Below are 229,554 nucleotides of genomic sequence, written 5' to 3'. Positions count from 1 at the left end.
AGTGCGCGGAGGCCGTCGCGGCCCAGCTGCGTCCCGGGGTGACCGAGCGCGAGGCCGCGCGGATGCAGCGCGAGTGGCTGCGGGAGCGCGGGGTACGGGACTGGTTCCACCTGCCCTTCGCGTGGTTCGGGGACCGCACCGCCTTCGCGAACTTCAGGATCCCGCTGCAGTTCTTCCCCACCAACCGGAAGCTGGAGCCGGGGATGCCGTTCATCCTCGACATGGCGCCGGTCTACAAGGGGTACGCGGCGGACATCGGCTATTCGGGCAGCCTCGGGCTCAATCCGGTGCAGGACCGGCTCATGTCCGACCTCCAGGCGCACCGCGTGCTGATCCTGGAGCAGGTGCGCGAGGGCCGCTCCCTGCGCGAGATCTACGAGAACGTCGAACGGCTGATGACCCGGCAGGGGTACGCCAACCGGCACCGGGCCTATCCCTTCGGCGTGATCGCGCACAAGATCGACCGGGTCAAGGAGCGGCGCTGGTCGCCGACCGCCTTCGGCTTCGGCACCCAGTCCCTCAAGGGACTGGCGAGTGACGCCCTGCACGGCCACCGCGAGGGCTGGTCCCCGCTGTGGAGCCCGTACCACTTCTCCGACCATCCGCCGCAGCCCGGCTTGTGGGCGGTGGAACCCCACCTCGGATTTCGGGGTACCGGCGCGAAGTTCGAGGAGATCCTGGTCGTCACCGACTCCCGGGACCCCGAGGAGAGCGCGTTCTGGCTGGACGACGATCTGCCGCACGTGCGGCGCTGGGCCGAGGAGGAGGCAGCATGAGCGACATGGGTGGAGCGGGAGCGGTGGGCCTGGCGGGTGCGCGCGAGCGCCGGGTGAGCACCGGCGGGGTCGAGCTGTGCGTCGTCGAGCTCGGTGAGACGGGCCGGCCGACGGTGCTGCTGGTGCACGGTTACCCGGACAGCAAAGAGGTCTGGTCGGAGGTCGCCGAGCGACTCGCGACGCGCTTCCACGTGGTGCTCTACGACGTACGCGGCCACGGGCGCTCCACGGCGCCGCAGCCGCTGCGCGGCGGCTTCACCCTGGAGAAGCTGACCGACGACTTCCTGGCGGTGGCGGACGCGGTCAGCCCGGACCGGCCCGTGCACCTGGTCGGCCACGACTGGGGCTCCGTACAGGGCTGGGAGTTCGCCACGGTCGCCCGCACCGAGGGCAGGATCGCCTCCTTCACCTCGATGTCGGGTCCCTCCCTCGACCACTTCGGGCACTGGATCAAGAAGCGGATGACGCGGCCCACCCCGCGGGCGGCGGCGCAGCTCCTCGGCCAGGGCGCCAAGTCCTGGTACGTCTACATGCTGCACACTCCCGTGCTGCCGGAGCTCGCCTGGCGCGGGCCGCTCGGCAAGCGGTGGCCCGCGATGCTCCAGCGCATCGAGAAGGTGCCGGCCGGCTCCTATCCGACGGCCTCACTGCCTTCGGACGCAGCACACGGAGCCTGGCTCTACCGCGACAACGTGCGGCCTCGGATGCGCCGGCCGCGCCCCGACGCGTACGCCCACGTACCGGTGCAGTTGATCACCCCGACCGAGGACGCCTTCCTGTCCGAGCGGCTCTACGACGGTCTGGAGCGGTGGGCCCCGGACCTGTTGCGGCAGACCCTGCCCGCCAAGCACTGGGTGCCCCGGACCCGGCCCGACCAGCTGGCCGCTTGGATCACCGAGTTCGTCAACGACCGGGAGGAGCCCGCGACGCGGGCACCGGAGCAGAAGGCCCCGGGCAAGTACGCCGACCGCTTCGCGGGCCAGCTGGTCCTGGTGACCGGCGCGGCCAGCGGCATCGGCCGGGCCACGGCCTTCGCCTTCGCCGAGGCCGGGGCCCGGGTGGTCGCCGTCGACCGCGACGCGGAAGGCGCTGCGCGCACGGCCGACATGGCCCGGCTCGTCGGTGCCGCCGAGGCCTGGGCCGAGTGCGTGGACGTCAGCGACGAGCAGGCGATGGAGAAACTCGCGGCGAAGGTCGCCGCCGAGTACGGAATCGTCGACGTCCTGGTCAACAACGCCGGGATCGGCCTGTCCGGCGCCTTCCTCGACACCACCGCCGAGGACTGGAAGAAGGTCCTGGACGTCAATCTGTGGGGGGTCATACACGGCTGCCGGATCTTCGGGAAGCAGATGGCCGAGCGCGGCCAGGGCGGGCACATCGTCAACACCGCCTCCGCCGCCGCCTACCTGCCGTCCAGGACCCTGCCCGCCTACAGCACCTCGAAGGCCGCGGTGCTGATGCTGTCGGAGTGCCTGCGCGCGGAACTGGCCTCGAAGTCGATCGGCGTCTCCGCGATCTGCCCGGGCATCGTCAACACCAACATCACCGCCACCTCGCGCTTCGCCGGGGTGGACGAGGCCGAGGAGAAGCGCCGCCAGGAACGCTCCTCGCGGTTGTACGGGCTGCGCAACTTCCCGCCGGAGAAGGTCGCCGACGCGATCCTGCGGGCGGTGGTGCGCAACGAGGCCGTCGTGCCCGTGACTCCGGAGTCCAAGGGCGCCCTGTGGATGTCCCGCTTCGCCCCGCGTGCCCTGCGGCGCATCGCAAGGCTGGAGCCGAAGCTGTGAACGGGTCTGCGGACATGATCGGCCGGCACCCGATCAGCCCGCGCCGGGTGGCCTTCGCGTGGAAGACCACCCCCCTGCACTGGATACCGGACGAGCCCACCGCCACGCACGTCATCAACGTGCTGCACCTGCTGCTGCCCGCCGGGGAGCGGTGGTTCGTCAGGGTCCTCAAGGAGGGGCTGCCCCTGGTCACCGACCCCGAGCTGCGCAGTGACGTCAAGGGGTTCATGGGGCAGGAGGCCACGCACAGCGTGCAGCACTCCTACGTGCTGGACCACCTCGCCGAGCAGCGGCTACCGACGGAGGCGTACACGCGGCACGTGGACTTCCTCTTCGAGAAGCTGCTCGGGGAGGCCCCGCCCTTCGGGGTGCCGGTCACGGCGCGGGAGTGGCTGCGCTTCCGGCTGGCCGTGGTCGCCGCGATCGAGCAGTTCACGGCGGTCCTCGGGGACTGGGTGCTGCGGGCCGACGGGCTCGACCGGGCCGGGGCCGACGAGATCATGCTGGACCTGCTGCGCTGGCACGGCGCGGAGGAGGTGGAGCACCGCTCCGTCGCCTTCGACATGTACCAGCACTGCGGGGGATCCGGTCTGCCCCGCTACGCGCGCCGCATCGAGGGGATGGTCGTGGTCGCGCCCGTGCTGGCGTGGCTGTGGGTGTGGGGGGCCTCGTACCTCATACGCAACGACCCGGAGCTGGGCGGCCGGCTGCGCTACTCGCTCGGCGCGCACCACCGCGCGGTGGCCAAGGGCCTGCTGCCTCCGTGGAGAGAGCTCGGCATGGCCATACCCCGCTACTTCCGGCGGTCGTACCATCCCTCGCAGGAGGGCTCGCTGCGCAGGGCGGTCGAGTACCTTGCGGCTTCACCTGCCGCCCGGGCCGCGGCGGGCGCGGTCGGCCGAGCCGCGATGTCGTAGGGAGCCGGGATTGTCCGATCAGGCGGTAGCCGAGTACCGGATCGAGGATCTGGCACACCACAGCGGGGCGACGGTGCGCACGATCCGGGCGTACCAGGATCGTGGCCTGCTGCCGAAACCGGAGCGGCGGGGCCGTTCCAACGTCTACCGGGACACGCATCTGGCGCGGCTGCGCCAGATCGCGGACCTGCTGGACCGCGGCTACACCCTGGCCTCCATCAAGGAACTGTTGGAAGCCTGGGACGCCGGGCGAGGTCTGGGCGGCGTACTCGGGCTGGTCGCCGAGGTGCACGGGCCGTGGACCGACGAGGAGGCGGCCCGGATCAACCGGGAGGAGCTGGACGAGCGGTTCGGCGGCCGCCCGGACGACGACGCCGTGGACGAGGCGTGCGAGCTCGGGGTGCTGGAACGGATCCCGGGGCGCCCGGACCAGTTCCTGGTGCCCTCCCCGCAAGAGCTGGCGGTGGCCGCCGAGCTGCATGCGGCCGGGGTGCCGCTGTCGGCGATCACCGGGCACCTGCGGGAGCTGCGGGGACAGGTGGAGCACATCGCCTCGCGGTTCCTGGAGTTCACCACCGAGCACGTCTTCGCGCGCTACCTCGGGCAGGTGCCTCCCACGGACGCGGACGCGGCGGAGGCGGCGACGATGGTGCGGCGGCTGCGGCCGCTGGCCCAGCAGACCGTGGACGCCGAGCTGGCGCGGGCGATGCGGCTCTTCGCGACCCGGCACCTCCAGCGGCACCTGGGGTCGGCCGGCGCACCGGGGCCGACGGGGCCCTCGCCGGTGGCGCTGCCGGCCGCAACGGTACGGGCCGTGCAGGATCTGGTGGGTGCCGACCACGTGGCGGAGTTCGTCCGGGCCGCAACGGAGCGGGAGCTCCAGGCCCGGACGATGAACGATCTGGCGCGCCGACGCGAGCGGTGACGACGCCTGGGAGGGCGGTCACGGCAAAAGGCACGGTCACGCCCGGTCGGGGCCGGTCGGGGCCGCCCCCAGGTTCCACAGGGTCCACAGGTTCCACAGGGCGGATCACGCGTTTGTCGTCAAAACCCGCCCAAACGGCTGTGGACAAGTCCCCTTTTCCTGTGGGCAACTGAGCCGCCGTCTCACCCTACGGTCTGGTACGCCGCCTTGGCCGGGCTCGCGCCGTCCACCGGGCCCGCCTTCGCACTCCGGCCGAACCTGGACCCGTACCTGGCGCCCGTACCTGCCCCGGCTCCCCTCCCGGTCCCGTACAGGAAGGCGGCCAGGGCCAGGCCGAGGATCCCGCCGACCAGTTGGGCGCCGACGAATCCGGGCAGCGACTGGGGAGCTATGCCGGTGAAGGAGTCGCTGAAGCTGCGCCCGATGGTGCCCGCCGGATTGGCGAAGGAACCGGAGGAGGTGAACCAGATCGCGGCCGCGATGTACGCGGCGACCGCCGCCGGGACGAGCCCGGAGCGCCCGATCCGGCCGAGGCCCTGGATCAGGAGGACGAGACCGGCGGTGGCGACCACCTCTCCGATGAGCAGATGACCTCCGTCGCGCACCTGGGTGGCGAAGGTGCCCGGGGTCCGGCCGAACATGACGTCCGCGACGAGGGCGCCGCCGATGGCTCCGGCGCTCTGGGCCACGGTGTAGACGAGGGCCTCGCGGCCGCCCAGGCCCTGGCCGCCGGTCCGCCGGGACCACCAGGAGGTGAGGGTGACGACCGGGTTGAGGTGGGCGCCGGACAGCGGCCCGAAGATCGTGATGATCAGCCCGAGGCCGATGGCCGAGGCGAACGAGTTGGCGATGAGGGCGACACCGGTGTCGCGGCTGAGCTCGGCGGCCTTGAGCCCGGAGCCGATCACGACCACGAGCAGGCCGGCGGTACCGACCAGCTCAGCAGCAGCGCGGCGTGACAGTGAGGGTTGGGCTGTCATCGTTTCTCCCCCTGAACAGACGTGTTAATGGAAAATATATTCCGCATCTTGGAAGAGCGATAGAGGGCGTCCACCACCTGGCACCACCGGCCACCCCGGAAAATCCCTGCCGCGAGGCCGCCCGACCGGGCACGCTGGAGCCATGGATGAAAGACGCACCGTGAAGGTGTCGAAGTACGTCTCGAAACACCTGCGACACCAGCCGGAACGGATCGGACTGGTGCTCGATCCCCACGGCTGGGTGGAGATCGACGACCTGCTGCGCGCGGCCGCCGCGCACGGCTTCCGCTTCAGCCGGGCCGAGCTCGACCACGTCGTCGCCGCCAACGACAAGCAGCGGTTCGCCGTGGACGGCACCCGGATCCGGGCCAACCAGGGGCACACCGTCGCCGTGGACCTGGACCTGCCGGAGGCCGAACCGCCCGCCTACCTCTACCACGGCACGGTCGCCGCCGCCCTGGAGCCGATCCGCGCCGAGGGCCTGCGCCCGATGGCCCGCCACCACGTGCATCTGTCCCCCGACCGGGAGACCGCCACCCGGGTCGGCGCGCGACGCGGCCGGCCTGTCGTGCTCAGCGTGGACGCCGGGGCGATGCGAGCGGCCGGACACGTCTTCCGGATCAGCGCCAACGGGGTGTGGCTCGTGGACGCCGTACCGCCGCAGTTCCTGCGCTTCCAGTAGTCCCGGGCCGCGCGTACGGACCAGCCGTCCGGGCCGACCGTCCGGGCCGCCGTCCGGGCCGCCGACCGGGCCGCCGACCGGGCCGCCGTCCGGGCCAGGCATCCCGGGGCGCCGGAATTCACACAGAGATTGTCCGACCATCCCCCTAATGTGTGCACCACTCCGGGATCTGTGAGGGGGGGACCTCGCGATCACCGAACCATCCCTGTATGCACGCGAGGTGACGCCCCATGACGTCCACGTCCCCGTCCACGTCCACGCCCCCGTCGGCACCCCACAGCTTCCAGGTCGATCTGCGCGGCCTGGTGGACCTCCTCTCCCACCACCTCTACTCCAGCCCGCGCGTCTACGTCCGCGAGCTCCTGCAGAACGCGGTGGACGCGATCACCGCGCGCCACGCCCTCGACCCGGCGGCACAGGTCCGCATCCGGCTCTCGGCGTCCGGCGGCCGCGTGACCATCGAGGACAGCGGCATCGGCCTGACCGCCGCCGAGGCCCACTCCCTGCTCGCCACCATCGGCCGTAGCTCCAAGCGCGGTGGCGACGGCGCCGATCTCAACGAACAGGGCCTGGAAGCGACCCGCCAGGAGTTCCTCGGTCAGTTCGGCATCGGCCTGCTCGCGTGCTTCGTCGTGGCCCGCCAGATCCGGGTCCTCACCCGCTCCGCCCGCGACCCCCAGGCCGCGCCCGTCGAATGGCTGGCCACGGACGACGGTTCGTACACCGTCCGCGAACTGCCCCACGAGGCACGGCCGGAGCCCGGCACCACCGTCGTGCTGGAGGCCCGCCCGGGCGCCGCGGAATGGGCCGTCCCCGCCAAGGTCGAAGAACTGGCCCGCGACTACGGCTCCCTGCTGCCGTACGAGATCACCTTCGACGACGGCGAGGGCGGCGAGCCGCGCCCCGTCACCGACCGGCCCGCCGTGTGGGACCGTCCCTTCCCCACCCCGGCCGCCCGTCGCGTCGCGCTCGCCGGGCACTGCGCGCAGCTCTTCGGTTTCACCCCGCTCGACAGCATCGACCTCGACCTACCGGTCGCCGGCGTACGAGGAGTGGCGTACGTCCTTCCCGAACCGACCAGCCCCGCCCACCGGGCCGGACACCGCGTCCACCTCAAGGGCATGCTGCTGACCGACCGGGCCGACAACCTGCTGCCCGACTGGGCGTTCTTCGTCCGCGCCGTCCTCGACACGGACACGCTGCGCCCCACCGCCTCCCGCGAGAACCTGTACGACGACGAGACCCTCGCCGCCGTACGGGACGCCCTCGGCGCCCGTGTCCGCGGCTGGCTCGCCGAGCTCGCGGCCAGCGACCCGGAGCGCCTGGCCGCCTTCCTACAGGTCCACCACCTCGGCGTGAAGTCCATGGCCCGGCACGACTCCGAGCTGCTCGGGCTGATGCTGCCGTGGCTGCCCTTCGAGACCAGCGACGGCTCGATGAGCCTCCAGGAGTTCGCGGCCGCCCACACGGACATCCACTTCACCCGCACCGTCGAGGAGTTCCGGCAGATCGCACCGATCGCCGCGGCCCACGGGCTCGGCGTCATCAACGCCGGATACACCTACGATGCGGACCTGCTGGCCCTCCTGCCCTCCGTACGGCCGGAGCTCAAGGTCACCGAACTCGACGCCGGGGCCGTCACCGAGCGGCTGGACCCGGTGCCGACCGCGGCCGAACTGGCACTCGCCCCCTTCCTGGCCACCGCGCGCACCCGCCTGGAAGCCCAGGGCTGCGACGTGGTGCTGCGCGCCTTCCAGCCCGTCGCCGTGCCCGCGCTGTACCTCGACGACCGGCAGGCCCGCCAGGAGCGCGACCGCACCGCCGCGCTGGAGAGCGCCGACTCCCTGTGGAGCGGCATCCTCGGCGCGCTGCGCGGCTCCGCGCCGCGGGCCCGCCTGGTCCTCAACCACAACAACCCGCTCATCCGCCGGATCGCCGCGCTGCCCGACGAGGCACTGACCGGTACCGCCGTCGAATCGCTCTACGGGCAGGCCCTGCTGATGTCCCAGCGGCCGCTGCGCCCCGCCGACTCCACCCTGCTCAACCGGGCCTTCATCGGACTCCTGGAATGGGCGACCCACTCCACCGGTTCCCGCGACGCCCAGGAGGACCAGAAATGACGACGCTGACGCGCGAGGAGATCGTGCGGGGTCTGGCGGAGAACCGCGAATCGCCGAACGGCGCCGTACGCAACGCACACGCCGAAGCCCTGGCCGGTGCGGCGGAGACGAGCGGTGACCGGGCCCTGTTCCGCGAGGCCCTGGACAACCTGATCAACGCCTACCTCTACAGCTCCGAGTCGTCCAAGATGCTGGTCCCCTTCGCCCGGCTGCTCCAGGAGTACGACAAGGACCCCGGCGCCTTCTCCCACTGGGAAGCGCATGCGCTGTTCTGGCAGTTCAAGTGGGTGGCCACGGCCATCTCCGACTCTCCCGGGATTCCGCTGGAGTCGGCCACCGGCTGGCTGGACGAGATGGAACGCCGCTACCGCATCGCCGGCTACAGCGAGCGGCCCGTTCGCGAGGCCGAGATGTGGCTCGCCGACGCGATCGGCGAGGACGAGCGCGCCGAGCGGGCCTTCCGGAGCTGGCTGGCCGCCGAACGCGACGACATGAGCGACTGCCGGGCCTGCGAACTCAACGGGCAGGGTCAGTACGCCGCCCTGCACGGCGACGACGCAGGGGCCCTGGAGCTGTGGAAGCCGGTGCTCGACGGTGAACTGACCTGCGCCGAGGAGCCCCACCGACTGCTCGCCACCTCGCTGCTGCCACTGCTGCGGCTCGGCCGGGCCGACGAGGCGCGCTCCCACCACCTGCGCGGCTACCGCATGGCCCGCGGCAACGAGAGCCTGCTGCCGTCGGTCGGCAAGCACATCGAGTTCTGCGCACTCACCGGCAACGAATCGCGCGGCCTGGAGATCCTGGCCGAACACGCCGCCCACGTGGCTCCGCTCGCCAACCTCGACGACCGGCTGGACTTCCACGGCGGCATCCTCGTGCTGCTGCGCCGCCTGCGGGAGCTGGGGCACGGGCGGACCCCGGCCGTGCCCTACGAAGGAAGCCCTCGAACCGTCGACGAACTGTACGAGGTGCTGTACGCGGGCTGCCTGGACATCGCCCGGCAGTTCGACGCGCGCAACGGCACGACCCGGGTCTCGGACCGGTTCCTCGCACAGATGGGCCGCGAGCCGCTGCTGGCCGAGCTGCCGCTGGGAGTGCGCAGTGCCGCGCTGCCGCAGACCGCCTCGGCCCCCGCTCTCCCCGGGCCCGGGCCGGCAGGGACGGCCGCCGCCTTCACCGAGCTGGTGGAGCGGGCCCGCCGTGCCCGCGACCTGAGTCATCCGGGTACGGACGCACTGTGGGCCGAGGTGGCGCTACGAGTGGACGCGCACCCGGAGGCCGATCCGCTGGTCCGCGCCGACCTCGCGGACCAGCACGCCCTGGCGGCCGGGCGGAGCGGGGCCGCGGAGGCGCCGGACCTGCTGAGGGCGGTCCGGGACGACTACCGGGCGCTCGGCCTCGCCGAGCGCGCGGCGCTCGCGGAGCTGAGGCTGGCCGGTGTGGCGGCACAATCCGCAGCCGCGCCGACAGAGGTCCGGAAGCTGCTGCATGTCGCCCTGCGGTCCGCCGAGGCACTGGACGCCGCCGAGCCGCTGCGGGCCCGACGCATCGCGCTCGTGGAACTGTGGACGATCCGGATGGAGTCGTACCTGCGCTCGGTGGAGACGTCCGACACGGACGACGACCACGACCACCACGACCACCACGGGAAGCTGGCCGCCGAGCTGACCGACTTCATCGCCACCCACGAGGGCACCCTGGCGGACCTGGTGGCGGAGGCCGAGGAGATGCTGGGCCGGGTGGCCCTGACGCAGGGCGACCCGGAACGGGCCGTGCCGCTGCTCGCGGCGTCCGCCGCGCGGGCAGCCCTGGCCGGCCGGCCGTGGCAGGCCGTGGACCCGCTGGTGCTGCGGGCCGGGGTGCTGATGACGCTGGAGCGGCCCGAGGAGGCGGAGGCCGCAGCGCGCTCCGCACTGGAGCACGTCGCCGAGGTGACCGACGCCGAGACACAGGGCGTCGTACGACTGACCCTCGGGGACATCCTGCTGCGGCGGGGCGACGCGGCCGCGGAGAGCGCGGAGCACGCCTTGGCCGCAGCCCACTGGTTCGACCAGGCCGGACTCACGGCCGACGGCGGTGCGCATGCCCGGCTGCTGCTGGCCCGGGCGTACGCGGAGGACGGCCGGAACGCCGAGGCGGCGGAGGTCTTGCAGTCGGCGCTGGCGGACCTGCTGGAGCACGGCGACCAGCAGACGGTGTCCGTACGGGAGTTCCTGGGCGATCTGCTGCGCCGGCTGAACGAACCCCGGCCGGCAGCGGAGCAGTACCTGTTGGCGGCAGAGGTCACCAAGGGCTGGGAGGATCCGCGTCCGCAGGCGGGCCTCGCGCATTCGGCCGCCGACACCCTGGACGACGCAGGACTGACCGTGGAGGCGGTCGCCGCGTACGAACGGGCCCTGGAGCTGCACCGGCTGACCGGCGAGGTCCCGGTCGCCGAGGTGCGGATCCTGCGCTCCCTGGCTTGGCTGGGGCTGCGCGAGGAGGTCACCGTCACGGCGGTGTCGGAAGCCCGGAAGCGGATGGAGGAGGCTGCCGAGGTACTGGAGGCGGCCCTGGCTGCGGATCCCGGGACCCCTGTGCTGCGGTCCGAACTCGCCCAGACCTGGCACCAACTGGCACAGGTGCTCGACCGGCACGTCAACACGAACGAGCAGTCCAACGAGGCCGCCGACGAGGAGGACGCGGAGGACGAGGACCAGGGCCACGCCGATGCCGGGGCGGAGCCGGCGGCCCCGCTGAGCCCCGCGGAGGTCGACGAGCTGCGCCTGGAGGAGATCGAGCTGTGGGACCGGGCCGCCCGAATCTACTCCGAGCTCGGCCCCGACCATCTGCGGGACCGGTTCCAGTGCCTGAGCAACGCGGCCTGGACCGAGCAGGAGCGGGGTGACGCGGACGCGGGCGCCGCACGCGTCTCCGCCCTGATCGACGAGGCGCGGGCGCTACCCGAGGACGACGTGCCGGACTGGCTCCTGCCGTCGGCGGAGCGCTTGCTCGCGCAGTTGAACGACAGGGATTAGGGGGCGTCTGTTCGGTCGTCGTCGCTGCTCGTGCGCGTGGCGACGACGACCGGTGGATCAGACGACGCCCGGTGGATCAGCTGTCGAGCTGGGCCAGGGCCTCGGTGGCGATCTTCTCGAACACGGCCTCGTCGGCGGCGAACTCGGAGTCCGGGATCGGGGCGTGGATCACCACCTCGGTGAACCCCAGATCGCGGTGCCGGCTGGCGAAGTCGACGAACGCGTCCACGGACTGCAGCACGGTGTTGGCCTCCGGCGTGAAGCCGGTCAGGAGGATCTTCTCCACGGGCTCCAGGTCCCGCCCGATCTCCAGGAAGGCCGTGCCGAGCCGTTCGAGCTGCCCGCGCAGGGCCTCGCGCGACTGCTCGGGCGTGCCCTCCTCGAAGAGCTTCGGGTCGCCCGTGGTCACCCAGGCCTGGCCGTGTCGGGCGGCGAGCCGCATGCCGCGCGGTCCGGTCGCGGCGACCGCGAACGGCAGCCGGGGCCGCTGCACGCAGCCGGGGATGTTGCGGGCCTCCTCGGCGGAGTAGAAGGTCCCCTCGTGGCTCACCGAGCCCTCGGTCAGCAGCCGGTCCAGCAGCGGCACGAACTCGGCGAAGCGGTCGGCGCGCTCGCGCGGGGACCAGGCCTCCTGGCCCAGCGCGGTCGCGTCGAAGCCGTTGCCGCCCGCGCCGATGCCGAGGGTGATGCGCCCGCCGGAAATGTCGTCCAGGCTGATGAGGTCCTTGGCGAGGGTCACCGGGTGACGGAAGTTCGGCGAGGTGACGAGCGTGCCCAGGCGCAGCCGCTCCGTGGCGGTGGCCGCTGCGGTCAGGGTGGGCACCGCGCCGAACCACGGGCCGTCGCGGAACGTCCGCCAGGACAGGTGGTCGTAGGTGTAGGCCGTGTGGAACCCGAGCTGCTCGGCCCGCAGCCACTGATCGCGTCCTCCCTCGTGCCATCGACGTACCGGAAGGATCACCGTGCTCAGACGCAGACTCATGCTTCGAGCCTACGGCGAGCCGATGTTTCACGTGAAACGGCGCCGTTTCACGTGAAACATCGCCCGAGGTGACAGCCCCTGCCCCTGGTCAGGACCTCCTCGGCCATGGGCGAAGATGGAACCGTGACCTCGGCTCCCCAGTGCCCGGACGGGCCAACCCCCACGCCCCGGCTGATCGCCACCGACCTCGACGGCACCCTGCTGCGCGACGACAAGTCCGTCTCGCCGCGCACGGTGGCCGCGCTCGCCGCCGCCGAGGAGGCCGGGATCGAGGTCTTCTTCGTCACCGGCCGCCCGGCCCGCTGGATGGACGTGGTCAGCGACCATGTCCACGGCCACGGCCTGGCGATCTGCGCCAATGGCGCGGCGGTGGTCGACTTGCATGCCGGACGCGAGTTCGTGCAGGTCAGAGCCCTTCCGCGGGTGGCAGCCCTCGCCGTCGTCGATGCCCTGCGGGCCGCGGCACCCGGCACCTCCTTCGCGGTGGAGCTGACCACCGGCATCAATTACGAGCCGGCGTACCCGCCCTTCTTCAAGGACCCGGTTGCCCGGGTCGCCACTGCCGAGAAGCTGCTGCACGAGGACACGGACGAAAGCTCCGCGCCCGTACTGAAGCTGTTGGCGCACCATGCCGAGCTGGCCCCCGACGAGTTCCTTGCGCTGGCGCGGCCCGCCGCCGGCGGGTACGCGTCGATCACCCGGTCCAGTCCCACCTCGCTGCTGGAGATCAGCGGGCCTGGCGTGTCCAAGGCGAGCACCCTGGAACTGTGCTGTGCCGAGCGGGGCATTTCCCCCGCCGAGGTCGTCGCCTTCGGGGACATGCCGAACGACGTGGAGATGCTCAGCTGGGCGGGCACCTCGTACGCCATGGGCAACGCCCACCCCGATGTGATCGCGGCCGCCTCCGGCCGTACGGTCGCCAACAACGAGGACGGGGTCGCCCTCGTCATCGAGCGCATCCTGGCCGAACGCACCGCGGGGCAGCAGGCCTAGACAGCGGGTTGGAGCGGGGCCTCCCACACCACGGTGGTCCCGCCTCCGTCCTCGCCGATGCCCGGCCCGTACGAGCTCGCACCGCCCAACGACTCGGCCCGTCGGCGCAGGTTCCGCAGCCCGCTGCGGCGGCCGCCCTGCGGGATGCCCACCCCGTCGTCGGCCACCTCCAGCCGGACCCCGGGCCGGCCGTCGGCGAGCGTGATGGTGGAGTCGATGACCACGTCGATCCGGGTCGCCTCGGCGTGACGGAAGGCGTTCGACAGGGCCTCACGCAGCGCGGCGATCAGGTTCTTGCCCACCAGCTCACCGACGACCGTGTCGACCGGGCCGAGGAAGCGGTGCGCGGGCTTGAAGCCCAGGGGCACCGCGGCCATGTTGATCTCCCGCAGCACTCGGGTACGCAACCCGGACGGAGCCTCCGCCGGACCCTGTTGGAGGGCGAAGATCGCAGTGCGGATCTCCTGGATCGTCACGTCCAGTTCGTCCACGGCCTTGCCCACGCCGTCACGCACCTCGGGGACGATGGACCGGCGCTGGGCGCCCTCCAGCATCAACCCGGTGGCGAAGAGCCGCTGGATGACCAGGTCGTGCAGGTCGCGGGCGATCCGGTCGCGGTCCTCGAACACCGCCAGCCGCTCGCGGTCGCGCTGTGCCTCGGCCATCATCAGGGCGAGCGCCGCCTGCGAGGCGAACTGGGTGGCCAGGGTCCGCTCGGCCTCGGTGAAGGGACGCCCGCCGCGGGCCCGGGGGGTGACCAGCGCGCCCAACACCCGCCCGCCGCTCTGCAGCGGCAGCAGCATGCACGGGCCGTACCGGCTGGTGAGCTCGCTGGCCATGCGGGGATCGGACGCGGCGTCATCCGCGAAGACCGGCTCGCCCTCCAACAGCCGGTCCACCACCGGGCTCTCGGCCCCGAGCACCACACCGAGCGAGGTGGCCGGGTTCTCGGAGGAGACGGCGACGATCTCCATCCCGCCCTCCTCGGCCGGCAGCATGACGATCCCGGCGGCGGAGTCGGCCAGCCGGCGGGCCTGTTCGGCGACCACGGCAAGCGCATCGTCCGCATCACCGCCGGACAGGAGAGCGGTGGTGACGGCCACCGAGCCGTCGATCCAGCGCTCGCGCTGGGTGGCGGCCTCGTACAGCCGGGCGTTGCCGATGGCGATGCCCGCCTCGGTGGCCAGTACCCGGACCATGTGGACGTCGTAGTCGTTGAACTCGCCGCCGCCGTTCTTCTCGGCGAGGTAGAGATTGCCGAAGATCTCTCCCTGTACCCGGATCGGCACTCCCAGAAAGGTCTTCATGGGCGGGTGGTGCGGCGGGAACCCCGCCGAGCGCGGGTCCTTCGTCAGATCGGCGAGCCGCACCGTGTCGGAGTGCGAGATCAGTGCTCCGAGCAGGCCCCGTTTCCCGTCGGGGCGGTGTCCGATCTTCCGGACCTGCGCGGAGCCGATCCCGTGGGTGACGAAGTCCGAGAGTCCGCGGCCCTCCGTGTCGACGACGCCGATCGCCGCGTAGCGGGCGTCCGCGAGCTCGGCCGCGGTCTCGCAGATGCGGTCCAGCGTCGAGTGCAGCTCCAGCCCGGTCCCGACCGACCTCATGGCCTCCAGCAGTTGCGGCACTCGGGCCGTGAGCTCGGTGGACAGTCCTTGCAGACTCCTGGTGGCCTGGGTGGCAGCCACCAGCGGGTCCGCAGCTCCCGCAGCTCCCGGCGTTCCCGGCAACGGACCCGGCAGCGGACCCGGCAGCGGACCCCATGATGGACCCGGTGAGGGATCCGGCGATTCCTGCGACTGCTGCGCTGACATGGTCCTGAGCGTAGTTAGTCCCTATTGGCGGGGAAAGTTGGCCAAAGTGCGGTCCGTTGCCCTTTCGCGCTCCAGCAGCTGCTGCAGCGGTCCCTCGGCGGTGGCCAGCTCCGCGTACGGGCCGCGCTGCACGACCTCGCCGCGGTCCAGCACGAGCACCTCGTCCACCGCCTCCAGGCCGGCCAGCCGGTGCGTGATCAGCACGGTGGTCCGGCCCTCGGTCGCGGCCAGCAGGTCCGCCGTCAGGGCGTCCGCCGTGGCCAGGTCCAGGTGCTCAGCCGGCTCGTCCAGGACCAGTACGGGGAAGTCCGCGAGCAGCGCCCGGGCCAGGGCCAGCCGCTGGCGCTGACCACCCGAGATCCGCTCTCCGTGCTCGCCGACCAACGTGTCCAGCCCGTCCGGAAGGCCGTCGGCCCACTCCAGCAGCCGGGCCGCGGCCAGCGCCTGCCGCAGCTGCTCCTCGCTCGCCCCGGTCCGGGCCAGACGCAGGTTCTCCCGTACCGAGCTGTCGAAGAGGTGCGCGTCCTGGGCGCACAGGCCCACGAGGGCCCGTACGTCGTCGCCGTCGAGCGTGCGCGCGTCGCTCCCGCCCAGGCTGTACGCACCTTCGGCCGGGTCCAGGAACCGGAGGAGGACCTGGGCCAGGGTGGTCTTGCCCGACCCCGAGGGACCGACGACGGCGATGCGGCGGCCGGCCTCCAGGGTCAGGTCCACGTCCCGCAGCGCGGCACGCTCCTGGCCGGGGTGGCGGGCGGTGAGCCCCGTCAGCCGCAGCGGGAACGGCGAGGCGGGGGCCGCGGCGGGCTGCTCCGGCTCGGCGACCGGGACCGGCGCGTCGATGACCTCGTAGACCCGCTCGGCGCTACGGCGCACCCGCTGGCGGTACTGGACGGCGAGCGGAAGTCCGTTCACCGCCTCGAAGGCGGCCAGCGGCGTCAGGACCGCGACGGCCATGGCCACCCCGGACAGCCGTCCGTCCTGGACGGCGTTCGCGGCAACGGCCGCGGCGGCCACGACGGTGAGCCCGCACACCAGGGCCGACAGGCCGCCACCCAGCCCGGCCGCGGCCGAGCCCCGCGCGGCGATGCGCGTCAGCAAGCCGTCGCTCTCGCGCGTCCGGCCCTTGCGGTCCTCCAGCGCTCCGGCCACGGTCAGTTCTGCGGTCCCGGTGAGCAGATCGGCCACTCGGGTCGCGAGTTCGCCCCGGGCCGGCGCGAGCCTTCGCTCCGCGCGGCGGGCGCAGGCACCGCTGACCAGCGGTACCGCGACACCGGCGGCGAGGAGTCCGACGGCGAGTACGGCGCCGGCCTCCGGCAGCAGCCAGGCGGTGAAGGCGACCGAACCCGATCCGACGAGCACGGCCGTACCGACGGGCAGCAGCCAGCGCAGCCAGTAGTCCTGAAGTGCGTCGGTGTCGGCCACCAGCCGGGCCAGCAGGTCCCCGCGCCGGTGCTCGCGCAGCCCGGCGGGTGCGATGCGCTCCAGTCGGCGGTACACGGAGACCCGCAGATCGGCGAGCATCCGCAGCACGGCGTCGTGCGAGACGAGCCGCTCGGCGTACCGGAAGACGGCGCGACCCATTCCGAAGGCCCGGGTGGCCGTGACGGCCACCATCAGGTAGAGCACGGGCGGCTGCTGCGATGCCCGCGAGATCAGCCAGCCCGACACGGCCATCAGGCCGACGCTGCATCCGACGGCCAGCGCCCCGAGCAACAGCCCGAGCCTGAACCGTCCTTGCCATGCCCGGGCGACAGCACGCACCCGGCGCAGCGGATCACCGGCCGCACCCGAACCAGCCGCACCCGAACCTGCCGCACCGGACGCGGCCGCACCCGGACCGGCCGGGCCCGAACCGCCTCCGGCCCCCGCCCGCTCGCGCGCCGCACCGAGGATCCATTCCCCGGCATCCGGGACGTGCTCGCCGCGGTCACCGGCTGCGCCGGAGGACAGCAGCTCGGCGCCGACCGGGGAAGCGGCGCGGCGGGGGAGCGCCACTTCGGCGAAGGGCTCCTCGGGGCCGTCGCCCGCCTCCATCGCCACCACCCGGTCCGCGACGGCGAGCAGCGCCGGCCGGTGCACCACCAACAGCACGGTGCGCCCGACGGACAGCCGACGGACGGCGTCCACGATCCCCGCCTCGGTCTCGCCGTCCAGCGCCGCCGTCGGCTCGTCCAGCAGCAGCACGGGCCGGTCCGCCAGGAACGCGCGCGCCAGGGCCAGTCGCTGCCGCTGACCGGCGGACAGTCCCACGCCGCCCTCGCCCAGCGGGGTCTCCACCCCGAGCGGCAGTGCGGTCACGAACTCCCAGGCCCCGGCGTCCTTCAACGCCTCGGCCACATCGGCCTCGGAGGCCCCCGCACGGGCCAGCCGCACGTTCTCTGCGATCGTTCCTGCGAACAAGTGCGGCCGCTGCTGCACCCAGGCGATCTGTTGCCGCCACTGCGCCGCCGACAGCTCGGCCAGGTCCACGCCTGCGACCCGGACCCGCCCGGCGGTCGGCGTCACGAATCCCAGCAGCACCTGGAGCAGGGTGGACTTCCCCGCTCCGCTCGGCCCGGTGAGGGCCACGCACTCCCCCGGCCCGACCGTGAGCGAGACCGGCCGGGGCGAATCCTCGCCGCGGCCCTCGTAGCGGACGGCGATCCCCTCGATCTCGATCCGCAGGGGAGCGCCGGCCGGCAGCGCGGCGGTACCGGCCGTACCGGTGGTGGGGGTCTCCAGGACCTCGAAGATCTCCTCGGCGGCCGCCAGCCCTTCGGCGGCAGCGTGGTACTGGGCCCCCACCTGCCGCAACGGCAGGTACGCCTCGGGCGCCAGGATCAGGATGACCAGCCCGGTGTAGAGGTCCAGTTCGCCGTGGACCAACCGCATGCCGATGGTCACGGCCACCAGGGCCACCGACAGGGTCGCCAGCAGTTCCAGGGCGAAGGAGGAGAGGAAGGCGATGCGCAGGGTCCGCATCGTCGCGCGCCGGTAGTCATCGGTGATCTTGCGGATCGACTCGGCCTGTGCCTTGGCCCGGCCGAAGACCTTCAGGGTGGGAAGCCCGGCCACCACGTCGAGGAAGTGCCCGGAGAGCCGGGACAGCAGCCGCCACTGGCGGTCCATCCGGGACTGGGTGGCCATGCCGATGAGGATCATGAACACGGGGATGAGGGGCAGCGTCACCACGATGATGGCCGCCGACACCCAGTCCTCGGTGACGACGCGGGCCAGCACGGCGACCGGCACGACCACCGCGAGGCCCAGCTGGGGCAGGTAGCGGGAGAAGTAGTCGTCGAGCGCGTCCACGCCCCGGGTGGCCAGCGACACCAGCGATCCGGTCCGCTGCCCGGCCAGCCAGCCGGGCCCGAGCTCCGCGGCCCGGTCCAGCAGCCTGCCCCGCAACTCCGACTTGACCGCCGCGCCCGCCCGGTGCGCGGCGAGCTCCGTGAGCCAGGCGATCAGCCCGCGCCCGAGCGCCACCGCCGCGAGCAGCAGCAGTGGCGTCCGGAGCGCCTGGCCGCCCTGCCCCCGCTCGAAGGCTCCGACCACGATCTCGGCGATCAGCATCGCCTGACCGACGACCAGCCCCGCACCGGCAAGCCCCAGGGCCACCACCGCCCCCAGGAAGAGGCGGGTGGAGCGGGCGTACCGCAGCAGGCGCGGGTCGATCGGTTTCACGTGAAACATCCCCTCGGGGAGGTCGTCAGCCGGACGGGCGGGTCATACGTCACGGGGACTCGGTTCAGGACTCAGTGCACATCGACGATGTGCTGGGTCCCGATCCGCTTGCGGAACACCCAGTACGTCCAGCCCTGGTAGAGCAGGACGAGCGGGGTGGCCACGGCCGCACACCAGGTCATGATCTTCAGGGTGTACGCGCTGGACGAGGAGTTGGTGACCGTGAGGTTCCAGGCCTCGTTCAGCGAGGACGGCATGACGTTCGGGAAGAGCGTGAGGAAGAGCATCGCGACGGCCGCCGCGATGGTGACCCCGGACAGTGCGAACGACCAGCCCTCGCGGCCGATCAGGTTGAAGCCGAGGGCCCCGACCAGCGCCAGCACCGCGACGATCATCGCGACCAGGCTCTGGCCGTCGCCGCGCGAGACCTGGGTCCAGATCAGGAAGACCAGGGCCAGCACGGCGGTGACCACGCCGAGCCGGGTCGCCAGCTTCCGCGAACGGTCGCGGATGTCACCGACGGTCTTGAGCGAGGTGAAGACCGTGCCGTGGAAGGTGAACAGGGTGAGGGTGACCAGTCCGCCGAGGATCGAGTAGACGTTGAGCAGGTCGAGGAAGGTGCCGACGTACTCCTTGTTCTCGTCGATCTTGACGCCGCGCACGATGTTGGCGAAGGCGACGCCCCACAGGAACGCGGGGATCAGCGAGGTCCAGAAGATCGCGTGTTCCCAGTTGGTCTGCCACCGGTCCTCGGGGCGCTTGTGCCGGTACTCGAAGGCGACGCCACGGATGATGAGGCAGATCAGGATGAGCAGCAGCGGCAGGTAGAAGCCCGAGAAGAGCGTGGCGTACCAGTCGGGGAAGGCGGCGAAGGTGGCACCGCCCGCGGTGAGCAGCCAAACCTCGTTCCCGTCCCACACGGGCCCGATCGTGTTGATCAGAACCCGCTTCTCCGTGCGGTCCCGGGCGAGCAGCTTGGTCAGTACGCCGACTCCGAAGTCGAAGCCCTCCAGGAAGAAGTAGCCGGTCCACAGGACGGCGATGAGTACGAACCAGACATCGTGGAGTTGCATGGTGTGCGCTCCTCGGCCTCAGTACGAGAAGGCCATCGGCCGGTCGGGGTTCTTGTCGTCCCCACCGATCTTGGTGGGTGGGTTGAGGTCTGCCTCGGTGAGTTCGGGCGGTCCGGCCTTGACGTACTTGACGAGGAGCTTGACCTCGATCACGGCCAGCACCGCGTACAGGAGCGTGAACCCGATCATCGAGGTGAGCACCTCGGCCTGGGACACGTTCGGCGAGACCGCGTCCCTGGTGCGCAGCACTCCGTAGACGACCCAGGGCTGGCGACCCATCTCGGTGAAGATCCAGCCCCAGGAGTTGGCTATGAGCGGGAAGCCCATCGTCCAGAGCGCGACGATCCAGTACAGGTTGGTGAACTTCGGGCTCAGCGGCTTCTTGAAGAGCACCAAGTGCGGGACCTCGTCCTCCCCGGTCCGCAGCTGCGCCGGCAGCATGAACCGCTTGCGGGTCAGCCACAGGCCGAGTGTTCCGATGCCGAGGGAGGCCATGCCGAAGCCGATCATCCAGCGGAAGCCCCAGTAGGCGACGGGGATGTTGGGCCGGTAATCGCCGGGGCCGTACTTCTCCTGCTCGGCCTTGTTGACGTCGTTGATGCCCGGGACGAAGGAGGTGAAGTCGTCGTTGGCCAGGAAGGACAGCAGGCCGGGGATCTCTATCGCGACCTTGTTGTGGCCCTTGTCGACGTCTCCGTAGGCGAAGACGGAGAAGGGCGCGGGCGCCTCGCCGTCCCACAGAGCTTCCGCGGCGGCCATCTTCATGGGCTGCTGCTTGTACATCACCTTGCCGAGCAGGTCACCGCTGATCGCCGTGCCCATACCGGCGATGATCATGACGATCAGGCCGAGGCGCAGCGAGCTCCGCATCACGGGGACGTGCTTCTTGCGCGCCAGGTGGAAGGCGGAGATGCCGGCCATGAACGCGCCGCCGACCAGGAAGGCGGCCGTGATGGTGTGGAAGAACTGGGTGAGCGCGGTGTTCTGGGTCAGCACGAGCCAGAAGTCGGTGAGCTCGGCCCGGCCCCGCTCCTCGTTGATGCGGTACCCGACCGGGTGCTGCATCCAGGAATTGGCCGCCAGGATGAAATAGGCGGACAGGACGGTGCCCATGGACACCATCCAGATGCACGCCAGGTGGATCTTCTTCGGCAGCTTGTCCCAGCCGAAGATCCACAGACCGATGAAGGTCGACTCGAAGAAGAAGGCGATCAGCGCTTCGAAGGCCAGGGGGGCCCCGAAGATGTCGCCGACGAACCGCGAGTAGTCGGACCAGTTCATGCCGAACTGGAACTCCTGGACGATGCCGGTGACGACACCCATCGCGATATTGATCAAGAAGAGCTTCCCCCAGAACTTCGTGGCTCTGAGGTACTTCTCCTTCTCGGTGCGCACCCACGCCGTCTGCAAGCCCGCCGTCAGGGCGGCGAGCGAGATCGTCAGGGGTACGAACAGGAAGTGGTAGACGGTCGTTATACCGAACTGCCATCGCGCCAATGTCTCCGGCGCCAAAGCTAGGTCCACGTCGTCTTCTCCTTGTCGTCGCCGTGGTCACAGCCGCAGTCTGCCTGGCGGGTTCCTTCCATACCGGGAGGAAGCAGGACACGCTTGTGAACGCGTTCACATTCACAAGCATTATGTCGCACCACTCTCGGCCACCTTCGAGCGGGGTACCCCTCTAGCCAATCGATTCAACAGATTGTTGAATTCGACTCATGCAGATACGAATCTCCTGGCCCGCGGGCCAGCTCACCGCAACCCTCGACGAGACCCCGACCAGCAAGGCGCTGGCCGAGGCCCTTCCGATTTCCGCCTCCGCCAACACCTGGGGCGAGGAGGTCTACTTCGACACCGGGGTCTGCGTCGCCCTGGAGGACGACGCCCAGCAGGTCGTCGCCCCCGGCACGGTCGCGTTCTGGACCGAGGGCGACGCCCTCGCGCTGCCCTACGGCCCCACACCCATCTCACGCGCAGGCGAGAGCCGCCTCGCGAGCCCGTGCAACGTGCTCGGCTCCTTCGACGGCGACCCCCGCCTGCTGTCCACCGTCCGCGACGGCGATCCCGTCCGCGTGGAACTCGCCTGAGCCCCACCTTCGGGCCCTACCTTCAGGCCCTACCTTCTAGAGCTCCTTGAAGAACGCCTCGGCCGTGTGCAGGAAGAGGTCGTTCGCCTCGGTCTCACCGATCGTGACCCGCAGGCCCTCGCCCGCGAAGGGCCGGACCACCACACCGGCCTTCTCGCAGGCAGCCGCGAACTCGGCGGTCCGCTCACCCAGCCGCATCCACACGAAGTTCGCCTGCGTGTCCGGAACGGTCCACCCCTGGGCGACCAGCGTCTCGTGCACCCGCGTGCGCTCGCTCACCAGCGCCCCGACGCGGCCCATCAACTCGTCCTCGGCGCGCAGCGAAGCCACCGCCGCGTCCTGCGCGAGCTGGCTGACGCCGAAGGGCACCGCCGTCTTGCGCAGCGCCGCCGCGACCCGCTCGTGCGCAACCGCGAAGCCGACCCGCAGGCCGGCCAGGCCGTACGCCTTGGAGAACGTACGCAGCACGGCGACGTTCGGGCGGTCGCGGTAGAGCTCGATGCCGTCCGGTACGTCCGCGTCCCGCACGAACTCGCGGTACGCCTCGTCCAGGACCACCAGGACGTCCGAGGGCACCTGGTCCAGGAAGCGCTCCAGCTCGGCGCGGCGCACGGCCGTGCCGGTGGGGTTGTTCGGGTTGCAAACGAAGATCAGACGGGTCCGGTCGGTGATCGCCGCGGCCATCGCGTCCAGGTCGTGGACGTCGCCGTCGGTCAGCGGGACCCGCACCGAGGTCGCGCCCGAGATCTGCGTGATGATCGGGTACGCCTCGAAGGAGCGCCAGGCGTAGATCACCTCGTCACCCGGCCCAGCGGTCGACTGGATCAGCGACTGGGCCACGCCGACCGAGCCGGTGCCCGTGGCGATGTGCTCGACCGGCACGCCGAAGCGCTCGGCGAGCTCGTTCACGAGGCCGGTGCAGGCCATGTCGGGGTACCGGTTGAAGTTCCCGGCCGCGGCGACCGCGGTCTCCAGCACGCCCGACAGCGGCGGGTACGGGTTCTCGTTCGAGGACAGCTTGTACGCGACAGGCCCTCCCGCGGCAGCCGGCTTGCCGGGCTTGTACGTCGGAATGCCGTCCAGCTCGGCGCGCAGCTTCGGGCTCTTCTCGCTCACCGCAGGTCCTCCTCGACCGTCCACTACGACGTCGCCGTCGACTCAATACTGCTCACCTTATGAGGATTCCGCCGTTCCGAGAATGGGGGCGCCAGGAATGCGGGGGAGCGCACGCATATATGCGTGCGCCGGTGGCCTGCGCCGTGGCGCGCATCCCTCGTGCAGGTGAGTTGAGAACGACCCGAGATCACATCGTTTTGGCATGCCCGGACCCGACAACAAGCTTCACTCTCACTCTCAGCGATCAATGACCTTCATTTCCAAGGTCATTGAGGGTGGCGAACCATGCAGAAACGTGCCTGTCAACGCCTGCATATGCACCCAGACCACCCTCCCCACCGAGCCCTACTATCGGCTCGCCATGACAGCAGCAGGGAAGCATCAGGTGAGCCGGACCGAGACCACCCGGCGGGCCGCCGGCCGACAGGGCCGGGCCGGCATCAGGGACGTGGCCGCCGCGGCGGGCGTCTCCATCACGACCGTCTCCGACGCGCTCAATGGCAAGGGACGGCTGCCCGACGCCACCCGCCGCCACGTTCGCGAAGTGGCCGACCGACTGGGCTACCGCCCGTCGGCCGCCGCCCGCACCCTCCGTACCGGCAAGTCCGGCCTCATCGGCCTGACCGTGACGACGTACGGGGATGAACCTTTCACCTTCACCGAATTCGCCTACTTCGCCGAGATGGCCAGGGCCGCCACCTCCGCCGCGCTCGCCCGCGGCTACGCCCTGGTCATCCTCCCCGCCACCTCCCGCCACGACGTGTGGTCCAACGTCGCCCTCGACGGCACCGTCGTCATCGACCCTTCCGACCACGATCCCGTCGTCACCGAACTGGTCCGCCAAGGCCTGCCCGTGGTCTCCGACGGCCGCCCCGCAGGCTCCCTCCCCGTCACCGCCTGGGTCGACAACGACCACGAAGCCGCCGTGCTCGGCCTGCTCGACCACCTCGCCGCCGCCGGCGCCCGCCGGATCGGACTGCTGACCGGGACCACCACCGACACCTACACCCGGCTCTCCACCACCGCCTACCTCAGCTGGTGCGAGCGCGTCGGCCAGGACCCCGTCTACGAGTCCTACCCCGCCCACGACCCGTGCGCGGGCGCCGTCGCCGCCGACCGGCTCCTCGCCCGCCCCGACCGGCCCGACGCGGTCTACGGGCTCTTCGACCCCAACGGCACCGATCTGCTCGCCGCCGCCCGCCGCTACGGCCTGCGCGTCCCCGAGGACCTGCTGCTCGTGTGCTGCAGCGAGTCCACCGTCTACGCCAACACAGAGCCGCCCATCACCACCTTGTCCCTCAAACCCCGCCGCATCGGCACCGCCGTCGTGCAGCTGCTCATCGATGCGATCGAGGGAGTGGACACCGGACGCCCCGTCGAACAGGTCGTCCCGACCGAACTCATCATCCGTACCTCTTCGCAGCGCAGGCAGCCCCGCACGACCATCAGCCCACCCCGTTCGCCGGCCCAGGACTGACCGACAGACCGTCCGGTCGGCCTGCCGAAGGGCCGACCGCGGACCGTCCGAGAGCCATCCGACGACCGACCGAGCACCGAACAAGGACCGGCCGAGGATTTCTGCAACGCCGATATCGGGAGAAAACGGCAGGAACGATCGGCTCCGTAAAGGATTCACTACCCCTGGTGCGTCACAGAGCGCGAGCCGCATTCCTATGATGGGCGCACGACATCACGGACCCTCCTCCTTGGAGGTCAGGAGGGTCCGCAGGTGTACGGCAGCGCGACGGTGGTGGAGGGGTCGATGACTCAGGGGGCCGGTCAGGGACCCGCGATGCGGACGGACACGCTGCGGGACTTCCGGGTTCCCGTCACCGAACCCGCCCTGTACGCCGTAGCCACGTCCACCGGGCTGCCCGGAGAGCCCCCGGTGTACGGCGAGTACCCGGCGTACTACGAGGACGCCACGCCGAACGTGCCCCCGCAGCCCGGCTACCCGCCGCAGCCGCCCGCACCTCAGCCGGCCGCACCTCAGGCGCCCGCGCAGCAGCCCCCGTACCCCGACACGCGCCTGCGCGCACTCCCCGACGCCGAACCGGCGCACACGGCGCCCCGGAGCCCCGACGAGGACGACCTGGAGGGCTACACCCCGACCTACCGGGACCTGCCCGTCATCGGCCGCGGCGCGCTCGGTGGCCCCGGCGACACCGTCCAGGTCCAGTACGTGCCCCAGGAACAGGCCTCGGGTCCCGGCCCCCTCTACGTCGTCGGCGACGTCCACGGCTACCTCGACGAGCTCGTCACCGAACTCCACGCCCAGGGTCTGATCGACGCGCAGCGCCGCTGGTCCGCCGGCAACGCCCGGCTCTGGTTCCTCGGCGACTTCACCGACCGCGGCCCCGACGGCATCGGCGTCATCGACCTCGTCATGCGGCTGTCGGCCGAGGCCGCCGCCGCCGGCGGCTACTGCAAGGCCCTGATGGGCAATCACGAACTCCTGCTCATCGGCGCCAAGCGGTTCGGCGACACCCCGGTCGTCTCCGGCGCCGGCACCGCCACCTTCCAGGCCGCCTGGCTCCTCAACGGCGGCCAGCGCACCGACATGGAGCGCCTGCAGGACGTCCACCTGCAGTGGATGTCCCGCCTGGACGCCGCCGTCCTGGAGGAGGGCCACCTGCTGCTGCACTCCGACACCACGGCCTATCTCGACTACGGCGACTCCATCGAGGACGTCAACGACACCATCCACGAGCTCCTCAACCGCGGCGACGCCGACATCACCTGGGACCTCTTCCGCAAGTTCACCAAGCGGTTCGCCTTCCGCGACGAGGGAACCGGCCCGGCGGCCGTACGCGAACTCCTCGACACCTACGGCGGCAGCCGCGTCGTCCACGGGCACAGCCCCATCCCCTACCTGCTCGGCGAAGTGGGCACGGAGGACGGCGACGAGTCGCGGGGCCCGGAGGCCGTGGACGGCCCGCACGTGTACGCGGAAGGGCTGGCCATCGCGATGGACGGCGGAGTGACGATGGCGGGCAAACTGCTTGTCGTACAACTTCCCCTGAGCGACTGAGAGCTTACGGAGAGGGGTATTTCCAGAAAGCCCCTGTCACGGCGTGGCGTGGGCGCTCTACCATCGCTCTATCCATAGCAGGCTCTCCTCCGTTTGTGCCGGCGCCCGGGTCTACGCGGGCATACCGGCTTCTACGGAGCATCGGGGGATGCACATGACCAGCGCTCCGCACCTGCTGACCGAAGACCGACCGGAGTTCGATCGGCTCGTCGACGAGGCGCTGCGCGCCGCGCACGAGCGGCCCGAACTCGCCACCCTCGGCGAACGGCTGAATGCCGAACAGCTGCGCACCATGGCACAGGGGGCCAGCGCCCTGCTGGCCGCCGCGGCCGCGGCCGAGTACGGCCACTACGTGAAGGTCCGCGAGGAACGACGCGACGAGGCACTGGCCCCGCCGGGCACGACGGGGGACGAGGACGGCGCCCAGGACAACGGCGGCGGTGCCGGCATCGGCGCCGTGGTCGCGGTCCTCGCGCCCGTCCTGGCGGGCACCGCCATGCTGATCTTCCTGCTCGTGGGCTACATCCTGAAGATGATCGAGCCCGAACCGGCCTTCGCCGAAACCATGCTGACGGCGGGGTGGCTCTTCGGCGGGCTCACCGCGGCCGCCCTGCTCTTCGCCGTGATCGGACTGCTGGTGACGGCCGTCCGCAACAGCGCGACCGAGGTGGGGGCGGACGAGACGGAGGCGATACCCGACGAGGTCGCCCGGGCCCGCGAGGCCTGGCGGCACGCCCTGCTGGAGCGCGGCATCATGCCCTTCCTGCGGGACGCACTGGCCGATCCGAGCGCCGGCCCGGGCTTCCCCACCCCCCGCACCCCGGCGGCCGGCCGCATCCCCAACTTGGGGTACAGCCGGCCCGACTTCACCAGCCCGGGCTCCCCGTCGGAGAGCCCCCGGCCCGGCTACACGCCTCCGGACTTCACCAGTCCGGACTTCGGCGGCCCGGAACACGAACCCGAATGATCCCGGTCCGGGGCGTCAGTGCCCCGCACCGGCACCTGCCCGGATACGCCGGGCTCGCCCGACCGGCGCCGGGCGCGACGGTCTCCGTACGGCGTCATGGGTGTCCGCCGTCGTGTCCGCGATCACGAAGTCGGATCAGGACATCTCGCCGAGGCCCGCCCGAACTGCCGCTCGCCGCGCACCGGCAGCCGCAGCCGCAGGAATGCCGCCCTCCGATCAACTGAGCACGATCCCGGCTCCGTTACGAGCCCGGAAGGGGCGATGCGCGCGCTCCGGTGTACCGCGATGGCACCTCGGGCTGTCCGGAAATGATCACTATGACCCGGTAAAGACTTGAGGGGGTCTTATCTCGCTCATATGGTCGCTTTCGACCGCAGCGGTGATCGACCACAGCAGGGGACTCCGATGGAAGACAGGCGAACGGCCGGGGCAGTCCTGGGGCTTGCGGGCTGCAACGCGGCCCTGACCATGGCAGCAGCCGTGGTCACGTGGGATGACGGCCCCACTCCGTGGGTGGCCGCTGCTGCGACCTCCGGACTCGTCTTCCTCGTGCTTCTCCGCAAGCGCTGATGGTCGCGACCGATGCGAGCAACCGCGCGTCATCCGTGATCAAGAAGGAAACACACCCTTGAAACTCTCCTGCGCATAGCCACCGCCACCCTGGCCGGGCCTGGCCCTCGTCGGCACGACCGCCGCGCAGAGCCACGCGTTCGCCCCCTCGGCCTTCGCCTCGGTGTCCGCCGCGGGCGACGTCTCTCCCGAAACCGCCGCACTGGCCAAGAACATCCGGACGCTACAGAGCCAGGCTTCCGTCGTCGACGGCGAGCAGGCCAGGACCTGGGTCGCGAAGGTCGGCGCAGATGACCTGACCGTCAAGCAGCCCCAGCTCTCGACCTTCGGCTTCAGCTGGAGCAAGCTCAACAACTGCCCGGCCAGCGCGGGTGTCTCGTCCTGGACCCTTGCGCTGATCGGCACCGCGTGCGCCGCCGCCTGCGTGGGAACAGCCGGCGCAGCACGTGTCCCCTGCATCACCGCCGCAGGAGGGCTCGGCGCGGGCACCGTGTGGTTCTGCACCGGCAAGGCCACCACCTGACAGGCCCCGCCCCACAAGAAGACCCGCGGCCGTTCGCCCTCAATCGCAGCGAGGGCGAACGGCCGCCGGCCGTCGGACCAGGTTGACCGCGCTTCCTCCAGCGCCTCCAAGCCCAGAGTCACCGGAGCGGTCCCCAGGCCGCAGCGACCGACCGACGGCTCCCCCCACGGCGCCGTCGGGCAGTCGCGTTCGCTCGGGTCAGTCGGCCAGCGGCAGGTAGACGCGGCTGCCCGAGGCCGCGAACTCGGCGGACTTCTCCGCCATGCCGGCCTGGATCTCCTCCGCCTTCAGGTCTCCACCGTGCTCACGGCGGATGTCCTGCGAGATCTTCATCGAGCAGAACTTCGGACCGCACATGGAGCAGAAGTGCGCGGTCTTGGCCGGCTCCGCCGGGAGGGTCTCGTCGTGGAACTCGCGGGCCGTGTCCGGGTCGAGGGCCAGGTTGAACTGGTCCTCCCAGCGGAACTCGAACCGCGCGTCGGACAGGGCGTCGTCCCACTCCTGGGCGCCCGGGTGCCCCTTGGCCAGGTCCGCGGCGTGCGCCGCGATCTTGTACGTGATGACGCCGGTCTTGACGTCGTCGCGGTTGGGCAGGCCCAGGTGCTCCTTGGGCGTGACGTAGCAGAGCATCGCGGTGCCCCACCAGGCGATCATCGCGGCGCCGATGCCCGAGGTGATGTGGTCGTACGCGGGCGCGACGTCCGTGGTCAGCGGGCCGAGCGTGTAGAACGGTGCCTCCTCGCAGATCTCCTGCTGGAGGTCGATGTTCTCCTTGATCTTGTGCATCGGGACGTGGCCCGGGCCCTCGATCATGGTCTGGACATTGTGGCGCTTGGCGATCGTGTTCAGCTCACCCAGCGTCTTCAGCTCGGCGAACTGGGCCGCATCGTTGGCGTCCGCGATCGAACCGGGGCGCAGGCCGTCACCGAGGGAGTACGTGACGTCGTACGTCGCGAGGATCTCGCAGAGCTCCTCGAAGTTCGTGTAGAGGAAGTTCTCCTTGTGGTGCGCCAGGCACCACGCGGCCATGATCGAGCCACCGCGCGAGACGATGCCGGTCTTGCGGCGGGCGGTCAGCGGCACGTAGGGCAGCAGCACACCGGCGTGGACCGTCATGTAGTCGACGCCCTGCTCGGCCTGTTCGATGACCGTGTCCTTGTAGATCTCCCAGGTCAGGTCCTCGGCGCGGCCGTCGACCTTCTCCAGCGCCTGGTAGAGCGGGACGGTGCCGATCGGGACGGGGGAGTTGCGCAGCACCCACTCGCGGGTGGTGTGGATGTTGCGGCCGGTCGAGAGGTCCATGACCGTGTCGGCGCCCCACTTGGTCGCCCAGGTCATCTTGTCGACCTCCTCCTCGATGGAGGAGGTGACCGCGGAGTTGCCGATGTTGGCGTTGACCTTCACCAGGAACCGCTTGCCGATGATCATCGGCTCGATCTCGGGGTGGTTCACGTTCGCCGGAAGTACGGCGCGACCTGCGGCGATCTCTTCGCGGACGACCTCGGGGGAGACGTTCTCGCGGATCGCGACGTACTCCATCTCCGGGGTGATCTCGCCACGGCGGGCGTACGCGAGCTGCGTGACGGCAGCGCCGCCGCGGCCGCGGCGGGGCTGGCGGGGTCGGCCCGGGAAGACCGCGTCGAGGTTCTTCAGGCCGCCGCGCGGCGAGGTGTGCTTGATGCCGTCGTCCTCGGGGCGCACGGGGCGGCCCGCGTACTCCTCGGTGTCCCCGCGACTGATGATCCAGTTCTCGCGCAGCGGCGCGAGGCCGCGGCGGACGTCGGTCTCGATCTGCGGGTCGGTGTACGGACCGGACGTGTCGTAGAGCGTCACGTCCTTGCCGTTGGTGAGGTGGACCTGGCGGACCGGCACCCGGAGGTCGGGGCGGGAGCCCGCCAGGTATCCCTTGTGCCAGCCGGGCTGGCGCTCGGTCTGGCCGTCGGCGTCCTGGCTGACGGCAGGCGTGCGTGCGTCCTGAATGGTCATGAGACCTGATCTCCCTACGCCGGCATTACCCGGTAACAGGTTCGGCGGTCGACGCAGCCTCTTCCCGTACGCATCGGTGATGCCCGTACGGTGATCAGCGTCCTCTCAGCCCGGTGCTCCGAGCTCCCGCGTTGTGCAAAGGTGCCCCCACGCTAGCGTCATGCATGGCGTGCTGAACAGTGGGCCCCCTCATCTCTTGCGATGATCTGCTGGTGACGCCCTCGCCGCAGCCCCCCATCGAGCACACAGAGCCCCATGGCCACAACGGCCACGCGCATGCGGGCCCCGGACCGTCCGACGGGCACCCCGGCGGGCACTCCGACAGACCCTCCGACAGCCACTCCGACGCCGGCTCGCACGGTGGCTCGGACGCTGGCTCGCACGGGCACCCCCCGGGTCCGCCCCACGGCCACGGCCACAGTCATGGCCACGGCCCGGCGGCCCCCGTCTCGAAGCACCTGCGCAAGGTCATCGCCGCCGTACTGATCCCCTTCGCCGTGGCCGTCTTCGTCGGCATGGTGGTGCTCTGGCCGGGCGGCGCCCCCGGCCACGAGCGCACGGGGGTGGGGTTCGACCGGCAGACCCAGCAGGGCGTGGTCGTTTCGATCGAACAGGTCGACTGCAAATCCGTGAACGCCGCGCAGGTACCGGCGACCGGGCCCCCCGCCGCCTCCCCCGAGGGCAGTGGGGCCCAGGCCGCGCCGACCGGTGAGTGCAAGAAGGCCACCGTCGAGGTCACCAGCGGCCCGGACAAGGGCCGCACCTTCGTGGAGGTCGTCCAGCCGGGCGCGCCACGGCAGTTGGAGGACGGCCAGGAGGTGGTGGTGGCGTACGCACCGGACGCCCCCCGTGACTTGCAGTACTCGGTGATCGACGTGAACCGCAAGCTCCCGATGGCGCTGCTGGCCGGCATCTTCGCCGTCGCGGTCGTCGTCGTCGGGCGGATGCGCGGGCTGTTCGCGCTGGTCGCGCTGGTGGTCAGCTTCGGCGTGCTGACCCTCTTCATCCTCCCGGCCATCCTGCAGGGTTCGAATCCGCTGGTCGTCGCGGTGGTCGGGGCGAGCGCCATCATGCTGATCGCGCTCTACATGTGCCACGGGCTGACCGCCCGTACCTCGGTGGCCGTCCTCGGCACCCTGGTGTCGCTGCTGCTGATCGGGCTGCTCGGCTCGGGGTTCATCGACTGGGCGTTCCTCAGCGGCAACACCGACGACAACACCGGGCTGATCCACGGGCTGTACCCGGACATCGACATGAGCGGTTTGCTGCTCGCAGGCGTGATCATCGGATCGCTTGGCGTGCTCGACGACGTGACGGTCACCCAGACCTCGGCGGTGTGGGAGCTGCACCACGCGGATCCCTCGATGGGGTCGCGCGCGCTCTACCGGGCGGCCATCAGGATCGGCCGCGACCACATCGCGTCGGTGGTGAACACTCTGGTGCTGGCCTACGCGGGTGCCGCGCTGCCGCTGCTCCTGCTGTTCTCGATCGCGAACAGCAGCATGGGTTCGGTGGCCAACAGCGAGCTGGTGGCGGAGGAGATCGTACGGACCCTCGTGGGCTCGATCGGCCTGGTGGCCTCGGTCCCCGTGACAACGGCGCTGGCCGCGCTGGTGGTTTCTGCCGACCGACCGGGATCCCCGGCGGGCGCCCCGGCCGCGGGGCCGGTCCGCGGCCGGGGCCGGCGGCGCAAGCGCTGAGCGGCCGAGACGCCGGCCGGTCGTTCGCCCCGACCAGCGGCCGGTCTGCTGGCCGGACCAGCGGCCGGTCGGCTGGCACGGCGGCCGGTCGGACGGTCAGCCGGCGTTCTGTTCGTTCTGCTGCGATTCGGCGAGGATCTTGCCGAGGGCCTCGTCGAGGTTCTCCTCGAAGTCGCCCAGATTGCGCTCCTGTCCGAGCGGAACGATCCGGTCAGTACGGTCGAGGAACGCGACGAGCGGCGCCGCGCTGGCGCGGAACAGGGCCCGGTCGCCGCCGACCTGAAGGCGGATGTGGACGTCGGACAGGTCCTCCGGGTGGGTGGGGGCGATGTGCACATCGCCGTCACCGCACGGCTTGTTGATGCCGTCGAGGAGGAGCTCCCGGCCGAACGCCCAGGTCACGGGCGCGTCTCCGGGCAGGTGGAAGGTCAGGCGGACTGCGTAGGGGTCGCGTGCGTCGTACCGGAGTTCCACCGGAATCCGGAACGAGAGCTCCTCGGAAACGAGGAAGCTCATCATGACCTCTGCCTGTACCGACTCGCGCATTGACTACCCCGCTGTAGTTGAAGTGGCCAGGAATGATCCCCCAGGACCCACTTGACAAGAGTGGTGGAAGCGGTAGCAGATCACAAGGAGTGAGTTTTCAGATACTGATAGAGAACGCGAGGGTGCTCAACAGCGCGCCTACTTCACTCCGTAGCCGATTGACTACATAGAGCAATCGTTCTTCTTGGTGGAGAGGGAGAGAAATGGCCATCGTCGCGACCGTATCGCCGGCCGTGAGGGGGATGGCCGCACAGATCGTGCCGAGGGCATATTCCTGACGTTCGACCACCGGCTGCATTCGCCCGAGCGCCCCGATCCGGCTTTCCAGGGACCGGAGATCGCGGACGGTATAGGGGGTGATGGCCTCGACCGGGTGACGGTCGTAGTAGTCCTTGCGCGTCTTCTCGTCGAGTTGCCCGAGCAGGCACTGCCCGATGGCGTGCGCATGGCCGGTCGAACGGAAGTCGGCCCACTCCTCGCAGGCCGGGCTGGCCGGAGTGTCCGAGACACCCACGACCTCGATCTCACCCTCGCGGTAGACCGCGAAGTAGACGGGGGCCCCGACCGTATCGCGGAAGTGCGCGAGCGAGTCGAGGATCATGCCGCGACGTTTCTGCTGGAGTCCCCCACGGGCGAGCCGCTCCGCGGCCTCCCCCAGTACGAACACGCCGCGCACTCTGCGCAGATAGCCCTCGTGCGTCAGTGTGCGCAGCAGGTGGTACGCGGTGGGAAGCGGGAGCCCGGCCTCGCGCGCCAGCTGTTTCGCCGGGGCTCCCCCGCTATGGGACCCCGCCGCTTCGAGCAGCCTCAGCGCGCGCTGTACCGAACCGATCAGAGTCGGCACACCGGCGTTGTGAACCGGAGACAAAGCTCACCCCCAGGCGTGGCAGCGGGCCTTTGGGGAGGCCCGCCCTGCGGGGGCCGCCCCCGCGCGTGCCGTGGATCCTGGGGGTCGTACTCGGGCGGCTCGTTTACGTCGCCGCAGGTCAGGGCGGCGGGTCGGAGCGGCGGTACCGGCTTTCGGTGCCCAGGGAACGGCATAGATTGCCACTCTATCCACCGATTCCGGGGATGTGAGCCGTTCAGCGCGTCATGTTCCCTCGCCTGGCTCAATCCCGGATCCGCCCGGACCGCTGCCCCTGGCTACCACTTGCCGGAGGAGGCCTTCGAGCCACCGCTGAACTTCTTCACGACGAAGATCAGTCCGCCGACGAGTCCGACGAAGAGGAGCAGCTTGAAGACGAACCCGATCAGCGCGCCCAGGATGCTGGTGATCACACCGCCGAAGACGAAGATGGCCAGCAGCGGAACCGCGACCCACTTAACCCACCAGGGCATGCCTGCGAATATCTCTCGGATGCCGTCCATGTCATCGACCTCTTCTTCGTCCGTGGCTTCGTCCGCTACTTCCTGCCCTCGATGCTAGGAGTCCACGGCCCCGTATCGGGGCCCGCGAGCCCTCGGAGTCCCCTGATCCGCCCCTTAGGGGGATCAGGGCCGCGACCCTCATGCGGCCGGGCCGCTCAGCCCTCCGGCGGGGAGAACACCACCATCACCTTCAGGTCCTCGGTGATGTGGTGGAACTTGTGCACAACGCCCGCCGGGACGTAGACGACGCTGCCGCGCGCCACGGTCGTCGTCTCCTCCCCGACCGTGATCGAGGCCCGCCCGCTGACGACGAAGTACACCTCGTCCTGGCGGTGCGGCAGCTGCGGATCGGTCTGTCCGGCGTCGAGCGCGTACAGCCCGACCGACATGTTCCGCTCGCGCAGGAACTGCAGATAGGCGCCGTCGTTCGCGGCCCGCTCCGCTTCGAGCTCGTCAAGCCGGAAGGCTTTCATCGTGGTTGTGCCCCTTGTACTCGATCGTTCCCTTGCATCCGCTGATCTGCGGATGTTCCACCGGGATCTTCTCTGCCACGATCAGACACATGACGAATTTCGTAGTCAAGACGCTCGCCAATGCGGCGGCCCTGGCCGTCGCCATCTGGCTGCTTTCCGGCATCACCCTCGACGACGGCAGCAGCACGGGCCGACGGGCGCTCACCCTGATCCTGGTCGCGCTGGTCTTCGGCCTGGTCAACTTGCTCGTCAAGCCGGTGGTGAAGCTGCTCTCGCTGCCGCTGTTTATCCTCACCCTCGGCCTGTTCACGCTCGTCGTGAACGCCCTGATGCTGCTGCTGACCTCGTGGCTGGCCTCGCAGCTCGACCTCAGCTTCCACGTCGACGGCTTCTGGACCGCTCTGCTCGGCGGCCTGATCATCTCCATCGTCTCCTGGGCCATGAACATGGTCCTGCCCGACAAGAACTGAACGGGCCCACCATGTACCGCGTCTGCTTCGTCTGCACGGGCAACATATGCCGCTCCCCCATGGCCGAGTCGGTCTTCCGTGCCCACGTGGCGGCCGACGGCCTCGACACCCTGGTCGAGGTGGACAGCGCCGGCACCGGTGGCTGGCACGAGGGGGACGGTGCCGATCCGCGCACCATCGCCGTCCTGGAGGCGGCCGGCTACGAGCAGGACCACCGGGCCCGCCAGTTCCGCTCCTCCTGGTTCGCCCGCCTGGACCTCGTCATCGCGCTCGACGCCGGGCACCTACGTGACCTCCGGGCACTCGCGCCCACTGCACAGGACGCCGCCAAGGTGCGGCTGCTGCGGTCCTACGACCCGGCGGCCTCGGCCGCGGAGACCGACGTACCGGATCCTTACTACGGGCCGCTCGACGGGTTCGAGGAGTGCCTGGAGCTGGTCGAGGCCGCGAGCCCCGGCCTGCTGGACGCTGTACGCGCCGCAGTGAAGGAGCACACCGCGTGAACGAATACGCCCCGCAGGAAGCCGGAGCAGCCGCGCTCGGCGACGGCACCCGAGCCGTCCGGGCCGGACTGCCCGAGGCCGTCAAGAACGAACCGCCCCTGCCCGGACCGGTCTTCGCCGCCCATTTCCACCTCCCCGGCGACGTCGAAGGCCCGTACGCCTACGGGCGCGACACCAACCCCACCTGGACGCTGCTGGAACGGGCGATCGGGGAACTGGAAGCCCCCGGCGAGGACGTGCACACCATCGTCTTCGCCTCCGGCATGGCGGCGGTCTCCGCCGTCCTCCTCTCCCAGGCGCACACCGGCGACACCGTGGTCCTGCCCGACGACGGCTACCAAGCCCTGCCCCTGCTGCGCGAGCAGCTGGAGGCGTACGGGATCCACGTCCGCACCGCTCCGACCGGCGACGACGCCCAGCTCGCGGCCCTCGACGGGGCCCGGCTGCTGTGGATCGAGACCCCTTCCAACCCCGGGCTCGACGTGTGCGACGTACGCCGCCTCGTGGACGCGGCGCACTCCGGCCGGACCCTGGTCGCGGTCGACAACACCCTGGCCACCCCGCTCGGGCAGCGGCCCCTGGAGCTGGGGGCGGACTTCTCGGTGGCGAGCGGCACCAAGGGCCTCACCGGCCACGGCGACGTACTGCTCGGGTACGTCGTCTGCCGCGATCCGGAGCTCGCCGCCCGCGTCCGGCGGTGGCGCAAGATCGTCGGTGCGATCCCCGGGCCCATGGAAGCCTGGCTCGCGCACCGCTCCCTCGCCACGATCCAGCTGCGCGCGCACCGCCAGTGGGCCAACGCACTGGCCGTCGCCGAGGCACTGACGCACCGGACGGACGTGAGCGGACTGCGCTACCCGGGGCTTCACACGGACCGCTCCCACAAGACGGCCGCCCGGCAGATGCGGGGCTTCGGGTCGGTGGTCTCCTTCACCCTGCCCGACCGCGCGCACGCGGAGCGGTTCATGGCCGCCCTGCACCTGGTCGAGGACGCCACGAGTTTCGGTGGGGTACGGTCCACCGCCGAGCGGCGCGGACGCTGGGGCGGCGACGCCGTGCCGGAGGGGTTCATCCGCTTCTCCGCCGGCGCCGAGGACACCGAGGACCTGGTCGCGGACGTGCTGCGCGCCCTCGACCACGCGGGCGCCTAGGTCCTGCCGTCACAGTGGCGTCGCGGGCCAGACGGGACTTTGACGACAGGGCCGAGGACGGAACGGGGGACGGCCGTCGCCGTGTGGGGCGGTCCGAGCCTCCCCCCTGGTGGCTCGGACCGCCCCGGGTTCTGCGCGCGAAGAACCACGTGACAAGGCTAGTTGACTCTGCGTCAGAGTCCAATCACGGTAACGACAGGGAGCTATCTGCATATTTATAGTTGAAGGCCCCCACCGAGAGGTGCAGCGATGGACCTGACCCTGCTGCGCACCTTCGTCGCCGTCCACCGGGCCGGCTCCTTCACCCGCGCAGCCGCCCTCCTCGGACTGTCCCAGCCCGCCGTGACCTCGCAGATCCGCACCCTGGAGCGCCAGTTGGGGCGCCCGCTCTTCCACCGCCGGGCCCGTGGCGTCACCCCCACCGCCATCGGCGACGAGCTGGCCCACAAGGCCGCCCCGCACCTCGACGCCCTGCTGCAGATCACCGAGGCCGAACAGGAAGCCGCCGGCGCGTTACGCACCCTGCACGTCGCCGGGCCTCCCGAGTTCCTGTGCCTGCGCGTGCTTCCCGCCCTCGCCGTCCTGGTCGGCCAGGGCCACACCCTGCGCGCCGCCCCGCAGACCGATGCCGAGGCCACCCTCGACGGGCTCGCCGCCGGCCACCACGACCTCGTCATCACCACCGCCCACCCCCGGGGCGGGCTCTTCACCGCCACCGCGCTGTGCGACGAGGAGCACGTCCTGGTCGCCGCGCCCTACTGGGCCGCCCTCGTCGACATGGACCGGCTGCGCGAGGAGGGCTCCGCCGCACTGGACGGCATCCCGCTGGTCGAGGTCCACGAGAGCCTGCCGCTCGTCACGCGCTACTGGGCCGCCGTCTTCGACGCCCTCCCCGATGCCACGTCCCTGGCCGCCACCGTGGTCGTACCCGACCTGCGGGCCGTACTGGAGTGCGTGCGGGCCGGCGCCGGACTCGCCGTCCTGCCCCGCTACCTGTGCCAGGACGCCCTCGACAGCGGTCGGATCGTGGCGCTGACCGAGCCCGCGGTGCCGCCGCTGCGCACCTGGTTCCTGGTCGTACGCACCGGGAGCCTGGCCCTCGCCCACCTCGCCCGGGCGCACGACCGGCTGCTGGACGCGGCAGTGCACTGGTGAGCCCGCTCTTTTCCGGCCCTTGGCGTGTTTCAGAAGCGGAGTGGCGGGCCACTCTTCTCCCATGACCGAACGTCCCGTGGTCAAACGCACCGCCCGCGCGATCCTGCTCGACGGTGGCGACCTGATCCTCATCAAACGCACCCGGCCCGGCGTCGACCCGTACTGGCTCACCCCCGGTGGGGGAGTGGAGCCCTCGGACCCCACCGTCGTCGACGCCCTCCACCGGGAGGTCCACGAAGAACTCGGCGCGAAGATCACCGATGTGGTGCCCTGCTTCGTCGACACCGTCGAGCACATCGCCGACAGGGGGGTGACCGGCGTGAAGGTGCAGCACTTCTTCGTCTGCCGCCTCGAATCGATGGACCCGAACCTCCGGCACGGCCCCGAGGTCGACGAGCCCGAGGGCGAGTACGAGATCGTCCGCGTGCCCTTCAGCCGGGTGGGCATCGCCGCCGTTCATCTCGTCCCGCTGTCCCTGCGGCACTATCTCGACGGCAACATCGAGGGCGTCCGCGCCATGCACGCTCCCGACCTGGGCTGACGCCGGGCTGAGACCGGCGGGCTGCCTCCGGTCTCAGTCGGCGATCCCGGCCAGTTCCTCCACCGCGTCGTGCCGGATCCGCTCGCAGGGGATGCCGATCCGCAGGAGCTCGTACACTCCGTTGCGGATCATCGCGGGCGGACCGGAGATGAACGCGTCGTACGAGCTCCACGGCCCGTGTTTGCCCACCGCGTGCGGCAACTGTCCGGCCAGCCCGTCGCCGACCACCGGGCGCACCGAAAGCCACGGGTGCGAGCGCTGGAGCCCCAGCAGCGTGTCCTTGTCGTAGAGGTCGCTGTCACTGCGGGCCCCGAAGAACACCTCCACCGGCCGCCGCTCGCCGTGTTCGGCCACGTCCTCGATCAACGCCTTGATCGGAGCGATCCCGGTGCCCCCGCCCAGGCACAGCATGCCGTTGTCCGTGGTGTGGTCCACCACCATCGACCCGGCCGGCGGGCCCAGGCGCAGTACGTCTCCCGGGCGGGCGTGGCGCACCAGGGCATTGGAGACCCAGCCCGCAGGGACGGCCTTGACGTGGAAGGACAGCAGCCCGTCGGCGCGCGGCGCCGAGGCGAAGGAGTAGTGCCGCCACACCCGCGGCCACCACGGGGTCTCCAGGCTCGCGTACTGGCCGGCGAGGAAGGCGTAGGGCTGGTCGGGGCGGACCGTCAGTACCGCGATGTCCGGGGTGCGCAGATCGTGGGAGACCACCTCGGCGTGCCACCACGCGGGGGCCTTCGCCTCTTCCTCCGCCGCCGCGTCGATCATGATCTGGGAGATCGCGGTGTACGCCCGCACCCAGGCCGCCTGCGGCTCGGGCCCCCAGCTGTCCCGCGCGTACCGGGACAGTGCCCCGATGAGGGCCTCGCCGACCGCCGGGTAATGACCGGCCATCGTGCCGTACTTGCGGTGTCCGGTGCCCAGTCGGCGCAGATAGGGGACGAGGACGGCGGGATTGTCGATGTGCTCGGCTGCGGTCAGCAGTGCCTTCAGGAGCCGGTCCCGCTGTACGTCCATGGCGGCGGGGAACATGCCGCGCACTTCCGGGTGCCCGGTGAACACCAGAGCGTAGAAGTACGAGGTCACCTTGTCGGCGACGGGGGCGATCTCCGCGAGGGTCCGGCGGATGAGTACGGCATCCGGTGAGGGCTCGATCGCACCGCCCTCGCCGGATATCCGGGCCGATTCGCGTCTGTCCGATCTGGTGGGCGGAGCGTCCATGCGGTGCCTCGCTTCGAGCATCTCGGTCGGTCTGCACACGCCACGGCCTGTGAATCCGTGGTTCCGGGTCTCACAGCGTGCCAGCCGGCTCTGAGGCCTGCGGGGAAATGCAGAAATTCCGCGTTTCGAACCCACTTTCCTCCTAAGATGCGTCAACTCCCGGGCGCGTCAGCCCCACGAGCTGGTATGCCTCCCGAAGATCCCGGCCCTCGTAGACATGGGTCGCCCGCTCGGCGAGATAGGGCCTCGCATTCACCGCCACCGAGACCGGCACCGCCTCGAAGAGCATCGCGTCGGTCACCGAATCCCCGTAGGCGACGCAGTCGGCCCGGCTCACACCGAACTGTGCGCAGAGCCGGTCCGCCACCATGACCTTGCCCTCGGGTGTCAGGATCCCGGACTCCTCCACGGGACGGGTGAACGGGACCTCCGGGAAGACCGAGCCGTGCGCGGCATGCGCACCCCACTCCAGCAGCAGCTCCACGAAGAACGACGGCGACAGGGAAATCACCGCGCAGTAGTCCCCGCGTTCCCTGATCTCCTGCCAGACGTCCCGGATCCCCGCGAGCCAGGGCGCCCCGTCGAACGCCGCCCGGACGTGCGTGGGCGTCAGATCGGCCCAGAGGGCGTGGGCGGCCATGGAGAACTGGTGCGGACCCATCTTCTGCGCGCCGAAAGCCCGTTCCAGTTCGGCAATCTCGGCGCTCAGCCCGAGCTGGCGGGAGATCTCGACCGGCGCCGCCGAGCCATACATCAGCGTTCCGTCGAGGTCGAAGAGGTGCAGGAGGGTCATAGCCGACGAGGCTAGTCGGTCCGTTTCACGTGAAACACCGTGTTTCACGTGAAACACCGTCCGGCCGGCCGTCCGGGGGTACCCGGCGTTTCACGTGAAACATCCGACCCCAAATCCTCTGGACGGCCCCCAGTCCATGATCCAGTCTGGGCCAGGTGACACCACCACACCTCACCGATCTACCGATCCGGGCGCTGACCGTGGACGATCTCCACCGCTGCGCCGACCTGTCCGAAGATCGCGGATGGCTCCGCGAGGAACACAAGTGGCGTCTGCTCCTCGCCGCCGGAAACGGCTACGGCGTCGACGCCCCGGACGGCCGGGGACTCGCGGCCGCCTGCGTCGTCACCCGCTACGGCGACACCCATGCCGGTCCGGAGCTCGCCGCGATCGGGATGGTCCTCGTGGCCGATCGCTTCGCCCGCCAAGGCCTGGGCCGCCGTCTGATGACCCACGTCTGCGATGACGTGCTCAAGGGCGTCCCCCTCACCCTGCACGCCACTCCCTACGGGCGCCCCCTCTACGAGGAACTGGGCTTCGAGACCACCGGCCGCACCGAGATGCTGACGGGCACCTTCCGGCACGAGGGCGCCCCCGGCACGTGCGGCACCTCGCGGGTCCGGCCGGCGACCGCCGAGGACCTCCCCCGCATCCTGCGTCTGGACGCCGAGGTCTTCGGCACCGACCGCACCCACATCATCACCCGGCTTCCTGCCTTCGCCGACCGGCTGGTCGTCGCCGAGGACCGCTCCGGAGACCGGGCACTCACCGGTTACGCGGCAGCCTGGCCCAATATGAACACCCAGGTCATCGGCCCGCTGATCGCCCATGACACCGCAACCGCCCAGTCACTGGTCACCGCGCTCGCGATCGGCACCGACCGGGCGCTGCGCACCGATGTCGACGTACGGCACGAGGAACTCCTCGCCTGGCTCAAGGACCGGGGCCTGGCCTCCGTGGCCTTCAACGCCGTCATGACCCGGGACATCCCCGGCCTGCCCGGAGACTGGACCCGCCGGTGGGCGCCGCTCACCGTGGCGGCCGGCTGAAAGGAGAACGCATCATGACCGACACTCCCGAGCTGACGATCCGTCCGGCCACCGAGGCCGATGTACCCGCCATCGTCGCCCTGCTGGCCGACGACCCGCTCGGCGCCACCCGCGAGTCCCCGGACGACCTCACCCCGTACCTCGCAGCCCTGAAACGCCTCACCGGCGACCCGAACCAACACCTGGTCGTCGCCGTCCGCGCCGACCGTGTCGTGGGCACCCTCCAGCTGACGATCGTCACGGGACTCTCCCGCAAGGGGGCGACCCGTTCCCTCATCGAGGGCGTCCGCGTACACGCCGACGAGCGCGGCAGCGGCCTGGGCACCCGGTTCGTCGAATGGGCCGTCGAGAAGTCCCGTGCCGAGAACTGCGCACTGGTGCAGCTGACTTCGGACGTGACCCGGACCGATGCCCACCGCTTCTACGAACGGCTCGGGTTCACCGCCTCGCACGTCGGGTTCAAGCTCCAGCTCTGATCGGACGTTCCGGCAAGCCGGGTCGCCGTGTCGGCGGCCCGGCCTACGATCGGGAGGATGAGCCTCCCTCTCGTCACCACCGCCGAGCGACGCCACCGGCTCGGCCGGCGCCACCGTCTGGCTCCCTCGGCCCGCGCCGCGACCGTCGCGGAAACGGCGGACTCCGTCGTCGCCCTGCACGCCACCGACGCCGCGACCGTCTTCCTCTCGGCCCGGGCCCGGCTCACCGAAGGCGGCCCGGACGCGATCGAGCGGGCGCTCTACGAGGACGTAAGCCTCGTGCGCCTGCTCAGCATGCGCAACACGCTCTTCGCGGTCTCCGCCGAACTCGCCCCGCACGTCGACGCCTCCACGGCCCGCGCGATCGCCGCGAAAGAGCGCCGCACCCTCCTCAAGCACCTCGACGAGGACGGTCAGGGGCTCGACGCCGCGTGGCTCGCCGGCGCGGAGGCCGCCGCGCTCGACGCCCTCGACGCCCACGGCCCCTCCACCGGCAGCCAGCTGTCCGCAGCCGTACCCGCGCTGCGCCAGAAGATCACCATCAGCCGCGGCAAGAAGTACGAGACCGAGCAGGGGGTCGCCACCCGGGTCATCCGCCTGCTCGCCGCCGACGGCCGTATCCGCCGTGCCCGACCACGCGGCTCCTGGACCTCCAGCCAGTACCGCTGGGTCCACACCGAGCCCTGGCCCGCCGCACCCGCCGCCGAGGCCCGCACCGAGATCGCCCGCCGTTGGCTGCGCGCGTACGGTCCCGCCACCGAGGCCGACCTCAAGTGGTGGACCGGGTGGACCCTCACGGACGTCCGCAAGGCCCTCGCAGCCGTGGGCCCCGACCAGGTCCGCTTGGAAGACGGCAGCACCGCCCTGGTCAGCCCCGGGGACACCGGGCCCGAACCGGCGCCGGAGCCCTGGGCCGCGCTGCTGCCCGCCCTCGACCCCACCGCCATGGGCTGGGCCGACCGGGGTTTCCACCTCGACCCCGCCCACAAGAGCGCCCTGTTCGACTACGCCGGCAACATCGGCCCCACCGTGTGGTGGAACGGCGAGATCGTCGGCGGCTGGGCGCAGCGCTCCGACGGCGAGATCGTCTGGCGGCTGCTGGGCAGCCCCGGCCGAGCCGCCGAGCAAGCGATCACCACGGAGGCCGCGCGGCTCGCCGCATGGGTGGGAGAGGCCCGGATCACCCCGCGCTTCCGTACTCCACTGGAGCGCGAACTCGTCGCCTGATCGTGCCGGGGCCGAACCCGGGCGGTCAGCCGATGCCCCGCCAGCCCTGCGGGTCCACCCCGCCGGGCACCGGGGCGTCGGCGTCGTACGGCTCCCGGGTGAACACGAAGGACGCCAGGTCGAGATGGCTCACCGAGCCGTCCGCGCGGCGCACCGCCCGCAGCGTCTCACCGGCGTAGTAGCCGAAGAGCCCGGTCCAGCTGCCGTCCGGCTCCGCCCGGAAACGGGCCGTGCGTCCGCTCCCGCCCACGGGCCCCAGTTCCAGGAGTCCGTCCGCGGTCAGGCGCACCACCTGGGCCGAAGTCCCCCAGTACCAGGGGCCGCACAGTTCGAGCGGCACGTGGTCCGACTCCAGGAACGGCCGCCACGGCCGCGGGAAGCGCGGTTCGGCGTCCGCCACGATCCCCACGAGGTCCGCGGCCACCGTCGAGGCCGGGAGGCCCGAGGTGCAGTTCGCCAGCACCACCGCCGCCACGTCGTCCGCCTCGCTCAGCCACAGCCCCGCGACGAAGCCCGGCAGCGATCCGCTGTGCCCGGCGAGCCTGCGTGCGCCGACGGCCATCAGCTGCATGCCCAGCCCGTAGCCCAGCTCGGCCAGACCGGGCTCCGGGGGCGCGGCCGCCGTGCGCATCTCCCTTACGGACTCGGCGCACAGGACGCGCTCGTCACCGCGCAGCAGGAAATCGGCGAAGCGCGCCAGGTCCCGGGTCGTGGACCACAGCCGGCCGGCCGCGGCCATCAGCCCCAGGTCCTCCAGCGGTTCGGGCATCATCACGTCCGCCCAGGGATGCACCGCCCAGCCGCCGGCGTGCGGAGCCTGCGGCCGTCCGCTCGTGCGCTCCAGCCCCAGCGGTTCCAGCACCTCGATCCGCAGCGCCTCTTCCCAGGACCTTCCGCGCACCGCCTCCACCAGCGAACCCAGCAGGGTGTAACCGGGGTTGGAGTAGTGGTGCCTGGTTCCCGGTGCCAGTTTGAAGGGCTCCTCCCCCAGCACGTCGCCGAGCTCGGGCCGCTGGTCGCCGGGGGTGCGTTCCCACCACTCGCCGGGCGTCTCCGCCGCCAACCCACCGGTGTGGGAGAGCAGTTGGGCGATGGTCACCTGGCCGGCTCCGGTCCCCGGCAGGTGCTTCTCCAGGGGATCGGCGAGGGAGATCAGACCCTCGTCCCGCAGCCGCATCACGAGAACCGCCGTGAACGTCTTGGTGATCGAGCCGATCCGGTACTGCACGTCGCCGTCCGGACCGTGTCCCTCGACGGAGGTCCGGGAGCCCTCCCAGACCACCTCCCCGCCCCGCAGGACGGCCGCCACCACGGACGGCGCCCGCCCTTCGCTCTGCGCAACGGCGATCCGGTGCCTCAGCGCGCGCCGGGTGGCAGGGAGAAGTTCCAGGTCCTCAGCAAGCTCATCCATGATCGGATGCTACGTGTTGGCCATGTCCACGAAGCGTGAGTAGTGGCCCTGGAAGGCCACCGTGATCGTGGCCGTGGGGCCGTTACGGTGCTTCGCCACGATCAGGTCCGCCTCACCCGCGCGGGGAGACTCCTTCTCGTACGCGTCCTCGCGGTGCAGCAGGATCACCATGTCCGCGTCCTGCTCGATGGAACCCGACTCACGCAGGTCGGAGACCATCGGCTTCTTGTCGGTGCGCTGTTCCGGACCACGGTTCAGCTGGGAGAGCGCGATCACGGGGACCTCCAGCTCCTTCGCCAGCAGCTTGAGGTTTCGCGACATGTCCGATACCTCCTGCTGACGGCTCTCGGGACGGCGCGAGCCGCCCGACTGCATCAGCTGGAGGTAGTCGATGACCACGAGCGAAAGGTCGTTGCGCTGCTTGAGCCGGCGGCACTTGGCCCGGATCTCCATCATCGACAGGTTGGGGGAGTCGTCGATGTAGAGCGGGGCCGCGGAGACGTCCGGCATCCGGCGGGCGAGCCGGGTCCAGTCGTCGTCCGTCATCGTGCCCGAGCGCATGTGGTGGAGCGCGACCCGCGCCTCCGCCGAGAGCAGGCGCATGGCGATCTCGTTGCGACCCATTTCGAGGGAGAAGATCACGCTGGGCAGGTTGCTCTTGATGGAGCAGGCCCGGGCGAAGTCCAGGGCGAGCGTGGACTTACCCATGGCGGGACGGGCGGCGATGACGATCATCTGGCCCGGGTGCAGGCCGTTGGTCAGCGAGTCCAAGTCCGTGAAGCCGGTGGGAACGCCGGACATCTGGCCGCTGCGGGAGCCGATCGCCTCGATCTCGTCGAGGGCGCCCTCCATGATGTCGCCGAGCGGCAGGTAGTCCTCGGAGGTCCGCTGCTCGGTGACCGCGTAGATCTCGGCCTGGGCGCTGTTGACGATCTCGTCGACGTCGCCGTCGGCCGCGTAGCCCATCTGCGTGATCTTCGTACCGGCGGCAACCAGGCGGCGCAGGACGGCCCGCTCGTGGACGATCTCCGCGTAGTACTCGGCATTCGCCGCGGTCGGCACGGACTGGACCAGGGTGTGCAGGTACGAGGCCCCGCCCACCTTGCTGATCTCGCCGCGCCGGGTCAGCTCGGCGCCGACGGTGATCGGGTCGGCCGGCTCGCCCTTGGCGTACAGGTCGAGGATGGCCTGGTAGATCGTCTCGTGCGAGGGCCGGTAGAAGTCGTGGCCCTTGAGGACCTCGACGACATCTGCGATGGCGTCCTTGGAGAGCAGCATGCCGCCGAGCACGGACTGCTCGGCGTCGAGGTCCTGGGGAGGGACGCGCTCGAAGCCGCCGCCACCGTCGGAGTCCCAGGAGCCGCCCTCGCGGCCCCGGTCGTGCTGTTCGTCCCCGCGGCCACGACCTTCGCTGTTACGGCGCGGACGGGCGGGCAGACGGTCACCCGGACCGCTGTCGGCCCAGGGGTCGTCCATGGGCTCGGGCATGCTCACCGGGCCGCCTCCTCCCGTCCGCAACGCGGACCTCGCCGTGCCATTCTTTCTACGACACGGCTCTGACATTTGGGGCACCCGAATCCGCTGTCGGCGAGTCGGGCAACGCACCACGGTAGGCCCGAGAGCGGCGTCAGCCAATCTTGTTATCCACAGGCTCTGTGGATGACATGTGGATGACGGCGCCAATGCTGTGGGTAACTCGCCGGAAGCTGTGCACGGACCGGGGGATGACGCTGTGGACAAAATCACCCGCACCACCCAGTTACCCCATCTGACCTGGGCTTTCCCCCTCCAGAGCCGGCAGTGGAGAAAATTCTTGGACACTGCCTCAAGATCGCCTCCAACGAGGTGCGGGGAACGCCCAAGTCAACGCGTTAGTAAGGATCCAAAGGTAGTTGCATCCATTACCTGTGGAAGATTAGATTGAGCGCATGACACAGGCTGTCGCAGCACCCAAGGCAGGGCCCGGACGGCACGACCGAGAGATCTTCGCACTCGCTCTCCCTGCCTTCGGCGCACTCGTCGCCGAGCCCCTCTTCGTGATGGCCGACAGCGCCATCGTGGGACACCTCGGCACCCCCCAGCTGGCCGGTCTCGGCATCGCCGCCGCGGTGCTCACCACCGCCGTGAGCGTCTTCGTCTTCCTCGCCTACGCCACCACCGCGGCCGTCTCCCGCCGCGTCGGCGCAGGAGACCTCCAGGCAGCCATCCAGCAGGGGATCGACGGCATCTGGCTCGCCCTCCTGCTGGGCGCGGCCGTCGTCGCCGTCGTGCTTCCCGCGACCCCCTCACTGGTCTCGCTCTTCGGGGCCTCCGACGCGGTCGCCCCGCACGCGATCACCTATCTGCGGATCTCCGCCCTCGGCATCCCCGCCATGCTCATGGTCCTGGCCGCCACCGGGGTCATCCGCGGCCTCCAGGACACCCGTACGCCGCTCTACGTCGCCATCGGCGGCTTCGCCCTCAACGCGGGCCTGAACGTCGCCCTGGTCTACGGTGCGGGGCTCGGCATCGCCGGCTCCGCCTGGGGCACGGTCATCGCCCAGTGCGCCATGGCCGCCGCCTACCTCGTCGTGGTCGTCCGCGGCGCGCGGCGCCACGGTGCCTCGCTGCGCCCCGACCCCGCGGGCATCCGGGCCTGCGCCCAAGCGGGCGCTCCGCTGCTGGTCCGCACCCTGTCGCTGCGCGCGATCCTGATGATCGCCACCGCCGTGGCCGCGCGGCTCGGCGACGCCGACATCGCCGCCCACCAGATCCTGCTCTCCCTGTGGAGCCTGCTCGCCTTCGCCCTGGACGCCATAGCGATCGCCGGGCAGGCGATCATCGGCCGCTACCTGGGCGCGGGCGACACCGACGGCGCCAAGGCCGTCTGCCGCCGCATGGTGCAGTGGGGGATCGCCTCGGGCGTCGTACTCGGCCTGTTGGTCGTTCTGGCCCGCCCGGTGTTCATCCCGCTGTTCACCAGTGATCCGGCCGTCGAGGCGGCCCTGCTGCCGGCCCTCCTGGTCGTGGCCCTCTCCCAGCCCGTCTCCGGCATCGTCTTCGTGCTCGACGGGGTCCTGATGGGCGCCGGAGACGGCCGCTACCTGGCCCGGGCCATGCTCCTGACGTTGGCGGCCTTCGCCCCGGCCGCACTGCTCGTGCCGATCCTCGGAGGCGGCGTCACTGCGCTCTGGTGGGCCATGACGCTGATGATGGTGGTCCGGATGATCACTCTTCGGCTGCGCGCCGGCTCGGGACGGTGGCTGATCTCGGGAGCCACCCGCTAGCAGGCAGCCGGACCCCCACGGTGTTTCACGTGAAACACCGTGGGCCGGCGCCGGCATGTTTCACGTGAAACACCGCCGAGCAACGACGAAGGGCCGCACCCCAGGGGGGTGCGGCCCTTCGAGCGCAGCCCTTAGGCGGCGACGACCTCGATGCCCACGTTCGCGGCCACGTCGGCGTGCAGACGCACGGAGACCTGGTACGAACCGAGGGTCTTGATCGGGGAGCCGAGCTCCACGCGGCGCTTGTCGACCTTCGGGCCACCCGAGGACTCGATCGCCGTGGCGATGTCGGCCGGGGTCACGGAACCGAAGAGACGACCGGCGTCACCCGCGCGGGTGGCCAGACGGACCTTCACACCCTCGAGCTTGGCCTTGACCTCGTTGGCCTGCTCGATGGTCGCGATCTCGTGGATCTTGCGGGCGCGGCGGATCTGCGCCACGTCCTTCTCGCCACCCTTGGTCCAGCGGATCGCGAAACCACGCGGGACCAGGTAGTTGCGAGCGTAACCGTCCTTGACGTCGACGACATCGCCGGCGGCACCGAGGCCAGAAACCTCGTGGGTCAGGATGATCTTCATTAGTCGGTCACCCTTTCCTTATCGCGCGGTGGACGTGTAGGGCAGCAGCGCCATCTCACGGCTGTTCTTGACGGCCGTGGCGACGTCACGCTGGTGCTGCGTGCAGTTGCCGGTAACGCGGCGGGCACGGATCTTGCCGCGGTCGGAAATGAACTTCCGCAGCATGTTCGTGTCCTTGTAGTCCACGTACGCGGTCTTGTCCTTGCAGAATGCGCAGACCTTCTTCTTAGGCTTGCGCACAGGCGGCTTCGCCATTGTGTCTCTCCTGTGTGATCAAGAAGTGGGGATGCGAGCTGCCCTAGAAGGGCGGCTCGTCCGAGTAGCCACCGCCGGAGCCGCCGGAGCTTCCGCCCCAACCGCCCCCGCCGCCGCCCTGCTGCTGCTGGCCACCGGCCGGCGCGCTGGACGCCCACGGGTCGTCGGAGGGAGCTCCGCCGCCCTGCGGCTGGCCACCGGGGGCTCCGCCCCAGTTGCCACCGCCGCCGCCCTGCTGCTGACCGCCGCCGCCGTACCCACCCTGGCCACCGCGACCCGTGGTCTTGGCGACCTTGGCCGTGGCGTTCTTCAGGCTGGGGCCGACTTCCTCGACGTCCAGCTCGTAGACCGTGCGCTTGACACCCTCACGGTCCTCGTACGACCGCTGCTTCAGCCGGCCCTGCACGATGACGCGCATGCCTCGCTGAAGGGACTCGGCGACGTTCTCCGCCGCCTGCCGCCACACCGAGCAGGTCAGGAACAGGCTCTCGCCGTCCTTCCACTCATTGGTCTGACGGTCGAAGGTGCGGGGGGTGGACGCGACACGGAACTTCGCGACCGCCGCACCCGAGGGGGTGAAGCGCAGCTCGGGGTCGTCGACGAGATTGCCGACGACCGTGATGACGGTCTCGCCTGCCATGGATGAACCTCTCGGCGGGGATTGCTGCTGGGCTGCTGTGCTACTCGATCCCGATTACCGCTGAACCGAAGTTCAGTGGGTCTCGGGGCGAAGGACCTTGGTCCGGAGAACCGACTCGTTCAGGTTCATCTGTCGGTCAAGCTCCTTGACGACCGCAGGCTCGGCCTGAAGGTCGATGACCGAGTAGATGCCCTCGGGCTTCTTCTTGATCTCGTAAGCGAGACGACGACGGCCCCAGGTGTCGACCTTCTCGACCTTTCCGTTGCCCTCACGGACGACGGAGAGGAAGTTCTCGATCAGCGGGGAGACAGCGCGCTCCTCGAGATCGGGGTCGAGGATGACCATCACTTCGTAGTGACGCATGTGGAACCCACCTCCTTTGGACTCAGCGGCCACGGTCGTTCCGTGGCAGGAGGGTCGTGATGCGTGAGCACGGCATCCGCAGAGCAGACACCGCGCAGCTGTACAGACTACCTGCTCGCGTCCTTCCGGTTGAAATCCGGCGGGAGAGGGCCACAATCTGTATCCATCGGGTGTGCTCGGTGCTATGCCCTCGGCCCCTTGCCGCAGGCAGCCCGCAGCACCGCCAGCTTCAGCCAGGAGGTGCCCTTCCGATGGCACAGGCAATGCGGCCCCCTCAGATCTCGCTGCTCTCCACCGACGGCAAGCCCCATCCGCTGCAGGACACCCTGATGGCGGTCACTCTGACCCTCGGCGCCGTGGCGTTCGTCACGGCCTTCTTCCACAACCTTCACCTGATCAGCTCGTGGGCCGGGCTGATCGGAATCCTCACCGGCGCGTACGGACAGTTCGTCTCCGTCACGACACGCGAGCGCTTCGCACTGATCATCGGCCTTGGCGCGTCTGCCATCGGCTTCTACCTCGGCATGTTCCACGGCGGCCTCTTCGGGGGCTGATCGGGCCGACCGGGTCTCCTCCGCGGCAGGGCGCCGGCCACGCGCCGGCCCGGGCCCACGGCCCGTCCCCCAGAAGGGTGGCGCCCCTGTCGCAGTAGGCTTCGCGCCATAGCAGCGAAGCCGCCGGAGGAGACGCCCCGCATGAGCCTGTCCCTGAGGACCATCAGCCGAGAGCAGCATCTGGGTTACCTCCAGAGCCTGCCCTCGGCGAGCCACTGCCAGGTCCCGGCGTGGGCCGACGTGAAGAACGAGTGGCGTTCCGAGAACCTCGGATGGTTCAACGAGTCCGACGAACTCGTCGGAGCAGCCCTCGTGCTGTACCGGCAGCTGCCCAAGGTGAAGCGGTACCTCGCGTACCTGCCCGAGGGCCCTGTCATCAACTGGTACGCCCCGAACCTCGAGGAATGGCTCCAGCCGATGCTGGCCCACCTCAAGCAGCAGGGCGCCTTCACCGTGAAGATGGGCCCGCCCGTCGTCATCCGCCGCTGGAACTCGACCGCCATCAAGGCCGGTATCCAGGACCCGAACGTGAAGCGCCTGCGCGACGTGGAGGCCTCGGTCATCGAGCCCCGCGCCTTCGAGGTGTCGGACAAGCTGCGCCGCATGGGCTGGCAGCAGGCCGAGGACGGCGGCGCCGGCTTCGGTGACGTCCAGCCGCGCTACGTCTTCCAGGTACCGCTGGCCAACCGCTCGCTGGACGACGTCCTCAAGGGCTTCAACCAGCTGTGGCGCCGCAACATCAAGAAGGCCGAGAAGGCCGGTGTCGAGGTCGTCCAGGGCGGCTACGACGACCTGCCGACCTGGCAGCACCTGTACGAGATCACGGCCGAGCGCGACAAGTTCCGCCCGCGTCCGCTCAGCTACTTCCAGCGCCAGTGGACGGCCCTCAACTCCGAGGACCCCAACCGGATGCGCCTCTACATCGCCACGCACGAGGGAGAGCCGCTGGCCGCCGCCACGATGCTCACCGTCGGCCAGCACGTCTGGTACTCGTACGGCGCCTCCGCCAACCACAAGCGCGAGGTCCGCCCCTCGAACGCGATGCAGTGGCGCATGCTGCGCGACTCGTACGCGCTCGGCGCAAGCGTGTATGACCTGCGCGGCATCTCTGACACGCTGGACGAGAACGATCACCTGTTCGGTCTGATCCAGTTCAAGGTCGGTACGGGCGGCGAGGCCGTGGAGTACGTCGGCGAGTGGGACTTCCCGCTCAACAAGATGCTGCACAAGGCCCTCGACATCTACATGTCGCGCCGCTGACCGGCTCCACCCCGCCCCACACGTACACACAGCACCGCTGCACCACGCAGCTTCTCAGGAGAGGTTCCGGACGGGCATGGCGCTCACGCTCTACGTCGACACCGCGCGCTGGCGTGCGCACCAGAAGCAGATCCAGGACCAGTTCCCCGGACTGATCCCGGTCTGCAAGGGCAACGGCTACGGCTTCGGCCACGAGCGGCTCTGCGAGGAGGCGACCCGCATGGGCGCCGACATCCTGGCCGTGGGAACGACGTACGAGGCCTCCAGCATCAAGGACTGGTTCGGCGGCGACCTGCTCGTCCTCACCCCGTTCCGGCGGGGCGAGGACCCGGTGCCGCTGCCCGACCGGGTCATCCGTTCGGTCGCGTCGCTGGACGGGGTGCGCGGTCTGGTGGGGGCCAGGGTGGTCATCGAGTGCATGAGCTCGATGCGCCGCCACGGCATCTCCGAGCAGGACCTCGGCCAGCTGCACGCCGCCATCGAGGACGTCCGGCTGGAGGGCTTCGCCCTGCACCTGCCCCTGGACCGCCCGGACGGCTCGGACGCCGTCGAGGAGGTCATCGGCTGGATGGACCGGCTGCGCGCGGCCCGGCTGCCGCTGCACACCATGTTCGTCAGCCACCTGCGGGCCGCGGAGCTCGCCCGGCTGCAGCAGCAGTTCCCGCAGACCCGCTTCCGGGCCCGGATCGGCACCCGGCTGTGGCTGGGCGACCACGAGGCCACCGAGTACCGCGGCGCGGTCCTCGACGTCACGCGCGTCGCCAAGGGCGACCGGTTCGGCTACCGGCAGCAGAAGGCGGCGTCCGACGGCTGGCTGGTCGTGGTCGCCGGCGGTACCTCGCACGGGGTGGGCCTGGAGGCTCCGAAGGCGCTCCACGGTGTGATGCCGCGTGCCAAGGGCGTCGCCCGGGCAGGTCTGGCCACGGTCAACCGGAACCTTTCGCCCTTCGTGTGGGCGGGCAAGCAGCGCTGGTTCGCGGAGCCGCCCCACATGCAGGTGTCGATCCTGTTCGTGCCCTCGGACGCGACCGAGCCCAAGGTCGGCGACGAGCTGGTGGCGCACCTGCGCCACACCACCACGCAGTTCGACCGGGTGCTTGACGCCTGAGTCCGACCGGTCAGTCCTGTGAGCTCGCGCCCCAGGCGACCCGCTGTCCATCCGAGGGCGTCGCGTACTGCGGCGCCCTCGCCGCGTCCGACAGCACGACCACGTCCTCCGCGCCGTCCAGGACGCCACCGGAGGGGTCGTCCGAACCGTCCCGGCGCACGACGTCCCGCTCGGGCATCAGGATGTCCCGGACGATGACCGCGCACAGGTACAGGGTGGTCAGCAGGTGGGCGGTGATCGCCAGCTGGTAGCCCTCCACGGGCAGGCCCTGGTGCTTGTCGGCGCTGGCCGTGTAGGCGAGGTAGAACCAGATCCCGAGGAAGTACACGACCTCGCCGGCCTGCCAGATCAGGAAGTCCCGCCAGCGCGGCCGGGCCAGTGCGGCGAGCGGGATGAGCCACAGCACGTACTGCGGCGAGTAGACCTTGTTGCACAGGATGAAGGCGGCGACGACGAGGAAGGCCAGCTGTGCGAAGCGGGGCCGGCGCGGGGCGGTCAGGGTGAGCAGTCCGACGGCCCCGCACAGCAGGAGCGTCAGCCCGGTCGCGTAGGTGTTGGCGCCCTCCAGCGAATTGCCCGTGCGCTGGGAGATCAGCAGCCACACCGAGCCGTAGTCGATGGGCCGTTCCTGGCTGAAGGTGTAGAACTTCTTCCAGCCGTCCCACGCGAAGAGCATGACCGGCAGGTTGACCACCAGCCAGGCTCCGGCCGCTCCGAGTGCGGCGGCACCAAAGGCACGCCACTTCCCGGCCCGCCAGCAGAGCACGAACAGCGCCCCGAGCAGCAGTACGGGGTAGAGCTTGGCCGCGGTGGCCAGGCCGATGAGGACGCCGCACAGGACCGTCCGGCCGCGGGACCACATGAGCATCCCGGCGGCCGTCAGGGCGATGGCCAGCAGGTCCCAGTTGATCGTCGCCGTCAGGGCGAAGGCCGGCGCCAGGGCGAAGAGCAGGCCGTCCCAGGGGCGGCGGCGGTGGGTGCGTGCGACGCACACGGCGATGACGGCCGCGCAGGCCATCAGCATGCCCGCGTTGACCATCCAGTACATCTGTTCGCGGTGCTGCATGGAGCCGCTGCCGGGGGTCAGCCAGGAGGCGATCTCCATGAAGAGCCCGGTGAGCACCGGGTACTCCAGGTACTCCATGTCGCCGGGGAGCCGGTCGAAGTAGGGCGTCAGGTTGTCGGCGAAGCCCCGTACCGCGTACAGGTGTGGGATGTCGGAGTAGCAGGCGTGGGTGTACTGCGAGCCCGCTCCCCGGAACCACGCCCAGTCGTAGCAGGGCAGCTTCTGGACCATGCCGAGCGCGAACATGCCGATGGCGATGAGCGCCACGACCCGGACCGGCCCCAGCCAGTGCCCGCCGAGCCGGGCGTAGCGGCCGAGCGGGCCGCCGATGAGCTCACTGCCGGCTGCGGCGACCTCGTCCTGCTGCGTCGGCAGTACGGGGCTGTCCTCGTGCACCTTGGTCATGGGCTCATCCTGCCGTACCGGACCGGACATGGGGGAAGGCCGTCGCACGGGGGGTGCGACGGCCTTCCTCGGGTCACGGAGCGGCGGTACGGGTCACTCGGGGGCGGAGTCGTTGACCCCGCCGGTGATGCCGCCCGGGCGACCCGGTCTGCCGGTTTGGCTCGGGGACGGTGATCCGCTGGATCCGCCGATCACCCCGGTGCTGGTGCCGGACGTGTTGCCGGAGTTGGTGCCGGTGCTGGTGCCGGTGTTGGCGCCGCCGTTGGTGGCGCCGCCGTTGGTGTTGCCGCGCGTGGTGTCCGGGTCGCAGTACAGCTTCCACGGCGGGCAGGTCGGCCGGCCGCCCTTGGACGGGGAGGGAGACGCCGGCGGGGAGCTCGGCGGCTGCGTCGACGGGGAGGGGGACGCCGGGACGACGGCCGAGGGGGTCGGGGAGGGGGCGCCGGCGGAGTCGGCGGTCACGCCGATGTCCTCGGCCTCCGGGAACTGCTTGACCGGAAGGCCCTTGAGCGCTTCGCCCATGTACTCGGTCCAGATCTCGGCCGGGATGTCGCCACCGTGGAGGGAGGGGATGTCGCCCACGCCCTTCATGGAGATCAGCTTCTTGTCCGGCGAGTTCGGGTCGGTGCGGAAGAGGACCACCGAGGTGGACAGCTCCGGGGTGTAGCCGACGAACCACGCCGACTTGTTCTCGTCCGTGGTACCGGTCTTGCCGGCAGCGGGCCGGCCCAGCTTCTGGACCTTCTTGCCGGTGCCGTTCTCGACGACGTTCTCCAGCACCTTGGTGATGTTGTCGGCCACGTCGCTGTCCATGGCCCGCTGGGCCTTGGGGGCCTCGAAGCCCGCCAGCTTCTCGCCGTCCTTCTCGACCTCGGTCACGGAGAACGGCTCGCGGTGCGTGCCGGAGGCGGCGAAGGTCGCGTACGAGTCGGCCATGCGGATGGCGCTCGGGGTGGAGGTACCGAGGGCGAAGGAGGCGTCGTTGTTCGGGTTGACCGACTCCTCCAGGATGCCCGTGGCCTTGGCCACGGCCCTGACCTTGTCGTGACCGACATCGAAGACGAGCTGGGCGAACGGGACGTTGATGGACTTCTCCATCGCCTCGTTGAGCGTCACGTACCCGAAGGAGGTGGGGCTCTCGTTCTTCTGCTTGAACGGCGCGCCCGACGCGTCGCGCAGGGGCTTGCCCTCACGGTTGTTGATCACGGTGAGGTCGTTGGCCATGTACTTGCTGTCGGCCGAGATGCCCTTGCCCTTGGAGTTCTGGGTGCCGTACTCCATCGCCGCCGCCAGCACGTACGGCTTCCAGGTCGAGCCGACCGGGACACCGCTGGAGTTCGCGTTGTTGCTGAAGTACTTGTGGTCCCAGCCCGGGCCGCCGTACAGGGCGACGAGGCCCCCGGTCTTCACGTCCACCGAGGCTGCGCCGAACTGCACGAAGGTGTCCGTCTCGGGACGGCCCTTCTCGTCGATGAACCCGTTGCGGGTGTCCTCGACCGCCTTGACCAGGGCGTCCACCCTCGGCTTCTGGAAGGTGGTCTTGATCCGGTAGCCGCCCATGGCCATCTGCTCGGGTGTGATGCCCTTGGTCTTCATCACGTAGGCCTTGGCCGTGTCGACCAGGTAGCCGATCTGGCCGGTCATGCCGCGGGCCTGCTCCGACTCGACCCGCGGGGGGAAGTCCGCGTCCGTGAACTTCGCCCGCTCGGCCTTGTCCATCCGGCCGACCTCGACCTCACGGTCCAGCACCCAGCTCCAGCGCTCCCGGGCCCGCTTCTCGTTGAGGGCGGGGGTGGCCGCGGCGCCGATGCCGCCGTCCGGGTTGTAGAGGTTGGGACCCTTCAGCACGGCGGCCAGGAAGGCGCACTCGGAGGGGTTCAGGTCCTGGCTGTCCTTGCCGAAGTAGGCACGGGCCGCGGCCTGGATGCCGTAGGCGTCCCGCCCGTAGTAGGCGGTGTTCAGGTAGCCCGCGAGGACCTTGTCCTTCTCCTCGGTGACACCCAGCCTTATCGCGATGAAGAGCTCGGTGGCCTTCCGCTTGAGCGTCTGGTCGGAGTCCAGGTAGGTGTTCTTCACGTACTGCTGGGTGATGGTCGAGCCGCCCTGGGTGGAGCCGCCCGTGGCCATGTTCCACACGGCGCGGCCGACACCCATCGGGTCCACGCCCTTGTCCGTCTCGAAGGACTCGTTCTCCGCCGAGATCACGGCGTCCCTCATCGACCGGGGGATGCTGGAGATGGGCACGATCTGCCGGTTCATCGAACCGCCCGTCGCCACCATCTGGCTGCCGTCGGCCCAGTAGAAGACGTTGTTCTGCGCCTGCGCCGCCTTGTTCGGGTCCGGCGTGCTCACCATGGCGATACCGATGCCGGTACCGGCCGTGAGGACCGCGAAGAAGCCCAGGGCCGTGCCGGCGACGAACTTCCAGGACGGCACGAAGCGCTTCCAGCCGTCTCTGTCGGACCGCGGGTAGTTGATGAGCCGCTTGTCACGCGTGGCGGCGCCGGCTCCTCTCCCGCGGCCGCTGCCTCTCTGGCCGGCCCGGCGGGCATCGGCACGGCTGCCCTGGGCGGGCTGCGGTGCGTACGGGCCGCTGTGTGACGCCGTGGAGACATCACGTCCGGCCGCGCCTCTTCCGGGGCGCGGCTGGGCGGCGCGGCGGGCTGAGGCGCGCCCACCGCCTTCGGGCTGCGGCAGTTTGCGACGGTGCTCGCTCATCGAACGACTACTCCTCGGGCAGGCGAGTGGCCTGGAAGCGGCAGATTAGTTCCGGTACCCCCCGGTGTCATGGCGCACAGACTACGCACGCTCAAAACGCGCCCAGTGCCGAAGTTCACCCCAAATCAGGCAACCTGCCTGGTGCGAATTGGTGATGTGACACCGGTCACCATGTCTCCCCTTGTCGATCAGAGCGGCCCGTTCTATCGTCTGGATGTATCGAGTCGATACATCAGCTCGACATAAAGACTCAGAGGCGGAGGAGAGGTAGGCGGATGAGCAGACGCTCAGGCATCCTCGAATTCGCCGTCCTCGGCCTGCTTCGTGAATCCCCCATGCACGGCTATGAGCTGCGCAAGCGGCTCAACACCTCGCTGGGGGTGTTCAGAGCCTTCAGCTACGGGACGCTCTACCCCTGCCTCAAGACGCTGGTCGCCAACGGCTGGTTGATCGAAGAGCCGGGCAACGCCCCGGAGGACGCTCTCGCCGCTTCACTCGCAGGGCGCCGCGCCAAGATCGTCTACCGGTTGACGGCCGCTGGTAAGGAGCATTTCGAGGAATTGCTCTCCCACACGGGCCCCGACACCTGGGAGGACGAGTCCTTCGCCGCCCGCTTCGCCTTCTTCGGCCAGACCGAACGAGACGTCCGCATGCGGGTACTGGAGGGCCGCCGCAGCCGGCTGGAGGAGCGTCTGGAAAAGATGCGTGCCTCGATCGCCCGGACGCGGGAGCGTCTCGACGACTACACGCTTGAGCTGCAGCGGCACGGCATGGAGTCCGTGGAGCGCGAAGTGCGCTGGCTGAACGAGCTCATCGAGAGTGAGCGGGCGGGACGGGATCTGAGACGAACCGGTCCGTCCGACGAAACTGAAAAATGAGGCCTGCACCTCGCAGGCCTCGTCCGAGAACAAACAGGGAGCAACCGGAATGGGTTCGGTTCGCGTAGCCATCGTCGGCGTAGGCAACTGCGCCGCCTCGCTGGTGCAGGGCGTCGAGTACTACAAGGACGCCGACCCGGCGGCCAAGGTCCCCGGTCTGATGCACGTCCAGTTCGGCGACTACCACGTGCGTGACATCGAGTTCGTCGCCGCGTTCGACGTCGACGCGAAGAAGGTCGGCCTCGACCTTTCGGACGCCATCGGCGCCAGCGAGAACAACACCATCAAGATCTGCGACGTCCCGAACGCCGGTGTGACCGTCCAGCGCGGCCACACCTACGACGGCCTGGGCAAGTACTACCGCATGACGATCGAGGAGTCCGCCGAGGCTCCGGTCGACGTGGTCCAGGTCCTCAAGGACCGCGAGGTCGACGTCCTGATCTGCTACCTGCCCGTCGGTTCCGAGGACGCGGCGAAGTTCTACGCCCAGTGCGCCATCGACGCCAAGGTCGCCTTCGTCAACGCCCTCCCGGTCTTCATCGCCGGCACCAAGGAGTGGGCGGACAAGTTCACCGAGGCCGGTGTCCCGATCGTCGGCGACGACATCAAGTCGCAGGTCGGCGCCACCATCACGCACCGCGTGATGGCGAAGCTGTTCGAGGACCGCGGTGTCCGTCTTGAGCGCACCATGCAGCTCAACGTCGGCGGCAACATGGACTTCAAGAACATGCTGGAGCGCGACCGCCTCGAGTCGAAGAAGATCTCCAAGACGCAGGCCGTCACCTCGCAGATCCCCGACCGTGAGCTGGGCGAGAAGAACGTCCACATCGGCCCGTCCGACTACGTCGCGTGGCTCGACGACCGCAAGTGGGCCTACGTCCGCCTTGAGGGTCGTGCCTTCGGCGACGTCCCGCTGAACCTCGAGTACAAGCTCGAGGTGTGGGACTCCCCGAACTCGGCCGGTGTCATCATCGACGCCCTGCGCGCCGCGAAGATCGCCAAGGACCGCGGCATCGGCGGCCCGATCCTGTCGGCGTCCAGCTACTTCATGAAGTCCCCGCCGGTGCAGTACTTCGACGACGAGGCCCTGGCCAACGTCGAGAAGTTCATCAAGGGCGAGGTCGAGCGCTAACCGAACCCAAGGGTCGTCACGACACCTGGACTTCGGCAGTTCTTCCGCGGAGGGTCCCCGGGCAATGTGCCCGGGGACCCTCCGCGTATGTGACCCTTGCCCTCATGCCTGTCGTACGTGATCTGCGCGTACTCCTGCGCCTGAGGGATTTCCGCAACCTGCTCGCCGTTCGGCTACTGTCCCAGGCCGCGGACGGCGTCTACCAGGTCGCACTCGCCACCTACGTCATCTTCTCCCCGGAGAAGCAGACCTCCCCGGCGGCCATCGCCTCCGCCATGGCGGTACTGCTGCTGCCCTATTCGGCGATCGGCCCCTTCGCCGGGGTCCTGCTCGACCGCTGGCGCCGCCGCCAGGTCTTCCTCTACGGCAATCTCCTGCGGGCCTTCCTCGCCTGCGTCACCGGGATGCTGATCGTCGCGCAGGTGCCCGACTGGCTGTTCTACGCCTCGGCCCTGTCCGTGACCGCAGTCAACCGCTTCGTGCTGTCCGGGCTCGCCGCCTCGCTGCCCCACGTCGTCGGACCCGATCAGCTCGTCACCGCGAACGCGCTCTCCCCCACCGCCGGAACCCTCGCAGCGGTGGCGGGCGGAGGGCTGGCCTTCCTCGTCCGGCTGCTGGCCTCCGACTCCAACGCCCTCGTCGTGCTCCTGGGCGCCGGGCTCTACCTGTGCGCGGCCCTCGTCGCCTTGCAACTGGCCATCGACCTCCTCGGGCCGGACCACCCCGCCGGCCGGGCCCATCCCTCGGTCGCCGAGGGAGTCGCCCTCACGGTGCGCGGGATGGCCGAGGGCCTGCGCCACCTCGCCTCCCGGCGCGGGGCGGCCCGGGCGCTCGCCGCTATGACCATGATGCGGTTCTGCTACGGAGCCCTGTTCGTGATGCTGCTCATGCTCTGCCGCTACTCCTGGTCGAACAACGAATCCGACGGGCTGGCGCTGCTGGGCATCGCGGTCGGCGCCTCCGGGGCCGGGTTCTTCGCCGCCGCCGTGGTGACCCCCTGGCTGGTGGGCCAGCTGGGCCCGCTCGGCTGGATCACCGCGTGCTCCGCGGGCGCCGCCGTCCTGGTACCGGCCCTCGGCCTGTTCTTCGCCCCGGGACCGATGCTGGCCACCGCTTTCGTACTCGGCCTCGCCACCCAAGGCGCCAAGATCGCCACCGACACCGAAGTGCAGTCCCTGGTGGACGACGACTACCGCGGCCGCGTCTTCTCCGTCTACGACGTGCTGTTCAACGTCGCGTTCGTCGGCGCCGCGGCGGTGGCCTCCCTCATGCTCCCCGCCGACGGGCGGTCCGTGGCCTTGATCCTCATCGTGTCCGCGCTCTACGCCGCGACCGCCGTGCTCCTGGCCCGCGGGGAGCGACGTTTCACGTGAAACATCAGCTCTGAAGCACGACGGGGGGCGATGTTTCACGTGAAACATCGCCCCCCGTCGTTCGTACGTCAGGCCTGTGCGGCCCACCACTCCTTCAGCGCGACGACAGCCGCGTCACGGCCCATCGGGCCGTTCTCCAGCCGCAGCTCCAGCAGGAAGGCGTAGGCCTTGCCGATCACCGGACCGGGACGCACGTCGAGCACCTGCATGATCTCGTTGCCGTCCAGGTCGGGCCGGATCGCGTCCAGCTCTTCCTGCTCCTGCAGCTGCGCGATGCGCTCCTCCAGCCCGTCGTAGGTCCGGGAGAGGGCATTGGCCTTGCGCTTGTTGCGCGTGGTGCAGTCGGACCGGGTCAGCTTGTGCAGGCGCTCCAGCAACGGACCGGCGTCGCGGACGTAGCGCCTGACGGCGGAGTCGGTCCACTCCCCGTCGCCGTAGCCGTGGAAGCGCAGGTGCAGCTCCACCAGCCGGGACACGTCCTTGATCATGTCGTTGGAGTACTTCAGGGCGGTGAGCCGCTTCTTGGTCATCTTCGCGCCCACCACCTCGTGGTGGTGGAAGGAGACCCGACCGTCGCTCTCGAACCGGCGGGTGCGGGGCTTGCCGATGTCGTGCAGCAGGGCCGCGAGCCGCAGGACGAGGTCCGGGCCGTCCTCCTCCAGCGCGATCGCCTGCTCCAGCACGATCAGCGAGTGGTCGTAGACGTCCTTGTGCCGGTGGTGCTCATCACTCTCCAGCCTCAGCGCGGGCAGCTCGGGAAGCACTCGGTCGGCCAGCCCCGTGTCCACCAGCAGCCCCAGACCCTTGCGCGGGTGGGCGGACAGGATCAGCTTGTTCAGCTCGCCCTGGACCCGCTCCGCGGAAACGATCTCGATCCGCTCGGACATCGCCTTCATGGCCGCGACGACCTCCGGGGCGACCTCGAAGTCCAGCTGGGCGGCGAACCGCGCCGCCCGCAGCATCCGCAGCGGGTCGTCGGAGAAGGACTCCTCCGGGGTTCCGGGCGTGCGCAGCACACCGGCGGCCAGGTCCTCCAGACCGCCGTGCGGGTCGATGAACTCCTGCTCGGGCAGGGCCAGGGCCATGGCGTTGACCGTGAAGTCACGCCGGACCAGGTCCTCGTCGATCGAGTCGCCGTAGGAGACCTCGGGCTTGCGCGACGTACGGTCGTAGGCCTCCGAGCGGTACGTCGTCACCTCGATCTGGAAATTCCGTACGGCGTCCCCGACACGGGCGTTCTTCTGAGCCCCGACGGTGCCGAAGGCGATACCGATGTCCCACACCGAGTCCGCCCACGGCCGGACGATCTTCAAAACGTCCTCGGGGCGGGCATCGGTGGTGAAGTCGAGATCGTTGCCGAGACGCCCCAGCAGCGCGTCGCGGACGGACCCACCGACCAGGGCGAGGCGGAAGCCCGCCTCCTGGAAACGGCGGCCGAGCTCGTCGGCGACAGGAGCGACCCGCAGCAGTTCACTGACCGCGCGGCGCTGCACCTGACTCAGGGCACTGGGGTTGTCTTCGTTGGCGTTCGGCACAACAGAAAAGGGTACGTGCCCGGCCCCCCCAGGGGCCGCCCCGTTTTGCGGCCACCCCGGTACGCGGTCCCCGGGGTCCTGAGCCGATCATGTGGAGCAAGGCGCGGCACTCGCACACAGCGGGCCTCGTTACCATGCGTGGACGCACAAAAGACGACCACTGACACTTCGAGGGACGGGCTAGCGCGTGGCCGAGGCGGCTGACAACCAGGGGGCGTCCCCCGCTCCTGCCCGGCGCCGGTGGCTGCGGCGGGCGATCGTCCTGCTCGCCGGGACGCCCGTTCTGGCCGCGCTGATCTACTCTCCCGCCCCCCGGGCCGAGGCCGCGCAGGCCTCGGCCGTGGACGTCCAGCTGACGTCCATGACCCCGTCGGCACCGGTCAAGAACGACACCCTCACGATCCGGGGCACCGTCCTCAACACCGGTGCCGAGACGATCACCGACGCACACGTCGGTCTGCGGGTCGGGCCCGCGCTCGCGGACCGCTCGTCCATCGACGATGCGGCGGAGCGCACCGGCTTCCGGGCCGGCACCGATCCGGGCGAAATCGACCCGGCCTTCGCGGTGAAGATCGCTTCCCTGCCATCGAAGATCAGCCAGGAGTTCACGCTCAGCGTCCCGGTGAACAAGCTGGAGCTGGACAAGGACGGTGTCTACCAGCTCGGCGTCTCACTGTCCGGGGTGACCGACAGCAGGCCGTCCGAGCAGGTGATGGGCATCGAGCGGACCTTCCTGCCCTGGCAGCCGGAGGCCGCCGCCAAGCGCTCCCAGCTCACCTACGCCTGGCCGCTGATCTCCACCACGCGCGTGACGGCGGAGACCGGCTCCGACGAGCTCCAGACCCCCGTCTTCCTCGACGACTCCCTGGCCGACGAGCTCAGGCCGGGCGGACGCCTGGAACAGATGGTCACTCTCGGCAAGGACCTGCCGATCACCTGGGTCATCGACCCCGACCTGCTCTACACGGTCGACGCGATGACCAAGGGCTATCGGGTCCGCAGCCCCGGCGGCAAGCCCGTCCAGGGCAAGAGCAAGGCCGTCGCCGAGCAGTGGCTGAGCTCCCTCGAAGCGGCGGTCCAGGGCAAGAAGGTCGTCGCCCTGCCGTTCGCCGACCCCGACCTCGCCTCCCTCGCCCACCACGGCAAGGACGTCTCGGGCACCCTGGGCCAGCTGCGCCCCGCCACCGACAAGGCGAAGCAGGCCGTCGAGACGGTCCTGCACGTTCCCGCGTCCACGGACTTCTCCTGGCCCGTGGACGGCGCCATCGATCCCTCGATCGTCAACGTCGCCACGTCGGCCGGCGCCCACAACGTCCTCACCCGCAGCGACAGCCTCGTGGAGAGCGGCGCCCTCGGCTACACGCCCTCGGCCGCCCGGCCCATCGGCGCCGGCACCACCGCCGTCGTGGCCGACGCCGACCTCTCCACCGCCTTCGAGGGCGACATGCTGGACGCCGGGACCTCCACGCTCGCCGTGCAGCGCTTCCTCGCCCACAGCCTCGCCCTGAACCTGCAGAAGACCGACGAGCCGCGCAGCTTCGTCGTCGCCCCGCAGCGGATGCCCAGCGTCAGCCAGGTCCAGTCGATGGCCGAGGCCGTACGCGGCCTCCAGGCGGGCCGCTGGACCCAGCCCGCGGACCTCGAGGCCGCGGCCGCCGCCAAGCCCGACCCCGGAGCGACCACCCAGGTGCCGGGCGCCGGCCAGTACCCCGAGTCCCTGCGCAAGCAGGAGCTTCCGGTGTCGGCCTTCGAGAAGATCCGCACCACGCAGAACACCCTCGACCGCTTCAAGGTGATCCTCGCCGCGCCCGACCGCGTGGAGATCCCCTTCGGCAACACGACCAACCGCGAGATGTCCACCTCCTGGCGCGGCCGTCCCGAGGAGGCCGGCCTCTACCGGGACCAGGTGCAGGACTACCTGATCGGCCTCACCGAGAAGGTCAAGGTCATCCCCAAGTCCGACGCCACCCTGTCCGGGCACAGCGCCACCATCCCGGTCAGCGTCCAGAACAGCCTGGTCCAGGACGTTCACGACCTCGTGCTGCGGGTGAAGTCCGCCAACCCGACCCGCCTGATGTTCGGCAAGAGCGGGCAGGCCGAGCAGCAGGTCACCGTCCAGGGCGACCACACCCAGACGGTCAAGTTCACCGCCAACGCCACCGCGAGCGGCCCCGTCGAGGTCACGGCCCAGCTGTTCACCAAGGACGGCGTCCCCTACGGCAAGGAACGCAAGTTCACCGTCGAGGCAACCGAGATCACGCCCACCGTGATGCTCGTCATCGCCGGCGGTGTGCTCCTCCTGGTCCTGGCAGGCATCAAGATGTACGCCAGTCGCAAGCGCGTCGCAGCACGCGCGGCCGCCGAGGAGAGCACGCAGCCGAGTGACGAGTCCCCTGACACCGGAGCGCAAAGCACCGAGGGGTCCGGCACGAGTGAGACAGTGGACCGTTGATTGACGCCGTGGCCGGTCGGCCTGGGGACGATGAGGTGGGGTTTCGATGAACGCGCCGTACGACGGTGACCGCGCGCAGGGCACTGGTGGGCCTGCGCCCTCCCAGGGCGCTGCCCCAGGCACCCCGGTGCCCGGGCAGGTTCCCGCGCCTGCGCCCGCGCTGGAACGTGACCCGTACGTCCAGGACGCCTACGACCACGACCCGTACCGGTCCCACGACCTATCGGCCCAGGACCCGGTCGCCGAGGTGCTCTACGACCGCGCCTCGCACCCGCCGCCGCCGCCCGGCACCTATCAGGAGCCCGGCCCGCTCTACGCCGCGCCGACCGCGCCCTCGTACTCCCCGGACCCGCGCGTCTGGGCCCAGACCCCGCCGCCCGAGCCGGACGGCCCCTCGCGCCACCTGCCGTACGGCGACCACGCCACCACCACCCAGTTCGTCGGCGTGGACTCCCTCGTCACCAATGCCTCGAACGAGCAGCCCGAACCGGATGCCTTCGCGCACCTGTACCGGGACCAGGAGGCGGCGCCCCGCACCCCCGTCGAGGAGGCGCCCGTCGCCGCACCGGCGCCGAGCAAGCCCGCCGGACGGGCAGCGACCCTGTTCAAGTCCAGCGCGCTGATGGCTGCGGGCACGATCGTCTCCCGCCTCACCGGCTTCCTGAAGACCCTGGCGATCGCGGGTGCCATCGGCGTCGGCACCTTCAACGACACGTACCAGATCGCCAACACCCTGCCCACGATGATCTACGTGCTGGTCGGCGGCGGCGCCCTGAACGCCGTCTTCATCCCGCAGCTGGTCCGGGCCATGAAGAACGACGACGACGGCGGACAGGCATACGCCAACCGGCTGCTGACCCTCGTCGTGGTGCTGCTGGCCGCCGTCACCACCATCTGTGTCCTGGCCGCACCGGTGTTCATCACGATGATGTCGCCGAAGATCGCCTCCGACCCGCAGCAGATGGACGTCGCGGTCGCCTTCGCCCGCTACTGCCTGCCCACCATGTTCTTCATGGGCGTCCACGTGGTCCTGGGTCAGATCCTCAACGCCCGCGGCCGCTTCGGCGCGATGATGTGGACCCCGGTCCTCAACAACATCGTGGTCATCGCCACCTTCGGCGCCTTCATCTGGGCCTTCGGCGGCTTCACCACCTCCGGCGTCAACGCCGCCACCGTCACCCCCGAGGGCGTGCGCCTGCTGGGCCTGGGCACCCTGCTCGGCCTCGCCGTCCAGGCCCTCGCGATGCTGCCGTACCTGCGCGACGCGGGCTTCAAGCCGCGCCTGCGCTTCGACTGGCGGGGCCACGGCCTCGGCAAGGCCGCCGGCCTGGCCAAGTGGACGTTCTTCTTCGTCCTCGCCAACCAGGCCGGCCTCGTGGTCGTGACCCAGCTCGCCACCTGGGCCGGATCCGTCGCCGAGAAGCAGGGCCACCCGGGCACCGGCTTCACCGGCTACCAGTACGCCCTTCTGCTGTGGCAGATGCCGCAGGCGATCATCACCGTCTCCGTCATGACGGCCGTCCTGCCCCGCATCTCCCGCTCCGCACACGACGGCGACGCCGCCGCGGTCCGCGACGACATCTCCTACGGGCTGCGCACCTCGGCCGTCGCGATCGTGCCCTGCGCCTTCGCGTTCCTCGCCCTCGGTGTCCCGATGGCCACCCTGCTGTACGCCGGCTCGGGTTCGGGCGCGCAGAACATCGGCTACATCCTGATGGCGTTCGGCCTCGGCCTGATCCCGTACTCCATCCAGTACGTGGTCCTGCGCGGCTTCTACGCCTACGAGGACACCCGGACGCCCTTCTACAACACCGTCATCGTCGCCGCCGTCAACGCGGCGGTCTCCGCGCTGTCGTTCTTCGTGCTCCCCGCCCGGTGGGCGGTGGTCGGCATGGCCGCCGCCTACGGGCTCGGCTACGCCGTCGGCGTCGGCGTCGCCTGGCGCCGCCTGCGCACCCGGCTCGGTGGCGACCTCGACGGGGCGCACGTCATGCGCACCTACGCCCGTCTCACCGGCGCCTGCATCCCGGCCGCCGCCGTGGCCGGCGCGGCCGCTTTCGGCGTCACCCAGTGGCTGGGCAGCGGAGTCACCGGCTCCGCCACCGCCCTCCTCGCCGGCGGCATCGCCCTGGTCGCGGTGTTCCTCATCGCCGCCAAGCGGATGCGGATCGAAGAGCTCAACGCGATGGTCGGAATGGTCCGCGGACGTTTGGGGCGCTGATGCGCACAACCGTCGCCCCCTTTCGTGTGTCGTGCTTAGCGTCGGACTGTGGGCACAATTGGCATGGCTTCGCAGACTGGCTGACAGCGCGCAACGGATGGGGAGGCAGGAACGACGGTGGCGGAACGTAGCACGGCTGCCGTCGACGTGGCCGACAACAGCGGCGATGAGCCGCTGACCGCTCAGGCGGCACAGGCCACGTCCGACGGGGTGGACACCCAGAACGGACGAGCCGCGGACGGACCCATGCCCGACAAGGACGGCGAACGCACCAACGCGGCCCCTGCGGCCGCACCGGAACTGCACAGCGGACACAAGCTCGCCAGACGCTATCGGCTGGAAGAGTGCGTCACCCGTGTGGACGGATTCAGCAGTTGGCGCGCGATGGACGAGAAGCTGCGCCGTGCCGTGGGCGTGCACCTGATGCCCGCCGACCACGCGCGCGCTCGCTCCGTCCTGGCCGCCGCCCGGTCCTCCGCCCTGCTCGGCGACCCACGGTTCGTCCAGGTCCTGGACGCCGTGGAGGAGAACGACGTCGTCTACGTCGTCCACGAATGGCTGCCCGACGCCACCGAACTCACCGCGCTCCTCGCCTCGGGCCCGCTGGAGGCCCACGAGGCCTACCAGCTCGTCAGCCAGGTCTCCCAGGCCATGGCGGCCGCGCACCGTGAGGGTCTCGCCCATCTGCGGCTGACGCCCAGCGCCATACTGCGCACCTCCACGGGCCAGTACCGCATCCGCGGCCTCGCCGTGAACGCCGCCCTGCGCGGCATCACCAGCGAAACCCCGCAGCGGGCCGACACCGAGGCCATCGGCGCGCTCCTGTACGCCGCCCTCACCCAGCGCTGGCCGTACGAGAGCGACGCGTACGGCCTCACCGGCCTGCCCAAGGGCGTGGGCCTGATCGCCCCCGACCAGGTGCGCGCCGGCGTCCACCGGGGCCTGGGCGAACTCGCCATGCGCGCGCTCGCCAACGACGGGGCCACCGCCTCCCGTCAGGAACCCGCCTGCACCACCCCTGACGAGCTGGCCAAGGCCGTGGCCGCGATGCCCCGCATCCGGCCGCCGGAGCCTGCCTTCACGGCCCCGCCGGAGTACCAGCACACCACCTACCAGCAGGGCAACTACGGACGTCCTCCGACGCACCCCGGTGCGCCGGTCACCCACGCCATGGCCATCCCGCCGCCCCCGCTGCAGAGCCGCACCGGCCGCGTCCTGAAGTGGGGTGTGGCCGCCCTGCTCATCGCCGCGCTCGGCCTGGGCAGCTGGCAGCTCGCCGACACGCTCCTGGACCGCGTCAAGGGCGAGAGCGGCAGCCCGAACAACTCGCAGTCCACCAAGACGAACGAGGACGAGAAGAAGCCCAAGGAGAGCAAGCCGCTGCGCCTTGAGGGAGCCTCCGTCTTCGGCAAGGACCCGATAAAGCCCGAGGACGCCGGCAAGGCCATCGACGAGAACCCCGACACCGCGTGGATCACCAAGATCTTCTACGGTTACGAAGGAAAGTTCGGCAACCTGCCCAGCTACGACGACGGCAGCGGCATCGTCGTCGACCTCGGCAGCGTCCAGGAGGTGACGGGCATCGACGTGGACATGCGCGGTGCCGGACACAAGGTCGAGGTCCGCGCCGCCGCCCCCGAGGAATCCTCGCCGCGCGGCATCTCCGACTTCCCCCAGGAGCTCGTGAAACTGGGCAACGCGGGGAAGAAGCTGGAGGCCACGCGGGACACTCCGGTCAAGACCCGCTTCGTGCTGGTGCACATCACCGCGCTGCCCTCCGAGGGCGGCGGGGACGGCTACCGCGGCGGCATCAACGAGATCAAGATCCTCGGAACCGGCGACCAGCCGGCTCCCTGATCGGTACGCCCCCTGGTCCGCTGCGCCGATCGGCGCAGCGGACCCTCGTATTCGTCCCGACCGCCCCGTACGCTCCCTCCGGGAGGGCAGGTGTGATGCACGACGCAACGACCGGCGGGGACAGCGACGCAGACCTGCTCGCACGGCACGTCGCCGGGGATCCCGAGGCCTTCGGGGAGATCGTGCGGCGGCACCGGGACCGGTTGTGGGCCGTGGCGTTGCGGACCCTCGGGGACCGCGAGGAGGCCGCCGACGCGGTGCAGGACGCGCTGATGTCCGCCTACCGGGCCGCGCACACCTTCCGCGGGGAATCCGCCGTCACCACCTGGCTGCACCGCATCACCGTCAATGCCTGCCTCGACCGCGCCCGCAAGGCCGCCTCCCGCCGGACCGCGCCCCTCGACGACACGGACCGCCTGGAGCGCCTCCTGGAGCCCCATGAGTCCGCGGAGGCCCCTGCGGAGCGCCAGGACCTCCATCGCCAGCTCCTGGCCGCCCTGAGCACCCTCCCGGCAGATCAGCGGGCCGCGCTGGTCCTCGTCGACATGCAGGGGTACCCCGTCGCCGAAGCCGCCCGGATCCTCGACGTCCCCACCGGCACCGTGAAGAGCCGGTGCGCACGCGGCCGGGCGAAACTCGTGCCGCTCCTCACTCATCTGCGCACGAATGCCGGGGATAACACCGCCACCGAGCGGGGAAGGAACCGGACGCCGGGCCCACCCGTCCCACCAGCGGCAGAACCCAGGCATCCAGACCCAGACGCTGTGAAGGGTGGAGGTGGACGACCGTGACCCCGCCCACTGGCATGTCCGGCACGACCGGCACGATCCGGCACCCGGACGTCTCGGAGATCTCCGACCTGACCGAAGGTCTCCTCTCCCCGTCCCGTACCGCCGAAATCCGCCGCCATCTCGGCGACTGCGCCCTGTGCGCCGATGTCCGCACCTCCCTGGAGGAGATCCGTTCCCTCCTCGGCACCCTGCCGGGGCCGGCCCGGATGCCCGCCGACATCGCCGGCCGGATCGACGCGGCCCTCGCCGCGGAGGCCCTCCTCGACGCCACCCAGCCGCAGGCCCAGGCCGTACCGGCCGACCGGCTCCGCACGCCGGACCGCGATGTTTCACGTGGAACGCCCCCCGCTACCGCTGGGAGGTACCCCCGGCCCGCCGGTCACCCGACCGGCCCAACCGGCCCCGGGCGACGCCGCGCGCGCCGCCGGATCGCCGTCCTCGCCGGTCTGTCCGGAGCCGCTGCCTGCGCCCTGGGCATCTTCCTGTTCGGCGACTTCTCGAACACGCCACCCCACGGAATCGCTGCCACCGGCGAGGCATCCGACTCCGCGGAGCGGCCGTCCGCTGCCACGGGCGACAGCAGCTACACCGCTCAGGGACTCCAGGACCGCGTCAAGCAGCTCATCGCAGGCGGTCAGGGCGCCAAGAACGTTCCCCAGGAGCAGAACAACACCCTCGGACTGGAGAACACCGCCCCGGCCCCCGGAGACAAGCGGGCAGCGCCTCCCGTCCCCACCTGTGTCCAGCAGGCCACCGGGCGCCCTGACACCCCGCTCGCCGCCGAACGCGGCAGCTACCAGGGAACTCCCGTCTACCTCCTCGTCCTGCCGCACCCGACCGACTCCGCCCGTGTCGATGCCTACCTCGTCGACACGGCGTGCGAACTGACCGGTTCGGCAGACCCCGGAAAGGTCCTTCTGACGAGCACCTATCCGCGGTAGCCGAGGCGTTCGGGGCCGTGGTGGGGCGGGTGGGGAATGCATGCGCCGTAGGATCCGTTGGGTGGGGTGACAGTCCGCACCGGCCCCCGGTAGGCAGTACGCAGTCCGCAGAGACGAGGAAGAAACCCGTGAGCGACGTCCGAAACGTGATCATCATCGGCTCCGGGCCGGCCGGTTACACCGCCGCCCTGTACACCGCACGCGCTTCGCTCAAGCCGCTGGTCTTCGAAGGTGCCGTCACCGCGGGTGGCGCCCTGATGAACACCACCGAGGTGGAGAACTTCCCGGGCTTCCAGGACGGCATCATGGGCCCCGACCTCATGGACAACATGCGGGCCCAGGCCGAGCGCTTCGGCGCCGAGCTGATCGCGGACGACGTCGTGGCCGTGGACCTCAGCGGTGAGATCAAGACCGTCACCGACACCGCCGGCACCGTGCACCGCGCCAAGGCCGTCATCGTCACCACCGGTTCCCAGCACCGCAAGCTCGGCCTGCCCAACGAGGACGCCCTCTCCGGCCGCGGTGTCTCCTGGTGCGCCACCTGTGACGGGTTCTTCTTCAAGGACCACGACATCGCCGTCGTCGGCGGCGGCGACACCGCGATCGAGGAGGCCACCTTCCTCTCGCGCTTCGCCAAGTCCGTCACCATCGTCCACCGCCGTGACAGCCTGCGCGCCTCGAAGGCCATGCAGGACCGCGCCTTCGCCGACCCGAAGATCAAGTTCGCCTGGGACAGCGAGGTCGCCGAGATCCACGGCGACCAGAAGCTCTCCGGCCTCACCCTGCGCAACACCAAGACCGGGGAGACCTCCGAGCTGCCCGTGACCGGCCTCTTCATCGCCGTCGGCCACGACCCGCGCACCGAGCTCTTCAAGGGGCAGCTCGACCTCGACGAGGAGGGCTACCTCAAGGTCGAGGCCCCCTCCACCCGGACCAGCGCCACCGGCGTGTTCGGCGCCGGCGACGTCGTCGACCACACCTACCGTCAGGCCATCACCGCCGCGGGCACCGGCTGCTCCGCCGCCCTCGACGCCGAGCGCTTCCTCGCCGCGCTCGCGGACGCCGAGAAGGTCCACGCAGCGGTCTGACCGGTCTGACCCCCACACCGCCCCACCCCACACCCCGCAGGAAAGAAGAAGGAGGCCGCTGTGGCCGGCACCCTCAAGAACGTGACCGACGCTGACTTCGACGAGCAGGTACTCAGGAGCGACAAGCCCGTACTGGTGGACTTCTGGGCCGCCTGGTGCGGACCGTGCCGCCAGATCGCTCCGTCCCTCGAGGCCATCGCCGCCGAGTACGGCGACCAGATCGAGATCGTCAAGCTCAACATCGACGAGAACCCGGCCACGGCCGCCAAGTACGGCGTCATGTCCATCCCGACGCTGAACGTCTACCAGAGCGGCGAGGTCGCCAAGACCATCGTCGGCGCGAAGCCGAAGGCCGCCATCCTGCGCGACCTCTCGGAGTTCGTCGAGGTCAAGACCGCCTGACCCGATCGATGTTTCACGTGAAACGGGGCCGCCCCTCCAGGGGCGGCCCCGTTCCGCGTCTCGCGCTCACAGCGGCCGGAGCGCCGGCTCCTTGCGCGCCGCGCCCAGCAGCCGGTCCAGCGCGAGCTCTACGTCTTCCTTCCACGACAGCGTCGAGCGGAGTTCCAGCCGCAGCCGCGGATGCACCGGGTGGGGACGGACCGTCTTGAAGCCCACCGCGAGCAGATGGTCTGCCGGCAGCAAGCACGCCGGGCCCTCCCAGTGCGCGTCCCCGAACGCCTCGATCGCCCGAAACCCCCGCCGCAGCAGGTCCTTGGCCACCGTCTGAACCATGACCCGCCCCAGCCCCTGCCCCTGGTACCCCGGCATGATCCACGCAGTGATCAGCTGAACGGCATCGGGCGAGACCGGGCTCGTCGGGAAGGACGTGGCCCGAGGCACGTACGCCGGCGGCGCGTAGAGGACGAAGCCCACCGGAATTTCGTCCACATAGACCACTCGGCCGCAGGATCCCCACTCCAGCAGGACGGCGGAGATCCATGCCTCCTTCTCCTGCGCCGGAGTACCCGCCTTCACCGCGGCCTCACCACTGACCGGGTCCAGCTCCCAGAACACACAGGACCGGCAACGACGGGGCAGGTCCTGGAGGTTGTCCAGCGTGAGCGGTACCAGCCGACGACCCATGACCGCATCGTATCCACTGGTCCATCGTTCTTCGACAGCAAAGCGAAGGGGCGGACCGCACCGGTTCACACCGTTGCGGTCCGCCCCTGGGCGGCCCGGGGATCACTCCCCGGCAAGACCCTGATCCAGCACCCGGCCCTCGCCCGGCGCCAGCGTTCCCAGAATCCGCTCCAGATCCTCCATCGAGGCGAACTCGACGGTGATCTTGCCCTTCTTCTGACCCAGATCCACCTTCACCCGCGTCTCGAACCGGTCCGACAGTCGCGTCGCCAGCTCGCTGAGCGCCGGAGCCACCCGGGCACCCGCACGCGGACCCTTCGGCTTCACCGCACTCGACGGTTCCGAGGCCATCAGCGTCACGATCTCCTCGACCGCACGCACCGACAGCCCCTCGGCCACGATCCGGTGCGCCAGCTTGTCCTGCTCCTCGGAGTCCTCCACCGAGAGCAGCGCACGCGCGTGCCCGGCCGACAGCACACCCGCGGCCACCCGGCGCTGCACCGAAGGGGACAGCTTGAGCAGCCGCAGCGTGTTCGACACCTGAGGACGCGAGCGCCCGATCCGGTCGGCCAGCTGGTCGTGGGTGCAGTTGAAGTCCTTGAGCAGCTGGTCGTAGGCAGCGGCTTCTTCCAGCGGGTTCAGCTGAGCCCGGTGCAGGTTCTCCAGCAGCGCGTCCAGCAGCAGCTTCTCGTCGTCCGTCGCCCGGATGATCGCCGGAATGGCCTCCAGCCCGGCCTCGCGGCAGGCACGCCAGCGCCGCTCACCCATGATCAGCTCATAGCGACCGGGGGCCGATTGCCGCACCACCACCGGCTGGAGCAGGCCCACCTCCTGGATGGAGGTCACCAGCTCGGCGAGGGCGTCCTCGTCGAACACCTCGCGCGGCTGCCGCGGGTTCGGCGTGATCGCGTCCATCGGGAGCTCGGCGAACGTCGCCCCCGCCACCACATTGCTCTCGATCTCGGGCTGGGACTCGGGCTCGGCCACCGGGGCGACCGCAAGCGATGTTTCACGTGAAACATCGGCCTGTACGAGCGCAGCGAGCTTCGCCGCCGCGACCCCGCGCTCCGAAGCCATCGTCGGCACCGCCGACGGGGACGTCGACCCGGCGCTGATCACCGGCGGCGTCTTCTCCTGCGGAGCCGCGGGGATCAGCGCACCGAGCCCCCGCCCCAGACCCCTACGTCGCTCACTCACTGGATCCCCTCCGCCACACTGTGCGTGTTGTTGCTGCCCGGGCCCAGATGGGCGTGCCGAGCGTCGTACTGAATACCGACCCCCCGATACGCGATCTCTCGCGCTGCCTCCAGATAGGAGAGGGAACCACTGGAACCCGGGTCGTACGTGAGCACCGTCTGCCCATAGCTCGGTGCCTCAGAAATGCGCACCGACCGGGGGATGCTCGTCCGCAGCACCTCCTTGCCGAAGTGGCTGCGCACCTCCTCCGCCACCTGCGAAGCCAGCCGTGTCCTGCCGTCGTACATCGTCAGCAGGATGGTGGACACGTGGAGCGTCGGGTTGAGGTGGGCCCGCACCAGATCGACATTGCGCAGCAGCTGACCCAGGCCCTCCAGGGCGTAGTACTCGCACTGGATCGGGATCAGCACCTCCGCGCCGGCCACCAGTGCGTTCACCGTCAGCAGGCCGAGCGAGGGCGGGCAGTCGATCAGGATGTAGTCGAGGGGCTGGTCGTACGCCTGGATCGCCCGCTGGAGGCGGCTCTCCCGCGCCACGAGCGACACCAGCTCGATCTCGGCACCCGCCAGGTCGATCGTGGCCGGGGCACAGAAGAGGCCCTCCACGTCCACCACCGGCTGGACGACCTCCAGCAGCGGCCGGCTGTCAACGAGCACGTCGTAGATGGACGGCACGTCGGCGTGGTGGTCGATGCCCAGTGCCGTGGACGCGTTGCCCTGCGGGTCGAGGTCGACCACCAGGACCCGTGCACCGTGCAGCGCCAGTGACGCCGCCAGGTTCACGGTCGTCGTGGTCTTGCCCACGCCGCCCTTCTGGTTGGCCACCACGATGACCCGGGTCTGATTCGGCCGGGGCAGCCTCTCACCGGCGCGCCCCATCGCCTCGATCGCCTGCTGGGCGGCTCGGCCGATGGGGGTGTCGTTGTCTACAAGAGGCGGAGGCAATGTTTCACGTGAAACATCCTCACCCGCCGGTTCAGAGCGGGGCCCGGGGACCGGATCGGCCATGGGCCCCGCGAGGTTGGCGTCGGACCGCACGGTGTCACTCTCCTCGACATCAGGCTCGCGATGAACAGAGCCTCCCATGTCACCCGGGTCGCGAACCAGCGGGGCCCGTACTCCTGTGGATGAATCCACCGATGTGGACAACTCTGTCCCCCTTGCGTCCTTGCGCTGGAGGGGGGACGCAGCCGCACGACCGCGGCTGATGATTCCGTGCAGCAGAGAGCGACGTTTCACGTGAAACACGATGCCCGGAGAGAGTCTCCCGGCCGCTACGACACTCCGAAATCCATACCTATAGGGCCCAACACGGATGAAATCTCCCGCGTGGGCCCCGACCGCCAGCGAATCCGCGGTGAATTACCGGCGCCGGCGGGTGCGCCCCACCCGGGCCGCCTTAGCCCGCTTGGCCGCGAACCTCACCCCTCCAGGGCTCTCTCCGACCTCAACCCGCACCACCGTCGACAGCGGGTCCACCAGACCCTCGCCCACGTGCAGCACCGAGGTCTTCACCACACCCAGCTTCGCCAGCGCCGTCTTCGCCGACACCAGTTCTTCGTCCGCGGTGTCGCCCTTCAGCGCCAGCATCTCGCCGTACGGCCGCAGCAGGGGCACGCCCCAGCCGGCCAGCCGGTCCAGCGGAGCCACCGCCCGCGCCGTCACCACGTGCACCGGTTGCAGCTTGCCCAGGACCTCCTCGGCCCGCCCGCGCACCACCGTGACGTGGTCCAGGCCCAGCAGCTCCACGGCCTCCTGGAGGAAGGTCGTACGCCGCAGCAGCGGTTCGAGCAGCGTGATCTTGAGATCCCGTCGCACCAGGGCGAGCGGAATGCCGGGCAGACCCGCGCCCGAGCCCACATCGCACACGGTGACGCCCTGGGGCACGACCTCCGACAGCACAGCGCAGTTCAGCAGGTGCCGCTCCCACAGGCGCGGCACCTCACGCGGCCCGATCAGGCCCCGCTTGACTCCTGCGTCCGCCAGCAGCTCCGCGTACCGCACAGCTTCCGGGAAAAACTCACCGAACACCGCACGCGCCTCTTCAGGCGCCGGGGGAAGCTCAGCTGCCTCCGTCACGGGGACCGTCCTTCCGTACCGCATGGTTCTGAAAAAACTTCAAGATGAGGCGTCGTTCACCTGTCAGGCCAGGCTGACAAACATCGGCCCCGTCTGCGACACAGACGGGGCCGAACAACTCGTGCTGACGATCAGGCCGGGAGCACAACGACGAAGCGCTGCGGCTCCTCGCCCTCGGACTCGCTCCGCAGACCGGCCGCCGCCACGGCGTCGTGGACGACCTTCCGCTCGAACGGGGTCATCGGAGCCAGCTTCAGCGGCTCGCCGGACGCCTTCACGTCCGCCGCGGCCTGGGCGCCCAGCGCCGCCAGCTCCTCGCGCTTCTTCGCGCGGAACCCGGCGATGTCCAGCATCAGCCGACTGCGGTCCCCGGTCTCCCGGTGCACGGCGAGGCGGGTCAGCTCCTGCAGAGCCTCCAGAACCTCACCGTCGCGGCCCACGAGCTTCTGCAGATCGCGGCTGGCCGAGTCACTGACGATCGACACCGCGGCCCGGTCGGCCTCGACGTCCATGTCGATGTCGCCGTCCAGGTCGGCGATGTCCAGCAGACCCTCGAGGTAGTCGGCCGCGATCTCACCCTCCTGCTCGAGGCGGGTCAGGGTGTCGCCACTCTCAGCGGCGGCCGTGGTGGTGCCTTCCGTCACGGGAGAGACTCCTTCTTACTTCTTGGGAGCGGGCTTGCTGGGGGTCTGACGCTGCGCCTTCGACTGACGCTTCGGCTGCTGCCGCTTCGCGGCACCGCCGCTCGCCGCATCCGAGTCCGCCGTGGCCTCGACACTCTTGATCACGGAGCCGTCGGGCTGCGCGGCCATGCCCTGCTTGGTGAGGGCGGCGATGAACTTGCGCTCGTTGTCGTTGCGGTCCGGGCCCTTGGCGACGATCGCCGCGACGACCCGCTTCCTGCCCCGGCCCTTGAGCTCACCGTGCGAGGTGACCTGCTTCAGCAGTCGCGTCAGGTACTGGTCCTGCGCCTTGCTGCCCGGCGTCGGGTTCTGGTTGATCACGTACATCTGCTGACCCATGGTCCACACGTTCGTGGTCAGCCAGTAGACGAGAACACCGACGGGGAAGTTGATGCCCATGACCGCGAAGATCACCGGGAAGATGTACATCAGCATCTTCTGCTGCTGCATGAACGGCGTCTTGACCGAGAGGTCGACGTTCTTCTGCATCAGCTGACGCTGGGTGTAGAACTGCGACAGCGACATCATGATGATCATGACGGCCGTCACGATCCGCACGTCCGTCAGCGTCGCGCCGAGGGCGGCGACCTTCTCCGGGCTGTCCATGAACTTCGCGGCGATCGGCGCGCCGAAGATCTTGGCCGCACGGGCGCTGTCGACCAGCTGCTGGTCCATCGCGCCGACCGCCTTGCCATCGGCGATGTTCGAGAGCACGTGGTACAGCGCGAAGAAGAACGGGGACTGCGCCAGGATGGGTAGGCACGAGGAGAGCGGGTTGGTACCCGTCTCCTTGTACAGCTTCATCATCTCTTCGGACTGACGCTGCTTGTCGTTCTTGTAGCGCTCCTGGATCGCCTTCATCTTCGGCTGGAGCGCCTGCATGCCCCGCGTCGCCTTGATCTGCTTCACGAAGAGCGGGATCAGGCAGATACGGATCAAGATCACTAGGGACACGATGGACAGGCCCCAGGCCCACCCACTCGACTCACCGAAGATCGCCCCGTACATCGAGTGGAACTGGACGATGATCCACGAGACGGGGTAAGTGATAAAGCTGAACAGACTGGCAATCGTGTCCACTAATCAGGCTCCTTGAGCATTGCGAGATCTACGCAACGCACTGCGCAGCTGCTCGTGCCAACGCGGGCGTTTACGGGGTGGGACGTGGTCCACGCCGCCCGGGGACCACGGATTGCACCGCAGGATCCGCCAGGCGGTCAGGGCCGTCCCCTTGACCGCACCATGCCGGTCGATGGCCGTGTACCCGTAGTGCGAACACGACGGGTAGTAGCGGCACACCGGCCCGAGCAGCGGACTGATCGTCCACTGGTACAGCTTGATCAAAGCGAGCAGCGGGTACTTCATCGAGCCACGCCTCCCAGGAGCCGCACCAGAGCGGCATCCAGGTCCCGGGCCAGCTCGTCGGGGCCGGCATCACCCGCTCCGGGCAACGCACGTACCACCACCAGGCTACCGGCGGGCAGCTGGGACAGCCGCTCGCGGACCAGATGCCGCAGACGGCGCTTGACCCGGTTACGTATGACGGCGTTGCCGACAGCCTTGCTGACGACGAAACCCGCACGCGACGAGGGATCGATCTCCCCCGACTCGTGCGGGTCCGTTGCACCGCTTGTACGTAGATGGACGACGAGGAGCGGGCGACCAGCCCGGCGACCTCGGCGTACCGCGCTCGCGAAGTCCTCGCGCCGCCTCAGCCGATTTTCGGGAGACAGCACGACGTCACGACCTGCGTGTTGTTACGCGGAAAGGGCGGCGCGGCCCTTGCCACGACGGTTCGCGAGGATCGCGCGACCGGCACGGGTACGCATCCGCAGGCGGAAGCCGTGGGTCTTGGCGCGACGGCGGTTGTTCGGCTGGAAGGTGCGCTTGCTCACTCGGGGGCTCCAGAGAATGAATCGTTGTGGCGGGACATCGCCTGGCTGTCACCGTGCGCCCACGAGGAAACTCGCGTGTTCGCCCGAGTGGCACCGCTAAATGATCACTATCAGTGACCTTCGCCCATCGGTAGGCAGGCGGCAGCAGCCATCGACAACTCGACCTGGTTACGGTACGCGCGGCTACGCCATCCGGTCAAACCGAGCCGACCAGGCCCCACACTGTGCACAGGCTGTGGACAACGACTTGAACCCTACCCGCTGGCCTGACTACCGTTGCCTGACCCCGGATTTTTTGTCCCGACCGTCCCAAAGAACCACACATTCGTGGGACCCCTGTGAGAGAGCGTGCTCTGTGGCTGACGTACCTGCCGATCTTGCCGCAGTGTGGCCAAGGGTGCTCGAAAAGCTCCTCGGGGAGGGACAGCCGGGGATCGAGCCCAAAGACAAGCAGTGGGTCGAGCGGTGCCAGCCCCTGGCACTCGTCGCCGACACCGCACTGCTGGCCGTCCCCAATGAATGGGGCAAGCGCGTCCTCGAAGGCCGCCTCGCCCCGCTGATCAGCGACGCGCTCAGCCGTGAGTGCGGCCGCCCCATCCGGATCGCCATCACCGTGGACGACTCCGCCGGCGAGCCCGCGCCCCCCGCTCCTCCCGTCCAGCAGCAGGGCGGGTACGAGCCGTACGGCGGCCAGCGCCCCGGCGACGACCAGCTCCCCACCGCCCGCCCGGCCTACCCGGACTACCAGCAGCAGCGCCCCGAGCCCGGCGCCTGGCCCCGCGGCGGCCAACAGGACGACTACGGCTGGCAGCAGCCGCGCCTCGGCGGTTTCCCCGAACGCGACCCGTACGCCTCCCCGCAGCCCGGCTATCTCCAGCAGCCCGAGCCCTCCGGCTACGACCAGGGCTCCTACGAGCAGCAGAAGTACGAGCAGTCCCCGTACGAGGCCCAGCAGCAGCACCAGTCCCATCAATACGAGCAGCAGCCGTACGAGCCCCAGCAGTACGAGCAGCCTGCGCCGCGCCAGGCCCCCGGCCGGCCTGCGCCGCCGTCCCCGTCCGGCAGTTCCACCTCGGGCCCGCTGGAGCCGACCGCGCGGCTGAACCCCAAGTACCTCTTCGACACCTTCGTCATCGGCGCCTCCAACCGCTTCGCGCACGCCGCCGCGGTGGCCGTCGCCGAGGCACCCGCGAAGGCCTACAACCCCCTCTTCGTCTACGGGGAGTCGGGCCTCGGCAAGACGCACCTGCTGCACGCCATCGGGCACTACGCGCGGAGCCTCTACCCCGGCACCCGGGTGCGGTACGTGAGCTCCGAGGAGTTCACCAACGAGTTCATCAACTCCATCCGCGACGGCAAGGGCGACGCGTTCCGCAAGCGCTACCGCGAGATGGACATCCTCCTCGTCGACGACATCCAGTTCCTCGCGAGCAAGGAGTCGACGCAGGAGGAGTTCTTCCACACCTTCAACACGCTCCACAACGCCAACAAGCAGATCGTGCTCTCCTCCGACCGGCCGCCCAAGCAGCTGGTCACCCTGGAGGACCGGCTCCGCAACCGCTTCGAGTGGGGCCTGATCACCGACGTCCAGCCGCCCGAGCTGGAGACCCGCATCGCGATCCTGCGCAAGAAGGCCGTCCAGGAGCAGCTCAACGCCCCGCCGGAGGTACTGGAGTTCATCGCCTCCCGCATCTCGCGCAACATCCGCGAGCTGGAGGGGGCGCTGATCCGGGTCACGGCCTTCGCGAGCCTCAACCGGCAGCCGGTCGACCTGGGCCTCACCGAGGACGTCCTGAAGAACCTGATCCCGGGCGGTGAGGACAGCGCACCGGAGATCACGGCCACCGACATCATGGCGGCCACCGCGGACTACTTCGGCCTGACCGTGGACGACCTGTGCGGCTCCTCGCGCAGCCGGGTCCTGGTCACCGCCCGGCAGATCGCCATGTACCTGTGCCGGGAGCTCACCGACCTCTCCCTGCCCAAGATCGGGGCGCAGTTCGGCGGCCGCGACCACACAACGGTCATGCACGCGGACCGCAAGATCCGCGCTCTGATGGCCGAGCGCCGCTCCATCTACAACCAGGTCACCGAGCTCACCAACCGCATCAAGAACGCCTGAGCGCGGCCCCCCGACACCCGGTTCGGGGCCGCTCCAGGGCTCCTTCACACGCTTCCAGAGGGCGCTCCCGGTCCACAACGGGGGCGCCCTTCTTCGTTCGCGCGCCCCTGACCTGTTCGAATACGCCCCCTGTGGAGCAAGTCATCCACAGATTGGGAGACTTTCTTCCGTCCACACCCTGGGGACGGGTCGCGTCACCCACAATCTGTCCACAGGCGTGCGGGGTGAGGCTCCATCAGGGCTGGTCAGACCCCTGTGGAATTGTGCACAAACGTCATCCACAGGCTGTGGACAAATATTTCGTCCACAGCCCTGTCCACGGCGTTGTCCACCGTCGGCCCACAGGTTTCCACGTCCTGTGCACAGGATGCGCGGGCTTCTCCACACCCTTGTCCACTGTTCGGCAACACACCACCCCCTCTCACCGCCCGGAGTGAAAGCCGTCACACGGATGTAGACGTTTGGGTTGTGGAGTACCGGGGGAAAGCTGGGGACACACCTGTGGAGTAATCGGGGTCACCTGGGGACAGCCTGTGCAGAACTTTTTGTTCTCCACAGGGACACGGGGTTGTCCACCGGTGTCGCCCACAGGGTCGGTGGATAAAAAACCGGGGTTGACCTGCGAAAACGGGCTTATCCACCGTTTCCACAGGCCCTACTACTACCCCCATAGAGAGTTAGGCCGGTTTCGGTTTTCAAGCGGGTCCTGTGCACAACTCGTCGATCGCCCGCCCCGACGCCTCGCTCCCGACTTGACCGCCAGCCGCACCGAGTGTCGGCGCCGTACGTCAGACTGGTCCCCGGCATCGGTCGAGGCATCGACGAGCCGACGACGAAGGCCGGCAGACGAGCGAGCAACAGCAGGAGGCGGTTCCGGTGAAGATCCGGGTGGAGCGCGACGTACTCGCGGAGGCGGTGGCTTGGGCCGCCCGTAGCCTCCCGGCCCGGCCGCCGGTGCCCGTTCTCGCGGGCCTGCTGCTGAAGGCCGAGGAGGGCACTTTGAGCCTCTCCGGCTTCGACTACGAGGTCTCGGCCCGGGTCTCCGTCGAGGCGGACGTCGAGGAGGACGGCACCGTCCTGGTCTCCGGCCGGCTGCTCGCCGACATCTGCCGCGCCCTCCCCAACCGGCCGGTGGAGATTTCCACAGACGGTGTACGGGCGACCGTGGTCTGCGGCTCCTCGCGCTTCACCCTCCACACCCTGCCCGTGGAGGAGTACCCGGCACTGCCGCAGATGCCGACCGCGACCGGCACCGTGGCCGGTGAGGTCTTCGCCTCCGCCGCCAAGCAGGTCGCCACTGCCGCCGGCCGTGACGACACGCTGCCGGTGCTGACCGGTGTCCGCATCGAGATCGAGGGCGACCGCGTCACCCTGGCCTCCACCGACCGCTACCGCTTCGCGGTCCGCGAGTTCCTGTGGAAGCCGGAGAACCCGGACGCGTCGGCCGTGGCCCTGGTGCCCGCCAAGACGCTCCAGGAGATCGCCAACTCGCTGACCAGCGGTGACACGGTCACCCTGGCGCTGTCCGGCTCCGGTGCGGGCGAAGGCCTGATCGGTTTCGAGGGCGCCGGCCGCCGCACCACCACCCGGCTGCTCGAAGGCGACCTGCCCAAGTACCGGACGCTGTTCCCGACGGAGTTCAACTCGATCGCGGTGATCGAGACCGCGCCCTTCGTCGAGGCCGTCAAGCGCGTGGCCCTGGTGGCCGAGCGCAACACCCCGGTCCGCCTCAGCTTCGAGAAGGGCGTGCTGATCCTGGAGGCCGGCTCCTCCGACGACGCACAGGCTGTGGAAAGGGTCGACGCCCAGCTGGACGGCGACGACATCTCGATCGCCTTCAACCCGACCTTCCTGCTGGACGGCCTGAGCGCGATCGCCTCCCCGGTGGCGCAGCTCAGCTTCACCACGTCGACCAAGCCCGCGCTGCTCAGCGGCCGCCCGGCGATCGACGCGGAGGCCGACGAGGCCTACAAGTACCTGATCATGCCGGTGCGCCTGTCCGGCTGACGTTCCACCTGTCGACGTCGGGCCCGGTCTCGCACGCAGCGGGACCGGGCCCGACGTCGTCCACAGGCTGGGGAGCGCGCCGGGAAAACCGGCTGAGCCGGACGGGCCGCCATGGAGCGCCCGCAAGGCCCGCCGCCACGGCCCGGCGTAGGCTCGGATCCGGTGGGCGACCCCCTGCGCGTCCGGCGAGGACACGGCCGGGGAAGCCCCGGCAAAGACGGCCACAACGCTTAAGGAACCACCTGATGGAGCTTGGTCTCGTCGGTCTCGGCAAGATGGGCGGCAACATGCGCGAGCGCATCCGCCGCGCAGGCCACACCGTCATCGGATACGACCGCAACCCGGACCTCGCGGATGTCCACAGCCTGCAGGAGCTTGTGGACAGCCTGCAGGCCCCCCGCGTCGTGTGGGTCATGGTCCCGGCCGGTGCGGCCACCCAGTCCACCGTCGACGAGCTCGCCGAGCTGCTGTCGCCCGGTGACGTCGTCGTCGACGGCGGGAACTCCCGCTGGACCGACGACGAGAAGCACGCCGAGGAGCTGAAGGCCAAGGGCATCGGCTTCGTCGACTGCGGTGTCTCCGGCGGCGTGTGGGGCCTGGAGAACGGCTACGCGCTCATGTACGGCGGCGCCGCCGAGGACGTGGCCCGCGTACAGCCGGTCTTCGACGCCCTCAAGCCCGAGGGCGAGTTCGGCGCCGTGCACGCGGGCAAGGTCGGCGCGGGCCACTTCGCGAAGATGGTCCACAACGGCATCGAGTACGCCATGATGCAGGCCTACGCCGAGGGCTGGGAGCTCCTGGAGAAGGTGGACTCGGTCACCGACGTCCGTGAGGTCTTCCGTTCCTGGCAGGAGGGCACCGTCATCCGCTCCTGGCTGCTGGACCTGGCCGTGAACGCCCTCGACGAGGACGAGCACCTGGAGCAGCTGCGCGGCTTCGCGCAGGACTCCGGCGAGGGACGCTGGACGGTGGAGGCGGCGATCGACAACGCCGTGCCGCTGCCCGCGATCACCGCGTCGCTCTTCGCGCGCTTCGCCTCGCGGCAGGACGACTCCCCGCAGATGAAGATGATCGCCGCGCTGCGCAACCAGTTCGGCGGCCACGCGGTCGAGAAGAAGTAGCACCGCAGCGGTACAGCGGTACAGCACCACAGCGAGTAGTTGGAAGCCGGGGGAGGTCGGCGCCGCATGCACGTTTCGCATCTCTCATTGGCCGACTTCCGCTCGTACGCCCGGGCCGAGGTTCCCCTCGACCCGGGCGTCACCGCTTTCGTGGGCCCCAACGGACAGGGGAAGACCAACCTCGTCGAGGCGATCGGCTACCTGGCGACCCTCGGCAGCCACCGGGTCTCCTCGGACGCCCCGCTCGTGCGGATGGGCGCGGACCGGGCGATCATCCGCGCGGCCGTCACCCAGGGCGAGCGGCAGCAGCTGGTGGAGCTGGAGCTCAATCCCGGCCGGGCGAACCGGGCCCGGATCAACCGGTCCTCGCAGGTCAGGCCGCGGGACGTGCTGGGGATCATACGGTCGGTGCTGTTCGCGCCGGAGGACCTGGCCCTGGTCAAGGGCGACCCGGGCGAGCGACGGCGGTTCCTGGACGAGCTGGTCACGGCGCGCTCGCCGCGGATGGCCGCGGTCCGCTCCGACTACGAGCGGGTGCTCAAGCAGCGCAACACCTTGCTGAAGTCGGCGGCGATGGCCCGCCGGCACGGCGGCCGCTCCCTGGACCTCTCCACCCTCGACGTGTGGGACCAGCACCTCGCCCGCGCGGGCGCGGAGCTGCTCGCGCAGCGGCTGGATCTGATCGCGACCCTGCTGCCCCTGGCGGACAAGGCCTACGAGCAGCTCGCACCCGGCGGCGGCCCGCTGGGGCTGGCGTACAAGTCCTCGGCCGGCGAGCCGGTGGACGGCGGCGCGGCGCGCACCCGCGAGGCCCTCTACGAGGTGCTGCTGACCGCGCTGGCCGAGGTGCGCAAGCAGGAGATCGAGCGCGGTGTGACCCTGGTGGGACCGCACCGCGACGACGTGGTGCTGCGGCTCGGGGAGCTGCCCGCGAAGGGGTACGCGAGCCACGGGGAATCGTGGTCGTACGCGCTGGCGCTCCGGCTGGCCTCCTACGAGCTGCTGCGCTCGGAGGGCAGCGAGCCGGTGCTGATCCTCGACGACGTGTTCGCCGAGCTGGACGCGCGGCGCCGGGAGCGGCTGGCGGAGCTGGTGGCCCCGGGCGAGCAGGTACTGGTGACGGCGGCGGTCGACGACGACGTCCCGGGGGTGCTGGTGGGGACGCGGTTCGGGGTGTCCGGCGGTGAGGTGACCCGGCTGTGAACGAGCACGCCAAGGACCCGCAGGAGGGTCGCAGGACCCCGGAGGCCTCCGGGGTGGACCTCGCGCGCCAGGCCCTCGCGGCGGCGCGCGAGCAGGCGCGGGCCCGGGGCAACGCGGCCGGCGGGAAGAAGCGCCAGCAGCCGGGGCTGCGCTCGGGAGCCCGCGCGGACGGCCGGGACCCGATGCCGCTCATGGCGGCGCTGGACCGGCTGCGCACCGAACGCGGCTGGGAGATGCCGATGGCGGTGGCCGGCGTGATGGAGCGCTGGCCGGAGATCGTCGGCCCGGAGATCGCGGCCCACTGTGAACCGGAACGCTACGAGGACCGTGAGCTTGTCGTGCGCTGCGATTCCTCGGCGTGGGCGGCACAGCTGAAGCTGCTGGCTCCGCAGCTGGTCGCGCGGCTGAACGCGGATCTGGGGCAGGGCACCGTACGTCTGATCAAGGTCCAGGGGCCCGGCGGACGGCCGAAGGGCTACGGGCCGTGGCGGGCGCCGGGCAGCAAGGGACCGGGCGACACCTACGGGTGAGTAGCCGGTCCGGCGGGTGGTGTCCCTCACGGTAGTCGGAGGTTGACAGCCCGAAGGGCTGGATGCCCGCGTGAGCCTCTTTGAGCCCCTCCCCGGATGTGGGGAGTCGGAGAGTGGAGGTTCAGGGCGGCACATGCGGACTCAGGTACCGGCAAACCCCCATTCATGTCCGTGGTACCGGTAGACTGAAGCGAATCCCGCCCGTTCGCGGGATCACGCAGACAACGCAGATCGACGCGGCCGCTCCCGCTGGCGCACTTGCTGGTCCGGAGCACGGGCTGTGCTGTGCCAGAAAGGGCGCTTCGTGGCCGATTCCGGCGACTCCAACGAGAAGAATTACGACGCCAGTGCGATCCAGGTCCTCGAGGGCCTGGACGCGGTCCGCAAGCGGCCGGGTATGTACATCGGCTCGACGGGTGAGCGTGGTCTGCACCACCTCGTCTACGAGGTCGTCGACAACTCGGTCGACGAGGCGCTGGCCGGGCACGCGGACACCATCGACGTGACGATCCTCGCCGACGGTGGGGTGCGCGTGATCGACAACGGTCGCGGCATCCCGGTCGGCATCGTTCCGTCCGAGGGCAAGCCGGCCGTCGAGGTCGTCCTGACGGTCCTGCACGCGGGCGGCAAGTTCGGCGGCGGCGGCTACGCCGTCTCCGGTGGTCTGCACGGCGTCGGCGTGTCCGTCGTGAACGCCCTGTCGACCAAGGTCGCGGTCGAGGTCAAGACGGACGGCCACCGCTGGACGCAGGACTACAAGCTGGGCGTGCCGACGGCCCCGCTGGCCAAGAACGAGGAGACCGTCGAGACGGGCACCTCGGTCACCTTCTGGGCCGACGGCGACATCTTCGAGACGACCGAGTACTCCTTCGAGACGCTGTCGCGGCGCTTCCAGGAGATGGCCTTCCTCAACAAGGGCCTGACCCTGTCGCTGACCGACGAGCGCGAGTCGGCGAAGGCCACCGCGGGCGCCGACGACCCGGACGCGGACGCGGCCGAGCCCCAGGCGCGCACGGTGAAGTACTACTACGAGGGCGGCATCGTCGACTTCGTGAAGTACCTCAACTCGCGCAAGGGTGAGCTCATCCACCCGACCGTCATCGACGTCGAGGCCGAGGACAAGGAGCGGATGCTCTCGGTCGAGATCGCGATGCAGTGGAACTCGCAGTACACGGAGGGTGTCTACTCCTTCGCGAACACGATCCACACGCACGAGGGCGGTACGCACGAGGAGGGCTTCCGTGCGGCGCTGACGGGTCTGGTGAACCGTTACGCGCGCGACAAGAAGCTGCTGCGCGAGAAGGACGACAACCTCGCCGGCGAGGACATCCGCGAGGGTCTGACGGCGATCATCTCGGTCAAGCTGGGCGAGCCCCAGTTCGAGGGCCAGACGAAGACCAAGCTGGGCAACACCGAGGCCAAGACCTTCGTGCAGAAGGTCGTCCACGAGCACCTCAACGACTGGTTCGACCGCAACCCGGTCGAGGCCGCGGACATCATCCGCAAGTCGATCCAGGCGGCCACGGCGCGCGTCGCGGCCCGCAAGGCCCGTGACCTGACCCGTCGCAAGGGTCTGCTGGAGAGCGCCTCGCTGCCGGGCAAGCTGTCCGACTGCCAGTCGAACGACCCGACCAAGTGCGAGATCTTCATCGTCGAGGGCGACTCGGCCGGTGGCTCCGCGAAGTCCGGCCGCAACCCGATGTACCAGGCCATCCTGCCCATCCGCGGCAAGATCCTGAACGTCGAGAAGGCCCGTATCGACAAGATCCTCCAGAACACCGAGGTCCAGGCGCTGATCAGTGCCTTCGGCACCGGTGTGCACGAGGACTTCGACATCGAGAAGCTCCGCTATCACAAGATCATCCTGATGGCGGACGCCGACGTCGACGGCCAGCACATCAACACCCTGCTGCTGACCTTCCTCTTCCGCTTCATGCGGCCGCTGGTCGAAGCCGGTCACGTGTACCTGTCGCGCCCGCCCCTCTACAAGATCAAGTGGGGCCGGGACGACTTCGAGTACGCGTACTCGGACCGCGAGCGGGACGCCCTGGTCGAGCTCGGCAAGCAGAACGGCAAGCGGATCAAGGAAGACTCGATCCAGCGCTTCAAGGGTCTGGGCGAGATGAACGCCGAGGAACTGCGCATCACCACCATGGACGTGGACCACCGTGTCCTCGGCCAGGTCACCCTGGACGACGCCGCGCAGGCCGACGACCTGTTCTCGGTGCTGATGGGTGAGGACGTCGAAGCCCGGCGCTCCTTCATCCAGCGCAACGCCAAGGACGTTCGGTTCCTCGACATCTGAGTCGGCTCCGCTGACCGCCGCCTGAAAGGATTTCTGACCAGCAATGGCCGACGAAACCACCCCCACCGCAGAGAACGCCGCGGAGGAGCAGCCCGTGCTGCGCATCGAGCCCGTCGGGCTCGAGACGGAGATGCAGCGCTCCTACCTCGACTACGCGATGTCCGTCATCGTCTCGCGCGCCCTGCCGGACGTGCGCGACGGCCTCAAGCCGGTGCACCGCCGCGTGCTGTACGCGATGTACGACGGCGGCTACCGGCCCGAGAAGGGCTTCTACAAGTGCGCCCGCGTCGTCGGCGACGTCATGGGCACCTACCACCCGCACGGTGACAGCTCCATCTACGACGCCCTGGTCCGCCTGGCCCAGCCGTGGTCGATGCGCATGCCGCTGGTGGACTCCAACGGCAACTTCGGCTCCCCGGGCAACGACCCGGCGGCCGCGATGCGCTACACCGAGTGCAAGCTCATGCCGCAGGCCATGGAGATGCTCCGGGACATCGACGAGGAGACCGTCGACTTCCAGGACAACTACGACGGCCGCAACCAGGAGCCCACCGTCCTGCCGGCGCGCTTCCCGAACCTGCTGGTCAACGGCAGCGCCGGCATCGCGGTCGGCATGGCCACCAACATTCCGCCGCACAACCTCCGCGAGGTCGCGGCCGGTGCCCAGTGGGCGCTGGAGCACCCGGAGGCCACGCACGAGGAGCTCCAGGACGCGCTGATCGAGCGGATCAAGGGCCCGGACTTCCCGTCGGGCGCCCTGGTCGTGGGCCGCAAGGGCATCGAGGAGGCGTACCGGACCGGTCGCGGCTCCATCACGATGCGCGCGGTGGTGGAGGTCGAGGAGATCCAGAACCGCCAGTGCCTGGTGGTCACGGAGCTCCCGTACCAGACCAACCCCGACAACCTCGCGCAGAAGATCGCGGACCTGGTGAAGGACGGCAAGGTCGGCGGCATCGCCGACGTCCGTGACGAGACCTCGTCGCGGACCGGCCAGCGCCTGGTGATCGTCCTCAAGCGCGACGCCGTCGCCAAGGTCGTGCTGAACAACCTTTACAAGCACACCGAGCTGCAGACCAACTTCGGCGCCAACATGCTGGCGCTGGTGGACGGCGTGCCGCGCACGCTGTCGATCGACGCGTTCATCCGCCACTGGGTGACGCACCAGATCGAGGTCATCGTCCGGCGCACGAAGTTCCGCCTGCGCAAGGCGGAGGAGCGCGCCCACATCCTGCGCGGTCTGCTCAAGGCGCTGGACGCGATCGACGAGGTCATCGCCCTCATCCGGCGCAGCAACACGGTCGAGATCGCGCGCGAGGGCCTGATGGGCCTCCTGGAGATCGACGAGATCCAGGCGAACGCGATCCTGGAGATGCAGCTCCGCCGCCTGGCGGCCCTGGAGCGGCAGAAGATCGTCGCCGAGCACGACGAGCTCCAGGCGAAGATCAACGAGTACAACGCCATCCTGGCCTCGGAGGAGCGCCAGCGCTCCATCGTCAGCGAGGAACTGGCGGCGATCGTCGAGAAGTTCGGCGACGACCGGCGCTCCAAGCTGGTGCCCTTCGACGGTGACATGTCCATCGAGGACCTGATCGCCGAAGAGGACATCGTCGTCACGATCACGCACGGCGGCTACGTCAAGCGCACCAAGACCGAGGACTACCGCTCGCAGAAGCGCGGCGGTAAGGGCGTGCGCGGCACCAAGCTGAAGCAGGACGACCTGGTCGACCACTTCTTCGTGTCCACCACGCACCACTGGCTGCTCTTCTTCACGAACAAGGGCCGGGTCTACCGGTCCAAGGCGTACGAGCTGCCGGACGCCGGCCGTGACGCCCGCGGGCAGCACGTGGCGAACCTGCTGGCCTTCCAGCCGGACGAGAAGATCGCCCAGATCCTCGCGATCCGCGACTACGAGGCGGCGCCCTACCTGATCCTGGCCACCAAGGGCGGCCTGGTGAAGAAGACGGCGCTCAAGGACTACGACTCGCCCCGCTCGGGCGGCGTCATCGCGATCAACCTCCGGGAGACCGGCGCCGACGGCGCCGACGGCACTGCTGACGAGCTGATCGGTGCGGAGCTGGTGTCCGCCGAGGACGACCTGCTGCTGATCAGCAAGAAGGCGCAGTCGATCCGCTTCACGGCGACCGACGACGCGCTGCGCCCGATGGGCCGCGCCACCTCGGGCGTGAAGGGCATGAGTTTCCGAGAAGGTGACGAACTGCTCTCCATGAACGTTGTGAGGCCGGGTACGTTCGTCTTCACCGCGACCGACGGCGGCTACGCCAAGCGGACGCCGGTCGACGAGTACCGCGTCCAGGGCCGTGGCGGTCTGGGCATCAAGGCCGCCAAGATCGTGGAGGACCGCGGATCGCTCGTCGGAGCGCTCGTGGTCGACGAGAGCGACGAGATTCTCGCCATCACGCTCAGCGGTGGTGTGATTCGCACGCGCGTCAACGAAGTCAGGGAGACCGGCCGTGACACCATGGGCGTCCAGCTGATCAACCTGGGCAAGCGCGATGCCGTGGTCGGCATCGCCCGGAACGCCGAGGCCGGTCAGGAAGCTGACGAGGTCGAGGCCGACGAGAACGACACCGAGGTGGCCGACGGACAGGTCGCCGAGGCCGCCGAGGGCACGCAGCCCTCGGCCGGGGAGCACGAGGAGTAAGTCGTGAGTGGAGCCACGGGCGCCGGACCGGCCAAGACTGGAGCGAACGGTGCCCGTGGCCCTGCCGCGGACTCCCAGGGGGGAACCGTGACGGACACTCGAGGTCCGAAGTCGTCGGTCGGCGCGGACGCCGGCCAGGACAAGCCCGCACAGCCGTACCACCCTCCGCAGGCCTATCCGGCGCCCTCGGGCCCCGGGACGGCGCAGGGGGGCGCGGGGACGGGCGCGCAGCGCAAGCCGCGCACGGGGGTCCGTACGGCCCCCCGCACGCGCAAGGCGCGGCTGCGGGTGGCCAAGGCCGACCCGTGGTCGGTCATGAAGGTCAGCTTCCTGCTGTCGATCGCGCTCGGCATCTGCACGATCGTGGCGGCGGCTGTGCTGTGGATGGTCATGGACGCGATGGGCGTCTTCTCGACCGTCGGCGGCACGATCAGCGAGGCGACCGGTTCGAACGAGGGCAACGGCTTCGACCTCCAGTCGTTCCTGTCGCTGCCGCGCGTTCTGATCTTCACGTCGGTCATCGCGGTGATCGACGTGGTGCTGGCGACGGCACTGGCGACGCTGGGTGCGTTCATCTACAACCTGTCGGCGGGCTTCGTCGGCGGTGTGGAGCTCACCCTCGCCGAGGACGAGTAGGCCCCGTGTCCGGGCGCCCGCGACGGGTCGGATGACCTGCGCAGACGCCCCCGGACAACGGATTTTGGCCTGACCGGGTCTGTGCGCTAATCTTCAGGAGTCAGCGCGCAGCGCGGATGGGGCTATAGCTCAGTTGGTTAGAGCGCATCCCTGATAAGGATGAGGCCACAGGTTCAAATCCTGTTAGCCCCACAGTGTCGAAGACCCCCAGGCCAAGGCCTGGGGGTCTTCTTCGTTGGGCCAGTTGGTGGACCGCCAGGTCACCGATCGGTATCGGTCGGTGTGTATTGTTGGGCGCCAGAAGTCCCCTACGTCAACGAAAGACGAGGTCGCGCGGTGAAGAAGCTGCTCCTGGTCGCACTGGCCGCCATCGGCGGGCTCCTCGTGTACCGCCAGATCCAGGCGGACCGCGCCGAGCAGGACCTGTGGACGGAGGCAACTGACTCCGTGCCCTCTGGTTCCGGTGTGTGAGACCCAAGGCTGATCCCATGAAGCCCCGGCTGCCGCTGCGGTCGGGGCTTTGTGCTGCTCTGTAACGAAAACTTCCGTTATGTAAAGATTTGGCTTGCGCAAGCAAATTCGGGGTGGGCGTGATGGTTCGGGGACGGACGGCGGCGTGGGCGGCGGCCCTGGGCATGGTCGCGGGAGCGCCGGGGGTCGCGTACGCCGACGGGGCCGCGCCCGGACCCCTCCCGACCTACCGGGCCGCGGACGGCGCCACGTCGATCGAGGGCAAGCCCTCCACGGCCGACGCCCCGCAGATCGAGGCCGGGAACGTCTACCGGGACACGCTCGGGCCGGGGGAACGCGTGTACCGGCTCGTCCTCGACAAGGACGGGTCCGACGTCTACGTCTCCGCCGTGGTCCGCCCCGCGGCGGGCGCGAAGGTTTCCGGCGGCGACGGCATCGACGTGGAGATCATGACCACCGCGGGGCGTTCCTGCCCCCGGAGCGGCGGCCGGGCGAACTTCGGCTACGACCCCTACCCGATCAGCGCGGCCGGCGTCCGCCGGGGCGCCGAGGACGAGGACTGCGCGCCCGCGGGCGTGTACTACGCCAAGGTCACGCGGACCTCGGCCAAGGGCTACGACCAGAGCCCCTGGCCGCTGGAGATCAAGGTCCAGCGGGAGCCCGGCCGCGGCGCGGGCGCCCCCACCACCGCGCCCAGCGGTTGGCCCTCGGGCGCCCCCGTGCTGCCGGGCACCGAGGCGGTGCCCCGCAGCGGCGGGACCGGCTTCAACGACGCCCGCGCCCTGGGCGCCGGCGTGTGGCGCGACGAGATGCGGCCCGGGCAGACCCGCTTCTACCGGGTCCCGCTGGACTGGGGGCAGCAGCTGGGCCTTGGCGCCGAGCTGGCCGCCGCGAAGATGACGAAGAACTACGGTTCGGCGTCGGGCGGGCTCACCGTCTCCCTCTACAGCCCCTACCGGGGCCTGATCTCCGACAAGGACACCTCGTACGACGGCAAGCAGGCCGGGATCACCCTGGAGAAGACCCCGCCCGTCACGTACGAGAACCGTTTCGCGGGTGCATCGAGCGTGCAGCCCGTCTCCGTCGCGGGCTGGTACTACGTCGCGGTGACCATGGGCGCCAAGGTCGCCGACTTCACCGAGGACGCGGTGCCCGTGCCGCTGACCCTGCGCCTGGACGTCACCGGTACGCCGGCCAAGGCGCCCGCGTACAAGGAGGGTCCGGCCGCGGGAGGCTTCGGGGTGGGCGAGGAGGACCGGGCCGCGGCCAAGGAGGGGCTCACCGCCCCGGAGGCCGCCGAGGCCGCCGAGCGGCACTCCACGATGCGAATCGTGGCGGGCGCCGGATTCGGCACCGGGACGCTGCTGCTGGCGGTGCTGGGCGGCTGGGTCCTGCTCGGCCGGCGGGGGCGCGGCGCTACATCTGCGTGAGGGCCCAGACGCCGACCGCGAAGCACAGCAGCGCCGCGGCGAGCAGGGAGGCCACCGCCTTCGCCGGGGGCGGGGCGATCCCGCCGCCCGCCCGGACCGGCGCCCCGGCGGGGGCCGAGGGGGCCGGTGCGGCTGGCGCGGTTGGCGGCGGCAGGTGGAAGCTGCCCGTCTCCGAGGGCCCGTACGCGGGCACCTGGGCCGGGACGGCGGGGGAGGCCGGGGCGACGGGCGAGGCAGGGGAGAACGGAGCGGCCGGATACGGGGCCGGCGGCGCGGGCAGGGCCACCGGGGCGGTCCGCGCCGTACCGCGCGGGTCGGTCCGGACGGGCTCCGCGGGCGCCGTCACGGAGGCGGCGGACGCCGCCTCCGGGGCCCCGGCGTCGGGAGCCCGCGGGGTCGTGGCCGCCGTGCTCGGCGGGCCCTGCGGGCCGAATCCGGGCGGCAGCGGGCCGAGTTGGTCGAACACCTCCACCGGATCCTCGTCCGGGGCGGGCGGCGGCAGCAGCTCCACGGCCTCGACAAGGGCCTTGCGCGCCCCTGTGGCCGTCCGGAAGCGGTTCTGGGGGTCCGGTTGCAGGAGACCGGCGATGACGTCCCAGAGCGGTGCGGGAACGCCTTCGGGGGCGCCCGGGGTGCCGTGCGCGAAGAAGTGCTCCACCAGTGCCCGGGAATCGGGCTTGCGGCCCTGGAGGAGGTACAGGGCGACCAGCCCCACGGCGAAGAGGTCGGCGGGGAAGTCGGGCTCGGCGCCCAGCAGTTGCTCGGGGGCGAAATAGCCCGGCGTGCCGACCACGAGGTCGGTCTCGGTCAGCCGGGGCTCGCCCTTGCGCATGGAGATGCCGAAGTCGGACAGACGCAGGTGCGGCCGCCCGGTTCCGGTCGCTTCCATCAGGATGTTGGCCGGTTTGATGTCGCGGTGCACCACGCCCTCGGCGTGCACCGCCGCGAGCCCCGACAGGAGCTGGTCGAGCAGGCCGCACACGAACCGGGGCGGTAGGGGCCCGTAGTCCCCGATCACATGGCCGAGCGAGCCGCCGCCGACCAGGTCCATGGTGAACAGGACCTTGTCGTCGTCGGCCGCCCAGCTGGCCGGAGCCAGTACGTGCGGATGGTCGATCCGTAGTGCCTGCTCCCGTACGAACCGCAGGAGCGTGTGGGCGTCGCTCTGCAGGAGGACCTTCGCGGCCACGTAGCGTCGACGGCGGTGGTCCCAGGCCCGCCAAACGGCGCCCGCGCCACCGCGTCCGATCGGATCGATCAGCTCGTACCGACCGGCGAAGACCTCACCCATCGCTGTGCCCGTCCCCCGTCCCCCGTCGTCCGCCCCGTGCGTGTCAGTTCTGGTGGGCCTCGTAGTGGGCGACCGCGTCGGCGGTGCGGCCCGCGCCGTACACCCGGAGGAACTCTGCCAGTTCCGGGTGGCTGGGGGCGAGGGTGTTCGCCGCGTCGATGATGTCGCCGGCCGCGGAGACCGAGCGCAGCAGCGACTGGATCTCGCGGACGACCCGCTTGACCGTGGGTGCGCCGGAACTGGTGGTGGTCTGACCGCTGTTGCTGAGGACGGAGCCCCCCTGGGTCTTCTTGATCTCGTCCATCCGGTCGGTGGCCTCCCCCGCGCTGACGCTTCCGTCGGCCACCTGGCCGGCGAGATCCTGGAGGGCCTGGACGCGCTGGACCACGGCCGGGTTCCCGATCTTGGCGCGCTGGCCGCTCATCAGCTGGGACAGCATGGGCGCCGACAGTCCGAGGACGGCAGCGAGGCGGGCCTGGTTCAAGCCGAGGTCATCTATGAGCCGGCGGAAGAGCGCTCCCAGCGGCTCCCCGTACCAACTGCGCTGAAGTTCTCTGGCTCTGGCCGTGGCCTCTTGTTGTACTGCGTCCACTCTTACTACTCCCCTTCGCTGGTGCGAACCTCGCGAGCATCTTACGGAGAGTGGTCGCACGGCGGGAGTCCCTATCATTTTGCGAGATGAGGGGGTACACCCGGTACTCTGTTCTGCGGAACGACCACACCTCCCGCACGGGACGGGTGCGTCCACTTCCATGGGGCCTTAGCTCAGTTGGTAGAGCGCTGCCTTTGCAAGGCAGATGTCAGGAGTTCGAATCTCCTAGGCTCCACGTCATAAATGCCCTCCGACCTGCGGAAACGCAGTCTCGGAGGGCATTTTTCATGCCCGTCGGCAGGGGGTCAGGCGGTGCTCCTGGCGGGGCCGCCGCGCAGCAGGGCGGCGATCGCGGCGCACAGGACGGCGCAGACCGCGGCGAGTCCCCACAGGACGGTGTGGAAGGCGGAGTCGTAGGCCCCGGCCAGGAAGTGGGCGAAGCCCTCGGCGTCCGCCGCACCGGACAGTTCGGTGGCCCGGGCGAGGTCGCCGCCCGCGGCCCGGTCGGCGACCCGGTCCGCCTGCGCGGCGCCGGCGTACGTGCCGATGCCGTCCTCGACGCGGGAGCGGAGCACGGTCGCGAGGGCCGATCCGTACGCCGCCACGGCGATGGCCTCGCTGCCGAGCCGCAGGGTGTTGAGGAAGCCCGCCGCCATGCCCGCCCTGGCCGGGTCGACCAGTTCCAGCGCCTGGCCGTCGACGAGCCCCGCCGACAGGCCCATGCCGGCGCCGGTGACGAGCATCGGCAGGGCGACGACGAGGACCGTCACGTCGGGGGAGAACAGCGTGAGCGCCAGGTCGCCGACGACCAGGCAGGCGAGGCTGACGTGGACGAGGGCGAGCGCGGGGACCCCGCGGGCGACCAGCTTCGCGGCGAGCAGCGGGCAGACCAGTACGGGCACGGTGAGCAGCAGCATGGTCAGGCCGGCCGCGCCGCTGTCGCGGCCGGTGGCCGCGGTCAGGTAGCTCGGCAGGTACGTGAGCATGGTGACGAAGCCGAAGGACGCGGCGACCGGCACCAGGCACAGGCCGACGAAACGCCGGTTGCGCAGCAGGCTCAGGTCCAGCACGGGGTGTTCCCGACGGTTCTCCACGGCGGCGAAGACCGCGAGGACCAGGGCTGCGCCCGCGAACAGTCCGAGGACGCCCGGGCTGCCCCAGCCCCACTGCGAGCCCTGCACGATGGCGGTGGTCAGCAGCACCATGGCGATGACGAACAGCGCGCTGCCCGGCACGTCGACGCGGGCTCCGCTGCCGCCGTCGGCCGGTACGGCCCTGGCGATGGTGGGCACCGCGAGCAGGACGAGGAGCAGGGCGACGGCGTGCACCGCGAACACCCAGCGCCAGCCGAGGCCTTGGACGAGAGCGCCGGCCAGTGAGGGGCCGACCGCCACGCCGACGCCGGCGACGGTGCCGAACAGGGCGAAGGCCTTGGCGCGCGCCGGTCCGTCGAACACGGTCGCGATGATCGCCGCGCCGCAGGAGAAGATCGCCGCGCCGCCCGTTCCGGCGAGCGCGCGGGTGGCGTCCAGCCACAGCACGTCGGGGGCGAGCGCGCCGCCCAGTGAGGCCGCGGCGTAGACGGCGGCGCCGGCGGCGAAGGCCTTGACCCGGCCGATGACGTCGGCGAGGGAACCCCAGACGAGGGTGAAGCAGGCGAAGGCCACGTTGAAGGCGTTCACCACCCACTGCAGGGGCGCGAGGCCGGCGTGGGTGTCGGCACCGATCTCGGGGAGGGCCACGGCCGTACCGGAGATCGACATCGGGACGACGAACACCGCGAGGAGCACGGCGGCCAGGGTGGCGGTTCGCCCGGGCCGCCCTTTCGCCCGCATCGGTGGTGCGGCCGACGACGTGGTCTGCGTACTCATTGGGCACAACTCCAGGCTCGGCCCGGCCCTATGGCGGCCAGGTTCGGTTTTGATCGAACCTTAAGGTGGCATGGGGAGAGGTATGATGCAAGCCGTACCTAAGGGAGGAGGGCACGATGCCCGACGAGGACGGCCACCCCTCGCTGGAGGAGATGAGCCTGCTGACCGTGCTGAACGCGCTCTCCGACCCCCTGCGCTACGCCGTCGTGAGCGCGTTGCTGCGGGAGCCGGCGGGCACGGCGCGCACCTGCGCCTCCTTCAACCTCCCGGTCTCGAAGTCGACGACCACCCACCACTTCCGGATCCTGCGCGAGGCGGGCCTGGTGCGGCAGGTGGACCGGGGCAACAGCCGGGCGGCCACGCTGCGCCGCGCGGACCTGGACCTGCGCTTCCCCGGCCTGCTCGACCTGATCGCCGCCGACCGCTGAGCGCGCGCCGACGGCCCGGACCGGCCCGGACCGGCCTGCCGGTCAGCGGTCAGACGACGGCCGGTCGGCAGCTGAGGCAGCCCCGGAACCCGGCGGCGGACGCCTCGTCGGCCGAGGTGAAGGGCACCTCGTGGCGGGCGGTGATGCGGCGCGCGTGCGCGCACGTCGGGTAGCAGAAGATCCGCGTGGTGCCGCTGCCCAGGAACCGGGCGCCGGCCCGCACGAACCGCTCCACCCGCTCGGCGTCCACCCCCTCCCACTCCCGCAGCCGCCGTTCGAACCCGGCCGGCAGGCCGCAGTCCGCCGGGAGCCCGTCGTCCGTGCACAGCCGGTGCGCGGGTACGAGCACGGGGACCGGATTGGCCCGGACCGCCGCCACGACCGTCTCGGGCGCGAGACCCGGCATTCCGGCTTCGCGGGCCAGCCAGGCCGCCGGACGGAGCTGCCCGAACGGGACGGCCCGGGTCGCTTGCAGGACGGCGCGCGCTTCGTCGGCGAGCGGCCCGAACGCGTAGCGCAGGGTCCGGTCCCGGCCGCGCAGGGCCCGCGCCAGACCCGGCGGGGGCTTGGTCCCGGAGAGCGCCGACCGCCCGGTCCGGGCCCGGTAGGCGTCCTCGAACGCCCGGTCGTCGGCGTACCAGTCCGTGGCGGCGGCGCCGGTCACCGCGCCCCGCCCGTGGGCGACGTAGAGGGGGCCGACCGGGGAGTCGGCCCGCACGTAGCAGTCGTAGCGATGCGCCGGAACGCCGACGCGGTCCAGCACGCGCGCCGCGAACCCCGCGGGTGCCGCCTCGCGCAACGTGTCCCACTCGTCCGGCAGTCTCATCCCGTCGCCTCCTTCCTTTCCTTCCGGCCCGGTTCGTGTGTCGTCTTCGCCGTCGTTCCCCCGGCCGCAGCTGCGGCCGCTCCGTACGTCGCGCGGTCGGCGGCCAGGCCGGGCTCCGCGCGCAGCGCGGCCAGCCCCCGCGACACCTGGGCCTTCACCGTGCCGACCGGGCAGTCCAGGATCCCGGCCACCTCCTGGTAGCTCAGCTCGCCGATGTGCCGCAGGACCACGGGCAGTCGGTGGTGGTCCGGCAGTGCGGACAGTGCGGCCACCAGCCGGGCCCGGCGCGCCCCGTCGAGCGCGAGCTGCTCCGGCCCCGGGGCGCCGTCCGGGACCTCGATGGCCGTCACCTCGATGCCGTCGGCGACGCCGGGCCGCCGGCTCAGGGTGCGGACGTGGTTGCGCCACACGTTCGCGGCGATGGTCAGCAGCCAGGCCCGCGGCTGGAGCTGCCCGCGGCGCTCGGGCGGGTAGTCGCGCAGGGCGGAGTAGGCGCGCAGGAACGTTTCCTGGCCCAGGTCGTCGGCGTCCCGCGCGGAGCCGGAGAGACGCAGCAGGACGGAACGCACGGTGCCGGCCTGGGTGCGCACGAGTTCGGTGAACCCGTCGTCCAGGTCGGTCGCGAGCAGCTCCGTCAGGGGGAGGGTCGTCTCGTCCATCCTCCTTGTGAACACCGGGCCGCGTGAGAACGTTGCACCTCACTCGAAAGTTCTTTTATTTTGCCTGCCATTCGCATTCGGTGCGATATTCGGTTCCGTTTATGTCATTCGCCTATCGGACGCGTCCGCGCGATCTTCCCGGGAGGTGATGGAGATCGTGTTCATGCGCTCCCCGGCGGGACTGGCTCTTTCTCGCCAACTGGCCGATATGCGCGGGATTCTGAAAGTCGGAGGTGCGAGGGGTGCGATGTGATCGGTTCGGAACAAAGGGGGCGAGCCCCTTGATCAGTGGTCGCAACGCGAAGCTAGAGTTGCGGACGAGCCGTGGGCGCTCGGCTGATCGCTCCGGTTCGGATTGCTCAAGATCCAGCGAGGTCTCGGGGGAAGCGTGGTGGCGACCGTTCTGCGCACAGCAATGGAAAAGCGATTCACAAGACGTTTTCTTCTTGCTTTCCTTTCTGTCGCACCCGCATTCCGGACATGATGGGGAACCCCGTCCGCGGCACGGCGACGGCGGACGAAGACTTAAGCGGCGGCAGTTGGTCGTTCGGTGAACGGCTCCTCTCGTTCCGGGGGCGGGAGGGACTGACGCAGCGCGAGCTGGCGGAACGCGCCGGGGTGAGCGTGCGGGTCCTGCGGGACATCGAGCACGGCCGGGTGCACCGGCCCCAGACCCGGACCGTGCGGCTGCTGGCCCGCGTGCTGGGCCTCGACGCGGACACCGCGCGGCAGTTGGCGCCGCCCGCGCGTGAGGCCGTACGCCCGGGGAGCGAGCGGCTCCACATCGGCATCCTCGGCCCGCTGTCCGTCCGGTACCGCGGTGTCGAGACCCACGTCCACGCGGCCAAGGTGCGGCGCCTGCTGGCCCTGCTCGCCCTGCGCTACCCCGAGGCGGCCGGCCTGGGGGAGATCACCCATGCGCTGTGGCCGAAGGACCCGCCGCGTTCGTACCAGAACCTGGTGCACACCTACGTCAGCCAGGCGCGCCGGGTGTTGCTGCTCCCCGGTGGCCGGGCGGGGGCACCGGCCCCCTCGTTCCTGTCGCGCACGCACACGGGCTACGTCCTGGAACTGGAGCGCGACCAGGTCGACCTGACCCAGTTCCAGGACCTGTGGGCACGGGCGCGGCAGGCGCACGGGGCCGGGGACGCGGAAGCCGCCCACGAGCTGGCCGAACGCGCCTACGGCTGCTGGCGCGGCCCGCTGCTGGCCGGCGAGCCGCTGCTGCCGCACCATCCCGCCGCCACGGCGGCCGCCCGGCAGCGGGTCGAGAGCCTGCTGCTCTACACGGACCTGTCCTTGCAGGTGCGGCGGCCCGAGCGGGTGCTGGGTGCGCTGCGCGGTGCCACGGAGGAGGAACCGCTGCACGAGGGACTCCAGGCGCGGCTGATGCTGGTGCTGGCGAGCTGCGGGGAGCAGCGGGAGGCCCTGAAGACCTATTCCGAGGTGGCCCGCGGACTCGACCGGGAGCTCGGCGTCCAGCCGGGTGACGAACTGCGCCGTGCCCACCTGCGGATCCTGCACCAGCAACTGCCGTGGCCGCGGACGGGACCGGCGGCCGCGTGGGCCGCGTTCGACGCGCCGGCCGCGCCCCCGGTCCGGCCGGCCGCACCCCCGGCGAGGCCCCGGCCGTCCCAGACGCCGGCCGCGAGCACGGGCTTCGTCGGCCGCACCGCCGAGCTGAAACGGCTGGACCGGCTGCTCCTGCCCACCGGCGAGCGGGTCGGGCAGGTCCCGGCGGTGCTGGTCACCGGTTTCCCCGGGGTGGGCAAGACGGCGCTGGCCGTGCGCTGGGCGCACCGGGTGCGCGAACGGTTCCCGGACGGGCAGTTGTACGTCGACCTGCACGGGTACGCCGACCGGCGGGCGCTGCATCCGCAGGAGGCCCTCGCCTCGTTCCTGCGCGCCCTGGGCGTCCCCGACGGGGAGCTCCCCCGGTCCCTCGACGAAGCCGCGAACCTGTACCGCACCCTGCTGTCGGACCGGCGGATGCTGATCGTGCCGGACAACGTCCGCGAGGAGAGCCAGATCCGGCCGCTCGTTCCGGGCGCGGCCGGCTGTGCGGTCCTCGTCACCAGCCGCGACACCCTGCCGGGGCTGGTGGCCCGGGACGGTGTGCCGCGGCTCGACCTCAACGTGCTCGGTGAGGACGAGGCGCTCACCTTGCTGTCCCGGCCGACCCGTCGCGTGCGCGGGGACCGTGACCGTGGCCCGGGGCGGTGGCGCCGGGGCCGGGGCCGGGGCCGCGGTCTCGGTGCCGCCGCCGGCCCGGCCGGTGGCCCGCCGCAGGGCGAGCACGGCCCAGCCGAGCAGCACGACCGCGCCGGTCCAGCGGAAGGCCGCGAAGAGCCCCGGACTCGCCGCGAGGAGCGCGGCCAGCCCGGCCGCGCCGAGCCCGGCCTGGACGGCCCCCGCGGTGATCATGCCGAGCGCGGCGGCGGTGGCCACCCGCAGGGAGCCGTTCAGCACCAGATTGGTGATCACGACGAGGTCGGGCCCGGGCGTCATGATCACCACCAGGGAACTGATCAGGAAGGCGGCGGTGTTGATCGCTGCTCCTCGATGGAAAGCCGGAGCTCCGCGGCCCGGACGGCCTCGTAGTCCCGCTGGATCTGCGCGGCGTCGGGGTGGGCGAGGATCACGAACCCGAAGTTGAGGCTGTCGACCAGGTCCCGGGTGGCGGGGACGTGGTCGCCGTCGGCCAGGTTCTGGATCGAGAAGTGGTGGCTGGGCAGGTCGCGGACGACGTCGAGGGCGGCCGTGCCGCGGACGGTTCCGGAGCGGGGCGCGATGTGGAAGACGCACATCTGGTGGACGAGCAGCTCGTAGCCCTGCGGGAGCTCGCCCCCGGTCAGCCAGCGCACGGTCCGGTCGATCTGGCTGTCGCCGGTGGCGTTGCGGTTGAAGCGCGGCTGGCCGCCGCCGTGCGGCCGGGCACCGAGCTCGATGAGCAGCGGTCCCTCCGCCGTGCCCATCACCTCGACGTGGGCCGAGCCGAAGCGCAGCCCCACCGCGTCCAGGACGCCGAAGACGTACTCCGTCAGGCCGGGCAGGGCCGGGTCGTCCGGGGGCAGCCAGCGCATGGTGTCGTAGACGGCCATGTGCGGACCGTTGTCGACCTTGCGGTAGGCGCACACGTCGACCACGGCGTGCTTGCCGTCGTGGCTGAAGGTGTCGATCACGTATTCGGTGCCGGTGACGAACTTCTGGACCAGGAGCCGGTCGTCGACCTCGCCGAACTGGTTGACCCGGCCGATCTGGCGCGCGAACACGCTCCGCCAGTCCTCTCCGCCGGTCAGTTTGATCACGCCGTCGGTGCTGGCGCTCTTGGGCGGCTTGACGACCAGGTCCGCCCCGGCCAGGCCCTCGCGCTCCAGCCAGGACGCCACCTCGTCGGCGTCGGCGGTGCAGATCTGCGGGATGACCGGCAGGCCCGCCGCCGCGACCGCGGCCGCCATGCTGCTCTTGTCCCGCCGCGCCGCCGCGAGTTCGGGCACGTTGCACCGCTCGGGCGTCACGAGCGGGGCGAGCCGTTCGGCCAGTTCCACCCCGGACTCGCAGCCCGCCACGACGCAGCGCGGGTCCAGCGCCCGCAGCCGCTCCGCGACGGCCTCCAGGTCGCCCTCGTAGACGATGATCTCGGGGAAGTCCTGCGGCTGGTAGGAGGAGGCGTAGGCCTCCGGCGGCCGGGGGCCGGTGACCACCGCCACCACCGGGACGCCGTGGTCGGCCAGCGTCTGTGCGAACAGCGCCCCCGAGGAGTACGGGTCGACGATCACGCAGGGGCCCTGCGGCGCGTCCGGGATCCGCTCAGCGCTCGTCACGGCCGGCCGCCTCTCCGGCCGCCAGGGCGGCCACGGCGTCGCAGTAGCGGGCGAAGAACGCCCCGGCCGGCTCGCTGATCCGGCGGGCGCGCACCGGGGCGTGCACCATCCCCTCCTCCATCACGTACGTCACCGGCGTGCCGTTCTGCCGCAGCCGGGCGGTGTACTTCTCGGCGTCCACGCGCAGCGAGTCCATCTCGCAGCCCACGACGTAGGCGGGCGGCAGGTCGTGGAAGGTGCCGGTGAGCAGCGGCGAGACGTACGGGAGTTCCGCCTGCCCGGGCTCCGGGCAGTAGCAGGCGGTGTAGAACTCCATCTCCCCGCCGGAGAGCAGGGGCGCGTCCTCGCCGCCGTGCCGCCACCGGGTGAAGTCGAGCACCGGGCTGATCACCGCCTGGCCGCGCAGCCGGGGGCCGCCCCGGTCGCGGGCGATCATCGAGAGGACGACGGCCATGTTGGCGCCGGAGCTCTCTCCGCAGAGCACCGCGCCCTCGGGGTCGATGCCGTCGAGCCCGAGGGCGGGCAGGTCGGCCAGCGTGCCGCACAGTCCGGCGTAACAGTCCTCCAGCGGGCCGGGGTGCGGGTTCTCCGGGGCCATGCCGAAATCGAGGGCGATCGCCACCAGGCCGGTTCGGTCGGCGAGTTCGGCGACCAGGCTGTGGTGGCTGTGGAGGGAGCCGATGACGAAGCCGCCGCCGCGTATGTAGAACAGCACGGCGTCGCCCGTGCGCCGGGCCGGCTCGTAGATGCGGATGCGGGCGGTGCGCCCGCCGTGGGTGACGCTCGCGTCCCGGTGGCTGACGCCCTCGGGCACGGGGATCGGGAGGACCTCGGTCAGCCCGTCGTACAGGGCGCGCTGTCGTTCGACGGGGTAGGTGTAGAAGTCCGGCGGCAGGGCGCCGTCGACCGTCTTCACGAAATTCTCGATGCCGTCTGCGTAGGCCATGGGCAGCTTCGCTCACTTCCGGATCACGGCGTGCCGGGCAACCGCGGCACGGGGGACGGGGGACGGGGGACGGGGCTCAGGGTGTTTCGGCGGGCGTCGGCGCGGTGGCCGGCTCGGCGTCCGCGGTCCGCCGCTGCTCGTCGGCCGGGGGTTCGGCCATGCCGATCAGGGTGACGACGACGGCGACGGCGGTCAGCGCTCCGCACAGCCACCACACGGAGGCGGCCGAGGCCTGCCAGGCCGCGATGCCGATCACCGGGCCCACCGCGTAGCCGATCTGCATCGGGAAGGCGGAGGCCGCGATGTAGCGGCCCCGCAGGTGCGCGGGGGCGACCTTGCCGGGCCAGGCGGAGGCGGTCGGGGTGCCGATCATCTCGCCGACCGTCCACACCACTGTCGCGATCACGAACATGGCCATGCCGGGACCGGCCACGTACAGGTTCATGCCGACGCCGACCAGGCCGACGCCCAGCGCGACGGCGAACCGACCCGGGAGGTGCTGCACGTACTTGGTGAACAGCAGTTCCAGGCAGATGACCATGGCCGCGTTCAACGAGAGCAGGGTGGAGTAGAAGGTCGGTCCGTGGCCGTCCGCCTTGAGCTGGAGCGGCAGCGCGGAGGTGTGCTGGATGTAGACGACGGCGTTGAGGAAGAGCGCCAGCAGGAACAGCAGGTAGCGACGGTCGCGGAGCACGGCCAGGTACGACCGGCCGTCGGCCTGCGGATCCCGGGCGCCGGGACCGGCGCTGTGGCCGGTCTTCACCAGGACCAGGGCGAAGAGGGCGAAGCCGACCGACGTCACCGCGTCGATGTAGAACATCAGGTCGTACGAGTAGCTGATGAGCAGGGCGCCGAGCAGCGGGCCCGCGGTGGTGCCGAGGTTGAACGCCATGCGGTAGACCGCGAACACCATCACGTGGTGTTCCTCGGGGGTGGCCTCCACCAGCAGAGCCGAGGAGGCGGGCCGGTAGGCCTGGGCGGCGATGCCGATCACCGCGGCCACCGTGATCACCACGGGCAGGCTGTCGAGGTGGACCAGGCTGAGGGTGAGCAGGCCGGCGAGGGCCATGGAGCCGACGATGGTCCACGCGTAGCCGACCCGGTCGGAGATCGAGCCGCCCGCCAGGACGCCGACGACCGAACCCACTCCGTACGCACCGAGGGCGAAGGCGGCCGCGGACGTGCTGAAGCCCTTGTCGGTCAGGTAGAGCACCAGGTAGATCTGGAGGAAATTGCCCAGCCGGTTGATCAGCATGCCGACCAGGACCAGCCAGATCGGTCCCGGGATCCCGCGCAGGGTCTGTACGACGGACGGCCGGGCGGCCTTGCGGCCCTCCGGAGCGTCGGGTCCGGTGTTCGTCACGGAGCGGGTACCTCCGCCGGGCGGGAGTCGAGCTCCACGATCTCGGGGGCGCTCAGCAGGGCGGCGCGGGCCTGCTCGACCGAGTCGGCGAGGGCGATCACGCGGGCGTAGCGGGAGATGTAGCCGCGCGGCGGCAGGCGCAGCACCGCGCCGGGGCCCGCCATCGCGTCGGCGCTGTGCACACCGGCCGGGAAGCGGTCCTCGTGGACGGTCACGGCATCGATCTCGATGTCCTCGTCCGGGTACAGGAAGGCGATGGCCGCGGCCTTGCGGTGGCGCACCTTGGTGTCTGGACGGGCGCCCGCGGCGGTGTCCGCCGCCGCCATCGCCACGTCGACCCCGGTGGCCAGCTCCCCGAGGTAGGGGATCATGTCCCCGCCGAGGCGGGCGTTGACCTCCATCAGGCGCAGTCCGCCGGCGGTGATGCGGAATTCGGTGTGGCTGACGCCGGTGTGGAAGTCCAGCGCGGCGTGCGCGGACCGCAGCGCCTCCAGCAGCCCGGGATCGGTCAGCAGCGGGTCGGCCCCGTCGACCTCGTGACCCGTCTCCTCGAAGAAGGGGGCCAGGCCGACCTGCTTGCGGGCGACGACGAGCGGAACGCACTCCCCGTCGAAGAAGACCGCGTCGACGCTGATCTCGGGGCCGTCGGCGAACTCCTCGACGAGCACCGACACGTCGAAGACGGGAACACCGGGGTAGGAGGCGCCGGAAGCCGCCCGGTACGCGCTCTCCACGTCATCGGGGCCGTCGGCCTTGCGCACGCCCATCCCGCCGGCCAACCCGCGCGGCTTCAGCACGACGGGGAAGCCGATCTTCTCCGCCGCCGCCCGGGCTTCGGCCAGCGACCGTACGCCGATCGAGGCCGGCTGCGGCACCCGGGCCGACTCCAGCGCGGACCGCGTGGCGGCCTTGTCCCGGCACGCGATGACGGACTCGGGGGAGTTGCCCGGCAGCCCCAGCGCCCGGGCCACGTGCGCGGCGGGGGTCACGAGCCCCTCGTCGTAGCAGAACACACCGGTCGGGGTGTGCTCGGCGGCCACCTGCCGGGCGGCCGCCGTCAGCGCGTCCGGGTCGGTGTTGTCCACGATCGTGGAGCCCACGACGTACGGCTCTTCCCAGCTCACCGGTGCGGGCTGGAGGAGCCATAACGCGTAACGCGTGCTCACCGTCCGCAGAATGAACTCCCTGCTGCGCTGGCCGCTGCTTCCGATCAGCAGCAGAAGCGGCTTCTCGCCGTCCCACGCCATGGTCCACACTCCTCGTTCGTCGTCGTGCGTTCGGCCGGTGCGCCGCCACCTGTAGAACACCGGGGCGGTCCGGGCCGTTGCACCCGGCGCCGGATGTCCGGCGCCGGGTGCAACGGGAGGGGGATCAGACCGCCGCGCCCGGGCGGGCGAGTGCGGGCGACAGCGGCCGGTACTCACGGCTCGTGCGGCCGCAGTCGCCGGCCGGGGCCGCCCGGCCGGCGGCGGGACGGTCGGGGAAGACCGCCGTGACCCGGTTCCCGGTCCGTACGGCCGGGACCTCGGCCCGCAGCCGCGCCGCGGACGTCTTGCGGTCGTGCCAGGGGCAGACGAGCCGGCCGGCGTCCGGTGTCACACCGGCCAGGTGGAGCGGGCCGCCGCGGTGGGGGCACGAGGCGTTCATCACGAAGCCGCGGCCGTCGAGCGTGGCGTACACATAGGCCGTCCCGGCGACGACCACGCAGTTCTCCCGCCCCGCGACGGGGAAGCTCACTACAGGCATGTGCGGTAATCCCCCACCGAGTGGATCTCGTAGACGCACTCCTCGGACAGGATGTCGGCGCCGTGCAGCCGGTTGCGCCGGATGACGACCCCCTCTCCCGCCTCCAGCGTCAGCGACGAGCCGAGCCCGCTCTCGAAGCGCATGGTGCCGGAAACGATGTGGCAGAGCTCGTCGCCCTCGTGGCAGTGCGTGTTCGACAGCTCGTTGAAGGGCTCGACCAGGTGCGCCACCGGCGCCTGGACCCGACCCTCCTTGATGGCCTCGTAGACGGGACCGTGCAGCTTCTTGAGCTCCGGCTGGTCGTCCATCCAGGAGATCTGCGCGACGAAGTCCTTGTCGGCGACCTCGAGGAGCACCCGGTACTCCTCGATGCCGCGGACGATCTCGGGGATGATCCCCTCGCCGTGCGCCTCGATGAGCGGCGCGATGATCTTCTCGCGCGCCATGCGGCCGTGGTGCTGGTCGATGTGGACGTGCTCGGTGAAGTAGGTGGTGTCGACCGGGTCGCCGAAGACGCCGTGCAGCAGGCGGTCGGCCCGCCGGCAGAAGTCGACCAGCGAGCTTTCCGTGTAGAACAGGGCGCCGACGTAGCGGAAGAACAGCTCGTGGTTCTTGCCCAGGTAGTGGAAGTAGTTGTTCAGCAGCAGGCTGCTGTTGAGGTAGTACTGCCAGTACCGGTGGAGGTCAGACTTCAGGCCGACGGACTCCAGGGTCCGCTCGAACAGGGTGCTGTGCTTGGTGTCGTGCACGCCGTAGCCGTACTCGTCGATGACGACCTTGAACCACTCGGACTGGACCGGCCCGTAGTAGCCGAGGACGTTGCGCATCATCGGCGACGCCTCGGACAGGAAGTCGGGGGCGAACTGCACCAGCCACATGCGGGCGGCGCGCTCGGGGTCGGCGGAGCCGGTGACGGCCGCTTCGATGGGTGACAGCTCCTCGCCGCCGCCCATGTCGAGGGAGTCGAGGTAACTGTCCAGGCTCGCCCTCGTCCACTTCCCGGACGTCTCGACCTCGTCGTCGAGGAAACCGAAGGCGTACCGCTCCAGCGCCGGCCGTATCCGCTCCCCGAGCGCCCGGTTGGCCGGACTGTAGAACGCGCGGAAGTCCTCCTCCTTGCCCTCCTTGCCCTCCAGGCCGGACTTGGGGAAGAACACCAGGTCCGCCTCGTAGATGGAGGTGAGCAGGCGCTGCACGGCCAGGCTCGTGTAGTCGAGGACGTTCTCCCGGCCCGGCACCTTGTCGAAGTCGAGGTGCGGCAGGATCTGCGGGCGCAGCTGGCGACGGTAGGGGTTGTCGTCGTTCTGCCAGTCCAGGTTGTCGAGGAAGATCGGGTTCGTGGCGTACTGCACGATCGCGTCGCGCAGTTCGGTGCCGCTGAGTTCGAACGGGACGTGCTGCGGTGCGTGACTCATTGCGTTCTCCTTGGTCCGGATGCGCAGGAGGTACGGCCGGCGGCGGTACGGGGCGGGCCCGCTAGCGGTGTCGATCAGACGTGCACGCTGAGGGAGAAGTCGCTCCACCGGAGCCGGAGCGGGACGCTCTCGCCGGCCTTCACCTGGACGGTCTTCTCCAGCGGGACCCAGCCCTGCATCCAGTGCGACGTGGTGTTCTCCGGGGAGTTGGTCAGCGTGGTGCCGGCCGCCATGTCCAGCTCGAACCAGACGACCAGGGCGTGCGCTTCCCCGTCGGTGCTCGCGGTGAGGTCGATCTGGCGTTCGCCCGGCTCCAGGGGGTCCTCGGCCAGGTCGAACCCGACGACCGTGGTGGTCTCGGACAGGAACCGGTGGGGCCAGGTGCTCAGGCGCACCGGCAGGTGGCCCCGGGTGGAGAGCGTGTTCATCAGCGAGACGTCGAAGCCGCCGGCCGTGGTGACCTGGTTGAGCCGCTGGATGTCCTCGCTGCTGACCAGCCGGCCCAGGATCCGGGCCGCGGAGGGGAACATGGTGCCGCCGGGCTTCAGCAGGTGCCGGCGCGCGTGCCGGATCGACGGCAGCAGGCCCTCGCCGATGAGACCGCAGTCGACGATCTCCGAGACCAGTACGTCCACCGGGGCGTCGAGGTCACGGCCGATCTCCAGCGCGGTCGACGGCTTTCCGATCACCGTGATGACCTCGCTGAAGCCGTGGGCGTCGATCACCTGCCGGGCCACCTCCGCGAGCAGCGGATTCATCTCGCAGGTGATGACGCGCGCCGCGCCCGCCCGGGCCGCCGCCATGGCGAGCAGCCCGCTCCCCGAGCCGATGTCCAGCACGGTCGCTCCGGAGGGAACGCCCCGGGCCAAGGCGCCGGCCAGGGCGTCGTTGCGCTCGGTGTCGTTCAGCATCGCGAAGTGCCAGCGGGGCACGGTTCTGCGGGCGATCCGGGTGAAGACCTCGGAGTCGGTGGACGGACCGCCCGCTGGTGTCGTGAGCAGGGCGGACGCCTGCTCGGCTATGTCGTTCATCTCCTGCGCCAGCGATTGCAGGGACGCGGTGATGAGCCGGTGTTGAGAGCTGTTGAGCGACAGGCTCGGACCGTCGGGTCCGGGATCGTGCCCCGAAGTCGTGACCTGTGCGCCCTGGACGTGCTGCATGTTCGCCACCGCTCCTCACGTTGGACCGCCCGATCAGCCGTGGTGCACGACGGCCCGTCAAGATCGGCGCTCCGTCGCAAGGCGACCGTACGGAAGCCCGGTGGGGCGGAACTCCAGCGGAACTCCAGCGCGAGCGGCGGTTCTGCCGGGGTCGGGCGCGGCGCACGCGGCGCTGACCCGCGGGAACCGCGCGCCGCGCCGGTCCGCTGGAACGGGGCGGCAGAAACCGGGTCCTCGGACCGGAGGATTCCGCCGCCTTCCGGTAGCGACGTTCCCGGTAGAGACGTTCCCTACGACGACCTAGCGCGCGTCGTGGAAGATGACGCCCAGAACGTGGCGCTGCCCGCTGAGGACGGCGCTCACGCCGTGCCGCAACGTCACCCGGCTCCAGCCACGCACCGAGCGCACCGGGCGGTGGTCGACCGTGAAGATCAGGCCCTGGCCCTGGGTCGGCCGCCTGACGAGCGGGCGGGACTGGGCGCGCGGGCGCTGCTCGACGAACACGCTCTCCCCGCCGGTGAAGTCCTCGTCCGGGCGGTCGAGCATGATCGCCACCTGGAGCGGGAAGGTCAGGTCACCGTAGACGTCCTGGTGCAGGCAGTTGTAGCCGCCCCGCCCGTACCGGAGCAGGAGCGGGGTCGGGCGGTGCTGCCCGGCGGCCGCGCACGCCTCGACCAGTCCCTCGTGGTCGGGGGCGAAGGCCGGCTGCCCCAGACGCCGCGCCCACTCGTTGGCGATCAGGGCGAGCGGTGGGTACAGCCGCTCCCTGAGGTCCTGGACGAGTTCGGGCAGCGGGTAGGCGAAGTAGCGGTAGAGGCCTTCGCCGAAGCGGTGCCGCGCCATGGTCACGGTGCTGCGGAAGGCGGTGGGGTGGTCGAAGAGTTCCCGCAGCTCCGCACACTGCTCGGGCGACAGCAGCGGCGGGGTCACCGCCACCCCCTCGGCGTTCAGTTCCGCGGCCAGCCCCGTCCAGTCGAGGGTTCCTGGCGCGGAGGGCGCGGAGGGCGCGGAGGGCGCGGAGGGGGCGAAGACCGGGCCGGGCAGTTCGAGGCCGGGGAGCTGGGACGGCTCGTACGCGCTCACATGCTCTGCTTTCTGCAGCGGGGAGGGCGGATTCAGGCGGCCGGCGCGGCCGCGGCTTCGAGGGCGAGGAGACGGCGCTTGGCCTCCAGCCCTCCCGCGTAGCCGCTGAGACTGCCCGTGGAGCCGATGATCCGGTGGCAGGGCAGCACCACGCACAGCGGATTGGCTCCCAGCGCCGTGCCGACGGCGCGCGCGGCGCCGGGCCGGTCCAGGGCCCGGGCGAGCTCCGCGTAGGTCGCGGTGCGCCCGTACGGGACGAACTCGGCCAGCATCAGGTTGGTGCGCCGGCTGAACGGGGTGGCGAGCCGCAGGTCCGTCGCGACGGTGAAGTCCCGGCGCGTACCGGCCAGGTACGCGTCGATCTGTTCCCGGGCCTCGTCCAGGACCTTCCGTCCCGGTGCGCCCGCCTCCTCCGGTCCGGCTGGGCGCAGTCCGGCCCGGCCGAGGCGCTCCGCGGCTTCTTCGGTGGTGCCGTAACAGCACAGCACGAGCGCGTCGTCCGTCGCCGCCAGCACGAGCGGCCCCACGGGCGTGGGATGGATCGCCACCGTGGCGCTGGCACCGCTGAGCGGACCGGGGGTCGGCATGGCGGGACTCCTTCGTTCGTCATGATCTTCGTTCGTCACGACCCGGCCCACCGCCAGGGCCGTGCGGCGACGGTAGGAACACCGTCGCCGCCGAAAGGGTTGCGCGGTCAGCGATCGCGCAGTTCCAGCGTGCAGCACTTGACGCTGCCGCCGGCCTTGAGCAGCTCGGAGAGCTCGACCCCGATCGGCTCGAAGCCGCGCGCCCGCAGCTTGGCGTGCAGGCCGGTGGCCGCGGCCGGCAGGAGCACGTGGCGGCCGTCGGAGAAGGCGTTGAGGCCGAAGACGGCCGCGTCCTCGGCGGTGGCCAGGATCGCCGTGGGGAACAGGGCGCGCAGTACGGCCTGGCTGCCCTGGGAGAAGGCGGCCGGGTAGTACATGACCTCGTCCTCGGACAGCACGGAGAGTGCGGTGTCCAGGTGGTAGAACTCCGGGTTCACCAAGGTCAGCGAGGTGACCGGGAGGCCGAAGAACTCCTGCGCCTCCGCGTGGGAGCGCGGGTCCGTGCGGAATCCGGTGCCGGCCAGCAGGCGGCGGCCGACGGTGAGGATGTCGCCCTCGCCCTCGTTGACGAATTCGGGCCACAGCGTGTCCGTGTAGCCGCGGCCCTCCAGCCACCGCAGGTACGCGGGTCCCTCGGCGGTGCGCTCCGCGTGCCGGAACCGGGCCCCGTAGACCTTGCCGTCGACGACGGTGGCGCCGTTGGCCGCGAACACCATGTCGGGCAGGCCCTCGATGGGGTCTATCTCCTCGACCACGTGGCCGAGTTCGAGGTACAGGTCGCGCAGGCCCTCCCACTGGCTGACGGCGAGCGCGTTGTCCGTGGCGTGCTGCGGGTTCATCCACGGGTTGATCGAGTACGTGACGTCGTAGTGCCGGGGTCGGCACATCAGCAGACGTCGGCGCGTGGCGACCCGTGTGGGGCTCTCCGAACGGTAGAGCGCGCCGGCAGGGGTGATGGGCTCGGTGAGCGGCACGAGGGCTCCTTCTCATGGGGTTTCGATGGAAGCCCGGCTGCCCGAGGGATGGTTCGGCCAGCCGGATGCGTGTGACGCAACTGATCACGAGAACCAATGGAAATGGCACTCGGAGTTGACCGGAAGTAATCGGTGACACCGGCCAATCAACCCGCCCGCGAGGGCCGTCGCCGAGTTGATTGTCCGTGGCCGAGACGGCTTCCGGGCAATCGGCCGCTGCCATGGAATGTGGTCATCACCCGGAAGGCAACGCAAGGACGCGAACCGTCCTGCCTGACCGTACGAACCTGTCCACCTGTTCCATCTGGAGGTACTTCCATGGCGCATCGCAAGGTCGAACTGCTCGCAGTCGGCGCAGGCCCGGCGAACCTGGCGCTGGCGGTCGCCGTCGAGGAGCTCGCACCCGAGCTGGCCGGTGACACCCTGCTGATCGAGCGCGAGCAGGACATCGTGTGGCAGCGAGGCATGCTGCTGCCCGACGCGCTCAGCCAGGTGTCCTTCCTCAAGGACCTGGTCACCATGCGCAATCCGTGCAGCAGATTTTCCTTCGTCAATTTCCTTCACTCGCAGGCGCGTCTCGACGCCTTCGTCAACCTGGCGAGTTTCGTCCCTTACCGCAGCGAGATATCCGAGTACCTGCAATGGGTCGCCAATGAACTGGAGACGGTGCAGGTCGAATACGGCCGCGAATGCGCCGGCGTCGAGGCGGTGACGGGGGACGACGGCGAGGTCGCCGGCTGGCTGGTCACCCTTGCCGACGGCGACACCATCGGCTGCCGCTACCTCGTGATCGGTGCGGGCCGTGACGCCCACGTCCCCGCCGTGTTCGACGGTCTGCCGGCCGAGCGCGTCATCCACAGCACCCAGTACACGCAGCGCATCGCCGGGGTGCGGGCCGACCTGCCGCACCGCGTCGCGGTGATCGGCGGCGCGCAGAGCGCGGCCGAGCTGTTCGGCGCCGCGCTGCGGGACCTGCCCGAGTGCAAGCCGACGATGATCATGCGCTCCATCGGTCTGAACGGCTACGAGAGCAGCAAGTTCACCAACGAGCTCTACTACACGTCCTTCATCGACGAGTTCTACGGCTCCTCGCCCGAGGCCCGCCAGCAGCTCCTCGCCGAGATGTACCGCTCCAACTACGGCGGTCTCTCCCCCGCCACCCTGGACGGCCTGTACCGGCAGTTCTACCAGGACCGCCGCTCCGGCCAGGAACGCCTGGGCATGCACGCCATGACGGACGTGACCGGCGCCCGCATGGACGGCGACGAGGTCGTCCTGACCCTCGTCGACCGCAAGTCGGGCGCCGAGCGGGAGATGCGCACGGACCTGGTGCTCCTGGGCACCGGCTTCGTCCGCGAGATGCCGTGGGCGGTCAAGGCCCTCGCGGAGTCGATCGGTGTCGAGGAGATCAACGTGAGCCGCAACTACCGGCTCGACCTCGGCCGCCCCGCGACCGCCGCCTGCTACTTGCAGGGCGTCAACGAGGCCACCCACGGCATCGCCGACTCGCTGCTCAGCGTGCTCGCGGGCCGCTCCGCCGAGATCACCGAGGACATCCTGGCGCACCGCCGGACCCGTTCCGTGGAAATCCCTGACGTGCGGGAGCTCGCTCTCGCCGGCGCGGTCTGAGACCCGCGCACCCCTCACGCGCCGTACCCGACCGACGAGGAGAGACCGAAGCACATGCTCACCCAGCCACTCGACCGCGAAGGACTGACGCACGAGAACGGCCTCGACGCGCAGCGGCTGCTGCCCTGGCCCGAGCTCAACGCCCCGTTCGAAGGGTCCTGGTGCGTGATCCGCCCCGGCACCGCATCGACCGCCCACGCCCACCACGAGTACGAGATCTTCATCGCCGTCGCCGGCACCGCCGTCCTGGAATCGGGCGGCGTCCGCAAGCCCTTCACGACCGGGGACATCGTGCACTTCACCCCCGGCTCCGACCACCGGGTGATCAACGAGTCCGACGAGGACTTCGAGATGTACAGCGTCTGGTGGGACCTCGACATGACGCAGCGGTTCGCAGCCCGCCACGAAGGAGCCCAGGCATGACACGCCGTACGGTCATCATCGCGCCGCCGCCCACCCCGAACGGGGACCTGCACACCGGGCACCTGGCGGGCCCGTACCTGGCGGGCGACGTGTACGCACGCTACCTGCGGGCGTCGGACCGGCCGGTTATCTTCACCAGCGGTACCGACGACAGCCAGACCTACGTGGTGGCCAGCGCCGCCCGCGCCGGTCTGACCCCGGAGGAGCTGGCCCTGCGCTCCGCCACCCAGATCCGCGCCACCCTGGAGGCGGCCGGCATCTCCGTCGACGGCTTCGCCCCCTTCGACAAGGGCTACCGCCAGACCGTCATCGACTTCGTCACCGACCTCCACAGCGAGGGGGCCTTCCGGCTCAAGACGGTGCTGCTGCCGTACGTCGAGGCCACCGGCGAGTACCTGATGGAGGGCCTGGTCGCCGGCGACTGCCCGGTGTGCCTCGTGGAGAGCCGCGGCGGACTGTGCGAGTCCTGCGGACACCCCAACAACTTCGACGAACTGCTGCGCCCCCGCTCCACCGTCGACCCGGACGCCGTGGTCACCCACCGCGAGGCGCAGATCCTCGTCCTGCCGATGGAGGAGTACCGCGACCGGCTCGCCGACTACTACGTCCGGCACCGGGACGTGCTGCGCCCGCACACCGCGCAGCTCGTCCGGGAGGCGCTGGACCGCCCGCTGCCGGACTTCCCGATCACCTACCCCACCGCGTGGGGCATCCCGGCGCCGTTCACCGAGACGCCGGGCCAGGTCCTCAACGCCTGGGCCGAGGGCATGGCCGCTTCGATGTACTGCACCTGGTACGCGGCCGAGCAGCTCGGTGAGCACACCGACCGCTTCGACGAGCACTGGCTGTCCGAGCACGGCATCGACCTCGTGTACTTCCTCGGATTCGACAACGTCTACTTCTGGGGCATGACGCACCTGGCCCTGCTGATGGCGCACGGCGACCGGTACGTCGAGCCGCACGCCATCGTGTCGAACGAGTTCTACGAACTGGAGAACCAGAAGTTCTCGACAAGCAAAGGCCACGTGGTGTGGGCCGCCGATCTGGTGGCCGAGGTACCGCGCGACCTGGTGCGCTTCTACCTGGCGCTCACCGCGCCGGAGCACTCCCGGACGAACTTCAGCCGTGAGGCGCTGGAGACCCTGTCGAGCTCCCGGCTGGTCGATCCGTGGAACGACCTCGCGGGCCGGCTGGACCAGCTGCTCGCAGGGGTTGCGGCGGACGCGCTGCTGCCGGTCTCCGAGACCGGTGCGCAGGAGGCGGGGATCGTCGTCGAGCGGTTCCGTTCCCACTACGAGCTGGAGAGCTTCAGCCTCCACCGGGCCGCGGACCTGATCGTCGTCCACCTCGACCGGCTGCTGAAGCAGGCGGACCGGGTGTCCCCGGGCGTCCCGAGCGACCTCGGCGACCTGGTCCTCGCCGTCCGGACGCTGACCGCGTGCGCCGCTCCGCTGCTCGTCGACCTCGCGGCCCGTGCCGAGCGGGCCGGCGCCGACCTCGGCCTGCCGGCCGGTGCCTTCCCGACCGACCCCGTCGCTCCGCTGCGACTCCCCCTCCTGTCGACCGCGGCCCTGGCCTTCGCGCCCGTGGCCGAGCCGGCCGACATCCGAGCCTGACCTCCGAGGAGCACTGTGTCCACGATCGCCCCGCCCCGTCCCAATCGGGCAGAACGACTGCTCATCCCCGCGACCTTCATCACCAACCTGGGCAACGGCATCCAGCTCACCGCCGCCTCCTACCTGGTCTTCACCGAGGCCAACACCATGCTCGCGGTCAGCTGGCTGATGATCGCCGTCACCATCCCGCAGGTGGCGCTGTCCCTCTTCTTCGGCAAGCTCGCCGACCGCTTCGACCGCCGCACCCTGGCGATGATCTCCGACCTGGCCAGCGCGGCCGCCGCGATCGGCCTGCCGGTCTGGCTGGCCCTCGGCGGCAACCCCTCGACCGTCAGCTACGTCGCCAGCTTCGTCCTGTCGATCTCCGCGGCCCTCTTCTTCCCGGCCAGCAACGCCCTGATCAAGGAGCGCATCCCGGAGTCCCGGCTCGCCCAGTTCAACGGCAACGCCGAGATCGCCATCCAGGCCGGCACGCTCGCCTCGGCGGCCCTCGGCGGCTGGGTGATCGTCTGGGTCGGCACCACGTCGCTCTTCTACTTCAACGCGATCACGTTCCTGCTCTCCGCCGCGCTGCTGTTCTTCATCGGCCGCCGTCCGGCCGGCGCCGGCACCAGCGCCCCGGAGGCCGCGGCCAAGGCCGCCGCGGCCGCGAAGGCCGCCAAGGACGGCTCCCGCCCGCCGCTGGCCCGTCTCGCGCTGCTCTACATCATCGGCAACATCGTCATCATCGTCGGCAACAGCATCATGCTGGTCCTGGTCATCGACGGCTTCAAGTCCAACGCCGGCTACCTCGGCATCGTCGACGCCCTGTTCGGCATCGGCGCCCTGTTCGCGGCCTGGGCCTTCAAGAAGATCAACTCCAAGGCCACGGTGCTCAAGACGGCCCTGATCGGCTACCTCGCCTTCGCGGTGCTGCTGTCCCTGGAGTCCGTCCACCTCTACGCGATGATGGCCGTCATCCCCTTCGCCGCCATCGCCTTCTGCGTGGCCCGCATCTCGGCCCGCACCGCCCTGATGAGCGCGGCGCCCGAGGAGAAGACGGGATTCGTCTTCGGCGCCACCAACGCCTTCGGTCTCGCGGCCGGCACCACCGCCGTCGTCCTGATCTCGCTCCTGGTCGACTCGACCAACGTGCAGAACGGCTTCTACGCCCTCTCCGTCCTGGTCGTCGTCATCGCCTCCCTCACCATCCTCTCGCTGCGGGGGCACGACCGTGAGGTCGCCGCCGCCGAGGCCGCCGAGGCCGCTGCCGCCGCCGAGATCGTGTCCGAGCCCGCCGCCGGGACCGCGTCCGAGCCCGCCGCCGAAGCCGCCGAGCCCGTCCCGGCCAAGGTCTGAGGGGAGGAGCACAGATGAAGCTGCTCGCCATCGAGGCCAGCCAGAACGCCACCTACTACGTCTCGCGCTACCAGCAGATCGAGGCCCTCGGGGCCGAGGTCCACGTACTCAACGGCATCGGCACCGAGGACTTCTGGCCCGCGGAGCGCTACCGGATGGCCGGCTCCAAGCAGATCGAGGACATCGTCACCGCCGCCAAGGTCTGGCACGCGGAGGAGGAGTTCGAGGGGGTCCTGACCTTCTCGGAGTCCGGGGTCGTCACGGTGGCGGTCGTCGCCGAAGCGCTCGGACTGCCGAGCATCGGCTTCGAAGCCGCCCGGACCAGCCGCAACAAGCTGCTGATGCGACAGGCCCACGAGCGCGGCAGCGCCGCGCACCCCGGCTTCCGCTACGCCCCCGACGTCGAGGCCGCCCTGACGGCCGGTGAGGAGCTCGGCTACCCGCTGATCCTGAAGCCCACCCTGGGCGCCGCCAGCAACTTCGTGTTCAAGGTCGACGACGCCGAGGAGATGCGGGCCCGCTTCGCGGACGCCACCTCGGGCATCGAGACCATGACCTGGGCGCTGATGGAGGCCGACGGACTGGACCTCGGCCCGAACGGGATCATCGTCGAGGGCTACCTCGACGGCCACGAGCACCTCATCGAGGCGCTGGCCTGGGACGACGAGGTGTACCTCGGCTCCATCGTGGACCGGATCACCGTCGAGAGCGGGACCTTCGACGACGACGTCCACCACGCGCCGAGCTCCCTGACCCCCGAGCAGATCGCCGCGGTCCACGAGGTGGTCCGGGACGCGGCGCACGCCCAGGGACTGCGCCGGTCCGTGCTGCACGCCGAGGTGAGGTTCCACCAGGGCGCGCCCTTCATCCTGGAGATAGCGATCCGTCCCGGCGGCGGCGGTCTCGACCACATGGCGCGGATCAGCGCCGGCCACGACCCCATCCGGTGCGTGTCCGACGTGGCGCGCGGCATCCGGCCCGACGTCTCGCACTACGCGCCGACCGGTGTGCACACCGCCGCGATGTGCTTGATCAGCGGGGCGGGAACGGTCGAGTCCATCGAGGTGCCGACCGAGGTCGCCGAGGACCCGGCGCTGTTCTTCCTGAAGATCACGGCCACGCCGGGGACCGTCATCAAGCGCCCGCCGGCGGGCAACAACATCCTCGGCTTCATCGGCGCCACCGGCACCTCCCTGACGGAGGCGCTGACCACCGCGCACGTCGCGGCCGGCCGCATCCGCACCGAGATGAGCCCGGAGCATGGCTGAGACCCCGCGGCGCACGGCCACCCGGCGGCACTACCTGATGTGCCGGCCGACCCACTTCGAGGTGACCTACGCGATCAACCCGTGGATGAACCCCGAGAAGCCCATGGACGCCGACCTGGCGCTCGCCCAGTGGGAGCGGATCAGGGACCTCTACCTCGGGTTCGGGCACGAGGTCTCCTTCATCGACCCGGTGCCGGGCCTGCCGGACATGGTGTTCTCCGCCAACGGCGCCACCGTGGTCGACGGCAAGGTGCTGATCGCGAAGTTCCGCCACCAGGAACGGGCGGCCGAGGCGGACGCCCACCGGGCCTGGTTCGAGGCCCGCGGCTACACCGACGTCCACCTCCCGCAGTACGTCAACGAGGGCGAGGGCGACTTCGCCCCCGCCGGCCGGCGGATCCTGGCCGGCGCGGGATTCCGTAGCGACCCCGGCGCGCACGAGGAGCTCGCCGCGTTCTTCGGCCTGCCGGTGGTCGGCCTGACCCTGACCGACCCCCGCTTCTACCACCTGGACACCGCGCTGTTCGTCCTCGACGAGGACCTGGTGGCGTACTACCCCGCCGCCTTCTCCGAAGAGAGCCAGGAGGTGCTGCGGGAGCTGTACCCGGACGCGATCCTCGCCACCCGTGAAGACGCCGACGCCTTCGGCCTGAACGCGGTGAGCGACGGACTGAACGTGGTGGTGACGGAGACCGCCACGCACCTGATCGGCGAGCTGCGCGAGCGCGGCTTCGCGGTGCACGCAGTGGACATGTCCGAACTGCTGAAGGCCGGTGGCGCGGTCAAATGCATCACTCAGGAGATACGACGCCCGTGATCGATTACGACGGCAGAAGTTTCCGCAACACCGGTTACCCGGCGGGCGAGGACGCCCCCGTCGGCCACTACCGCCAGGACGGCGACCTGCTCTGGGCCGACTTCGACGGGGGCGACGTCCGCAGGGGCTCGCTCAACGGGCGCGTGGAGCCCGACGGGAACCTCGAATTCGCCTACACGATGGTCCTCGCGAACGGCGAGGTGGTCGCAGGACGGTGCTGGAGCACCCCCGAATTCCTGGACGACGGACGGATCCGGCTCAACGAGCGCTGGGAGCGCTACGGAGCCCACTCGGACAGCGGTGAATCCGCACTGGAGGAGGTAAGGACATGACCCCGCCCACCACCCCGCTCCGCGGGGGCAGCGTGACCTGGGCCTGCACCAGCGGCTTCAGCCCGGTCTTCATCTTCCCCTTCACCCCGGGCGAGTACTACGGGGTGGCCAACCTGCACGAGTTCCAGACCCTGATGTACCGGCCGCTGTACTGGTACGGCACCGGCGGCCAGCCGACCGTCGACTACGAGCGCAGCCTCGCCGAACCCCCCGAGTGGAGCGAGGACGGCCGCACGGCGACGATCACGATCAAGCCCTACGCCTGGTCGAACGGCGAGACGGTCAACGCCGACGACGTGATGCTGTGGATGCACCTCCTGGAGGCCGAGAAGGACAGCTTCGGCGGGTACACGCCGGGGTTCTTCCCCGACAACCTGACCGGCTACGAGAAGGTCGCCGAGGACAAGGTCAGCTTCACCTTCGACCGCGCCTACTCGCACAACTGGGTGCTGATGAACCAGTTCAGCACCATCACCCCGCTGCCGAAGGCCTGGGACCGCACCGCCGACGACCGGCCGGCCGACGCCACCCACGACCCGGCGCAGGCCTCCGCGGTCTACGCCTACCTGCGGGCCTGCAACGACGAGCGCAAGGGCTGGGACACCAGCCCCGTCTGGAGCGTGGTCAACGGACCCTGGAAGCTGAGCAGTTACACGATCGACGGCGTCTCGGGCGAGGCCGTCCTGGTACCGAACGAGACCTACTCCGGCCCCAACAAGCCCTACCTGGACGAGTTCCGGCTCGTGCCCACCGGTTCGGACACCGAGCAGTACGAGATGCTCCGCCGCGGCCCCGGGGCGCAAGGCGGCGTGCAGATCGGCTTCCTGCCCTTCGACGAGGTCACCGAGCCGGCCGAGGACCCGCTGGTCGGCGGGCCCAACCCGCTCGGCGAGCACTACGACCTCGTCCCCCAACTCACTTACAAGATCCATTACTTCCCGATCAACTTCAACAACCCCACCGTTGCCGGAAAGATCTTCAAGCAGCTCTACTTCCGCCAGGCCCTCCAGTCCTGCCTGGACTCCCGGGGCGCCATCCGCGACGTCTACAAGGGCTACGGCTACCCGACCACCGGACCCATCCCGGCCCTGCCCGACAGCCCGCTGCTCTCGCCCGCCGCGCACGCGGACCCGTACCCCTTCGACGTCGAGAGGGCCCGCGCCTTCCTGGCCGAGAACGGCTGGGACACCAGCACCACCCCGGCGCTGTGCGTCCGCGAGGGCACCGGAGCGGGAGAGGCGGGCGAGGGCATCCCGGCCGGCACCCCGCTGCGGTTCTCGATGCGGTACGCCCAGGGGCACGAGACGCTGACCGCGGTCATGCGCAAGTTCGCCGCCGACGCCGCCGAGGCGGGCATCGAGATCGTGCTGACCGAGGTCGAGGCGAGCGTCCTGGTCCTGGAAGACACCACCTGCACCCCGGGCCCCGACAGCCCCTGCCTGTGGGAGTTCAGCGACTGGAACGGCGGCTGGGGCTACGGACCCGGCTTCTACCCGACCGGCGAGGCGCTGTACTCGACCGGCTCCTCGGTGAACTTCGGCAGTTACAGCGACCCGAAGGCGGACGAGCTGATCGCCCGCACCGTGGTCAGCGACGACCTGGAGGACCTGTACGCCTACCAGGACCACATCGCGCAGCAGGTCCCGGTCATCTGGATGCCCAACTTCCCCTTCCGCCTGCTGGAAGTGGCCAACAACCTGAAGGGCGTGGCTCCGATCAACCCCTTCGGACTGATCAACCCCGAGGACTGGCACTACGTCGGCGAGGTGCTCTGATGTACCAGCGACTGATCGGCCTCCTCGACAGCAATCAGGCCCGCTACCGGCTGATCGACCACGTGGCCGAGGGCCGGACCGACCTGGCGAGCGTCCTGCGCGGTCACCCGCTGGAGCAGGCCGCCAAGTGCATCGTCGTCCGCGTGAGCATCACCAAGCGGGTCGGCAAGTACGTGCTCGCGGTGGTTCCCGGTGACCGGCAGGTCGACCTGGAGGCGGTCGGCGCGCTGTTCGGCGGTGGGCGGACGGCGTTCGCCACGCCCGAGATCGCCGAGCGCCTGGCCGGCAGCGTCTGCGGCACGGTGATGCCGCTCAGCTTCCACCCCGATCTGCACCTCGTCGTCGACGAGGGCCTGATCCTCACCGAAGAGATCTATTTCAACGCGGCCCGCCTGGACCGTTCCGTGGCCCTGTCCACCCCCGACTACCTGGCCATCGCCCAGCCGCAGCTCGCGGCGATCGCGACGGCCGGCGACCGGGTCCTGACCCACTCCGCGAGGTGACGAAGATGACTGATGACGCCAAGACGACCGATGACGGCGTGGTGATCCTGGTCGGCAGCGGACAGCGCGCCTACCGCGAGTACCTGCTCGCCGGCGCCGCCCGGCGCCGCCCGATCTGGATCCTGGACGCGGTGGACCCCACCTGGCAGGAGAGTCACGTACTCGGCTCCACCACGGTGGAACTGCTCGACCGCGCCCGCCTGGTGCCCGATACGGAAGGGCTGATCAGAGCCGCCGAGGCGGTGGCCGCCGAGCACCGCGTGGTCGGCGTGTTCAGCTACGACGAGACGCTCGTGGTGACCTGCGCCCTGATGGCTGAGCGGCTCGGCCTGCCGGGCCTGACCTCCCGCGGCGCCGACAACTGCCGCAACAAGCACCACACCCGGCAGCTGCTGACCGCCGCCGGACTGCCCCAGCCGCACTTCGCCTACGTGACCGACGCCGAGGCGGCCCTCGCCACGGCCGACTCCTTCGGCTACCCGGTCGTCCTCAAGCCCCGCGGCATGGGCGCGAGCATCGGCGTCATCCGGGTCGACGGCCCGGAGGGGGTGCGCGCGGCCTTCGAGGTCGCCGACGCCGCCAGCCGCGGCGGGAACAGCGACTACGAGGGCGGGGTGCTGGTCGAGGAGTGCGTCATGGGCCCCGAGATCAGCATCGACGGAGTGGTCTTCGACGGTGCCTGGAGCCCGCTCTTCCTCGCGCGCAAGGAAGTGGGCCTCGCGCCCTACTTCGAGGAGACCGGCCACCTGGTCAGCGCCACCGACCCGCTGCTCGCCGACGAGGAACTGCTCGGCGTCCTTCGGGACGCCCACCGGGAACTGGGCATCGGCTACGGGATCACCCACACGGAGGTCAAACTCACCACCCGCGGCCCGGTGATCATCGAGGTGAACGCCCGCCTCGGCGGCGACCTCATCCCCTACCTCGGCAGCCTCGCCACCGGCGTGGAGCCCGGGGAGCTGGCCGCGGACGTGGCCGCCGGCGTCCGCCCCGAGTGGACCCCCACCGAGTCCCGCACCGTCGGGATCCGCTTCCTGTACCCGCCGCAGAACGGCACGGTCCGTTCGGTCGACGTACCCGCCCCCTCGGACGTACCGGGACTGCTGGAGACGAACGTGATGGTGGCGCCCGGGGTGACGCTGCTGCTGCCGCCCGAGGGCTACCTCAGCCGCTACGCCAACCTGATCTGCGCCGGAGACACCTTCCTGAGCTGCGAGGAGTCCCTCGCCAAGGCGGCCGCACTGACCACGATCGTCCTCGACAGCTGATGCGTCGGCCAGGCGAAAACTGAAGGGAGGTGTGTGATGTCGACGAGGGTGACGGTAGTGGGCGGCGGAGTGATCGCCCTGCTCACGGCGGTCGAGTGCGTGCTCGACGGACACAAGGTCACGGTCGTGGACCAAGGCCCCATCCCGCACAGCAGGGCCACCTCTTTCGACCAGCACCGGATCTTGCGGGCCCTGCACCCGGCGGACCCGCGGACCACGGCGGCCGCGCTGCGTGCGCACCACCGCTGGGTCGAACTGGAAGAACTGTTCCTGACGCGGTTCTACGAGCAGGTCGGCTCGCTGACCGTGCTGCCGCCGGCGGCCGCGACGGACGCGGCGGCGATGCTCGCCGACGCCGGAGGCCACGCCAGGGAACTGACGGCGGCCGGCCTGGCCGACCGCTATCCGCACCTGCACGTGGGCGGCGGCCTCGGCGCGGTACTGGAGGACGAGGCGGGCGTACTGCTCGCCGAACGGGTCCTCGCCGCCTGCGTCGGCTGGCTGAAGTGGCAGCGGGGCATCGAGCTGATCGAGCACCGGGCCGTGACCGCCGTCGACGGCGAGAGCGGCAGCGTACGGCTGGTGGACGGGCGGGTGCTGCGCAGCGACGCGGTGCTCGTGGCCGTGGGCCCCTGGTCCCGGGACCTGCTGCCGCCGAGCGTCTCCGACCAGCTGACCCTGTACCGGCAGTCCCTCCTCTACTGCCGGGTGCCCCGGCAGCAGTCGCAGGCCTGGGCGGTCACTCCGGCCGTACCGGCCCTGGGCACCGAGGGCGGAGCCTGGCTGATCCCGCCGGTGGCGGGCACGGCCCTCAAACTGACCTCTGCCACCGCCTGCCGGGTGGTGGACGCGATCACCGACCACGCCACCGACCCGTACTGGCAGCGCAAGCTGGAGAAGGAGTTCGGGGACGTCCTCCCCGGCTTCGGATCGGCCTGGGTCACCGCGGCCAAGGACGCCTACTACTCGGCCTTCTCGCCGACGGGCGGCCCGCTGCTGGTCGCCCTGGGCGGCGCGGGATTCGCGTACGCGGCCTGCGGTGGCACATCCTTCAAGTTCGCGCCGCTCATCGCGCGGTCGCTGGCCGACCGGCTGATCGGCAGGACTCCGTCGCTGATCGGCCTCGGTGCGCTCGACGGGCCACCGCTGGACGTCCACACCCCGCAGCTCGCGGGACGGTGAGCGGCGGCCGGATGCGCAAGGAGCGTGCCGTGGCAACGGTCGACGACGTACGGCGGCTCGCGATGGGCCTGCCGAGGACCGAGGAGCACCTGATCCGGGACCGGGTGAAGTTCCGGATCGGCAAGATCGTCTATCTCGCCCTGTCCTGGGACGAGAGCGAACTGGGCTTCGCCTTCCCCAAGGAGGAACGGGCGGCGCTCGTCGCCGCCGAGCCGCAGAAGTTCTTCCTGCCCCGGGAGTCCGATCTGCGCTTCAACTGGGCCGAGGCCCACCTCGGAGCCCTGGACGAGGGCGAGCTGACGGAGCTGGTCACCGAGGCCTGGCGGATGGTGGTGCCCGCCAGGGTCGCCCGCGCCCACCTGGACCCGCCGGCCGCGCCGCCGCTCCCGCCCGCGCCCTCACTGGCCGAACTGCGGGCCTCGGCAGCGGTGTTCAACGGCTTCGCGGGTGTGGACCACAGCTGGCAGGCGCTGCGCGAGGAGACCGGCGGCGCCCTCGACCTCTCGCTCGCCGCGCACCGCAGCGCCCTGCACCGCTGGCTGAACTCCTGGGGCTGCCGCATCCGTTACCCGCGCGAGGGCGAGCCCGACACCTTCGGCACGGGGCTCGCCGCATGGTGGGGGCGGCACGCGCTGACGCACGCACCGCTGGCCCGGCTCACCCCGCGGGAGGTCTCCCGGTTCGCCGCCGCCTACGAGGAACTGGCGGCGCTGCCGATCGGCCGCCGCAGCCTCGGCCCGACCGCCGCGGCCAAGGCCCTGTACGCCCTGCGGCCCGACTCGGTCATGCCGTGGGACGCGGCGATCGCGCAAAGGCTGCACGGGGTCCGGGACGGGGCCGCCTTCGCCCGCCACCTGGAGCTCGGCCGGAGCTGGGCGCGTACGGTGCTGGAGGAGGGCGGCGGTCTGGACGAGGCGGCCCTGTGCGCCGAGATCGGCCGGCCCGGGGTGTCCCTCGCCAAGATCCTCGACGAGCACCTCTACGTGACGATCACCCACGCGGCCTGATCCGGCCCGCTCGGCAGGATCCCCCTACCTGGACTGCCGCACGTGCGTCTGGCCCCGCGCCGCCGCGGGCGCGGACACGGGCGCCGGGTCCTCCTCCGTCGGGTCCGGCTGGGTCAGCGCGTACGCGCGGGCCATCGGCGTCAGTCCGTACTGCCCCGGCAGGTCGCAGTGGTCGAGCAGCCCCGCGTCGAGGAGCCGTTCGAGGAGGTCCTCCACCGGCTGCGCGGACCGTTCGACCAGCACGGCGAGCGCGTCCGCGGACTCGTACACCACGTTGTCCACGGAGGGCGGGTTGTCGGACCCGGCGAACTGGCGCAGCATCAGCCGCGCCCACGGGGTCAGCAGCCGGTAGGCACTGTCGAGGCGGTTGTTCAACGCGTCGTCCCCGATCTGCAGCCGGGCCAGGAAGCGGCCGGGTGCCGGCTGCGTGCCCGGGCGGCCCGGCCCGCCCGGCCCGTCCCCGAGCAGCTCGGACACGGAGTCCTGGAGCATCCACTCGGGTCGGGCCGCGATGCGCCGGCCGGCCAGGTTGAGCGCCAGCGGCAGGTCCCCGCAGGCGTCGGCGAGGCGCAGGCAGGCGCGCGGCTCGCTGCCGACCCGGTCGCCGCCGAGGAGCTGGGCGAGCAGCTCCATCGACTCGTCGCGGTCCAGTGCGGGGAGCCGGATCCGGCCAATTCCGTCGAGGCCCAGTAGCCGCGATCGGCTGGTGATGATGATGCGGCTTTCGGGCGCAGCGACGAGGAGGTCCCGGATCTGCCGCTCGTGCTGGACGCCGTCCAGCACCACGAGCAGCCGCCGCCGGTTCAGGAGCGACCGGTACAAGCCAATTCTTTGACCGGGATCGTTCGGGATCCGGTCGGTGGGAATGCCGAGCGCCTCCAGGAAACCGCCCGCGATTCCGGCGGCGTCCTTGCGTCCGTCCGCCGCCGGGTCGAGGTTCGCGTAGAGCTGCCCGTCGGGCAGGTTCACGGCGAGTTCGTGGGCGAGCCGCAGCGCGAAGGCCGTCTTGCCCACGCCCACCTGACCGCTGATCACCAAGGGGGCCGCGGGGCGCTGCTCGCCGTACGAGGGGGCGGTCAGGGCCCGGGCCCGCTGGAGCAGCTCACGCCGTCCCACCAGGGGACGGGCCTCCATCGGAAGCTGTGACGGGGGCGGCAGCACGGCGCGCACGTCGGCCGCGCGCAGCTCGTTCTCCTGGTGCTGCTGCACCGCTTTGACCGCCGGGCGGGCGCTTCCGTCGTCCCCGTCGGCGCGTGCCGCCTCGTGCCAGCGACGCTCCCAGCTGGCGCGGTCACCGCCGCAGGCCTCGGCGAAGGCGAGGGCCACCTGAAGCGTCGGGAGGCGGTAGCCGGCGGCCGCGTCGGAGAGCACGGACGCGGAGAACATGGCACGGGTGGCCATGTCGCGGTAGCCGGGACTGCCGGCCGCGGTCCGCAGCCTGCGCAACTCCCGGGCGAACGCGGTGACTGGTCCGGCATCGGGGGCCAGCGGTCTCTCCAGTCTTCCCACAGCCTGCTCCTTCGGTACTCGCTCCGTGTGCTGCCTGCTCCGGGCCGCCCATGAACTGTCCGTGTCGCCCTTCCTGATCTGCTACCGGATGCTTACCGCGTGCGAGGGGTAACCCCTATGATCCGGCTGACATGACCTGGCCAGGGGTCTTGTTCATTTGGGGGTGGATGTCCGATGCCGGGGGCGGATGCGGAGTCCGGGGAGAGACGAAGCGCGGAACCTGCGGGGGGCAGGCTGCGCTTCAACGTGCTCGGATCGCTTGAGGGATGGTTCGGAGAGGTCCGGCTGCGGCTGGGGGGAGCGATCCAGGAACGGGTCCTCTGCGTGCTGCTGCTCGAAGCCGGCCGGGTGGTGCCCGTGGCCCGACTCGTCGAGGCGACCTGGGAGAAGGACCCGCCGGTGACCGCCGCGCACCAGGTCCGCAAGGCCGTCGCCGACCTGCGGCGGCGCATACCCACCGGCACCGAGGTGATCGCCACCGACGGGCCGGGATACCGCGTGGTGGTGGCGGACGACCAGGTCGACCTCCTGGAGTTCGACGCCCTGACCAGGGCTGCGGGCCAGGCACTGCGGGAAGGCGGGCGGTCCGAGGCAGCCGAGGCACTGCGGGCCGCGCTCGCGCTGTGGCGCGGATCGGTCCTGTCCGGCACCGGCGGACCGGTGATCGAGGCCGCGGCGACCGCGCTGGAGGAGCGCCGGCTGGCCGCCGCCGAGCAGTTCTTCGACCTGTGCCTCGCACTGGGCGAGAGCGGTGAGCTCATCTCGGGCCTGCGCGCCCTGATCACCCAGCACCCGCTGCGGGAGACGCTGCGCGGCCAGCTGATGCTCGCCCTGTACCGCTCCGGGCGGCAGGCCGAGGCGCTCAAGGAGTACGGGGAGGTCCGCGAGCTGCTCGTGGACGAGCTCGGCATCGACCCCGGCCCCCGGCTGGCCAAGTTGTACGAGGCGATTCTGCGGGACAGCCCCGAGTTGGCGGCGCCCGAGCGGCCCGCGCCGGTGGCCGCGGCGTCCGTACGTCCGGTGCCCGAGCCGGCCGCCCCTGCGGAGCCGCTGCCCGAACCGGCTCCCCCCGTGACCGCGGTGTCCGAGGGGGCGGCCCCCGGGGTCCCGGCCCGCACGGACGCGGACCGGGAGGGGGAGCCGGGAACGCGCACCGGGCCGGCGGACGCCCCGTGCACCCTGCCGTACGACCTGCCCGACTTCACCGGCCGTGCCAAGGAGCTGGCCGAGCTCTTCGACTACGTGCAGGACGAGGGCCGGGGCGGCGAGCGGTACGCCCGGATCGTGGCCATCGACGGCATGGGCGGCATGGGCAAGACCACCCTGGCCGTGCGCGCCGCGCACCGGCTGGCCGGCGGGTATCCCGACGGGCAGCTCCACATCGACCTGCACGGGTTCACCCCGGGCCGCGAGCCCGTGACGCCCACCGCCGCACTCGACGGCCTGTTGCGGACCCTCGGTACTCCGGGCGACCGGATTCCCGAGGACCTGGAGGGGCGCACCGCCCTGTGGCGGTCGAAGCTGGACGGCCGGCGGATGTTGCTCCTGTTCGACAACGCGGTCGACGCGGCGCAGATCAGGCCCCTGCTGCCGGCCTCGCCCGGCTGTCTCGCCCTGATCACCAGCCGCGGGCGGCTGCTGGACCTCGACGGCGTCGAGTGGGTGTCGATCGGGATGATGGAGCCCGAGGACAGCACCAGCCTGATGGCGGAGACCCTCGGTACCACCCGGGTGGCCGCCGAGCCGGCGGCCTCCGCCGAACTGGCCGAGCTGTGCGGGCACCTGCCGCTGGCGCTGCGGATCGCGACCGCCCGGCTGCGCAACAGGCCGCGCTGGACGGTGCGTTATCTGGTCGAGCGGCTGCGCGACGAGAAACGCCGGATGGACGAGCTGAGTTCGGGAGAGCGCAGCGTCGCGGCGACCCTTCGTCTGTCGTACCTGGCGATGGACGAGGAGTACCGGACCGCGTTCCGCATCCTCAGCCTGTACCCGTGCGCCGGGACGGACGTCCATTCGGCGGCGGCGCTCCTCGGCACGACCGTCCGGGACGCCGAGGACGCCCTGGAGTTCCTGCTCGACGTCCATCTGGTCCAGCAGCCCGACATCGGCCTCTACACCTTCCACGACCTGGTGCGCAGTTTCGCCCAGAGCCTGCGGGGGCCGGCGACGGCGGACGACGACGCGGCGGCGGTCGAGCGGCTGCTCGGCTACTACCTGACGACCTCGGACGCCGCCTGCGAGGTGCTGTTCCCCAGCCGTGAACGCCGCCCCACCGGTATCCCGCCGTACCGGGGCGAACGGCCGGCCTTGAGGGACACCGAGCAGGCCCTGAGCTGGTTCGACCGGGAACAGGCCGGGCTGCTCGCGGCCGTGTCGCTCGCCGAGCGGTGCGGTCACGACCGGTACGCGGCCTGCCTGAGCCGCAACGTCGGCTTCCACCTGCACACGCACGGACAGCTCGACGAGTTCTGGAGCGTCGGGCACCTCGCGGTGGCCGCCGCCCGCCGGCTCGACGACCCGGCGCTCCTCGGCATCAGCCTGGCCAACCTGGGCGCGGCCTGCTGGAAGCTCGGCCGTTTCGAGGAGGGGCTGGAGGTGGCCCGGGAGGCGCGCGCCACCGCGGTCCGCGCCGGGGACCGGCACACCGAGGCGAACAGCGAATCGACCATCGGGCTGCTGATGTCGATGCTCGGCCGGTACAAGGAGGCCCTACCGCTGGTGGAGCGGTCCGTCTCCATGGCGCAGGAACTGGGCAATCCGCGTGCGGAGTCGGAGAGCCTGACCATCCTCAGCACGCTGTACGAGCGGTGGGGCCGCTTCCCGGAAGCGGCGGAGGTCGCCCGCCGGGCGATCGAGATCGACCGTGACCTCGGCTACCGCAGCAACGAGATCGTGGCCCTGACCGATCTGGCCTTCGCCCAGGTGGGCCTCGGCGAGTTCGTGGACGCGGACGCCAGCCTCAAGCGGGCCCGGGACCTGTGCGACGAGACCAGGTCGCCGGGGGACGTCGCCCTGGTACTGGCACTGTCCGCCCAGGTCGCGCACGAGCGGGGCAACGTGCTGCAGGCGCGTGCCTTCGCCGAGCGCTCCCTCGTGCTCGGCCGCACGAGCGGGGCCCCGATCCGGCTCGCGAGGGTCGAGAACGTCCTGGGCCAGCTCCACCTGCGGTGGGGGGAGCACGAGGTGGCGCTGGCCCTGCACGGTCACGCCCACAAGATCGCGGCGCCGATGAGCTTCCGGGCGGAGGAGGCGTCCGCGCTGATGGGCCTCGCCCTGGCGGCCGAGGCACTCGGCGATGCCGCGGCCGCCGCCGGACACTGGGCGGCCGCCGAGGAGCTGTCCGATTTCATGGGTCTGCCGGCGCACTGCCGCAGGTACTGAGCGCGGACGCGGAACTGCCCCGCACCGGACTCCGGTGCGGGGCAGTTGCGCGATGTGCGCGGCAAGCGGGTCACCTACGGGTGGACGGGGCCGGGGACGGGGCCGGGGAGGCGACCCCGGGGCCCTTGTCCTCCGCGAGGACCTGGTAGCCGGTGGGCTGACCGGTGTCGGCCGGGCCGTCGACCGTCACACCGAACCCGAACGCCAGGGCCGCCGCGATGATCCCGATCAGTCCGGCCAGCTTGCTGCGCATCTCTCGAACCCCCTGGTGTGTACCCGGTGTGCGGTTCCCGTGTGGTGCGGTGGCCGCTCTCGACAAGACACAGACTGGCCGCAGCTCTTACCGGTCCGTTCCCCTCTCGATACCGCTCGTGACCGTGGCGCGGGAACGGCCGTTACCGCGCCGTTCCCGGTCCGGTTCCGTGGCCGCCGCGATACGTGATCCCCGGGCGCTGACCAGCACGTCCGTCCGCGTGGTGCCCGATTCGTACCCGGCCAGATCCAGCAGGGCCCGTACCGTCGAGCGGATCCCGGCCTGCTCCGCGTCGTGGAGCGGCGGGGCCGTTCCCTCGGGAGCGATGTCGGCGACCAGGTGCATGCCGTCGACGGTCAGCGTCTCCACCCTGAACTTGTCTCCGGTCAAGAGCTCTTCGACGAGATAGGGGGCCGAGTGCCGGGCGGCGTGGGCCTGTTCGGCCCACCGGTCCAGTGCGGGCCGGTCGTGTACCGGAACGGTCCACCAACACCCGTACTTGTCGGCCGACTTGATGACCACGGGCAGGGGGAAGTCCTCCGCCAGCGAGCACGCTTCGGTGACGGACCGGGCTTCCTCGGCACGTACCGCGGAGGTCCGGCTCTCATTGAGGATCCGTCGGATCGTTACCGCGTCCGGCAGCCCGCGGGCCGGCTTCCCGCGGCTGTCGGTCAGCTCCCGCAGCACCTCCTCGGCGGCGGCCGCGGCCCCGCTGCCGAGACCCCTTTCGAGATCGCTCGCGAGGTAGAGGACCTGCCCGATCCCGTGTTCGGCGACGGTGTCCGTCAGCAGGGCGCGCAGCGCGGCCGGGTCGTCGAAGTCCACCCGGAGGAGCCGTTGCGGGGGCAGCTCCGCGGGCAGCAGCGGCGCGTCCGTCGGGCGGGGTACGGGATCGGACACCACCCAGACGTCCAGGCCCGCCACGATCGCGGCGCTCACGAGCCCGGGTCCGGGCCTGACCAGCACTACCCGCTCCGCGGCCTGTCTGATGCTCACAGAAATCTCCTCCATCGTGTCCCACGAGGGTGGCGCCGGTCCTTCCCGGTCCCTTCCCGCCGCGTTCCCTCCCGGGCCGTGACCTGGTCCGCACGTCCCCCGGACGGCCCCGTCGCAGGGCCGCCCGGCGCCCGGTGCAGGACAGTGGAAGGAGGTACCGATCGGGGGGCAGCATCACGCCGGAGGCGTACAGACATGGGACTCTTCGACTTCCTGAAGTCCGACAAGAAGAAGGCGCACGACGCCGCCGAGAAGGCGGAGGAGCAGGTGCAGCAGCAGGCCGGCGAGCGCAGGAGGCCCCCCTCGGGTGCGGCCGCCGACGCCGCCTCGGCCACCCGGGCCACCGCCGAGCGCATGGCGGCGGCCGCGCCGCCGAGGCCCCTCCCCGCGACCCCGACCCCCACCCCCGCGTCCGCCGCGCACAAGGCCGTTCCCGCCGCCCCCAAGCCGACCGTGATGCCGAAGCCCGCGGCCTCCTCCGCCGCCGCGCCGGGCGCCATGCACACGCCCACCCCGCACTCGGCCGCGCACAAGGCGGTGCCGGCGGCCCCGATGCGGGGCCCCGGGTCCCCCGCCAAGAAGCGCACGTACACCGTCCAGCCCGGCGACTCGCTCACCGCGATCGCCCGCAAAGAGCTCGGCAACGAGGCCCGCTGGCGCGAGCTCTACGCGATGAACCGGGGTGCGGTCGGCGCCAACCCCGACCTCGTCCGCCCGGGCACGGTCCTCACCCTCCCCGGCTGACGCCCCGCGGACGCGGAAAGGGCCCGGATCCTGGTGACAGGATCCGGGCCCCTTCGCGTGCGCCGCTCAGAGCTGCTTGTCGTCGGGGCCGGACTCGGCCTCGCGCTCCTTCTCCGCCAGCTCCTCCTCGAAGCCGGACGGCGCCGCGTCGCGCGTCGACAGCTCGGTGGCCGCCGGCGGTTCGACGAGCCAGTCCGGATTCGACTGCTGGTCCCACCACCGCCACACCGCGTAGGCGGCGCACGCCAGTACGCCGACGAGCGCGACACCGCGCAGGATCTTCCCGTTGCGCGCGCGCCGCTCGTGGCGCCGTACGAGCTTCTGCACTTCCTTGGCGGTCACCTGGCCGCGCAGCGCCGCGAGGGCCGCCGTCGACCGGGACGCGGCCTCCTCGGCCACCGGCGTGGCGGCCGCGATCGCGCTCTCGATCTTCGGCTGGGTGTATTCGGCGGCCTGCCGCGCCGCCCGGCGCGCCTGCGTCGCCGCCCGGTCGACCGGCGGCGGCACATGGGCCCGCGCCGCCTTGAGCCGGGGTTGCAGATGGCAGTCGTAGGTCGTGCGGGCGTGCTGGGCGGCGCTGGTGGCCGCGTACGACATCTTGGGCGCCAGCCGCTCGTTCGCTTCCTGGGCGTAGTGCGCTGCGGCTTCCCTGGCGGATTCCGCGTACGGTGCCACCACTTCCGTCGCGTGCCGCACACTCTCCCTGGCGCTCTCGGCTGCCAGGCGCATGCTCTCCTTGCCGGTCACGGGATCCTCCTCCTCGGTGGCGGACACAGTTCACCTTTCCACCCTTTGTCGGATCATGCCTGCCATATCGCTGACAGGCATGCGTGACAGGGCATACGGGTGGAGGATTTCAGTGCCGCGGAGCGCTCCGTGCGACCATCTGGACCGACAGTGATGACTATGGAAGGCAGATCCGTGGCCGAGAAGCTCTACGCCACCCTGAAGACGACCCACGGCGACATCGAGATCGAGCTGCTGGAGAACCTCGCTCCGAAGACCGTGCGGAACTTCGTCGAGCTCGCCACGGGCGCCCGGGAATGGACCCGCCCCACCGACGGCCAGAAGACCACGGACCCGCTGTACGACGGCACCGTCTTCCACCGCGTCATCAGCGGCTTCATGATCCAGGGCGGCGACCCGCTCGGCAACGGCACCGGCGGCCCCGGCTACCGCTTCGCCGACGAGTTCCACCCCGACCTGGCCTTCACCAAGCCCTTCCTGCTCGCCATGGCCAACGCCGGCCCGGGCACCAACGGCTCGCAGTTCTTCATCACCGTCGCGCCCACCGCCTGGCTGACGCGCAAGCACACCATCTTCGGCGAGGTCACCGACCCGGCCAGCCAGAAGGTCGTGGAGGCCATCGCCGCCGGCGCCACCAACCCGCGCACCAGCCGCCCCCTGGACGACGTGATCATCCAGTCCGTGGTCATCGAGAGGCGCTGACGCCGGGAACCTTTCGGCCCCGCCCGTCCGTACTGGATACGTACGGGACCGGCGGGGCGCCCCGGCCTGGTCGACGAGACACCCCTAGGGAACCGATGGACACCGACCGTCTGCCGGGCTGCTACCGCCACCCGGACCGCGACACGGGAATCAGCTGTACCCGCTGCGAGCGCCCCATCTGCCCCGAGTGCATGATCAGCGCCTCGGTCGGCTTCCAATGTCCCGAGTGCGTCCGCGCGGGCTCCGGCACCGGGCACCACCCGACCGCGAACGCGCCGCGCACCGTCGCGGGCGGGGTGGTCGCCGCCGATCCCCACCTGGTCACCAAGATCCTCATCGCGATCAACGTCCTGGTGTTCCTCGCGGCGCTCTCCGACCCGGCACTCGAGGCCCGGCTGGCGCTGATCGGCGGCCAGTACTTCGATTACCCCGGCGGCCCGCTCCACGGGGTGGCCACGGGCGAGTTCTACCGGCTGCTGACCTCGGCGTTCCTGCACGTGGAGTGGTGGCACATCGTCGGCAACATGATCGGGCTGTGGGTGATCGGCGGGCCGCTGGAAGCGGCGCTGGGCCGGGTCCGCTACCTCGCGGTCTTCTTGCTCTCCGGTCTGGGCGGCAGCGCGCTGGTCTACCTGCTGAGCGAGCCGTACGTCCGGACCCTCGGCGCCTCCGGCGCCGTCTTCGGCCTGCTCGGCGCCACCGTCGTGCTGGCGAAGCGGCTGCGCTACGAGATGCGGCCGGTGATCGTCATGGTGGTGCTGATGCTGGTGCTGACCTTCGTACCGTTCGGGGGCGCGCTCACGGTGTCCTGGCAGGCCCACGTGGGCGGCCTGGTCACCGGAGCGCTGGTGGGTCTGGGCATGCTCATGCCACCCGCCGGTCGCCATCGCGCCCTCGTTCAGTGGGGCACCTGTGCGGTGGCATTCCTGCTGGTCGCGATGGTCATTCTGCTCCGCACCGCGGAACTCACCTGATCACACCGGCGTCAACTCTCCACAGAGTTATCCACAGATCTTCTGTCTTTTCCTCAGGTGTGGATGACGCTGTGGATAACTCCTGGGGAGAGCTTCCATCAGGGGCTGTCGGGTGCTACTTCCACTGCGTGGATACGCCGAATCCGGCAGCGATAAAGCCGAAACCGACTACAATGTTCCAATTGCCCAGAGCCTCGATCGGCAGCTGGGTCTCGGTCACGTAGAAAACGACGATCCACGCGAGTCCGATCAGGAAGAACGCCAGCATGACCGGAGCGACCCAGCTGCGATTCGTGAGCCGGATGCTCTGCGGCTGCCGCGAGGGCGGCGGCGTGTAGTCGTCCTTCTTGCGGATACGTGACTTCGGCACGAGGGGCTCTCCTGTCGATGCGCTGGGGACCTTGCCTGCCCCGGGCGTCCGTTAGCGTAGTGGACCTGTGGCGTTGAAGGAGAAGGGTACGTTGAGCAATTCCGACGACTCCTCCGTGGGTCCCCGTCGCCGGGCCAGGCCGGTCCGGCTGCTGACGGCCGCCGTCTTCGCCCTGGCCGGGCTGCTCTTCGTCACCAGTTTCAACACCTCCAAGGGTACGAACATCCGGACGGACGCGTCCCTCCTGAAGCTGTCGGACCTCATCAAGGAGCGCAGCCAGGACAACGCGGCGCTGGAGCAGAGCACCGCGGCCGTACGCGGCCGGGTGGACACCCTCGCCGAGCGCGACGACGGCAGCACCAAGGCGCAGGACGCCAAGCTGGCCGCCCTGCGCGCCGCCTCCGGCACCGAGGAGCTGACCGGCAAGGGCCTGACGGTCACCCTCAACGACGCCCCGCCGAACGCCACCGCCCGCATCCCCAACGTGCCTGAGCCGCAGCCCAACGACCTGGTGATCCACCAGCAGGACCTCCAGGCCGTGGTCAACGCCCTCTGGCAGGGCGGCGCCCAGGGCATCCAGGTCATGGACCAGCGGCTGATCTCCACCAGCGCGGTCCGCTGCGTGGGCAACACCCTGATCCTCCAGGGCCGGGTCTACTCGCCGCCGTACAAGATTTCGGCGGTCGGCGACCCGGGCGCGTTGAAGAAGGCCCTCGCCGCCTCCCCGGCCCTGCAGAACTACCAGCTGTACGTGAACGCCTACGGGCTCGGCTGGAAAGTGGACGAGCACAAGGCGCTGACACTTCCCGGCTACTCCGGCACAGTGGACCTCCACTATGCGAAGCCGGTGGCGCCCACCCCGTGAGCGGGTCCGTCCTGACGTCGTACTGCGCCTGGTGGTACGGACGTTCAGCGAGGTGTGCCTGACGGCGGGCACCCTGATCGTGCTCTTCGTCGCCTACGTCCTGCTGTGGACCGGGGTCAAGGCCGACCGGGCCATGGACGGGGAGATGGACCGGATGCGCGACCGCTGGGCGGCCGCCCCGGCCGCGGCCCCCGCTGCCGCCCCGACGCCGCAGCCGACACCGTCGGTACCCCCGGCGCAGCCCGAGCACCACCCGGCGGGCCGGGCCTTCGCCGAGATGTACGTCCCGCGCTTCGGCCCGGACTGGGTCAAGCCCGTCCTGGAGGGCACCGACCCCGAACTGCTGAAGAAGGGGCTCGGCCACTACGCCGCCACCGCGCCCCTCGGCGCCGTCGGGAACTTCTCGGTGGCCGGCCACCGGCGCACCTACGGGGACCCCTTCAAGGACTTCCCGCGCTTGCGCCCGGGCGACGAGGTGATCCTCAAGGACGCGAGCACCTGGTACACGTACACGCTCCGGTCCGCACCCCTGCGCACCCTGCCCACCGACGTCGCCGTGGTCGACCCGGTACCGGAGAAATCACCGTTCCGGGCGCCCGGCCGCTATCTGACGTTGACGACCTGCGATCCGGAATGGGGGCACAGCCACCGGCTGGTCGTCTGGGCGGAACTGACCGGGACCCTCCCCGCGTCCCAGGGGCGACCGGAGGGTTTGTCCGGGTGACCCACCCTTTCGGGCCGCTGCCTTTAGTCTGTTCGCGTACCGCCCCCGCGGTGCGTTGAACGAACGTGGACGAAAAGGAATCAGGCGGCATGTACGGCTGGATCTGGCGGCACCTGCCGGGAAACGCGTGGGTACGCGCGCTGATCTCGCTCGTACTGGTTCTCGCGGTGGTCTTCGTGCTCTTCCAGTACGTCTTCCCGTGGGCCGAGCCGCTTCTTCCGTTCAACGATGTGACGGTGGACGAGGGATCGGGAGCCACTCCGTGAGCGCGCGCATTCTGGTTGTGGACAACTACGACAGTTTTGTCTTCAACCTGGTCCAGTACCTCTACCAGCTCGGTGCCGAATGCGAGGTGCTGCGCAACGACGAGGTCGAGCTCTCGCACGCGCAGGACGGCTTCGACGGCGTGCTGCTGTCCCCCGGCCCCGGTACGCCGGAGGAGGCGGGCGTCTGCATCGACATGGTCCGCCACTGCGCGCGCACGGCCGTCCCCGTCTTCGGCGTGTGCCTCGGCATGCAGTCCATGGCGGTCGCCTACGGAGGCGTCGTGGGCCGGGCTCCCGAGCTCCTGCACGGCAAGACCTCCCCCGTGATCCACGAGGGGCTCGGGGTCTTCGAAGGACTGCCGTCGCCGTTCACCGCGACCCGCTACCACTCCCTCGCCGCCGAGCCCGGGACCCTGCCGGACGCGCTGGAGGTCACGGCGCGGACCGAGGACGGGATCATCATGGGGCTGCGCCACCGGGAGCACGACGTCGAGGGCGTGCAGTTCCACCCCGAGTCGGTGCTGACCGAGTGGGGTCACCGGATGCTCGCCAACTGGCTGGTGCGGTGCGGCGACACGGGTGCCGTGGAGCGCTCGGTGGGGCTCGCCCCGGTGGTGGGCAAGGCCGTCGCGTGACCGCGGTCGCGCCGTCCGCGCCCACGGAGGGCCGGGCCGCGCGACGCAGGGCCGCTCAGCAGGCCGCGAAACAGGCCGCCCGACGCACCCGCAGGCGGGGCGGCCGGCGGCGCAGGCGGCCGGCCTCGGGAGGCCCGGTGGTCATCGCGAGCCGGCTGGGCGGAGAGCTGTTCATCACGCTGGGCCTGGTGATGCTGCTGTTCGTCGCCTACCAGCTCTGGTACACGAACCTGCTGGCGGAGCGGGTGGCGAACGGCGCCGCCGGCTCCCTGCGCCAGACCTGGGAACGGGACCCGGGGGCCGCCGGGGCTGCCGCACCGCCCGTGACGGCCTTCGAACCCGGCCAGGGCTTCGCGATCCTTCACATCCCGAAGCTGGACGTGAAGGTCCCGGTCGCGGAGGGGATCAGCAAGCCGAAGGTGCTGGACAAGGGCATGGTCGGGCACTACGGCGAGGGCGCGCTGAAGACGGCGATGCCGGCCGACAAACAGGGCAACTTCGCGGTGGCCGGACACCGCAACACCCACGGCGAGCCGTTCCGCTACATCAACAAGCTGGTGCCCGGGGATCCCGTCGTGGTCGAGACCCGGGACGCCTACTACACGTACGAGATGACCTCGTCGCTCGCGCAGACACCGCCGACGAACGTGGCGGTGATCAAGCCGGTTCCGGAGGGTTCGGGATTCACGTCCGAGGGCCGGTACATCACGCTGACCACCTGCACCCCGGAGTTCACCAGCACCTACCGGATGATCGTATGGGGCAGGATGACCGAGGAACGCCCCCGAAGCCAGGGCCCGCCGCCCGCGCTGACCAGCTAAGGACGAATCAGCAGTGTCTCGTGCCCGCCGCCGCGCCGCGGCCCCGCCCGCCGGCAACCGCAGTGTGCTCGCCGGATTCCTGAGCCTGCTGGGCGAGGTCCTGATCACCGTGGGCCTGGTGCTCGGCCTGTTCGTGGCCTACTCGCTGTGGTGGACGAACGTGCTCGCCGACCGCCAGGCGGCGGCGCGCGGCGACGAGATCCGCCAGCAGTGGCAGACCCCCTCCCCGCAGGCCGCCGCACCCGGGGCGCTGGACACCCAGGGCGGCGTCGGCTTCCTGCACGTACCGGCGATGAAGAACGGCGAGGTGCTCGTCAAGCCGGGCACCGACCCGGACACCCTCGACGACGGCGTGGCCGGGTACTACAAGGAGCCGGTGAAGTCCGCGCTGCCGTGGGACGAGAAGGGCAACTTCGCGCTGGCCGCGCACCGGGACGGCCACGGGGCGAAGTTCCACAACATCGACAAGGTGAAGAGCGGCGACGCGATCGTCTTCGAGACGCGCGACACCTGGTACGTCTACAAGGTCTTCGCGGAGCTGCGCCAGACCTCGAAGTACAACACCGACGTGATCAACGCCGTCCCCAAGGACTCGGGGAAGACCGCCCCCGGCCGGTACGTCACGCTCACCACCTGCACGCCGGTCTACACCTCGAAGTACCGGTACGTCGTGTGGGGCGAGCTGGTCCGGACGGAGAAGGTGGACGCGAAGCGGACCCCGCCGGCCGAGCTGCGCTGAGCGCCCCCGGGCCCGGAGCGGACCCCGGCCCCACCAGGAGGCCCCAGAAGGCCCCTGTGGGCGCCGCTGACGCCTCCTGAGTCCCAGGAGGCCCACGCATCCCGGATCCGGCCGCAGGCGGCCGCACAGTGACGCGACGCACGAAGGTCCGGCCCCCTCCCGGGAACGGGAGGGGGCCGGACCTTCGTGCGTCGTGGCCGCGACTACGACGGGGGCGCGCTAGCCGCCCAGGCCGCCGAAGCCGCCGCCGTTGTTGTTGCCGCCCTGCTGCTGGCCGCCGCCGCCGAAGGCGATCAGGTTCACGGTCTGGCCCGTGTTGACCTGGGTCCCCGGCTGCGGGTCGGAGCGCACGACGATCGCGTTGCCGTCCGTCGCGCCGGTGACGATGCCGAGCCGGAGGTTGGCACGCTTCAGCTCGTCCTTGTACTGGTCCACGGTGAGGCCGGCGAAGTTGGGCACCGCGGTCTGCGTCGAGGCCTTGGCGATGGTGACGTTCACCGTCTTGCCCACCTCGAGCTGCTGGCCCGCCGCGAACTGCTGATCGACGACCGTGCCCGGTGCGGCTCCGGGCTGCTCGTTCTCCGTCACGCTGCCGAGCCTGAGCTTGGCTTCCGTGAGCGCCTTGATCGCCTCGTCCTTCGTCTTGCCCCTGAGTTCGGGCACGTCGGCCTTGGTGATCTCCTTGGCGACGGTCAGCGTGACGACGCTGTTGCGCTCCGCCTCGCCGCCGTTCGGGGTCTGCTCGAGGACGGTTCCGGCGGCGCGCACGGACTCCTGGGGCTTGCGGTCGACCTGCAGCCCCTTCTCCTTGAGCAGCTTCTCCGCGTCCTCGAACTTGAGGTTGACCACGCTGGGGACCGCCACCTTGGGCGCACCCGTGGAGATCGTCACCGTGATGGGGGTGCCGTCATCGACCTTGGTGTCGGCCGCGGGTTCCTGCTTGCAGACGTTGCCCTTGGGCTGGTCGTCGCAGGGTGCGTCGGGGCCCTTGACGACCTTGAGGCCGACGGCGTCGCCGCTCTTCTGCGCCCGTTCGAGGGTCTGGCCGATGAGCTTGGGCACGGTCGGCCGGTTGTCGGCGGTGTCGCGGAAGAGGGTCTGGCCGATGAGGATCGCGCCGACCAGGACGAGGATGCCCGCCGCGACGAGCAGGACGGTGGACGCCTTGCTCTTCTTCTGGCGGCGGTTCGCGCCCTGGTCGTAGCCGCCGTGGCCCTGGTCGCCGTAGCCGTATCCGCCGTCGCCCGGGGGCATGGGCGGCATCATCGACGTCTGGGCGCCGGGGTCGGCGGTGCGCAGGGCGGCGGTGGGCTGGTCGTAGCCCTGGGGTCCGTAACCGTGGCCCTGGTCGGGATAGCCGTAGCCGCCGGTCGCGCCCATGGCCGCCGCGGCGGCGACGGGCTGGCCGTCGAGGCAGGCCTCGATGTCGGCGCGCATTTCGTCGGCCGACTGGTAGCGGTAATCGGGGTCCTTGACCAGTGCCTTGAGGACGATGGCGTCCATCTCGGGCGTGATCTCGGGATCGAAGTTCGACGGCGGCTGCGGCTCTTCCCGTACGTGCTGGTAGGCGACGGCCACGGGGGAGTCACCGACGAACGGGGGCCGGACGCAGAGCAGCTCGTAGAGCAGGCAGCCCGCGGAGTAGAGGTCGGAGCGCGCGTCGACCTGCTCGCCCTTGGCCTGCTCGGGCGAGAGGTACTGGGCGGTGCCGATGACGGCGGCCGTCTGCGTCATGGTCATGCCGGAGTCGCCCATGGCGCGGGCGATGCCGAAGTCCATGACCTTGACCTGGCCGGTGCGGGTCAGCATCACGTTGGCGGGCTTGATGTCGCGGTGCACGATGCCGGCGCGGTGCGAGTACTCCAGGGCCTGGAGGATGCCGATGCACATCTCCAGGGTGCGCTCGGGCAGCAGCTTGCGGCCCGAGTGCAGCAGCTCGCGCAGCGTGGAACCGTCGACGTACTCCATCACGATGTACGGGATGGAGATGTTGTCGACGTAGTCCTCGCCGGTGTCGTAGACCGCGACGATCGCCGGGTGGTTCAGCGACGCGGCCGACTGGGCCTCGCGCCGGAACCGGGCCTGGAAGGACGGGTCACGGGCGAGGTCGGCGCGCAGGGTCTTGACGGCGACGGTACGGCCGAGCCGGGTGTCGTGAGCGAGGTAGACCTCGGCCATGCCACCACGGCCGAGCACGTGGCTCAGCTCGTACCGGCCGCCGAGGCGACGCGGCTCTTCCATAACGTTGCAGCCCTCTCCGTCAGTCCCGACCGCACCTGTGTGTGGTCCGGCGGTGTGCTGTTCGCGCAAAGGCTACCGGCCGATCGTCGGTGATCGGTTCGTGGCCACAGGCTGATACTGGACCGGTACCGTACGCGCGGACGCGGCGGAATTCTGTGATGTGAGTCACTGAACTCCGGCCCGTCGTCCCTCGATCACCCCTGGCTGTTCAGTACCGCCTGCATGACCGCCTTGGCCACGGGAGCGGCCAGACCGCCACCGCTGATGTCCTCGCGCTCCGCCTCGCTGTCCTCGATCACGACGGCGACGGCGACGGGCGAGGTCTTGTCCTGGTTTTCGGCGTAGGAGATGAACCAGGCGTAGGGGCGCTTCTTGTTGCCCTCGCCGTGCTGCGCCGTACCGGTCTTGCCGCCGACCGTGACGTCCTTCATCTTGGCCTTGGTGCCGGTGCCGTGCTCGACGACGTTGACCATCATCTGCTGCACCTTCTCCGCGTTGGCGGCGGAGAGCGGCCGGCTCATCTCCTGCGGCTCGTGCCTCTCGATGATGTCCAGGTTGGGGGCCGTGAGATTGTCCACCATGTACGGCTTCATCAGCTTGCCGTCGTTGGCGATCGCGGCGGTGACCATGGCCATCTGGAGCGGGGTGGCGGCGGTGTTGAACTGCCCGATGGAGCTCTGGGCGTTGCCGTCCTTGCCCATCTTCTTGTCGTAGATGCTGGCGAACGCGCGGACCGGGATGTCGATCTTGTCGTTGTTGAACCCGAACTTCTCCGAGGTCTCCACCATCTTGTCGCGGGTGACCTTGTCGCCCATGTTCGCGAAGACGGAGTTGCAGGAGACCTCGAGGGCCTTGTTCAGGCTGGCCTTCTCGCAGCCCGCGGCGTGGTTGACCATCACGGTCTTGGTGCCCGGCAGGAAGTACGGCTCGGGGGTGTCCGTGGGGGCGTTGATGTCCTGGACGACGCCGTGCTCGAGGGCGGCTGCCGCGGTGACCACCTTGAAGGTGGAGCCCGGCGGGTACGTCTCGCGCAGGGCGCGGTTGACGAGGTTCTTGTCCTCGCTGTCCTTCAGCTCGACCCAGGCCTTCTCGTCGTCCTTGGAGTTGCCCGCGAAGCGCGAGGGGTCGTACGAGGGCGTGGAGACCAGGGCCAGGATGGCGCCGGTGCGCGGGTCGATGGCCGCGACGGCGCCCTTCTTCGTGCCCAGCGCCTCGAAGGCGGCCTTCTGGGCTTCGGGGTTCAGCGTGGTGACGACGTTGCCGCCCTGCTTCTTCTCCCCGGTGAACATGCCGATGGTGCGGTCGAAGAACAGCCGGTCGTCGTTGCCGGTGAGGATGCCGTCCTCGAGGGATTCCAGCTGGGTGGAGCCGAAGGCCTGCGAGGCGTACCCGGTGACGGGAGCCCAGAGCTCGCCGTTCGTGTAGGTCCGCTTGTACTTGTAGTCACTGCCGTCGGTCACCTTGGAACCGGTGATCGGCTCGCCGCCCTTGACGATGATGTTGCCGCGCTCGGTCGCGTACTGGGCGATCTGGACCCGTCGGTTCTCCTTGCGGGTGCTGAGCTCCTCGGCCTGCACGTACTGCAGCCAGTTGGTGCGGATCAGCAGGGCGAGGACGAGCAGCCCGCAGAACAGCGAGATGCGGCGCAGGGGCTTGTTCATGACGGACGGACCACCTGGGTCATCTCGGAGTCGGGGGACGGGGCGGGGGCCGGTGCGGGGCGGCGTGCGGTGTCGCTGATCCGGATGAGGATGGCGATGAGGATCCAGTTCGCGAGGACGGAGGAACCGCCGGACGCGAGGAAGGGCATCGTCATGCCGGTGAGGGGGATGAGGCCCATGACGCCGCCGGCGACCACGAAGATCTGGAGCGCGAAGGCGCCGGAGAGGCCGATGGCGAAGAGCTTGCCGAAGGGGTCGCGGGCGGCGAGCGCGGTGCGCACGCCCCGTTCGATGATGAGCCCGTAGAGCAGCAGGAAGGCCATCACGCCGGCGAGGCCGAGTTCTTCGCCGACGGTGGAGAAGATGAAGTCGGAGTTGGCGGCGAAGCCGATCAGGTCGGAGTTGCCCTGGCCCCAGCCGGCGCCGAGGACGCCGCCGGAACCGAAGCTCATGATCGACTGGCCGACCTGCTCACAGGCGCCCGAGGTGGCGTAGCAGCCGAAGGGGTCGAGCCAGGCGTTGACACGGGCCTGGACGTGGCTGGCGAAGGTGCCGACGACCACGGCGCCGCCCACCGACATCAGCAGGCCGATGACGATCCAGCTGGTGCGCTCGGTGGCCACGTACAGCATGATCACGAACATGCCGAAGAAGAGCAGCGAGGTGCCGAGGTCGTTCTCGAAGACGAGGACGAGCAGGCTCATCGCCCAGATCATCAGGATCGGGCCGAGGTCGCGGCCGCGCGGCAGGTAGAGGCCCATGAAGCGGCGGCTGGCCAGGGCGAGCGCGTCGCGCTTCACCATCAGGTAGCCGGCGAAGAAGATCGCGATGACGATCTTCGCGAACTCGCCGGGCTGGATGGAGAAGCCGCCCACGCTGATCCAGATCTTCGCGCCGAAGACGTCGGCGCCCAGACCCGGGACGACGGGCAGGATCAGCAGGACCAGGGCGCCCGCCATCGAGATGTACGTGAATCTCTGCAGGACGCGGTGGTCCTTCAGGACCAGCAGGACGGCGGCGAACAGGGCGATGGCGAGCGCCGTGTACATCATCTGGCGCGGCGCGGAGGGGGAGAACGCGCCGAAGGACCGCTTGGCGAGGTTCTGCAGGCGCTCGGACTGGTCCAGGCGCCAGATCAGGACGAGGCCCAGCCCGTTGAGCAGGGTCGCCAGCGGCAGCAGCAGCGGGTCGGCGTACTTGGCGTACCGGCGCACGACGAGGTGCGCGATCCCGGCGAGGGCGCCGAGGCCGAGGCCGTAGAGCACCATGCCGGGGGGCAGGGTGCCGTTGATCGCGAGGCCCACGTTGGCGTAGGCGAACATCGGGATGAGCACGGCGAAGCCGAGCAGCAGGAGTTCGGTGTTCCGCCTGCTCGGCAGCTCGATGGCGCCGATGGTGGTCGTATTGGTGACTACGCTCATGGTGTGGCAGGCCCCCTGCGCCCGCGTATGTCTACTACTTCCCGCACAGCCCGACCAGTTGCTGCTCCTCGGGAGTCAGGCTGGGGGCGGGCGTCTGGCTGTTCTGCGCCTCGGCGTTGCGGCGCTCCTCGTCCTTCTTGCAGGCGGACACCTGGACACCGAGGTCGTCGAGCTTCTTGCGCGCGGCGTCGAAGCTGTTCTCGCTGATGGTGGCCTCGACCAGCTTCTGCTTGAAGGGCGGCAGGTACTTCAGTTCGATGTCGGGGCGGTCGGTCTCCACCTTGGAGAGCTCCAGCGGCCCCAGCTTCGGGCTGATGCCGCGGAAGAGCGCGACGTGCTCGCCCTTCACGCCCACGTAGAACTGGGTCTGGGTCCAGCGCCAGCCCGCGTAGAGGCCGCCGCCGATGACGCCGGCGACGATGAGCAGGGTCAGCGTACGGGTGGTCCACTTGCGCCCTTTGCTGCGGCGCCTGCGGGGGTGGTTGTACGTGTCCTCGTAGCCCGGGTCGGCGGTGTAGGCGTCGGCTTCGCCGAAGGTGCCGTAGCCGTTGCCGCCCTGGGCCTGGCCCTGGTCGGAGTAGCCGTAGCCGGGGGCGTCGCCGCTGCCGGGGGGGCCGAAGGCGCCGGCGGGGGGCTGGCCCCGGCGGCCGAGGCCCGAGGCCCGGCCGGCCGGGGTCTGCATGGCGTTGCCGCTGTCGAAGAGCTGGTGCTGGTTCTCGGCGACCGCGCCGACGACCACCGGGGTGTCACTGACCTGGGCGGCGAGGGTGTCGCCGCTGTCGGTGTCGAGGACGTCGGCGACGATGCAGGTGATGTTGTCGGGTCCGCCGCCGCGCAGGGCGAGCTGGATCAGCGACTGCACGGTCTCGCGGGGACCGTGGTAGTCGGCGAGGGTCTCTTCCAGGGTCTGGTGCGAGACGACGCCGGACAGCCCGTCGGAGCAGATCAGGTAGCGGTCACCGGCTCGGACCTCACGGATGGAGAGGTCGGGCTCGACGATGTCGCCGCTGCCGAGCGCGCGCATCAGGAGGGAGCGCTGCGGGTGGGTGGTGGCTTCTTCCTCCGTGATGCGCCCCTCATCGACGAGGCGCTGCACCCAGGTGTGGTCCTGGGTGATCTGGGTGAGGACGCCGTCGCGGAGCAGATAGGCGCGGGAGTCGCCGACGTGGACGAGGCCGAGGCGCTGGCCGGTCCACAGCAGGGCGGTCAGCGTGGTGCCCATGCCCTCGAGCTGGGGGTCCTCCTCGACCATCACGCGCAGCTGGTCGTTGGCGCGCTGCACGGCCGTGGCCAGGGAGGTGAGGATGTCGGAGCCCGGGACGTCGTCGTCGAGCTGTACGAGGGTGGAGATCACCTCGGAGCTCGCGACCTCGCCGGCGGCCTGGCCTCCCATGCCGTCGGCGATCGCGAGGAGCCGGGGACCGGCGTAACCGGAATCCTCGTTGCCCTCGCGGATCATGCCCTTGTGTGATCCGGCGGCGAACCGCAGGGACAGACTCATGCGCACCTGCCCTGTCGACGAAGCTGCCTCCGGGTACAACCGGTCTCGAGCCACACTGCCCACCCTCCGGTCGGGAGCGCGCTCGGGTCCGTGTCCTCGGTGGGACGGATCACCGCCGCGCGCTCGCTCCGCTCGCTCATTCTCGTACTACTTCCGCAGCTCGATGACGGTCTTGCCGATGCGGATCGGTGCGCCCGGCGGAATGGGCGTCGGGGTGGTCAGCCGGGTCCGGTCGAGATACGTGCCGTTGGTGGACCCGAGATCCTCGACGATCCACTGGCCGTCACGGTCGGGATAGATCCTGGCATGGCGGCTGGACGCGTAGTCGTCGTCCAGCACGATCGTGGAGTCGTGCGCGCGGCCCAGCGTGATCGTCTGGCCGGCGAGGGCCACCGTGGTTCCCGTGAGGATGCCCTCGGAGACGACGAGTTTGGTGGGTGCGCCGCGCCGCTGGCGCTGCTGTGGAGGCGTGGCCTGGCGGCCCGCCTGCTGCGGGGCGCCGCCGGCGCCTCCGCCTCCACGACGGGACCCGCGCTGGGTCACGCGCGTCCCGAAGAGATCGCTGCGGATGACCTGTACGGCCACGATGACGAACAGCCACAGAACGGCCAGGAAACCCAACCGCATGACCGTCAGGGTCAGCTCTGACATTGCCCCCGCTTCACCCTTCGGCTTGCCGGTAAATGATGGTGGTGCTGCCCACGACGATCCGCGAGCCGTCGCGGAGCGTAGCGCGGGTGGTGTGCTGCCCGTCCACCACGATGCCGTTGGTGGACCCGAGATCCTGGATCGTCGAGGGCGTTCCGGTCCGGATCTCACAGTGCCGGCGGGATACGCCGGGGTCGTCGATCCGCACGTCGGCTTCCGTGCTTCGGCCGAGTACGAGCGTGGGGCGCGAGATCTGGTGGCGGGTGCCGTTGATCTCGATCCAGTGGCGCCGGGCGCCGCCCGGGCCGGCCGCGGGGGCCGGTCCGCCGGGCCCGCCGGGAACGGGCCGCCGGGCGCCGGGTCCGCCCGGGGGCGGGGCGCTCGGCATGGGCGGGGCCGCGACCGGGGGATATCCGTAGCCGCCCTGCGGCTGGTTCTCCGGCGGGTAGCCGTAGCCGCCCTGTGGTGAGGGCGGTCCTGCCTGCGGCTGGGAGGTGCTGGAGGCGAGGGTGCGGCTGCGGACCCGGTAGAGCCCGGTGTCGAGGTCGTCGGCCTTCTCCAGGTGGACCTTGATGGGGCCCATGAAGCTGTAGCGCTGCTGCTTGGCGTAGTCGCGGACGAGGCCCGCGAGCTCGTCGCCGAGCTGCCCGGAGTAGGGGCTCAGGCGGTCGTAGTCACCGGCGCTGAGCTCGACGATGAAGTCGTTGGGGACGACGGTCCGCTCGCGGTTCCAGATGGTGGCGTTGTTGTCGCACTCCCGCTGGAGGGCTCCGGCGATCTCCACCGGCTGGACCTCGGACTTGAACACCTTGGCGAAGGTGCCGTTCACCAGACCTTCGAGTCGCTGCTCGAACCGCTTCAGAACTCCCATGGGGCACCTCCTCCGTCGCTGTCGCCCTGTACTGCTTACTGATCGTATCCACGCGTGGCGGATTCGGGTGGTTCCCCATCGTTCCTGTGAGGACGAGTGTTGGTCCTCACAAGCGATCGTAGGGGCGCTCCAGGGACAGTGTCCCGCACCGGGAGCGGAGTGCGGGAGGGGCCGTCTGCGGCGGGCCGAGGGGGTGCCGGGAAAGCGATGTGAATCCTCCCCGTTCTCCGTGCTAATGTTTCGACGTCGCCAGGGGAAAGGCCCGAAAGGGAAGATCCACTGGGGCGCTACTCGGGCGAGTGGCGGAACGGCAGACGCGCTGGCTTCAGGTGCCAGTGTCCTTCGGGACGTGGGGGTTCAAATCCCCCCTCGCCCACATCGACGAGACGGTCGTCACTGCGAAAGCGGTGGCGGCCGTTTCGTGTTTTCCCCGGGAGCGTGTGTGACGTACGTCCCTCCTCGGGGCCCCTGAGCTGTGGTCTTTCCGCAGGACCTGGTTAGGGTGATCCAACTGTCCGCATCACGGGACGAGTTGTGTCCGCATGACGTGCGGGACCGCTCGTGTCCCTCCGGCCGACACCGTCAGGATCCAGACATGCTCACGTCGAACGAGGCCGTCGAAGCGGCCCGGGCCCGTCTTGAGCAGGCGTTCGCCTCGGAGCCGTGGACGGTCGTGCTGCGGCCGGAGCTCACCCAGGAGCACGAGGTGGCCTGGATCGTCCGGTACGACGCCCAGGAGGGCACCGCCGCCGGGCATCCCCCGGTGGGTCCGTTCCACAGCGTGGTGATCGTGCCCAAGGACGGGTTCCGGGCGGACTTCCCGCCGACGCACCTGCCCCTCGACGAGTACCTGGCCTACGTGCGCCACGGCGGCTGGGAGCGGGCCGGCACGGCGAAGACCTCGAAGGCCGCTCCGTGGCAGACCGCGCTGGAGTGGCTGCTGTCGACGTACGGCGGGCTCGTCGAGCTGGTGGGCATCGAGCCCGTCGCCGAGGACGCCGGGACCAGGCTGTTCGCCTGTCGGAGCATCGAGCGGCCGGGCCGTGCGCGCACGCCGATGCTGGCGGCGTCGCTCGTGGTGCCCAAGGACCACGGGGAGCCCTTCCACCCCGCCTCGAACGATCCCTGGGGCGACGCCTCGGCCTACACGCACGATCCGGTCGAGCGCGACCCGCAGGCGCAGGCGTGGCGGCTGAACGCGCGCGGCTGCGTGGTCGCGACGGCCGCCGCGCTCGCGGGCGGTCCCTCGTCGCCGCTGCCGTGGCAGCCGGCGCACGAGGCGCCCGGCTGGTGGGAACTGCTGCTGCACCGCCACTTCCCGGCCGCGCGCGAGCTGCGGTGCGCGAGCTGGGACGAGGTGATCGCGCGGGCCGAGGAGACCGGACCGGACACCCGGGGCGTGGTGTGGGTGCGGCGGGCCATCGGCGCCGCCGAGGTCAGCGGGCACCTGCTGTACGTGCACCACGACGGCCGTCGGGTGGTGTTCCTGGACGGGACGACCGGCGGGCCGGCCCGGCTGGACCGGGTCGCCGTGCTGGAGCTGGTCTTCGCCCGCGTCGCGGGCCCGACGGGACGGTGAAGGCGGGCCCGGCCGGCAGGGGGACGGGACACCGGTCGACTTTCGTCGTGCGGGGCGAGACGAAAGAGGGCGGTCGGGCCGCGGTGCGGGTGTTTAGGGTCGGGCGCGTGGATGCGAAGGCGAAGACGCGGGCCGGCTGGGACTGGCTGAGGGGCCCGGAGCCGTGGACCCGGCGGATGCTGGCGGGGGACCTGGCGCTCGGCGGCGTGCTGGCCATACTCGGCCTGGGCATCGAGGAGGTCAGCAACGCCTCCGGGCAGCGCATGCTGCTCGGCGCCGCGGCCGCGGTGCTGCTGACGCTGATGCGCCGCAGGCTGCCCGCCAGCACGCTCGTGATCGCCTCGGGCTTGGCCAACTTCCTGCCCGGGTCCTTCTTCGTCCTGCCCCTCCTGGGGTGGTCGGCCGGGCGGCGGATCATCGGGGTGGGCCGGGCCCTGGCCGCCTTCACGCTCGCCTTCGTGGCGGCGATCGGCTGCGGCGTGGTGGACCAGTGGGCGCAGATGCAGCCGCTGCTGGTGATCGTGTTCTCCACGCTGATGTTCCTGGCGACGACCGTGATGCCGGGTCTGGCCAGCCGGTACTGGTCGCAGCGCCGCACGCTGCTGCGCGCGCTCCAGGAACGCAACGGTCAATTGCTGCGCGAGCGGGCCATGGTCGCCGGGCAGGCGAGGCTGCGCGAGCGCCAGCGCATCGCCCAGGACATGCACGACAGCCTCGGTCACCAGCTGGCCCTGATCTCCGTGCACACCGGGGCGCTGGAGGTGGATCCGCAGCTCACCGACCGCCAGCGCGAGGCGGTGGGGGTGCTGCGGCAGGCCTCGGTGGCCGCGATGCACGAGCTGCGCGAGGTCGTCGGCATCCTGCGCGACGGGGTCGAGGCGCCCGCGCCCGTGGAGGAGGCCCAGCCCGCGGCGCGCGGGGTGGCCGGTATCGCCGGGGTCGTGGAGGCGGCGCGGGGCTCGGGCACCGACGTACGGCTGACCACGTCGGGGCAGCCGAGGCCGCTGGTCGCGGCGTGCGATCACGCCGCGTACCGGATCGTGCAGGAGGCCCTGACGAACGCGTACAAGCACGCGCCGGGGGCGTCGATCACGGTGGAGCTGCGGTTCGAGGACGACTCGCTGGTGGTGGAGATCGCCAACGGGCCGTCGGCCGGTCCGGCCGCCGACGAGGTGGTCTCGGGCGGGCAGGGCCTGACGGGGCTGCGCGAGCGGGCCCGGCTGGTCGGCGGGATGGTGCACGCGGGCCCCGTCGAGGGCGGCGGGTTCCGGGTGGCCGGGGTCCTTCCGTACGGGGCGGAGCCGGCCGGTGTGGTGGACGTGGCCGACGACTTCGGGCAGCAGGCCAACGCGTACGCGCGCGGTCCGCTGCCGGGCCACGGCGGCGAGCAGCCGATGGACTGGGGGGCGGTGGACCGGGAGCTGGCCGTGCGCGTGCCCAGCCGTTCCGGTGGCGTCGCGGTGGGCTGCGGGATCGCGTTCGCGGCGGTGGTGCTGCTGGTGATCGTGTTCGGCGCCGGAGTGGTGCTGCTGTTGGACTCGGCGAGTGACGCGATGATCGACCGGGCCGAGTTCGACGCCGTGCACGTGGGCGAGTCGGAGCAGTCCGTCCGCGACCGGCTGCCGACCGGGGAGAACTTCATGACCGCCGGGGCCGCCCGCAAGGGGCCGCCGAGGCCGGCGGGCTCGGAATGTCTGGCCCTGCTGGCCGAGAATCAGCCGAGCGCCGTGGGAACGGACCGGATCTTCCGGTTCTGCTTCCAGGACGGCAAGCTCGTGGAAAAGCAGGAGTACGAGGTCAAGCAGTAGGAGCGCGGGGTGACAGCCGAAGTGATCAGAGTGGTGATCGCCGACGACGAGCCACTGATCCGGGCCGGGATCAGGATGATCCTGACCTCGGCGCCGGACATCGAAGTCGTCGCGGAGGCGGCCAACGGTAGGGAGGCGGTGGACCTGGCCCGTTCGCACGCGCCTGACGTGATGCTGCTGGACATCCAGATGCCGGTGATGGACGGGCTGACGGCGTTGGGGGAGCTACGGCGGGCCGTGCCGCAGGTGCGGGCGCTGATCCTGACCACCTTCGGCGAGAAGGAGAACGTGCTGCGGGCGCTGGGCGAGGGCGGCGCGGGATTCCTGCTGAAGGACTCGGCGCCGGGCGAGCTGATCGGGGCGGTCCGGGCGGCCGCGGCCGGGGACGCCTACCTCTCGCCGGGGGCGACCCGGCACGTGGTGGACCAGTTGGCGTCCGGGAAGGCCGCCGTGCGCGGTGAGGTGGCCCGGCGTCAGGTGGCGGAGCTCAGCGACCGCGAGCGCGGTGTGCTCGCGCTGCTCGGCGAGGGGCTGTCCAACGCGGAGGCGGGCCGGCGGCTGCACATGAGCGAGGCGACCGTGAAGACGTACGTGAGCCGGATCCTGGCGAAGCTGGACTGCGAGAACCGGGTGCAGGCGGCACTGCTGGCCAGGGACGCCGGGCTGTAGATACGGTCAGCCCGTTCGAGAAGCGATCAATGAAGTGAACGGGTGGGGGCGGCGTCGATGGCGGCGATGACGGGGCAGCGGATTCCGGACGTGGCGGGCTTCGCGCCGAGGGTGGCGGCCGGCTCGCCGAAGGAGGAGGGCAAGGCCCTGCGCGCCCGCCTGCCGAGGTCGGCGCACGCCGCCTTCGTGGCGCCGGCCGGGCGGCCCGACGCCGTGCGCGCGGTGAAGGAGTCCAACGCCGGGCGGGTCGCCGAGCTGACTCCGATACGGGTCGGCCGGATGGCCGCGAACCCCTTCGCGTTCCTGCGCGGGGCCGCCGGGCTGATGGCCCACGACCTGTCCGGCGGTCCGGTGACCGGGGTCGGCGCGCAGATCTGCGGCGACGCGCACGCGGCGAACTTCGGTCTGTACGGGGATGCCCGCGGGCGGCTCGTCATCGACCTCAACGACTTCGACGAGACCGTGTTCGGCCCGTGGGAATGGGACGTGAAGCGGCTGGCGGCCTCGCTGGTGCTGGCGGGCCGGGTGGCCGGCGCCGACGAGGACACCTGCCGGGCGGCCGCGCTCGACGCGGTCGGCGCCTACCGGCGCACCATGCGGCTCCTGTCCAAGCTGCCCGCGCTCGACGCGTGGAACGCCATCGCCGACGAGGAACTGGTCTCGCACGCCGACGCCCGTGATCTGCTGGGCACGCTGGAGCGGGTCTCGGAGAAGGCGCGCAACAACACCTCCGCGCGGTTCGCCGCCAAGTCCACGGAGATAGGGGCGGACGGCGGCCGCCGCTTCGTCGACGCGCTGCCCGTGCTGCGCCGGGTCGGGGACGCGGAGGCGGCGGCCGTGGCGGCCTCGCTCGGCCCCTACCTACAGACGCTCCAGGGCGACCGGCTGCCGCTGCTGGCCCGGTACGCGATCCAGGACGTGGCCTTCCGCGTGGTGGGCACCGGCAGCGTCGGCACCCGCTCGTACGTGGTCCTGTTGTTGGACCACCGGGGCGAGCCGCTGGTGCTCCAGGTCAAGGAGGCGCGGCCCTCGGTGCTGCTGCCGCACCTGCCCGGGCTCGGCTTCGTCTCGGCGCCGGAGGAGCACGAGGGCCACCGGGTGGTGGCCGGGCAGAAGCGGATGCAGGTGGTCTCCGACATCATGCTGGGCTGGACCACGGTGGAGGGCCGCCCCTTCCAGGTGCGACAGTTCCGCAACCGCAAGGGCAGCGTGGATCCGGCGGCGCTGGCCGCCCCGCAGATCGACGACTACGGGCGGATGACCGGCGCCCTGCTGGCCCGGGCGCACGCGCACAGCGTCGACCCGCGGCTGCTGGCCGGGTACTGCGGGAAGAACGACGAGCTGGACGAGGCGATGGCGACCTTCGCCGTGGCCTACGCCGACCGTACCGAGGCCGATCACGCCGACCTGGTGACGGCGGTGCGGGCCGGCCGGATCGCGGCGGAGACCGGGGTCTGAGGGCCCTGTCGCCGCGGGCGGTGTTTCACGTGAAACACCGCCCGCGCGGACGGGCCGTAGGCTGGCCGGGTGAGCGAGCAGACCGAGCAGCCTGAGCAGACAGTCCCCGGTGATTCCGGTGACTCCTCCGTCACCGGTGAGGAGCGCCCGGAGGCGCGCCTGGAGCGGGCCGTGCGGGCCGCCGAGCAGGCGCTGATCGAGTTCGAGATCGCGGTGGAGACCTTCCGGGTGGAGGTGGAGAACTTCTCCCGCCTGCACCACCAGAAGCTCGGCCCCATGTACACGCGGCTCGACGAGCTGGACGCCCTGATCGCCGAGGCGAAGGCGTCTCGCAGCGGCGATCCCGAGGACGTGCGACGGGCGCAGGAAGCGCGCTCGCTGGTCATGCCGATGCCCGGGGTGGACGAGCTGTTCCACGACTGGCTGGGCTCGGACGGGATCTCCGACGACGCCTCCGCGATGCTGACCGACCGGCCCGTGCGGCCGCCGGAGCGGGTGCGGCCCTCGGAGGAGGTGCGCCGCCTCTACCGCGAGCTGGTCCGTCAGGCCCACCCCGACCTCGCCCAGGAGGAAGGCGAACGGGAGCGGCGCGACGCGTTCATCGCGCGGGTCAACGCGGCCTACGGGCGCGGTGACGAGGGGCTGCTGCGCGAGCTGGCCGAGGAGTGGGCGGCCGGACCGGTGCCCGAGGCGGCGGTACCGGGCGAGAGCGACGAGCTGTACGCCCGGCTGGAGTGGCTGGCGCGCCGCAAGGAGCTGCTGTCGCTCGTCGCCAAGGAGCTGGAGGAGAGCGCGATCGGGTCGATGCTGCGGATGGCGCCCGAGGACCCCGACCGGCTGCTGGAAGAGATCGCGGAGCAGTTGCTCGCGCAGGTCTCCGAGCGCGAGGCGGAGCTGGCGGCGGAGCTCGCCGCCGAGTGAGCCCGGTCCGCCCGTACCGGGTGGTCGGATAGGTTGGCAGCAGATTCGTGAAGAGAGAAGGCGACAGCTATGAACTTCGGACCGCTCCCCTCGGTGGACGCCACCGCGGTGCCCTCCGAAGGCTTTGTCCTCGACGTCCGTGAGGACGACGAATGGGCGGCCGGCCACGTCGAGGGTGCCCTGCACATCCCGATGAGCGATTTCGTGGCCCGCTTCGGTGAGCTGACCGAAGCCGTCGAGGACGGCCGCCGGGTGTACGTGATGTGCCGGGTCGGCGGGCGTTCCGCGCAGGTCACCCAGTACCTGGTGCGCCAGGAGATCGACGCGGTGAACGTCGACGGCGGGATGCAGGCCTGGGACGGTGCCGGGCGCCCGATGGTGACGGACAACGGGAACCCGGCCTTCGTGCTCTAGGTGTCCGCTCAGGCGAGGGGGTGGGCGGCCAGCAGGTCGCCCAGGGCCTCCTCGTGCGCGGCCGCCGGGCCGAGCTGGAGCTCCAGCTGTTTGGCCCAGGCGTGGTAGCGGTGCAGCGGGTAGTCGGTGTCGGCGCCGAAGCCGCCGTGCAGGTGCTGGGCGGTCTGTACGACCCGGCGTACGCCCTCCGAGGCCCAGATCTTGGCGACCGCGACATCACCTGAGACGGGCAGCGGCCCCCCGGCGCCGCCGGTCGCGGCGTCGAGCCGCCAGGCGGCCTGCCACAGGGTGGCCTCCATGGCGCGCAGGTCGATGTACCGGTCGGCCGCCTGGACGGCGACGGCCTGGAAGGTGGCCACCGGAAAGCCGAACTGTTCGCGCTTGGCGGTGTACCCGCTGGTCATGGTGAGGACGTTCTCGCCGAGTCCGAGCGCCAGCGCGCAGGTCCCGGTGGCGAGGAGCTGGCGCAGCCGTTCCCAGGCTCCCGGGGTTTCGATGAGGTGCGTCCCGGCCACCCGCACGCCGTCGAGGGCGAGTTCGGCGAGCCGCTCCCCACTGGTGGAGACCTGCTCGGCGAGGGCCAGCCCTTCGGCCCCCCGTGGAACGAGCGCGAGGACGGCCTCGCCCCCGCCGGTGTGCGCGGGTACGGCGATCCAGTCGGCGCCGTGCGCCCAGGGGACCGCGGTCTGCGTGCCCTCCAGGATCCACGTCTCGCCCTCGCGGCGGGCGATGACGGCGAGTTCGGCCGGGTCGTGGCCGGAGCGCCCGTGGGCGGCGGCGGTGAGCACGAGCGTGCCGCGCCCCGCGGCGGGCAGCAGCGCGGCGGCCAGTTCGGGACTGCCGTGGGCCTGCACGGCCATGGCGGTGGCGCAGTGTTCCAGCAGCGGGACCCGTGCCAGCACCTTGGCGGCTTCGCGCAGCACCAGGCACAGGGCGACGGCGTCCAGGCCCGCTCCCCCGTGCTCTTCGGCGAGGACCAGGCCCAACAGGTCCGATGCGGCGAGCTTGGCCCACAGCGGGCGGTCGAAGTCGTCGGCGACGGCCCCCGGGGTCAGTGCGGGGCTGGGCACGCCGTCGGGCGCGACGTCCGCGAAGACGGCACGGGCCGCCTCGACGGCGGCCTGCTGCTCCTCGGTGAAGGTGAAGTCCACTGCCTGTCCTCCCGCACGGTCGGGTCTGACGGTGTCGCGTCTGGCGGTGTCGCATCTGACGGTGTCACATCTGACGGTGCGTCAAGATAGAACAGGTTCTTGAAAATGGACAGGCCCCTGTCGTGGGACAGGGGCCGGACCCGAGGGACGTCGTCCCGCTCAGCGGTCGAAGTCGATCTCCACTTCCTCCGTGACCGGGTGCGACTGGCAGGCCAGGACGAATCCGGCCTCCGTCTCCTCGGCCTCCAGCGCGAAGTTGCGCTCCATCCGGACCTCGCCCGAGACCACGAAGGCCCGGCAGGTGCCGCAGACGCCGCCCTTGCAGGCGTACGGGGCGTCCGCGCGGTTGCGGAGCACCGCGTCCAGCAGGGACTCGCCGTCCTGGACCGGCCAGGTGCCCGAGCGGCCGTCGAGCCGGGCGGTGACCCGCCCGTGCGCCGGGGCCGGGGAACCCGCGGGGCGGGCCGTCGGGGTGGTGTCCTCGACGTGGAAGATCTCCTCGTGCACCCGGGTGCGTGCGACGCCGAGCGTGCCCAGGGCCCGCTCCGCGCCCTGCACCAGGCCGTACGGGCCGCACAAGAACCAGCCGGTCACCTCCGTCACCGGCAGCAGCGCGGGCAGCAGGGCCGCCAGCCGCTCCTCGTCCAGTCGACCGGAGGGCAGCCCGGACTCCTGCTCCTCCCGGGAGAGGACCGTCACCAGCTGGAACCGCGACGGATACCGGTCCTTGAGGTCGGCGACCTCCTCCAGGAACATCGTCGAGGCCGCCGTACGGTCGCTGCGCACGAGGCAGAAACGGGCATCGGGCCGGGCGGCCAGCAGGCTCGCCGCGATCGACAGCACGGGCGTGATGCCGCTGCCGCCGACGATCGCCGCGTAGTGCCCCGAGGCCGGGGCGGCGGCGGGCTCCAGCACGAAGCGCCCGGCCGGGACCATGACCTCCAGCACGTCCCCGGCGGCGATCTCCTTGTGGGCGAAGGTGGAGAACTCGCCGCCCTCCACCAGCCGCACCCCGACCCGCAGCCGCTCCGGGCCGGGGCCGTCCGCGGACGGTGCCGGGGAGCAGATCGAGTAGGTGCGGCGGACCTCGGCGCCGCCCTCGGGGGCGGCGCGGCGCAGCGTCAGGTGCTGGCCCGGGGCGTGCCGGTAGTCCTCGCGCAGCTCCTCGGGAACCCGCAGGGTCAGTGCCACCGAGTCGTCGGTGAGCCGGTCGACAGCCGCCACCGTCAGCGGGTGGAACGCGCCGTGGCGGGGGGCGGCCATCTAGAGCTCCTTGAAGTGGTCGAACGGTTCGCGGCAGGCGGTGCAGCGACGCAGCGCCTTGCACGCGGTGGAGGAGAAGCGGCTGAGCAGCTCGGTGTCGGTCGATCCGCAGTTCGGGCAGCGGACCGACAGGGTCAGCGGGACCGGTCCGCCGGCCGAGTGCGGCCGGGGCGGGGCGATGCCGAATTCGGCGAGCTTGCGGCGGCCCTCGGCGCTGATGTCGTCGGTCGACCAGGCGGGGGCCAGCACGGTGATCACCCGCACCTCGGGGATGCCGTGGCCGGTCAGGGCCCGCTCGATGTCGGCGGACATCGCTTCGATGGCCGGGCAGCCGGTGTAGGTCGGGGTCAGGGTGACCTCGGCGTGGCCGTCCTCGTGCATCCGCACCCCGCGCACCACACCGAGCTCACCGAGGGTGAGCACGGGCAGCTCCGGGTCCGGGACGGAGCCGGCCAGCGCGGCCAGTTCCGCCTCCAGGCGGGTCGTTCCGGCGTCGGTGGTCACCATGAGGCCCCCGGGTGGCTGCGGTGCAGGTGCTGCATCTCCGCGAGCATCCGGCCGAAGGACTCGGTGTGCAGGCCCTGGCGTCCGGCCCCGGCCGCCCAGGCGCCGGTGCGCGGCCCCTGGGGCAGGTCGAGGCCGGCCTGGTCCAGTACGCCGGTCAGCGCGGCCAGCCAGCGCTCCTCCAGGGCGGTCAGGTCCAGGCCGTCGAGGCCCTCCACCGGCTGGAACATCTCGCCGGTGTACTTCCACAGCGCGTCGAGGGCCGCCCGCATCCGGCTGCGGCTCTCCTCGGTGCCGTCCCCGAGCCGCAGGGTCCACTGCTCGGCGTGGTCGCGGTGGTACGCGGTCTCCTTGACGGCCTTGGCCGCCAGCGGCGCGAACGGGCCGTCCCCGCGGGCGAGCTCCCCGTAGACCTCGTGCTGGTAGAAGGAGAAGTAGAGCTGGCGGGCGATGGTGTGGGCGAAGTCGCCGTTCGGCTGCTCGACCAGCTGGAGGTTGCGGAAGGACCGCTCCTCGCGCAGGTACGCCAGCTCGTCCTCGTCGCCGACCATGGACAGCAGGATCCGGGCCTGGCCGAGCAGGTCGAGGGCGATGTTGGCGAGGGCGACCTCCTCCTCCAGGACGGGGGCGTGTCCGGCCCATTCGCCGAGGCGGTGGGAGAGGATCAGCGCGTCGTCGCCGAGCGCGAGTGCCGCCGCGGCGCCGGCGCCGGTGAGGCGCGTGGTGTCGGTGCTGGTCACAGGTGGCTCACCCCCTCCGGGATGTCGTAGAAGGTGGGATGCCGGTACGGCTTGTCGGCGGACGGCGCGAAGAAGGGGTCCCGCTCGTCCGGCGAGGAGGCGGTGATCTCGGTGGAGGGCACCACCCAGATCGAGATGCCCTCGCCGCGCCGGGTGTAGAGATCGCGGGCATTGCGCAGGGCCATCTCCGCGTCGGGGGCGTGCAGGCTGCCCGCGTGCGTGTGCGAGAGGCCGCGGCGCGAGCGCACGAAGACCTCCCACAGGGGCCAGTTCTGCGTCATACCCATGCCTCCTCGTTCTGTCCGGCGTGCTTCGCCGCTTGCTGTGCCACCTGCTGTGCCGTCTGCTTGCGCGCGTACGCGGCGGCCGCGTCGCGCACCCAGGCGCCTTCCTCGTGGGCCTTGCGCCGCTGGCCGATCCGCTGCTCGTTGCAGGGGCCGTTGCCCTTGAGCACGTTCCAGAACTCGGCCCAGTCGATGGCGCCGAAGTCGTGGTGGCCGCGCTCCTCGTTCCACTTCAGGTCCGGGTCGGGCAGGGTCAGACCGAGGGACTCGGCCTGCGGGACGGCGATGTCCACGAACCGCTGGCGCAGCTCGTCGTTCGAGTGCCGCTTGATGCGCCAGGCCATCGACTGGGCCGAGTGCGCCGACTCGTCGTCCGGCGGGCCGAACATCATCAGCGACGGCCACCACCACCGGTCCACCGCGTCCTGGGCCATCGCGTGCTGTTCCTCGGTGCCGCGGGAGAGGGCGAGGAGCAGCTCGTACCCCTGGCGCTGGTGGAAGGACTCTTCCTTGCAGATCCGGACCATCGCGCGGGCGTAGGGCCCGTAGGAGCAGCGGCAGATCGGCACCTGGTTGGTGATCGCCGCGCCGTCCACGAGCCAGCCGATGGCGCCGACGTCCGCCCAGGTCAGGGTGGGGTAGTTGAAGATCGAGGAGTACTTCTGCTTGCCCGAGTGGAGCTTGTCGAGCAGCTCGTCGCGGCTGGTGCCGAGGGTCTCGGCCGCGCTGTAGAGGTACAGCCCGTGGCCGGCCTCGTCCTGGACCTTGGCCATCAGGATCGCCTTGCGGCGCAGCGAGGGCGCGCGGGTGATCCAGTTGGCCTCGGGCTGCATCCCGATGATCTCGGAATGGGCGTGCTGGGCCATCTGGCGCACCAGGGAGGCGCGGTACTCGTCCGGCATCCAGTCGCGCGGCTCCACGCGCTCGTCGGCCGCCACGGCCGCGTCGAATGCCGCCGCGAGCTGTGCGCCCAGGTCAGCAGTCATGCCTGTCCCGTCCGTCCCGTCTGTCCCGAGGGCCGTGTCCGGCCCCGTCTCCGGGGTCACTGCCACCATTCCGGCCCCCTGCCAGAGTCCGCTGTCCGCCCGACCGACCGATCGTTCGGTTCATTCGCTTCAATGGTGAGACGGCGGCCCGTAGGGTGTCAACCTCTGAGGTCAACCCTGTGGATGCCGGACGATCGGGTGGGGATGGATTCGAACGAGCACGAGCCCGCCGAAGGGGCCGCTCCGCCACCCCCGCGGGCGCCCGGAATCGCCGGTCTGTCCGCCCCGTACCGGGTCCTGGCCGCCCTGGCCCTGGGGGTGATCGCGGTCGCCGCCTGCGTGCACCTCGCGCTCGTCTTCCTGCACGTGGCCCCGAGCAACACCCTCAGCAAGCAGCACGCGAAGACGATCGACGCCTGGGTCTACCCCGAGTTCGAACAGAACTGGAAGCTGTTCGCCCCCAACCCGCTTCAGCAGAACATCGCGGTGGAGGCGCGCGCGGAGGTCAGGGACGCCGGCGGCGAGGTGGTCACCACCCCCTGGCACGACCTGAGTGCCGAGGACGGCGAGGCCATCCGGCACAGCCTGCTGCCGAGCCACACCCGGCAGAACGAGCTCCGCCGCGCCTGGGACTTCTTCACCGGCTCCCACGACGAGGACAACAGGCCGAACGGCGAGCGCGGGCAGCTGTCCGAGGAGTACCTCCGGCGGATCGCGCTGAACAGGTTCCCCCCGCAACCGCGGGACGGGACCGTCCTGCGGATCCAGCTGCGCTCGGCGACCACGGCGCTGCCCGCGCCGAAGTGGAGCACCGAGACCACCGACACCCAGACCTACTACCGGGAGCTGCCGTGGTGGACGGTGTGAGGCGCGCCCGCGGGGCGGCGGGCCGGGCGGTCGCGCAGATCACCGGGCAGGCGCTGGGCCCGTACCAGAGCGCCGTGGTCCGCATCGGTTTCGCCGCGACCTGGCTCTTCTTCCTGCTGCGCGAGTTCCCGAACCGCGCCGAGCTGTACGGGCCGGACGGGCCGTGGAGCTGGCACCTCGCGGAGCGGCTGATCGATTCCAACCACGCCTTCACGGTGCTGATGTGGTCGGACTCGACGCTGTGGTTCGAGCTCGTCTACGCGGTGTCCGTGCTGGCGAGTGCGGGGCTGATGCTGGGCTGGCGGACGCGGGCGACGTCCGTGGTCTTCATGGTCGGCGTGCTGTCGTTGCAGAACCGCAGCGTGTTCATGGGCGACGGCGGGGACAACGTCATCCACCTGATGGCGATCTACTTGGTGCTGACCCGGTGCGCGCAGGTCTGGTCGCTGGACGCGCGCAGGGCCCGTACGCACGGCTCGGCCACGGCCGGGGCGGCCGGGCCGGTGCTGTGGGGCGTGCTGGGCGCGGTGTTCGTCTTCGGAGGGGGCACCGGCCGGTTCGGCTACGGCTGGCTGGCGGCGTTCGCGGCGGTGTGGGTGGTCTGCGGGCTGTGGTGGCTGGTCGACCGCCACGAGCCGGAGGGCGAGGCGCGGGCGTTCCTGGACGTCCTGGCCAACCTGCTGCACAACGCGGGCATGCTGGTGATCATGGCGGAGGTCTGCCTGATCTACGCGACGGCGGGCTGGTACAAGATCCAGGGGTCCCGGTGGCAGGACGGGACGGCCCTGTACTACCCGCTGGGGCTGGACTACTTCACCCCGTGGCCGGCGCTGTCGGCGCTGGTGGCCGGGAGCGGGACGCTGGTGATGCTGCTGACGTACGGGACGGTGGTGGTGCAGGTCGCGTTCCCGTTCACGCTGTTCAACCGGCGGATCAAGAACGTGCTGCTGGCGTTGATGATGCTGGAGCACGTGGGGATCGCGGTGCTGCTGGGGCTGCCGTTCTTCTCGTTGGCGATGATCGCCGCGGACGCGGTGTTCCTGCCGACCGGGTTCCTGGTGTGGCTGGGGGCGCGGGCCGCTGCGCGGGGCCGGCGGGCGCGGGCGGTGGAGCCGGTGGCGGATCCCGCCGAGCCGGTGGCGGTGCCGGTGTCCGTGCCGGTGCCGGAGCAGCGCTGACGGTGCCCTGCGGCCCGGCCTCCCGGGGCTCCGCCCCGGACCCCGCGCCTCAAACTCCCCCGGCTACCGCTGGGAGGTACCCCCTGGCGGGGCTGGATTTGCCCTGGAGCATCGCGGAGCAGGCTCGCGCGGACCTTAGGGTCGGGGTATGGACGACACGGTGCGGGAATGGCGGGAGGCCGAGCAGGCCGGGGACCTCGTGCTGCTCGACGGGTTTCACGCGCTGAAGCACGCCCTGCGGTTCGGGGCCGATGTGCGGATGGTCATCGCCGAGGACCCCGGCGCCGTACGGGCGCTGGCCCGTGAGCTGGCTCCGGACGTCGAGGCCGCCGTGGTGCGGCTGGTGCGGCGGGCCGCGCTCAAGGAGGTGCTGCCGCGCGTGCACCCCACGGGGGTCGCGGCCCTCGCGGTACGGCCCGACCGGGCCGCCGGCCTCGCGGGGCTGGGGCGGATGCCACGGCCGGCGCCGGTCGTCGTCCTCGACAACCCCCGCAACCTGGGCAACGTCGGAGCCGTCGTCCGGCTCGCCGCCGGCTTCGGCGCCACCGGTGTCGTCACCCGCGGCGACCTGGACCCCTGGCACCCGAACGTGGTCCGGGCGGGGGCCGGGCTGCACTACGCCACCACCGTCGAGCGCCTCGCACTGGACGAGCTGCCGCCCGGGCCGCTCTACGCGCTCGACCCGGAGGGCGCGGACATCCGCGCCCTCACCCTCCCGGACGATGCCCTGCTCGCCTTCGGCTCGGAGCGGCACGGGATCTCACCGGAGCTGCGCGCCCGGGCGGACCACCTCGTCTCCCTGCCGATGCGCCCCCAGGTCTCCAGCTACAACCTCGCCACCAGCGTGGCCATGACCCTCTTCCACTGGGGCGGCCCCCCGGCCCACGAACAGGGCGGCGAGGACTCCTAGGCCCCTGCGCAGGACGGTCCGGACGGGCGCCTGCGCCCGGACCTTCGGGGAGGAGGCGCCCAGGGCCTGAGCGGGGGTTACGCCTGGCGGCGGACCTCCACCACCCGGAAGCGGTTCGCGACGAAGGCGCCGTCGCACAGGGCCGCGTTGGCCGCCGGGTTGCCGCCGGAGCCGTGGAAGTCCGAGAACGCGGCGGTCTGGTTGACGAACACCCCACCGGTCAGGTTCAGGGAGAGCTGCGCGGACTCCTCCAGGCAGACCTCCTCGATGGCCCGCTCGGTGTCGGGGGACGTGGTGTACGCGCCCACCGTCATGGCGCCCTTCTCCCGCACCGTGCGGCGCAGCAGGTCGAGGGCGTCGGCGGTGGTGTCCACGGCCACCGCGAAGGAGACCGGGCCGAAGCACTCGGAGAGGTACGGCGCCTCCGGGTCCGCCACATCCCAATATTTACGTGCGGCGTCCAGCTTGACCATGACGGGGGTGCGGACCACCGCGTCCGGGAACTCGGGGTTCACTACCTCCCGGGAGGCCAGCGCGACCTCGCCCAGGGCGGCCGCGGCCTCCAGCCGCGTCTTGACGTCCGGGTTGACCAGCGCGCCGAGCAGCGCGTTGGCCCGGGCGTCGTCACCCAGCAGGCCGCCGACCGAGGCGGCGAGGTCGGCGACGACCTCGTCGTAGCCCTTGTGGCCGGCGTCCGTCGCGATGCCGTCGCGCGGGATCAGCAGGTTCTGCGGGGTGGTGCACATCTGGCCGCTGTACAGGGAGAGCGAGAACGCCAGGTTCGACAGCATGCCCTTGTAGTTGTCGGTGGAGTCCAGGACGACGGTGTTGACGCCGGCCTTCTCCGTGTAGACCTGCGCCTGGCGGGCGTGGGTCTCCAGCCAGTCGCCGAACTCCGTGGACCCGGTGTAGTCGATCAGCTTGATCTCGGGGCGGACCGCGAGGGTCTTGGCGATGCCCTCGCCCGGGCGCTCGACCGCGAGCGCCACCAGGTTCGGGTCGAAGCCCGCCTCGGCCAGGACCTCCCGCGCGACCTGGACGGTCAGCGCGAGCGGCAGCACGGCCCGCGGGTGCGGCTTGACCAGCACCGCGTTGCCGGTGGCGAGGGAGGCGAACAGGCCGGGGTAGCCGTTCCAGGTCGGGAAGGTGTTGCAGCCGATCATGAGGGCGATGCCGCGCGGGACGGCGGTGAAGGTCTTGCCGAGCTCCAGCGGGTCCTTCTTGCCCTGCGGCTTCGACCAGTCGGCCTGGCCCGGGACCCGGGTCTGCTCCTCGTACGCGTAGGCCACGGCCTCCAGGCCACGGTCCTGCGCGTGCGGGCCGCCGGCCTGGAACGCCATCATGAAGGCCTGGCCGCTGGTGTGCATGACCGCGTGCGCGAACTCGTGGGTCCGGGCGGAGATGCGGGACAGGATCTCGATGCAGACCAGGGCGCGCGCCTCGGGTCCCGCGTCGCGCCAGGCACCCATGCCGGCCTTCATCGCGGGCAGCAGCACGTCCGGGTCCACGTGGGGGTACTCGACGCCCAGCTCCGGGCCGAACGGGGACACCTCGGCGCCCGTCCAGCCGTCGGTGCCGGGCTGGCCCAGGTCCAGCCGCGTGCCGCGCAGGGCCTCGAAGGCGGCGAGCCCGTCGGCGGGCGCGGTCTCGCCGTACGCCTTGGGGTGTTCGGGATGCGGGGACCAGTAGGCGCGGCTGCGGATCGCCGACAGGGCCTGGTCCAGGGTGGGCCGGTGCTTGGCGGACAGCTGGGGGACGGTGAGCTCGGCGGCCATCAGGGACCAACTCCTCGTTGAGCCGGGCGAAGGAGAGCAGACTGGAGTTAGAGTAACCGAACGATCGGTCGGGACAAGAGGGCCCGGCGGACCTGTGGACAAGTGTGTGCGGGAGGATCAGGGCATGACAGCAATCGAGCGGTCCCGCACTGTGGCGGTCGTCGGCGCCGGCACCATGGGACAGGGCATCGCCCAGGTCGCCCTTCTCGCAGGTCACCGCGTGCTGATCTACGACATCAACGCCGCGCTCGCCGCCGACGGCGTCGGTTTCGTCCAGGACCGGGTCGACCGGATGGCCGCCAAGGGCCGCCTCGACCGCGCCGAGGCCGAGGAAGCGATCGGCCGGATCGCATCGGCCGGCGACCTCGCGGACCTCGCCGGGGCCGCCCTCGTCATCGAGGCGGTGGTCGAGAACGTCACCGTGAAGCAGACGCTGTTCGCCGCCCTCGAAGAGGTGGTCGCACCGGACGCGCTGCTGGCCACCAACACCTCCTCCCTCTCGGTCACCGAGCTCGGCGCAGGGCTCGCGCACCCCGGCCGCTTCCTCGGCCTGCACTTCTTCAACCCGGCCCCGCTGCTCCCGCTCGTCGAGGTGGTCAGCGGTTTCGCCACCGACCCGGCCGCCGCTGAGCGCGCGTACCGCACCGTCCTCGGCTGGGGGAAGACGCCGGTCCGCTGCGCCGACACCCCCGGCTTCATCGTCAACCGGATCGCCCGCCCCTTCTACGCCGAGGCCTTCGCGGTGTACGAGGAGCGCGGCGCCGACCCGGCCACCATCGACGCAGTGCTCCGCGAGAGCGGCGGCTTCAAGATGGGCCCCTTCCAGCTGACCGACCTGATCGGCCAGGACGTCAACGAAGCCGTGACCCGCTCGGTGTGGGAGTCCTTCTTCCGCAGCCCGAAGTTCACCCCCTCCCTCGCCCAGCGCCGCCTCGTCCAGTCGGGCCGCCTCGGCCGCAAGTCCGGACACGGCTGGTACCCGTACGGCCCGGACGCCGAGCCCGCGCTCCCGCACACCGCCGCGCCCGAGGAGGCCCCGGCGAAGGTCACCGTCGTCGGTGACCTCGGCCCCGCCGCCGACCTGGTGGACCTGCTGGAGGAGGCCGGGGTCGCGGTCGCGGCCACCGGCCAGGGCGGCCCGTACATCCAGCTCCCCGGCGAGGGCCAGCTGGTCCTCGCGGACGGCAAGACCTCGGTGGAGTTCGCGGACGTCGTCTACTTCGACCTCGCCCTCGACTACCGGGGCGCCACCCGGATCGCGCTCTCCGCGAGCGCGGACACCAGCGAGCGGACCCTCGCCGAGGCGATCGGCCTCTTCCAGAAGCTGGGCAAGCAGGTCTCCGTGATCGGCGACGTCCCCGGCATGATCGTCGCGCGGACCGTCGCGATGCTGATCGACCTGACGGCCGACGCGGTCGCCCGGGGGGTCGCTTCCGCCGAGGACATCGACACGGCGATGCGACTGGGCGTCAACTACCCGCTGGGTCCGGCCGAATGGCACGACCGGATCGGCCGCGACTGGGCCTACGACCTGCTGCATCACCTCGACGAACGCGTCCCCGGCGGCCGCTACGCCCCCTCCCTCGCCCTGTTCAAACTGGGCTACGAGGACGGGGACGGCGACGGGGCCGGCGACGACGAGGGCGACCAGGACGACACGGGGGAGAACGAGTGACGACGGCCAAGCGGGACACCTACACCCCCGAGACACTGCTGTCGGTCGCCGTCCAGGTCTTCAACGAGCGCGGCTACGACGGCACCTCGATGGAGCACCTCTCCAAGGCCGCGGGCATCTCGAAGTCCTCGATCTACCACCACGTCGCGGGCAAGGAAGAGCTGCTGCGGCGGGCCGTGAGCCGCGCCCTCGACGGGCTCTTCGGGATCCTGGAGGAGCCGGGCGCCGTACGCGGTCGGGCGGTCGAGCGCGTCGAGTACGTCACGCGCCGCACGGTCGAGGTGCTGGTCGGCGAGCTGCCGTACGTGACGCTGCTGCTGCGCGTCCGCGGCAACACCCGCACCGAGCGCTGGGCGCTGGAACGCCGCCGCGAGTTCGACCACCAGGTCGCTGACCTGCTGGGGGCCGCCGCGGCGGAGGGCGACCTGCGGGCCGACGTGGACATACGCCTCGCCACCCGGCTCCTCTTCGGCATGGTCAACTCCCTGGTCGAGTGGTACCGCCCGCACCCCGGTGCCGGTCACGCCCAACTCGCCGACGCCGTGGTCCACCTCGCCTTCGACGGCCTCCGCACCACCCCGCACCCGCCGACCGCCTGAGCCGCGCCCCGGCCGGCCGGGGCGCGGGCAAGGCGCGGGCAGGGCTTCCCGGCCGCCGGTCGGGGCCTACTCCTCTGAGATCGTCGGTCCGGCCGCCGGGCCCGGGCCGGTGTCCAGGAGATCCGTTTCCTCGAACACCAGCAGGGTGCGCGTCGAGAGGACCTCGGGGATGGCCTGGAGCCGGGTCAGGACCAGCTCGCGCAGGGTCCGGTTGTCCGGGGTGTGCACCAGCAGCAGGACGTCGAAATCGCCGCTGACCAGCGCGATGTGCGCGGCGCCCGGGAGCTCGCGCAGCTGCTCGCGGACCGTGCGCCAGGAGTTCTGGACGATCTTCAAGGTGATGTAGGCGGACGCGCCCTGACCCGCGCGTTCGTGGTTGACGCGGGCCGTGAACCCGCGGATCACCCCGTCGTCGATGAGCCGGTTGATCCGGGCGTAGGCGTTCGCCCGCGAGACGTGCACCTGCTCCGCCACCGACCGTATCGACGCGCGGCCGTCCGCCTGGAGCAGCCGCATGATCGACCGGTCGATCGGATCCAGGGGGCGGGGTGCGACGGGCGGGCCCGAAGTGGCTCCCGGGGCGCCTCCCGGCGCAGCAGGTGCCGGACCCGTTCCGGCCATTTGTTCATCCGGCATTGCCCGATGCCTCCCTCTCCTGGACGTCCTGCATCCATCCCAGGGCCCCGGCGCCCGTTTGTCCACAGCCTGGAGCCGCCTGTAGCCAAATTGCGCAGACAACCGAACAATCGGTAGGTGAGGGGCCTCACACCCGGGGCACCCCCTGCCCGCTTCCCACGAGGAGGTGTACGCCGCCATGACGGTCCAAGAGCTGCCCGGTGCCGGTGCGTCCCACCGTTCCACCCAGCCGCCCGCCTGGAGCCCCCGCACGGACGCCGCGCCGCTGCTTCCGGACCCCGAGCCCTACCGGGTGCTGGGCACCGAGGCGGCGGACCGGCTCGACCCGGAGCTGATGCGCCGCTGTTACGCCGAGCTGGTGCGCGGCCGGCGCTACAACGCCCAGGCCACGGCGCTCACCAAGCAGGGCCGGCTCGCCGTCTACCCCTCCACCGTCGGCCAGGAGGCCTGCGAGATCGCGGCCGCACTGGTCCTGGAGGAGCAGGACTGGCTGTTCCCGAGCTACCGGGACACCCTGGCGGCCGTGGCGCGCGGACTGGACCCCGTACAGGCCCTGACCCTGCTGCGCGGCGACTGGCACACCGGGTACGACCCGCGCGAGCACCGCATAGCCCCCCTCTCGACCCCCCTCGCCACCCAGCTGCCGCACGCGGTGGGCCTGGCGCACGCGGCCCGGCTGCGCGGCGACGACGTCGTCGCCCTCGCCATGGTCGGCGACGGCGGCACCAGCGAGGGCGACTTCCACGAGGCGCTGAACTTCGCCGCCGTCTGGCAGGCCCCGGTGGTCTTCCTCGTGCAGAACAACGGCTTCGCGATATCCGTCCCGCTCGCCAAGCAGACCGCCGCCCCGACGCTGGCCCACAAGGCAGTGGGCTACGGGATGCCCGGCCGGCTGGTCGACGGCAACGACGTCGCCGCCATGCACGAGGTGCTGTCCGAGGCGGTCCGGCGGGCCCGGGCCGGTGGTGGTCCGACCCTGATCGAGGCCGTCACGTACCGGATGGAGGCCCACACCAACGCCGACGACGCGACCCGCTACCGCGGTGACGCCGAGGTCGAGGCCTGGAAGGCGCACGACCCGGTCGATCTGCTGGAGCGCGAGCTGACCGCCCGCGGGATCATCGACGAAGCGGCGATCCAGGCGGTGCGCGACGACGCCGAGGCGATGGCCGCGGCGCTCCGCGAGGGGATGAACGCGGACCCGGTGGTGGACCCGATGGACCTGTTCGCGCACGTGTACGCGGAGCAGACGGACCGGCTGCGGGAGCAGGCGGCCATGCTGCGCGCAGAGCTGGAAGCAGAGGACCAGGCGTGACGACGGTGGCGGCGAAGTCCGCGAAGTCGGGGGCCAAGCCCGCGACGATGGCGCAGGCCCTGACCCGGGCGATGCGCGACGCGATGGCCGAGGACCCGACGGTCCACGTGATGGGCGAGGACGTCGGGACGCTCGGCGGGGTCTTCCGGATCACGGACGGGCTCGCGAAGGAGTTCGGCGAGGAGCGCTGCACGGACACCCCGCTCGCGGAGGCGGGAATCCTGGGCGCGGCGGTCGGCATGGCCATGTACGGGCTGCGCCCGGTGGTGGAGATGCAGTTCGACGCCTTCGCCTACCCGGCGTTCGAGCAGCTGATCTCGCACGTGGCGAAGATGCGCAACCGCACCCGCGGCGCGATGCCGCTGCCGATCACCATCCGCGTGCCGTACGGCGGCGGGATCGGCGGCGTGGAGCACCACTGCGACTCCTCCGAGGCGTACTACGTGGCCACGCCCGGCCTGCACGTCGTGACCCCGGCCACGGTCGAGGACGCGTACGGGCTGCTGCGCGCGTCGATCGCGAGCGACGACCCGGTGGTCTTCCTGGAGCCGAAGCGGCTCTACTGGTCGAAGGCCGACTGGCGGCCCGAGGCGCCGGCGGCCGTGCCGGGCATCGGGAAGGCACTGGTCCGGCGGACCGGCACGAGCGCGACCCTGATCACCTACGGGCCCTCGCTGCCGGTGTGCCTGGAGGCGGCCGAGGCGGCGCGCGAGGAGGGCTGGGACCTGGAGGTCGTGGACCTGCGCTCGCTGGTCCCCTTCGACGAGGACACGGTCGTGGAGTCCGTACGCCGCACCGGGCGCGCGGTGGTGGTCCACGAGGCCGGCGGCTTCGGCGGACCGGGCGCGGAGATCGCCGCCCGGGTCACCGAGCGGTGCTTCCACCACCTGGAGGCACCGGTGCTGCGGGTGACGGGCTTCGACATCCCCTACCCGCCGCCGATGCTGGAGAAGCACCACCTGCCGGGTGTGGACCGGATCCTGGACACCGTGGCCCGCCTGCAGTGGGAGAACTGATGCCGCAGGTAATGGAATTCAAGCTTCCCGATCTCGGGGAGGGCCTGACCGAGGCCGAGATCGTCCGCTGGCTGGTCGCGGTGGGCGATGTCGTCGCCATCGACCAGCCGGTGGTCGAGGTCGAGACGGCCAAGGCGATGGTGGAGGTTCCGTGCCCCTACGGCGGTGTGGTCACCGCCCGTTTCGGGGAGGAGGGCACGGAACTGCCCGTCGGAGCACCGCTGATCACCGTGGCGGTGGGGGCGGCGTCGCTCCCGCAGGCCCCGGCCGCGCAGGCGGCCGAGGCCGAGGCCGCCGGCAACGTGCCCCGGCCCCTGATCGGTTACGGCGAGGACCACTCGCGCCCGGCGCGTCGGCGACGGGTGCGACCCGTCACCGCCGCGGTGTCGGCGCCGGTCGTCGCGGCTCCGGTCGCTCCGGTCGCTCCGGTCTCTCCGGTCGCTCCGGTGGTTCCGGTTGCTCCGGCGGCTGTCGCCGGCCCGGTGCCCGTGATCTCGCCGCTGGTGCGCAAGCTGGCCAAGGACGGCGGGGTCGACCTGCGCGCGCTGACGGGGTCGGGGCCCGAGGGCTTGATCCTGCGGGCCGACGTCGAGGCGGCGCTGGCCGCGCTGCGGGCGCCCGAACCGGCCCCGGTCGCCGCGGCGGCACCTGCGGTGGCGGCACGGGGCGAGCGGATCCCGCTCAAGGGAGTGCGCGGGGCGGTCGCCGAGAAGCTCTCGCGCAGCCGCCGGGAGATCCCGGACGCCACGTGCTGGGTCGACGCGGACGCCACCGAGCTGATGGCCGCCCGGGCCGCGATGAACGCCGTGGGCGGGCCCAAGATCTCGGTGCTCGCGCTGCTGGCCCGGATCTGCACGGCCGCCCTGGCCCGGTACCCGGAGCTCAACTCCACCGTGGACCTCGCGGCCAAGGAGATCGTCCGGCTCCCGTCGGTGCACCTGGGCTTCGCCGCGCAGACCGAGCGGGGCCTGGTGGTCCCGGTGGTCCGGGACGCGCAGCACCGCAACCCGGAGTCCCTGTCGGCGGAGTTCGCCCGGCTGACCGAGCTCGCCCGGGCCGGGAAACTGGCCCCGGCCGATCTGACCGGCGGCACCTTCACCCTGAACAACTACGGGGTGTTCGGGGTCGACGGCTCCACGCCGATCATCAACCACCCCGAAGCGGCGATGCTGGGCGTGGGCCGGATCATCGACAAGCCGTGGGTCCACGAGGGGCAGTTGGCGGTCCGCAAGGTCGTCCAGCTGTCGCTGACCTTCGACCACCGGGTCTGCGACGGCGGCACGGCGGGCGGGTTCCTCCGCTACGTCGCCGACTGCGTGGAATCCCCGGCGGTCCTGCTGCGCAGCCTGTAGCTCAGCGCGGGCGGGGCGGGGCGGTGCCGCTGCGCGGAGCTGTCCCCGCCCCACCCTTTCGCCATCCCCCAGACTCCGTCCGGGGGGACCCCCAGCCGGGCTCTGCCCGGACCCGGTCCTCAAGCGCCGGACGGGCTGAAAATCGGGAGTTTGAGGCGCGGGGTCCGGGGCTCCGCCCCGGACCTCACACCGTGAGCAGCAGCTTGCCCACGTGGGCGCTGGACTCCAGCACGCGGTGGGCCTCGGCGGCGTCCCGCATCGGGAACGCCGCGTGGACCACCGGGCGGACCCGCCCCGCGGCCACCAGCGGCCACACGTGCTCGCGTACGGCGGCGACGATGGCCGCCTTCTCCTCCAGCGGGCGGGCGCGCAGCGAGGTGGCGGTGATCGCCGCCCGCTTGGCCAGCAGGGCGCCGAGGTTCAGCTCGGCCTTCACCCCGCCCTGGAGCCCGATCACCGCGAGCCGCCCGTTCACGGCCAGGGCGTCCACGTTCCGGGCGAGGTACTTCGCGCCCATGATGTCCAGGATCACGTCCGCCCCGGCCCCGCCCGTCGCCTCGCGCAGCTCGGCCACGAAGTCCTGCTCGCGGTAGTCGATCAGGATGTCCGCACCCAGCTCCTTGCAGCGCGCCAGCTTCTCCGGGCCGCCCGCCGTCACGGCGACCGTCGCGCCCACCGCCTTCGCCAGCTGGATCGCCATGGTTCCGATCCCGCTGGACCCGCCGTGCACCAGCAGGGTCTCGCCGGGACGGAGCCCCGCCACCATGAACACGTTGGACCACACGGTCGTGACGACCTCGGGCAGCGCGGCCGCCGTCACCAGGTCCACGCCCGCCGGGACCGGCAGCAGCTGCCCCGCCGGCACGGCCACCCGCTCCGCGTACCCGCCGCCCGCCAGCAGGGCGCACACCTCGTCGCCCACGGACCAGCCGGACACCCCCGGCCCCATCGCGGCGATCCGCCCGGAGCACTCCAGCCCCGGATGGCGCGGGGCGCCGGGCGGCGGATCGTAGAACCCCTGTCGCTGGAGTACGTCGGCGCGGTTCACGGCGCTCGCCGCGACCTCGACGAGGACCTCGCCCTCGCCCGGCACCGGATCGGGTACGTCGGCCCAGACAAGGGCCTCGGGGCCGCCGGGCTGCTCGATGGTGATCGCATGCATGGCCCGGAGGCTACGCCACGGCGCGGCTAATCGGCAGGTCCGAACTTCACCTGCGGCGAGGCCGGCGGCGTCGCCCGCACGATGGTGATGAGACGGTCCGTCAGCTGGATCGGGCTCGCGTGCGGATCGTCGTACGGGAGCAGCCGGTGGCCGCGCACCACGCTCACGACCAGGTCCTCGGTGTCCCGTACCGACTTGCCGGCCTCGGACTTGCGGGCGGGGCGTTCGATGAGGTCGAGGCCGCTGCCCTGCTGGATCAGGTCCTCCATCACGGTGCCCGCGCTCGGGCTGAGCACCGAGAGGCCCAGCAGCCGGCCGGCCGCGCTCGCGCTCGTGATGACCGCGTCCGCACCGGATTGGCGCAGCAGTGGGGCGTTCTCCTCCTCGCGCACCGCCGCGACGATCTTCGCCCCGCGGTTGAGCTGTCGGGCGGTCAGGGTGACCAGGACCGCCGTGTCGTCCCGTTGGGTGGCGATGACGATCTGACGGGCCTTCTGCAGCTCGGCGCGGAGCAGGACGTCGGAGCGGGTGGCGTCGCCGACCACGCCCGTGAAGCCCTCCGCGTTGGCCGTGTCGATCACCTTGGCGCTGGGGTCGACGATGACGACCTGCTCCTTGGAGAGGCCGGTGGCCAGCAGCGTCAGAAGGGCCGAGCGGCCCTTCGTGCCGAAGCCGATGACGACCGTGTGCTCGCGCAAGTTCTTCCTCCAGCTCTTCAGTCGCCACTCTTCCCTCGTCCGTTCCGTCAGGACTTCCAGGGTGGTACCGACCAGGATGATCAGGAACAGCACGCGCAGCGGGGTGATCAGCAGGATGTTGATCAGTCGTGCGCTGTCGCTGTACGGCACGATGTCGCCGTAGCCCGTCGTCGACAGCGTCACCGTGGCGTAGTAGAAGCAGTCGAGGAGATCGACCTGCTCGTTGGCGTTGTCGTGGTAGCCACCACGGTCCAGCCACACGATGAAGACCGTCAGGAAGAGTACGAACAACGCCATCAGCAGGCGCTTGGTGACCTGCCTCAGCGGGTTCTCGACGATGCGCTTGGGCAACTTGATGGGCCGGGAGACGAGTTTCTCGTCGGCGCCGCGGGCCATGGAGTCCTGGCCGTGGAGTTTCACGTGAAACATCCTCCAGAAGCCCAGGGCAGATCGAGAATCTCCAGTTCCTGCCCGGACCGCGCGCCCTTGGGCGGTACGACGGCCAGCGCGTCGGCGGCGGCCACACCGCGCAGCATCGCAGGTCCGTGGTAGCGCAGCGGCACCGCGTGCTCGTCGCTCAGCAGGACCGGGACCAGCCGGGTGTCGTACGGGTGGCCCGGTACGTCGCCCTGCACCGGCGCCGTGTAGCGGGGCCGCCTGAGGCGGCCGGCGAGGGCGCGCAGCAGGGGTTCGGCGAGGGTCAGCAGCCCGGAGACGGCGGCAAGCGGGTTGCCGGGCAGCCCGACGATATGGCGCACCGTGTTCTCGGCGTTCTCGGCGTTCTCGTTGGGGGTCCCCGACCCGATGCGGGCCAGCAGCATGGGGTGCCCGGGGCGCACCGCCACCCCGTCGACCAGCAGTTCGGCGCCTGCCTTCCGCAGTACGGGACGGACGTGGTCGACGGGGCCGGAGGCGGTGCCGCCCGTGGTGACGAGGACATCGGCGGTGCTCGTGGTGACGGCCTCCAGGAGCGCCGCGGCCCCCGCCGGGTCGTCGCCGAGCCGCCGCGTACCGATGACCTCGGCGCCGAGGCGGTCCATCCAGGGCCCGAGCATGGGGCTGAGGGCGTCGCGGACCAGCCCCTCGTGCGGGCGGCCCTCGGTGAGCAGCTCGTCGCCGAGCACCAGGATCTCCACGCGGGGGCGGGGCCGGGTGGTCAGCTCGTCGTACCCGGCGGCTGCGGCGAGCCCCAACACGGCCGGGGTGACCAGGGAGCCGGCGGGCAGCAGCAGGTCGCCGGAGCGGCACTCCTGGCCCCGCGGGCGGATGTCCTGGCCGGTGAGGACGGGTCGGTCGGCGAAGAGCTGGGTGCCGGCCTCGCGGCAGTGCTCGGTGCGGATGACGGCGGTGGCGTCGACGGGGATCCGGGCGCCGGTGGCGATCCGTACGGCCTCGCCGTCGGTGAGGGGCTCCGGCCGTTCGGAGCCGGCCAGGACGCCGCCGCCGGCGCGCACGCTCCAGGGGCCGGGGCCCGCGACGGCCCAGCCGTCCATGGCGGAGGTGTCGAACGACGGCAGGTCGGTCAGTGCGTCCAGGGGGGTGGCCAGGACTTCGCCGAGGGCGTCCGCGAGGGCCACGCGGTGGGTACGGGCCCGCACCCTGCTCCCGGCGTGCGCGGCGGTGTCCCGGGCCCGCTGCCAGCCGGACGCGCGGTGGCCGCCCGTGCCGCCTCCCGCACCGCCCGTGCCGCCGCCCTCGGGGGTGCGGCTGACCAGTGCGAGGGCCTCGTCGAGGGCCTGCTCCGCGGAGTTCGTGGGGGTCATCCGGAGCCGTTCCGATCGGCGGTGTCGGCCGCCGCCTCGTCGGCCCACCGCAGCGCCAGGTCGGCCGCCTTGCGGGAGGCCTCGGCGACGGCCCGGGCGGGGTCGGCGCCGGTGGCGGCGGCATGCGCGGCCGCGTAGCCGACCAGGAAGGTGGTCAGCGGGGCGGCGGGTCGGGCGACGCCGTGGGCGGCGTCCCGGGCGAGGTCGAGCAGGGTCTTGGTGTCGACGGGGAGGTCGATGCCCAGCTCACTCTTGACGGCGGTGATCCATTGCTCCAGCACGCTTCCATGCTCCCTGATCCGGGCGCGGGCGGCGGCGAGATCGTCCCAGGTGTCGCAGTCGAAGGAGGCGAGCGGCCGGGACGTGACGCGGGCGAGGTCCAGTGCGGCGGTGAGCGCACGCAGCGGGAGCCCGGTGAGCGTGCCGTGCTCGGCGGCGAGCAGGGCGATCTCGCGGCGCAGCGGTTCGGCCCGGTAGGCGGCGACCAGCGGCTGGTCCCGGCCGTCGGGGTCCCGCAACATCGCCCCGTCGACACCGGGGGCGTCCAACAGGGCCCGTACGGTCTCCCGGTCGAGGAAGGGCAGGTCGGCGGAGAGGACGAGGACCAGCTCGGCGGTGGTCCGGCGCAGACCGGCGTCCAGCGCGGCCACGGGGCCGCCGCCGGGCGGGTCCTCACGGGTCCAGTGGACCGGGCGCGCCGTGGCGCGGCGACCGCCGACGACGACGGTGGTCCGGGCGTCCGGGCAGGCGTCGAGGACGCGGTCGAGGAGTGCGCGGCCGCCGACGCTCAGCGCGGGCTTGTCGGCCCCGCCGAGTCGCTGCGCGGCGCCGCCGGCCAGCACGATCGCGTCGTAGCTCATGCCCTTGAGTATGCGGCGGCCATGTCCCTGGCGGGGGCACTGCCCCCGGACCCCCGCGTCTCAAACTCCCCCAGCTACCGCTGGGAGGGACCCCTGGCGGGGCTGAAAGATCGCCTCAAACGCCGGCGGGGCTGGGATGGTGCGCCTCAAACTCCCCCAGCTACCGCTGGGAGGTACCCCCTGGCGGGGCTGAGGAGGGTGCCGGCGGGGGGAAAAGCGGGCTGAAAGTGGGGGCTGAAGACGGGTGAAGCGGGGCCGGGACGCGCCCGTGGGGCGTGGGCCGGACCCGCTTCTTCTGCTGTCCGCCGGAGGCTAGAGGTAGGGGCCCGAGCGGATCGCGCCGTGGCCGCCGTCCTCGTCGTCGTCGTGCGGTCCGCCCGGCGGGAGGGCGCGGCGCATCTGCTCCAACTGGGCCCGCGCCGCCATCTGCTGTGCGAACAGGGCCGTCTGGATGCCGTGGAAGAGGCCCTCCAGCCAGCCCACCAACTGGGCTTGGGCGATCCGAAGTTCGGCCTCGGAAGGAATGGCCTCCTCGGTGAACGGGAGCGACAGGCGCTCCAGTTCCTCCACGAGCTCCGGGGCCAGGCCGTCCTCCAGCTCCTTGACCGAGGCGGCGTGGATGTCCTTGAGCCGGACCCGGCTCGCCTCGTCGAGAGGCGCGGCACGTACCTCTTCCAGGAGTTGCTTGATCATGCTGCCGATCCGCATGACCTTGGCGGGCTGTTCGACCATTTCCGTCACCGGGACCTCGCGCGACTCGTCATCGGCGTCGCCGACCGCCGTCCCGTCCTGTCCCACGATCAGGACGTGCGGGGGGCTGTCCTGCGACCGTTCACTCCTCGGCATCTCCATGCCGTCATTCTCTCGCACACCTCCGTACTCACACGGTGTGCCCCCGTACAGTCGTGATCCACCCTGTACGGGGGCACCAGCCGGAACCGGTTCCGGGCCGCGGCTACCCCTCGGCCCGGCGGGCCAGCGCGCCGCTGGAGCGGGTGACGAGGGCCGCCAGCAGGGCCGCGCCCAGCGGAACCACGACGACCAGCCCGCCGAGGGTCTCCCACGGCACGGAGATCGGCACGAACGGCACCGCTTCCGTGATCGCCGAGTAGCCCCGATCGATCGACTCCCGGTAGAGCGCGTCCGCTTCCCGCTGTTCCGTCAGGCGCAGGCCGACGGCGGGCAGGATCCCGGCCGCCGAGCCCAGGACGACGCCCATGAGGGCGACCACCCCGCACTGGAAGCCGCTCAGCGTCCGCCGTACCCGCGGTGCCGCGCCCACCGCGGCCAGCGTCTTCAGGTCGGCCTCGGCGTCGGCCTGGGCGAGCCCCGTGGCGATGCCGGCCGCGCCGATGGTGACGAGTCCCGCGAAGACGGCGAGGGCCAGCATGACGAGGCTGTTGTCGCCCTCGTAGCCCGCCTCGATGCGCAGGGCGACCTCCCCGCCACTGCGCTCGATCTCCCCGTCCATCCGCTGGCGCTGCTCGCTGGACGCCGTCCCGTCGAGGCGGAAGTACGATCCCACGGGCGCGGTGACCAACCCGGCGGCCTTGGCCGCCGCGGGCGGCAGGATCAGCTCGACGCCCCAGCTCTCGACCGACTCGGGTGCCTGGTGGACGGTGAGGACCTTGTCCTCACCGGGCGTCTCGTCGTAGCGCCCGCGCATGATGTCGTCCTTGCCCTGTTCGGTGATGATCCGCAGGGTGAGCTTGCCGTCCTTGACCTGGCGCTTGTCGAAGGAGACGGCCCGGCCGGCCTTGAGCGCGGCCACGGAGCCCGGGTCGGTGACCGCGAGCACGCTCAGCACCTTCTCGTCGCCGACGACGACGGGGTGCTGCGTGCCGTGCGGGGGCTCCTGGCAGCGCCAGTCCTGGCGCAGTTCCTTGCGCTGCGCGTCGGAGAAGGCCTCGCTGCCCTTGACGTCCTCGTAGAGCGGGCAGCGCTGGTCCTTGGGCGTGATGACCTCGGCGCGGCCGCAGCCGGGGTCCGAGGAGAACGACTCACAGCTCGGCTTGCCGACGACCAACCGGTCGACGTCCGCCCGCTGGGCCAGCGGCAGTTGCTTGGCGAGGGCCTCGCGCAGGGCGGGCACCTCCTTGTACGCACTGTTCTCGGTGGCGTCCAGCAGCCCGGTTCCGTGCGGCAGTTCAGCCCGGTACTCCTGGCGCATCTGCACGTCGTAGCTGTGCTGGTACGTCGCCACGGCGACGGTTCCGGCGACGGCGGCCAGTACGGCGGCCACGGCGGGGGCCGTACGCCCGCGATTGCGCACGGCGTCGCGCAGCGCGAGCCGCGGCGACAGCGGCAGCCACCGCCCGAGCCGGCCGAACAGGCCGACCAGGACCGGGGTGAGGGCGACGATGCCGAGTTCGGCGAGGGCGCTGCCGCCCGCCACGACGGGGCTGCCCAGGTCCGAGGTGGTGCCGTAGAGGGCGATCGCCGCGCCGGCGCCGACGGCGATCAGGCCGATGACGGGCAGCACCCGATTGGCGCGCCGGATGCCGCGGCGGCCGGTCAGCGAGGCCAGCACGGTCTGCCGGGAGGCGGTGACGGCCGGGACGATCGCGGCCAGCAGGCCGGTGATCACGGCGAGCAGGGCGATGCCGGCCAGTTCCAGCGGGCGGAAGTCGAAGCCGCCGAAGCGGTTGCCGAGCGACTCCTCCAGCACCGGTCGCAGCACGACGGTGAGCACGACGCCGACGACGGTGCCGATGACGGCGGCGACGGCGCCGAGGACCAGGCCGCCGGAGAGCACGATGGAGCGGATGTGGCGCCGGTCGCCGCCGTTGGCGCCGACCAGGCCCAGCTGGCGGCGCGAGCGGCGGGCGCCGACCGCGAAGGCCGGTCCGGCGAGCAGGCAGATCTCCAGCATGGCCAGGCCCACGACGGTGGCCAGGATGGCCATCTGGACGGTCTTGTTGCCGTCCCGCTCGGACTTCGCGCTCGGCTCGTCCTGGTAGAGCGGGACCTCGGAGTCGGCGGGCGGGTCGAGGACGACGGCGCGGGAGACGACGACCAGGCCCTTGGTGTTGGCCGCCTTGACCGCGTCCCAGGTGACGCCCGCGCCGCCGACCTTGACCAGGTACTTGTCGTCGGGGGTCACCGTGCGCCCGCCGGACGCCACCAGCGCCTTGTTCAGCGGGGCGATCAGCGTCCCGGGCGGGGCGATGATCTCGGGGCGTCCGAGTTCGTCCGGCAGCTCGTAGGCGCCGACGACCTTGTACGGGGAGGTGGCGCCGCGCGGGGTGACCGAGGAACCGACGGAGAAGCCGGACTCCTTCAGGAAGGCCCGGGTGGCGATGACCTCGCCCGGGCCCTCGGGCAGCCGGCCGCGGTCGAGCGTGATCATGCCCTTCACCAGGGGGCTGTGCGTGTCGAGTTCGCGCAGCTGGGTGTCGAGCAGCCCGTGCGTGGTGCGGACCTTGGTGTAGCCGGTGCTGTCCTTGAGGGCCTGGACCCCGGGCGGGAGCAGGGACTCCACCGGTTCCGGCTTCTCCCGCGAGTACTTCGAGGGGTCGTAGTCCTTGTAGCCGCCGACGGGCGAGGATCTGGTGCCGTCGGGGTTCTGGTAGACGGGCCCGGACATGTGCGAGTGGCTCACCCGGGCGTCGGCGGCGCCGATCATCCGGGTGAGGGTCTGCTCGGGGGAGAGTTCGGCGCTGCGCAGCGTGAGGTCGGCGGCGCTCACCCCGACGATCGGCAGGGCGAGCATCGCGAGGACGAGGGAGCTGCGGCCCTTGGCGCGCCAGGCGTCGCGGCGGGCTATGCGCAGGGCCGCGACCCAGGAGTGGTACCAGCCTTGGAGCGGAGCGGTCACTGGCCGGCCGCCTGCCCCGAGAGGAGGGAGTCGGCGTGGCTGCGCAGGGTCTCGTCGACCACGCTGCCGTCGCGCAGGAAGACCACGCGGTCGGCCCAGGCGGCGAACCGCGGCTCGTGGGTGACGAGGATCCCGGCGGCGCCCGCGTCGCAGCGGGCGCGCAGCAGGGCGAGGACGGACTCGCCGGTCTCGGAGTCCAGGGCGCCGGTCGGTTCGTCGGCGAGGACCAGGCGGCGGTCGCCCACGAGGGCGCGGGCGATGGCCACGCGCTGCTGCTGGCCGCCGGACATCTCGTCGGGGAACCGGTCGGCGAGCTGGCCCAGGCCCATCTCCTCCAGCGCGGCGAGCGCGGAGACGCGGGCCTTGCGGGCGGATGTCCCGTCGAGTTCCCGGGGCAGCGCCACGTTCTCGGCGGCGGTGAGGGCCGGTATCAGGTTGTAGTCCTGGAAGACGTACCCGATGCTGCGGCGGCGCAGGGCGGCCAGCTGCTTGCGGCTCGCCGCGGTGATGTCGGTGCCCTCGACGATCACGCGGCCGCTGCTCGGGGTGTCGAGCCCGCCCGCGAGGGTGAGCAGCGTGGACTTGCCGGAGCCGGAGGGGCCCATCACGGCGACGAGTTCGCCGGGGAAGACCGAGAGGTCGATCCCGCGCAGGGCGTGCACCTCGGTGGCGCCGCTGCCGTGCGTGCGGACGAGTCGGTCCAACTGCAGTACGGGCTGCTGGGACTGGGACTGGGTTTGGGGCTGGGGCTGGTCAGGCATGGAGTGTCCCCCCTGGAACGGTGGTTCAGCCACGGCGCGTACGAGCGGTACGGGGCGGGGTGGTGGTGGTCGGGGCCGGGGTCTCGGCTGGGGCGGCCTGGGGCGGTTCGGGTTCTGCGGCTCTCCGGTCGGCCGGCAGGGAGAGCCGGACGAGCCGGGCTTCGCAGTGGTCGAGCCAGCGGGCCTCGGCCTCGGTCTGGAAGATCAGCTGCTCCAGGACGAGCAGCCAGGCCACGTCGTCGCGTTCGTGGGACCGGCCGTTCTCCACCGCGGCGAGCGCCGTGGCCTTGAGCCGGGTGTAGTCCTGCATCGCCTTGATCGTGGCGTGCCGCTGGGACTGGATGACGGCGCGGATGTCCACGCCGGGGGCGCCGACGGCCATGGCGAGCTTGATGGACAGCTCGTCGCGGGGCGGGTTGGCCCGGTCGACGGGGCGCCCGTACCACTGGAGCAGCTCGGTGCGCCCGGCGTCGGTGATGGCGTAGAGGGTGTGGCCGGCGGCGTCCTCGCCGTCGGGGGCGACGAGGCCGTCCCGTTCGAGACGGGCGAGGGTCGTGTACACCTGCCCGACGTTGAGCGGCCAGGTGGAGCCGGTGCGGGATTCGAACTCGGTGCGCAGCTGGGAGCCGTACCGAGGACCCCGTTCCAGCAGGGCGAGTAGCCCGTGACGGATCGACATACTCGGTATGTATACCGAGTATGTTCACTCCCGGCAACCGTCCTGAGGCGTACGTCGTGCGGGGGACGCCCGCCCGGAGGGGGAGGCCCGGGCCGCTCAGATCCCCCGGCGCAGACGCATCCCGAGGTAGCCGAGACCGAGGCCCATCAGGGCGAATCCGGTGCCGAGCGGCAGTATGTGCGCGGCCAGGTCGGCGGCCCGGTCGTTGGGGGCGGTGTCGAGGGCGGTGACCACCGCCGGCGGCGGGCTCGGGGCGGCTACGGCGGCGGTTTCCGGCGGGCTCGGGGTGGCTACGGCGGCGGTCGGCGGTGGCAGGGGCGGCGACGGCGGCGGCGGGGTGGTCCGGGTGCGCTCGGTGGGCTCCGTGTGCCCGGTGTGCGGGGGTCGCACCGGCAGCAGCGGCCGGGAGGCCACCGTCAGCTCCGGGTTGGCGGGCTCGCCGACCGGCCGCCCGGGGCGGTCGCGCCCGACCCCGGCGACGCTGCCGGCCAGTTCCTCGTAGGGGTCGTCGGGCGCGGCGGGTGCGGTGGCCTGTCGGGCCGGGGTGAGGAAGGGGCCGGCGTACGCGGAAGCGGTGGGCGCGAGGGTGGCGGCGGCGAGGACTGCGCAGGCCAGCCAGTGCGGCGGGCGGAAGCCTTGGATCACGGCGAGCCCCTCCCGTCCCGAGCCACGAGCTGCTCGCTGCGCGTCAGAGATATGCGCCCAGATTTACATAGTGGGGCAAAACCGGCATCCCGGGCGCCCCATTGGGGTGCCCGGGATGCCGGTGTGTCGCACTGCGCTGCGCACTGCGCTGCGCACTGCGCCGCCGGGCGCCGCCGCGTGGCGGCGCCCGGCGCGCTATTCGGGGTTGCCGGTCGACACGGTCAGCGTGTACTCCGTGCCTTCCTTGTCGATCTTCTCGCCGGCGGCCGGGGACTGGAACAGCACCGTGTCCTTGCCGTACACGGCCTCGTCCTTCTCCACGATCTTGTACTTGCCGCGCGAGGCCTGGATGCACTCCTTCACGGAGAGCAGGTTCTTGTACTTGAGGTCCGGCGCCGAGTACTTGCCGGCCTCGCTGTAGTGCTTCACCGGCTCCGAGCACTTCTTGGGGTCGATCGTGCGCGTCAGGTCGGGCCCCTTGTACCCGGCCTTCGCGGAGGCCGACGCGGAGCTCCCCGGGTCCGCCGTCGTGTTGCCCTTGTCCTTGTCGTCCCCGTTCATCGAGATCGCCACGATCAGCCCGCCGACGGCCAGCAGGGCCACGGCGATCGCGCCGATGACCACCGGCCGGTTCCGCTTGCCGTCACCGGACGCCGCGGACGGCGCGCTCGTCGGGGAGATCGTGTACGGGGGCGGGGTCTGCGGTGCGTACTGCTGCTGCGGCGGGGGCGTGTGCGGGTAGGCGTAGCCGCCCTGAGCGTGCTGGGGGGCCGGCGTCGGCGCGTACGGGGCCGGCGTCGGGGTCTGCGGCGCCTGGTACGGCTGCTGCACCGACTGCGGGGGCGTCTGGTACCCGGACTCCACCGGCGGGAACACGGCCGAGGCCACGCCCGCGCCGCTGCTCAGGGGTCCGTGGCCCTGGACGATGACGGGAGCCCCGGTCTGCCCCGAGCCGAGCACCCGCGCGACCTCGTCCCCCATGGCCGCGGCCGTGGGGAAACGCTCGTTCGGGTTCTTCTTCAGGGCCCGTGCCACCAACGCGTCCATCGCCGGGGTCAGCGACCGGTTGATGGAGGACGGGGCGACCGGCTCCTCCTGCACGTGGGCGTAGGCGATGGCCAGCGGCGAGTCCGCGTCGAACGGGATCCGCCCGGTCAGCAGCTGGAAGAGCATGATGCCGACCGAGTAGAGGTCGGAACGGGCGTCGACCCCGCGCCCCAGCGCCTGTTCGGGCGAGAGGTACTGGGGGGTGCCGACGACCATGCCGGTCTGCGTCATCGAGGTGACCCCCGACTGCATGGCGCGGGCGATGCCGAAGTCCATCACCTTGACCACGCCGCGCTTGTTCACCATGACGTTGCCGGGCTTGATGTCGCGGTGGACGAGCCCCATCTCGTGGCTGGTCTCCAGGGCGGCCAGCACGTCGGCCGTCACCTTCAGCGCCTTGTCCGCCGGCATGGCCCCGTGTCGGCGGATGTCCTCCTCCAGGACCGAGCCCAGCGGCTGGCCCTCCACGTACTCCATGACGATGTACGGCATTACCGCGCCGTCGCCCGCGGCGGCGCCGCCGCGGGTCACTTCGCCTTCGCCGGTGTCGAACACCGAGACGATGTTCGTGTGCGACAGTTTCGCTACAGCCTGGGCCTCACGGCGGAATCGTTCGCGGAAGGACTGCTCGCGGCCGAGGTCGCTGTGCAGCGTCTTGATGGCGACCTGCCGGTCGAGGGCCGAGTCGTACGCCAGGTACACGGACGCCATGCCGCCCGCACCCAGCAAGTCCCTTAGCTGGTAACGGCCACCGGCCAAAGAGCCGCCCGCGTACTGGCCCTGAGTGCCGTCCTGGCTCATGACTGTTGCTCCCCCTCGGGATGTCTTCCCACGCCGCTGGCCGGGCGCACATGGCGCCCAGTCTGCCCGAGGGCAAGCACACGTCAAGCCAGGTACCCGTTCCGTGACCACACGGGCACAGGCGGCCTTGTCCGAACGGTGACCGGTTCCGAGGCTGTAGCGTTCACCGGAGCACCGACGAAGAGGCCGACCGCTGAGCGGCGACCGAGAGATACGACGGCGAGGACTGATGGCACCCGAACCCGATGGAAACGGCGCCGGGATGACCGATGGTCCTGAGCAATGGGGCGCCGGCGGCCTGGTGGGAGACGGCCGTTACCGGATGACGCACCGGCTGGGCCGCGGCGGCATGGCCGAGGTGTTCGCGGCCGAGGACGTCCGACTGGGCCGCACCGTCGCCGTGAAGCTGCTGCGCGCCGACCTCGCCGAGGACCCGGTGTCCAAGGCCCGCTTCACGCGCGAGGCGCAGTCCGTCGCCGGACTCAACCACCACGCCGTCGTCGCCGTGTACGACTCGGGCGAGGACCGGGTCGGCCCGAACACCGTCCCGTACATCGTCATGGAGCTCGTCGAGGGCCGCACCATCCGCGACCTCCTGCTCAGCGCGGAGGCTCCGGGACCCGAGCAGGCGCTCATCATCACCTCGGGCGTGCTCGAAGCCCTCGCGTACTCGCACCAGCACGGCATCGTGCACCGTGACATCAAGCCCGCGAACGTCATCATCACCGAGACCGGCGCGGTCAAGGTGATGGACTTCGGCATCGCCCGCGCCCTGCACGGCGCCCAGTCGACGATGACCCAGACCGGCATGGTCATGGGCACTCCGCAGTACCTGTCGCCCGAGCAGGCCCTCGGCAAGGCCGTCGACCACCGCTCCGACCTGTACGCGACCGGCTGCCTGCTCTACGAACTGCTCGCGCTGCGGCCCCCGTTCACCGGCGAGACCCCGCTGTCGGTGGTCTACCAGCACGTCCAGGACGCGCCGGTGCCGCCCTCCCAGCTTCCGGAGGGGCGTCACCTCCCGCAGGAGCTCGACGGCCTGGTCATGCGCTCCCTCGCCAAGGATCCGGACGACCGGTTCCAGAGCGCCGAGGAGATGCGCGGGCTGGTCCAGTACGCGCTCCAGATGCTGCACGACCAGGGGCCGAACACCGGCACCTGGGGCACCGGCCCGGTCACCATGTCCCTGCCGCACGGGCGGGGCGGCGCCGCCGCCACCACGGCCATGCCCGTGAGCGGAACCGGCGGGCAGCAGTACGGGGCGCACGCCTCGACCTCGCAGTTCCAGGCGCCGATGGTGCCGTCGCTGAACCCGGACGACGGCTCGGCCTTCCCCGGCGGCCACGGCCAGGCCGGCAACGGCGGCTACGACGGCTATGACGGCTACGACGACCGCGGTGGCGGCGGCAGCCGCTGGAAGGCGTGGCTGTTCGCGGTCCTCGCGGTCGTCGCGGTCATGGGCGGCGTGGCCTACGCCGTCAACAGCGTGGGCAAGGCCGACAACAAGAAGCCCGAGACCACCCAGACCACCCCGGGCGACGAACCGAGCAAGTCCGCCTCCCCGAACCTCACCCAGCCGCCGCAGACCCAGGACAACCCTCCGGCCACCAACGACAATTCGCCGCCGCCCACCCGCAGCCGGACACAGAGCTTCAGCCCGACGCCGACGGCCACCGCGACGCACACGCCGACGGGTACGGCCTCGCCGAGCAGCTCGGCGCCGACGAAGCCGGCGACGACCCCGCCGACGAAGCCGCCGACGGCGACGCCGACCAAGCCCACGGAGACGAGCGGCGGTGCCGGTGGTGCCGGCGGTGCCGGCGGCCCCGGTGGCGGTGGCGGCGGCACCAACTCGGAGGAGTGAGTACGGATGCGCGGACGGGCCCGGCGGAATCAATTCCGCCGGGCCCGTTCCCGTATCCGCGTGAGCGCGGGTCAGAGTGCGTGTTGGTACTGCCGGTCCGGAATGCGTACGAGTGAGTGCACAGTGACGAACTGGGGTTCGATCCGCATGTAGACGGGGTCGAAGACCTGTCCGTCGATGAAATGCGGAACCGGACCAAACAGCTCCAGCTCGGCGTTGGTGGGCTCGACGACCTGCGCCGTACCGGTGAACTGGACCGACCAGAGCTCGGGGTCCGGTGAATGGGAATTGTCGGCCCCGTAGGCCACCACACTGCCGTTGCAGGCCTGGTGGTAGCCGAAACCGGAATGCATTCTCAAGAGCACCCTGCCGTCCACCACGATGTGCCGGGCGAGCGCGAGGAAGGGCAGCGCGCGCATGCTGGTGGCCACGCGGCCGTACGGCACCCGGCGCAGCAGTTCGACGGCGTGGAGTTCCTCGGAGGACATGCCGTCCACTCTCGGTCACCGACACCCCGCCGGGGAAGGGCAGCCCGCCCCGAGGACCGGGGACGTTGGTCCCGAAGGCAGCGCCGGGCCCCGTGGAACCCGTACCGCCGCGGCGCGGGCGGCGGGGTCAGCGCCGTTCGGCCTGTAGGCGGGCCACGTAGGCCGCGGCCTGGGAGCGGCGCTCCATGCCCAGCTTGGAGAGCAGGCTGGAGACGTAGTTCTTGATGGTCTTCTCGGCCAGGTGCAGCCGCTCGCCGATGACGCGGTTGGTCAGGCCCTCGCCGATCAGGTCGAGGATCTTCCGCTCCTGCTCGGTGAGGTGGGCGAGGCGGTCGTCGCCCCGGCCGTTCCTGCCGCCGTCGCGCAGCCGCTCCAGCACGCGGGCGGTGGCGACCGGGTCCAGCAGCGACCTGCCGGCGGCGACGTCGCGTACGGCGCTCAGCAGCTCATTGCCGCGGATCGCCTTGAGCACGTAACCGGAGGCGCCCGCCATGATCGCGTCGAACAGCGCCTCGTCGTCGGCGAAGGAGGTCAGCATCAGGCACTTGACGTCCTCGTCCTGCGAGCGCACCTCGCGGCAGACCTCCACGCCGCTGCCGTCGGGGAGCCGGACGTCGAGGACGGCCACGTCGGGACGGGTGGCGGGGATGCGGACCAGCGCGTCGGCGGCGGTGCCGGCTTCGCCGACGATCTCGATGTCCTCTTCGACCGACAAGAGCTCGTGGACGCCGCGACGCACCACTTCGTGGTCGTCCAGGAGGAATACCTTGATTTTTCCGTCTTCGCGCACGAAGTCAGTTTCACACACTCACCCCTTCCCTGCCGGAGTTACCCGGGATAACGTGCCGTTGTTCCCGGCCCCTGCAAGGCTGTGACCAGTGGTTGTTCCCGTTGCTGTGTTTTTACTAGGAAATCCAAGCAAAAACGCAGGTCAAACGGGGTTTCGCAGTTATGCGGCGCACTGGGTAACGTGCATTGCGCAGGGCACTCGCCGGGACACCTGTCACGCCTGAATCCCCGTACGCGAAGCGCACCCACCCCGTGCGCTCGTTACGGATACAGGTGAGCCGCACTGGACCCCGGAGAACCCGGGTGCCGGACCGACGGAGGAGCACACGTGACCGTGGAGAGCACTGCCGCGCGCAAGCCGCGACGCAGCAGCGGCACCAAGCGGGCGGCAGGCGCGGCGAACGCCGCCGCCAAGCCCGCCGCTGCCACCGCGCAGACGCAGGACGCCGTACCTCAGCTCGTACAGCTGCTGACGCCCGAAGGGGACCGCGTCGACAACGCGGAGAACGCCGAGTTCGCCCCCTTCGTCGCCGACATCACCACCGAGGACCTGCGCGGGCTGTACCGCGACATGGTCATGACCCGTCGGTTCGACGGCGAGGCGACCGCCCTGCAGCGTCAGGGCGAGCTGGGCCTGTGGGCCTCGCTGCTGGGCCAGGAGGCCGCGCAGATCGGCTCCGGCCGGGCGCTGAACGACGAGGACTACGTCTTCCCGACGTACCGCGAGCACGGCGTGGCCTGGTGCCGCGGGGTCGACCCGACCAACCTGCTCGGCATGTTCCGCGGCGTGAACCACGGCGGCTGGGACCCGAACACCAACAACTTCCACCTCTACACGATCGTCATCGGCTCGCAGACGCTGCACGCGACCGGTTACGCGATGGGTGTGGCCAAGGACGGCGCGGACTCCGCGGTCATCGCCTATTTCGGTGACGGTGCGTCCAGCCAGGGTGACGTCGCGGAGGCGTTCACCTTCTCCGCCGTCTACAACTCCCCTGTGGTGTTCTTCTGCCAGAACAACCAGTGGGCGATCTCCGAGCCGACCGAGCGCCAGATGCGCGTGCCGCTCTACCAGCGCGCGCAGGGCTTCGGCTTCCCGGGCGTCCGCGTCGACGGCAACGACGTGCTGGCCTGCCTGGCCGTGACCCGCTGGGCCCTGGACCGGGCCCGCCGCGGCGAGGGCCCGACCCTGGTCGAGGCGTTCACGTACCGCATGGGCGCGCACACCACCTCCGACGACCCGACGAAGTACCGGCGGGACGAGGAGACGGCGGCCTGGGAGGCCAAGGACCCGATCCTGCGCCTGAAGGCCCACCTGCTGGCCACCGGGGGCGCCGACGAGGCGTTCTTCACGGAGCTCGAGGCGGAGAGCGAGGCGATGGGCAAGCGCGTGCGCGAGGCCGTGCGCGCCATGCCCGACCCGGACACCATGGCGATCTTCGAGAACGTCTACGCGGACGGGCACGCGCTCGTCGACGAGGAGCGCGCCCAGTTCGCCGCCTACCTCGCGTCCTTCGAGGAGGGTCACTGATGGCTGTCGAAAAGATGTCGATCGCCAAGGCGCTCAACGAGTCGCTGCGCAAGGCGCTGGAGCAGGACCCCAAGGTCCTGATCATGGGTGAGGACGTTGGCAAGCTCGGCGGCGTCTTCCGGATCACCGACGGCCTGCAGAAGGACTTCGGCGAGGAGCGGGTCATCGACACCCCGCTCGCCGAGTCGGGCATCGTCGGCACCGCCATCGGCCTGGCCCTGCGCGGGTACCGGCCGGTCGTGGAGATCCAGTTCGACGGTTTCGTCTTCCCCGCGTACGACCAGATCGTCACGCAGCTCGCGAAGATGCACGCGCGCGCCCTGGGCAAGGTCAAGATGCCCGTCGTCGTGCGCATCCCGTACGCGGGCGGCATCGGCGCGGTCGAGCACCACAGCGAGTCCCCCGAGGCGCTCTTCGCGCACGTGCCGGGCCTCAAGGTGGTCTCCCCCTCGAACGCGAGCGACGCCTACTGGATGCTCCAGCAGGCGATCCTCAGCGACGACCCGGTGATCTTCTTCGAGCCGAAGCGCCGCTACTGGGACAAGGGCGAGGTCGACTTCGACGCCATCCCCGGTGAGCTGCACAAGGCGCGCGTGAGCCGCGAGGGCTCGGACGTCACCCTGGCCGCCTACGGCCCGATGGTGAAGGTCTGCCTGGAGGCCGCGGCCGCGGCCGCCGAGGAGGGCAAGTCGGTGGAGGTCCTCGACCTGCGCTCGATGTCCCCGGTCGACTTCGACGGGATCCAGGCCTCGGTCGAGAAGACCCGTCGGCTCGTGGTGGTCCACGAGGCGCCGGTGTTCCTCGGCGTGGGCGCGGAGGTCGCCGCTCGCATCACGGAGCGGTGCTTCTACCACCTGGAGGCGCCGGTCCTGCGCGTGGGCGGTTTCCACGCCCCGTACCCGCCGGCCCGCCTGGAGGACGAGTACCTGCCCGGCCTGGACCGGGTGCTCGACGCCGTCGACCGCTCGCTGGCGTACTAGGAGACCCGCGTCATGACCATCCGCGAATTCAAGATGCCCGATGTGGGCGAGGGCCTCACCGAGGCCGAGATCCTCAAGTGGTACGTCCAGCCCGGCGACACGGTCACCGACGGTCAGGTCGTCTGCGAGGTCGAGACGGCCAAGGCCGCCGTGGAACTGCCGATCCCGTTCGACGGCGTCGTGCACGCGCTCCTCTTCGAGGAGGGCACCACGGTCGACGTCGGCCAGGTGATCATCTCGGTGCAGACCGGCGAGGCGGAGGCTCCGGCCCCCGCCGCCGCGGCGGCCGCGGCTCCGGCCGCCGCCGAGCCGGCCCCGGCCGCCCGCCAGCCCGTCCTGGTCGGCTACGGAGTCTCCGAGTCCTCCACCAAGCGCCGCCCCCGCAAGGCGGCTCCGGCGCCCGCCGTGGCCGCGCAGAACGGTACGGCGGCCCCGGTGGCCGCCCCCGAGGCCCCGGCCGCCCCGGCGCCGCTCCCCGCCGTTCCGGCGCAGCCGACCGGCGAGCGGCCGCTGGCCAAGCCGCCGGTGCGCAAGCTCGCCAAGGACCTCGGCATCGACCTGGCCTCGGTGGTCCCCACCGGTGACGGCGGGGTCGTGACCCGGGAGGACGTGCACGCTGCGGCCGCCGCGGCGATCGCCCCGCAGGCCGCCGCGCCCGTGGCGGCTCCGGCCGCCGCCCCGGCCGCCGTGGCCGCGCCCGTCGCGGTGGTCGCGGCCCCCGCGGCCGACGCCTCGGCGCGGGAGACCCGCATCCCGGTCAAGGGCGTCCGCAAGGTCACCGCGCAGGCCATGGTCGGCTCGGCCTTCACCGCGCCGCACGTCACCGAGTTCATCACCTTCGACGTGACGCGCACGATGAAGCTGGTCCAGGAGCTCAAGGCCGACCCGGACCTCGCGGGGCTGCGGATCAATCCGCTGCTGCTCATCGCCAAGGCCGTGCTGGTGGCCATCCGCCGCAACCCGGACGTCAACGCGTCCTGGGACGAGGCGGCCCAGGAGATCGTGCTCAAGCACTACGTCAACCTGGGCATCGCGGCGGCCACTCCGCGCGGGCTGATCGTCCCGAACATCAAGGACGCGCACGCCAAGACCCTCGGCGAGCTGTCGGAGTCCCTGTCCTCGCTGGTCGTCACGGCCCGCGACGGCAAGACCTCCCCGGCGGACATGCAGAACGGCACGATCACCCTCACCAACGTCGGCGTCTTCGGCGTCGACACCGGTACGCCGATCCTGAACCCCGGCGAGTCCGCGATCCTCGCGGTCGGTGCGATCAAGCTCCAGCCGTGGGTCCACAAGGGCAAGGTGAAGCCGCGCCACGTCACCACCCTGGCGCTGTCGTTCGACCACCGTCTCATCGACGGCGAGCTCGGCTCCAAGTTCCTCGCCGACATCGCGGCGGTCCTGGAACACCCCCGCCGCCTGGTCACCTGGTCGTAGCGGCACGTACGACGCCCCACCCGATGGCCGGTCTCCCCCGCGGAGGCCGGCCATCGGCCGTGCGCAACGAAGGAACGTCCCGAAGGAGCGGTGCGTTGGAAGAACATGTCCCGGCGGCGCCCGTGGCGTCGGAGACGACGCTCGTGCGCGAGGTCTTCGGACCGCTCGGCCGCCTCGTCGAGTGCGGCGCGGCGCTGGAAGCGGCATCGGTGGGCGAGTTCGTCGCGCGTCACCGCGGCGAACTGGACCGGCTGCTGGACGTGGTGCGGCGGCTGGGCGCATTCCACGACGCGTCCATGGAGATCATGGACGGGCTCGGGTACCTGCGCGAGCACGAGGTTGCGCCGGCCGTCCTGCTGATGTGGTCGGGATGCATCGAGGAGCCGACCTCGGACCTCGGCGCCCCGGAAGCCGTTCGCCGCATGGCCCGGGCGGGCGCCGACCGCCAGCTGGCGCACCTCCTCCAGGCGCTGGTGGGGGTGGCAGCCCTGCGCGGCGGCGACGACGCGGAGGGCCGGGCCCGGGAGATCGCGGAGGTGATCGGCGCGGTGTGCACGTGGGGCGGGGCCGGCCGCGGGCGCTCGCTCCACGAGGTGTTCCTGATGTGGAGGGTCGCGTTCCTGCCCGGGCTCCTGCTGCCCTCGTCGGGCTCGGCGGAGCCCTTCAAGCGGCGCCTGCGGGAGTACGCCCACGCCCTGGAAGGGATCGTGGCCCAGGGGGAGCGCCCAGGCTGAGGGGAAACCCCTGTTCAGAGGGGTGAACCCCGTGTGATCATCGCCAGATGATCTTTCGTGCTGCCACCGCGGACCCCGCGGACCTGGACCGTGCCGTCGCCCATCCGGCCGACGGGCCCGTGCCCGCCCTGACCGCCGAGCGGATCCGTGAGGAGCTCGCGGAGAACCAGATCCGGCCCGAGTGGATCTGGTTCGCCGAGGACGAGGACGGACGGATCCTCGCCCGCGCCCTGTGGTGGGGGCGCGCCGACAGCGAGCGGCCCGTCGCGCTCGACTGCCTCCAGGTGCGCGAGGACGTGGCCGACCCGGTCGGGGTCGCCGCCGGGCTGCTGGAGGCCGGGCACGCCGCCTTCGGCACGCGGCCTGGCTACAACATCTCCCTGCCCCGGGGCTGGCGGGAGCGGCCGGAGCTGGCCGCGGCGGTCGCCTGGCGCCAGGAGGCCGCGGCCGAGGCGGGCCTGACGCGCGAGATCGAGCGCCTGCGCTACGAGTGGACCCCGGCCGCCGGGACGGCCGGGCCCACCGGCCGGCTCGTCTTCCGCGAGGGCACGGACGAGGAGATGCTGGACGCCTTCGTCCGGCTCTCCCGGGACAGCCTCGACCTGGCCACGCAGCACGAGCTGGAGCTGATGGACGCCGAGCAGTTGGCCCGCGAGGACTTCGAGTTCTACCTCGACTGCCCCGGCGAGCGCTCCTGGTGGCGCCTGGCCCACCTTCCGGACGGCCGCCTCGCGGGCCTGGCCGTCCCGTCGGCGACCCCGTACCACCGCAACGTCGGCTATCTGGGCGTCGTACCGGAGCAGCGCGGCCAGGGCCTGATCGACGAGATCCTGGGCGAGATCACCCGCTTCCACGCCGCCGCGGGCGCCGGGCGCATCACCGCGACCACGGACACCGTCAACGTGCCGATGGCCGCCGCCTTCGACCGCGCCGGCTACGAGGTCACCGAGATCCGCCTCGTCCTGGAGGCACCGTCCGGATGAGGCCCGCACGGCTCCCGTGAGCGCGTGCGGCCGCCCCGGGAGGTAACCTCCGCCCGGGGAAGGGGGCGCGGGTGTCCATCGCCGAATTGCAGGTGTACTCCGTAGAGGAGGCCGACGTCACGGGCGGCGTGTGCGTGGTCCGGTGCGTCGGCGGGGTGGCGCGGGCCGGACAGGTCTACGCCGTCGGGGAATCCAGGATCGGCCTGCGCCGCATCGAGCGCCACGGGCGGGCCGTCGGCTCCTTCGACGCCGGGCACGTCGCGAAGGTCCACCTGGCCGGCGCCATGGTCGCGCTGCTCACCCGGGGCCAGGTGCTGACTTCGGTGCCGCCCGACGGGCACGCGCTGGAGGAACTGGAGGCTTGGCTCGCCACCGACCCGCCGCTGCGGGACGAACCGCACCCGCGGACCCTGCGCGTCCTGGCCGGGGTGCGGATGCGGGACGAGCGGCTGTCGGACGGGATCCGCCTGCGCTGGGGCCGGATCGCGCTGGCCGCCACCCACCGCTGCGCGCGGGCCGAAGGCGGGTCCGATCTGCTCCGGGCCCCCGAACTGGCCTGCGTACAGGTCTACTTGATCCAGCAGTTCGGTCCGGACCGGGGCGGTGACCCGGCCGCCCTGTGCCGGGATCTGCTGGCGTTGATCGACCTGACCCCGGAGCAGGCCGCGGCCCAGGGCCGGGTCTGGCGGGACCTCCCGTACCACCGGATCCGGCACCTGCGCCGGATCAAGAGCCTGATCCCGTGGCTGGTGCTCGTACGGCCCCACCTCGCGGACGCCGACCCCGCGGCGCGGGCGGTCGACGCCTGGGCGACGGTCCGGTCCGACCTGCCCTAGGTCGGACCGCACGCCGTCGGGTCTACCGGGCCGCGTTGCCGAGGACCTTGGTCGGGGTGATGCGGACGACCACCCGGACGTCCTCGGCCGGGGCCTGCGCGTACTCCTTGCCGGCCCCGGGGCCCATGTACTCCTCGGCGATCCGGACGGCCACCGCCCGGCCGATGTCCTCGGTGACGGTGGCCGTGCCGCGGATCTCCGCGTAGAGGAAGGGATTGGCCAGGTCGAAGACGGTGAGGCCGACCCGCCCGTCCCGGACGATGTTGCGCTCCTTGCGGCGGCCCTGCTCGGTGGAGACCAGCAGGTCGCCGCCGTCGCGGGTCACCCAGATCACCGAACTCTGCGGACTTCCGTCGGGGTTGATGGTCGACAGGACGGCGGGGTGCGGCGCGTCGAGCAGCCCCCGTACGGTCTCGTTCAGCTCAACAGTCATGGCGGCGAGGCTAGTCCGGGAGCCGGTGGCCCGCCGCCGGTTTCCGGCCGCGGCCGCCGACTACCCGAGGTCGGACACCGTCCGGACGGCCGGGGGACATCCCCTAGTTCCAGGGGATGTTGAGCCAGGGGCTGGCCGGGTCGGTCGTCAGGGCGAGGTGGGCGGCGAGGGCGGTCGTGTACCAGGTGCCGAACTCCTCCTCGTCGAAGTGCAGGCACCGTCCGAGGACGTACCCGGCGGAGAACTCCGCCCACGAGCGGTACGTGTCGCGTGCGGCCTCCCCGGCGCGCAGTACGGCCCTCTCGGCCTCGGCGACGGTCCCGTAGCGGCAGCCGACGCCCCAGCGGGCCATCTGCGAGGCCCGGCCGATGTCCCAGCCCTCCACGGAGCGGACCCAGCCGTCCTCGGGGAGCAGTCCGTCGGCCCGGAAGCGCTGCTCGTAGCGGGTGATCCGGCCGATCAGGCGTTTGACGCCGGCTATTTCACCCTCGACCTCGGCCGCCGGCCGCGGCCGGGCGACGGTGACCCCGTCGGGGGTGAGCTGCGGCTCGGCGGCGCGTTCGGCGCTGCGGCGCAAGCTCGATTCGGCGGCGTGCCGCCAGTGCTCGATGTCCACCGGCCCGGCGAAGTCGGAGGCGAGGGCCCGGCGGACGCGGAGCGCGTACTCCCAGACGGGGCTGACCATCCCGCACTCCAACAGCGTCTCCAGGGTGGAGAGCCAGTCGGACCGGTCGGTGATGCTCCAGCTCTTCGCGACGCGGCGGCGCTCGTACTGGTAGCCGCTGCCGTGGTAGGCGAGGGAGTTCCAGAACTCACCGTTCGTGACGGCGAGATGGCCGCCGACGGCGAGGCCGTGGGCGACGGGCCCGTGCAGCGGGCCGCCGGTGAACAGGGCGTGGACCTTGCCCTCGGGCAGGCCGTAGTGGGGGGCGGCCTCCGCGTGGGCGCGCCAGCGGGCCAGGTCGGCGGGGGTGGCGGTGAGGTAGGCCTCGGCGGGGGAGCCCGGGTTGACGGCGAGGAAGGCGGGGTCGTCGGCGGCCCAGACCTTGGCGAACCAGCGCAGGCTGCGCGACTCGTAGACCGTCTCGGGGGTGGGGGCGGGCAGCATGCCGGCGGTGTGGACGACGAGCATCCGGTCCGGGGTGGCGTGGAAGAACACCGAGTCGGGGTGCGCGTCGGACCGTGCGCGGGACTGCGCCACGTACAGGGGCGTACGGGCCAGTACGTCGAAGTACGCGGCCCAGTCGCCGGCGGTCTTGGCCTCGTACAGCGCTCTCTCGATGGCGCTCGGCGCGCTCCACGTCCCCATACGGCCCGACCCTATACGGGCCTTTGCCGGGGTTCCGGCGGGGCCCGAGGGGGCCCGAGGGGGCGTCCTCAGCCCTCGACGACGGGGGTCAGGCCGTCCAGGAGGGCTCCCAGACCGAGGTCGAAGAGCGCGTCGAGCCGCAGGTCGTAGCCGTCCTCGAAGGATCCGACCACCTTGGCGAAGGTCGGGAAGCGGCCGGAGTCCACCAGCTCCTGGAGGACGGGGGCGCGGCTGTCCATCCACTGGTCCTCCGACTGGCCCGTGGCGGCTTCGGCGTCGGCCTCCAACTCCAGGTGGACCGCCAGGCCTTGTACGTGGCTGTAGAGCAGGACGTGGATGTCGAAGAGGGTGGTGGGGTCGAGTCCGTGGCCGTCGAGGGCGCTCAGCATCCACTCGCCGTGGACCAGCAGGTTGGGCAGGAGCAACGGGCGGGTGAGGGGGCTGATCCGGGCCAGCCAGGGGTGCTTGCGGTACAGGCCCCACAGGGTGCGGGCACCCACCTCGACGCGCGTCCGCCAGTCCTGGGGGACGTCGGCGTCGGCGTCGCCGTGGGCGTCGGCGGGGAGGGCCTCGCCGAACGCGGCGTCGGCCATGAGCAGGACGAGGTCCTCCTTGCTCGGTACGTACCGGTAGGTGGACATCGCCGCGACGCCGAGCCGGGCCGCGACACCGCGCATGGAGAGCGCCGCGAGTCCTTCGGCGTCGGCGATCTCGACGGCGGCGCGGACGATCCGGTCGAGGGTCAGCTCCGGCTCGGTGTCCGGCGCGGGCGAGGGGCGCTTGCGGGCCGGTGCGGCGGCGGGGGCGCTCCCGGCGACGACCGTGCCGATCCGGGGGCGGGCCTCGACCAGGCCTTCCAGGCGCAGGGTGGTCAGCGCCTTGGTGGCGGTGGCGAGCGCGACGCCCCATTGCGCGGCGATCTGCCGGGTGGAGGGGACCCGGTCCGCCCGGCGACCCGTGCCGTTGCGGCCGGGCCCGCGGGCCCCGCGGCACGGCACGCCCCCTCGTGCCCCCGCGCGACCGTGCGGACCCCCTTGACGCCCCCGGGCGCCGGGGAGACGCTCCCGGGTCTTGGATCTGAACGGTTGCAGCTGGGGGGCCGCTATGCCGGAGGAGTCTGTCCAGTCGGTGGGCGAGTTGCGTGCGCAGCTCGTCGCGCAGGGGGCGCGCTGGTCGGTCCTGGAGCACCTCGCCGACGAGGAGCCCGTGCCGCGGCCTTCGCTCGGTCTGGAGCCCGGGGCGAACCTGACCACCGCCGAGGACGCGGGGGTGATCGACCTCCCGGGGACGATCGGCCGCGCGAGCGGCAATCCGCACCTGACCCGGCGCCGCGCCGCCCACGGACTGCTGCCCGGGGTCCGGGGGACGGCCGCTCCGGCCCGGCCCGCCGCCGTCGACTGGCGCAGCCGCTGGGGCTGGCCGTGGATCACCAAGGTGAAGGACCAGAACCCGTGCGGTTCCTGCTGGGCCTTCGGCGCCACCGGCCTGGTGGAGTCCATGGCCCGGATCGAGCACGACGTATGGGCGGAGCGCTCGGAGGGGGACGTCCACGACGGCCTGCGCTTCACCTGCGGCCAGGGCAGCAATCCGGAGACCGCCCTCGACTGGATCAAGGCGAACGGCGGGCTCGCGGACCCGGACTGCTGGCCGTACAGCACCCCGCCCGCCGGTCTGCCGGCAGCCCGCCGCGACGCCTGGCGCGCCGAGTACACGCCCAGCTGGGACCGGTCCGGCCGGACCGTTCGGATCACCGACTACGTCCGGCTCGGCGACGTGGAGCAGCAGAAGGTCTGGCTGGACACGGTCGGCCCGCTGACCGCCTGCTTCGACGTGTACGACGACTTCTTCGGCCTCGGCTCCGGCGTGTACCACCGTACGAGCGACCATCTCGCGGGCGGCCACTGCGTGTTGATCGTCGGCTACGACGACGCGGCCGGCTGCTGGCTGTTCAAGAACTCCTGGGGGACGGGCTACCACGTCGGCGGCTACGGCCGGATCGCCTACGGCGAGGTCAACATCGACTACTGGGCCAAGTGCGGCCTGCGCGGCACCAACCCCGACCCGTGGACCAAGCGCCGCCTGCACACCGGCAACGTCTACGAGAGCGGCAACGGCCGCGCCCACCGCAACTTCGAGCTGCTCGCCACCGCCCCCGGAGACCGCCTCCAGCACTGGTGGCGCGAGGGCGATTCCCCGTTCGCCTGGGCCCGCGCGGGCACCTTCGCCGCCGACGCCTCCGGCCAGCCCGCCTTCACCGGCACCACCTACAACCGCAACATGGAGTCCCTGCACGTGACCACCGGCGGCCGGCTGCGCCACTGGTACTACGAGCAGTCCGGCGGGGCCTGGCGCGACGGCGGCGTCTTCGGGCCGGGCGACGCGGCCGTCGGTTCGACCCCGGCGTTCATCCAGAGCGACTACGGCAAGCCGGGCAACTTCGAGGTCGTCGTCCGGACCGCCGACGGCCGCCTGAACCACTGGTGGCGGATCAACGGCGCCCCCTGGACCTGGAACGACGGCGGCCGGTTCGCCTCCGGCATCGCCCACTACGGGCCCGCCCTCGTCCAGACCCGCGGTCGCCACCTCGACCTCGTCGCCACCCGCACCGACGGCCGCATGCAGCTGTGGTGGCGCGACGATCCGAACGGCTTCACCTGGCGGGCCGGGGAGATCTTCGGCAGCGGTACGGCGGCCGTCTCCGCGCCCTGCCTGATCGAGGGGCAGTTCGGGGCCGCGGACGAGGACACCGCCGGGAACTACGAGCTGTGCGTGGCCGTCGCCGGCGGCCGCGTGGAGCACTGGTGGCGCGGCAACGCGGGCGGCTCGCCCTGGCGGCGCAGCGCGGTCTTCGGGCACGACGTCGCCTCCGTCACCGGGATGCTCCAGGGCAGTTTCGGGTTCAACCTGGAAGTCATCGTCCTGCGCACCGACCGCCGGCTCCAGCACTACTGGCGCGACGGCGCGGGCTGGCACGAGGGGTCGGTGATCGGCCCCGTCTGAGAGGACCGGGCGGGCGTGGAGGTACGGAGCATCGTGCTGGGCCCGGACGAGTCGTACGAGCTGCGGCTCACCGGGCGCGGTGCGCGCGGGTACGTGTGGACCTGGCAGGTCACCGGCGACGTGGACGCGGTGACGGTGGCGGAGGCCCCCGGGGTCGGGGCCGGGGTCGGGGCCGGCGGGGCGGCCCCGCTGCCGGGTGCCCCGGTGGAGCGGACCTACGCGGTCCGGGCCCGGCCCCCGGGCGGGAGCCGGGCCCGGATCCGCTTCGCGCAGGTCCGGCCGCCCTACCCGGACGAGGCGCCCTACGACGAGTTCGTCCTGGACGTGGAGGTGGCGGCGGTCACCGGCGGCTCTTGAGGACCGTGCGCTGTACGGCTTCCAGGGGGCCGTGGTCGAAGCGGCGCAGCCACAGCCACGATCCGGCGGCCAGGGCCAGGCTCACGCCGGCCCACAGGCCCATCACCCACCAGGGGCCGCTGCCGCCGAGCCGTTCGGCGAGGCCCAGCCCGATGCCGTAGCAGAGCAGCATGCAGAGCAGGTTCTGGGCGACGTAGCAGGACAGGGCGGTGCGGCCGACGGAGCCGAGGGCGCGGCTCACCGGGGCCGGGATCCACCGCCGGTCGAGGGCGATGCCGATCAGGCCGATGTAGCCGAGGGCGAGCAGCGGCGCGGCGCCGTAGCGGCCCAGGAGGTAGAAGTCGGAGCCGCCGAGGGTGGTCGCGGCGTTCAGCGGCAGCCCGAGGCCCAGGCCCCAGGCGGCCGCCCGGGCCCGGATGCGGCGGCCTTCGGCGGTGGTGGTGAAGGCGCCCGCGCGGTGCAGCCGCACGCCGAGGAGGAAGAGGAACACGAGCAGCCCGAAGGAGAAGACCGGCTCGATGCGCAGCGCGAGGAAGTGTTCCAGGCGGAAGGCGATCTGGGCCGGATAGCTGCCGTGGGCGTACAGCTCGACGGCGGCCGGGTCAGGGCTCTTCGGGGCGCCGGCGGGCCGGCCCAGTGCGTCGAGCGTCGCCAGGGAGACCAGCGCCAGGTGCAGCCCGCCGGCCGTCCACATGGCCACCGTGCGCACCTTCTCGGAGCGGGCCAGCAGCCAGGCGACGAGGAGGGCGGTCACGGCGTACCCCATGAGCACGTCCCAGGCGAAGACGAGCACGAAGTGGACCGTGCCCTCGACGAAGAGGAAGGCGGCGCGGCGCGGGTAGCGGCCGGGCCAGGGGTCGCCGCGGCGGGCGGCGGAGTCGAACTGGATGGCCAGACCCACCCCGAACAGGACCGTCAGCAGGGCCAGGAACTTGCCGTCCGCGAGGAAGCGGAAGACGCTCTCGGCGAGGTGGGCCGCGGAGGGGTCGGCGATCGGGTCGGGCAGCTTCAGACCGCCCTGGAGCACCCCCCACTCCGAGCCGGGCGAGGTGAAGATCCAGACGTTGGTCATGAGCGTGCCGAGGATCGCGGCGCCGCGCAGGACGTCCAGGAGCGGGAGCCGCGCGGTCTTCGGTACCGCCGGGGCGAGCAGGGTGTCGGCCATGACTTCAGCGTCCCGGCGCGCGGGGCCCCGTACGTCCTGCGGGCGGACGAAGGCGCGCTACATCCTTCGATGCAGCGGGAGGCCCGCGGACCACACCCGGGGTCCCGCCCGGGGTTCCCGCCCGGCGCCGGGGGTCCCTGCCCGGTGCCGGGTCCACATCCTGGACCCGGCCGGGCCCCCGCCCCTGTTGTATCTATCCTGTGCGCATGCCCGCCCCCGCCACTGCCGTGACCGCCGCCGACCGCGTCTACCAGCACGTCAAGCAGGGGGTGCTCGACCGCCGTTACGAAGGCGGAACCCTGCTCACCGAGGGCGAACTGGCCGCCGCCGTGGGAGTGTCCCGTACGCCCGTCCGCGAGGCGCTGCTGCGGCTGGAGACCGAGGGGCTGCTGAAGCTGTACCCGAAGAAGGGCGCCCTGGTCCTCCAGGTCTCCGCGCAGGAGATCACCGACGTCCTCGAAACGCGGCTGCTGGTCGAGGAGTTCACCGTGCGCAGGGCCGTGCCGGCCCCACCGGGCCTGCTGGACCGGCTCGCCGCCCTGCTCGACGAACAGCGCCGGCACGCCGACGAGGGCGACCTCGCCGCGATGATGGCCGCCGACCGCGGCTTCCACGCCGAGATCGTGCGCAGCGCCGGGAACCAGATCCTGTGCCGGCTCTACGACCAACTGCGCGACCGGCAGCTGCGGATGGGCGTGGCCCTGCTGCACGCCCACCCCGAACGGCTGGACCGCACCCTCGCCGAGCACGCGGAGATCCTGGCCGCGCTGCGCGCCGGGGACGCGGACGCGGCGGCCGCGGCGGTCCGCGGGCACATCGGCCGGGTCGAGGCCCTGGTGCGGGGGCCGGGCCGGTGAACGGGCCGGTGAAGGGGCCGGTGAAGGGGCCGGTGAACGCCCCTCCCGTCAGGGCCGACCTCCCCGCCGACCCGCCGGGCGGCAGGAGGGCCGTCGCCGTGTGGGGCATCGGCGTCGCCGTCTACTTCGTGGCGGTGATCTTCCGTACCAGCCTGGGCGTGGCCGGCCTGGACGCCGCCGACCGCTTCCAGGTCAATGCTTCGGCGCTGGCCACCTTCTCCCTCCTCCAGCTGCTGGTCTACGCGGGCATGCAGATACCGGTGGGACTGATGGTCGACCGGCTCGGCACCAAGCGGGTGCTGACCCTGGGCGCGGTGCTCTTCACCGCCGGCCAGCTCGGCTTCGCGCTGTCGCCCTCCTACGGGACGGCGCTCGCCGCGCGGGCGCTGCTGGGCTGCGGCGACGCGATGACCTTCATATCGGTGCTGCGGCTCGGCACCCGCTGGTTCCCGGCCCGGCGCGGGCCGCTGATGGCGCAGTTGGCCGGGCTGGTCGGCATGGCGGGCAACCTCGTCTCCACCCTCGTCCTCGCCCCGGTCCTGCACGGGGTCGGCTGGACCGCCGCCTTCGCGGGCAGCGCGGTGGCGGGGCTGGTGGTCCTGGTGCCGCTGGTGCTGTTCCTGCGGGACCACCCCGAGGGGTACGGGCCCGCGCCGCGCGCCGCCGCGGCTCCGGGCGCCCCGGGGGCCCCGGGGGGCTTCGTACGCCGCCAGATCCGGGAGTCCTGGGCCGAACCCGGCACCCGGCTCGGCCTGTGGGTGCACTTCACCACGCAGTTCCCCGCCATGGTCTTCCTGCTGCTGTGGGGCATGCCCTTCCTGGTCGAGGCGCAGGGGCTGCCGCGGACCACCGCGGGCGGGCTGCTGACGCTGGTCGTCGCCTCGAACATGGTGCTCGGCCTGGTCTACGGCCAGGTCGTCGGCCGCCGCCAGTCCGCGCGGATCCCGCTCGCCCTGGGCACGGTCGGCCTCACCGCCCTGCTGTGGGCGTCGGTCCTCGCCCATCCGGGAGAGCGCGCGCCGATGTGGCTGCTGGTCACCCTGTGCCTGGTCCTGGGCGGGTGCGGACCGGCGTCGATGATCGGGTTCGACTTCGCCCGCCCGGCCAACCCGGCGGAGCGCCAGGGCACCGCCTCCGGCATCACGAACATGGGCGGCTTCATCGCGTCCATGACCACCCTGCTGACGGTCGGCATCCTGCTGGACGCCACCGGCGACGACTACCGCATCGCCTTCTCCACGGTCTTCTTCCTCCAAGCGGTGGGCGTGATCAGCATCCTGCGCCTGCGCCCCCTGGCCCTGGCCCGCGAGGCCGCCCGGGGCCGCGTCACCGTCCCCGCGCAGGAACTGGAGCCGGAGCCGGAACCGGAGCCAGGGCCGGAACCGGAGCCGGTGTCCCGTGCGTGTCCCCTCCCGGAAACAGCAGGGCGCGAGGCGCCGTAGGTCCGCCGCCGTCCCCCGGGAGAGCGGTGTCGGGAGGGGGATCCGCCGGAGATGTGGACGAAACTGTCCGCAGGCACCGTGCCGACGGTGGAGAGGTTCGACTGGTTCACGGACGTCATATCCAACTCGCTGATGCCCACCGCGCTCAGGAGCGAACGCTCCGCCGACTTCCAGGCGGAGGCGGCGGTCCTGGACCTGGGCGCCGTGCAGGTCTCCTCCTTCGAGTACTCCCACGTGCGCTCGCGCCGCACCCCCGCACTGATCCGCCGCGCGGACCCGGAGCAGTACCAACTCTCGCTGCTGACCCGCGGCCGGATGTGGATGTCCCAGCGCGGCAGCGACGCGGAGCTCGCCCCCGGGGACATGATCCTCTGGGACACCTCGCACCCCTTCGAGGCCGACTGCCGACCGGGCGAAGGCACCCTCCGGGCGCTGGTCGTCCAGCTACCGAAGACCGTGCTGCCGCTGCGCGCCGGCCGGATCGATCCGCTGCTCGGCCACCGCATCGGCGCGGAGAGCGGTCTGGGGGCCGTGCTGGCGGGGTTCATCGCCTCGCTCGGACGGCACGGCTCCGACTGCGGGCCGCAAGAGCTGCGCCACCTCGGCACGGCCACGATCGAGTTGGCCGCCGCCTGCCTCGCCGAACGCCTCGACGTCTACGGGGAGCTGCCCGCCGAGGTCCGCGCCCGCGCCCTGCGCGAGCGGATCGACACCTTCATCGAGGACGGCCTCGGGGACCCGGCGCTCACCCCCGGCCTGATCGCCGCCGCCCACGGCATCTCCGTGCGCGCCCTGCACGTGCTCTTCCGCGAGGGCCCGGAGAGCGTCGCGGCCGTCGTCCGGCGCCGCCGCCTGGAGCGCTGCCGCGCGGACCTGGCCCGCCCCGAGCTGGCCGGACTGCCCGTCCACGAGATCGGCGCCCGCTGGTGCTTCACCAATGCCGCGGCCTTCAGCCGTGCCTTCCGGGACGCGTACGCGATCAGCCCCACCGAGTTCCGCCGCACGGCCGCCCGGGCCACCCGGCTGGACGGTGCGGCCCCGGCCCGCCCCGGCCCGGGCCCTACGGGGTGACGGAGAACTGCGTGAGGATGGCGTCCGCCAGTTCCACGTCGCCCTCCACCTTCACCCGGTCCGCCACGGTGTGCGCCCGGACCCGGCCCGCCGCCAGGCGGACGTACGTCTCCCAGTCCAGCGTCAGGGTGACCGCCGGACCCAGCGACGGCGACTTGTCCACCGTGCCGCGGCCGTCCGCGTCCACCCGTACCGTCCGCATGAACTCCAGCTGCCCGTGGACGTCGATGACCACCGCCGAGTTCGCCGGCGCGCCCGCCCGCTTGGCCACCACCTTCGGCAGGCCGGCCAGCAGGAGGTCCCGCGCCACGTAGGCGCCCGGCGAGTCCCAGTTCCCCGGTGTCCCCAGTGCCGCCCGCAGGTCCTGCTCGTGGATCCACACGTCGAAGGCCCGCAGCCGCAGCGCCTGCTCCAGCGTCACCTGGTCACCGAGCGGCCCGCGGACCATCGTGGCCGGATCCCGCTTCTCGTTCCGCAGCTGCCGGGAGCGCCGGATCACCGTGTACTCCAGCTCCGAGGTCATTTCCGGTGCGGTGTGGTGGCGCCGCACGTCGACCTGCACCTCCATGTACCGGCTGAATTCGTCCACCACGTGCCGCAGGTCCCGTGCCACGGTGTGGATCGGCCGCGGGTCGCCGAGCTGCTCGCACTCGATGCCGATGATGTGTGAGACGACATCACGGACCGACCAGCCGGGACACGGCGTCGCCCGGTTCCACTCGCCCTCCGTCAGCGGGAGGACCAACTCGGATATCGCCTCGATGGAGTGCGTCCAGGCGTCGGCATAGGGCTGGAGGGCGGGATGCGGCTGGACGGTCAACGGGACCCCTCGCGGTGCTGTTCAATGGCGCGTTTCGGAAGCGGTGGACTCAGTTTCCAAAACTACGCTGCCGGTGAGCACGCCGGCAGTGCTTTCGTGTGACGATCGTAGGCCCGAGTTGACGGCTTGAACGCCAGGACGGTGGTAGTGTGCGCGCCTCGCTGATCCAAATCGCAGTGAACGAGGGCGAGTCGGTGTCTTCCCGACGCGTCCGGGTGGCCGAACTCGTACGGGAGCAGACGGGCTCCGATCTGGTCGTCCTGCCTGAGCTGTGGCCGGTCGGCGCGTTCGCCTACGAGCAGTTCGAGACCGAGGCCGAACCGCTGGACGGTCCGACCTACGAGGCCATGTCGAAGGCGGCGCGCGACGCCGGTGTCTGGCTGCACGCGGGTTCGGTCGTGGAGCGCGCCGGCGACGGCTCCCTCTACAACACCGCCCTCGTCCTCTCCCCGACGGGCGAGCTCGCCGCCACGTACCGGAAGATCCACCGCTTCGGCTTCGACCAGGGCGAGGCGGTGCTGATGTCGGCCGGGGACTCCCTGACCACGGTGACCCTGCCGGAGCAGACCCTGGGCATCGCCACCTGCTACGACCTGCGCTTTCCGGAGCTGTTCCGCGGCCTGGTCGACGCCGGGGCCACCACGATGGTCGTCGCGGCGGGCTGGCCCGCCCGCCGCCGCTCGCACTGGACCCTGCTGGCCCGGGCGCGCGCCGTGGAGGACCAGTCCTACGTCCTGGCGTGCGGGACGGCCGGCACCCACGCCGGCGTGGAGCAGGCCGGGCACAGCCTGGTGGTCGACCCGTGGGGCGAGGTCCTGGCCGAGGCGGGCCCCGGCGAGGAGGTCCTCACCGTGGACCTGGACCCGGCCAAGGTCCCCGACACCCGCTCCCAGTTCCCGGCCCTGAAGGACCGCCGCCTGGGCCGCTGACGCCGGCCCGGAAATCCCGGTTGGCGCCGGGGTTTCCGGGCAGACGAGGGGGACGGGCGGCGCCGGCCGCCGGGGACGCGAGGAAGAGGCGGGTACGCCGTGACCAACGACGCAGAGGCCGTGCTGGAGGCCGCCCTGGAGCCGCACGAGCCCTCCGCCGCGGAGGTCGAGGCCCGCCGGCGGGTCCGGGCGCGGGCCATCGGGATGACCCACCACGCGGCGCAGGCCGCCCTGGAGGCCGTGCTGGCGGGCGCGGGCGACGACCTGGAGTCCGCCGACGCCGCCGTCCGCGCCGAGGCCGCGGAGTGGCAGCGCATCACCGACCTCCTGCTCGACCACGGAGGCCCGTACGCACCGGACGCCGACGCCTACGTCCAGGGTCAGCTCACGGCCCGGGAACACCATGGGGACTGACCCCGCCCTCCGGCTCCTTCTCCGCCCACCGGATCACGCACACCGCGACCGCGTCCTCCCGGACCACGTCCACCGCGTACGTTTCGCGCAGGCGGTACCACTGCCGCGAGACCAGCGCGAGCAGCTCCCCCTCGTACTCGAGTGGCCCCGCACCAGCGAGAGCCGCTTGCGGCGGATCACCGCGAGCCGCCCTTTCCCCCCGGCTACTGCTGGGAGGTGCCCCCGCGCTCCAGGGTCATCGCGTCCCGCAAGGTGATCAGGACCAGCCCGTCCGGATCCTTCGCCTCCCGCGTGTCCCGGAAGCGCAGCGCCTTCCCGTCGACCGGGAACGCGTGCCGGCCGTCCTCGTCCTCGATCCAGTGGTCGTCCCCGATGGCCGGCATTTTGTCCCGTACGAGGCATTTCATGCGCTGATCAGTGCCCGCGATAGGTTGCCCTCATGCCCCTGCTCTACGTGACCGACCTGGCGTACCCCGCACGCGGCCGCCGCTACTGCGACGAGGACATATTCCTCACGTCCCGGCTGCGCGCCGAATTCGACCTGGCCCTGTGCCATCCCGCGGACGCGGAGGCCATGCTGCCGCTCGGATTCGACGCGGTGATCGTCCGCAACAGCGGGCCGGTCCTGCACTACCAGGAGGCCTACGACTCCTTCCGCGCGGCCGCCCTCGCCGCCGGGGCCCGCGTCTACAACCCGCTCACCGGCCGTGCCGACATGGCGGGCAAGCAGTACCTCCTCGACCTGACGGCCGCCGGCTACCCGGTCATCCCGACGGTCGACGACCCCGCCCGACTGGCGGAACTGCCGCAGGTGCCGCAGTACGCGGTCAAGCCGAAGCAGGGCGCCGATTCCATCGGCCTCACCTTCACCGCGACACCGGACGGGCCGGCCGGGGCCGTGCTGATCCAGCCGCGCATCGACTTCACGTACGAGGTCTCCTTCTACTTCGTCGACGACGCCTTCCAGTACGCGCTGTACGCCCCCGATCCGGACCGGCGCTGGGAGCTGGAGCTCTACGCCCCGACCGGGGCGGACCTGGCCTTCGCCCGCTCCTTCGTCGACTGGAACACCCTCGACCACGGCATCCAGCGCGTCGACGCCTGCCGGGCGCCGTCCGGCGAACTGCTCCTGGTCGAACTGGAGGACCTGAACCCGTACTTGTCCCTGGACCTCGTCCCGGCGCCGGTGCAGGACGCCTTCGTCGGCGCGCTCACAAGATCCCTCCACACCTTCCTCAGCACCACCGCCTGATGTCAGACCCGGCTGCCAGGCTTTCCCCATGGACAAGCAGACGTTCTGGAAGCTGATCGAGACGGCCCGCGCCGACGCGGAACCGCAGGAGGTGGCTCCGCGCGCGGCGGAGCTCCTCGCGGACCGGGCGGCGACGGAGATCGCCGCGTCCCAGCAGGTGCTGTGGGACCTGCTGGCGGAGTCCTACCGGGCGCCGCTCTGGGCCGCGGCCTACGTGATCAACGGGGGCTGCTCGGACGACGGCTTCGACTACTTCCGCGGCTGGCTCCTCACCCAGGGCCGGGAGGTCTTCGAGACGGCCCTGGCCGACCCCGACTCCCTGGCCGCGCACCCCGCGGTCCGCGAGGCCGCGGAGCGGGGCCTGGAGCTGGAGGACGAGTCCGCCCTCTCCATCGCCTGGACCGCCTACGAGGCCGGCACCGGCCGCGAACTGCCCGCGGACTCCTGCACGATCAGCTACCCGGCCCTGGACCCGTCCTGGGACTTCGATTTCGGCGACACCGACGAGATAGCGGCCCGACTGCCCCGCCTGAGCGCCCTCTTCGACTACGCGTAGCGGTACGGGAGGGCGGCGGCGAGCCGCGTGGTGCCGGTGGCGTCGCGAACGCTCGGCAGCGTGCTGGCCGTCGCCCCCCCCGCACGCCCACCGGCTAGGGACCGCTGAAGGCGCCGGCCCGGGCCGCCAGTGCGGCGGTGCGGGCCGCGGCGGCCGGGAGGTGCGGGTCCGGAGCCGTGCCCAGCAGGACCAGCTCGTGGTACATCGGTGCGGTCGCCGCGACCAGCAGCTCCCGGCCGCGGGTGTCCGGCGGGAGTTCGCCCCGCTCCTCGGCGCGCACCGCGACCACCGCGCAGCGCGCGTACCGGTCCTCCCAGAAGGCCCGCAGCGCCCGCGCGGCCTGCGCCGAGCGGAACGACGCGGCGATCAGTGCCGTGGTCAGCGGGGGATCGGCGGCGACCCCGGCCAGGATCTCCTCGTTCAGTGCCGTCAGATCGCCCTCCAACGTTCCGGTGTCCGCCGGCTCCCAGGCGTCGTCGGCCGCCGCGTCCAGGAGATCGGCCAGCAGCCCGCCGACGTCCCGCCAGCGGCGGTAGACGGTGGTGCGGTGGACGCCGGCCCGCTCGGCCACGGCGTCGACGGTGAGCGAGTCGTACCCGTGCTCGACCAGTTGAGCCCCGGTGGCCTCCAGGACCTGGGCGCGGACCCGGGCGCTGCGGCCCCCGGGACGTGAACCACTTGCGGGTGTGGTGGATGACATGCCAACATTCTAACGCAACAGTTGTCGCCTTAGGGAGTCCTCACGCACCCCACGACCGGAACCACCCGACCCACTCGACCCACCTGCCTCACCCAGCTCACCCTCCGCACCGTCACCAAGTCCTATGACGGCCGCCTCGTCCTCGACGCCGTCACCTGCTCCCTCTTACCCGGCGAACGCACCGGGATCATCGGCGAGAACGGCTCGGGCAAGTCCACGCTGCTCCGCCTCCTGGCCGGCCTCGAAACCCCTGACCAGGGCACCGTCACCGTCCGCGCCGCCGGCGCCATCGGCCACCTGGCCCAGGAGGAACACCTCCCCGGCCACCTCACCGTCCAGGACGTCATCGACCGCGGCCTCGCGGACCTGCGCACCATCGAGGCCCGGATGCGCGAACTGGAACGGGCCATGACCGAAGGCGACGAGAGCGGCCTGCCGGAGTACGGCGACCTCCTCACCGCCTTCGAACTGCGCGGCGGCTACGACGCCGACGCCCGACTGGAACGCTCCCTGCACGGCCTGGGCCTGGTCGCACTGGACCGCGACCGCCCCGTCGGAGGGCTCTCCGGCGGTGAGCAGGTCCGGCTGCGCCTGGCCGCCCTGCTGGCGGCCTCCCCCGAAGTCCTGCTGCTCGACGAACCCACCAACCACCTCGACGACACGGCCCTGACCTGGCTGGAGGAGCACCTGCGGGGCCGGGCCGGCACCACCGTCGCCGTCTCCCACGACCGGACCTTCCTCGACCGCGTGACCACCACCCTCGTCGAGGTCGACGCCGACACCCGCACGCTCACCCGCTACGGCGGCGGCTACGCCGGCTACCTCGCGGAGAAGGCCGCCGAACGCGCCCGCCGCGCCCAGGCCCACGAGGAGTGGCGCGCCGAGACCGAGCGGCTGCGCGAGACCGCCGCCACCACCGCACGGCGCGTGGCACCGGGGCGGGCCATGAAGGACGGCAACAAGATGGCGTACGACCGGGCCGCCGGACGCGTCCAGCAGTCCCTGGCCAGCCGGGTCCGAGGCGCGCAGGAACGGTTGCGCCGTCTGCTGGCCGAGCCGGTCCCGGCTCCCGCAGCACCGCTGCGGTTCACCGCCGTGCTGCGGACGGCAGGGACCGCGCCCGGCCCGGTGCTCGACGCCCGCGGCATCGCCGTCCACGGCCGCCTGCACCCGCTCGACCTCGCCCTCGCGGCGGGCGACCGGCTCCTGGTCACCGGACCGAACGGGGCCGGCAAGAGCACCCTGCTCCGCGTCCTCGCCGGTGCACTCGCCCCCGACAGCGGCCTGATCACCCGCCGGGGCCGCACGGGCTACCTGCCGCAGCAGCCCGATCCGGGCCCGGCGCACCGCACCGCCCGCGAGGTCTTCGGCCCCGAGGGCACCGAACGCCTGCTCTCCGTCGGGTTGTTCGCGGCCGACCGGCTCGACACCCCCGTCGGGAAGCTCTCCACCGGGCAACGCCAACGGCTCGCGCTGGCCCGCCTGGTGGCGCAGCCGGCCGACGTACTGCTGCTCGACGAGCCGACGAACCACCTGTCGCTCGCGCTGGCGGAGGACCTGGAATCCGCCCTCGACCACTACCCGGGGGCCCTGGTCGTCGTCAGCCACGACCGGCGGCTGCTCGACCGCTGGCGCGGCGCCCGCCTCGACCTCACCGCCCCCGCACCCCTGCAAGGAGCCCTGTGACGAACGCCCCCACCACGATCCCCGTGGCCGCCCCCGGCGAGGGCCCCTACGCGCTGGCCGCCGGACCCGACGGCGCCCTGTGGACCACCCTGGTCCACGCGGGCGCCCTCGCCCGGATCACCACCGCGGGCGAGGTCACCGAGTACCCGCTGCCCGACCCCGGCTGCCGCCCGCACGCCATCACGGCCGGCCCGGACGGCCGCTGCTGGTTCACCGAGTGGGGCACGAACCGGGTGGGTGCGATCGGACCCGACGGCCGGGTCGAGGAACACGTCCTGCCGGCATCCGGATCGGAGCCCCACGGCCTCGCCTTCGGCCCGGACGGCCTCCTGTACGTGGCCCTGGAGACGGGCCAGGTGATCCGCCTGACCCCCTAGGCCCCGTCGTCAAAGCCCCGTCGGGCCCGCTGCTCCCCGTGCCGCATGCGCGTGACCCGGTGTTCATACCCGGATGGCAAGCTTGAAGCATGAACGATGCCGCCCCGGCGCCCACCCCCGCGCCCGCGCCCCGCCGTGCCCGTGTCCGTGCCCCCGAGCTGATCGGCAAGGGCGGCTGGCTGAACACCGGTGGGAAGGACCTGAGCCTCGCCGACCTGCGAGGACGCATAGCGATCCTCGATTTTTGGACCTTCTGCTGCATCAACTGCCTGCACGTCCTCGACGAGCTGCGCGAGCTGGAGGAGAAGCACCGCGACACCGTCGTGATCATCGGCGTGCACTCCCCGAAGTTCGTGCACGAGGCCGAGCACGCCGCCGTCGTCGATGCCGTCGAGCGGTACCAGGTGCACCATCCCGTGCTCGACGATCCCGAGCTCGCGACCTGGAAGCAGTACGCCGTACGCGCCTGGCCCACGCTCGTCGTGATCGACCCCGAGGGGTACATCGTCGCCCAGCACGCCGGTGAGGGGCACGCGCACGCCCTCGCCCGCCTGGTCGAGGAGCTGGAGGCCGAGCACGAGGCCAAGGGCACGCTGCGGCGCGGCGACGGGCCGTACGTGGCGCCCGAGCCGGTGGCCGGCGCCCTGCGCTTCCCCGGGAAGGCACTGCTGCTGCCGTCCGGGAACCTGCTGGTCTCCGACTCCACCCGGCACCAGCTCGTGGAGCTGGCCGCCGACGGCGAGAGCGTCGTGCGCCGCATCGGCAGCGGCGAGCGCGGCTTCGCCGGGGACAGCTTCAGCGAGCCGCAGGGCCTCGCGCTGCTGCCCGACGGCAAGGTCGTCGTCGCCGACACCGTCAACCACGCGCTGCGCACCTACGACCCGGCCACCGGGCACGTGGAGACCGTCGCCGGGACCGGCCGGCAGTGGTGGCAGGGGTCGCCGACCTCCGGGCCGGCGCTGGAGGTGGACCTGTCCTCGCCGTGGGACGTGGCCTGGTGGCAGGGCCGGGTCTGGATCGCCATGGCCGGTGTGCACCAGCTGTGGACCTGGGACCCGGAGGCCGGCACCGTCGAGGTCGCGGCCGGTACGACCAACGAGGGGCTGCTCGACGGGCCGGCCGCCGAGGCCTGGTTCGCCCAGCCCTCGGGGCTCGCTGCCGCCGGGGACCGGCTGTGGATCGCCGACTCCGAGACCAGCGCCCTGCGCTACGTGGAAGCGGCCGACGAGGGGTACGTGATCAAGTCCGCCGTCGGCACCGGGCTGTTCGACTTCGGGCACCGGGACGGCGACGCCGCCCAGGCCCTGCTCCAGCACCCGCTCGGCGTGACCGCCCTGCCCGACGGCTCGGTCGCGGTGTCCGACACGTACAACCACGCGCTGCGCCGCTACGACCCGGCCACCGGCCAGGTCTCGACCCTCGCGACCGACCTGCGCGAGCCCAGCGACGCCGTGCTGGTGGGCGAGGACATCGTGGTCGTCGAGTCGGCCCGGCACCGGCTGACCCGGCTGCGCCTCCCGGAGGAGGCGGTCCGGGTGGACGCGGTCGCCCACCGTACGCAGCGGGCCGCCACCGAGGTGGCGCCCGGCACGCTCCGCCTCGACGTGGTCTTCCAGGCGCCGGTCGGGCAGAAGCTCGACACCCGCTACGGGCCCTCCACCCGGCTGCTCGTCTCCTCGACCCCGCCCGAGCTGCTGGCGGGCGGCGAGGGCGCGGGGACCGACCTGTTCCGGGAGCTCGCGCTGAACCCGGACGTCACCGAGGGCGTCCTGCACGTCTCGGCGATGGCGGCGTCCTGCGACGACGACCCCGCCAACGAGTACCCGGCCTGCCACGTCCACCAGCAGGACTGGGGCGTGCCGGTCCGCGTCACCGCCGACGGCGCCGCCCGGCTGCCCCTCGTCCTCGCCGGGATGGACGCCGAGGGCTAGACCGAGCGCCAGTCGGGCCGCGGCCTTCCTGGGGGGTCAGCCCTCCAGGAAGGCCACCAGGGCGTTGGCCAGCAGGAACGGGTCGTCCGCGCCGCACAGTTCGCGGGCACTGTGCATCGAGAGGATCGCGACGCCGATGTCCACGGTCTGAATGCCGTGGCGGGCTGCGGTGATCGGGCCGATCGTCGTGCCGCAGGGCATCGAGTTGTTGGAGACGAAGGTCTGCCACGGGATGCCGGCCCGCTCGCAGGCGGCGGCGAACACCGCGCGCCCGCTGCCGTCGGTGGCGTACCGCTGGTTGACGTTGACCTTCAGGATCGGTCCGCCGTTGGCGCGCGGGTGGTGCGTCGGGTCGTGCCGCTCACCGTAGTTGGGGTGCACGGCGTGCCCGGTGTCCGAGGACAGGCAGATGGTGCCCGCGAAGGCCCGCGCGCGGTCCTCGTACGAGCCCCCGCGGGCGAAGACTGAACGTTCCAGCACGTTGCCCAGCAGCGGGCCGTCCGCGCCGGTGTCGGACTGCGAGCCGTTCTCCTCGTGGTCGAAGGCGGCCAGCACCGGGATGTGGTCCAGCTTGTCGGAGGTGGAGACCGCGGCCAGCGCCGCGACGCCCGCGTGCACCGACAGCAGGTTGTCCATGCGGGGGCCCGCCACCAGCTCGCGGTCCCGGCCCAGGTACGACGGCGGCTCGATGGAGTGGACCATCAGGTCCCAGCCGGCCACCGACCCCTGGTCCAGGCCCTCTTCCTCCTCCAGGAAGGAGATCAGGTCGCCCTCCTGCACGTCGCCCAGGCCCCAGATCGGCTGCATGTGCCGCTGCTTGTCGAGCTTGAGGCCGTCGCTGTTGACCGACCGGTCCAGGTGCACGGCGAGTTGGGGTACGCGTAGCAGTGCGCGGTCCACGTTCACCAGGCGCTCCGTGCCGTCGCGCAGGGTCAGCCGCCCGGCCAGTCCCAGGTCGCGGTCCAGCCAGGTGTTGAGCAGGGTGCCGCCGTAGATCTCGACGGCGATCTGCCGCCAGCCCTGCGAGCCCGTGTCCGGCAGCGGCTTGACCCGCAGGTTCGGGGAGTCGGTGTGCGCGCCGACGATCCGGAACGGGGTGTGTGCGGCCGCGCCTTCGGGGACGAACCAGGCGATGAGCGCACCGCCGCGGAGCACGAACTTGCCCCCGGTGCCCGCATCCCAGGCGTCCGTTTCCGACAACTGCCTGAAGCCCGCCTTCTCCAGCCGCTCCGCCGCGTTGGCCACGGCGTGGTACGGCGACGGACTGGCCGTCAGGAAGGTCATCAGATCGTCGGTGTGGCCGCGGTCGAAGCGGGCGGGAGAGCTCATGTGGTTCACCTTAACGACGGTCGTGTTCGCCATGGCCGGACTGCGAGGGATGGCCGGAGGTCGGGGTCCGCAGGGTGGGTGATCTGCGGTCCCGTCGGTTTTCAGCCCGGCGGGCGCTCGAATCGGCGCTGCAACTGCCTGCGCTCGCCCCGGCGGATGCGCGGGAGCATCTCCGGGGTCTGCGGGGAGCGCTGCGCGCGTCTCTTGCGTCCGGCGCAGAAGATACAGGCCTCACCGGGCGGAGCGTCGGGGTCGATCGGCGCGCCGGGATGTTCGGCGCATCCCGAGGCGTTGCGCGGCCGGGAAAGTTCGCGGGCGACGATGAAGGCGCGGTGGAGGTCGTCGGCGATGCGGACGAAGTCGTCCGCGGGCGAGGACAGGCCCAGGTGGAACCGCTGGTCCTCGACGGTGCGCAGGTAGGTGCGCAGCCGCTGGAGCGTGTACGGGGGGTCCGGTACGGGGTAGCCGAGGCGCCGCTGCTCTCCGGCGGGCGCGGCGGGCGGGCCGCCGTGGCGGCGCTGTCCGAGGCGTCGGCGGTCGTTGCAGATGAGGCAGCGGCCCCAGCCTTCGGGTGCCTCGGGGTCCAGGGCGCCGTTGGGGTGCTCGGGGCAGCCGGTGTAGCTCTTGGCGGGGGCCAGTCCGGTGGCCGTCTGGAAGGCCACGTACAGCGCGTCGGCGATGGTGTCGTACTCGGCGGGGTGGGCGCCGTCGTACAGCTCGCGCAGGTGGTCGCCGAGGCTGCCCAGGCTCGCCTGCAGCTCCTTGAGGGCGTACGGACGCCCGGTGGGGACGGAGTACCCCCTGCTGCCGTGCTGATCCTGTGGACTCATGTGTACGAGCGTCCCATGAACGACTGACATCGGGGGAAAGCCGCAGGACAGGGGCCTGGGGCCGGGTACGCGCCAGCGGCCGGGCCCCTGTGCGGGGGCCCGGCCGCTGGTGCGTGTGCGCGACGGTGGCGCGACCGGCCTAGAAGGCGGCCTCGTCGAGCTCCATCAGGGAGTTGTCGACGGCCTCGGCCAGCGCGCGGGCGACCGAGACGTTCGGCAGGACCTGGGACGCGAAGAACTTCGCGGCGGCGATCTTGCCGGTGTAGAAGGGGACGTCCTTCGGGGCGGCGGTCGCCAGCTTCTCGGCGGCCACGGCGGCGCCCTTGAGCAGCAGGTAACCGACGACCACGTCACCCGAGGTCATCAGCAGGCGGGTGGTGTTCTGGCCGACCTTGTAGATGTTCTTGACGTCCTCGCCGGTGGCGGTGAGGTCGACGATCATCTGGCCGACGATGGCCTCCAGGTCGACGGCGGCCTTGGCGAGCGCGTCGCGGGCGCCGGCCAGCTCCTCGCCGCCGACGGCCTCGGCCAGGAACTTCTTGATCGTCTCGGAGAGGACGTTCAGGGAGGCGCCCTGGTCGCGGACGATCTTCCGGAAGAAGAAGTCCTGGCCCTGGATGGCCGTGGTGCCCTCGTAGAGGGTGTCGATCTTGGCGTCGCGGATGTACTGCTCGATCGGGTACTCCTGCAGGTACCCGGAGCCGCCGAAGGTCTGCAGGGACTGCGCGAGCTGCTCGTAGGAGCGCTCCGAGCCGTAGCCCTTCACGATCGGCAGGAGCAGGTCGTTCAGGCCGATCTCGGCGGAGGCGTCCTGGCCGGCGGCCTGCTTGACCTGGATCTCGTCCTGCACGGAGGCCGTGTAGAGGACCAGGGCGCGCATGCCCTCGGCGTAGGCCTTCTGCGTCATGAGCGAGCGGCGCACGTCGGGGTGGTGCGTGATGGTGACCTTGGGCGCGGTCTTGTCCATGAAGTTCGCCAGGTCCGGGCCCTGCACGCGCTCCTTGGCGTACTCCAGCGCGTTCAGGTAGCCGGTGGAGAGGGTGGCGATGGCCTTCGTGCCGACCATCATGCGGGCGAACTCGATGATCATGAACATCTGGCGGATGCCGTCGTGCTTGTCACCGATCAGCCAGCCCTTGGCGGGGTGCTGGTCGCCGAAGGTCATCTCGCACGTGTTGGAGGCCTTGAGGCCCATCTTGTGCTCGACGTTCGTGGCGTAGACGCCGTTGCGCTCGCCCAGCTCGCCGGTCTCCCAGTCGAAGTGGAACTTCGGGACGAGGAAGAGGGACAGGCCCTTGGTGCCCGGGCCGTGGCCCTCGGGGCGCGCGAGGACGTAGTGGAGGATGTTCTCCTCCATGTCGTGCTCACCGGAGGTGATGAAGCGCTTCACGCCCTCGATGTGCCAGGAGCCGTCCTCCTGCTGGATCGCCTTGGTGCGGCCGGCGCCCACGTCCGAACCGGCGTCCGGCTCGGTGAGGACCATGGTGGAGCCCCAGCGCTTCTCGACGGCTATCTGGGCGACCTTCTTCTGCGCCTCGTTGCCCTCTTCGAAGAGGATGCCGGCGAACGCCGGGCCGGAGGAGTACATCCAGACGGCCGGGTTCGCGCCGAGCAGCAGTTCCGCGTAGGCCCAGATGAGGGAGCGGGGCGAGGTGGTGCCGCCGATCTCCTCGGGCAGGCCCAGGCGCCAGTACTCCGAGTCCATGAAGGCTTCGTAGCTCTTCTTGAAGGAGGCGGGGACGGGCGCGGTGTTGGTGGCCGGGTCGAAGACCGGCGGGTTGCGGTCGGCGTCCTCGAAGGAGGCGGCCAGCTCGTTCTCGGCGAGACGGGCGAGCTCGGACAGGACGCTCTTGGCGGTCTCGGTGTCCATCTCCTCGAACGGACCGGTGCCGTACTGCTGGTCGCGGCCGAGCACCTCGAAGAGGTTGAACTCGATGTCGCGGAGATTCGACTTGTAGTGCCCCATGGCGACGGCTCCGTTAAGGCTCGGGGAGACAGGGTTCCTCGTACATACCAATCGGTAACGTAATGATGCTACCCGTCGGTAATAAGACGCAACCCCTGACGACTGTGACCAGCGTCAAGCCTGACGGGAAATGCGTGTCCGACGGCGAGTGGCCGGTCGGTAGGCTTCGCCCCATGTACGGCTACGACCAGAACGTGAGCGCGGGGCACGCGGGGCAGCAGCAGTACGCCGCCCCGCAGCAGATGGCCGGCGGTTACGCCGAGCAGCCGCTCTACCCCGAGCCCTCGCCACCGTCGCTCGCCGACGCCGTGCGGGCCTTCACCACGGGGTCCCTCTCCGCCGAGGACTTCCAGCAGATCTTCGCCACCTCGAAGGTCTACTGCCCGCGCGGCGACACCCCCGGATTCCTGGCGCTGCACAACACGCAGCATCCGGTCATCCCCATGTTCACGACGCTCAAGGAACTGCGCCGGTACGCCGGCAAGGAGTCCAAGTACTTCGTGATCACCGGGGCCGAGGTGATCGACCTGCTGCCGACCGGGTACGGCTTCGTCCTCGACATGGAGGGCGACCACCGGATGGTCTTCGACGCGAAGGCGGTCGAGCAGATGGTCGACTTCGCGATGCGCCGGATGTACGGCTAGACGCCGTGGACGCCGTAGCCGTGCGGACGGCCGGCCGGAGACGTGCCGGCTGACACCTGACGGGGGGTGGACCGTGCTGCGGGTGCATTTCACGGCGGAGGACCTGTTCAACGTCACCTTCGCGAGCGAGCCGCTGCCGCTGGTGGAGCTGGGCATGGCGATCGTCGCCTGGCAGCGCACCGACGAACAGTCGGTTTTCGGCCGCTGGCGCAGCCGTGTGGGCCGGGAGCTGCCCGGCCGCGCCCGCCCGCTGCTCGACCTCCTGCGCCCCGACGGCGACAACCCCCAGTTCGTCGAGCCGTACGCGCGCACCCTGGAGGAGGGGCTGGCCGTCGTACGGGACGCCGGCCCGCTCCTGACCCCCGGCGAGCTGCACCGCGTCGCCGCCCGGGCCCCCGGCCCCGCGTCCTGGCTGCGCGCCCTGTGGGCCCAGGACCGCGAGGCGTGGGACCAGCTCGGCGGCGCGCTCCGGTCCGCCTACGAGGTGGTCGTCGCCCCGCACTGGCCGCGGATCCGGCAGTCCTTCCAGGCGGACGTGGCCTGGCGCAGCCGGCTGCTGGCCGCCCACGGCATCAAGGCGTGCCTGGCCGGCACGCATCCGCTGGCCGCCTGGGCGGGCACGGTGCTGGAGGTGGACGGGCCGCCGCACTACGAGGTCCACCTCGGCGGGCGCGGCCTGCTGCTGATGCCCTCGCCGTTCTGGACGGGCCGGCCGCTGCTCGCCGAGGGCCCGGAGGGCCCGGACGGCAGGTGCGTGCTGCTCTACCCGGCGCTGACGCCGCTGCCCCTGATCGGCCCGGGCCCGGCGCAGGGGGCGCTGGACGCCCTCTTGGGCCGGACCCGGGCGGCGGTGCTCCAGTCGCTGATCGAGCAGCGCACGACCAGCGAACTGGCCCGGGAACTCGACATCAGCCTCCCCTCGGCCTCCGAGCACACCCGCACCCTGCGCGCGGCCGGCCTGATCACCACGGAGCGCGACGGCAAGGCGGTCCTGCACTCGGTGACGGGCCTGGGCGTGGACCTGCTCCACAGCGGCGGCTGAGGCCCGGGGCTCCGCCGGACGCGGTGGAGCTGTGGGGCGGTGGCGCGGGCGCGCTGTGGGCGTCGTGGCTGTCGTGGGCGTCGGCCCGAGGTTTCGGGCAGGCCCGAAACCATCGCCGGTCCGGGCCCCTTCGGCGGAGCATCGGTGCCACGGGGGGCGAGTACGGGGGTCCCGCCCCCCGTCCCATCGACGAGGGGGGCAAGGCGATGGCTCGTACGGCGATCCGCACGAAGCTCGCCGCCGCGGCATCGCCCGCGCACGCCGCGGGCGCGTGGCACGGGTGCCCGTCCGGCGCCTTCATCGTCAACAACCAGACCGACGGTTGGGTCGACCGCCTCCGCTACTGCTCCTACGGGAGCACGTGCGACGCGTACGTCCAGCCGCCCGGCACCACCTGGCAGGAGAACCCCTCCCCGATGAACTCGATCAAGCTCAGCAGGTACTAGGCCGTCTAGCCGAACCCGAAGGCCCCGGGGGAATTTCCTCCGGGGCCCTCTCTGTTCTGGGGGGTGTGGCAGAAAGTTCGAGTTTCAACTAAACTCGAAGCAGAAGGAGGTCCTGACCATGCCCGCAGTGACTGTTGAGAACCCGTTGACCCTTCCGCGCGTGGCCGAGCCGCAGGCCGCCGTCCCGCGCAAGGTGCTGGCCGTCGTCTCCGCTCCCGGTGGGTTCGAGGGTGAGGGATTCCCGGTGCGCCGCGCGTTCGCCGGGATCAACTACCAGTACCTCGACCCGTTCATCATGATGGACCAGATGGGTGAGGTGGAATACGCCCCGGGCGAGCCGAAGGGAACTCCCTGGCATCCGCACCGCGGCTTCGAGACCGTCACGTACCTGATCGACGGAACCTTCGTCCACCAGGACAGCAACGGCGGCGGCGGAGTCATCAACGGCGGCGACACCCAGTGGATGACCGCCGGTTCGGGCCTCCTGCACATCGAGGCCCCGCCGGAGTCCCTCGTCGTGTCGGGCGGGCTGTTCCACGGCCTCCAGCTGTGGGTGAACCTCCCGGCCTCCGACAAGATGATGCCCCCGCGCTACCAGGACATCGGCGGCGGGCAGGTCCAGCTGCTGACCACCCCGGACGGCGGCTCCCTGCTCCGCGTCATCGCCGGCGAGCTGGACGGCCACCAGGGCCCGGGCATCACCCACACCCCGATCACGATGATCCACGCGACCGTGTCGCCGGGCGCGCAGATCACCCTGCCGTGGCGCGAGGACTTCAACGCGCTGGCGTACGTCATGGCCGGGCGCGGGTCCGTCGGCGAGGACCGCCGGCCCGTACAGACCGGGCAGACGGCCGTCTTCGGCGAGGGCGGCTCGCTCACGGTGCGGGCGGACGCCTCCCAGGACTCCAACGCCCCGGACCTGGAGGTCGTGCTCCTCGGCGGACGTCCGATCCGGGAGCCGATGGCGCACTACGGGCCGTTCGTGATGAACAGCAAGCACGAGCTGCAGCAGGCCTTCGACGACTTCCAGGCGGGCCGGCTGGGCCGCATCCCCACCACCGCGCGCACCGGCCTCGGCCACCGCGGCACGGGCGAGGCGGACCAGGACTGACCCGGAGCTCCGCCGGGCCGTCTCTTCCGGATCTTGCCCGTCCGCGCCGCCCGGCACCGCGCTAGCGGTAGAAGGTCCGGCCGGCGGAGCCGGAGGAGACGGACCACACCTCGCTGATCAAACCGTCGGTGATCCGCAGGGTGTCGGTCCCGCTCCTGGCGACGGTTCGGTCGTCTTCGCCCGCGACGGAAGCGAGGTGGGAAGCGCGATAGGGGCGGGCGACCAGGCCGGTCGGTGCGCCGTCGACCAGTGCGAGGTCCACGACCGGCGCGCCCTCGGCCACGAAGCGAAGCCCACGGCGCTCCCGATGCCAGGCCGCGATGATGTCCGCGAGCTGCTGCGGAGTGCGGACGTCGTCGAAGACCTCGGTGCCCGCCTGGGCGTAGCGCAGGACGAATTCCGGCGCCATGATCTTCGCGGCCAGGTCCAGATCACCGTTCCACATCGCCGTCCACTGGTCGTAGGTGTGGATGCCGAACTGCCGCACCTCGTTGCCGTTCATCAAGACCGCCCTCGATCGCTTCGGGTTCGCGAGGTTCGCGAGGTTCGCGACGGTAACAAGAGGCTCTGACAGCGGTGTTCGCCCGCAGGCCCGGCCGACTGCGCGAGCTGCTGCAACGGACCGGCGCGAGTGACGCAGCGTCACGAACCGGCTCTGCTGCCGTCTGCTAGGACCCGGGCACCGCATCGGCGGCGTACCGGGCGCGCAGTTCCGAGATCACCCCGAAGACGGCGGCGGTCAACGGCACCGCCAGCAGCATTCCCAGGATCCCGGCGACCGCCGCGCCCGCGGTGATGGCCAGCATCACCACGGCCGGGTGCATCTGGACGGTGCGGCTCTGCACCACGGGTTGCAGTACGTAGCCCTCGATCATCTGTACCAGCAGGACCAGGCCCAGCGCCCACAGGCCGATGATCCAGCCGCGGTCGGCGAAGGCCACGAGCACGGCCACGGCACCCGACAGGATGGCCCCGAGGTAGGGGATGTAGGCCGTCACGAAGACCAGGGCGGCCAGCCCCAGCGCACCCGGCACGTCGAGGACCAGCAGACCCGCGCCGATCAGCAAGGCGTCCACCAGGGCCACGAAGGTGGTCCCGCGCATGAACCCCTCGACGGCCTCGAAGGCGCGCCGCCCCATGGCCTCCATCAGATCGCCCGACCGGCTCGGCACGACGGAGCGCAGGGTTCCCACGGCCCGGTCGGAGTCGCGCAGGAAGAAGAAGATCAGCACCAGCGCCAGCAGCACCATCGCGATCATCGAGCCCACCACGCTGAGCCCCGCGACCACGCCCGAGGCGGCCGTCCCGCCGAACTTCGCGAGCAGGTCCTTGGAGTTCGCGGCGATGTCCTCCAGCGAGGTGCCCACCGCCCCGAAGTGCTCGGCGACCATCTCGCCGGCCCGCCGCAGCGCGTCGACGATCTCGCTACCGGTCTCGATGAGCGCGAGGACGACGATGTACGTGGCCCCGCCGACGACGGCGACCACGGCGAGGCAGGTCAGGGCCGCGGCCAGCGAGCGGTTCATCCCCATGCGGACCAGGCGCCGGTGCATCGGCCCGAGCAGGGCCGTACCGAGCACGGCCAGCAGCACGGGCGTCACGACGGCCTCGAAGACGGTGCACAGCCATACGCCGACGGCGAGGACGGCGGTGACGAGCAGGACGACGCCGCACCAAGCGGCGAGTCGCCGTACGGGCGCGGGCAGGAGGGGATCTGACACCGCTGCATCCCATCACACCCCGCCGCGCCCTGCCGCGCACCCCCCAGGGTCAGAACACCGGGTCGGCGTCCGTCTTCGACTGCTCGTGCAGCTCGAACCAGATCGACTTGCCCTCGCCGCGCGGGTCCACGCCCCACGCGTCGGCGAGCATCTCCATCAGCAGCACCCCGCGGCCGCTGGAGGACAGCTCCCCCGGCTGCCGCTTGTGCGGGAGCTCGTCGCTGCCGTCCGCGACCTCGATGCGCAGCCGGCGCGCGCCCAGCTCGCCGACCGCCTCCGCGACCAGCAGGGCGTCGCCGTCGGTGTGCGTCAGTACGTTCGTCACCATCTCGGAGACCATCAGCACCGCCGAGTCCACCTGGTCGGGGTCGGCCCAGTCGTGCAGCAGCTCGCGGATCTGCTGCCGCACGCCCGCGATCCGTTCGGGCTCCACCTGTGCCACGGTCAGTACGGTGCGGCGCACGGGCCGGGCCGGGTGCGGCAGTGCGGTGCCCGGTCCGCGGTCCGCGCTCTCCCGGCACAGCAGCACTACGGCTATGTCGTCCTCGCGGCGGTCGGCGAGCGGGCCGGTGGTGTGGTGCGAGGACGGCCCGTGAACGGCCTGGACCAGCAGGTCGGCCAGTCTTTCGAGGTGCGGGGGCGTGACGTGTCCCGCGGCCGTTGCCGCTTCCCGTACCGGCGCGTCGTAGGCGTTCTCGTAGGCGTTCTCGTAGGCGTTCTCGTAGGCGTGCTCGTGCGCGTGCTCGTGCGCGTCGGACTCCAGGACCGCCCGCAGCCGCGCCCAACCGGTGTCGAGGTCGTGCCCGCCGGTCTCGATGAGCCCGTCGGTGCAGAGCATCATCGTCTCGCCGGGCTCCAGGGTGAACCGGGTGGTGGGGTAGTCGGTGTCGGGGACGATCCCGAGGGGCAGCCCGCCCGCGGTGGGGCGCATCAGGACGGTGCCGTCGGCCATCCGGATCGCGGGATCGGGGTGGCCGGCGCGGGCCACCTCCAGCATGCCGGTCCTCGGATCGCACTCCACGTACAGGCAGGTCGCGAAGCGCGGGCTCAGGAAGTCGGAGTCCCGGCCGCCGTCGTCCCCGTACGGGTCGGACTCCGGCGAGGAGCACAGCCCGGCCAGGAAGCGGGAGGCGCGCGAGAGCACCGCGTCCGGCCGGTGGCCCTCGGACGCGTACGCCCGTACGGCGATCCGCAGCTGGCCCATCAGCCCGGCCGCCCGGACGTCGTGGCCCTGCACGTCGCCGATGACCAGCGCGAACCTGCCCGACGGCAGCGGGATCATGTCGTACCAGTCGCCGCCGACCTGGAGTCCGCCGCCCGTCGGGACGTAGCGGGCCGCGATCCGCATGCCGGGGATCTCCGGGCCGAGCTGCGGCATCATCGACCGCTGCAAACCGGTGGTGAGCTCCCGCTCGGATTCGGCCACCACGGCGCGCTGGAGCGCCTGGGCCAGCATCCGGGCCACGGTCGTCAGCACGGACCGCTCGTCGGGGGAGAAGGACGCCGGGTGCTTGAAGGCGGCCATCCAGGCGCCCATGGTCCGCCCGGCCACGATCAGCGGGAGGAAGGCCCAGGAGACCCGGTCGAAGCGCTGGGCGAGCGGCCAGGAGGCCGGGAAGCGCCGTTTGTAGTCCTCGGGGGTGGGCAGGTAGATCGCCCGGCCGGTCCGAACGACCTCCGCGGCCGGGTAGTCCGTCTCCAGCGGCATGTCGGAGAACGGACCCTCGTCCCCCGGATCGTGCCCGTGGTGCCCGATGATCGACAGCCGGTCCCCGGCCACGCCGAAGACCGCCAGCCCGTCCGGGCTGAAACCGGGCATGGACAGCGAGGCGGCGACCCGCAGCACCTCCGCCGTGGACCGCGCCTCCGCCAGCGCGCGCCCCGCGTCCAGCAGGAAGGCCTCTCGGGAGCGCCGCCAGTCGCCCGTGATGGGGGTGTGGGCGGCCGTGGTGCCGGGCTGCGGCTCGGCGATCTCCTGGATGGTGCCGATCAGCTCGTAGTCCGTGGCTCCTCCCCCAGACTCCGTCCGGGGGGACCCCCCTGGCGCCCGGTTCGCCACCGGTTTGGAGCGGCTGCGCACGGTCCGCAGCACCCGGCCGTCGACGTCCATGATCCGCAGCCGGGCCTCGGCGAGGGTGCCCTCGGCGACGGCCAGGTTCACGATCCCGTTGATCTCGTTCCAGTCCACCGGGTGGAAGCGGGACCGCACGGCGACCTCCGGCAGCACCACCGGTTCGGCGGGCAGCCCGAGCAGTCGGGCGGCCTCACCGTCGAGGGTGACCGTCCCGGAGGCGTTGTCCCATCGCCACAGGCCGGTCGCGATGGCGGCCAGAACGTCCTCGGTGCGCACTCGGCCATCTTTACAGGTCATATCCGGTACGTGCCTGTTCGCCCGGACCGCGGACGCATTTGCGCAGGCTGGAGGGAGTGCCCGACCCGTCACCTTCCCGGACGGTAACCTTGGGACGGTTGAATCCACCCTGGTATCGCGTAGAACTGGATGACTGATGCATCGGTACAGGTCCCACACCTGCGGCGAGCTCCGCGCTTCTGACGTCGCCGCCGACGTCCGGCTGAGCGGCTGGCTGCACAACCGTCGAGACCTGGGCGGCATCCTCTTCATCGATCTGCGTGACCACTACGGCATCACGCAGTTGGTCGCCCGGCCCGGCACCGCGGCGAACGAGGCGCTGAGCAGCGTCACCAAGGAGACCGTCGTCCGCATCGACGGCAAGGTCGTCTCCCGCGGCGCCGACAACGTCAACCCGGAGCTGCCGACCGGCGAGATCGAGATCGAGGTCTCCGCGGTCGAGGTGCTCGGCGCGGCCGCCCCGCTGCCGTTCACGATCAACACCGACGACGGGGTGAACGAGGAGCGGCGCCTGGAGTACCGCTTCCTCGACCTGCGCCGCGAGCGCATGCACCGCAACATCATGCTGCGCTCGGCCGTCATCGCGTCGATCCGCTCGAAGATGGTGGCCCTCGGCTTCAACGAGATGGCGACGCCGATCCTCACCGCGACCTCCCCCGAGGGCGCCCGTGACTTCGTCGTGCCGTCCCGCCTGAACCCGGGCAAGTTCTACGCCCTGCCGCAGGCGCCGCAGCAGTTCAAGCAGCTGCTGATGATCTCCGGCTTCGACCGCTACTTCCAGATCGCGCCGTGCTTCCGCGACGAGGACGCCCGTGCCGACCGCTCGCCGGGCGAGTTCTACCAGCTCGACGTGGAGATGTCCTTCGTCGAGCAGGAGGACGTCTTCCAGCCGATCGAGCGCCTGATGACCGAGCTCTTCACCGAGTTCGGCAATGGCCGCGAGGTCACCTCGCCGTTCCCGCGGATCCCGTTCCGCGAGTCGATGCTGAAGTACGGCAACGACAAGCCCGACCTGCGCGCCAAGCTGGAGCTCGTCGACATCACCGACGTGTTCGAGGCCTCGGAGTTCAAGGCGTTCGCCGGCAAGCACGTGCGTGCCCTGGCCGTCCCGGACACCGCCGCGCAGCCGCGCAAGTTCTTCGACGGCCTCGGCGAGTACGCGATCTCGCTGGGCGCCAAGGGCCTGGCCTGGGTGCGCGTGGGCGAGGACGGCGGGCTGACCGGCCCGATCGCCAAGTTCCTCACCGAGGAAAACGTCAAGGTCCTCACCGAGCGCCTGGGCCTGGTCCCCGGCCACGCCGTGTTCTTCGGCGCGGGTGACTTCGACGAGGTTTCCAAGATCATGTCCGGCGTTCGCGTCGAGGCGGCCAAGCGCGCCGGCCACTTCGAGGAGAACGTCTTCCGCTTCTGCTGGATCGTCGACTTCCCGATGTACGAGAAGGACGAGGAGACCGGCAAGATCGACTTCTCCCACAACCCCTTCTCCATGCCGCAGGGCGGGATGAAGGACCTGGAGGAGAAGGACCCGCTGGACATCCTGGCCTGGCAGTACGACATCGTCTGCAACGGCATCGAGCTGTCCTCCGGCGCCATCCGCAACCACGAGCCCGAGGTCATGCTGAAGGCCTTCGAGATCGCCGGTTACGAGGCCGAGACCGTCGAGCGCGAGTTCGCGGGCATGCTCCGCGCGTTCCGCCTGGGCGCCCCGCCGCACGGTGGCATCGCTCCGGGCGTGGACCGCATCGTGATGCTGCTGGCCGACGAGCCGAACATCCGCGAGACCATCGCCTTCCCGCTGAACGGCAACGCGCAGGACCTGATGATGGGCGCGCCGACGGTGCTGGAGGAGTCCCGTCTGCGCGAGCTGAACATCGCGCTGCGCAAGCCGGTCGAGACGAAGGCGGCGGAGCGGCCGGTCTCCGACGCGGTCACCCCGGACGCCGGTTCCCCGCGGGGCTGACCCCGACCCCGATACGCCGAAGGCGGCGCCCCCCTCCTTGCCGGAGGGGGGCGCCGCCTTCGTGTCGTGCCCGTACTAGAACCGCTCCAGGATGCCCTTGACCAGGGCGGCGGAGGTCAGCTCGGTGGGGGCGGGGCCGGCGTGGAAGAAGCCGGCGTTCTCGGCGTCCAGCTTGCGCAGGAAGTCGAAGGCCTTGGCGTCGTGCTCGCCGAAGGCCACGAACTGCCAGTGGACGCCCGGAGCCGCGGTGGCGGCGTCGGTCAGTGCCTGGCGGGCGGGCTGCCGGTTGTCGGGGGCGCCGTCGGTCTGGAAGACGACCAGGGCCGGGCCCTCGCCGCCGTCCTTCTGGTAGCGCTCCAGGACGGCCTCGACGGCCACGTGGTAGCTGGTGCGGCCCATCCGGCCGAGCTCGGCGTGACGGGTTTCGACCCAGGAGGCGTCGTAGCCGTCGAGGGTCAGGTCGGCGGTGCCGTCCACTTCCGTGGAGAAGAACACGGTGTGCACGGTCGCCGCGTCGTCGAGGTGGGCGGCGAGGGCGAGGGCGTGGTCGGCGAGGTGCTGGGCGCTGCCGTCCTTGTAGAACCCGCGCATCGAACCGGACCGGTCCAGCACGAGGTACACCTTGGCCCGGGCCCCGGTCTTCCCCTTGCCGCGGAGCACCTGTCCGGCGGCCTTGTACGCGGCGGCGACCTCAGGAGCCCGCCGCCGCACGGCGGCGGCCCCGTTCGCAGCGGCCTCTGCCTGGGCCTGCGGCGCCTCGGCGTCGGGCTCGTCCGCAGCGGCGGCGACCGCCTCCTGCGCCTCCGGCGCGGTGACTTCGGCGGCAGCCGGCTCAGCCTCTGCCTGCGGCGCGGTGGCCTCGGCGGCGGTCTCGGGCTCGGGCTGCTCCGCAGCGGGGGCAGTGTCTGCCTCCGGCGCGGCCTCGGGCTCCGCCTCTGCCTGCGGCGCCTCAGCGTCGGGCTCGTCCGCAGCGGCGGCGACCGGCTCCTGCGCCTGCGGCGCGGTGGCTTCGGCGGCGGTCTCGGGCTCCGCCTCTGCCTGCGGTGCCTCAGCCTCCGCGCTGGCGGCGACCGCCTCCGGCTCGGCCTGGGCCTCGGTGGCGGCGGCCGGTTCGGCGTCCGTCTCCGGCGCGGCGGCCTGGGCCTCGGGCCCGTCCTGGGCTTCCGCCTGCGGCGCGGTGGCCTCGGCGTCCACGGGCTGGTCCGCAGCGGCCGCGACCGGCTCCGGCTCGGCCTGGGCCTCGGTGGCGGCGGCCGGTTCGGCCTCTGTCTCCGGCGCGGCGGCCTGGGCCTCGGGCCCGTCCTGCGCTTCCGCCTCCGGCGTGGTGGGTTCGGCGGTAGCCGGGTCGGCCTCCGGCTGCTCGGTAACGGCAGCGGCGGCGACCGGCTCCGGCGTGGTGGGTTCGGCGGTAGCCGGGTCGGCCTCCGGCTGCTCGGCGACGGCAGCAGCGGCGGGGGCGGCGGCGACCGGCTCCGGCGTGGGGGCTTCGGCGGTAGCCGGGTCGGGCTGGTCCTGCGCCGGGGGTGCGGCCGGGGCGGGGGTGTCCTGCTGGACCGCCGGAGTCGACGGGCGACGGGCTTCCGGGACCGTGGGGTCCGCCGCCTGGGCGGCGGCCGTGAGGACCGTGCCCGGTTCACGGTCGCGCGCGGTGGACTGCGGCGGAACCGTGGGGTTGTCGAAGGACGCCGCCACCAGTTCGGCGGCGACGTCCAGAGGGGTCCGTTCCGCCTGGTTCGGGACAGCGGCCGAAGGGGTGTCCGTAGTCTCCGGAACGGATTCCGCGGACCGTCCGAATACCTTGCGCAACAAGCTCCGAATACCCATGGGCCAGGCCTTTCGCATGTGTGCGTGCGTCATTTGTCCGTGCTGCGCGGATGATCCCTGCCCAGAGTGGACACGTAAGGTTATCGGCCGCCCGGCTGGATCTTCGGCAGGGGCGCCTTTCGTGGCGCCCGGCTCCCACCCACCCGCACACGCTCAGTGAACTGCCGCTCCGACGTGCCGGGTTCACCGAGCGTTCATCCCCGCGCCGCCGCTTCGGCGCAACCCGGGCCTACCGTCGCGGCTGGATCGTACCGACGCGTTGTCGGCGCCCACGCAGCTACTCGGAGGACACTCGTGCGCAAGCTTCTGCCGTTCATCGGCAACCCGCATGGGAGCGGCCGGTCCGCTCTCACCTGTCGTTACCGCTGTGGCGACGCCTGCTTCCACGAGGTGCCGAACACCAGCGACAACGAGTACGTCGGCGATGTCATAGCCCGCGCCTACTCCCGCCGCGCGATGCTGCGCTCCGCCGCCGTCGTGACGGTCGCCACCGCGGCCGGTTCCGCCGTGGCGTTCAGCGGCCCGGGGCAGACCGCCAACGCCACCCCCGCCGTCGATGACGCCGCGGCCGGCGCGGGCAAGGGCGGCGAGGCCGCCCGGGGCTTGCGCTTCAAGGCCGTCGCGCCGAACACCGACGACAAGGTCACCGTTCCCGAGGGCCACGAGCAGAACGTGGTGATCCGCTGGGGCGACCCGATCATCAAGGGTGCCCCGGGCTTCAACGCCGACAAGCAGACCGCCGCTGCGCAGGCCGGTCAGTTCGGCTACAACAACGACTTCCTGAGCCTCCTCCCGCTCGGCGGCGACTACGAGCGCCAGCAGCTGCTCGTGGCCAACCACGAGTACACGGACGAGAACCTCATGTTCAAGGCGTACGACCCGGCCAACCCGACCCGCGAGCAGGTCGAGATCGCGTGGGCCGCGCACGGCCTGTCCGTGGTTGCCGTCCAGGAGGACCACCGCAGCGGCAAGCTCACCGCGATCAGCCGCCACCAGCTCAACCGCCGGCTGACCGCCACCAGCGAGTTCAAGCTGACGGGCCCGGCCGCGGGCAGCAGCCTGCTGAAGACCTCCGTCGACGCCACCGGCACCAAGGTGCTCGGCACGCTCAACAACTGCGCCGGCGGCACCACCCCGTGGGGCACCACCCTCCACGGCGAGGAGAACTTCAACCAGTACTTCGGCAACGCCGGCCAGGTCACCGACCCGACCGCCGCCGCCCGCCTGAAGCGCTACGGCGTGACCTCCGGTGCCACCGAGCGCAAGTGGGAGCGGTTCGACAAGCGCTTCGACGTGGCGCAGGAGCCCAACGAGTCGCACCGCTTCGGCTGGGTCGTCGAGCTGGACCCGTACGACCCGCACTCGGTCCCGCGCAAGCGCACCGCGCTCGGCCGCTTCAAGCACGAGGCCGCGCAGCCCCGCCTGACCGAGGACGGCCGTCCGGTCGTCTACATGGGCGACGACGAGCGCTTCGACTACTTCTACAAGTTCGTCTCGTCGAAGCGGATGAAGAAGGGCAATTCGCGCGCCGCGAAGGAGCACAACCTCACGCTGCTCGACGAGGGCACCCTCTACGTCGCCAAGCTCACCGGTGACTCCCCGGCCGCCGAGCTCGACGGCACCGGCAAGCTCCCCTCCGACGGCGAGTTCGACGGCTCCGGCGTGTGGATCAAGCTGGCCACCGGCAACGTCTCGCACGTCGAGGGCATGACCGCCGAAGAGGTGTACGTCTTCACGCGCCAGGCCGCCGACAAGGTGGGCGCCACGAAGATGGACCGCCCCGAGGACGTCGAGCCCTCCCCGCGCACCGGTCGCGTCTACATCGCGCTGACCAACAACACCGACCGCGGCAAGCCGGGCAAGGAAGGCGCCACCGAGGCCAACCCGCGCAACCTGAACAAGCACGGCCAGATCCTGGAGCTCGCCGAGAACTTCGACGACCCGGCGAGCGACGGTTTCGCCTGGCGGCTCTTCCTGGTCGCCGGTGACCCGAACGACCCGGCGACCTATTTCGCGGGCTTCCCCAAGGACAAGGTCAGTCCGATCTCGTGCCCGGACAACGTGGCCTTCGACCCGCACGGCAACCTGTGGATCTCCACGGACGGCAATCAGCTCGGCTCCCACGACGGCCTGTTCGGCGTCGCGACGGCCGGTGAGCGCCGCGGTGAGCTGAAGCAGTTCCTGACCGTTCCGCGCGGCGCCGAGACCTGCGGCCCGCTCATCCAGGACAAGCGCGTCCTCGTCTCCGTCCAGCACCCGGGCGAGATCGACGGCGCGTCCGTCGAGAAGCCGCAGTCGGTGTGGCCCGACGGCCCCGGCAAGATCGTCCGCCCGGCGGTCGTGTCCGTCTGGCGCAAGGACGGCCGCAACATCGGCGTCTGATCGGTCCAGTTGACCCGAGGGGCATGTTTCACGTGAAACATGCCCCTCGGGCATCCACATGGCTCAAGTCGCTCAATTCCCCTACGGCACCCTGCCGACGGGGAGCCGGAGCGTCGTCACCGCGCCCCCGTCGGGGGCGTTGGCGAAGCCCACCACGATCTCCAGCACGGCCGCCTGCCCCATCACGATCGTGAGGCCCAGGCCCAGGCCGTGGCCGCGCCCGCGGCCCGGGTCTCCGGTGCGGAACCGCTGCGGTCCCTGCTCGATCAGTTCGGGCGGGTAGCCGGGCCCGTGGTCGCGGACCACGACCACCGGTCCCTCCACGGTCACCTCGATGGGTGGCCTGCCGTGTTTGCCGGCGTTGGTCAGCAGGTTGGCGAGGATCCGGTCCAGCCGCCGCCGGTCGGTGACCACCACCATGTCCTGGACCACCCGTACCGAAGTGGCCGGCCCGGCCTCCGGTGCGGCGACGCTCCCGGTCGCCGCGGCCGCGGCGACCGCCCGTTCCACTGCCCGGCCGAGCTCCACCCGGGCGAGGTCGGCCCGTTCGACGCCCGAGTCCAGCCGGGAGATCTCCAGCAGGTCTTCGGTCAGCAGGTGCAGGGCCTTCAGCCGGTTGTTGATCATTTCCTTGGGGCGGCCCTCGGGCAGCAGCGCCGCCGCGGCCAGCGAACCGGTGAGCGGGGTGCGCAGCTCGTGCGCGACGTCCGCCGTGAAGCGCTTCTCCGCCTCCAGCCGGCCCTGGAGCGAGCTCGCCATCGAGTCCAGCGCGTGCGCCACGTCCCGGACCTCGTCGCGGGAGCCGCCCGGCCCCGGATCGTCCCCCTCGGCCGGGAAGTTCACCCGGGCGTCCAGGTCCCCGGCGCTGATCCGGCGGGCGACGGCGGCCGTGGTCGCGAGCCGCCGGCTGATCCGGTCGGCGAGGAACAGGCCGGCCAGCGCGACCAGACCGGCCGCGAGGATCGCGGAGGCGAGGATCGCGGTGTCGATGTCCCGCAGCCGCTCCCGGGTGCTCCCGAAGGGCAACCACACCGCGAGGGCCTTGTCGTCGGCGGGCCCGGCCGCCCACATGACGGGTTTTCCCCCGTGCTCGCCGACGATGCTGCCGGTCTGGCCGCTGGCGACGAGCTCGCGCAGGCGCCGGGGCAGGTCGGGCGGGTCGAACGCGGCGTTCACGTCACCGTGCGCGGTGCCGTACTCGTAGTGGCCCAGGGCGTGCTCCAGCTCGGTGGCGGCGGCCTTGCGGACCTCTCCGACCATCTGCCGGGCGACCACGTTGTGCACCAAGATGCCCAGTGCGGCGGCGACCATGCAGCACACCATGGTGGTGGTCAGTGCGATCTTCCAGCGCAGGCTGCTCAGCGCGCGCATCGCGCCCCGTCCCCGCTCGTCGGGTCCTGGGTGCGCGCCGGACAGTCGTCGAGGGTGAGCTGGGACAGGTTCATGATCCCGGCCTTCGGGTCCCACACGTAGTCGGAGACGGCGACGTGGTCGGGGTTGGTCGTGGGCTCGCGGACCGCCAAGTGCTCGGCGGCCACCTCCACGCCCTCCAGCACCGCGCGCCGGGACAGGATCCGGGCGATGTTCCCGTCGTCCTGGACGGTGTAGACGCGCAGCTCGCTGACCCGGCCGTCGACGTCCAGGGCGGTGATCAGCTCCTCCCGGCCGTTGCCCGTCAGGTCGTGCAGGACCGCGGGGCGCACCGGGCAGTCGGGGCCGCCGTCCACAGCCTGTGTGCAGAGCGCGAGCCGCTGGACGGCCCGCGGGTCGACGAGTCGGCCGGTCCCGCCGTCCTGCTCGGCGGCGGAGGTGATGTCGGCGCGTACGACGGACAGCGCGTCCACCCCGCGCATGCTCAGGTCGGCCACTTTGGGGAGCCCCGGGACCACGGCGGCCGTGCCCGGCCTCTGGTCGGGGGCGGGCGGGTCGGGGCGGACGTCCTTCCACAGGCTCTTCGGGGCGTGCACCGTGCCGAGGTCGCCCTCGCTCTGTAGCCCCTCCACATCGGCGCACCCCGCGAGGAGTACGGCGAGGACCATCACGGCAGGGACGCGGTGCATGCTCCGATGCTGCCCCGTCCGCCCCCGCCCGGCCCGGGAGCCGACCCATTCGGGGGACGCCCTTCCCGGGCGCGGCGGCGGGTCGGGACGCGGCGGTGGGTCAGGACTCCGGCCGGGCGATGGCCAGGGCCGCCGCGATCTCCTGGTGGACCGGGGCCAGCACGCTCGTCGGCTCGCCCGGCGGCCCCGCCTCGACCCGTACCGGGATGCTGCTGCTGCGCACCCGCACGGCCAGCTCGCGGAGCTGCCGCGCGATCGACCCCACCTCCTCGGCGGGGGGCGGGGCCGCGCCGTGGTTGACCCGGACCCGCGCGGCGGTGGTGGCGTCTACGATCCGCTCGACGGCGACCACCAGCGGCCACCAGGCGGCGGCCCGCGCCCCGGTTGGCGGCGGCTCGGTCAGCGCCCGCTGGAACTCGCTGCGCACGCCCGACAGGTCCCGGTAGATGCGCCGCCGGGCCTGGAGGCGGGTGGTCCGTGCCACCGCGTGCGCGGCCTCGTCGGCCACCGGCGCGAAGGCCCGTTCCACGTAGCGGGCGGCGTCGTCCACGGTGTCGGCGAGCCGGTCCCCGATCCGGGTGTGCCAGCTCTCGGGCCACAGCAGG

Annotated in this window: 200 protein-coding genes, 3 tRNA genes, 6 pseudogenes and 1 riboswitch (2 of these 210 cut by a window edge); of the genes and pseudogenes, 113 read left to right on the top strand and 96 right to left on the bottom strand. The window is 71.3% G+C overall.

Features of this window, described 5'->3' with window-relative positions; all coding sequences use genetic code 11:
• The 4 genes in view from OG594_RS02195 to OG594_RS02180 are tightly spaced (at most 23 nt apart) and all read left to right on the top strand, a layout consistent with a single transcriptional unit that may run on beyond the window.
• Positions 1–776, top strand: the 3' portion of a protein-coding gene (locus tag OG594_RS02195) for a M24 family metallopeptidase (RefSeq protein ID WP_266594801.1). The gene continues 94 nt to the left of window position 1, outside the view; 776 of the gene's 870 nt are visible here — the last part of the coding sequence; its start codon lies off the left edge, out of view; the stop codon is at positions 774–776.
• Between the two features lie 23 nt (positions 777–799).
• A complete protein-coding gene (locus tag OG594_RS02190) occupies positions 800–2,563 on the top strand; it encodes an SDR family oxidoreductase (RefSeq protein WP_266602532.1) in 1,764 nt (587 codons plus the stop codon).
• A gap of 14 nt (positions 2,564–2,577) precedes the next feature.
• Positions 2,578–3,480, top strand: a complete 903-nt coding sequence (locus OG594_RS02185) for a metal-dependent hydrolase (protein WP_266602530.1) — start codon at positions 2,578–2,580, stop codon at positions 3,478–3,480.
• A 10-nt stretch (positions 3,481–3,490) separates the two neighbouring features.
• Positions 3,491–4,405, top strand: coding sequence for a MerR family transcriptional regulator (locus tag OG594_RS02180; protein WP_266594800.1), 915 nt, complete (start codon positions 3,491–3,493; stop codon positions 4,403–4,405).
• 182 nt (positions 4,406–4,587) lie between these two features.
• Here the strand turns inward: OG594_RS02180 and OG594_RS02175 are convergent, their stop codons facing one another.
• On the bottom strand, positions 4,588–5,385 hold the full coding sequence (locus OG594_RS02175; protein ID WP_266594799.1) for an aquaporin: 798 nt from the start codon (positions 5,383–5,385) through the stop codon (positions 4,588–4,590).
• 142 nt (positions 5,386–5,527) lie between these two features.
• On the opposite strand from OG594_RS02175, the gene OG594_RS02170 reads away from it, so the two are divergent.
• The 3 genes from OG594_RS02170 to OG594_RS02160 all read left to right on the top strand — a co-directional run bounded on the left by OG594_RS02170 (position 5,528) and on the right by OG594_RS02160 (position 11,204).
• Positions 5,528–6,067 (top strand): RNA 2'-phosphotransferase, encoded by a 540-nt coding sequence (locus OG594_RS02170; protein WP_030009826.1) that lies wholly within the window; start codon positions 5,528–5,530, stop codon positions 6,065–6,067.
• Positions 6,068–6,297: 230 nt separating this feature from the next.
• A complete protein-coding gene (locus OG594_RS02165; RefSeq protein ID WP_266594798.1) occupies positions 6,298–8,187 on the top strand; it encodes an HSP90 family protein in 1,890 nt (629 codons plus the stop codon).
• The gene (locus OG594_RS02160) at positions 8,184–11,204 is read left to right on the top strand and encodes a tetratricopeptide repeat protein (RefSeq protein ID WP_266594797.1); all 3,021 of its coding nucleotides are present in this window, start codon (positions 8,184–8,186) and stop codon (positions 11,202–11,204) included. The genes OG594_RS02165 and OG594_RS02160 overlap by 4 nt, the downstream gene beginning before the upstream one ends.
• A 76-nt stretch (positions 11,205–11,280) precedes the next feature.
• On the opposite strand, the gene OG594_RS02155 is transcribed toward OG594_RS02160, so the two are convergent.
• On the bottom strand, positions 11,281–12,186 hold the full coding sequence (locus tag OG594_RS02155) for an LLM class flavin-dependent oxidoreductase (RefSeq protein ID WP_266594796.1): 906 nt from the start codon (positions 12,184–12,186) through the stop codon (positions 11,281–11,283).
• 105 nt (positions 12,187–12,291) lie between these two features.
• Between OG594_RS02155 and OG594_RS02150 the strand changes: the two genes are divergently transcribed.
• Complete coding sequence (locus tag OG594_RS02150; protein WP_266594795.1) at positions 12,292–13,179, top strand: Cof-type HAD-IIB family hydrolase; 888 nt, start codon at positions 12,292–12,294, stop codon at positions 13,177–13,179.
• Here the strand turns inward: OG594_RS02150 and OG594_RS02145 are convergent.
• The 4 genes from OG594_RS02145 to OG594_RS02130 form a co-directional block, all read right to left on the bottom strand.
• The gene (locus OG594_RS02145; protein ID WP_266594794.1) at positions 13,176–14,990 is read right to left on the bottom strand and encodes a GAF domain-containing sensor histidine kinase; all 1,815 of its coding nucleotides are present in this window, start codon (positions 14,988–14,990) and stop codon (positions 13,176–13,178) included. The two genes, OG594_RS02150 and OG594_RS02145, sit on opposite strands and share 4 nt — an antisense overlap.
• A gap of 21 nt (positions 14,991–15,011) precedes the next feature.
• The gene (cydD, locus tag OG594_RS02140) at positions 15,012–18,662 is read right to left on the bottom strand and encodes a thiol reductant ABC exporter subunit CydD (RefSeq protein WP_266594793.1); all 3,651 of its coding nucleotides are present in this window, start codon (positions 18,660–18,662) and stop codon (positions 15,012–15,014) included.
• 62 nt (positions 18,663–18,724) lie between these two features.
• Positions 18,725–19,726, bottom strand: coding sequence for a cytochrome d ubiquinol oxidase subunit II (cydB, locus tag OG594_RS02135; protein WP_266594792.1), 1,002 nt, complete (start codon positions 19,724–19,726; stop codon positions 18,725–18,727).
• Positions 19,727–19,744: 18 nt separating this feature from the next.
• On the bottom strand, positions 19,745–21,250 hold the full coding sequence (locus tag OG594_RS02130; RefSeq protein ID WP_266594791.1) for a cytochrome ubiquinol oxidase subunit I: 1,506 nt from the start codon (positions 21,248–21,250) through the stop codon (positions 19,745–19,747).
• Between the two features lie 191 nt (positions 21,251–21,441).
• Here OG594_RS02130 and OG594_RS02125 point away from each other — a divergent pair, with 191 nt between their 5' ends.
• Positions 21,442–21,810 carry a cyclophilin-like fold protein gene (locus OG594_RS02125; protein WP_266594790.1) on the top strand — a complete coding sequence of 123 codons (369 nt, stop codon included), beginning with the start codon at positions 21,442–21,444 and terminating at the stop codon, positions 21,808–21,810.
• A 36-nt stretch (positions 21,811–21,846) separates the two neighbouring features.
• Here OG594_RS02125 and hisC read toward each other — a convergent pair whose 3' ends face one another.
• Positions 21,847–22,926, bottom strand: coding sequence for a histidinol-phosphate transaminase (gene hisC / locus OG594_RS02120; protein ID WP_266594789.1), 1,080 nt, complete (start codon positions 22,924–22,926; stop codon positions 21,847–21,849).
• 361 nt (positions 22,927–23,287) lie between these two features.
• On the opposite strand from hisC, the gene OG594_RS02115 reads away from it, so the two are divergent.
• The 5 genes from OG594_RS02115 (at position 23,288) to OG594_RS02095 (ending at position 28,017) form a co-directional block, all read left to right on the top strand.
• Positions 23,288–24,403: a LacI family DNA-binding transcriptional regulator gene (locus OG594_RS02115; RefSeq protein WP_266594788.1), complete on the top strand. Its 1,116-nt coding sequence runs from the start codon at positions 23,288–23,290 to the stop codon at positions 24,401–24,403.
• Between the two features lie 285 nt (positions 24,404–24,688).
• Complete coding sequence (locus tag OG594_RS02110; RefSeq protein WP_266594787.1) at positions 24,689–25,957, top strand: metallophosphoesterase; 1,269 nt, start codon at positions 24,689–24,691, stop codon at positions 25,955–25,957.
• 148 nt (positions 25,958–26,105) lie between these two features.
• Entirely contained in the window at positions 26,106–26,924 is an 819-nt protein-coding gene (locus tag OG594_RS02105; protein ID WP_266594786.1) for a hypothetical protein, read from the top strand.
• A 405-nt stretch (positions 26,925–27,329) separates the two neighbouring features.
• Positions 27,330–27,494, top strand: a complete 165-nt coding sequence (locus OG594_RS02100; RefSeq protein WP_266594785.1) for a hypothetical protein — start codon at positions 27,330–27,332, stop codon at positions 27,492–27,494.
• A gap of 163 nt (positions 27,495–27,657) precedes the next feature.
• Positions 27,658–28,017 (top strand): hypothetical protein, encoded by a 360-nt coding sequence (locus OG594_RS02095; RefSeq protein WP_266594784.1) that lies wholly within the window; start codon positions 27,658–27,660, stop codon positions 28,015–28,017.
• A gap of 198 nt (positions 28,018–28,215) precedes the next feature.
• Here OG594_RS02095 and thiC read toward each other — a convergent pair whose 3' ends face one another.
• On the bottom strand, positions 28,216–30,003 hold the full coding sequence (thiC, locus tag OG594_RS02090; RefSeq protein WP_266594783.1) for a phosphomethylpyrimidine synthase ThiC: 1,788 nt from the start codon (positions 30,001–30,003) through the stop codon (positions 28,216–28,218).
• Positions 29,998–30,143, bottom strand: a riboswitch (TPP riboswitch). (Overlaps the previous gene by 6 nt.)
• A 72-nt stretch (positions 30,144–30,215) precedes the next feature.
• On the opposite strand from thiC, the gene OG594_RS02085 reads away from it, so the two are divergent.
• Positions 30,216–31,703 (top strand): YibE/F family protein, encoded by a 1,488-nt coding sequence (locus tag OG594_RS02085; protein ID WP_266594782.1) that lies wholly within the window; start codon positions 30,216–30,218, stop codon positions 31,701–31,703.
• A gap of 96 nt (positions 31,704–31,799) precedes the next feature.
• Here the strand turns inward: OG594_RS02085 and OG594_RS02080 are convergent, their stop codons facing one another.
• From OG594_RS02080 to OG594_RS02065, 4 genes are all read right to left on the bottom strand, one after another.
• Positions 31,800–32,249 carry an SsgA family sporulation/cell division regulator gene (locus OG594_RS02080; RefSeq protein WP_030008369.1) on the bottom strand — a complete coding sequence of 150 codons (450 nt, stop codon included), beginning with the start codon at positions 32,247–32,249 and terminating at the stop codon, positions 31,800–31,802.
• A 97-nt stretch (positions 32,250–32,346) separates the two neighbouring features.
• Positions 32,347–33,093, bottom strand: a complete 747-nt coding sequence (locus OG594_RS02075) for an IclR family transcriptional regulator (protein WP_266594781.1) — start codon at positions 33,091–33,093, stop codon at positions 32,347–32,349.
• A gap of 299 nt (positions 33,094–33,392) precedes the next feature.
• On the bottom strand, positions 33,393–33,617 hold the full coding sequence (locus OG594_RS02070; RefSeq protein WP_266594780.1) for a DUF5326 family protein: 225 nt from the start codon (positions 33,615–33,617) through the stop codon (positions 33,393–33,395).
• Between the two features lie 155 nt (positions 33,618–33,772).
• On the bottom strand, positions 33,773–34,090 hold the full coding sequence (locus tag OG594_RS02065) for a cupin domain-containing protein (protein WP_266594779.1): 318 nt from the start codon (positions 34,088–34,090) through the stop codon (positions 33,773–33,775).
• Positions 34,091–34,179: 89 nt separating this feature from the next.
• On the opposite strand from OG594_RS02065, the gene OG594_RS02060 reads away from it, so the two are divergent.
• The 5 genes from OG594_RS02060 (at position 34,180) to OG594_RS02040 (ending at position 37,910) form a co-directional block, all read left to right on the top strand.
• Positions 34,180–34,560 carry a phage holin family protein gene (locus tag OG594_RS02060; RefSeq protein WP_266594778.1) on the top strand — a complete coding sequence of 127 codons (381 nt, stop codon included), beginning with the start codon at positions 34,180–34,182 and terminating at the stop codon, positions 34,558–34,560.
• 11 nt (positions 34,561–34,571) lie between these two features.
• A complete protein-coding gene (locus OG594_RS02055) occupies positions 34,572–35,063 on the top strand; it encodes a low molecular weight protein-tyrosine-phosphatase (RefSeq protein WP_266594777.1) in 492 nt (163 codons plus the stop codon).
• The gene (locus tag OG594_RS02050) at positions 35,060–36,214 is read left to right on the top strand and encodes a cystathionine gamma-lyase (protein ID WP_266594776.1); all 1,155 of its coding nucleotides are present in this window, start codon (positions 35,060–35,062) and stop codon (positions 36,212–36,214) included. The genes OG594_RS02055 and OG594_RS02050 overlap by 4 nt, the downstream gene beginning before the upstream one ends.
• Positions 36,215–36,463: 249 nt before the next feature.
• Positions 36,464–37,369: a LysR family transcriptional regulator gene (locus OG594_RS02045; RefSeq protein WP_266594775.1), complete on the top strand. Its 906-nt coding sequence runs from the start codon at positions 36,464–36,466 to the stop codon at positions 37,367–37,369.
• Between the two features lie 61 nt (positions 37,370–37,430).
• The gene (locus OG594_RS02040; RefSeq protein WP_266594774.1) at positions 37,431–37,910 is read left to right on the top strand and encodes an NUDIX domain-containing protein; all 480 of its coding nucleotides are present in this window, start codon (positions 37,431–37,433) and stop codon (positions 37,908–37,910) included.
• Positions 37,911–37,943: 33 nt separating this feature from the next.
• Here OG594_RS02040 and OG594_RS02035 read toward each other — a convergent pair whose 3' ends face one another.
• Both OG594_RS02035 and OG594_RS02030 read right to left on the bottom strand, forming a co-directional pair.
• Positions 37,944–39,131, bottom strand: coding sequence for a globin domain-containing protein (locus OG594_RS02035; RefSeq protein ID WP_266594773.1), 1,188 nt, complete (start codon positions 39,129–39,131; stop codon positions 37,944–37,946).
• A 142-nt stretch (positions 39,132–39,273) separates the two neighbouring features.
• On the bottom strand, positions 39,274–39,924 hold the full coding sequence (locus OG594_RS02030; protein WP_266594772.1) for an HAD family phosphatase: 651 nt from the start codon (positions 39,922–39,924) through the stop codon (positions 39,274–39,276).
• Between the two features lie 155 nt (positions 39,925–40,079).
• Between OG594_RS02030 and OG594_RS02025 the strand changes: the two genes are divergently transcribed.
• Genes OG594_RS02025 through OG594_RS02015 form a run of 3 tightly spaced genes read left to right on the top strand, consistent with a single transcriptional unit; the run spans position 40,080 to position 42,676 of the window.
• The gene (locus OG594_RS02025) at positions 40,080–40,973 is read left to right on the top strand and encodes a GNAT family N-acetyltransferase (RefSeq protein WP_266594771.1); all 894 of its coding nucleotides are present in this window, start codon (positions 40,080–40,082) and stop codon (positions 40,971–40,973) included.
• 14 nt (positions 40,974–40,987) lie between these two features.
• Entirely contained in the window at positions 40,988–41,449 is a 462-nt protein-coding gene (locus tag OG594_RS02020; RefSeq protein ID WP_266594770.1) for a GNAT family N-acetyltransferase, read from the top strand.
• Between the two features lie 57 nt (positions 41,450–41,506).
• Positions 41,507–42,676 (top strand): winged helix DNA-binding domain-containing protein, encoded by a 1,170-nt coding sequence (locus OG594_RS02015; protein WP_266594769.1) that lies wholly within the window; start codon positions 41,507–41,509, stop codon positions 42,674–42,676.
• 25 nt (positions 42,677–42,701) lie between these two features.
• Here OG594_RS02015 and OG594_RS02010 read toward each other — a convergent pair whose 3' ends face one another.
• A complete protein-coding gene (locus OG594_RS02010; RefSeq protein WP_266594768.1) occupies positions 42,702–44,087 on the bottom strand; it encodes a serine hydrolase in 1,386 nt (461 codons plus the stop codon).
• A 9-nt stretch (positions 44,088–44,096) separates the two neighbouring features.
• The gene (gene dnaB, locus OG594_RS02005) at positions 44,097–45,563 is read right to left on the bottom strand and encodes a replicative DNA helicase (protein ID WP_030008384.1); all 1,467 of its coding nucleotides are present in this window, start codon (positions 45,561–45,563) and stop codon (positions 44,097–44,099) included.
• Between the two features lie 452 nt (positions 45,564–46,015).
• Here dnaB and OG594_RS02000 point away from each other — a divergent pair, with 452 nt between their 5' ends.
• Positions 46,016–47,353 carry an MATE family efflux transporter gene (locus tag OG594_RS02000; protein WP_266594767.1) on the top strand — a complete coding sequence of 446 codons (1,338 nt, stop codon included), beginning with the start codon at positions 46,016–46,018 and terminating at the stop codon, positions 47,351–47,353.
• A 131-nt stretch (positions 47,354–47,484) separates the two neighbouring features.
• On the opposite strand, the gene rplI is transcribed toward OG594_RS02000, so the two are convergent.
• The 4 genes from rplI to rpsF form a co-directional block, all read right to left on the bottom strand.
• Positions 47,485–47,931, bottom strand: coding sequence for a 50S ribosomal protein L9 (gene rplI / locus OG594_RS01995; protein WP_030008386.1), 447 nt, complete (start codon positions 47,929–47,931; stop codon positions 47,485–47,487).
• An 18-nt stretch (positions 47,932–47,949) separates the two neighbouring features.
• On the bottom strand, positions 47,950–48,186 hold the full coding sequence (gene rpsR, locus OG594_RS01990; RefSeq protein WP_005315025.1) for a 30S ribosomal protein S18: 237 nt from the start codon (positions 48,184–48,186) through the stop codon (positions 47,950–47,952).
• A gap of 43 nt (positions 48,187–48,229) precedes the next feature.
• Complete coding sequence (locus OG594_RS01985) at positions 48,230–48,826, bottom strand: single-stranded DNA-binding protein (RefSeq protein ID WP_266594766.1); 597 nt, start codon at positions 48,824–48,826, stop codon at positions 48,230–48,232.
• 72 nt (positions 48,827–48,898) lie between these two features.
• On the bottom strand, positions 48,899–49,189 hold the full coding sequence (gene rpsF / locus OG594_RS01980; protein ID WP_004950685.1) for a 30S ribosomal protein S6: 291 nt from the start codon (positions 49,187–49,189) through the stop codon (positions 48,899–48,901).
• A 251-nt stretch (positions 49,190–49,440) separates the two neighbouring features.
• On the opposite strand from rpsF, the gene OG594_RS01975 reads away from it, so the two are divergent.
• From OG594_RS01975 to OG594_RS01965, 3 genes are all read left to right on the top strand, one after another.
• Complete coding sequence (locus OG594_RS01975; protein ID WP_030008388.1) at positions 49,441–49,743, top strand: hypothetical protein; 303 nt, start codon at positions 49,441–49,443, stop codon at positions 49,741–49,743.
• A gap of 141 nt (positions 49,744–49,884) precedes the next feature.
• Positions 49,885–51,003, top strand: a complete 1,119-nt coding sequence (locus tag OG594_RS01970; RefSeq protein WP_189737947.1) for a peptidoglycan bridge formation glycyltransferase FemA/FemB family protein — start codon at positions 49,885–49,887, stop codon at positions 51,001–51,003.
• A gap of 76 nt (positions 51,004–51,079) precedes the next feature.
• Positions 51,080–52,111 (top strand): alanine racemase, encoded by a 1,032-nt coding sequence (locus tag OG594_RS01965; protein WP_030008390.1) that lies wholly within the window; start codon positions 51,080–51,082, stop codon positions 52,109–52,111.
• Between the two features lie 10 nt (positions 52,112–52,121).
• Here OG594_RS01965 and OG594_RS01960 read toward each other — a convergent pair whose 3' ends face one another.
• Positions 52,122–53,582, bottom strand: a complete 1,461-nt coding sequence (locus OG594_RS01960; protein WP_266594765.1) for a glycosyltransferase family 87 protein — start codon at positions 53,580–53,582, stop codon at positions 52,122–52,124.
• Positions 53,583–53,675: 93 nt separating this feature from the next.
• Positions 53,676–56,300, bottom strand: coding sequence for a transglycosylase domain-containing protein (locus OG594_RS01955; protein WP_266594764.1), 2,625 nt, complete (start codon positions 56,298–56,300; stop codon positions 53,676–53,678).
• A 275-nt stretch (positions 56,301–56,575) separates the two neighbouring features.
• On the opposite strand from OG594_RS01955, the gene OG594_RS01950 reads away from it, so the two are divergent.
• From OG594_RS01950 to OG594_RS01940, 3 genes are all read left to right on the top strand, one after another.
• Positions 56,576–57,178, top strand: a complete 603-nt coding sequence (locus OG594_RS01950) for a PadR family transcriptional regulator (RefSeq protein ID WP_266594763.1) — start codon at positions 56,576–56,578, stop codon at positions 57,176–57,178.
• Between the two features lie 49 nt (positions 57,179–57,227).
• Positions 57,228–58,310 (top strand): inositol-3-phosphate synthase, encoded by a 1,083-nt coding sequence (locus OG594_RS01945; protein WP_189737960.1) that lies wholly within the window; start codon positions 57,228–57,230, stop codon positions 58,308–58,310.
• A gap of 104 nt (positions 58,311–58,414) precedes the next feature.
• Positions 58,415–59,683, top strand: coding sequence for an MFS transporter (locus OG594_RS01940; RefSeq protein ID WP_266594762.1), 1,269 nt, complete (start codon positions 58,415–58,417; stop codon positions 59,681–59,683).
• A 68-nt stretch (positions 59,684–59,751) separates the two neighbouring features.
• Here OG594_RS01940 and OG594_RS01935 read toward each other — a convergent pair whose 3' ends face one another.
• Positions 59,752–61,218, bottom strand: a complete 1,467-nt coding sequence (locus tag OG594_RS01935; protein WP_266594761.1) for a CCA tRNA nucleotidyltransferase — start codon at positions 61,216–61,218, stop codon at positions 59,752–59,754.
• 187 nt (positions 61,219–61,405) lie between these two features.
• On the opposite strand from OG594_RS01935, the gene OG594_RS01930 reads away from it, so the two are divergent.
• From OG594_RS01930 to trxA, 7 genes are all read left to right on the top strand, one after another.
• Positions 61,406–63,670 (top strand): DUF6049 family protein, encoded by a 2,265-nt coding sequence (locus OG594_RS01930; RefSeq protein WP_266594760.1) that lies wholly within the window; start codon positions 61,406–61,408, stop codon positions 63,668–63,670.
• Between the two features lie 46 nt (positions 63,671–63,716).
• Entirely contained in the window at positions 63,717–65,891 is a 2,175-nt protein-coding gene (murJ, locus tag OG594_RS01925; RefSeq protein ID WP_266594759.1) for a murein biosynthesis integral membrane protein MurJ, read from the top strand.
• A 117-nt stretch (positions 65,892–66,008) separates the two neighbouring features.
• Entirely contained in the window at positions 66,009–67,748 is a 1,740-nt protein-coding gene (locus tag OG594_RS01920) for a protein kinase family protein (protein ID WP_266594758.1), read from the top strand.
• Between the two features lie 95 nt (positions 67,749–67,843).
• Positions 67,844–68,539: an RNA polymerase sigma factor SigM gene (gene sigM / locus OG594_RS01915; protein ID WP_266594757.1), complete on the top strand. Its 696-nt coding sequence runs from the start codon at positions 67,844–67,846 to the stop codon at positions 68,537–68,539.
• Positions 68,536–69,480, top strand: a complete 945-nt coding sequence (locus tag OG594_RS01910; protein ID WP_323185154.1) for a hypothetical protein — start codon at positions 68,536–68,538, stop codon at positions 69,478–69,480. Before sigM ends, OG594_RS01910 begins: the two co-directional genes overlap by 4 nt.
• Before the next feature lie 128 nt (positions 69,481–69,608).
• Complete coding sequence (gene trxB, locus OG594_RS01905) at positions 69,609–70,568, top strand: thioredoxin-disulfide reductase (protein WP_030755379.1); 960 nt, start codon at positions 69,609–69,611, stop codon at positions 70,566–70,568.
• A 60-nt stretch (positions 70,569–70,628) separates the two neighbouring features.
• Complete coding sequence (gene trxA / locus OG594_RS01900; RefSeq protein ID WP_030008403.1) at positions 70,629–70,970, top strand: thioredoxin; 342 nt, start codon at positions 70,629–70,631, stop codon at positions 70,968–70,970.
• A 66-nt stretch (positions 70,971–71,036) separates the two neighbouring features.
• Here trxA and OG594_RS01895 read toward each other — a convergent pair whose 3' ends face one another.
• From OG594_RS01895 to rpmH, 9 genes and pseudogenes are all read right to left on the bottom strand, one after another.
• Complete coding sequence (locus tag OG594_RS01895) at positions 71,037–71,654, bottom strand: GNAT family N-acetyltransferase (protein ID WP_266594756.1); 618 nt, start codon at positions 71,652–71,654, stop codon at positions 71,037–71,039.
• A 102-nt stretch (positions 71,655–71,756) separates the two neighbouring features.
• A complete protein-coding gene (locus tag OG594_RS01890; RefSeq protein ID WP_266594755.1) occupies positions 71,757–72,851 on the bottom strand; it encodes a ParB/RepB/Spo0J family partition protein in 1,095 nt (364 codons plus the stop codon).
• Positions 72,848–73,936 (bottom strand): ParA family protein, encoded by a 1,089-nt coding sequence (locus OG594_RS01885; protein ID WP_323185152.1) that lies wholly within the window; start codon positions 73,934–73,936, stop codon positions 72,848–72,850. The genes OG594_RS01890 and OG594_RS01885 overlap by 4 nt, the downstream gene beginning before the upstream one ends.
• 276 nt (positions 73,937–74,212) lie before the next feature.
• Positions 74,213–74,929 carry a 16S rRNA (guanine(527)-N(7))-methyltransferase RsmG gene (gene rsmG / locus OG594_RS01880; protein WP_030008407.1) on the bottom strand — a complete coding sequence of 239 codons (717 nt, stop codon included), beginning with the start codon at positions 74,927–74,929 and terminating at the stop codon, positions 74,213–74,215.
• 131 nt (positions 74,930–75,060) lie between these two features.
• Complete coding sequence (locus tag OG594_RS01875; RefSeq protein ID WP_030008408.1) at positions 75,061–75,573, bottom strand: R3H domain-containing nucleic acid-binding protein; 513 nt, start codon at positions 75,571–75,573, stop codon at positions 75,061–75,063.
• 15 nt (positions 75,574–75,588) lie between these two features.
• Entirely contained in the window at positions 75,589–76,692 is a 1,104-nt protein-coding gene (gene yidC / locus OG594_RS01870; RefSeq protein ID WP_266594754.1) for a membrane protein insertase YidC, read from the bottom strand.
• A 30-nt stretch (positions 76,693–76,722) separates the two neighbouring features.
• Positions 76,723–76,977: pseudogene (gene yidD / locus OG594_RS01865) on the bottom strand (membrane protein insertion efficiency factor YidD); the annotation flags it as partial.
• Positions 76,974–77,348 carry a ribonuclease P protein component gene (gene rnpA / locus OG594_RS01860; RefSeq protein WP_078848045.1) on the bottom strand — a complete coding sequence of 125 codons (375 nt, stop codon included), beginning with the start codon at positions 77,346–77,348 and terminating at the stop codon, positions 76,974–76,976. The pseudogene yidD and the gene rnpA, both read right to left, overlap by 4 nt.
• Positions 77,349–77,369: 21 nt before the next feature.
• On the bottom strand, positions 77,370–77,507 hold the full coding sequence (gene rpmH / locus OG594_RS01855; RefSeq protein ID WP_008741645.1) for a 50S ribosomal protein L34: 138 nt from the start codon (positions 77,505–77,507) through the stop codon (positions 77,370–77,372).
• 355 nt (positions 77,508–77,862) lie between these two features.
• Between rpmH and dnaA the strand changes: the two genes are divergently transcribed.
• The 11 genes from dnaA to OG594_RS01800 all read left to right on the top strand — a co-directional run bounded on the left by dnaA (position 77,863) and on the right by OG594_RS01800 (position 91,994).
• Entirely contained in the window at positions 77,863–79,629 is a 1,767-nt protein-coding gene (gene dnaA, locus OG594_RS01850) for a chromosomal replication initiator protein DnaA (RefSeq protein WP_266594753.1), read from the top strand.
• A gap of 876 nt (positions 79,630–80,505) precedes the next feature.
• Positions 80,506–81,636, top strand: a complete 1,131-nt coding sequence (dnaN, locus tag OG594_RS01845; protein WP_030956769.1) for a DNA polymerase III subunit beta — start codon at positions 80,506–80,508, stop codon at positions 81,634–81,636.
• Positions 81,633–82,757: a phosphogluconate dehydrogenase (NAD(+)-dependent, decarboxylating) gene (gene gnd, locus OG594_RS01840; protein ID WP_323185295.1), complete on the top strand. Its 1,125-nt coding sequence runs from the start codon at positions 81,633–81,635 to the stop codon at positions 82,755–82,757. Before dnaN ends, gnd begins: the two co-directional genes overlap by 4 nt.
• A gap of 66 nt (positions 82,758–82,823) precedes the next feature.
• Complete coding sequence (recF, locus tag OG594_RS01835) at positions 82,824–83,960, top strand: DNA replication/repair protein RecF (protein WP_266594752.1); 1,137 nt, start codon at positions 82,824–82,826, stop codon at positions 83,958–83,960.
• Positions 83,957–84,490: a DUF721 domain-containing protein gene (locus tag OG594_RS01830; protein WP_030008414.1), complete on the top strand. Its 534-nt coding sequence runs from the start codon at positions 83,957–83,959 to the stop codon at positions 84,488–84,490. Before recF ends, OG594_RS01830 begins: the two co-directional genes overlap by 4 nt.
• A 280-nt stretch (positions 84,491–84,770) precedes the next feature.
• On the top strand, positions 84,771–86,795 hold the full coding sequence (gyrB, locus tag OG594_RS01825) for a DNA topoisomerase (ATP-hydrolyzing) subunit B (protein WP_266594751.1): 2,025 nt from the start codon (positions 84,771–84,773) through the stop codon (positions 86,793–86,795).
• 43 nt (positions 86,796–86,838) lie between these two features.
• Positions 86,839–89,457, top strand: coding sequence for a DNA gyrase subunit A (gene gyrA, locus OG594_RS01820; RefSeq protein WP_266594750.1), 2,619 nt, complete (start codon positions 86,839–86,841; stop codon positions 89,455–89,457).
• Positions 89,458–89,460: 3 nt separating this feature from the next.
• A complete protein-coding gene (locus tag OG594_RS01815) occupies positions 89,461–90,093 on the top strand; it encodes a DUF3566 domain-containing protein (RefSeq protein ID WP_266594749.1) in 633 nt (210 codons plus the stop codon).
• 118 nt (positions 90,094–90,211) lie between these two features.
• Positions 90,212–90,285 (top strand) — tRNA-Ile (locus OG594_RS01810).
• Between the two features lie 144 nt (positions 90,286–90,429).
• Complete coding sequence (locus tag OG594_RS01805) at positions 90,430–90,564, top strand: DLW-39 family protein (RefSeq protein ID WP_208809277.1); 135 nt, start codon at positions 90,430–90,432, stop codon at positions 90,562–90,564.
• A 122-nt stretch (positions 90,565–90,686) separates the two neighbouring features.
• Entirely contained in the window at positions 90,687–91,994 is a 1,308-nt protein-coding gene (locus OG594_RS01800; RefSeq protein WP_266594748.1) for a hypothetical protein, read from the top strand.
• On the opposite strand, the gene OG594_RS01795 is transcribed toward OG594_RS01800, so the two are convergent.
• Positions 91,981–93,285, bottom strand: a complete 1,305-nt coding sequence (locus OG594_RS01795; RefSeq protein ID WP_266594747.1) for a serine/threonine-protein kinase — start codon at positions 93,283–93,285, stop codon at positions 91,981–91,983. The genes OG594_RS01800 and OG594_RS01795 overlap by 14 nt on opposite strands.
• A gap of 43 nt (positions 93,286–93,328) precedes the next feature.
• Positions 93,329–93,877, bottom strand: coding sequence for a transcriptional regulator (locus OG594_RS01790; protein WP_030012999.1), 549 nt, complete (start codon positions 93,875–93,877; stop codon positions 93,329–93,331).
• Between the two features lie 162 nt (positions 93,878–94,039).
• On the opposite strand from OG594_RS01790, the gene OG594_RS01785 reads away from it, so the two are divergent.
• Positions 94,040–94,112, top strand: a tRNA-Ala gene (locus OG594_RS01785).
• Between the two features lie 70 nt (positions 94,113–94,182).
• Here the strand turns inward: OG594_RS01785 and OG594_RS01780 are convergent.
• Positions 94,183–95,712, bottom strand: a complete 1,530-nt coding sequence (locus OG594_RS01780; protein WP_266602521.1) for an MFS transporter — start codon at positions 95,710–95,712, stop codon at positions 94,183–94,185.
• Between the two features lie 152 nt (positions 95,713–95,864).
• On the opposite strand from OG594_RS01780, the gene OG594_RS01775 reads away from it, so the two are divergent.
• The gene (locus tag OG594_RS01775; RefSeq protein ID WP_266594746.1) at positions 95,865–96,176 is read left to right on the top strand and encodes a helix-turn-helix transcriptional regulator; all 312 of its coding nucleotides are present in this window, start codon (positions 95,865–95,867) and stop codon (positions 96,174–96,176) included.
• Positions 96,177–96,225: 49 nt separating this feature from the next.
• Here the strand turns inward: OG594_RS01775 and OG594_RS01770 are convergent, their stop codons facing one another.
• Positions 96,226–97,002 carry an MGMT family protein gene (locus OG594_RS01770; RefSeq protein ID WP_266594745.1) on the bottom strand — a complete coding sequence of 259 codons (777 nt, stop codon included), beginning with the start codon at positions 97,000–97,002 and terminating at the stop codon, positions 96,226–96,228.
• Entirely contained in the window at positions 96,999–97,661 is a 663-nt protein-coding gene (locus OG594_RS01765; RefSeq protein ID WP_266594744.1) for an RNA polymerase sigma factor, read from the bottom strand. Before OG594_RS01765 ends, OG594_RS01770 begins: the two co-directional genes overlap by 4 nt.
• Before the next feature lie 480 nt (positions 97,662–98,141).
• On the opposite strand from OG594_RS01765, the pseudogene OG594_RS01760 reads away from it, so the two are divergent.
• Positions 98,142–99,824: pseudogene (locus tag OG594_RS01760) on the top strand (BTAD domain-containing putative transcriptional regulator); the annotation flags it as partial.
• 171 nt (positions 99,825–99,995) lie between these two features.
• Here OG594_RS01760 and OG594_RS47335 read toward each other — a convergent pair.
• The 11 genes and pseudogenes from OG594_RS47335 to ddaH (OG594_RS01710) form a co-directional block, all read right to left on the bottom strand.
• Positions 99,996–100,169: pseudogene (locus tag OG594_RS47335) on the bottom strand (LysE family translocator); the annotation flags it as partial.
• Positions 100,170–100,189: 20 nt separating this feature from the next.
• Positions 100,190–101,485, bottom strand: a complete 1,296-nt coding sequence (locus OG594_RS01755; RefSeq protein WP_266594742.1) for an ATP-grasp domain-containing protein — start codon at positions 101,483–101,485, stop codon at positions 100,190–100,192.
• Entirely contained in the window at positions 101,472–102,431 is a 960-nt protein-coding gene (locus tag OG594_RS01750) for an alpha/beta hydrolase (RefSeq protein ID WP_266594741.1), read from the bottom strand. Before OG594_RS01750 ends, OG594_RS01755 begins: the two co-directional genes overlap by 14 nt.
• A gap of 76 nt (positions 102,432–102,507) precedes the next feature.
• The gene (locus OG594_RS01745; RefSeq protein WP_266594740.1) at positions 102,508–103,794 is read right to left on the bottom strand and encodes an MFS transporter; all 1,287 of its coding nucleotides are present in this window, start codon (positions 103,792–103,794) and stop codon (positions 102,508–102,510) included.
• Positions 103,791–105,041, bottom strand: a complete 1,251-nt coding sequence (locus OG594_RS01740; protein ID WP_266594739.1) for an acetyl-CoA carboxylase biotin carboxylase subunit family protein — start codon at positions 105,039–105,041, stop codon at positions 103,791–103,793. Before OG594_RS01740 ends, OG594_RS01745 begins: the two co-directional genes overlap by 4 nt.
• 124 nt (positions 105,042–105,165) lie before the next feature.
• A complete protein-coding gene (locus OG594_RS01735) occupies positions 105,166–105,540 on the bottom strand; it encodes a Rieske 2Fe-2S domain-containing protein (protein ID WP_266594738.1) in 375 nt (124 codons plus the stop codon).
• A complete protein-coding gene (locus OG594_RS01730; RefSeq protein ID WP_266594737.1) occupies positions 105,531–106,955 on the bottom strand; it encodes an iron-containing redox enzyme family protein in 1,425 nt (474 codons plus the stop codon). Before OG594_RS01730 ends, OG594_RS01735 begins: the two co-directional genes overlap by 10 nt.
• 74 nt (positions 106,956–107,029) lie before the next feature.
• Positions 107,030–108,115, bottom strand: a complete 1,086-nt coding sequence (locus OG594_RS01725; RefSeq protein ID WP_266602519.1) for a 50S ribosomal protein L11 methyltransferase — start codon at positions 108,113–108,115, stop codon at positions 107,030–107,032.
• A 300-nt stretch (positions 108,116–108,415) separates the two neighbouring features.
• A complete protein-coding gene (locus OG594_RS01720) occupies positions 108,416–109,198 on the bottom strand; it encodes a 2OG-Fe(II) oxygenase (protein WP_266594736.1) in 783 nt (260 codons plus the stop codon).
• A 32-nt stretch (positions 109,199–109,230) separates the two neighbouring features.
• Positions 109,231–109,785: a methylated-DNA--[protein]-cysteine S-methyltransferase gene (locus tag OG594_RS01715; protein ID WP_266594735.1), complete on the bottom strand. Its 555-nt coding sequence runs from the start codon at positions 109,783–109,785 to the stop codon at positions 109,231–109,233.
• A 107-nt stretch (positions 109,786–109,892) separates the two neighbouring features.
• A complete protein-coding gene (gene ddaH / locus OG594_RS01710) occupies positions 109,893–110,759 on the bottom strand; it encodes a dimethylargininase (RefSeq protein WP_353962627.1) in 867 nt (288 codons plus the stop codon).
• A 318-nt stretch (positions 110,760–111,077) separates the two neighbouring features.
• On the opposite strand from ddaH (OG594_RS01710), the gene OG594_RS01705 reads away from it, so the two are divergent.
• Genes OG594_RS01705 through OG594_RS01650 form a run of 12 tightly spaced genes read left to right on the top strand, consistent with a single transcriptional unit; the run spans position 111,078 to position 123,917 of the window.
• Positions 111,078–112,388, top strand: a complete 1,311-nt coding sequence (locus tag OG594_RS01705) for a SidA/IucD/PvdA family monooxygenase (protein ID WP_266594734.1) — start codon at positions 111,078–111,080, stop codon at positions 112,386–112,388.
• 54 nt (positions 112,389–112,442) lie between these two features.
• On the top strand, positions 112,443–112,811 hold the full coding sequence (locus OG594_RS01700; RefSeq protein WP_266594733.1) for a cupin domain-containing protein: 369 nt from the start codon (positions 112,443–112,445) through the stop codon (positions 112,809–112,811).
• Entirely contained in the window at positions 112,808–114,427 is a 1,620-nt protein-coding gene (locus tag OG594_RS01695; RefSeq protein ID WP_266594732.1) for a class I tRNA ligase family protein, read from the top strand. Before OG594_RS01700 ends, OG594_RS01695 begins: the two co-directional genes overlap by 4 nt.
• Before the next feature lie 15 nt (positions 114,428–114,442).
• Positions 114,443–115,765, top strand: a complete 1,323-nt coding sequence (locus OG594_RS01690) for an MFS transporter (protein WP_266594731.1) — start codon at positions 114,443–114,445, stop codon at positions 115,763–115,765.
• A gap of 14 nt (positions 115,766–115,779) precedes the next feature.
• A complete protein-coding gene (locus OG594_RS01685) occupies positions 115,780–117,033 on the top strand; it encodes an ATP-grasp domain-containing protein (protein WP_266594730.1) in 1,254 nt (417 codons plus the stop codon).
• A complete protein-coding gene (gene ddaH, locus OG594_RS01680) occupies positions 117,026–117,850 on the top strand; it encodes a dimethylargininase (protein WP_266594729.1) in 825 nt (274 codons plus the stop codon). Before OG594_RS01685 ends, ddaH (OG594_RS01680) begins: the two co-directional genes overlap by 8 nt.
• On the top strand, positions 117,847–118,182 hold the full coding sequence (locus OG594_RS01675; RefSeq protein ID WP_266594728.1) for a hypothetical protein: 336 nt from the start codon (positions 117,847–117,849) through the stop codon (positions 118,180–118,182). The genes ddaH (OG594_RS01680) and OG594_RS01675 overlap by 4 nt, the downstream gene beginning before the upstream one ends.
• Positions 118,179–119,957: an ABC transporter substrate-binding protein gene (locus tag OG594_RS01670; protein ID WP_266594727.1), complete on the top strand. Its 1,779-nt coding sequence runs from the start codon at positions 118,179–118,181 to the stop codon at positions 119,955–119,957. Before OG594_RS01675 ends, OG594_RS01670 begins: the two co-directional genes overlap by 4 nt.
• Positions 119,957–120,460 carry a YbaK/EbsC family protein gene (locus tag OG594_RS01665; RefSeq protein ID WP_189738080.1) on the top strand — a complete coding sequence of 168 codons (504 nt, stop codon included), beginning with the start codon at positions 119,957–119,959 and terminating at the stop codon, positions 120,458–120,460. Before OG594_RS01670 ends, OG594_RS01665 begins: the two co-directional genes overlap by 1 nt.
• 5 nt (positions 120,461–120,465) lie before the next feature.
• On the top strand, positions 120,466–121,728 hold the full coding sequence (locus OG594_RS01660) for an ATP-grasp domain-containing protein (RefSeq protein ID WP_266594726.1): 1,263 nt from the start codon (positions 120,466–120,468) through the stop codon (positions 121,726–121,728).
• A gap of 36 nt (positions 121,729–121,764) precedes the next feature.
• Positions 121,765–122,910 (top strand): FAD-binding oxidoreductase, encoded by a 1,146-nt coding sequence (locus tag OG594_RS01655; RefSeq protein ID WP_266594725.1) that lies wholly within the window; start codon positions 121,765–121,767, stop codon positions 122,908–122,910.
• A gap of 29 nt (positions 122,911–122,939) precedes the next feature.
• Entirely contained in the window at positions 122,940–123,917 is a 978-nt protein-coding gene (locus OG594_RS01650; RefSeq protein ID WP_266594724.1) for an MmcQ/YjbR family DNA-binding protein, read from the top strand.
• Between the two features lie 24 nt (positions 123,918–123,941).
• Here OG594_RS01650 and OG594_RS01645 read toward each other — a convergent pair whose 3' ends face one another.
• Positions 123,942–125,426, bottom strand: a complete 1,485-nt coding sequence (locus OG594_RS01645) for an NB-ARC domain-containing protein (RefSeq protein WP_266594723.1) — start codon at positions 125,424–125,426, stop codon at positions 123,942–123,944.
• A 246-nt stretch (positions 125,427–125,672) separates the two neighbouring features.
• Here OG594_RS01645 and OG594_RS01640 point away from each other — a divergent pair, with 246 nt between their 5' ends.
• The gene (locus tag OG594_RS01640; protein ID WP_323185151.1) at positions 125,673–128,807 is read left to right on the top strand and encodes a BTAD domain-containing putative transcriptional regulator; all 3,135 of its coding nucleotides are present in this window, start codon (positions 125,673–125,675) and stop codon (positions 128,805–128,807) included.
• A 70-nt stretch (positions 128,808–128,877) separates the two neighbouring features.
• Here the strand turns inward: OG594_RS01640 and OG594_RS01635 are convergent, their stop codons facing one another.
• Both OG594_RS01635 and OG594_RS01630 read right to left on the bottom strand, forming a co-directional pair.
• The gene (locus OG594_RS01635) at positions 128,878–129,060 is read right to left on the bottom strand and encodes a hypothetical protein (RefSeq protein WP_266594721.1); all 183 of its coding nucleotides are present in this window, start codon (positions 129,058–129,060) and stop codon (positions 128,878–128,880) included.
• A gap of 87 nt (positions 129,061–129,147) precedes the next feature.
• Positions 129,148–130,056 (bottom strand): hypothetical protein, encoded by a 909-nt coding sequence (locus tag OG594_RS01630; RefSeq protein ID WP_266594720.1) that lies wholly within the window; start codon positions 130,054–130,056, stop codon positions 129,148–129,150.
• Between the two features lie 195 nt (positions 130,057–130,251).
• Between OG594_RS01630 and OG594_RS01625 the strand changes: the two genes are divergently transcribed.
• Positions 130,252–130,800: a LysM peptidoglycan-binding domain-containing protein gene (locus OG594_RS01625; RefSeq protein ID WP_266594719.1), complete on the top strand. Its 549-nt coding sequence runs from the start codon at positions 130,252–130,254 to the stop codon at positions 130,798–130,800.
• 66 nt (positions 130,801–130,866) lie between these two features.
• On the opposite strand, the gene OG594_RS01620 is transcribed toward OG594_RS01625, so the two are convergent.
• Positions 130,867–131,574, bottom strand: coding sequence for a DUF5324 family protein (locus OG594_RS01620; RefSeq protein ID WP_266594718.1), 708 nt, complete (start codon positions 131,572–131,574; stop codon positions 130,867–130,869).
• 147 nt (positions 131,575–131,721) lie between these two features.
• Between OG594_RS01620 and OG594_RS01615 the strand changes: the two genes are divergently transcribed.
• Entirely contained in the window at positions 131,722–132,249 is a 528-nt protein-coding gene (locus tag OG594_RS01615) for a peptidylprolyl isomerase (protein ID WP_323185294.1), read from the top strand.
• Between the two features lie 95 nt (positions 132,250–132,344).
• Complete coding sequence (locus tag OG594_RS01610) at positions 132,345–133,223, top strand: rhomboid family intramembrane serine protease (protein ID WP_266594716.1); 879 nt, start codon at positions 132,345–132,347, stop codon at positions 133,221–133,223.
• 115 nt (positions 133,224–133,338) lie between these two features.
• Here the strand turns inward: OG594_RS01610 and crgA are convergent, their stop codons facing one another.
• Positions 133,339–133,593: a cell division protein CrgA gene (crgA, locus tag OG594_RS01605; protein ID WP_266594715.1), complete on the bottom strand. Its 255-nt coding sequence runs from the start codon at positions 133,591–133,593 to the stop codon at positions 133,339–133,341.
• A 91-nt stretch (positions 133,594–133,684) separates the two neighbouring features.
• On the opposite strand from crgA, the gene OG594_RS01600 reads away from it, so the two are divergent.
• The 6 genes and pseudogenes from OG594_RS01600 to OG594_RS01575 all read left to right on the top strand — a co-directional run bounded on the left by OG594_RS01600 (position 133,685) and on the right by OG594_RS01575 (position 137,643).
• On the top strand, positions 133,685–134,458 hold the full coding sequence (locus tag OG594_RS01600) for a DUF881 domain-containing protein (protein WP_266594714.1): 774 nt from the start codon (positions 133,685–133,687) through the stop codon (positions 134,456–134,458).
• The gene (locus tag OG594_RS01595; RefSeq protein WP_266594713.1) at positions 134,430–135,182 is read left to right on the top strand and encodes a class E sortase; all 753 of its coding nucleotides are present in this window, start codon (positions 134,430–134,432) and stop codon (positions 135,180–135,182) included. The genes OG594_RS01600 and OG594_RS01595 overlap by 29 nt, the downstream gene beginning before the upstream one ends.
• Positions 135,183–135,271: 89 nt before the next feature.
• The gene (locus OG594_RS01590; protein ID WP_030011120.1) at positions 135,272–135,448 is read left to right on the top strand and encodes a hypothetical protein; all 177 of its coding nucleotides are present in this window, start codon (positions 135,272–135,274) and stop codon (positions 135,446–135,448) included.
• Positions 135,445–136,083, top strand: a complete 639-nt coding sequence (locus OG594_RS01585) for an aminodeoxychorismate/anthranilate synthase component II (RefSeq protein ID WP_266594712.1) — start codon at positions 135,445–135,447, stop codon at positions 136,081–136,083. Before OG594_RS01590 ends, OG594_RS01585 begins: the two co-directional genes overlap by 4 nt.
• 134 nt (positions 136,084–136,217) lie before the next feature.
• Positions 136,218–136,904, top strand: a pseudogene (locus OG594_RS01580) (class E sortase); the annotation flags it as partial.
• Positions 136,905–136,917: 13 nt separating this feature from the next.
• Complete coding sequence (locus OG594_RS01575) at positions 136,918–137,643, top strand: class E sortase (RefSeq protein ID WP_266594711.1); 726 nt, start codon at positions 136,918–136,920, stop codon at positions 137,641–137,643.
• A gap of 219 nt (positions 137,644–137,862) precedes the next feature.
• Here the strand turns inward: OG594_RS01575 and pknB are convergent, their stop codons facing one another.
• The 6 genes from pknB to OG594_RS01545 form a co-directional block, all read right to left on the bottom strand.
• The gene (gene pknB / locus OG594_RS01570; protein ID WP_266594710.1) at positions 137,863–139,884 is read right to left on the bottom strand and encodes a Stk1 family PASTA domain-containing Ser/Thr kinase; all 2,022 of its coding nucleotides are present in this window, start codon (positions 139,882–139,884) and stop codon (positions 137,863–137,865) included.
• A 194-nt stretch (positions 139,885–140,078) separates the two neighbouring features.
• A complete protein-coding gene (locus OG594_RS01565; protein ID WP_266594709.1) occupies positions 140,079–141,545 on the bottom strand; it encodes a penicillin-binding protein 2 in 1,467 nt (488 codons plus the stop codon).
• The gene (locus tag OG594_RS01560) at positions 141,542–142,966 is read right to left on the bottom strand and encodes an FtsW/RodA/SpoVE family cell cycle protein (protein ID WP_266594708.1); all 1,425 of its coding nucleotides are present in this window, start codon (positions 142,964–142,966) and stop codon (positions 141,542–141,544) included. Before OG594_RS01560 ends, OG594_RS01565 begins: the two co-directional genes overlap by 4 nt.
• Positions 142,967–143,000: 34 nt before the next feature.
• Positions 143,001–144,521, bottom strand: coding sequence for a PP2C family serine/threonine-protein phosphatase (locus tag OG594_RS01555; RefSeq protein WP_323185150.1), 1,521 nt, complete (start codon positions 144,519–144,521; stop codon positions 143,001–143,003).
• Positions 144,522–144,614: 93 nt separating this feature from the next.
• Positions 144,615–145,118, bottom strand: coding sequence for an FHA domain-containing protein (locus tag OG594_RS01550; RefSeq protein ID WP_030013067.1), 504 nt, complete (start codon positions 145,116–145,118; stop codon positions 144,615–144,617).
• Positions 145,119–145,128: 10 nt separating this feature from the next.
• Positions 145,129–145,986: a DUF3662 and FHA domain-containing protein gene (locus tag OG594_RS01545; RefSeq protein WP_266594706.1), complete on the bottom strand. Its 858-nt coding sequence runs from the start codon at positions 145,984–145,986 to the stop codon at positions 145,129–145,131.
• A gap of 293 nt (positions 145,987–146,279) precedes the next feature.
• On the opposite strand from OG594_RS01545, the gene OG594_RS01540 reads away from it, so the two are divergent.
• The 7 genes from OG594_RS01540 to OG594_RS01510 all read left to right on the top strand — a co-directional run bounded on the left by OG594_RS01540 (position 146,280) and on the right by OG594_RS01510 (position 152,835).
• Positions 146,280–146,362: transfer RNA gene (locus OG594_RS01540), tRNA-Leu, on the top strand.
• 219 nt (positions 146,363–146,581) lie between these two features.
• Positions 146,582–147,565 carry a toxin glutamine deamidase domain-containing protein gene (locus OG594_RS01535; RefSeq protein ID WP_266594705.1) on the top strand — a complete coding sequence of 328 codons (984 nt, stop codon included), beginning with the start codon at positions 146,582–146,584 and terminating at the stop codon, positions 147,563–147,565.
• Between the two features lie 107 nt (positions 147,566–147,672).
• Positions 147,673–149,373, top strand: a complete 1,701-nt coding sequence (locus tag OG594_RS01530; protein ID WP_266594704.1) for a sensor histidine kinase — start codon at positions 147,673–147,675, stop codon at positions 149,371–149,373.
• Positions 149,374–149,382: 9 nt separating this feature from the next.
• On the top strand, positions 149,383–150,042 hold the full coding sequence (locus tag OG594_RS01525) for a response regulator transcription factor (RefSeq protein WP_323185149.1): 660 nt from the start codon (positions 149,383–149,385) through the stop codon (positions 150,040–150,042).
• A 57-nt stretch (positions 150,043–150,099) separates the two neighbouring features.
• Positions 150,100–151,500 carry a DUF2252 domain-containing protein gene (locus tag OG594_RS01520; RefSeq protein WP_266594703.1) on the top strand — a complete coding sequence of 467 codons (1,401 nt, stop codon included), beginning with the start codon at positions 150,100–150,102 and terminating at the stop codon, positions 151,498–151,500.
• 159 nt (positions 151,501–151,659) lie between these two features.
• Positions 151,660–152,421, top strand: coding sequence for a hypothetical protein (locus OG594_RS01515; protein ID WP_266602513.1), 762 nt, complete (start codon positions 151,660–151,662; stop codon positions 152,419–152,421).
• Between the two features lie 69 nt (positions 152,422–152,490).
• Positions 152,491–152,835 carry a rhodanese-like domain-containing protein gene (locus tag OG594_RS01510; protein WP_109779232.1) on the top strand — a complete coding sequence of 115 codons (345 nt, stop codon included), beginning with the start codon at positions 152,491–152,493 and terminating at the stop codon, positions 152,833–152,835.
• 8 nt (positions 152,836–152,843) lie between these two features.
• Here OG594_RS01510 and OG594_RS01505 read toward each other — a convergent pair whose 3' ends face one another.
• From OG594_RS01505 to paaA, 6 genes are all read right to left on the bottom strand, one after another.
• Entirely contained in the window at positions 152,844–153,986 is a 1,143-nt protein-coding gene (locus tag OG594_RS01505) for an acyl-CoA dehydrogenase family protein (RefSeq protein WP_266594702.1), read from the bottom strand.
• 159 nt (positions 153,987–154,145) lie between these two features.
• The gene (locus tag OG594_RS01500; protein WP_266594701.1) at positions 154,146–155,249 is read right to left on the bottom strand and encodes a 2Fe-2S iron-sulfur cluster-binding protein; all 1,104 of its coding nucleotides are present in this window, start codon (positions 155,247–155,249) and stop codon (positions 154,146–154,148) included.
• A complete protein-coding gene (gene paaD / locus OG594_RS01495) occupies positions 155,250–155,756 on the bottom strand; it encodes a 1,2-phenylacetyl-CoA epoxidase subunit PaaD (RefSeq protein WP_266594700.1) in 507 nt (168 codons plus the stop codon).
• Positions 155,750–156,493 carry a 1,2-phenylacetyl-CoA epoxidase subunit PaaC gene (gene paaC, locus OG594_RS01490; protein WP_266594699.1) on the bottom strand — a complete coding sequence of 248 codons (744 nt, stop codon included), beginning with the start codon at positions 156,491–156,493 and terminating at the stop codon, positions 155,750–155,752. Before paaC ends, paaD begins: the two co-directional genes overlap by 7 nt.
• Entirely contained in the window at positions 156,490–156,780 is a 291-nt protein-coding gene (gene paaB / locus OG594_RS01485) for a 1,2-phenylacetyl-CoA epoxidase subunit PaaB (RefSeq protein ID WP_266594698.1), read from the bottom strand. Before paaB ends, paaC begins: the two co-directional genes overlap by 4 nt.
• On the bottom strand, positions 156,771–157,763 hold the full coding sequence (gene paaA / locus OG594_RS01480) for a 1,2-phenylacetyl-CoA epoxidase subunit PaaA (RefSeq protein ID WP_266594697.1): 993 nt from the start codon (positions 157,761–157,763) through the stop codon (positions 156,771–156,773). Before paaA ends, paaB begins: the two co-directional genes overlap by 10 nt.
• Before the next feature lie 204 nt (positions 157,764–157,967).
• Here paaA and OG594_RS01475 point away from each other — a divergent pair, with 204 nt between their 5' ends.
• From OG594_RS01475 to OG594_RS01465, 3 genes are all read left to right on the top strand, one after another.
• Positions 157,968–158,630: a DUF5819 family protein gene (locus OG594_RS01475; RefSeq protein WP_266594696.1), complete on the top strand. Its 663-nt coding sequence runs from the start codon at positions 157,968–157,970 to the stop codon at positions 158,628–158,630.
• Positions 158,627–159,808 carry an HTTM domain-containing protein gene (locus OG594_RS01470; protein WP_266602511.1) on the top strand — a complete coding sequence of 394 codons (1,182 nt, stop codon included), beginning with the start codon at positions 158,627–158,629 and terminating at the stop codon, positions 159,806–159,808. The genes OG594_RS01475 and OG594_RS01470 overlap by 4 nt, the downstream gene beginning before the upstream one ends.
• 148 nt (positions 159,809–159,956) lie before the next feature.
• The gene (locus OG594_RS01465) at positions 159,957–160,718 is read left to right on the top strand and encodes an RNA methyltransferase (RefSeq protein ID WP_266594695.1); all 762 of its coding nucleotides are present in this window, start codon (positions 159,957–159,959) and stop codon (positions 160,716–160,718) included.
• Positions 160,719–160,795: 77 nt separating this feature from the next.
• Here OG594_RS01465 and paaN read toward each other — a convergent pair whose 3' ends face one another.
• The gene (paaN, locus tag OG594_RS01460) at positions 160,796–162,493 is read right to left on the bottom strand and encodes a phenylacetic acid degradation protein PaaN (RefSeq protein ID WP_266594694.1); all 1,698 of its coding nucleotides are present in this window, start codon (positions 162,491–162,493) and stop codon (positions 160,796–160,798) included.
• 124 nt (positions 162,494–162,617) lie between these two features.
• Between paaN and OG594_RS01455 the strand changes: the two genes are divergently transcribed.
• Together OG594_RS01455 and OG594_RS01450 are read left to right on the top strand one after the other, a co-directional pair.
• Positions 162,618–164,168 carry a 3-hydroxyacyl-CoA dehydrogenase gene (locus OG594_RS01455; protein ID WP_266594693.1) on the top strand — a complete coding sequence of 517 codons (1,551 nt, stop codon included), beginning with the start codon at positions 162,618–162,620 and terminating at the stop codon, positions 164,166–164,168.
• Positions 164,165–164,767: a TetR/AcrR family transcriptional regulator gene (locus OG594_RS01450; protein WP_266594692.1), complete on the top strand. Its 603-nt coding sequence runs from the start codon at positions 164,165–164,167 to the stop codon at positions 164,765–164,767. Before OG594_RS01455 ends, OG594_RS01450 begins: the two co-directional genes overlap by 4 nt.
• Positions 164,768–164,833: 66 nt before the next feature.
• Here OG594_RS01450 and OG594_RS01445 read toward each other — a convergent pair whose 3' ends face one another.
• Positions 164,834–165,388: an Lrp/AsnC family transcriptional regulator gene (locus tag OG594_RS01445; RefSeq protein WP_266602509.1), complete on the bottom strand. Its 555-nt coding sequence runs from the start codon at positions 165,386–165,388 to the stop codon at positions 164,834–164,836.
• A gap of 193 nt (positions 165,389–165,581) precedes the next feature.
• Between OG594_RS01445 and pdhA (OG594_RS01440) the strand changes: the two genes are divergently transcribed.
• From pdhA (OG594_RS01440) to OG594_RS01430, 3 genes are read left to right on the top strand one after another with little or no spacing between them, the layout of a single operon-like run.
• The gene (gene pdhA / locus OG594_RS01440; RefSeq protein WP_266594691.1) at positions 165,582–166,718 is read left to right on the top strand and encodes a pyruvate dehydrogenase (acetyl-transferring) E1 component subunit alpha; all 1,137 of its coding nucleotides are present in this window, start codon (positions 165,582–165,584) and stop codon (positions 166,716–166,718) included.
• 47 nt (positions 166,719–166,765) lie between these two features.
• The gene (locus OG594_RS01435) at positions 166,766–167,734 is read left to right on the top strand and encodes an alpha-ketoacid dehydrogenase subunit beta (protein ID WP_189738634.1); all 969 of its coding nucleotides are present in this window, start codon (positions 166,766–166,768) and stop codon (positions 167,732–167,734) included.
• Positions 167,734–169,086 (top strand): dihydrolipoamide acetyltransferase family protein, encoded by a 1,353-nt coding sequence (locus tag OG594_RS01430; RefSeq protein WP_266594690.1) that lies wholly within the window; start codon positions 167,734–167,736, stop codon positions 169,084–169,086. Before OG594_RS01435 ends, OG594_RS01430 begins: the two co-directional genes overlap by 1 nt.
• 184 nt (positions 169,087–169,270) lie before the next feature.
• On the opposite strand, the gene OG594_RS01425 is transcribed toward OG594_RS01430, so the two are convergent.
• The 10 genes from OG594_RS01425 to OG594_RS01380 form a co-directional block, all read right to left on the bottom strand.
• Positions 169,271–170,248, bottom strand: a complete 978-nt coding sequence (locus tag OG594_RS01425) for an NAD(P)H-quinone oxidoreductase (protein WP_266594689.1) — start codon at positions 170,246–170,248, stop codon at positions 169,271–169,273.
• A 26-nt stretch (positions 170,249–170,274) separates the two neighbouring features.
• The gene (locus OG594_RS01420; protein ID WP_266594688.1) at positions 170,275–171,375 is read right to left on the bottom strand and encodes a TrkA family potassium uptake protein; all 1,101 of its coding nucleotides are present in this window, start codon (positions 171,373–171,375) and stop codon (positions 170,275–170,277) included.
• On the bottom strand, positions 171,363–172,709 hold the full coding sequence (locus OG594_RS01415; RefSeq protein ID WP_266594687.1) for a molybdopterin molybdotransferase MoeA: 1,347 nt from the start codon (positions 172,707–172,709) through the stop codon (positions 171,363–171,365). The genes OG594_RS01420 and OG594_RS01415 overlap by 13 nt, the downstream gene beginning before the upstream one ends.
• Entirely contained in the window at positions 172,706–173,569 is an 864-nt protein-coding gene (locus OG594_RS01410) for an NTP transferase domain-containing protein (RefSeq protein WP_266594686.1), read from the bottom strand. The genes OG594_RS01415 and OG594_RS01410 overlap by 4 nt, the downstream gene beginning before the upstream one ends.
• Before the next feature lie 312 nt (positions 173,570–173,881).
• Positions 173,882–174,421 carry a bacterial proteasome activator family protein gene (locus tag OG594_RS01405; RefSeq protein WP_030014634.1) on the bottom strand — a complete coding sequence of 180 codons (540 nt, stop codon included), beginning with the start codon at positions 174,419–174,421 and terminating at the stop codon, positions 173,882–173,884.
• Positions 174,422–174,524: 103 nt separating this feature from the next.
• Positions 174,525–177,281 carry an FtsX-like permease family protein gene (locus tag OG594_RS01400; RefSeq protein WP_266602505.1) on the bottom strand — a complete coding sequence of 919 codons (2,757 nt, stop codon included), beginning with the start codon at positions 177,279–177,281 and terminating at the stop codon, positions 174,525–174,527.
• A 101-nt stretch (positions 177,282–177,382) separates the two neighbouring features.
• On the bottom strand, positions 177,383–178,147 hold the full coding sequence (locus OG594_RS01395; protein ID WP_266594685.1) for an ABC transporter ATP-binding protein: 765 nt from the start codon (positions 178,145–178,147) through the stop codon (positions 177,383–177,385).
• Positions 178,148–178,172: 25 nt separating this feature from the next.
• Entirely contained in the window at positions 178,173–178,826 is a 654-nt protein-coding gene (locus tag OG594_RS01390; RefSeq protein ID WP_266594684.1) for a PadR family transcriptional regulator, read from the bottom strand.
• 96 nt (positions 178,827–178,922) lie between these two features.
• Entirely contained in the window at positions 178,923–179,471 is a 549-nt protein-coding gene (locus tag OG594_RS01385) for a hypothetical protein (protein WP_266594683.1), read from the bottom strand.
• Positions 179,472–179,666: 195 nt separating this feature from the next.
• Complete coding sequence (locus OG594_RS01380) at positions 179,667–181,319, bottom strand: protein kinase (protein ID WP_266594682.1); 1,653 nt, start codon at positions 181,317–181,319, stop codon at positions 179,667–179,669.
• Between the two features lie 229 nt (positions 181,320–181,548).
• Between OG594_RS01380 and OG594_RS01375 the strand changes: the two genes are divergently transcribed.
• Complete coding sequence (locus tag OG594_RS01375; protein ID WP_266594681.1) at positions 181,549–183,183, top strand: protein kinase; 1,635 nt, start codon at positions 181,549–181,551, stop codon at positions 183,181–183,183.
• Between the two features lie 71 nt (positions 183,184–183,254).
• On the opposite strand, the gene OG594_RS01370 is transcribed toward OG594_RS01375, so the two are convergent.
• Together OG594_RS01370 and OG594_RS01365 are read right to left on the bottom strand one after the other, a co-directional pair.
• Positions 183,255–183,671 (bottom strand): pyridoxamine 5'-phosphate oxidase family protein, encoded by a 417-nt coding sequence (locus OG594_RS01370; protein ID WP_266594680.1) that lies wholly within the window; start codon positions 183,669–183,671, stop codon positions 183,255–183,257.
• A 127-nt stretch (positions 183,672–183,798) separates the two neighbouring features.
• On the bottom strand, positions 183,799–184,461 hold the full coding sequence (locus OG594_RS01365) for a response regulator transcription factor (protein ID WP_030010544.1): 663 nt from the start codon (positions 184,459–184,461) through the stop codon (positions 183,799–183,801).
• Positions 184,462–184,788: 327 nt separating this feature from the next.
• Here OG594_RS01365 and pdhA (OG594_RS01360) point away from each other — a divergent pair, with 327 nt between their 5' ends.
• From pdhA (OG594_RS01360) to OG594_RS01335, 6 genes are all read left to right on the top strand, one after another.
• A complete protein-coding gene (gene pdhA, locus OG594_RS01360) occupies positions 184,789–185,991 on the top strand; it encodes a pyruvate dehydrogenase (acetyl-transferring) E1 component subunit alpha (RefSeq protein WP_033214801.1) in 1,203 nt (400 codons plus the stop codon).
• A complete protein-coding gene (locus tag OG594_RS01355; RefSeq protein WP_030010542.1) occupies positions 185,991–186,971 on the top strand; it encodes an alpha-ketoacid dehydrogenase subunit beta in 981 nt (326 codons plus the stop codon). Before pdhA (OG594_RS01360) ends, OG594_RS01355 begins: the two co-directional genes overlap by 1 nt.
• A gap of 12 nt (positions 186,972–186,983) precedes the next feature.
• On the top strand, positions 186,984–188,408 hold the full coding sequence (locus OG594_RS01350; RefSeq protein ID WP_266594679.1) for a dihydrolipoamide acetyltransferase family protein: 1,425 nt from the start codon (positions 186,984–186,986) through the stop codon (positions 188,406–188,408).
• Between the two features lie 95 nt (positions 188,409–188,503).
• Positions 188,504–189,142: a hypothetical protein gene (locus OG594_RS01345; RefSeq protein ID WP_266594678.1), complete on the top strand. Its 639-nt coding sequence runs from the start codon at positions 188,504–188,506 to the stop codon at positions 189,140–189,142.
• 47 nt (positions 189,143–189,189) lie between these two features.
• Positions 189,190–190,125 (top strand): GNAT family N-acetyltransferase, encoded by a 936-nt coding sequence (locus OG594_RS01340; protein ID WP_266594677.1) that lies wholly within the window; start codon positions 189,190–189,192, stop codon positions 190,123–190,125.
• Positions 190,126–190,196: 71 nt separating this feature from the next.
• Positions 190,197–190,961 carry a hypothetical protein gene (locus OG594_RS01335; RefSeq protein ID WP_266594676.1) on the top strand — a complete coding sequence of 255 codons (765 nt, stop codon included), beginning with the start codon at positions 190,197–190,199 and terminating at the stop codon, positions 190,959–190,961.
• Between the two features lie 22 nt (positions 190,962–190,983).
• Here OG594_RS01335 and OG594_RS01330 read toward each other — a convergent pair whose 3' ends face one another.
• The 3 genes from OG594_RS01330 to OG594_RS01320 all read right to left on the bottom strand — a co-directional run bounded on the left by OG594_RS01330 (position 190,984) and on the right by OG594_RS01320 (position 193,701).
• Positions 190,984–191,394: a PPOX class F420-dependent oxidoreductase gene (locus tag OG594_RS01330; protein ID WP_266594675.1), complete on the bottom strand. Its 411-nt coding sequence runs from the start codon at positions 191,392–191,394 to the stop codon at positions 190,984–190,986.
• 103 nt (positions 191,395–191,497) lie between these two features.
• The gene (locus tag OG594_RS01325) at positions 191,498–192,703 is read right to left on the bottom strand and encodes a DUF1266 domain-containing protein (protein WP_266594674.1); all 1,206 of its coding nucleotides are present in this window, start codon (positions 192,701–192,703) and stop codon (positions 191,498–191,500) included.
• A gap of 68 nt (positions 192,704–192,771) precedes the next feature.
• Positions 192,772–193,701, bottom strand: a complete 930-nt coding sequence (locus OG594_RS01320) for a TetR/AcrR family transcriptional regulator C-terminal domain-containing protein (RefSeq protein WP_266594673.1) — start codon at positions 193,699–193,701, stop codon at positions 192,772–192,774.
• A 106-nt stretch (positions 193,702–193,807) separates the two neighbouring features.
• On the opposite strand from OG594_RS01320, the gene OG594_RS01315 reads away from it, so the two are divergent.
• Positions 193,808–195,703 carry a C1 family peptidase gene (locus OG594_RS01315; RefSeq protein WP_266594672.1) on the top strand — a complete coding sequence of 632 codons (1,896 nt, stop codon included), beginning with the start codon at positions 193,808–193,810 and terminating at the stop codon, positions 195,701–195,703.
• A gap of 15 nt (positions 195,704–195,718) precedes the next feature.
• Positions 195,719–196,060 (top strand): hypothetical protein, encoded by a 342-nt coding sequence (locus tag OG594_RS01310; protein ID WP_266594671.1) that lies wholly within the window; start codon positions 195,719–195,721, stop codon positions 196,058–196,060.
• Here the strand turns inward: OG594_RS01310 and OG594_RS01305 are convergent.
• Positions 196,044–197,225, bottom strand: coding sequence for a DUF418 domain-containing protein (locus tag OG594_RS01305; RefSeq protein ID WP_266594670.1), 1,182 nt, complete (start codon positions 197,223–197,225; stop codon positions 196,044–196,046). The two genes, OG594_RS01310 and OG594_RS01305, sit on opposite strands and share 17 nt — an antisense overlap.
• 206 nt (positions 197,226–197,431) lie before the next feature.
• Here OG594_RS01305 and OG594_RS01300 point away from each other — a divergent pair, with 206 nt between their 5' ends.
• Genes OG594_RS01300 through OG594_RS01290 form a run of 3 tightly spaced genes read left to right on the top strand, consistent with a single transcriptional unit; the run spans position 197,432 to position 200,595 of the window.
• Complete coding sequence (locus OG594_RS01300; protein ID WP_266594669.1) at positions 197,432–198,082, top strand: GntR family transcriptional regulator; 651 nt, start codon at positions 197,432–197,434, stop codon at positions 198,080–198,082.
• A gap of 32 nt (positions 198,083–198,114) precedes the next feature.
• On the top strand, positions 198,115–199,524 hold the full coding sequence (locus OG594_RS01295; RefSeq protein ID WP_266594668.1) for a nitrate/nitrite transporter: 1,410 nt from the start codon (positions 198,115–198,117) through the stop codon (positions 199,522–199,524).
• A gap of 51 nt (positions 199,525–199,575) precedes the next feature.
• Positions 199,576–200,595 carry a helix-turn-helix domain-containing protein gene (locus OG594_RS01290; protein ID WP_266594667.1) on the top strand — a complete coding sequence of 340 codons (1,020 nt, stop codon included), beginning with the start codon at positions 199,576–199,578 and terminating at the stop codon, positions 200,593–200,595.
• Here OG594_RS01290 and OG594_RS01285 read toward each other — a convergent pair.
• Positions 200,585–201,415, bottom strand: a complete 831-nt coding sequence (locus tag OG594_RS01285) for a maleylpyruvate isomerase family mycothiol-dependent enzyme (RefSeq protein ID WP_266594666.1) — start codon at positions 201,413–201,415, stop codon at positions 200,585–200,587. The two genes, OG594_RS01290 and OG594_RS01285, sit on opposite strands and share 11 nt — an antisense overlap.
• A 149-nt stretch (positions 201,416–201,564) precedes the next feature.
• Here OG594_RS01285 and OG594_RS01280 point away from each other — a divergent pair, with 149 nt between their 5' ends.
• Entirely contained in the window at positions 201,565–202,344 is a 780-nt protein-coding gene (locus OG594_RS01280; protein WP_266594665.1) for a carbon-nitrogen family hydrolase, read from the top strand.
• A 99-nt stretch (positions 202,345–202,443) separates the two neighbouring features.
• The gene (locus tag OG594_RS01275; protein WP_266594664.1) at positions 202,444–202,758 is read left to right on the top strand and encodes a hypothetical protein; all 315 of its coding nucleotides are present in this window, start codon (positions 202,444–202,446) and stop codon (positions 202,756–202,758) included.
• On the opposite strand, the pseudogene OG594_RS01270 reads toward OG594_RS01275, so the two are convergent.
• Positions 202,730–203,165, bottom strand: a pseudogene (locus OG594_RS01270) (hypothetical protein). The gene OG594_RS01275 and the pseudogene OG594_RS01270 sit on opposite strands and share 29 nt — an antisense overlap.
• Before the next feature lie 32 nt (positions 203,166–203,197).
• Here OG594_RS01270 and OG594_RS01265 point away from each other — a divergent pair.
• Positions 203,198–204,010, top strand: coding sequence for a hypothetical protein (locus OG594_RS01265; RefSeq protein ID WP_266594663.1), 813 nt, complete (start codon positions 203,198–203,200; stop codon positions 204,008–204,010).
• Positions 204,011–204,038: 28 nt separating this feature from the next.
• Positions 204,039–204,566 carry a DUF4240 domain-containing protein gene (locus OG594_RS01260; RefSeq protein WP_266594662.1) on the top strand — a complete coding sequence of 176 codons (528 nt, stop codon included), beginning with the start codon at positions 204,039–204,041 and terminating at the stop codon, positions 204,564–204,566.
• Positions 204,567–204,660: 94 nt separating this feature from the next.
• Here the strand turns inward: OG594_RS01260 and OG594_RS01255 are convergent, their stop codons facing one another.
• Positions 204,661–205,266 carry a TetR/AcrR family transcriptional regulator gene (locus OG594_RS01255; protein WP_266594661.1) on the bottom strand — a complete coding sequence of 202 codons (606 nt, stop codon included), beginning with the start codon at positions 205,264–205,266 and terminating at the stop codon, positions 204,661–204,663.
• Positions 205,267–205,356: 90 nt separating this feature from the next.
• Between OG594_RS01255 and abc-f the strand changes: the two are divergent.
• The 3 genes and pseudogenes from abc-f to OG594_RS01240 form a co-directional block, all read left to right on the top strand.
• A pseudogene (gene abc-f / locus OG594_RS01250) lies at positions 205,357–206,952 on the top strand (ribosomal protection-like ABC-F family protein); the annotation flags it as partial.
• Entirely contained in the window at positions 206,949–207,329 is a 381-nt protein-coding gene (locus OG594_RS01245; RefSeq protein ID WP_266594660.1) for a hypothetical protein, read from the top strand. The pseudogene abc-f and the gene OG594_RS01245, both read left to right, overlap by 4 nt.
• Before the next feature lie 89 nt (positions 207,330–207,418).
• Complete coding sequence (locus OG594_RS01240) at positions 207,419–209,260, top strand: NHL domain-containing thioredoxin family protein (protein ID WP_266594659.1); 1,842 nt, start codon at positions 207,419–207,421, stop codon at positions 209,258–209,260.
• Between the two features lie 36 nt (positions 209,261–209,296).
• On the opposite strand, the gene OG594_RS01235 is transcribed toward OG594_RS01240, so the two are convergent.
• From OG594_RS01235 to OG594_RS01225, 3 genes are all read right to left on the bottom strand, one after another.
• The gene (locus tag OG594_RS01235; RefSeq protein ID WP_266594658.1) at positions 209,297–210,589 is read right to left on the bottom strand and encodes a M18 family aminopeptidase; all 1,293 of its coding nucleotides are present in this window, start codon (positions 210,587–210,589) and stop codon (positions 209,297–209,299) included.
• Between the two features lie 101 nt (positions 210,590–210,690).
• The gene (locus OG594_RS01230) at positions 210,691–211,419 is read right to left on the bottom strand and encodes a hypothetical protein (RefSeq protein WP_030016159.1); all 729 of its coding nucleotides are present in this window, start codon (positions 211,417–211,419) and stop codon (positions 210,691–210,693) included.
• Positions 211,420–211,558: 139 nt separating this feature from the next.
• Positions 211,559–213,385 (bottom strand): acyl-CoA dehydrogenase, encoded by a 1,827-nt coding sequence (locus OG594_RS01225; RefSeq protein WP_266594657.1) that lies wholly within the window; start codon positions 213,383–213,385, stop codon positions 211,559–211,561.
• 173 nt (positions 213,386–213,558) lie between these two features.
• Between OG594_RS01225 and OG594_RS01220 the strand changes: the two genes are divergently transcribed.
• The 4 genes from OG594_RS01220 (at position 213,559) to OG594_RS01205 (ending at position 216,631) form a co-directional block, all read left to right on the top strand.
• Positions 213,559–214,029, top strand: coding sequence for an SseB family protein (locus OG594_RS01220; protein ID WP_030714326.1), 471 nt, complete (start codon positions 213,559–213,561; stop codon positions 214,027–214,029).
• An 82-nt stretch (positions 214,030–214,111) separates the two neighbouring features.
• Positions 214,112–215,071 (top strand): winged helix-turn-helix domain-containing protein, encoded by a 960-nt coding sequence (locus tag OG594_RS01215; RefSeq protein WP_266594656.1) that lies wholly within the window; start codon positions 214,112–214,114, stop codon positions 215,069–215,071.
• A gap of 206 nt (positions 215,072–215,277) precedes the next feature.
• The gene (locus tag OG594_RS01210) at positions 215,278–215,517 is read left to right on the top strand and encodes a hypothetical protein (protein ID WP_266594655.1); all 240 of its coding nucleotides are present in this window, start codon (positions 215,278–215,280) and stop codon (positions 215,515–215,517) included.
• 118 nt (positions 215,518–215,635) lie between these two features.
• Positions 215,636–216,631 carry a pirin family protein gene (locus OG594_RS01205; RefSeq protein WP_202186076.1) on the top strand — a complete coding sequence of 332 codons (996 nt, stop codon included), beginning with the start codon at positions 215,636–215,638 and terminating at the stop codon, positions 216,629–216,631.
• A gap of 61 nt (positions 216,632–216,692) precedes the next feature.
• Here OG594_RS01205 and OG594_RS01200 read toward each other — a convergent pair whose 3' ends face one another.
• From OG594_RS01200 to OG594_RS01190, 3 genes are all read right to left on the bottom strand, one after another.
• Positions 216,693–217,133 carry a hypothetical protein gene (locus tag OG594_RS01200; RefSeq protein WP_266594654.1) on the bottom strand — a complete coding sequence of 147 codons (441 nt, stop codon included), beginning with the start codon at positions 217,131–217,133 and terminating at the stop codon, positions 216,693–216,695.
• A 166-nt stretch (positions 217,134–217,299) separates the two neighbouring features.
• Positions 217,300–218,352 (bottom strand): AI-2E family transporter, encoded by a 1,053-nt coding sequence (locus OG594_RS01195; RefSeq protein WP_266594653.1) that lies wholly within the window; start codon positions 218,350–218,352, stop codon positions 217,300–217,302.
• Between the two features lie 49 nt (positions 218,353–218,401).
• A complete protein-coding gene (locus OG594_RS01190) occupies positions 218,402–220,702 on the bottom strand; it encodes a SpoIIE family protein phosphatase (RefSeq protein WP_266594652.1) in 2,301 nt (766 codons plus the stop codon).
• 157 nt (positions 220,703–220,859) lie between these two features.
• Here OG594_RS01190 and aspS point away from each other — a divergent pair, with 157 nt between their 5' ends.
• Entirely contained in the window at positions 220,860–222,683 is a 1,824-nt protein-coding gene (gene aspS / locus OG594_RS01185) for an aspartate--tRNA ligase (protein WP_266594651.1), read from the top strand.
• Between the two features lie 75 nt (positions 222,684–222,758).
• Here the strand turns inward: aspS and OG594_RS01180 are convergent, their stop codons facing one another.
• A complete protein-coding gene (locus OG594_RS01180) occupies positions 222,759–224,507 on the bottom strand; it encodes a VWA domain-containing protein (RefSeq protein WP_266594650.1) in 1,749 nt (582 codons plus the stop codon).
• 294 nt (positions 224,508–224,801) lie between these two features.
• Between OG594_RS01180 and OG594_RS01175 the strand changes: the two genes are divergently transcribed.
• The gene (locus OG594_RS01175) at positions 224,802–226,889 is read left to right on the top strand and encodes a PhoX family phosphatase (RefSeq protein WP_266594649.1); all 2,088 of its coding nucleotides are present in this window, start codon (positions 224,802–224,804) and stop codon (positions 226,887–226,889) included.
• An 81-nt stretch (positions 226,890–226,970) separates the two neighbouring features.
• Here the strand turns inward: OG594_RS01175 and OG594_RS01170 are convergent, their stop codons facing one another.
• The 3 genes from OG594_RS01170 to OG594_RS01160 form a co-directional block, all read right to left on the bottom strand.
• A complete protein-coding gene (locus OG594_RS01170; protein WP_266594648.1) occupies positions 226,971–228,260 on the bottom strand; it encodes a HAMP domain-containing sensor histidine kinase in 1,290 nt (429 codons plus the stop codon).
• The gene (locus OG594_RS01165) at positions 228,248–228,949 is read right to left on the bottom strand and encodes a hypothetical protein (RefSeq protein ID WP_266594647.1); all 702 of its coding nucleotides are present in this window, start codon (positions 228,947–228,949) and stop codon (positions 228,248–228,250) included. The genes OG594_RS01170 and OG594_RS01165 overlap by 13 nt, the downstream gene beginning before the upstream one ends.
• Positions 228,950–229,049: 100 nt before the next feature.
• Positions 229,050–229,554, bottom strand: partial view of an FUSC family protein gene (locus OG594_RS01160; protein WP_266594646.1) — the 3' portion only. It continues 1,490 nt past the right edge of the window; only the last 505 of its 1,995 coding nucleotides appear in the window; its start codon lies beyond the right edge, outside the window; its stop codon occupies positions 229,050–229,052.

This window comes from Streptomyces sp. NBC_01214 (assembly GCF_026340975.1).
GTDB lineage: Bacteria > Actinomycetota > Actinomycetes > Streptomycetales > Streptomycetaceae > Streptomyces.
This window is presented reverse-complemented; position numbering and strand designations above follow the sequence as displayed.

What these genes read in the sequence shown, in the direction of transcription:
- OG594_RS01210 (WP_266594655.1), top strand. Translation starts at nt 215,278, where the DNA reads ATGGCTCGTACGGCGATCCGCACGAAGCTCGCCGCCGCGGCATCGCCC.
- OG594_RS02065 (WP_266594779.1), bottom strand. Translation starts at nt 34,090, where the DNA reads ATGAAAGCCTTCCGGCTTGACGAGCTCGAAGCGGAGCGGGCCGCGAAC.
- rplI (WP_030008386.1), bottom strand. Translation starts at nt 47,931, where the DNA reads ATGAAGATCATCCTGACCCACGAGGTTTCTGGCCTCGGTGCCGCCGGC.
- OG594_RS01235 (WP_266594658.1), bottom strand. Translation starts at nt 210,589, where the DNA reads ATGAGCTCTCCCGCCCGCTTCGACCGCGGCCACACCGACGATCTGATG.
- OG594_RS01325 (WP_266594674.1), bottom strand. Translation starts at nt 192,703, where the DNA reads ATGGGGACGTGGAGCGCGCCGAGCGCCATCGAGAGAGCGCTGTACGAG.
- OG594_RS01265 (WP_266594663.1), top strand. Translation starts at nt 203,198, where the DNA reads ATGCCCCTGCTCTACGTGACCGACCTGGCGTACCCCGCACGCGGCCGC.
- OG594_RS01305 (WP_266594670.1), bottom strand. Translation starts at nt 197,225, where the DNA reads ATGGCCGACACCCTGCTCGCCCCGGCGGTACCGAAGACCGCGCGGCTC.
- OG594_RS01430 (WP_266594690.1), top strand. Translation starts at nt 167,734, where the DNA reads ATGCCGCAGGTAATGGAATTCAAGCTTCCCGATCTCGGGGAGGGCCTG.
- OG594_RS01255 (WP_266594661.1), bottom strand. Translation starts at nt 205,266, where the DNA reads ATGTCATCCACCACACCCGCAAGTGGTTCACGTCCCGGGGGCCGCAGC.
- OG594_RS02010 (WP_266594768.1), bottom strand. Translation starts at nt 44,087, where the DNA reads ATGGATGAGCTTGCTGAGGACCTGGAACTTCTCCCTGCCACCCGGCGC.
- OG594_RS01765 (WP_266594744.1), bottom strand. Translation starts at nt 97,661, where the DNA reads ATGGACGAGACGACCCTCCCCCTGACGGAGCTGCTCGCGACCGACCTG.
- OG594_RS01885 (WP_323185152.1), bottom strand. Translation starts at nt 73,936, where the DNA reads ATGGGAGGCTCTGTTCATCGCGAGCCTGATGTCGAGGAGAGTGACACC.
- OG594_RS01545 (WP_266594706.1), bottom strand. Translation starts at nt 145,986, where the DNA reads ATGGGAGTTCTGAAGCGGTTCGAGCAGCGACTCGAAGGTCTGGTGAAC.
- OG594_RS01315 (WP_266594672.1), top strand. Translation starts at nt 193,808, where the DNA reads ATGCCGGAGGAGTCTGTCCAGTCGGTGGGCGAGTTGCGTGCGCAGCTC.
- OG594_RS01895 (WP_266594756.1), bottom strand. Translation starts at nt 71,654, where the DNA reads ATGGGTCGTCGGCTGGTACCGCTCACGCTGGACAACCTCCAGGACCTG.
- OG594_RS01945 (WP_189737960.1), top strand. Translation starts at nt 57,228, where the DNA reads ATGGGTTCGGTTCGCGTAGCCATCGTCGGCGTAGGCAACTGCGCCGCC.
- OG594_RS02035 (WP_266594773.1), bottom strand. Translation starts at nt 39,131, where the DNA reads ATGGACGCTCCGCCCACCAGATCGGACAGACGCGAATCGGCCCGGATA.
- OG594_RS01520 (WP_266594703.1), top strand. Translation starts at nt 150,100, where the DNA reads ATGGCGGCGATGACGGGGCAGCGGATTCCGGACGTGGCGGGCTTCGCG.
- OG594_RS01290 (WP_266594667.1), top strand. Translation starts at nt 199,576, where the DNA reads ATGTGGACGAAACTGTCCGCAGGCACCGTGCCGACGGTGGAGAGGTTC.
- OG594_RS01220 (WP_030714326.1), top strand. Translation starts at nt 213,559, where the DNA reads ATGTACGGCTACGACCAGAACGTGAGCGCGGGGCACGCGGGGCAGCAG.
- paaB (WP_266594698.1), bottom strand. Translation starts at nt 156,780, where the DNA reads ATGGGTATGACGCAGAACTGGCCCCTGTGGGAGGTCTTCGTGCGCTCG.
- OG594_RS01770 (WP_266594745.1), bottom strand. Translation starts at nt 97,002, where the DNA reads ATGAGACTGCCGGACGAGTGGGACACGTTGCGCGAGGCGGCACCCGCG.
- OG594_RS01780 (WP_266602521.1), bottom strand. Translation starts at nt 95,712, where the DNA reads ATGCGGGCGAAAGGGCGGCCCGGGCGAACCGCCACCCTGGCCGCCGTG.
- OG594_RS02115 (WP_266594788.1), top strand. Translation starts at nt 23,288, where the DNA reads ATGACAGCAGCAGGGAAGCATCAGGTGAGCCGGACCGAGACCACCCGG.
- OG594_RS01775 (WP_266594746.1), top strand. Translation starts at nt 95,865, where the DNA reads ATGCCCGACGAGGACGGCCACCCCTCGCTGGAGGAGATGAGCCTGCTG.
- OG594_RS02105 (WP_266594786.1), top strand. Translation starts at nt 26,106, where the DNA reads ATGCACATGACCAGCGCTCCGCACCTGCTGACCGAAGACCGACCGGAG.
- OG594_RS01590 (WP_030011120.1), top strand. Translation starts at nt 135,272, where the DNA reads ATGTACGGCTGGATCTGGCGGCACCTGCCGGGAAACGCGTGGGTACGC.
- OG594_RS01390 (WP_266594684.1), bottom strand. Translation starts at nt 178,826, where the DNA reads ATGTCGATCCGTCACGGGCTACTCGCCCTGCTGGAACGGGGTCCTCGG.
- OG594_RS01735 (WP_266594738.1), bottom strand. Translation starts at nt 105,540, where the DNA reads ATGCCTGTAGTGAGCTTCCCCGTCGCGGGGCGGGAGAACTGCGTGGTC.
- OG594_RS01475 (WP_266594696.1), top strand. Translation starts at nt 157,968, where the DNA reads ATGGATTCGAACGAGCACGAGCCCGCCGAAGGGGCCGCTCCGCCACCC.
- OG594_RS01180 (WP_266594650.1), bottom strand. Translation starts at nt 224,507, where the DNA reads ATGGGTATTCGGAGCTTGTTGCGCAAGGTATTCGGACGGTCCGCGGAA.
- OG594_RS01435 (WP_189738634.1), top strand. Translation starts at nt 166,766, where the DNA reads ATGGCGCAGGCCCTGACCCGGGCGATGCGCGACGCGATGGCCGAGGAC.
- OG594_RS01975 (WP_030008388.1), top strand. Translation starts at nt 49,441, where the DNA reads ATGGCACAGGCAATGCGGCCCCCTCAGATCTCGCTGCTCTCCACCGAC.
- OG594_RS01350 (WP_266594679.1), top strand. Translation starts at nt 186,984, where the DNA reads ATGACCATCCGCGAATTCAAGATGCCCGATGTGGGCGAGGGCCTCACC.
- OG594_RS02125 (WP_266594790.1), top strand. Translation starts at nt 21,442, where the DNA reads ATGCAGATACGAATCTCCTGGCCCGCGGGCCAGCTCACCGCAACCCTC.
- rpsF (WP_004950685.1), bottom strand. Translation starts at nt 49,189, where the DNA reads ATGCGTCACTACGAAGTGATGGTCATCCTCGACCCCGATCTCGAGGAG.
- OG594_RS01970 (WP_189737947.1), top strand. Translation starts at nt 49,885, where the DNA reads ATGAGCCTGTCCCTGAGGACCATCAGCCGAGAGCAGCATCTGGGTTAC.
- OG594_RS01940 (WP_266594762.1), top strand. Translation starts at nt 58,415, where the DNA reads ATGCCTGTCGTACGTGATCTGCGCGTACTCCTGCGCCTGAGGGATTTC.
- OG594_RS01260 (WP_266594662.1), top strand. Translation starts at nt 204,039, where the DNA reads ATGGACAAGCAGACGTTCTGGAAGCTGATCGAGACGGCCCGCGCCGAC.
- OG594_RS01420 (WP_266594688.1), bottom strand. Translation starts at nt 171,375, where the DNA reads ATGTTTCACGTGAAACTCCACGGCCAGGACTCCATGGCCCGCGGCGCC.
- OG594_RS01560 (WP_266594708.1), bottom strand. Translation starts at nt 142,966, where the DNA reads ATGAGCGTAGTCACCAATACGACCACCATCGGCGCCATCGAGCTGCCG.
- thiC (WP_266594783.1), bottom strand. Translation starts at nt 30,003, where the DNA reads ATGACCATTCAGGACGCACGCACGCCTGCCGTCAGCCAGGACGCCGAC.
- OG594_RS01695 (WP_266594732.1), top strand. Translation starts at nt 112,808, where the DNA reads ATGACACGCCGTACGGTCATCATCGCGCCGCCGCCCACCCCGAACGGG.
- OG594_RS01660 (WP_266594726.1), top strand. Translation starts at nt 120,466, where the DNA reads ATGACTGATGACGCCAAGACGACCGATGACGGCGTGGTGATCCTGGTC.
- OG594_RS02185 (WP_266602530.1), top strand. Translation starts at nt 2,578, where the DNA reads ATGATCGGCCGGCACCCGATCAGCCCGCGCCGGGTGGCCTTCGCGTGG.
- OG594_RS02155 (WP_266594796.1), bottom strand. Translation starts at nt 12,186, where the DNA reads ATGAGTCTGCGTCTGAGCACGGTGATCCTTCCGGTACGTCGATGGCAC.
- OG594_RS02150 (WP_266594795.1), top strand. Translation starts at nt 12,292, where the DNA reads ATGGGCGAAGATGGAACCGTGACCTCGGCTCCCCAGTGCCCGGACGGG.
- OG594_RS02145 (WP_266594794.1), bottom strand. Translation starts at nt 14,990, where the DNA reads ATGTCAGCGCAGCAGTCGCAGGAATCGCCGGATCCCTCACCGGGTCCA.
- OG594_RS02160 (WP_266594797.1), top strand. Translation starts at nt 8,184, where the DNA reads ATGACGACGCTGACGCGCGAGGAGATCGTGCGGGGTCTGGCGGAGAAC.
- OG594_RS01665 (WP_189738080.1), top strand. Translation starts at nt 119,957, where the DNA reads ATGTACCAGCGACTGATCGGCCTCCTCGACAGCAATCAGGCCCGCTAC.
- OG594_RS01205 (WP_202186076.1), top strand. Translation starts at nt 215,636, where the DNA reads ATGCCCGCAGTGACTGTTGAGAACCCGTTGACCCTTCCGCGCGTGGCC.
- OG594_RS02165 (WP_266594798.1), top strand. Translation starts at nt 6,298, where the DNA reads ATGACGTCCACGTCCCCGTCCACGTCCACGCCCCCGTCGGCACCCCAC.
- OG594_RS01670 (WP_266594727.1), top strand. Translation starts at nt 118,179, where the DNA reads ATGACCCCGCCCACCACCCCGCTCCGCGGGGGCAGCGTGACCTGGGCC.
- OG594_RS01445 (WP_266602509.1), bottom strand. Translation starts at nt 165,388, where the DNA reads ATGGCCGGAACGGGTCCGGCACCTGCTGCGCCGGGAGGCGCCCCGGGA.
- OG594_RS01225 (WP_266594657.1), bottom strand. Translation starts at nt 213,385, where the DNA reads ATGGGGCACTACAAGTCGAATCTCCGCGACATCGAGTTCAACCTCTTC.
- aspS (WP_266594651.1), top strand. Translation starts at nt 220,860, where the DNA reads ATGCATCGGTACAGGTCCCACACCTGCGGCGAGCTCCGCGCTTCTGAC.
- OG594_RS01410 (WP_266594686.1), bottom strand. Translation starts at nt 173,569, where the DNA reads ATGAGCTACGACGCGATCGTGCTGGCCGGCGGCGCCGCGCAGCGACTC.
- OG594_RS01465 (WP_266594695.1), top strand. Translation starts at nt 159,957, where the DNA reads ATGGACGACACGGTGCGGGAATGGCGGGAGGCCGAGCAGGCCGGGGAC.
- OG594_RS01730 (WP_266594737.1), bottom strand. Translation starts at nt 106,955, where the DNA reads ATGAGTCACGCACCGCAGCACGTCCCGTTCGAACTCAGCGGCACCGAA.
- OG594_RS01200 (WP_266594654.1), bottom strand. Translation starts at nt 217,133, where the DNA reads ATGAACGGCAACGAGGTGCGGCAGTTCGGCATCCACACCTACGACCAG.
- OG594_RS01595 (WP_266594713.1), top strand. Translation starts at nt 134,430, where the DNA reads ATGCGAAGCCGGTGGCGCCCACCCCGTGAGCGGGTCCGTCCTGACGTC.
- murJ (WP_266594759.1), top strand. Translation starts at nt 63,717, where the DNA reads ATGAACGCGCCGTACGACGGTGACCGCGCGCAGGGCACTGGTGGGCCT.
- gyrA (WP_266594750.1), top strand. Translation starts at nt 86,839, where the DNA reads ATGGCCGACGAAACCACCCCCACCGCAGAGAACGCCGCGGAGGAGCAG.
- rpsR (WP_005315025.1), bottom strand. Translation starts at nt 48,186, where the DNA reads ATGGCGAAGCCGCCTGTGCGCAAGCCTAAGAAGAAGGTCTGCGCATTC.
- OG594_RS02030 (WP_266594772.1), bottom strand. Translation starts at nt 39,924, where the DNA reads ATGACCCTCCTGCACCTCTTCGACCTCGACGGAACGCTGATGTATGGC.
- OG594_RS02045 (WP_266594775.1), top strand. Translation starts at nt 36,464, where the DNA reads ATGGACCTGACCCTGCTGCGCACCTTCGTCGCCGTCCACCGGGCCGGC.
- OG594_RS01740 (WP_266594739.1), bottom strand. Translation starts at nt 105,041, where the DNA reads ATGGCGTGGGACGGCGAGAAGCCGCTTCTGCTGCTGATCGGAAGCAGC.
- OG594_RS01985 (WP_266594766.1), bottom strand. Translation starts at nt 48,826, where the DNA reads ATGGCAGGCGAGACCGTCATCACGGTCGTCGGCAATCTCGTCGACGAC.
- ddaH (WP_266594729.1), top strand. Translation starts at nt 117,026, where the DNA reads ATGGCTGAGACCCCGCGGCGCACGGCCACCCGGCGGCACTACCTGATG.
- OG594_RS01535 (WP_266594705.1), top strand. Translation starts at nt 146,582, where the DNA reads ATGCTCACGTCGAACGAGGCCGTCGAAGCGGCCCGGGCCCGTCTTGAG.
- OG594_RS02040 (WP_266594774.1), top strand. Translation starts at nt 37,431, where the DNA reads ATGACCGAACGTCCCGTGGTCAAACGCACCGCCCGCGCGATCCTGCTC.
- cydD (WP_266594793.1), bottom strand. Translation starts at nt 18,662, where the DNA reads ATGTTTCACGTGAAACCGATCGACCCGCGCCTGCTGCGGTACGCCCGC.
- OG594_RS02070 (WP_266594780.1), bottom strand. Translation starts at nt 33,617, where the DNA reads ATGGACGGCATCCGAGAGATATTCGCAGGCATGCCCTGGTGGGTTAAG.
- OG594_RS01395 (WP_266594685.1), bottom strand. Translation starts at nt 178,147, where the DNA reads ATGCCTGACCAGCCCCAGCCCCAAACCCAGTCCCAGTCCCAGCAGCCC.
- OG594_RS01355 (WP_030010542.1), top strand. Translation starts at nt 185,991, where the DNA reads ATGGCTGTCGAAAAGATGTCGATCGCCAAGGCGCTCAACGAGTCGCTG.
- OG594_RS02175 (WP_266594799.1), bottom strand. Translation starts at nt 5,385, where the DNA reads ATGACAGCCCAACCCTCACTGTCACGCCGCGCTGCTGCTGAGCTGGTC.
- OG594_RS02015 (WP_266594769.1), top strand. Translation starts at nt 41,507, where the DNA reads ATGAGCCTCCCTCTCGTCACCACCGCCGAGCGACGCCACCGGCTCGGC.
- OG594_RS01700 (WP_266594733.1), top strand. Translation starts at nt 112,443, where the DNA reads ATGCTCACCCAGCCACTCGACCGCGAAGGACTGACGCACGAGAACGGC.
- OG594_RS02110 (WP_266594787.1), top strand. Translation starts at nt 24,689, where the DNA reads ATGACTCAGGGGGCCGGTCAGGGACCCGCGATGCGGACGGACACGCTG.
- OG594_RS02100 (WP_266594785.1), top strand. Translation starts at nt 27,330, where the DNA reads ATGGAAGACAGGCGAACGGCCGGGGCAGTCCTGGGGCTTGCGGGCTGC.
- pknB (WP_266594710.1), bottom strand. Translation starts at nt 139,884, where the DNA reads ATGGAAGAGCCGCGTCGCCTCGGCGGCCGGTACGAGCTGAGCCACGTG.
- OG594_RS02080 (WP_030008369.1), bottom strand. Translation starts at nt 32,249, where the DNA reads ATGCGCGAGTCGGTACAGGCAGAGGTCATGATGAGCTTCCTCGTTTCC.
- OG594_RS01610 (WP_266594716.1), top strand. Translation starts at nt 132,345, where the DNA reads ATGGACACCGACCGTCTGCCGGGCTGCTACCGCCACCCGGACCGCGAC.
- OG594_RS01685 (WP_266594730.1), top strand. Translation starts at nt 115,780, where the DNA reads ATGAAGCTGCTCGCCATCGAGGCCAGCCAGAACGCCACCTACTACGTC.
- OG594_RS01565 (WP_266594709.1), bottom strand. Translation starts at nt 141,545, where the DNA reads ATGAACAAGCCCCTGCGCCGCATCTCGCTGTTCTGCGGGCTGCTCGTC.
- OG594_RS01800 (WP_266594748.1), top strand. Translation starts at nt 90,687, where the DNA reads ATGGTTCGGGGACGGACGGCGGCGTGGGCGGCGGCCCTGGGCATGGTC.
- paaA (WP_266594697.1), bottom strand. Translation starts at nt 157,763, where the DNA reads ATGACTGCTGACCTGGGCGCACAGCTCGCGGCGGCATTCGACGCGGCC.
- OG594_RS01750 (WP_266594741.1), bottom strand. Translation starts at nt 102,431, where the DNA reads ATGGCCTACGCAGACGGCATCGAGAATTTCGTGAAGACGGTCGACGGC.
- OG594_RS01950 (WP_266594763.1), top strand. Translation starts at nt 56,576, where the DNA reads ATGAGCAGACGCTCAGGCATCCTCGAATTCGCCGTCCTCGGCCTGCTT.
- OG594_RS01375 (WP_266594681.1), top strand. Translation starts at nt 181,549, where the DNA reads ATGGCACCCGAACCCGATGGAAACGGCGCCGGGATGACCGATGGTCCT.
- OG594_RS01230 (WP_030016159.1), bottom strand. Translation starts at nt 211,419, where the DNA reads ATGAGTCCACAGGATCAGCACGGCAGCAGGGGGTACTCCGTCCCCACC.
- OG594_RS01330 (WP_266594675.1), bottom strand. Translation starts at nt 191,394, where the DNA reads ATGACTGTTGAGCTGAACGAGACCGTACGGGGGCTGCTCGACGCGCCG.
- OG594_RS01300 (WP_266594669.1), top strand. Translation starts at nt 197,432, where the DNA reads ATGCCCGCCCCCGCCACTGCCGTGACCGCCGCCGACCGCGTCTACCAG.
- OG594_RS01415 (WP_266594687.1), bottom strand. Translation starts at nt 172,709, where the DNA reads ATGACCCCCACGAACTCCGCGGAGCAGGCCCTCGACGAGGCCCTCGCA.
- OG594_RS01625 (WP_266594719.1), top strand. Translation starts at nt 130,252, where the DNA reads ATGGGACTCTTCGACTTCCTGAAGTCCGACAAGAAGAAGGCGCACGAC.
- OG594_RS01655 (WP_266594725.1), top strand. Translation starts at nt 121,765, where the DNA reads ATGTCGACGAGGGTGACGGTAGTGGGCGGCGGAGTGATCGCCCTGCTC.
- pdhA (WP_266594691.1), top strand. Translation starts at nt 165,582, where the DNA reads ATGACGGTCCAAGAGCTGCCCGGTGCCGGTGCGTCCCACCGTTCCACC.
- OG594_RS01965 (WP_030008390.1), top strand. Translation starts at nt 51,080, where the DNA reads ATGGCGCTCACGCTCTACGTCGACACCGCGCGCTGGCGTGCGCACCAG.
- OG594_RS02000 (WP_266594767.1), top strand. Translation starts at nt 46,016, where the DNA reads ATGACACAGGCTGTCGCAGCACCCAAGGCAGGGCCCGGACGGCACGAC.
- OG594_RS01370 (WP_266594680.1), bottom strand. Translation starts at nt 183,671, where the DNA reads ATGTCCTCCGAGGAACTCCACGCCGTCGAACTGCTGCGCCGGGTGCCG.
- sigM (WP_266594757.1), top strand. Translation starts at nt 67,844, where the DNA reads ATGCACGACGCAACGACCGGCGGGGACAGCGACGCAGACCTGCTCGCA.
- OG594_RS01340 (WP_266594677.1), top strand. Translation starts at nt 189,190, where the DNA reads ATGATCTTTCGTGCTGCCACCGCGGACCCCGCGGACCTGGACCGTGCC.
- OG594_RS01955 (WP_266594764.1), bottom strand. Translation starts at nt 56,300, where the DNA reads ATGAGCGAGCACCGTCGCAAACTGCCGCAGCCCGAAGGCGGTGGGCGC.
- OG594_RS01510 (WP_109779232.1), top strand. Translation starts at nt 152,491, where the DNA reads ATGAACTTCGGACCGCTCCCCTCGGTGGACGCCACCGCGGTGCCCTCC.
- OG594_RS02020 (WP_266594770.1), top strand. Translation starts at nt 40,988, where the DNA reads ATGACCGACACTCCCGAGCTGACGATCCGTCCGGCCACCGAGGCCGAT.
- OG594_RS01500 (WP_266594701.1), bottom strand. Translation starts at nt 155,249, where the DNA reads ATGGCCGCCCCCCGCCACGGCGCGTTCCACCCGCTGACGGTGGCGGCT.
- OG594_RS01380 (WP_266594682.1), bottom strand. Translation starts at nt 181,319, where the DNA reads ATGAGCCAGGACGGCACTCAGGGCCAGTACGCGGGCGGCTCTTTGGCC.
- OG594_RS01705 (WP_266594734.1), top strand. Translation starts at nt 111,078, where the DNA reads ATGGCGCATCGCAAGGTCGAACTGCTCGCAGTCGGCGCAGGCCCGGCG.
- OG594_RS01550 (WP_030013067.1), bottom strand. Translation starts at nt 145,118, where the DNA reads ATGTCAGAGCTGACCCTGACGGTCATGCGGTTGGGTTTCCTGGCCGTT.
- paaN (WP_266594694.1), bottom strand. Translation starts at nt 162,493, where the DNA reads ATGGCCGCCGAGCTCACCGTCCCCCAGCTGTCCGCCAAGCACCGGCCC.
- OG594_RS01795 (WP_266594747.1), bottom strand. Translation starts at nt 93,285, where the DNA reads ATGGGTGAGGTCTTCGCCGGTCGGTACGAGCTGATCGATCCGATCGGA.
- OG594_RS01725 (WP_266602519.1), bottom strand. Translation starts at nt 108,115, where the DNA reads ATGCAGCACGTCCAGGGCGCACAGGTCACGACTTCGGGGCACGATCCC.
- recF (WP_266594752.1), top strand. Translation starts at nt 82,824, where the DNA reads ATGCACGTTTCGCATCTCTCATTGGCCGACTTCCGCTCGTACGCCCGG.
- paaD (WP_266594700.1), bottom strand. Translation starts at nt 155,756, where the DNA reads ATGGTGACCACCGACGCCGGAACGACCCGCCTGGAGGCGGAACTGGCC.
- OG594_RS01425 (WP_266594689.1), bottom strand. Translation starts at nt 170,248, where the DNA reads ATGCATGCGATCACCATCGAGCAGCCCGGCGGCCCCGAGGCCCTTGTC.
- dnaB (WP_030008384.1), bottom strand. Translation starts at nt 45,563, where the DNA reads ATGGACGACCCCTGGGCCGACAGCGGTCCGGGTGACCGTCTGCCCGCC.
- OG594_RS02060 (WP_266594778.1), top strand. Translation starts at nt 34,180, where the DNA reads ATGACGAATTTCGTAGTCAAGACGCTCGCCAATGCGGCGGCCCTGGCC.
- OG594_RS01715 (WP_266594735.1), bottom strand. Translation starts at nt 109,785, where the DNA reads ATGCCGACCCCCGGTCCGCTCAGCGGTGCCAGCGCCACGGTGGCGATC.
- OG594_RS01165 (WP_266594647.1), bottom strand. Translation starts at nt 228,949, where the DNA reads ATGCACCGCGTCCCTGCCGTGATGGTCCTCGCCGTACTCCTCGCGGGG.
- OG594_RS01405 (WP_030014634.1), bottom strand. Translation starts at nt 174,421, where the DNA reads ATGGAGATGCCGAGGAGTGAACGGTCGCAGGACAGCCCCCCGCACGTC.
- OG594_RS01240 (WP_266594659.1), top strand. Translation starts at nt 207,419, where the DNA reads ATGAACGATGCCGCCCCGGCGCCCACCCCCGCGCCCGCGCCCCGCCGT.
- OG594_RS01455 (WP_266594693.1), top strand. Translation starts at nt 162,618, where the DNA reads ATGACAGCAATCGAGCGGTCCCGCACTGTGGCGGTCGTCGGCGCCGGC.
- OG594_RS02055 (WP_266594777.1), top strand. Translation starts at nt 34,572, where the DNA reads ATGTACCGCGTCTGCTTCGTCTGCACGGGCAACATATGCCGCTCCCCC.
- OG594_RS01960 (WP_266594765.1), bottom strand. Translation starts at nt 53,582, where the DNA reads ATGACCAAGGTGCACGAGGACAGCCCCGTACTGCCGACGCAGCAGGAC.
- OG594_RS02170 (WP_030009826.1), top strand. Translation starts at nt 5,528, where the DNA reads ATGGATGAAAGACGCACCGTGAAGGTGTCGAAGTACGTCTCGAAACAC.
- OG594_RS01635 (WP_266594721.1), bottom strand. Translation starts at nt 129,060, where the DNA reads ATGCGCAGCAAGCTGGCCGGACTGATCGGGATCATCGCGGCGGCCCTG.
- OG594_RS01400 (WP_266602505.1), bottom strand. Translation starts at nt 177,281, where the DNA reads ATGCTCGCCCTGCCGATCGTCGGGGTGAGCGCCGCCGACCTCACGCTG.
- cydB (WP_266594792.1), bottom strand. Translation starts at nt 19,726, where the DNA reads ATGCAACTCCACGATGTCTGGTTCGTACTCATCGCCGTCCTGTGGACC.
- OG594_RS01170 (WP_266594648.1), bottom strand. Translation starts at nt 228,260, where the DNA reads ATGCGCGCGCTGAGCAGCCTGCGCTGGAAGATCGCACTGACCACCACC.